This is a genomic window from Streptomyces sp. NPDC046915 (assembly GCF_040644935.1).
GTDB lineage: Bacteria > Actinomycetota > Actinomycetes > Streptomycetales > Streptomycetaceae > Streptomyces.
The window spans coordinates 57095-287030 of the sequence record NZ_JBEYXB010000012.1; the positions used below are offsets into that span (position 1 = coordinate 57095).

Genomic DNA, 229936 nt, shown 5'->3' on the forward strand with positions numbered 1-229936 from the left:
AGTTCGTGCGCCTTGGCGACCTCTGAGAGCGGAAGGGTCTGCTGGACGGCGACCCGCAATTGTCCGCGGGAGGCGAGGGCGATGAGGTCCGCCAGGTCTTTCGCGTTCGGAGCGACGGTGACGTCGGTGAACCGGATGCCCCGTTCCTGAGCCTTCGCGCGTACTTCCGGACGGCCCGGATTGGGCTGACGCACGTCCACGCAAACGCCGCCGGGAGGCAAGAGCGTCAGCGAGCGATGGCCGTAGTCGTCGCCCAGCGGGTCCAGGACCACATCGACGCCGTCCCGGATCACCCTGGTGAAGTCCTCCGACGTGTAGTCGATCACTTCGTCCGCGCCCAGCCGGCGCAGGAAGGCGTGCTTCTCCAAGCGTGCGGTGCCGATCACATGTGCTCCGTGCGCCTTGGCGATCTGCACCGCGAAATGCCCGACGCCACCGGCTGCCGCGTGGATCAGCACCCGCTGCCCAGGGGAGACCTGAGCCTTCGCCAGGGCCTGCCAGGCCGTCAGTCCTGCCGTGGCCAGTCCTCCTGCCTGGACCAGGTCCGCCCCGGATGGAACGTGGGCCAGCATGTCGGCCCGCGCGAGGGTGTACTGCGCCTGCGCACCACCTGGCGGGTAGACCATGCCGTACACCCTGTCGCCCGGGTCGAAGCCGGTTACTTCACCGCCCATCGCCTCCACCTCGCCGGCGAGGTCCATGCCGGGCGTGAACGGCGGTTGGAGGAACCGGTGGTTGGCGAGCCCGGCGCGGATCTTCCAGTCGGCGGGGTTGACGCCGGCCGCACGGACGCGGACCAGCACTTCACCGGGACCGGGTACGGGGCGCTCGGCCCTGGCGACCTGGAGGACTTCGGGACCGCCGTAGCCGGTCTGGCGGACGGCATACATGGAGTGAGCGGTACTGGTGGGCATGGGCGTGTTCCTCGGTTCTCGGGTTTCGGCAGCGCCGGGCCGACCTGGCGCTCAAGAGGGCCGCTGCGGCGGCCGTCCAGGATCAGGCCACGTGCAGCGGGGTCGGGGTGTGAAGCAGTTCGACGGCGCGGATTCGGTCAGCGCGCTGGTCGGCCGCAGGGGCGAGCATCAGTGCGTCGGCTTGCTTGCGTGCGTGCGTGCGGCACGGCACGGCTCGGCTCGGCTCGGCTCGGCTCGGCTCGGCGAGTGGGGCATGCCCGTGCGAGGGGTTCCGACGGCGGTGCGGACGTTCATCGCCCGGAGCTGCCCGCCGGATGGCGAGTCCCGCACGGCGTCGCTCTCGGCATCGGTGGAGGTACGGCCGCGGGGCAGCATCATGCGGTCCGGAAGTGCTGTGCCGCCCGGTGCTGCGACGGGCGGGGCGACGTGCGTGGCGCCGGGGCAGGGAAGAAACGCTCGGCTACGGGACGCGCACGACCATCCGACCATCCAGCTCACGACGGCTCAGGGCTGCCAGCAGATGGGGGGTCTCCTCCCAGGAGGCCGCACCGGTGACCTGGGGATCAAGGCGTCCCGACTCGGCAAGACGCGCCAGCAACTCCAGCCTCCGCACGCCGCGGCCTGCTTCGCGCTGTCCGTCGGTGTTGTTGACGCTCACGAGCCTCGCTCCGCGGTGCATCGCGAACCAGAAGAAGGGCACGCTCGCGGTTTCCGGGACGGTCTGCGCCAGCGACGCCACGACCCCGTTCTCGGCCACCAGCGCCATCGCCCGGCTGAGGACCTCGCCGCCCACCAGATCCACGATCAGGTCGAACGGCCCACTGGTCTCGTCGGTGGTCACGGTGGTCAGCCAGTCGAAGGCCCGCAGCTGCTTACGCCTCCCGGGCGAGCCGATCAGTCCGGTGACGTGGGCGCCCGCCAAGTGGGCCAGTTGTACCGCGAGCCGGCCGACACCGCCCGTCGCGCCGGTGACCAGTACCCGGGACCCGAGCAGAAAGCCTCCCGCTTCCAGGCCTGCGAGCGCGGCGAGTCCGCTGTTGGGCAGTGCGGCCGCCGCCTCGTCCGAGAGGGTGTCGGGGATCGGCACGACCAGGGAGCTGTCGAGCGCGGCGCGTTCGGCCCAGCCTCCCCCACGCGTGGAGGTGTAGCCCATCACCCGTGTGCCCGCTGCCGGCCCGGAGCCGTCGGCCGCCTCCTCGACGACGACACCGACGACGTCCAGCCCGACGATGCGACCGGGCGGGGAGAACCGGATCGAGTGCAGGTCACCCCGGCTGGCGGTCGATGCCGAGACCCGCACCAGGAGCTCACTGCCCGTGCGGTCGGGCTCCGGCACCTGCGTGAACTCCACCGAGCCGTCCTTCGTCGTGGTCAACGCACGCATGTCGGTCTTCCTCTCAGCCATTCATCCATGCGGGAACGCCCGCCACGATGCCCAGACAGGCGCCGACAGCGGAAGTGGACTAGGGTGCCCACTTAGAGACCGTAACACGCAAGTGGGCACCCCCGCCCACTTTCACTTCGAGATGGCGGCATGACCGATCAGGACGAAACGCGACGAACCCTGCGCTCCGACGCGGAACGCAACCGAGACCGCATCGCCGGCGCCGCCCGCGCCGCCTTCCGCGAACTCGGAGCCGACACACCGATGAAGGAGATCGCGAAGCGCGCAGGCGTGGGCACCGCCACGCTCTACCGGCGCTTCCCGACCCGCGAGGACCTCCTGGCCTACGTCTTCACCGACCGGCTCACCGGATGTGAGGACTCAGTACACACCGCGCTGAACCACCCCGACCCCTGGCAGGGCCTGGTCGACCACATCAACCACCTCGCCCACCTCCAGTTGGAGGACCGGGCGTTCACCGCGGTGTTCCTGTACGAGTTCCCGCCGGACAGCCCGGTCAGCCACTCCCGCGCCGAGGCCGGAAAAGCACTGCACCAACTGCTCGACGCGGCGAAGACCGCCGGCGACCTCCGCCAGGACGTCGACGCGAACGACATCATGCTGCTGCTCAAGGCGAACGACGGTGTACTGCGCTGGTCGGGCGATCCCGCCCAGGAGAGCCAACGCCTCATCGAGCGGTTCCTCCGCTCCCTCCATACCTGACCGGTCCGCCCACGCCCGGCGCCCACGAGGAGTCGCGGCACGCTGCCGCCGAGTGCGTCGCCCTGCTGCGTACCGCGAAGCACCGATCCGGTCTCTCTTGCCGGGCGTTGGAACGCAAGGCTCGAAAGGTCGGCGACCACTTGCCGGTGAGCACCCTGGCGAGCACGCTCAGCCGGGGGTCGCTACCGAGACGGGACGTGGTGGCGGCACTGGTCCGGGCGTGCGGCGGTGACCCGGCGACGGTGAAGGAATGGGTCGAGGTGCATGTGGCGCCGGCCCAGCGGGAGAGCTCCGCACGAGCGGAGGACGTGCCCTGGTCGTCCCAGGCGCTGCCGGGCCTCGCCGCCGACGGCGGTGACGAGGATGAGGGCGGCGGGACCGGCCGGCAGCTCGTGCCGTGCCTGCTCCCGGCGGACCAGGCCTTGTTCGTGGGTCGGCAGAACGAGTTGAGCACGGCATGTCGGCTGCTGGACCGGGAGGGACCCCCCGAAATGACCGGCCGCATCCATCTCTACCGCACCCTGCCGGCCCGGCGACAGACGCTGATCGTCCTGGACAACGCGGCCGATGCCCGGCAGGTCAGTGACCTCCTTCCCAACGGAGCACGCTGCGCCGTCGTCGTCACCAGCCGGACCACGTGAAGCGCGCTATTTCTCGGCCGGGGTGGGGGCTTGGGGAAGGCGTAACTGGAAGCATGCGCCGAGGGTCCGGGGGGTGAGGATGAGGGTGCCTCGGTGGCGGTGGGCCAGGTCGCGGGCGATGGCGAGGCCCAGGCCGGTGCCGCCGTGGTCGCGGGAACGGGCGTCGTCGAGTCGGACGAAGCGCTCGAAGATGCGCTCGGCGTCCTCGGTGGGCACACCCGGTCCGTCGTCGTGCACCGTGAGGACGACCCAGGCGTCCTGGTTTCGGATGGTGATCTGGATGCGGTGTGCGGCGTGGCGGGCGGCGTTGTCGATGAGATTGCGCAGCAGCCGTTCGTATTCGTCGGGGTTTCCGTGTGCGTGTGCGGGGGCGGTGCTGTCGCAGGTGAGGGTCAACGGTCGTTCGTTGAGGGGGTATTGCTCGGTCAGGCGAGAGGCGAGGGCTGTCAGGTCGACGGTTTCGGGGCCGGCTGAGGGGGTGCGGGTGTCGAGGCGGGCGAGGAGCAGCAGGTCTTCGGCGAGGGCCTGGAGGCGGCGGGTCTGTCGTGCGGCGGTGGTCGCCGCGGCGGGCCAGTCGGTGCGTTCGGGGTAGGCGAGCGCGACTTCCAGGCTGGCCAGCAGTGTGGTGAGGGGGCTGCGCAGTTCGTGGGCGGCGTCGGCGACGAAGCGGCGTTGCTGGGCGGCGGCGTTGTCGAGGCGTTGGAGGGTGGTGTTGATGGTGGTGGCCAGGGCGGTGATCTCGTGTCCCGTGGCGGGGACGGTGACGCGTTCGCGGGGGTCGCTCGCGGTGACCGAGGCGGTGAGGACGCGGATGGCTTCGACCGGCCGCAGCGCTCTCCGGACGGCGAAGTAGGCGACGGCGGCGATCAGTACGAGGCTGACGAGCCCGGCCCGCAGCAGCAGGCGGTCGGTGGTCTTGGTGACTGCCTCGGCTGTGTGCGGGAGCACCACCACATAGACCCGCAGCTTGGCTTCGGCGGCGACGCCCAGAGCGGCGACTTTGTCACTGCTCAGTTCCTCGGCGCTGATATCGGCGGACATGACCATGTAGGTCCTGCCGGCCATATCGAATCTGTCCCTGGCGTTGTCGTCGCGGCGCACCGGTATGCGGATGGGACGGATCGTCAAGAGCCCGGGCCAGGCCTCCGATGGGGCGGGCAGCACATGGCGGGTGCCGGGATCGAAGTCGTCCATGCCTCCGCCGTAGGCGACAGCGGAGCGTCGGCCGCTCGCGACGACCTCGTACGGCACGGCGTTTCTGCGAACGGGAACCACACCCTGGTTCAGCTGATCGACGAGAGCCCAGAGCTGTTCCTGGGCTTGTTCTTCGGCGATCCGCGTGCCCTCGCCGTAGACGTCGCGGTGTACCCACCAGCCGATACCGACCAGGATGACGGCGGCGGCCGAGGCGGCGGCCAGGGCCGCGCGGGCTCGTACCGAACGCGGCCACCAGCGGCGTCGCGGCTCAGCCGCGTTCACGGTCGTCCACCAGCCGGTAGCCGGTACCCCGTACGGTCTGCAGGGACTTCCGGTGGAACGCGGCGTCCACCTTCTTGCGGAGGGCGCTGACGCGCGCCTCCACCAGGTTGGGATCCTCGGCTTCGTCGGGCCACGCGTGATAGAGCAGATCCGCTTTGGAGACCGCCTGGCCCGCCCGACGGGCCAGCAGCTCCAGCACTGCGAACTCCCGGGGTGTGAGTTCCACCCGGGTCCCGGCCCGGCGGCAGACCCGGCCGGCGACATCCAACGAGAGGTCGCCCACGGCAAGAACGGGCTGGGCGACCGTGGCGGCTCGTCTGACCAGGGCCCGCAGCCGTGCGACGAGCACCATGTAGGAGAAGGGTTTGGCCAGGTAGTCATCGGCCCCCGTGTCCAGGGCCTCTGCCTGATCCCAGTCCCCGTCCTTGGCGGTGAGTACCAGGATGGGGGTCGCGTTGCCCTCCCGGCGCAGTTGGGCGCAGACCTTGTAGCCGTTGAGTCCGGGCAGCATCAAGTCCAGTACGACGAGGGCATATTCGCCGGTCCGGGCCATCCACAGTCCCTGTCGGCCGTCATGGGCGAGGTCGACGCTGTAGCCCTCGGCGGTCAGACCGGTGTGCAGGGTGCGGGCAAGGTCCACCTCGTCTTCGATCACCAGGATGCGCATGTGGTGCAGCCTCGCACAGCGCCGGCCCGCCTTCCTGATCGGCCGGTCAGGTTGGGTCAGCCTCCGGTCAACGAGGTCCGGGCACGCTGGCGGCGTTTCTTCGCCACTGCTGAAAGGCCCTGCCGCCGATGTCCCTTGATGAACGTGCCCCCGCCGCGGCCAGGACGGTTTCCCCTCCCGTGCCCGCCCGTCGACAATCGCCGAGGCCGGCCAAAGCCGTTGTCGTCATCGCGCCCTTGCTGCTGACCATCGCTCTGGGGCTGTGGGGTATCCGCAGGAAGAACACTATGTGGGGGGACGAGTCCGTCACCTATCAGCTCGCGCACCGCGATCTTTCGCGGATATGGCGCACCGCCCAGCATGTCGATCTGGTCCATGCCCTCTACTACGCCGTGATGCATGAGATCTTCGGTCTCTTCGGCGGTGGGCTGCTGCCCTTGCGGCTGCCGTCTGTGCTGGCCATGTCCGTGGCGGCGAGCGGAGTCGGGCTTCTGGGGCTACGCCTGGCGGGACCCCGTGCCGGGCTGCTGGCCGGGCTGCTGTTTCCGCTCCTTCCCCAGGTGCAGAAGTACGCGCAGGAAGGCCGCTCGTATGCCATGGTCTGTGCCCTGGTCACCTGGGCCACCTATGCGCTCGTGGTCAGCGTCCCGCATCGTGCCCGGTGGCGGTGGGCGGTCTATGGATCCACCATGCTGCTGGCCTGTCTGCTCCATGAGTTCGCGGTCCTCGCCCTGGTCGCACACGGCGTCACACTGGCCGTCTCCCGTGTTCCACGACCGGTGCTGAGGGCGTGGAGTGTGGCTGCCGCGGCCGTTGTGGCCGGGCTGTTGCCGCTGGCGATCCGCAGTGCGGGGCAGTCGGAGCAGGTGTCCTGGATCAGCGGACCGGTGCGGCTTCGTTATTTCCTGGTTGTGGCGGTCGTGGGCGTGGTGTGTGCCCGAGCGCCCCTGAGGGGGAAGGGACCCGTGCGGCTCTCCGCGCTGGCCGTGCCGATTCTTGTGCTTCCGGGTCTTCTGCTGCTGACCACCTCACTGGTCAAGCCCCTTTTCGTCGACCGGTATGTGCTCTACAGCAATATCGGAATCGCCTTGCTGCTGGGGGCCTGGATGGACTACTTCCACCGGCGGCAGCGGTCTTCCCGCTACGCGTGTTTCGCGGCGGTTGCCGTACTGGCCGCGCTCGTCCCGCCGAGCCTGGCGCTGAGGACGCCCCAGAGCCGGAGCAATGACGTCACCGCCATCGGCGTCGCCATACGCAAGGAAGGCCGTCCCGGCGACGGGCTGCTCTATCTCTCCGGCCGGTGCCGGGCCTGGACCGCGGCCAACCCCGAGGACGCCCGTTTCCTGACAGATCTGGCCCTGGCGCAGGATCCCGTTTCGTCTGACACACTTGCGGGTGTCGAGCTTCCCGCCCAGGACATAGCGGCACGCATGCTGGTATTCGACCGGATCGTCGCGGTCCGCGACCCGGCGGGTGCGCACCCGCCGACCAACCCGCAGGAGGAAGCGAAGACAAGGACCCTGCGGCGCCACTTCCGCGAGTACGGAACAACCCATGTCAACGGGGCGCGAGTCACCGTGTATGTCCGAGACCACGACCCGTCTCCGAAGGCCGGTCCTGGAACCAACAGCCCGGGAGCGCTGTCTCGACCCGGAAGCCACGGACCCTGACTTGCCGGTCGCTGCTGCCGTGGGCAGGCTGCGGCTGTTCTCCGCCGCTGCCCAACTCATCGCGATCGCACGCCAACGGCGCCTGCGATTCGCCCGCCACTGGCCATGGACGGAAAAGATCAGTCGGCTCGGCACCTGAGCCACCGACCGGACCGCGGCAACCGGCAGGGGCGCCTACGGTTCCCTGAAGGTGTCTGGCCGTTGGGGAGGGGAAGGCGTGTCGTCGCTGGAGAAGATCGCTGGTCGCCGGGCTGAGCTGGAAGCCCCAGAGGAACCGCGAGTGGCTGCGGCAGTAGCCGTAGCCGGCGTGTCCGGCCGGCTCGGAGCGATTGACTGACTCGCGGGAGGCCGCGCACGGCAGTGGGGTGGAGTCGATCAGCCGCAGGTCGGCGGAGCCAGAGCCGGGCCGAGGGGAAGCCCAACAGCACTTGCTTGCGCCACGGCCAGGCACAGCAGTTCCGCGTCCGACAGCTTCGGCGGCCGCCCGATCCGGCAACAAGGCGGCACACGGTCGTCGATGAACACGTACAGGGCTGCCAGACGGGCGTCCAAGCCGGAAGTCACGGTTCAGCCGCGGGCGATGGACTGTTCGATGAGTGCCACCGTGGCGCGGGGATCGTCGACCTCGATGACGAGGCGGTCGTAGCTTTCGGCGTCGGCGAGTTCGATGACGACCGCCTTGTCCGGGTTCTTCACGTCCCAGAAGAGCCGTTCACCGTCGCGGCGGAAGCGGCCGGCGGTGATCACGCCGGGGAAGTGGGTGCCACCGACGCGGATACCCTTCGGTTCGCGTGCGATGCCGGGGTCGTGGGTGGCGCCACGCACGTGGGTGAGGGGGATTTCCAGGCGGCTCTTGAGAGTCCAGAGCTTGTCGAGGCCCTGGAATTCGGCGGTCAGCAGGCCGCGTTCGCGGTCGATGGAGATCAGGGCCATGTCAGTGCTCCTTGGGGGCGGTCGGCTGGGCGCGCAAGCGCAGGCCTTCTACCGTGCACTGGAAACCGAGGAAATCCTCGGCCACGACCAGCACACCGTAGCCAGCCTGGTCAAAAATGCCCGTCCCGTCGCAGTCCTCGAATCCGACGCACCGGACAGACGGCACAGCGTCCAGCACGAAGAGATCATGAACGCGGCCGAAGTCGGCAGCGAAATGCGGGTCGCGCTGACCCTCAAGGGGATGGCGTGGGGGGTATTGGTATTGCTGAGGGAGAGGGGCAGCAGACCCTTCTCGACGACCGACGCCGTGAACGCCGGGCGGCTCTCCAGACCCTTGGCCGGTACGCTGAGACAGTACGTCGCCGGTCGGTTCCTGCGTCCCGTCCGTAGCGCACCCGCGCCAGGCGTTGTGTTGATCGACAGCAGCGACACGATAAGAGCCGTGACCGGAACCGGCCGCGAATGGGTGCGCAGGCTCGTGCCGGAGAATGTGACGGCCGACGAGGACGAGATATTCGCGCACGTCTGGAATATCGCCCTCGCGGCACGCCAGCCGGGCCGTCAAGCACTGAGCCGTATCCCCGGGCCTGACGGGTGGATCGTATTGCAGGCCCAACCGCTCGACGAACCAGGCCCCGGCGGGGTGGCCGTTACCATCCAATCCGCTTCATCCGACGTGCTGTTACCCGCCGCGGCCGTCCTGTACGGGATCACCTCGAGGGAGCAGGCGGTTATCAGGCGGGCTCTCGACGGACTGGCCGTCAAACAGATCGCCCGCAGTCTGAATCTTTCCTTGCACACCATCAACGATCACTTCAAAGCCATCTACCGAAAGACCGGCGTCAACAGCCGCGAAGAACTCATCGCCAGCCTTTCGAGATGACCTGTCCGGAGGAGACGAGCAGTTCTGCGCCGGGATGGCCGACAACGACCACGACGGGGTCCTCGTCCATGCGACGACCGTACTGCGACCGGCCAAGCCGCGACCACCGAGTCGGGAGATGTTGCTGCGGCTGGTCAGCCATAGCAGTCGCGTGATCACCGAAGCGAAAGACGACGAACTACAACTGCCGTGTCAGAAGCAGCCGCGGACCATGTGGTGACGGCGCTTCACCTTGGAGGAGGAGTTGCCACGCCGGCACGTCGCGGCCGAGCTGACGGCCATTCTGGGCTTCATGATCGTGGAGGGACGAGAGGGGCCCGAGGGCCAATGGGGCGCTGAAGATCCTCAGCGGCCTGGACGGGCCGAGCGGAACCAAATGAGGGGGTCAGCCACGGGGCAGGAGGAGGCGGGACAGCGCGGCGGTGGCGATGAGGAGGGCGGCGACGGTGAGGAGACCGATGCGCATGCCCGGGAGGGAGAAGCCTCCGCCGGGGCCGGAGAGCAGGCTGCCGAAGAGGGCGACGGCAAGCGCACCGCCCGTCTGGCGGAGCGAGTTGAGCAGCCCCGACGCGGTCCCCGCTCGCTCCCCCGGGACGGCGTCCATCAACAGCGCGGTCAGCGCGGGCACCACGAGCGCCCCGCCGACGCTCAGCGGCAGCAGCAGGACCAGCACCAGCCACACCGGGGTGTGCGCGGCCAGCGGCAGCATGGCCAGCATCGCTCCTGTGAAGATCAGCTGGCCTGCGACGATCACCGGCCGCCGCCCGATCCGCTCCGCCAGCCGCGGCGAGACCAGGTTGGTCGCCGTCACCACCGCCGACATGGGGACGAACATCAGCCCGGCCGCGATCCCCGACATCCCGCGCAACTGCTGGTAGTACAGCCCGAGGAGGAAGATCCCGCCGTAGAAGGCCGCGTTCACGGCGAAACCGACCGCCAGTGGGACGCTCACCCGGCGGTCCATCAGCATGCCCAGCGGGACCATGGGCTGGCGGTGCCGGGCCTCCACCAAGCGGAAGGCGCACCCGGAGGCGACGGCGATCGCGGCGGCGGCCAGCACGGGGCCGCTGGTCCAGCCCAGGTGACCGCCCTCGATCACCGCGAACGCCAGCCCGGCCAGGGCCAATACGGCGGTGAGCTGGCCGCCGCCGTCCACCGCGGCGGGCCGGCGCGTGGAGCGTGGCACCCGGACCAGCAGGCTCAGGATCACCGCGCCCACCGGGAGGTTGAGCAGGAAGACCGCCCGCCAGCCGGCCGACTCGGTGAGCAGCCCGCCCAGCACCGGACCCGCGGCCATCGCCACCGAACCGCCGACCGTCCACAGCGCGATGGCGCGGGCACGCGCCCGGGCGTCCTCGTAGGCCTGCCGGATCAGAGCCAGCGAGGCCGGCATCACGACCGCGGCGGCGGCGCCCTGCGCCACACGCGCGCCGACCAGCACGCCGATGCCGGGCGCCAGTGCGCAGCCGAGGGAGGCGAGGGTGAACAGGGCCACGCCCCAGGCGTAGGCGCGGCGGGCGCCCGCACGGTCGGCGAGGGCGCCGGCAGACAGCATCAGGGCCGCGAACATCAGGGTGTACGCGTCCACCACCCACTGTAGTCCGGTCATCCCGCCGCTGAGGGACTTCCCTATCGCGGGCAGGGCGATGTTCACGGCCGAGACGTCGATGGTGATCACCGTGAAGCCGAGCAGCGAAGCGACCAGCGCGACGCCGCCGCGCCGCGGTCCGGTGGGGGCGTCGGCGGGCGGCGCGGCTGGTCGGGACCGGTGCGGCTGTCGTCGCCGGAGCGTGGACGCCGACGTCTGCTGACCGTGCCCGTGGACGGACGCGCTGGACTTGGAGGTGGCACGGGCAGGGACGGACCGCACGATGAACTCCTCTGTGTACAAAGGAAACTGGCTGCCGATCGGAGGGCGGGCGGCACCGGACTGCCGGGGCCGCGGTCCTGTGCCGTGCACTCCCTGGGCCCCGGCGGCCGGGCCGCCCGCCGCGGGAACAACTCTCCGCTCTCACGTGGCCGCCTGGCAGACCGGGCTGTTCCCGGGGTGCGGCGTTCCAGGTCCTGACAGGGCCCCCCACGTTCCCGGTGCGCCTGCCACAATGGGCCGAATGGCAGTAGCAGACGCACGGGGCACCGAGCTCGGCAGATATCTGAAGGCCCGCAGGGCGCAGGTCCGCCCGGAGGACGTCGGCCTCCCGGTCGGCGCGGGACTGCGCCGTACTCCCGGACTGCGCAGGGAAGAGTTGGCCGCGCTGGCCGGAGTGAGCGTCGACTACTACATCCGCCTGGAGCGCGGCCGGGAGACCAACCCTTCCGCCGCCGTCGTGGACGCCCTCGGCCGCGCCCTGCGACTGCGCGGCGACGCTTACGAACGCCTGCACGAGCTCGCGGAGTTGGCCTCCGGCCGGATCGGTGAACTGCCCGCCGCCTCCGATCACACCGTCCGCGACTCGGTGCTGCGGATGCTGGAGTCGGTGCGTCCGCTCCCCGCATACGTGGTGAGCCGCTACAACCGCGTACTGGCCGCGAACCCGTCCGGCCGGCGGCTGCTGCCCGGGCTCTGGGACTGGCCTCAGGACCAGCGCAACCTGACCCGCTATCTCTTTCTCCACCCGGTCGGCCGGACGCTGTACGAGCCGTGGGAGGAGACGGTCGCGCTCTCGGTGGCGCATCTGCGGGCGGTCGCGGGAGCCGATCCTGACGACCCCGAGCTGACCACGCTCGTCGGGGAACTGGTGCTGAAGTCACCGGAGTTCGCGCGGCTCTGGGAGCGGTACGACGTCTGCGAACGCGGCGGAGGGCAGAAGTCCTTCCGGCATCCGAAGGTCGGACCGATGACCCTGACCTACGAGGTCATGCGACTGGCCCGGACGGGCGGTCAGCGAATGGTGGTCTACCAGGCAGCCCCCGGCACCCCGGACGAGACGGCCATGCTCCGCCTGGACTCCGCGGACACCCGACCGGAGCCGGCGCCCTCGGGTGCTCTGGCCGGACAGGTTCGCCGGGCCGGCGCTGGGGGGCTGGCCCGACGGCAGTGAGGCTGCCATCTTGTGATCACGCATGCCGTGTGCGGCGCCTTACCGGGTGAACTTCGGAGTGATGCCGGGGGCCAGGAGAAGCCGACGGTACTTGCCGTAGTCGTAGCCCTATCACCTCGCTGACCTGCACAGATACCTCGAAGATCAAGACTTACGGTCGCAACTGGATGCGATTAGAATGTTTGTCTGCATAGGTTGGGTAAAGAGGTGATTTTAGCTTCGGCCAGACATGGCATGTCCCTCTTCGCCCCTGCACGGATCAGACCACAAACTCGACACGATTGATGAGATGCATCTGCTGGGCAAGCAAGCCCGCCGCCACCCCACAATCCGACTGAGCTGGTATTTCGCAACCAGCCGTGCCGAGGGGTAGACGGCAGCCGCGCTTCAGGCCCCAGCGCGAGGAAGTACCGATGAGGCTCAACCCCGTCCTCCGCTCCACGGCTTCCGCCCTCGCCGCACTGGCCCTGCTGAGCGCCTGTAGCGGCAGCTCCGGCACCACGGCCACGTCGAGGGGCAAGCTGCTGGTCGGCGTCGACTACCCGCGCTCCGACACCGATTTCTGGAACTCGTACATCAAGTACACGCCGGAGTACGCCAAGCAGCTCGGCCTCGCACTCAGGACCACCAACTCGCAGAACGACATCGCCAACCTCACCGCCAACGCGCAGGCACTGATCCTCCAGGGCGTCAAGGGCATCGCGATGGCCCCGCAGAGCACCTTCGCCATCGCGCCGGTCCTGGCACAGCTGAAGGCAGCGAAGATCCCGGTCGTCACCATCGACACCCGCCCCGACATCGGCAAGGTATACATGGTGGTCCGCGCCGACAACCGCGCCTACGGCGAGAAGGCCTGCAAGTACCTCGGCACCAAACTGGGCGGCAAGGGCAAGGTCGTTATGCTTCAGGGCGACCTCTCATCGAGCAACGGCCGTGATCGCACGCAGGGGTTCAACGCATGCATGAGGACGAACTACCCGGGCATCAAGGTGTTCGGAGAGGCCACCAACTGGGACGGGGCCGTCGCCGCGCAGAAGCTCCAGACCGACCTGTCCGCCCACCCGGACATCAAGGGCATCTATATGCAGGCCAGCTTCGCCCTGTCCGGAACACTCCACGTGCTCAAGCAGCAGGGGCTGATCGTCGGCCCGAAGGACAAGAAGCACGTGTTCGTCGTCTCCAACGACGGCATCCCCAGGGAGCTCAAGAACATCTCCAACGGCAACATCGACGCCACCGTGTCCCAGCCAGTCGACCTCTACGCCAAGTACGCCCTGTACTACCTGAAGGCCGCGATCGACGGGAAGACGTTCAAGCCCGGCAAGACCGACCACGAGAGCACCATCGTGCGAGTCCGCGACGGACTTCTCGAGGACCAGCTCTCCGCGCCGCTCGTCACCGCCGACGGCGGCACGTACGGCGGCATCCCCAGCCTCAAGAGCACCGACGCGTCTCTGTGGGGCAACAGCCTCGACTGACCGGCCGCCGGCGATCGAAGTGGTCTGCGGCCATCTGGTCACCGACTGCTCCGAGCCAGGCCCCAGTGCATCTGGCGCTCAGGAAGGCTCTTCGCCAACCCAGCATCATGCCGGTCACCGACGCCGGGGCCCGGCTGCGGGGCGGCTGAAGCCGGGGCACCAGGGAATCCCACGCTCCCCCGGTTGTTGAAAACGTCGTGAGCTCACCAATCGCAGAAACCCGATTCTCCGTGCTCGACCGCTCCCGCACGCGTGAGGGGCACGACGGCACCGAGGCCCTGCGGGACACCGTAGGACTTGCCCAGGAGACGGAGCGGCTCGGGTACCACCGGTTCTGGGTCTCCGAGCACCACGGAGTGCCCGGCGTCGCCGGCTCCGCGCCCACAGTGCTGGCCGCGGCCGTCGCAGCGGCCACCCGGAGCATCCGGGTGGGGACCGGCGGCGTGATGCTGCCCAATCACCGGCCGCTCATCGTGGCCGAGCAGTTCGGCGTGCTGGAAGCACTCTTTCCTGGGCGGATCGACATGGGCCTCGGCCGTTCCGTCGGCTTCACCGACGGGGTGCGCAAGGCGCTCGGCCGCGACAAGGACGACGCCGATGACTTCGCCGGCCAACTCGCCGAGCTTCTGGGATGGTTCCGGGGCACCTCCCCCACCGGCGTCCACGCACGGCCCGCGGAGGGCCTGACCGTGCCGCCCTTCGTGCTGGCCATGGGCGAGGGCGCCACGATCGCCGCCCGCGCCGGGCTGCCCATGGTCATCGGGGACTTGAGAGACCGCGAGAGGATGCTGCGTGGCATCGAGCGCTACCGGGAGATCTTCCGGCCCTCCGAGTGGGCGAGCGAGCCGTATGTCGTCGTCTCCGGCACGGTCGTGGTGGCGGACACACCGCAGGACGCCCACCAGATCCTGCTTCCCGAGGCGTGGTCGATGGCGCACGCACGGACCCACGGCACCTTCCCGCCCCTGCCGTCGGCCGAACGCATCGAATCCCTGACCATGACCGCCAAGGAACGCGGTTTCTACGAGGCCGGGCTCGTCGGTCACATCGCGGGCACCGAGGATGAGGTGACGCACGAGTTGGAGGTACTACTCAAGGAGACCGGGGCACAGGAGGTGCTCGTCACGACCAGCACGTACGACCGAACAGCGCTGGTGGACTCGTACCGACGACTAGCTCGGATCGCCGGGCTGAAACCGGCATAGACCGTGCAGAACGCGGAGCTGACCGAGCACCGGTCGCGGTGGCGGTGCTGTTGGCCGCTGCGGCGGAAGGCGCGGCCGGAGCGGATTGGGAGAGCCGGCTCAGCCGAATAGACATCGGCCCGTCGTCACTCTTCCGGTGCTCCTTGCTCTGGGCTGAGCCGCAGAGGCAGACGGCATCGACGCGCACGACCCAGACGGGCACCCATCGGGTGGTTCCACCCGTCTTATCACACATCTCGTATGATTGACGAGGTCTTCGAGTAGTGCCATCTATCACACGATGTGTATGTTCCGGATAGGGTCGGTTCATGTCCTCGACGCCCGTCCACCGCCGCCAACCGACCCTGAGCAATCCCCGTGTCCAGCGCACCCGCGTCCGCATCATGACCATCGCGAGGGAGCTCCTGCCCGAGGTGGGGCCGACCGGACTGAGCTACACCCTGCTGGCCGAGCGGGCCGAGGTCACCCGCCAGACCGTCTACCGGCACTGGCCCAACCGCGCCGCCCTGCTCCTCGACCTCATCCTCGAAGGACCGGACCTCGGGGACTATCCCGAGCCGGGCGGCGATGTGCGCGCCGTGGCCACCGCCTGGCTCCGCAGTCTGCGCAACGGCACCAGCGACCCTGCCACCCGTACCGCCGTGCTCGCCGTCACCGCCCACGCCGACCACGACCCCGACAGCGCCCAGGCCCTCGCCCGTCTCATCCAGGACCGGCACGCGGCTCTGAACGCACTGCTGGAACCCTCCGGCGTCCAGATCGACGACGACGAATTCACTCTGCTCTACGGGCCTGTCCTCGCCCGGCTCCTCCTCGACCGCGGCCAGGTCGGCGACACCTTCATCAACGCCGTCGTCACCCAGTGGCTCACCACCTTGGACCACGCGGGCGCCCTGCCTCACTCAGCGAATCCGCCGAGCGTGCGGGTGCCACATTAGGGCGCGGTGACGAACCCGGCCAGGACCGTGCCGCAGGGGGCACGCTGTCACTGGTCCCTGCTTGCACCAGGCGGGGCCATCAGCCGGCGATGGCGTCCAGGTCGGCGACCGCATCGTCCGGCAGCACCAGGCTCGCGGCGGCGATGTTCTCCCGCAGGTGTTCCGGCGAGGAGGTGCCCGGGATCAGCGCGATGTTCGGCGACCGGCGCAGCAGCCAGGCCAGCGCCACCTGCTGGGGCGAGGTTTCCAGCCGGGCAGCGACCTTCGCCAGCGTCTCGGACTGTAGCGGGGAGAACCCGCCGAGCGGGAAGTACGGCACGAAGACGATGTTCGCGGCCGCCGTGCGCTCCACCAGCGCGTCGTCCTGTCGGTTGGCCAGGTTGTACAGGTTCTGCACGGTCACGACGGGCGCGATCGACAGGGCCTCGTCCAGCTGCGTCGCGGTCACCGTGCTCAGCCCGAGATGGCGGATCAGCCCCTGCTCGCGCAACTCGGCCAGCGCCCCGAACTGCTCGGCCAGGGAGTCGTCGTTCGGGGAGTCCGCGTTTCCCCATCGCAGATTGACGACGTCCAGGGCCTCCAGACCGAGGTTGCGCAGGTTGTCGTACACCTGCGCCTTCAGGTCCTGGGGATGCCGGGACAGCATCCAGCTGCCGTCGGCTCCCCGGCGGGCGCCGACCTTGGTGACGATGCGAAGCTGCGCGGGGTAGGGATGCAGGGCCTCCCTGATGAGTTCGTTGACGACCACCGGCCCGTAGAAGTCGGAGGTGTCGATGTGAGTGATGCCCGCATCCACCACCGCGCGCAGCACCGCGAGCGCCCGGTCGCGGTCCTTGGGCGGGCCGAAGACGTGCGGACCGGCCAGCTGCATGGCGCCGTAGCCGACGCGGGTCAGGGTCAGGCCGTCGGCCGGGGTAAGAGTTCCGGCGAACTGTGCTGTCATGTCGTACCTCGCGTGTTGTCGGGCCGCCGAGGCCTTTCCAGGTGGCCTTGCTCTCCACCGTGCGCCGGTCCCCGCTGCCGTGGCTAAGCCCTGCTGTTCCTGGGAGTGACAGGGACAGGCACCGCCGGCCGGGCGGCCGTACGGTGTGGCCATGGACGGATCGACTCCGCTCGGGGAGTTCCTGCGTGCCCGCCGGGCGCTGGTGCGGCCCGAGGACGTGGGGCTGCCCGGGGGCGGCCTGCGCCGGGTGCCGGGGCTGCGCCGCGAGGAGGTCGCGATGCTGGCCGGCATCAGCTCCGACTACTACCTGCGCCTGGAGCAGGGTCGGGACCGCAACCCCTCCGTGCAGGTCCTGGAGGCCGTCGCCCGCGTGCTGCGGCTCGACGCCGACACCACCGCCCACCTCGTCGGCCTCGCCCAGGAGCGGCCCGGCCCGGGGACGGGCTCCGGGCGCCGCACACGGCAGGTGCCGGCGAGTCTGCTCCAGCTCATCGACGGCTGGCCGCGCAACCCCGCCTACGTCCAGAACCGCTACTACGACTGTCTGGCCGCCAACGCCCTCGCCACCGCACTCACCCCGAACTTCCGGCCCGGGGTCAATCTGCTGCGGGCCGTCTTCCTCGACCCGGCGGAGCGCGAGCTGCGCCGCGACTGGGAAGAGCTGACTTCGGAGGCTGTGGCCGCCTTGAGGTCCACGGCCGGGGCGGACGTGGACGACCCGCGGCTGCGCGACCTGGTCGGCGAGCTGTCCTTGCGCAGCGAACGCTTCCGCACCCTGTGGGCCCGGCACGAGGTACGGCCCCGCCGCGGCCGGGTGAGCCATCTGACCCACCCCCAGGTAGGCGACCTCGATCTCCGCTCGCACAAGCTGTCCGTGGACGGCACGGACGGCCTCAACATGGTCGTCTTCCACGCCGAGCCCGGCAGCCGCAGCGCCGAACTGCTCGACATCCTCGGCAGCCTCGCCGCACCCCAGGGCGGGAAGGCCCGGCGGAACGACACGCAGGAGCGGATCGAGGACCAGTAGGCCCCGCTCGGTTCAGAACTCCTGGTGCCGCTCAGGCACGCGAGGTCGAGGCGACATCGATCCGGATCGCTCCGGCCTCGGGCAGCGCCTTGCGCGCGGGCGCGGACGCGGACGCGGGGCTGCTCAGGTGGCCGATGGCAGGCCGGCGCCGCGAGCACGAGCCTGGGCTCACCGGTTTCATACACGGCGTGTGACGTCTACCGCAGCCGCAGCACAGCTCAATCATACGTCTTGTGTGATATACCGGAATCAATCACACACGCTGCATGATTCAGCGGTGGGAGTTGCATCCCCTTCCTTCCAGGAGCTCCTGATGTCTGTTGCGATCACCTTCTCCGAGTACGGCGCGCCCGACGTGCTGACCCTGTCCGACGTCCCAACGCCGGAGCCGGGTCCGGGCCAGGTCCGCATCCGGGTCCGCGCCGCTGCCGTCAATCCCATCGACCTCAGGATCCGCTCCGGCGGGATGGCGGGGATCATGCCTGTCCAGTTCCCCGTGATCCCGGGCCAGGACGTCGCCGGGGTGGTCGACGAGGCGGGCGAAGGCAGTGGCTTCTCGCCCGGTGACGAGGTCTTCGGCTCGGTGCACTTCGGCGGCTACGGCGAGTACGTCCTGCTGGACCAGCCGTTCGCGAAGCCCGCCACGGTGTCGTTCGAGTCCGCGGCGGCCATGGTCACGGTCGGTGAGACCGCCTACCGGGCGCTCGAACACCTCGCCATCGCCCCCGGGCAGACCCTGCTGGTCCACGGTGCGGGCGGTGCCGTCGGTGCCGTCGCGGTGCAGCTGGCTGTCGCCCGCGGCCTCACGGTGGTCGGCACCGTCGGCGAGCACGACTTCGACCGCATCAGCAGGCTCGGGGCCACGGCGGTCCGCTACGGCGAGGGCTGGGCGGACCGAGTACGAGGCGCCGTGCCAGGAGCGGTGGACCGCGTGTTCGACACCGCCGGCACGGGTGTCCTCGCCGAGTCCATCGCCCTGACCGGCGCTGCCGCGCGGGTCATCACCATCGCCGACCTGACCTTCGCCGAACACGGGGTGCGCTTCACCGGACTCGACCCGGCCGACCGGTTCCCGCAGGCCCTGCCCCTGCTGGCCGACCTCATGGTCCGCGGTGAGCTCGACGTGCCGGTGTGGCGCACCTTCCCCCTCGGTGAGGCCGCCAAGGCGCACGCCGAGATCGAGGCCCACAACAACAAGGGCAAGGTCGTCCTCCTGCCCTGACCCGTCCCCCACCCCCGCCGAGGCGCCGGCCGCCCGGCGGGGGTCGAAGTCCATTACTGAATCACAAAGGAGTGCACCAGCAATGAGCACCCGGACCGCGATACCCGACGCCGACGTCGTCCGGATCATCGCGGCGTACTACGATGCCGTCGATTCCGGGGACGCCGCCCGCGTCTCCCACACCTACCTCGCGGCGCCGACCACGACGCTGCAGTTCAACGCCGACGACCCCATCGTGACCGTCGAGGCCATCCAGGAGTTCACGGCACGGTTCTTCCACGTCGTCTCCGACATCGCACACACGATGATCGACATCTGGACCACCCCGCTGATGGGCAACGTCGTGCCGGTGAACCTGGCGCCTGCCCGGTCCGCCTCCACCGTGACCGTCGTGTCCACCGCCCTGCCCACCTTCTCCGTCGACACGGGCTCGACGGTGACACGCCTCGCGCTGCCGGCGACCTCGATCTTCACCATCGACATCGCGTCGGGGAAATTCGTCTCGGTCCACAACATGTTCGACATCGCCAAGGTCTACGCAGCCGTCAACGGCTGAAGGCAGCAACACGGAAGCAGCCGGCTCCCCCGGATTTCCGTCACGTGTGCCGCCGGGCACGCCCTGTCCGGGGGCCGCTCGGCTCATGACAGGCTTGCACCGAGGTGACCGCAGGCCGCAGGGCCGGCCGATGCCGCGACCTGGACGGGAGTGGCGCAGCACAGCAGGCTGCCGTCCCCGAACCGACGGCGCACGATCCCCGGCGGATCGGCCGTACCCGAGTGGCGGCACGTCACCGTACGACCACCGCACCCGGGCGGTCCGCCCCGCTGAACGGCCTTACCGTCACGGCGAGTCGGGCGTGGTCAGTGCTGTCAGGCACTCGGCCACGGCTTGGGTCATCGCATCCCGGGCCGATGCCAGATAGCGACGCGGATCCACCACGTCCGGCTCCCCCGCCAGCATGGCCCGGACCGCGCGGGTGAAGGCGACGTTGAGCAGTGTCCCAATGTTGATCTTCGTCATGCCGTGCTCCACGGCGGCCCGCAGCGCCGTGTGCGGCACGCCTGACGAACCGTGCAGAACCAGCGGCACGGGCACCTCGTCGCTGATCCGCGCGATGAGTTCGAGGTCGAGCGCGGCGGTCCGGGAGACCATCGCGTGGCTGCTGCCCACCGCGACGGCCAGTGCGTCCACACCGGTCTCGGCGACGAACCGGGCGGCGTCCTTCGGGTCGGTGCGCACCCCGGGGGTGTGCGCCGATCCCTTGCCGCCGATCTCGCCCAACTCCGCCTCCACGAACAGGCCGTGGCCGTGCGCCCAGCGGGCGGCCTCGCGGGTCGCGGCGATGTTCTCCTCGTCCGGCAGCCGGGACGCGTCGAACATCACCGAACTGGCCCCGCACTCGGCGGTGCGGTGCAGCAGAGCGACGTCCTCGACGTGGTCGAGGTGCAGGGCGAGCCGGGCGTCGCCGCTCCTGGCCGCGGCGCTTGTGGCGGCGGCCAGGGGCATGACGTCGCCGCCGTGGTGGCGTACGGCGTTCTGGCTGATCTGGACGATCGCCGGCCGGCCGGTGCGCCGCGCTGCGTCGGCGACGGCCTGGACGTGCTCCAGGGTGATGACGTTGAAGGCGGCTATGCCGGAACCCGACGCATGGGCTTCGGCGATCAGGTCCGCGCTGCGGCAGAGCATGACGTCCTTTCGGAGGGAGGGGCCCCGGACGGCCGGGACCGCTGTGCGCCGGGCGCGGGGTCAGGAGGCGGGGCGGTCCAGGATCACGGAGCGGGTCAGGGCGCGTGGCCGGTCGGGGTCCAGCCCCTTGCGCACCGCACTCGCCTCGGCGAGCCGTTGCACCCGCACCAGATCGGCCTGCGGGTCCTCGGGGTGGTCCACGAACAGCGCGCCGGTGGCGTCGACGTCCGCCCGCAGCCCGGCCTCGTCCGGGCCGAAGTGCCACACCAGGCGGCCGGGCGCGGCGATGGCGATCGGACCGTGCCGGTATTCGAGGGACGGGTAGGACTCCGTCCAGCTCTGGGTCGCCTCACGCATCTTCAGGGACGCCTCGCGGGCGATGCCGTGTGCCCAGCCCCGGCCGAGGAAGGTGATCTGGTCGGCGGTGACCCACTCCTCGGGCAGCGGCGCATGCAGCGCCGTACGCGCGGCCTCCGCCAGCGGCTCCGCCGCCTCGCCCAGTCCGGCGCGCAGCGCGGTCAGCGCGGTGGTCGCGAACACGGTCTGCACGACCGACTTCTCGTCCGCGAAGGACAGGTCGAGGACGTGGTCGGCGACGTCGACGATCGGCGTGGAGGTGTCGGCGGTCAGAGCGACCGCGGGGTACCGGCCGCGCCGCCGGTCGAGCAGTTCCAGGATCTCGGTGGTGGTGCCGGACCGGGAGATCGCCACCAGCCGGTCGTAGGTGCGCTCGTGCGGGAACTCGGAGGCCGCGAAGTGGTCCGTCTCGCCGAGGCCGCGCCGCTCGCGCAGTGCGGCGTACGCCTCGGCCATGAACCAGGAGGTGCCGCAGCCGACGACGGCGACCCGCTCGCCCGGCCGGGGCAGCAGATCCGCCGACTCTGCCGCCACGCTCGCGGCCTTGAGCCAGCTCTGGGGCTGGCGGGCGATCTCCTCGCCTATGAACGACATGCTGGTGCTCCTTGGTATGCGGAAGGACGCGCCTCGGCGGCCTTGGGGGGGGTGGGTGGATGGCTGAGTCGGGGAGGGGAAGGTCAGGAGGTCCGGGCGACCGGGCCACGCGAACCCGGCTGGTGGCGGGCGAAGTAGTCGGCGAGGTCCGGGGCCAGCGCGGGCACCTGGACGGGGATGCCGCCCGAACGCAGCGAGGTGGTGGCCGCGATGCCCGTGGCGACCGCCTCACGGGCGGCGACGGGCGAGGTGTCGGTGGCACCGCCGTGCGCGACGAAGCCCAGGAACTCGCCGACGAGGGCCTGGTCCGCGCCGCCGTGGCCGGCGTCGGCGGTCTCGGCGCTCTCGGCGCCGAGGGTGAGGTCGGCTTCGGGCCGGTAGCCGGAGCGGCGCCGGTTCCACACCTTGACGACCGGGGCGTCGCCCTGGATGCCGTCACCGAGGTTCTCGATGCGGCCCTCGTCGCCGATGACGGTGTAGTTGCGCCAGTAGTCGGGGGTGAAGTGACACTGCTGGTAGCTGGTGAGGACGCCGTTGTCGAGGCGCGTCAGCACCATGCTGATGTCCTCCACGTCGATGACGGGGTTGAGGTCGCGCAGCGCGGACGGCGGCCAGACGCCCTCGTCGAACCAGTCCTGCACCCGCCGCGGGCCCTGCGGTTCGGTGCGGCGGTGCGCGTTGGCGCCGTAGACGGCCAGGTCGCCCAGCGCGGTGACGGTACGGGCGCTACCGCCCGCCAGCCAGTGGATCGCGTCCAGGTCGTGCGCGCCCTTCTGGAGCAACAAGCCGGTGGTCCGGGCCTGTTCGGCGTGCCAGTCCTTGAAGTAGTAGTCGCCGCCGTGGCCGACGAAGTGCCGGCACCACACGGCTCGTACGGTCCCGATCGCGCCCTCGTCGACGAGCCGGCGCATGGTGCGCAGGACCGGCAGGTGGCGCAGGTTGTGCCCGACGTAGAGCCGGGTACGGGTGCGGGCGGCGGTGGCCAGTACCCGGTCGCAGTCGTCGAGGGTGACGGTCAGCGGCTTCTCGACGAACACGGCGACGCCGGCTTCGAGGAAGTACAGGGCGGGCGCGGTGTGCAGGTCGTCGGGGGTGAGGACGAAGACGGCGTCGAGGTCGTCCGCGAGCATGTCCTCGTAGCGCTCGTGGACCCGTACGCCGGCGCCGAAGAGCGTGCGGGCGTCGGCGCGGCCGCGGGCGGCCGGATCGGCGCAGGAGACCACGCGGGCCGTTCCGGGCCGGTCGGCCAGGGTGGCCAGTCCGGCGCGCTGGCCCACGCCGACGACACCCACGCGCAGTTCGGGCGCGGGCGGCTGGTCGGTCATGGGGACACCCCTTCGTCTTGGTCGCGGACAGGGAGAAGCGCTCGACGCCACGGCTTCGCGGCGGGCCGGCTGACGGCCGTCGGGGCGTCGGGCCGTGGACCGTCGGGCCCCGGGCGGTGGCAACGGTCGATGGTGGTCGGCGGTCCCGCCGGTTCCGGACGCCGCCGTACGACGGGACCGCACCGGGCGGCGAGCTGACGTCACAACAGGCCCCGGAACGGGATCGGACCCCGGGTTCCACCGTGACGTCCCTGACAATAGATGCTCGAAACTGCTCTATCAACGCTTCCAGCGAGCATCTTCGAGCAATTTGGCTACGATCCGACGACGCACTGGGTGGCGGTCGGCCCTTCGGCGGGGCTCGCGCCCGCCCCCACCTCCGCCCTTCTCCCCCGCCGTTCCCGGCTTCCACCCAAGGAGCAGCAGTGATACTCACCGTCACCCTCAACGCCGCGCTCGACGTCACCCACCGCGTCGACCGGCTCCATCTCCACGCGAGCAACCGCGTCTCCGCCGTCGCCCAGCGGGCCGGCGGCAAAGGGGTCAACGTGGCCCGGGTCCTGCACGCCCTCGGCCACCCGACCGCCGTCACCGGATTTGCCGGGGGCCCGACCGGCGCCGCCGTACGCGCCGAACTCACCTCGGCCGCCCTCGCCGACCACCTCGTACCGATCGAGGGGGAGAGCCGCCGCACCGTCGCGGTCGTCGACGACCGGGACACCACGATCCTGCTGGAGCCCGGACCGCGGGTGACTCCCGCCGAATGGGCGCGGTTCACCCGCCGGTACCGGGAACTGCTGGGCGGTGCGCGGGCCGTCGTCCTCTCCGGCAGCCTGCCGCCGGGCGTGCCCGCGGACGCCTACGCCGAACTCGTCGCCCTGGCCCGCGCCGCGGACGTGCCCACCGTCCTGGACGCGGACGGCGAGGCCCTGCTGACGGCGCTCGCCGAGCGCCCGGACGTCATCAAGCCGAACGCCCACGAACTCGCCGCGGCCACCGGCGGCGACGACCCGGCGGCGGGCGCGGCCGCACTGGCCGCCGCCGGCGCACGGGCGGTGGTCGCCTCGCTCGGCCCCGACGGACTCCTCGCCCACACCCCCGACGGAGTGTGGCGGGCCCGGCCGCCCGCCCCTGTCGCGGGCAACCCCACGGGCGCGGGGGACGCGGCGGTCGCCGCTCTCGCCCTCGGGCTCATCACCCAACGCCCCTGGCCGGAGCGGCTCGTCGAGGCCGTGGCCCTGTCGGCCGCCGCCGTTGCCGCCCCGCTCGCCGGGGACTTCGACGCCGCGACGCGCCGCGCCCTGCTCGGCACGGTGACCGTGAGCCCGGTCCCGCCGTCCGGTACGTGACGCTCCGGCACGGCTCGTGCCACGGGACCCGGCACCCTCGTTGACATCCTCACAGGCGCTCGCTTTACTCCCGGACAACGCAGGAGCCCCGCTCCGCGTCAGAGGTACGCCCAGCCGGTATGCAGGCCCCGCGCCGCGAGCCCGGCCCGAGTCGCCAGGACGCCCACGCGTCCGAGGCGGGGACGTGCCCTCTCCCCATGGAGCTCGATACATGAGCCACCTGATGAGCACCACCCCCCGGAAGGTCGCCGGCGCGGCCGTAGGCGTCGCCGCTCTGGCCGGCGCGCTGCTCGCGCAGGCGACCACGTCGCAGGCCTCGGCCGTGACGCTGCCGCCCGCCCACGCCGGCTTCGACTACCAGATCGGAGGCGCCTACACCCCGCCGTCCGGCGTCAAGGTCGTCACCCGCGACCACAGCGCCAAGCCGGTGACCGGGCTGTACAACATCTGCTACGTGAACGCCTTCCAGGCCCAGCCCGGCGCCGAGAAGGACTGGGCCTCGGACCTGCTGCTGCGCGACTCCGCGGGCAAGGTCGTCTACGACAAGAACTGGGACGAGGCGCTCCTCGACGTCGGCACCGACGCCAAGCGCAAGCGGATCGCCGACAAGATCGGGGCCCTGATCGACGGCTGCCGCGACAAGGGCTTCCAGGCCGTCGAGCCGGACAACTACGACAGCTACACCCGCTCGGGAAAGCGGCTGACCGCGAACAACGCGCAGGCGTTCATCAAGCTGCTGTCCGCCCGCGCCCACGCGGACGGGCTGGCCATCGCCCAGAAGAACACCTCCGAGCTGGCCGCGAACCGCACCGCCAACGGCCTCGACTTCGCCGTGGCGGAGGAGTGCGGCGCGTACGACGAGTGCGGCGAGTACACCAGCGCCTTCGGCAACCACGTCATCGTGATCGAGTACACCGATTCCGGCCGCTCGAAGGCATGCAGGTCGTGGGGCAGCACGCTGAGCATCGTCCAGCGCGACCTCGACGTCTCCCCGGCCGGCAGCAGCGGGTACGTCCGCAAGACCTGCTGACCGGGCCTTCGGGGTTTCCGTTTTAGCCTGTGGCGGCTCCCCCGAGCCGCCGCAGGCCTCTTTCCAGAGCCCGGAGTCCTCGAAACCTCATATGCTCGATCATGCGCGTTTCCCGGGTGTTTCACGCAGATTCAAGCATGCCGGACTCTTGACAGGTACCGGGAACGATCGTTTAACTCCTGGTCAACGCCGCACACGCAGTACGCGGCGGCAGAGGTACGCCCAGCCGGTAGCTGACCACGCGCCAGGAGCCCGGACTGAGTCGCCAGGAGCCCTCGGGCGTCCGAGGCGGGGCCGTGCCCACCATGCTCTGGAGCTCGGCCTTGAACGGTACCCGCGTGACCCGCCGCGGCCGGCCGGGCACCGACGGCGCTCCGGTACCCGCGGGACCGGCGGCGGTACGACGACCGTCCCCGCCCCGGGGCTGAGCACCCCCACCGCGACTCCACGGCCGGAACGGCGCACGCCGGCCGCATCCCCGTACAGACATCGCCTGTCCCACAGCTCCAACCGGAGGTACCCATGCAAGCGGTCTCCCGCAGCGCGCGGCCCGCCCGCCGCGATGTGCTGCGCGCCGGCGCAGGCCTGGCCACGGCAGTGGCCGCGGGCACGGCGGCCTCCGGCTGCGCGGCGGACCGCGACGACGGCGTCGCCGCCGACGGCACCGTGACCATCGATATGTGGCACGGCCAGACCGACACCGGCAAGAAGGCCCTGGAGTCCCTGGTCGCCTCCTTCACGCGCAGCCATCCCCGCATCCACGTCGAACTCGGCGGCGGCGTGCTCGCCGACGCGATGCTCCAGAAGGTGACGGCCGCCCTCGCCGCCGGCTCGTACCCCGACATCGCCTACATCTTCGGCTCCGACCTGGCCAGCGTCGCCCGCAGCCCCCAGGTCGTCGACCTCACCGACATGGTCAAGAGCGCCCCCACCCCCTGGGCCGGCTACTGGGTGCCCGCCCGCAAGGCCGTCACCGTGAACGGGCGGGTGCGGGCCGCACCCGCCGTGCTGGACTCCCTCGCCGTCGTCTGCAACAAGAAGCTCTTCGCACAGGCCGGCCTGCCGCTGCCCGACCCGGGCTGGCGGTGGGACGACTTCGTCGCCACCGCCAAGGCCCTCACCGACACAGGCGGCGGCCGCTTCGGCACCGGCTGGCCCGGCGTCGGCGACGAGGACACCGTCTGGCGGCTGTGGCCCATGATCTGGGACCTCGGCGGCGACGTCGTCGCCGCCGACGGCAAGCACATCGGCTTCGGCGACACCGGCACCCGGGCCCTGGAGGTCGTCGCCCGACTGGCCCGCGACAAGAGCGTCTACGTCGACCCGAAACCCGGCAGCGAGCAGATGTACCAGGTCTTCATGTCGGGCCGCATGGCCATGGCCGTCACCGGTCCCTGGCAGCTCCCCGACATCCAGCAGGCCAAGATCGACTACCACGTCGTCCCGCTGCCCACCTTCTCCGGCCGGCCGATGACCATCAGCGGACCCGACACCTGGACGGTCTTCGACAACGGCGACGCCCGCAAGAAGGCCGCCAAGACGTTCGTCAGCTGGCTCATGCAGCCCGACCAGGACGTGCGCTGGGACATCCGGGCGGGCAGCCTGCCGCTCAGCCGCAGCACCCGCGACCTGCCCGACTGGCAGCGCAAGGAGAGCGGCACCGAGGGCCTGGGGGAGTTCACCAAGGCCCTGGACTCCGCCCGCGTGCGCCCCGTGCACGCCGCCTACCCGCAGATCTCCCAGGCCCTCGGACAGGCCATCGTCGCCGTGCTGCTCGGCCGGAGCAGTCCCGCCAAGGCGATGCGCGCCTGCGCCGACGACGCCAACGCCGCACTGCTCATCCCGCGTTGAGGAGCCCCCTTCATGTCGCGACTGCCCACCCCGATCACCGTGTCCCGGCCCCCGGACAACCGCCGCGCCCTGCGCCGCAGACGCGCCGGCGAGGCCGCCATGGCCTGGTCGTTCGTCTCACCCGCCGTCCTCATCATCCTCGGGCTGAGCGTGGTGCCGATCATCTGGTCGCTGCTGCTGTCCTTCCAGGCCAACGACCTGGTCACCCCCAGCCGGTGGGTCGGCCTGGACAACTACCGCGCCCTCGCCCAGGACCCGCACTTCAGCCAGGCCCTGCGCAACACCCTGCTCTACACCGCGCTGTACGTGCCGGCCAGCATGGCGATCGGACTGCTCCTCGCCCTCGCCCTCAACCGGCGCATCCGCTTCGTCGGCCTCTACCGCACCCTGTACTTCGTCCCGTTCGTGGTCTCCGCGACCGCGCAGGGCGTGCTGTTCTCCTTCATCCTCGACCCCGAGTTCGGCGCCGCCAACGCCGTGCTCCACCACCTCGGCATCCCGTCCCAGGGCTTCCTCACCGACCCCTCCCAGGCACTGCCCGTGCTCGTCGCCGTCAGCCTGTGGAGCGGCACCGGGTTCTGCCTGGTCATCTACCTCGCCGCGCTCCAGGACGTGCCCGCCTCACTGATCGAGGCGGCCCGGCTGGACGGCGCCGACCGCCGCCAGCTCCTGCGCCACGTCACCCTGCCCGCGCTGCGGCCCGTAACGGTGTTCCTGCTGCTGTGGCAGACCATTCAGTCCCTCCAGGCGTTCGACCTCGTCTACGTCACCACCAAGGGCGGGCCGCTCGGTTCCACCACGGTGATCGTCTACTTCATCTGGGAGCAGGCCTTCAAGAACGCCACCGCCGGATACGGGGCCGCCTCCGCCTATGTCCTGGCCGTGGCCCTGGGACTGATCGGCCTGATCCTCCAGGTCGTCCGCCGCCGCCTCCAGGGAGCCTCCGCATGACCGCCGTCTCCGCCCCGCCCCACGCCGCGCAGGCGGCCTCGTCCGCCACCCGGCCCGGCAGCCGGCGCCGCCGCCCCCGGCTGCCGTTCAGCCCCTGGCACCTGCTGCTCGCCCCCATGGCCCTGCTCTTCGCGGTGCCGCTGATCTGGCTGGTCCTCAGTTCGGTGATGAGCAACGCGGAGATCAACCGCTTCCCGCCGGCGCTGTGGCCCTCCCATCTCGACCTGGGCGGCTACCGCTACGTGCTGGGCAACGCGATGTTCCCGCGCTGGTTCGCCAACTCGTTCGTCGTCAGCCTGGTCACCGTCACCGCCAACCTGGTGCTCGGCACCCTCGGCGGCTACGCCTTCGCCCGGATGCGGTTCGCCGGCTCCCGGCTGCTGCTGGGCCTGATGCTGGCGACGATGGCGATCCCGTTCCAGCTGACCATGATCCCCACCTTCCTGGTGATGAAGCAGCTCGGCCTCATCGACACCCTCGGCGCGCTGATCGTGCCGTCCCTGGTCACACCCTTCTCGGTGTTCCTGCTCCGCCAGTTCTTCCTCTCGCTGCCCCGGGAGCTGGAGGAGGCAGCCTGGATCGACGGCTGCTCCCGACTGCGCGTGCTGTGGCGGATCGTGCTCCCGCTGTCCCGGCCCGCCCTCAGCACCGTGGCCGTCCTCACCTTCCTGAGCACCTGGAACGACCTCACCTGGCCCCTGATCGCCATCAACCACGACACCCAGTACACGCTCCAGCTCGGCCTGACGACCTTTCAGGGACAGCACCACACCCAGTGGGCCGCCGTGATGGCCGGGAACGTCATCACCGTGCTGCCCGTCCTGCTCGCCTTCCTCGGCGCGCAGAAGGCGTTCATCCAGTCCATCACCTCCACCGGGCTCAAGGGCTGACCCCGCAGGCCACCCCGACACACCACCCAGGCAGGAACCTCCGCAATGCCGCACACCTACGACCTGCTCGTCATCGGTGACGCCAACCCGGACGTCGTCATCGGCCCCCTCGACACCCCGCTCGCCTTCGGCCAGCGCGAACAACTGGTGCCCTCCGGCGCCCTCGCCATCGGGGGATCCGGCGCGATCGTCGCCTGCGGGGCCGCACGCCTCGGCCTCCGGGTCGCCTTCGCCGGCCGGGTGGGCGACGACGACGCCGGCCGCTACATGCGCGACCGCCTCGACGCCCACGGTGTCGACACCGAGGCGCTGACGCTCGACCACCACCGCCCCACCCCGCTGACCGTCGTCCTCACCCGCGGCGACGACCGGGCCATCCTCACCGCCCCCGGCACCCTGGCCGCGACCACCGCCGACGACGTGCCGCCCGCCCTGCTGGCCGCCGCCCGGCACGTCCACTCCACCTCGTACTTCCTGATGCCCCAGCTCGCCGCCGCGCTCCCGGACCTCCTGCGCACCGCACGCCGGCACGGCGCGACCACCTCCGTCGACACCAACGACGACCCGGCCGACCAGTGGGAGCCCACCGGTCTGGACGCCGTGCTGGCCCACACCGACTTCCTGCTGCCCAATGCCGCCGAGGCCCGCCGGCTGGCCCGGACCGACGCCGCGGACCCGGCCGAGGCCGCCGCCCGGCTGGCCGCCCGGGGCCCGGTCGCCGTCGTCAAGAACGGCGCGGACGGCGCGCTGTGCCACGACGGCGAACGCCTCTTCACCACCCGGGGCATCGCGGTCGAGCCGGTCGACGCGGTGGGCGCCGGCGACAGCTTCGACGCCGGCTTCATCGCCGGCCTGCTGCACGAGATGTCCCTGCCGGACGCGCTGCGCCTCGCCGCGGTCTGCGGCGCCCTGTCCACCCGCGCCAGCGGCGGCACCGCCGCTCAGCCCACCTGGGACGAAGCCCTCACCCGCCTTCCCGAGACCGAGGAAACCCCCGTATGACCACCCCCAAGATCGTCTTCGTCGGCGCCGGCAGCGTCGTCTTCACCCAGGGTCTGCTCGCCGACCTCCTCGTCTTCGACGAACTGAAGTCCGCGCACATCGCGCTGCACGACATCGACGCCGAACGCCTGGCCACCGCGCACGCCGCCGCCGTCCGCATCGCCGACACCCTCGGTGCCGGCTCCACCGTCACCGCACACGCCAACCGCCGCGAGGCCCTGGCGGACGCCGACTTCGTGATCAACATCGTGCAGATCGGCATGGTCGAGGCCACCCGCACCGACTTCGAGGTACCCGCCCGCTACGGCCTGCGCCAGACCATCGGCGACACTCTCGGCATCGGCGGCATCTTCCGCGCCCTGCGCACCTTCCCGTTCCTCAGGGAGCTGGGCCGCGACATCGCCGAGGTCTGCCCCCAGGCCTGGCTGCTCAACTACACCAACCCCATGGCCATGAACGTCCAGTACCTCACCCAGGCCACCGGCCTGACCCGGGTGGTGGGCCTGTGCCACTCGGTCTACTGGACGATGCGTGACCTCGCCGACCTGGTCAAGGTCCCCTACGAGGAGATCAGTTACCACGCGGCCGGTGTCAACCACCAGGCGTGGGTGCTGCGCTTCGAGCATCAGGGGCAGGACCTCTACCCGAGGCTCGACGAACTGATCGCCGGCGACGAGCAGCTGCGCCGCCGGGTCCGCGTCGACATGTACCGCAGGCTCGGCCACTATCCGACCGAGACCAGCGAGCACTCCTCCGAGTACGTCCCCTGGTACCTGCACCACACCAGCGAGGTCGAGCGGCTGCGGCTGCCGGTCGGCGAGTACCTCAAGATCGTCGACGAGAACACGGCAGAGTACGAGAGGACCCGCGACGCGCTGGCCGCAGGCGCCCCGATCACCGTCGAGGGCACGATGGAGTACGCGCCCCAGATCATCCACAGCATGGTCACCGGTACCCCGCGCACGGTCTACGGCAACGTCCCCAACCGCGGCCTGATCGACAACCTGCCCGCGCACGGCGTGGTCGAGGTGCCCTGCCTGGTGGACTCGCTGGGTGTCCAGCCCACCCGCGTGGGCTCTCTCCCGCCCCAGCTGGCGGCGCTCAACCGCACCTACCTGAGCGCGAACGACCTGGTGGTGCGGGCGGCGCTCGAGGACGAACCGCGGCACATCAGGCATGCGGCGATGACCGACCCGGCCACCGCCGCGGCTCTGCCCGTCGAGGACATCTGGCGCCTGTGCGACGACATGGTCACCGCCCATGGCGACCTTCTCCAGCCGGGGCTGCGCGTCCGCCTCGGCTCCTGACCGGTACCCGGCGGTCCGGCCGCGCCGGACCGCCGGCCGGGCGACGGGCCCTGCTCCGGGGCTCGTCGCGCATGTACGGTCGTTGCGCCGGGTGCGGCTCAGGCCACCAGGCTCGCGATGTGGGCGGTGACCGTGTCGAGAATGTCGGTCCAGGCCGACTCGTCGCCGAGGACGAGGTAGTTGAGGGTCAGGCCGTCGGTCACCGCGGCGAGATAGCGGGCCAGTACGGAGACGGGGACGCGGAGTCGCAGGTCACGGCTGGTGCGCAACTGCTCGATCAGCTCGGTGTAGGCGATGCCGTAGAGCTCGTACTGCCGTCGGGCCAGGTGCTCGAACCCCGGCTCTCGCAGGGCGTATTGGGTCAGTTCGTAGGTGAGCATGTGCTCGTGGGGGCGGTCGCGGACGTGGTCCCAGTACGCCTCGAAGCCGGCCCGGACGGTCTCCTCCAGCGTGGCCCTGGGCCGCAGTGCCTCCCGCACCACGGTCACCGAGTGGTCGGTGAGGGTGGTGATGACGGACTCGATCAGAGCCTGCTTGGAGTCGAAGCAGTAGTGGAAGACGCTCAGCGACATGCCTGCCTCGGCGGCGATGGCCCGGGTCGTCGTCTTGGCGACGCCGTCCCGGGCCATCGCCCTGATCGCCGCTTCCGTCAGCTGCCGGCGCCGCTCGGCCGACGGCATGCGTGCCATCCGTGAACTCCCGCCTCAGGCGCTGTGGACTCCGACCTCGTACAGCGAGTATCCCCAGTCGGTGCCGCGGTCGAGACCGTGGACCCGGACGTAGCGGGCCGGGGTCCCGGTGAACCGGGCCGTGTCCAGGCCGCCGTCGCCGCTCGTGGTGGACCAGGCGGTCTGCCAGTTCGTGCCGTCGGTGGAGAGTTCGATGCGGTACGACTTGCCGTACGCGCGCTCCCAGTCCAGCGTCACCCGGGACACCAGCTGGGTGGAGCCCAGGTCGACCTGCCACCACTGGTCGTCGCTCCAGTCGCTGGCCCACCGGGTGGTGTCGTCACCGTCGACGGCACGGCCCGGCCGGTAGCTGGTGAACGGGTTCGACTCGGACGAACTGGCCGTCGTGGGCTGCCCCTTGGCGAGGTTGACCGAGGCCTGGTGCCGTTCGGTGGCGCCCCAGGTGTCCAGGTAGGACTCGGCGCCCCGGAACAGGTCGTTCACCACGTCCTGGCCGCCGACCTGCCGGATGTCCTCGATCCAGTCGGGGATCATCCCGGCGTGGGCCGCGCCGTCGGTGTTGATGTCGAAGGTGCGCTCGCCGGAGGTCTGCCGGTCGATGACGGAGCCGCCGTCGACGCTCCTGAAGGGGTACGTCACCTTGTTCGCGGCGTCCGCGCCGCGCGGGGCGGGGTGGTCGCCGATGCCGTTGAAGTCGGTGCCGAAGCCGTAGCCCACGCCGTACTTGTCGCGCAGCGCCTTGGTCCGGGCGGCTTCCGCGACGAAGCCCTCGGAACCGTGCATGTACTGGGCGACGAAGCCGCCGAGGGAGTAGACCCGCTCGGTCCAGTTCAGGTCCATCCAGCTGTGCGAGGAGATCACACCGGGGTAGGACGCCGACTCCAGGATGTCCAGCGCCTGGCCGACGGCCTTGACGCTCATGTGGTCGATCTCCAGCATCATCTTGCGCTTCATCATGCCGCGCACGGCATACTCGCCGAGTCCGGTGAGGCCGCGCTTGTTGCACTGGGCGTCCGAGTCGTACGAGGGGACGTCCACGCCGGCCGGCAGGTCCGACTCCGCCTGTGACGAGGCGTTCCCGATGGGGTTGTCGTGTTGCGGGCCGGTGCACTTCTCGGTCTGCCAGAAGGTGCCGGTCGACAGGAACTGGCCGACGTTGATGGCCGTTCCGAGACCGCCGGAGTCGAAGCGGACGCCGCACAGCGCGTTGTCGAACTTGTGGCACAGGAACATCGAGCGGACGCCGAGCGCGTAGAGCTCGTCGAGTCCCTTGTCGATGTCCTCCTTGCTGCACTGCGGGATGTCGAGGATCTGCTTGCACCCGAAGGGCTCGGAGGTCTCGACCCCGAGGATGACGGCGAGTTTGCCCTGCTCGATGACCTCACGTGCCTGCGCGCTGTCGGTGACGACGCGGAACCAGCCCTTGCCGGTGCCGCCGTACATCTTGTCGATGTACGCCTGGAGGTCGTACGTCATCTTCGCCTGCAACCGGATCGACGTCATCTCGTCGCAACTGCGGTCCTTGAAGAAGTAGACGGAGCAGATCATGCCGTTGGTGACGAGGTCGTTGACGAGCACGCGCTGTCCACCGCGCCAGGCCCGCTCCACCCATGCGTAGTAGTCGGCCTGGTGGGTCATCGAGTCGTACGCGGGCCAGTCCTTGAAGGTCGGCCAGCCGACCGGGTCGTGCTTGCCGTCGCCGCCGTGGGTGATGTAGTCGAAGATCGCGAGGGTCCCGTCGGGGTAGTGCTCGGGGCAGTCCTTCAGGGCGTCGGCGACACCGGCCTCGGAGAAGACCTTGCCGCAGATCAGCCGGCCGCCGAAGGCCTCGTTGCCGAAGAGGTGGTTGTGCGCGTCGACGAACCCGCGTACCTCTCCCGCCGAGTTGGTGCCGGTGAACGGCTCGCCGGTGACGTTGATCTGGACGTCCGGGGCGGGTCGCGCGGTGGGGATCCACCAGTCGTTGCCGGCCGCCGAACTCGGTGTGGGCCCGAGGGCCATGGCCAGTACCAGGAGCAGCAGGGACAGCATGGTGACGTTTCTGCGTCTGCGGTACGAGCGTCGAATCGGCGTCACGGCCCACGTCCCTCGGTCGGCGGGAGGGCGCGGTCGGCGAAACCCTGAGGTTGTCATGAACCGCGCAATACCTGGGACGAGGATCGGACCGCGCGCCTACCGAGTCAAGTGTCCGGGACGCTTGACCTGATGACTCAGCGGCTCAACTCACGCACCCAGTCGCCGAGTACGGGCACGCACCGCTCGGCGAAGTACTCGTGGTCGGCCGGGGTGCTGGGGTGGTGCTCGGTGATCCAGCGGGCGGCGAGAAGGCCCTCGCCATTGGATCAATGATCCGATGCATGGAGAGGCCCTTCTGGGGGTGCGATGATTGGAGCATGGGACGGCAGAGGACCAAGCCGGCCCCGACGCCGCCGACCACGACACGTGGTCGGCGTACCCGTGACGCCCTGATCCTCGCCGGGCGGGAAGTCCTGGAGCAGCAGGGCTGGTCCGCTTTCAGTCCTGAAGCGGTGGCGCAGGCGGCAGGCGTCTCGTATGGGACGTTCTATACGTACTTTGAGTCCCGGGACGATCTGCTGCACCATGTCGTCCGATCGGTGGCGGGTGAGATGTTGGCCTCGAGTCTGGTGTCACCGGAGGTGGTGGGCGACCCGTACGCGAAGCTCGTGGAGTCGAACCGCCTCTACCTCCGCGCCTGGGACAAGGCGTCGAAGGTGCTGCGACTCGTGGATCAGGGGGCGGCCGCGGACGAGGCCCTGCGGCAGATCGTCCTCGAGATCCGGGAGTTCTACGTCAGCCGTGCCACGAAGGGCCTGCGGCGACTGCAGGACGCGGGGCTGGCGAATCCGGACCTGGACGCGCGGCTGACGGCCCTGGCGCTGGGGTCGATGGTCGAGCAGGTCGCCCACGCGTGGTCCTCCGTGGAAGACCCTTTCGACGAGGACACCGTCGTCGATCACCTGTCGCGGCTGTGGGCGTCTGCCATCGGGTTGCGGGGCGCACCGGACGAGGGGTGGGCCGCTCGAGCCCGTACGTCATCAGGTACGGCGCCCAGCTGAGGCAGGTAGGTGGCCGAGGCAAGGCGTTCATGCCGACCGGGCAGTCGGCCATGGCGTACGGACGGTTCAGCGTCCCGTGAAGGTCGGCTTCTGCTTGGCGAGGAAGGCGTTCAGGCCGAGGCGGTAGTCCTCAGAGGCCCCCGTGCGGGCGATCTGCGCCGCTTCGTATTCCAGGGCGGCGTCGAGTGTCGATTCTGACGCGAAGGTCACGGCTGCCTTGATGGCGGCGAAGGTGCTGGTGGGGCCGGCGGCCAGGGCGGCAGCGCTGCGGTGGACCTTGGCGTCGAGGTCCTCGTCAGCGGTGACCTGGTGCAGCAGTCCCAGGTCGAGCGCCTCTGCCGCGCTGAGGAGGCGGGGGTGCAGCAGCAGGTTGAGTGCTGCTGCTCGTCCGGCGACGCGGGGCAGGGTCCAGGAGATTCCGGTGTCGCAGGACAGGCCGATGCCGGCGAAGGCGGTCGTGAAGGTTGCGGACGTGGCGGCGATCCGGAAGTCGCATGCCAGTGCCAGCGCCATGCCTGCGCCGGCGGCGGCCCCGTTGATGGCTGCGATCACGGGCTTGGGCATCGTCAGCACGGTCCGGACGAGGGGGCTGTAGTGCTCGCGCACGGTGGCGGTGGCCAGCCGGAAGCAGTCCAACGTCGACGCGGCGGTCAAGCAGCTCAGCGCCCATGGGAACCCCGTGCGCGGGTTCGTCGCCGATGTGCGGGACATGGGGTCGGTCGCGGAGGTCTTCGGCGCGGTGCGCTCGGAGTTCGGGCCGGTCGATGTACTGGTCTCCGGGGCGGCCGGCAACTTCCTGGCCGAGGCGAACGGGCTGTCGTCGAACGGCTTCAAGGTGGTCGTGGACATCGACCTCAACGGCACCTTCCACGTGATGCGCGCCGGGTTCGAGCACCTCGCTCCCGGCGCCTCGGTCATCAACATCACCGCGCCGCAAGCGGTGATCCCCGTGCGGTACCAGGCCCATGTGTGCGCCGCGAAGGCGGGCGTCGACCAGCTGACCCGGGTGCTCGCGCTGGAGTGGGGCGCCAAGGGCATCCGCGTGAACGCGATCGCGCCGGGCCCGATCGCCGGGACGGAGGGCCTGGCACGGCTGTCGCCGGGAGACGACCCGGATGGCAACAGGTCGGTCAAGACCGTTCCGCTGGGCCGGTTCGGCACGAAGGAGGAGATCGCCGATCTGGCGATGTTCCTGTCGTCCTCTGCCGCCGCCTACATCTCCGGTGCGGTGATCCCGTGCGACGGCGGGGGATCGTTCGAGAGCATCCGCGCGATCGAGGAAGCCAGCCGCTTTCTCGCCTCGGCCCCGCGGTGAGTGACGGACTGCAGCCCTCTCCCCGCGCTGCGAGAGACGGGGAAGCGCCCCTGCGCAGCGGCCCGCTCCGCGGCGTGCGGGTGGTGGAGCTCGCCGGAATCGGCCCCGGCCCCTTCGCGGCCATGCTCCTCGCCGACCTCGGCGCCGACATCGTCCGCGTCGACCGGCCCGGCGGCCCCGGCCTCGGCATCGACCCCGCCCACGACCTGACCAACCGCAACAAGCGCTCCGTCCTCGTCGACCTCAAGGCCGCCGACGGCCCCGCCACCGTACTCGACCTCGTCGAGCGCGCCGATGTCCTCATCGAGGGCTACCGCCCCGGCGTCGCCGAACGGCTCGGCGTCGGCCCCGACGCCTGCCTCGCCCGCAACCCGCGGGCGAGATCCTCCTGCGCGGCCCCGGCGTCATGCGCGGCTATCACAACCTCCCCGCCCAGAGCGCCGAGGCACTGACCCATGACGGCTGGCTTCGCACCGGCGACATCGGCGAACTCGACGCGGACGGCTTCCTGCGCATCACCGACCGCAAGAAGGACACGTTCAAGACTTCCAACCTACGTTCAGCGGGTCAACAACGACCTCCAACGCTGGCAGACCATCAAGGACTTCACGCTGCTCCCCCGCGATCTCGACGTCGAGCACGGCGAACTCACCCCCAGCCTGAAGATCAAGAGACCAGTCGTCGAGCGCACCTACGCAGAACTGATCACAGCCATGTACGCAGGCACGCAGGAAGCCTGAACACCGCGTAGCCGGGCGGAGGTTGGGCGGTGAAGGTGCATGACCGAACGCCGCACGACGGAGATCGGGGCGCTGGCCGGCTCCCACCACTGCCACGAGCGCTCCTTGCCCTGGATGCCTTCGGCCTCCAGTACGGCGGCGATTCCGCGGAAGGAGAGAGCGTGTCACGCGGGCGCGGACCGCTGCTGCACTCGGGCGTGCCCTGGCCGCTGGTCGTCCGGATCGGGGGCGGGCCGGGCCTTCCGGCGCAGCGCGTCGAGGACGACGCGGACGGCGGCGCGGGCGGGCGTGCTGCGCCGGATTGCCGCCGTGATGGTGCGCGTGACTGGGATCGTCAGTTCTCTGGTGGACACTCGGTAGCGGCTGTGATCGATCGCCAGGGCTGGCAGCAGAGTGATCGAGAGTCCTGCTTCGACGTGTTGCAGCGCCATCATGTAGTTGCTGAACCGGCAGACCACACGTGGTTCGAAGCCGGCCTGTCGACACAGCCGGAGCACCAGATTGGCCATGTACGACTGAGGGATGTCGAGGGCCCACGCCTCCTCGGCGAACGCGGCCAGTTCCACCGGGCCGCGGTCTGCCGGGTACTCGGACGGGAGCACGAGCAGGACGGGGTCTGTAGTTAGTGGTACCAGGTCGAGGTCCTCGCCCAGGGGCAGTTCGTCGAAGTCGGTGGTCGTGATGATGATGTCGGCGTCGCCGACCCGCAGGGCGGGCAGGCTTGCGTGCGGCTCCATCTCCAGGATCTCGACATTCAGATGCGGGTAGGCGGCAGCCAACCGGATCGCGGCCGGGACGGCGAGGTTGTGAATCGCGCTCTGGAAGGCGCCCAGCCGCACGTGCCCGGCAGGTTCCTCACCGAAGCCCCGCAGCTCCGTCTCGATGCTGTCCATCTGGTCGAGGATGGAGCGGGCTCGCTGGGCGAGGATCATTCCGGCGGAGGTGAGTCTCACCCTTCTCCCTGCTCGCTCAAGCAGTTGTGTGCCCGTCTCGGCTTCCAGGACGGCGAGCTGCTGCGACACGCTCGAGGGGCTCAGATGGGCAGCCTGGGCCACCGCGCGGACAGTTCCCAGCGTGTCCAGCAGGCTCAGCAGCTTGAGTCTCCAGGGGTTCATCACGAACCTGATTCTTGTACGGATTTCCCGAACAGCGAAGCCGGAATCTTGAGATGGACGCCTCGCGCTCGTGGGGCCTACGGTCGCGGCCATGGCTGACCTCACGACCACTGACCTGCCTGCCGGTCCGTTCTGGAGAAGTGTTGAACGGCATCTGGTCCGCTACGGCGCCGCCTTCACTCCCGAGATCATCGAGGCCGCGAGCGGCAGCTTCGTCCACACGACGGACGGCCGTAGGATTTTGGACTTCACCTCCGGCCAGATGAGCGCAATCCTGGGCCATTGCCATCCGCGGATCGTCGAGACCGTCCAGCGGCAGATCGCCAGTCTCGATCACCTCTACAGCGGCATGCTCAGCCGGCCCGTCGTCGACCTGGCGGAGCGTCTGGCCCGTACCCTCCCCGACGCGCTGGAAAAGGTGCTGCTGCTGACAACGGGTGCGGAGTCGAACGAAGCCGCCGTCCGGATGGCAAAGCTCGTCACCGGAAGATATGAGATCGTCTCGTTCGCCAGGTCCTGGCACGGCATGACCCAGGCCGCCGCCTCCGCCACCTACAGTGCAGGACGCAAGGGTTATGGTCCGGGCGCGCCAGGCAACTTCGCGATCCCCGTGCCCAATCCCTACAGACCCGACTTCACCCACCCGGACGGCACTTTGGACTGGCGCCGCCAACTCGACCTCGCCTTCGACCTCATCGATGCCCAGTCCACCGGCAGCCTGGCCGCATGCTTGGTCGAGCCGATCCTCAGCTCCGGCGGAATCATCGAGCCGCCCCTCGGCTACTTCGCCGCACTGCAGGAGAAATGCCGAGAGCGCGGCATGCTGCTGATCCTCGACGAAGCCCAGACCGGCCTATGCCGCACCGGTACCTGGTACGCCTTCGAACGCGACGGCGTCGTTCCCGACATTCTCACCCTGTCCAAGACCCTGGGGGCCGGCCTTCCACTGGCCGCCGTCGTCACCACCGCCGCCATCGAGCAGGAGGCCTACGAACGTGGCTTCCTGTTCTTCACCACGCACGTCGCAGACCCACTCGTGGCCGAGGTCGGCAACACCGTCATCGACGTCCTGAGCACCGACAAACTCGACGAACGCGCAGCGTCGCTCGGCGCGTACCTCCGCAAGGGTCTGCTGGACATCGCGCAACGCCACCCAGTTGTCGGCGACATCCGCGGCCGGGGCCTGCTCGCCGGGCTCGAGTTCGCCGCCGACCGGGCCACTACTCCGAGGCAGGACGACGCCCTAGGTGCTCACGTCACTCGCCGCTGCCTGGAGCTGGGCCTGCACATGAACATCGTCCAGCTCCCCGGCATGGGCGGAATCCTGCGTATGGCACCACCGTTGACGGCGAGCCGGTCCGAGATCTCACTCGGCCTGGAGATCCTCGACCAGGCCATCAGCGAGGCGTGCACCGCGGGCCAGTGATCCTGTGCACCCGGCGGGAATCGCGATCCGGCTCCGGACAGGCTTCAGCTTCCCCCCAGGGGCGACGAGGATTGGTCACCGAGGGGAAGGAAGATATAGCTGAAACGAATTTGGCTTGACTGCATCGTACTCAGCCAAATACGCCCTCCCTTCGTTACACGATGGGATACTTCAGCTCCGTTTTCATGCGGCTCATCGTACTCTGGAGCCGATTGCCCTGCGCGATACAGCCTGACATGAATTTGCCGACCCGACGTGTTGGTCAGAATGAAGATTCCATCCGATTTTGGAAGGTATTCCTTCGTCGACACGCCGCCATTCACGCTTCCACGCACAGCAGGTCCGAACAGCCTAGCGGTTAGATCACCCTCCACGACCAAATCATTGACCGTCAGGTCGGGTTTGTTGACGGTGACGTACGTGTTGATGGTGCGTTCTGCCGTTCCGGTGCCTTGTTGGACGCGTCCGCGAAGGTAGAACATGGTGTTGCGGCGGATGTCTTGGACGGTGTACGTGCTGTAGTGGGTGACGTCGATTTCGATGTTTTCGTACAGCAGGTGGTACGTGGCTCCTCCGGAGCGTTCCCAGGTGAGCTTCACCGGGTCGCCGTTCTCGATGTAGGCGGATTCGGCTTTGAGGTTGCGCAAGTAGAAGCCGGCCGGGAACTTGCCGAGCGGAAGGGTCTGTTCCTCGGTCCGCCAAGAGGTGGATCCGGGGCTGCGCCATTTCAGGGCGATGACGACGGGGGCGGTGCCGACCTGGCGGTTGATGCGCAGTTTGTTGAGCTGGAGGGTGATGCCCTGTTCGGGGGTGATGGTGGCGTGGCCGGTGTTGGGTTTGAACAGGATGCGTTCGTTGGCCTGGTCGACGGTGGCATTCCAGCCGGTGAGGTTGATCGAGGTCTGCAGGCCCGTGAAGTCGAGGACGAGTTGCCAGGCTTCGCTGCCGATCGGGATGTGGACGGCGATTTCGTTGGTCTCGATCGGGTCGGGGTGGATACGACTGCCGACGATGACGAGGTCGCCGAGTTCGACGGTGCCGCTGGCGGGGCTGGCGGTGAGCGGGTCGGGGACGGTGGTGGGTGAGTACTGGAGCTGGGTGCCGAAATCTGCGGCCGTCTCCGCGTCCGTGGCAACTGCGGTCTGAGTGACGATGCCCATGTGCGTCTTGCCTTTCCTGGCTGGTGTGTTGGGTCAGCGGGTGGCATCGGCGACCGCGCTGGGCGCGTCACCGAAAAGTGAGTGCGCCGGTGCCGAAGGGATACCAGTGCAGCCGGGCCTCCCCGACCTTGCCGGATGTCCAGGCGAATTTCGCCGCCAGGCCCTTACGCATGGGGATCATCAGGTTGTCCTGGCTGTCGTCCCCGACGAGGACCGCCGGCGCCCAGGCGTTCGGGCCATTGCTCTGCCTGATCTCCAGTCGCCCGTTCGAGGCTCTGACAGCGAGCAGGCCGTCTGTCTCCGCAACGACGATTTTCTCCACACCGCCCGGAAGAGGCATGTCGCTGTAGGCGAGCATGCGCGTTGCCCCGGAGACTTCGAGGTTCTTGACCTCCAGGTCGGGCTTGTTGACCGTGACGTACGTGTTGAGCGTGCGCTCCGCGGTGCCGGTGCCCTGCTGAATGCGACCGCGGACGTAGAACACCGTGCTGCGGGTCACATTGTGGACCGTGAAGGTCGTGTAGTTCGGGACCGCGATGGCCTTGTCCTCGTACAGCAGGGTGTACTCGGCCCCGCCGGCGTCGGAGCGTTCCCAGGTGAGGGTGACGCTGTCGCCGTTGTCGATGTAGTTCGGGGTGGCCTTGAGGTTGCGCAGGTGGAAGCCCGCCGGGAACTTGCCGACGCCGAGGGTCTGTTCCTCGGTGCGCCACGCACTCGATCCCGGCGTCCGCCACTTCAGGGCCATCACGATCGGCGCGGTGCCGACCTGCCGGTTGATCCGCAGCTTGTCGAGCTGCACGGTGATGCCTTGCTCGGGGGTGAGCGTGGCGTGGCCCGTGTCGGGCTTGAACAGGATGCGCTCGCCTGCGGCGTCGACGGTGGCCGACCAGCCGGTGAGGTTGATCGAGGTCTGGAGACCGGTGTAGTCGAGGACGAGTTGCCATGCCTCGGTGCCGATGGGCGCGTACACAGCGATTTCGTTGGTTTCGATCGGGCTGGGGTGGATGCGGCTGCCGACGATGATGAGGTCGGCGAGTTCGACGTTGCCGCTCGCGGGGCTGACCGTCAGGGGGTCAGGGACGGTGGTGAGCGAGTAGTCGAGCTGTCCGTCCCCGACGCCGACGGGCTCGGCATCGGCGGACCGAGGCTGGTCGGCCGCGGCGGTCTGGGTCACGATGGCCACAACTGCGTCCTTTCTCTGGTCGGGTGTCTCAACGCGTCGCGTCGGCCGCGTCCGTCAGTACCAGGAACCCTGTGCGGATCTCCGGTTCGCCGAGCGGCATGGAGGCCGGGTCGGGCACGGTGATCGGCAGCGTCCGGAAGTCGGTCGTGCTGACCGGCTCGGTCCACGACCATGTGCCGGTGACCGTGGACGGCTGCGGCAGCACCGCGGTGACCGGGTCGACCGTCGTCGGCGCCAGCATCGGGCCCGTACGGAAGCAGATGGCCATCCGCGCCATCGCCTCCGACACGAACTCCTGCGGCACGTGCACGGCCTCCACCGGCAGGATGTCCGTGGTCGCGTTCACCCCGACCCGCGGATCCATCAGCAGGGTGACCCTGGCACTGCTCACCCCCTGGAACGCCAGCTTCAGCCGTTCCCCGGTGTCGATGGGCCGCAGGTAGTCCCCAGCGCCGGACGCGGGCTGCACGATGGTCTCCAGGTGGTCGTAGTCCTCGTCGAGGACGTACGCGACGAGTCCGTCGTCGGTCGCGGTGGCCTGGCCGAGCCGCACGATCCATTCCCACGCGGGCATGGCCGGCGCGTTGTCCTCCGGGTCCAGCACCTCGTTCCAGCCCACCGACGTACGTGCCGGCCCGCACAGTTGCAGGTCCAGCCGCGCGCGGACCAGGGCCAGCGGCCGCCCGAGGCACAAGCCGAGGCTGCCGTCGTCGGGTCCGTCGGGGTCGATGGTGATCAGGGCGTCGTCGACCGTCGCGCGGACGGCGTCGAACGTGGCCACGCCACGCGTCCGGACGGCGGACAACAGATCATGGGTATGCGGGGAAGCCGTCCGGAGCTGGGCCATCGTGAGGACGTCCGAGCCCGGCAGCGGCGCCCACTCGACCTGTTTCTGGCCGTTCGTCCCAGTGATGACGCGCAGTTCGCCCCACGGGTGCCCGGCCGGGTCGTAGCACGCGATGGTCCGGTCGAGACGGTTGTGAACGAGCCACGAGCACACCGGGTTGGCGCCGGGGGTGAGGTCGACGTCGTCGCCTCGCACCGCGTCGAGGAAGTCGAAGCCCAGACGCCCCGGCTGGAGCAGGCGCGGGGACAGCTCGACGAACCGGTGGATGTCGGAGGAGTCCACCGGGTGGTCGGGGATCATCGACAGCGGGCGCTGCGGCTTGAAGTGCTGCGGCGTACTGGGGTCGAACAGGTTGACCGCCCGGCCGAACCTGTCGACCACCATGAGCTGCGTGAAGGCGAGCTGTCCCGTGCGCAGTTCGAAGAACGTCGAGGACGTCGGCGGACGGCCCGGGAACGCCGAGACGGTGCCGGGCACCGGCGAGTAGAAGTCGGCGTTGGCGACCAGTTCGCCCATCTCTCCGGCCGGCCGCATCGTCGAGCGCGGGTCGCGCTGCGCCAGGTACGCGCCGAAGCCGTCCAGCCGTTGCGACAGCATGTCCAGCTCGCGGACCTCCTCCCGGATGCCGCTCAGGTCGGGAAGATCGCCGCGGTGGGCCGAGTGCGCCGCGATCTTGCCGTCGAGGTCGTGCCCGGCGGTCGGGGCGAGGGTCTGACGGCCGGTGATGACGAACGGGTCGGGGATGTCGCCGCTGCCCTTCCAGTGGTAGCGGGTACCGTCGAACCGCCAGTGGTCGCCCTGCTCGTCACGGTAGGGCAGGGCGGTCCAGTCGACGGCCCACTCCAGGAACAGCGGCTGCCACGGTTGTTCCCAAGGGGCGGTGCCGTGCTCCGGCAGCGCCCCGGTGGCTCCGCCGAGGTCGACGCCGGTGTGCCGGGCCCGGGCGAGGATGAAGAACTCGGTCACCAGCCCCACGATGCCGTCGGGCAGGTTGGCGGTGTTCACCTTCGCGACGTCCGTCTGCACCGCGCCCGCGTTGATCGAACCCACGGCCGTCACGAGGCGGTCCGGTGTACGGCACGGCAGCGACGAGCCACGTGTCAGGGGCGCGTTGAGGTGTGCCCCCTGGATCAGCAGCACGGGGTCGGCGGACTGCTCGTGCGGCATGCGCGGTACGCGCTTGAGCACGCGGGCGTTCCGCAGGCCCTTACGGGCGGCGTACTCGGCGGCGCTGGTCTCCAGCTCGTCGGGCGTGGCACCCCACGGGAGCAGCTTGCGCTTCTCGGCCACGTCGTGCCGCAGTTGGACGACCCGGCCGGCGGCGCCCGTGGGCTGGTCCTCGTCGAGTTCGTCCCAGACGCGGTTGTTGAAGTCGCTCGGCAGTTTCTCCGCCCGCGACAGCGCCCACAGTGTGTACAGGCGCTCCTCCGCCGCGATCAGGTCACGCTCCAGTGCGTCGTGCTCGGCCTGCACGCGGTTGAGCTCGGCGATCACGTCCTGCTCCAGGGCCCGCTGCTCGGCCCGCTCGGCGCGGGACATCGGTGCGAGCGCGGTCGGGTCGCCCCGGTCGGCCACCTGCCACGTGAAGCCGGACGTCACCGGTCCGAAACCGGACCGGTGCGCGCTGCGCTCGGTCAGGTCGTCGCCGTCGGCGCGGTCGATCAGATCGAGCGTGCCCAGCGCGAACGCGCGCATCAAACGGGACTCGTCCTCGCTCAACGAGCCGGGCCCCGCGGCCTCCTCGACGAGACCGGACATGGCCTCGGCAGTGCTGTTGCCGATCGACACGGCGGCCTTGGCGGGGTCGGGCAGCGGCGCGGAGGGCATCTCGCCGTCCGGCGTCCACTCGATGCCGAGCACACTGCCGGTGTACAGCGACCGGTTCACCCCGCTGCCCGCGGCAGGCGCCAGCCACTCCAACCGGTCCAGCAGGTCGGTGAGGCTGCCGTTGCGGCCGGCCAGGATGTCGCTGCCGGGGTCCGCGTACCAGCCGGCCACGTAGTAACTGAGCCGGTCCGCGCCCGTGACGTCCTGTAGCGTGTCGTGGATGGAGAAGACGTTCTCGTTGTACGGCTGGAACGCCGAGAACGTCAGCAGCCCCGGGCCCAGCGCGGTCAGGAAGGGTGCGCGGACGCCGGACGGCTCGCGCCACGGCGACGAGCCGGTCAGGTCGTGCCGGCGTCCGATCTTGGTCGCGGTCGGTTCGTCCTCCTCCGGGTCCAGGTACGACACGGTGCCGGTCTGGAGGCCGAGGTGGTCGCTCTCCACGATCCAGGCGCGCACCGCGCGGGAGGCGGCCTGATACCGCACGACCAGCCAGCGGTTGGGCACGATCGGGAAGTCCTCCACCCCGTTGACGTCGTCGTGCCGGCCGCGGGTGAGGGCCTCGGGAAGCTGCCACTGCACGTAGACGCCGCGGCCCTGGACGGGGTCCCACGGGTCCGGATGGAACGGGGCGGGCTCCGCGGGCAGCCCGTTGTCCGTGAGCACGAAGTAGTTGGGCGTCCAGCGGGTGAAGATGTAGCCGTCGCCGGCGTACGGGCGGCTGTTCACGGCGAGGGCGGCCACCTCGACCGGCACCACCAGGGTGTTGGTGTTCAGCATGGACATCGCGGGATCTCCAGGGATGTGCGGACGGTGGCCGGTCAGGGGCGGACGAAGGTCTGGAGCTGTGGCGCCTTGATCATTTGCAGCGTGAACTGCGCCGACGACAGCTCGACCCCGCCGTGGGCCTGGTTCAGCGCTGGCAGCAGCGCGTCACCCTCACCCGTGATGTTCAGTACGTCGTGGCCGTTCCGGCGCAGGAACCGGCTGAAGCGGTCGTCGCCGGGGTTCTCGGGGAACTCGCCCATGGCCTGGCCGATGTCCGGGCCTGAGATCTTCCGCAGCTCGATCGTGCCGAGGTCGCCGAACCCGAAGTGCAGGCCCTGGGGCGGTTCGGCGATCGTGAACGTGTCGATCGCGCCCGGGTAGAGCATCATCTGCACGTGCGTGCCGTAGTGGGTCACGCGCACGGGCTCGACGGGCGTGTTGCTCCGGAAGGCCGTGTACACGGTCTTCGGCCAGCCCTCGACGAGGTCCGAGTGCACCAGCACCCCGCACACGGGCGCGTCCTGGATGCCACGTGCCAGCTCGTTGAGGTCCTGGTCGAGCGCGTGGCCGACCCCGATGCTCAGGGCGCCGTCGACCAGCGCCCGGATCCATCCGGCGTCGACGTGGAAGAACCGGATGCTCTCCTCGGGCAGCATGCGCGGGTCCGGCACCAGATGCTCGAACGGGATCATCTCCAGCACCACGAGCCGGTCCAGCCAGGCCCGTACGGGTTCCAGCTCCTCAACGACGGTCTCCCTCAGCACGTCGCGCACCTCGGCCCGCGCCAGCGCTTCGTGCGCGCCGATGGCGGTCAGCGGCGCGGCGGCCACTCGTACGGCCGGGCCGCGGCGGCGCCCCGCCGCGATGTCGGAGCCCGCGCCGGCCAGCGCGCCCGCGAGGCGGCGGCCGGCGCCGTCGGTGAGCAGCCGGTCGAAGGCGTCGCGGGCCAGATCGGCCGTGAGCATCCCGGCGGTCGCGGTCGTCACGGCCCGCCCGGCCAGCTGGGGGTGCGTCAGCAGTCGGCGCACGGCGCCGCGTGCGGCCTTGCGGAAGGCCGGCAGCGCGGTTCGGAACTCGGAGTCGCCCAGGGCGAGTGTGCGGCCGAGGCTGAACGCCGACGCGTAGGACGTGTCGTAGACGCCGTGCGAGCGCACGTAGATCTGTGCCTCGTCGGACGAGGCGAGCCGCTCCCCGGACGACGGGGTGGGCAGTCGCTGTGCGGGAGCGGCCGTGAGCGGGCCCCGGTAGAAGCCGAAGGAGCGTTCGCCGGAGGCCAGGCGGTGCGGCAGCGCGGTCGCGCCGACGTCGATCCGGGCCAGCGCCGCCCGTTGCGCCTCGTTCGGGTTCGCCGGTCGTTCCGGACGGAGCCGCAGCAGCGGGTCGCGGTCGGCGGCCAGGTCGGCGGCGAGATCGCCGAAGCCGATGCCGCTGTCGGGCTCGGACTCGAACACCCACGACCAGACCGACACCAGTCGCACGCCCTCGGCGGGCACGTTGCCGCCGCCGAAGGTGTCCTCGAAGCCGTCCAGCGACACCAGGTGCGCCACGTGCCGACCGCCCTCGACGCCGGGGAAGCGGTTGGCGACGACGACGGCCTTGAGCTCGTCCTCGTCCGGCGCGGGGTTGGAGTTGCGGGTGGCGTCCGGCGGCCCGCCCTCGCGCACGTGCGCCAGCATCGCCATCTCCTTCGGCAGCGGGCGCACGGCGAGGAACAGGTCCTTGGGCACGAGGATGCTGCGGCAGACCAGCTCGACCTCGTCGGCGAAAAGGAAGGCGGAGTCGATGTCCGGCTTCCGGCCGGCCAGCGCCTGCCCGTTGTCCAAGTGCCCGGCGAGCAGTTCGCGGACCGTGCAGGCGTCGGCGCGCCCGAGTGCCTGCGGGTCCCCGGGCAGTTCGCCCTCGCGGAAGACCAGCAGTGCCACCCACGGCACCGACGCGTTCTGGCCCTTCAACGGGCGCAGCCACGGCACGCCCGGGGTCTCCAGGGTGATGTGCGGCAGCACCTGGCTGTACGTGCCGACCGCGCCGGGCAGCGGGTAGCACGCGTGGATGTCGGTCGCGGCGATGGCGAACCGCGGTCCGCGCAAGTCGAACCGCTGGTTGCGGGTGGGCAGCGAGTTCACACCGGTGATCTGCTGCTCGGTGGTGATGGTGTACTTGCCGGCGTACAGGGCCGGGATGCGGTGGTCGAAGAACCGTGTGCGGTGTTTGACGGGTGGCGAGCTGGCCACGGGAGATCACCCCTGGAGGAGTCGGGTGGCGGACGGAAGCGTCGAGGGAAGCAGCTCCTGGCGTGGTGTCAGGAGGCGATCCGGCGTCAGGGGGTGGTGACGAGCATCGGCGCGTCGGCGAACGCGGTCGGCGCGGCTGTGGCGTGGGCGGACAGGTCGTTGTTCAGCTGTCCGAGGTCGAGGCCCAGCCCGCGCAGGGCGTCGGCGAGCGCGCCGCGGTCCGCCTTCTGCGACGGGGCGTTGACCGTCTCCGCGATCGTGCCGATCACGCCGGACGGACGATCCGGTACCGGCCCGACCGGTCCGGCGGAGGGGTTCAGCGGCTGCGTGCCGTCCGGGTCGATCGGGTCGAACCGGAAGGCCTCCTCGGTGATGTAGCCGGTGGTGAACCCGTATTCGGGGTCGGGCGTGGACAGCCGCACACCGGTCATCTGGTGGGGGATCGTCTGCTCGCCGGGGGCGGGCAGTGTGCTGCCCTTGCCCGCGCCCCACAGCGCCTGGGGCACGGACACCGTGCCGCGGGACCGTTTCCACGTGGTCAGGTCGACGGCGGACTGATCCCTCTTCAGGGAGACGCGCTGCGTGCTGGTCCGCTCCGAGAGCTGCATCGGGCGGATGTTGAGCTTGCTGCCGCGCTCGGTCGGGCTGCTCGTGCCGGTGTTCAGGTACAGCTCGGTCACCGGCACCGCGGAGTCGGTGGAGAAGGTGAACCCGGCCGAGGACACCTGCCAGGCGTCCTCGACCGCGCGCGTGCCGTCGCCGCCGTACAGCCGGTCGGAGATCAGTCCCGCGCCGGGCATCACACGCACGGCCGCGTCGCCAGGCGGCAGCATCGTGCGGAAGTCGGACCACGTGAGGGCGTTGTCGTCCGTGTCACGGTCCTTGCCGAACCCGACCGTGAACGAGATGAACCACAGGTGGATCTTCGCCTGACCACCGGTCGGCGGCCCCCACACCCGCAGCGACACCCCGACCTCGACAGTGATCGTGATCTTGACGAACCAGATCTTGATCCGGGCCTGCACGCCGACGGAGACCCGCAGGCCGACGTCGACGTAGAACGGCTTCCACTGGACCAGCGCGTCGACCTGCGCGGTCAGCCAGGCCCGCAACGCGCCGGACTGGAACCGCACCTCCAGCCCGCCGCCCGCCATCACCGCGGCCGGGGTCAGCGCGAGGTAGGCGCTGCCGGAGACGGTGACGTTGCCCGCGAGGTCCCAGTCGAAGCCGAGCCGGGGTACGGCCGGGTAGTTGCCCGGCTTGCGGTAGTTCCGGTGGTAGCCGCCGATGGACACCACGAAGTCGCCCGCGTGCGGGCTGGGGCCGAACCAGATCTTCGCCGCGATGCCGCCGCGCAGCTTGCAGTTGGGGTCGAGCAGGTACGAGTTGGGCGTGAGGCCCGCGCTCCACGACAACTCGCCCGCCCTGGGCTTGAGCACGACCTCGACGCCGATCTCGACGTTGGCGTACTTGCGGCGCCCCGGCTCCTTGGGGAACTGGATGCCGGCGAGGCCCAGCAGCCCGAGCGTGAGGTCCTCACCTGTCTGGAGGATCATCATCGCGCGGCCGTCGAGCCGCTCGGCCACCGTGAACGCCAGGCCGGCCGCGATCCACAGCGGGTCCTGGCCGGCCCCGGCCGGGGTGACCCATGGGTCCGCCCCGGACGTCAGCTTCTCCAGCACGGCCAGCGGGTCGGTGTCGCCGCCGGGGGCGGCGCCGATCGAGCCGGGGTCGCCAAGTGCCTTCATGAACGGGAAGTCCGCGAGGTCGACCGGGCCGGGCATCCGCAGGTTGCTGCGCCACCCCATGCCGCCCGCGATCCCGCGCACCTGGAACATCGGCGGGCCGATGCCCTTGTCCGACCCGAGTGCCCCGAACGCGAAGAACGAGGGTTTGCCGCCGGCGGTCGGCAGGTACGCGGCGGCCACCGCGCTGCCACTGATCGTGCCGGTGTCCACGACCAGCACGCCACCGACGACGATCGCGTACGGGGGCTGCGCCGGCAGCGCGGCGAGGCCGCCGGACACGGTGAGCGGCGAATTCTGGTACTCCACCGAGACCGACGCACCCTCGGCCAACTCGCCGAAGTCGACCCAGCCACGGCCGGGCACGTACGCCGCCGGTGCGGCGAGGCCGAACCGCCCGCGGGCCCGCCGCAGCGCGCCGGGGGCCAGCACGACGTACCCGTCCTCGGTGGCGATCGCGTGTGGCACCCGCCGGATGCCGCGACGAGCCTCGGCAGCCGTTCGGGCGGTCTCGGTGCGGGCCGGCATGACCCGGTTGAGGCCGTCGCGGCGGTCCGGGTCCAGCTCCGGCCGGGGAAGCTCGGGCCGTACCGGAACGACCATCGGCACGGGACCGGGCAGCACCAGCCACGACCCGCGCGCGAGCCCGTCCGCGAGTGCGGGCACGGGCAGCTCGGGCACGCAGCGGGCCAGCATCGCGAGCTGGTCGCGCGACAGGTCGCGGTCGGCGCACAGCACCAGCCACCCGGCGGCACCCTCAGCCATCACCAGCGCGCCGGCCTCAGGGCGGCTGACCACCGCCACGCGGCCCTGGGCCCCACCACCGGTCAGCACCGATGTGCCGTCCTCCTGGGCCAGCCCCACGCGGGTCACCCGCACGCCGTCCGGCAGCGTGGGCGTGTCGATGCCCAGGTCGCCGGCCAGTTCGCGCACGGTCGTGCCGGGCTCGGGCAGTTCGGCGACCAGCTCCACGCCGGTGACCTCGGGGGCGCCGTTGTGGGAGAAGGCCACTTGTACCGGCACCGGACCCTCGGCCAGCGCGGTGTCGGCGACGCCGGAGAACGACAGCGCGTCGACGTCGCCGGTCTCCCACCGGGCCCGTAGCACCCCGTCGTCGAAGAACGGGCGGAACGCGGCGCCCGGACCGAAGGCCTCGCAGGGCACCTCCACCACCTGACCCGGGTCGCTGTGGCTGCCGAGCAGTTGCCGCAGCTCCTCCACCTTGATCGCCAAGCAGATCTCCTCCTCGGACGAGCGTGCGCGGGCACGCCGAAGTACCGGGAGCGGCCACGGCACGGGCCGCTCGCGGGGAATACGGGGAACGGGACGGAACGGGGCAGTCTCAGAAGGGCGTGGGGGGATGGGGACGTGGTCGCGGAAGGGGCTCCAGCCGCGCGCGGGCTACCAGGCGGACCCCGGTTCGGGATCGCTCATGGGGCAACGCCGGGACGGACGCCCCGTCGCTCGGACCAGAAGCCGGTTCGGGCTCGGCCGACCATGGCGCAGACACATCACGTATACCCCGCACAGAAATCCAATATCACCATAAGTGAAGGTTCATCACTAATAGTGATTGATTTCTCGCGGGTTGGCATGCGCCCCTCCCCCGCCCGAGGCTGCCAAGTGTTGCGGCCTTCCTTGACGGCGAAGGCGCTATGACGAGCGCGGCGATCGGGTCGGTCCAGGACCAGCCGAGGGGGGCGTCGAGGACCAGCCCAGCCAGGAGCACGGCGGACAGATAGGTGCACAGCAGGGTTTGCTTGGAGTCGGCCACGGCACTGGCGGAGCCGAGTTCGCGGCCCGGGTGGGCCCAATGGACAGGGGGACCACGGTCAGCAGCAGTCCTTCGTGTCGGCGTCGGGGCAGGTCTTGTCGGCCTCCACCGCGACCACGGCGGTCCGCAGGTCGTCCAGGGCGTGGCCGAGGCGCTCGTCGGCGAGCTCGTAGCGGGTGCGGCGCCCGTCCGGGACGGTAACGACCAGTCCGCAATCCCGGAGGCACGCGAGATGGTTCGAAAGGCGGGTGCGGGAGATGCCGAGGGCGTCGGCGAGGTCGGCCGGGTAGGCAGGGGCCTGACGGAGAGCGAGCAGGATCCGGCAGCGGATCGGGTCGGCGAGCGCGCGGCCGAAGCGGGCCAGCACGTCGATGTCGGAGGCAACGGTCGGCACGCTCACGACAGTACACTTGATCCTGAATTCAGGAAAACATGAACTATCGCCGCGGGGAATCCCGGCCTACGCTTCGCTGCACCGGCACGAGAGGACGAGGGCCGTGACGGACGACGGGCAGGACCGGGCCGATGCGCAGCGGGTGCACTGGCAGGACATCTATGCCACCCACCCCGGCATGTACGGTCAGGAGCCGTCCGCCCCGGCCGTCCATGCCGCCGGGGTCTTCCGTGCGGCCGGAGTGCGGGATGTGCTCGAACTCGGCGCCGGCCAAGGACGGGACGCGCTGTACTTCGCCGGCGAGGGCTTCACCGTCCAGGCCACCGACTTCTCCGTCACGGGCCTGGAGCAGCTGCGCGACGCCGCCCAGCGGCTGGAGGTGGCGGAACGGGTGACCACCGAGGTGCACGACGTACGGGACCCGCTGCGGCTGCCGGATGCCTCCGTGGACGCGGTCTTCGCGCACATGCTGCTGTGCATGGCCCTGTCCACCAAGGAGATCCACGCACTGGTCGGCGAGGTACGCCGCGTGCTGCGGCCCGGCGGAGTGTTCGTCTACACCGTCCGGCACACCGGCGACGCCCACTACGGTGCCGGCACCCCGCACGGGGACGACGTCTTCGAACACGGCGGCTTCGCCGTGCACTACTTCGCCCGCGCCCTGGTAGACGCCCTTGCCGACGGCTGGGTACTCAACGAGGTCCACGCCTTTCAAGAGGGCGACCTGCCGCGCCGCCTGTGGCGCGTCACCCAGACCCTGCCCAGATAGCGCCCGGCACGGTCACCAACGGTCCCCCGACCAGTCCAGCTGCACAAGGCCGGCCGGGGTGTGGTGGCCCCATGAGTAAAAGTACTCATGACGCCCACCGAACCGCGGGGAAGGATCGGGGGATGACGACGTCAAGAAAGACGAGAGCCCACCTCGGGATGCTGCCGTTAACGGTGACGGTCCTGCTGGCGGCGGGGTGCGGAACGCAGCGGACAGGGGACACCGCCGACGCGTACCGGCGTTCGCATCCAACACCGACCGGCATATCGACGCCGAGTACACCAGCGGACTTCCCCTGCCCCGGCGAGAGCTCCAAGCCGACGGAGCCCACGGCCGCCACCACCCCCAGCTCAACCGTGCCGCCGACCGACCACTACGCCGAGAACCACGGCTTCAGAGTTCCCATCCCGCTCCACGGCCGGAACCGCTGCGACGGACTCACCGTCGTCGGACGCGTCAAGAGTGCACTCGAACCGCTGCGCCGGCGCGGCGACTTCGCCCCGGACAACGTCCGCGACGCGCTCACCGGCCTCGGTTACGCCGCCGGGAAGGTGCAGGCGTACCAGGACGGGTCCTCCGGAGTCGGCTTCCTCATCGACATCGGCGCCTCTCCCTGGTGTGTGGAGGGCACGATGAGCAGTGAGTCCACCAAGGCGGATGCCTTCGGCGGCTACCCCGACGGCACCGGCTGCGAGCCCCCCAGCGGCGGTCACTGACCACCGCCCAGCCGCCGACGTGCCGCTGGCGGTCGAGGACGCCGGTGCTCCGGTCGGGCGTCAAGACGAGCTCGAACACTTCCTCCGCCGGTATGCGCTCAGGCACCGATCGACTCTGTTCTCGCTGCTTCGCCCGCTCTTCCGCGCCGTCTGCCGCAGCCGCGAGGTAGTCAAGAAGCAGCGGGCTCGGGCTGCGCCATCCGGCAGCCTCCACCTGGCTGTCGGTCAGTGTCCGCAGCCACCCGCCGTCCAGAGCCGCCTTTTCCGCCCCTTCTGAACACCACGCCGGAATCTCCGCCACCGGCACCAGGTGCGCGCTTCCGAAGCCGTCGGAGGTGCTCAGCATGCCGCACACCGCGCCAGTACGGGTGTTGATGACGGCTCCCGCTGCATCCCTCGGTCGCACGTCCGGCCGCGCGCGGCAGCCACGGCGCGCCCGGCCGGTCGCTGCGCAAGTCCGCAGGGTCGCTGTCTTGAGCAGCCCTTCCCAGCCGGTCGGAACGGCCGGGCTCACCGCTCGGGCGGCTTCTCCCATTCCAGCTCCACGGTGAAGGCCGACGAGGTGGACGCCTTGCCGACCACGGCACCGACAGACCCGATTCGAGCGCGAACTCACAACCGAACTGCACCCTGACGCGCGCATGAACTCCTCCACGGCACCCCTTCGTTTCCGCAACTGGCTCGAAAACGCAGCCACTTGGAAGATCAGGTCAGCGAGACCTCAGCGTCGGCGTACCAGCGTCACCGGGAAGCGTGGCCAGGGCAGTGACGGGCGTGATGTGTCGGGTCCCTGGTGCCGCGCCGGACCGGCGAGGTGGTGGTGCAGGTCGATGTGACGCAACTGGTGTACCGCTCCGACCTGGCGCAGTACACCGCGTCGTTCGTGGGCGTCGGTCAGGAAGGCTGTCAGGTCCCGCGGGAGGTGTCGGCGCAGCGCCAGGTGGTGGCGGGTGAGTGTGTAGTGCCACCAGGCGTTCTGGCTGATCGCCGCCGCGAGCCCGACCGTGATTCCGTAGGCGAGGCCGCGGTCGAGAATGTGGGGCGGACTCATCTGGATCATCCCGGTGCCCGTGGACCCACGGGTCAGTCCGTACGGGAGCCCTTCATGTACGGCGTACTCGATGCCGTAGCAGAGCAGGAACGCTGTACCGACGGCGAGACCAATGGCGGCCCACAGCCTGCGGAAGGTTGTGCGGTCCTGCTCCAGGAGGGCGGTCGGCCCGACCGCCGTGGCAAGGTCGGCCGGTTTGCCCTTGAGGCCATGGACGAGTCCCACGGCGAGTCCGAACGCGCAGGCGAAGGACAGCAGCGTGGCGAACGTGTAGGCGGGAACGCCGGTGAGGAGGGACTGGAGTCTCAGGACGGCCCAGTGGGTGATGCCGATGGTCGAGCCGCTGGCCAGCCCGACGGTGAACCCCCGCCAGTCCCAGGCCCACAGGGTGCGGACGCTCGGGGCAGCGCTCGGGCGGCGCGCGGACAGGTTGCTCGCCCGGGCGCCGACGGCTCCGCCGGCCAGGCCGTAGACGGCCCCGTTGCCGAGGGCGCCGGTGGCCGCGGCCGCCGGGCCGTAGCCGGACCGGAAGGAGAACCAGAGGGCGGCGCCGGAGACAAAGCCGAGGGCGCACAAACGCCAGTCCCAGGACCAGTCCGTCCTCGCGTCGCCGGTCCCGCGTCCCCGGTCGGTGAGTCTGCTGGACAGCGCACCGACGATCCCGCCGGCGAAGCCGTACGCGAGTCCGTTGGCGGTCGTGGTCATGAGCCATCCCGGCTCCCCGGAGGCCAGGGCGAGGGTGAGGCCCTCGGCGATGCCCGCGGTCAGGCCCGCGACGATGCCGCCGCCGATCCCGCCCGCGATCCCTCCGGCCAGGCCACCGACGATCGCGGCAGGCGGGCCGGTGAGCCACCCGGAGTCCAGGTGGGCGATCAGCGCAGTGAGTCTGCCGACCGCGGCGGTGGCGACCCACGCCACGGCACCGAGTACAGCTGCCGTCACCACCTGGGTGGTACGGGGTGGCAGGACCCGGCGCAGCTGCCACCAGGCCAGGTCGGTGGTGCCCTGGGTGTGCCGCAGGTGCCGTGCCAGATACCGCAGGGCGTCCTCGGCCTGCCGGGGAGACCAGCGGCAGGGGTACCGCGGATGGGGGCGGTAGGCGGCGGGCACGAACGCGTCGAACAGATGGGTCCGGACCGCGGCGGGATCGGGGAAGCGGACCGGGTCGCACAGGTCCGCGGGCGCGGGGAGGGCGGTGGTCTGTTCTCCTGGACGGGGGTTGTAGACCGTCCTGGCCAGGAAGAGCATCAGTGGTGTGGTAAGCGATCGGCCCACCGGGGCGTCGGTGCCGAGCAGCCGGATCACCGGTTCCCACCGGGCAGCGGCCACTGTGTCCTGTCCCCCGCCGTCCCTGCGCAGGTAGTCGGCGATGTCCGGCACGTCCAGCGGCCGCAGTTCCACGGCGACCGCCCCACAGAGCCTCACCGGGACGCCGCAGGCCGGGCCCAGCGTGTCCTCGTACTCCATCACCCGGCTGGACAGCACCACTGGCTGGCCCAGCGGCAGGGCGGCATTGATCGAGTCCAGCGCCGCACCGCGGAACCGTGGGGGGATCTCGTCGAAGCCGTCCAGGATCGGCAGGATCAACCGGTGCTCCAGCAGTGCCCGGGCATGGCCTACCTGCCCGGCGTGCCCGGCCTGAGGCTCGCCGAGACCGGTGTAGTCACGCGCGAGCCGATCCGCCATCCAGTCCTCCAGCGTCTGCTCCGCGGGATTCCATGAGGCCAGCGCGAACAGCACCGGTACCGCGCCGCCCTCTTCGCGCTCGGCGACGAGAGACAGCAGCAGGCGGATCAGCAGCATCGTCTTCCCGCTCCCGGGACCCCCCAGGAGCAGAAGGCGGCGTGTCGGCACCCGTCGCAGGAACACCTCGGTGATCTCCCCGCCGGAACCGGCCAGTTCGGCGGGCTCGGCGGCCCAGCCGTCGGGATCGGACGCGCGGCCGGACGGCCAGTTCTCCGCCATCTCCCCCAGCAGCGGCCACGACTCGGCAAACCGTTCATCGGCTGCCCGCCAGGACACCGGAAGCGGATAGGGGTCGTTCAGCCGACGCACCCGGGCCTCGGCGTCCCATTGCCCGCGCACGGCGACCGCCAGCCGATCGGCGATCTCGGCCGCACTGTGTCCGCGCTCCTCGGCCGCCTCCCGCCGATCTGCGTGGAACGACGCCCAGGACAGGTAGAGACCGCCCGCCGACGGAAGCAGTGTCGCCACCGTCTCGGCCACGGGCAGGCCGAACCGGGAGGCCACCCACACCGCCCCCGCCGCACCCCCGGCCGCCAGCAAGAGATAGAGCACACCGACCCGTCGGGTCCGCCCACCAGTACCCATGGCCGGATTGTCCAGCGACAGGACCGAAACGCCCGGGAGGAACGGTGCCACTCCCCCGAATGAGTGAGTGACAGATGGTGGAGCTCCTGCTGCGATACGGCGGCGTCCGCGATGTGGCGGCGCAAGGAAGGGCGCGGCACCGGCGGTGGGCCCGACCCGGACCTCAGGACTCGTCCCGCCAGCTCGACTCGACGGCCATCATCCGTGCCGTCTTGGTCGGGTCGCGGTCGATCAGCGGGGACAAGATCTCGTCGACGGACTTGAGGACCTCGTCGTCCAGCCGTACGCCGGAGGCCGCCGCGTTCTCGGTGATCTGTTCCGGGCGGCTCGCACCCAGCACCGCCGAGGAGACGCCCTCCTGGCGCAGCACCCAGGCGATGGCGAACTGAGCCATGGACAGCCCGTACCGCTCGGCCAGCGGACGCAGCTCCTGGACCCTCTCCAGGAGCCGGCTGCCCAGTACGCGGCTGACGAACTTGGGAGCACGGCCGCCGGCGAGCGCGCGCGAGCCCGCGGGCGGCTGCTCACCGGGCCGGTACTTCCCCGTCAGCACGCCCTGCGCGAGCGGCTGGAAGGCCAGTTGCCCGATGCCCCGCTCCCGGCACAGCGGCAGTACCTCGGGCTCGATCACCCGCCACAGCATGTTGTACTGCGGCTGGTTGGAGACAAGCCGGCTGCGCAGCCCCAGCTCGTCGGCGAGCGCGAGCGCAGACTCGATCTGCGGGGCGGTCCACTCGGACACGCCCAGGTAGAGCACTTTGCCCTGCCGCACCAGGTCGTCGAAGGCGACCAGGGTCTCCTCCAACGGCGTACGCGCATCAAAGCGGTGCGCCTGGTACAGGTCGACGTAGTCGGTGCGCAGCCGGCGCAGCGAGGCCTCGCAGGACTCCATGATGTGCTTGCGGGACAGACCGCGGTCGTTGGGCCCGTCCCCGACCGGAAGGCAGACCTTCGTCGCGATCTCCAGCGCCGACCTGCGCACCCCGCTCGCCCGCAGCGCCTCACCGAGCAGTTCCTCGGCGGCTCCCTGCGCGTAGACGTCCGCCGTGTCGAACGTCGTGACACCGGCGTCGAGTGCCGCCCGGATACATTCCAGAGCCGGGTCACGGCCGACCAGTTCGCCGTGCGTAAGCCAGTTCCCGTAGGTGATCTCGCTGATCATCAGGCCGCTGCGGCCCAGAGGTCGATGCTCCATGGTCGACCACCCTACTGACGTACGGACCAGTCGAGTTGGGCGGTTGCACCACGAAAGGACACCGTCATGGAACCCGGTGAGCCGCCGGCCCCCCTCCGCCGAAGCGCGCTGCTGCCGGACGCCTCGAGGATCTCGACGTCATCCCTGCCGCGCCGCCGCCAGTCGCCCCCGTGCGGCGGCCTGGATCCGGGAGGGCCCGAGCCCCCACTGGAGGGTGCCTCCGACGGCTGTCGCCAGGGGCCGGTCCCAGCCGGTGCGGACGGGGGCCGGGCGGTGGATGCCGAGTTCGGTACGGGCCCAGTCGGGGAGGAGTCCGACCGAGGCGTTCGTGAGCAGGCCTACGACCAGTCGCTCCCGTCGTGTGCGTCCGAAGCGGCGGAGGAACAGTACCGAGTCCAACGCGGCCGGAGTGGCGTGGAGTTGGGGGCGGAGGCGGGCCAGGTAGCGCTCGGCTTCGAGGGATGTGCGCGGTACGTTCCGGGCGCCCAACACCTCGGCCATGGGGGCGGCTTGGCGGTAGTAGGCGTCGCACTCGGCGGGGGTCAGTCGGAGCGGCCGGGGTGCGTAGGTCTGGTAGCCGGCGAGGAAGCTGCGTACCTCGGCGGTGTGCACCCAGGTGAGCAGGTCGGGGTCGTCCGCGCGGTACGGCCGGCCGTCGGGGGCGGTGCCGTGCACCCGGGTGTGGATCCGCCGGACGAGGTCGATCACCTCGCGGGCGGCGGCCGAGGAGCCGAAGGTGGTGGTGGTGATGAACCGTACGGTTCCGTTCAGCCGCCCGACCGGATCGGCGCGGAAGTCGGAGTGCTGGTCGACCCCGGCCATGGCCAGCGGATGCAGCGACTGGAGCATGAGCGCGGCGAACCCGCCGGTGAGCATCCCGGTGGCCTGCCCGTGCACCCGCCACACCGGGTCCCCCGGCGCGATCCCGAACAGCCCGGGATCACCGGGCGGCCCCGCGTACCGCTCCAGCTTGAGATCCCCGCCGTGCATGGTCGCCGTGAGTTCCGCCGCGATCCGTTCCCGCAGTCCCACCAGCACCTCCAGGGTCCGTGTCCCTCAGCCGAGGGTACCGAGCCGCCCGGCGAGCACGGCCACGAGGATGAGCAGTCCGCACAGGGGGTTGGTGCCGAACGCCCGCCCGCAGGCTCCGACGTCCGCAGGGTCGGCCCGCCATACCTGCCATCCCAGCTGCCCCGCGACCACGCACAGTCCGGGCCAGTACAGCGGCCCGAGCCCGGCCACGACCCCGAACCAGGCGAGCAGCACCACACACCCCGCGTACACGCCGCCCACCAGCACCCGGCTATGGCGCCCCAGCAGCACGGCGGCCGACCGTACCCCGGCCCGCACATCGGCCTCCCGGTCCTGGCAGGCGTAGATCACGTCCGTCCCCACGGCCCAGCAGATCAGCGCCCCGTACAGCACCCCGCCCCCGAGCCCGAGCCCTCCGGTGAGCAGGACGTACACCAGCGGCAACGTCCAGTTGATGGTGATCCCCAGCCACACATGCGGCCAGTGGGTGACCCGCTTCATATACGGATACACCGCCGCGAGGGGCGCGCCGGCCGCCGCCCACACCACGGCCTCCACACTCCAGAAGCCCATCACCAGCGGAGCGACGGCCCCCACCACGACACACAGCACCAGTGCCCGCCCGGCCGCCAGCCGCCCGGATGCGACGGGCCGCCCGGCCGTACGCGGCACCTGCGCGTCGAACCGCGCGTCCAGCACGTCGTTGAGCCCGCAGGCTGCCCCTCTCGACAGCACCCCGTACACCAGGAGCAGCAGCCCGAGCAGGCCCCCGTCCCGGGGCCCGGCGATCGCTCCCAGGGCGATCCATCCGGGCACCACCAGCAGCCAGGCCCCCACCGGCCGGTCCAGCCGCAGCAACTCCAGATACGGCCGCACCCCGGCGGGGGCCAGCCCCACCAACCGGGCGGCACCGCCTTGAGCCGGGACTTGAGTCGAGACGCGGGCCGGGGCTTGTGAGGCGACGGTCATACCGACTCATGTCCCTTTCCAGGGGGATTGCATGCCGATCGGTTCAACCTAGCCTCGACTAGGGCGAGTTACCCGTCCTTCCAGGGCGAATCGACGGTCTTATGGGCAAGGGAAGAGGTCTACAAGTGCAGGCCGAGTGGTGGCCGCGATCAGTTCCGCGGTCACCACGACCCGCGCGAAGCCTCCGCCGTGCAGGGACACGGCCGACGCCCGCGCCAGTTCGGCGGCGGTGTGCTCGGGGCGCAGCGGCGAGTCCGCGCGCCGGGATGTCCTCGCGCTCCTTTGCCCGTGACATCTGAAGAAAACTCCTAGCGGGCGATCCCGCCGCCCCCCATATAAAGGTCCAGCATCCCGGTGCGCTCGAAACTGTCGCCGTACAGCCGGGTGACACCGCCGGTCGACAGCCCCTGGTCCGTGCCGGGCAGCAGCCATGCGGAGCTGCGAATCTTGTCGTCGCCCGGTGCGGCCACCGTCAGGTCGGCCCGGTGGTCGCCGTCCATGTCGGCGAGGCGCACCGACATACCGAACGTGGCCCGCTCGCTCTTCTTGCCGCCGATGTCGCCCGCATCGATGGCTCGGGCTCCCTCACCGGTCAGGCCGTTCGGACCGCCCAGCAGGAGCAGCACCTGTTCCGGGCCCGTCTTCGCGTACTCCTTGCTCCGGGGTGAGCCGGCCACCACGTCCGCGTACCCGTCACCGTTGACGTCACCGGTGTCCAGGGAGGTGAAGGCGGCGTCCTCGTCCTGGGGTTCCTCGCCGGGTACGCCCGGGGTGTCGCGGTCGATGGTCGTCGACCGTTTTCCCTTCCCCGGTCCGGTCTTGGAGCCGTACACGACGGTCACCGAGCTATGGCTCCCCTTGCCGCCCCGGGGACTGAGCACGAGGTCCGCGGCACCGTCGCCGTCCACGTCGCCGACCGCGCCTGCCGCCGCGTCGGGGAGGTCGATGTCATCTGGTTGGCCGAGGCCGCCGCGGCGGGCGTGAAAGTAACTGACCGGCCAGCGCTCCTCGAACTGGGCTGTGCCGAGGGGCGCTTCGTGGTGGAAGGCCATCAGCTCGTCGGCACCGTCACCGTCCAGGTCTCCGGCGACGAGGCCGCGGTAGTTCGCGGTGTCGATGTCCTTTCCGGGCTGGCGCGGCGCGGACACCGGGCGGGTGCCCGTCGGGCTGCCGTCGCGTTGGAAAGGACCCTTGAGCAGGCCCTTGTCGGAACCGAGCCCGAAGACCAGATCGGCATGCCCGTCCCCGTCGAAGTCACCAGCGACGAGCTGCTCCTCCAGAAGCGGGTCCAGCACCCAGGAGACGTGGCTGCCGCCCGTCCCCGGTACCCGCACAGCGCTCTTCAGCCCGTCCGGGGAACCCCACATGATGATCACGCGCGGTTTCCAGTCGAAGACGGCGGTGGCAAGGTCGGTGTACCCGTCCCCGTCGAAGTCGCGGGCCACCACATCGGTCCCGAAGAACGCCTCGTAACGGGCCTTCCCCGGTATCCCGGCGTCGTTCTGCGTGAGGTACTGACAGCGGGCGAGACCGGTCCCTTCGCCCGATCCGTACGCCACCACGATGCTGCCGCCGGCGCTGGCGTTCTGCACGTCGCCCAGTGCTCCCATGGCCAGGTCGGGGTGGCCGTCACCGTCGAAGTCAGCGGCGGGCGCGGTACCGGCCGGCGTCCGGGCGCCCTTCGCCGGGGCGCCGGAGGGCGCGGTGCCGTGAGCCGCGGTGTGGCAGGTGCGGGGTGCGGCGATGTCCTGGGGCCCGGACTGAGCCAGCACCACTCCGACCGCGAAGACGGCCGCGACGACAGCCGCACCACCCGCGATCGCCCACCGGCGTTTGCCCCCGCGTTTCCGCACGACCCCCTGCTCATCATCATCGACGTCCATGTGATCAAGCACGTCTCGACGCTACTCAGCGGTTCCGGAGGCCCGGTTGCGGACGGATCACCGACTTCAGCACCGCAGCCCGCGCACGCGCGTCGTCGCGGACCGCGCCGGCATCCCATTGGGCGGGGTTCGGGAGGCCCGCCGACCGGTTCGACGTAGCGGCGACCAGGCCGCGTGCCGGGTGGTCGGGGTCGGTGCCGTACGCGCGGCCACGCAGCAGGTACTCACGGCCCGCGTGGGGGGATATCCCCCGTTCCGATCCTGAGGGGCACCGGATCGTGCCCCGGTGGGGGCGAAACTAGCGTTCAGCCATGCCTTCCACCCTGCGAAAGCACCTCGCCATGGCGCTCGGTGTCGCTACGCTGCTCGCCGCCGAGGTGGCCACCGCCGCCGCCCAGCCCGCCGGTCCCTCCCCTGCGGAGCAGTTACGCCAGGACACCGAGGCGATCCACGCCCTCGGTGTCAGCGGTGTGCAGGCCCGCGTCATCGCGCCTGACGGTCGGCAGTCGGTCGCCACCAGCGGCACCGCTGACCTGCACACCGGCCGCCCGGTCCCTTCCGACGGCTACTTCCGCATGGCCAGCACGGCCAAGACACTGGTCGCCACCGTGGTCCTCCAGCTGGAGGCCGAGGGCGTGCTGTCCCTGGACGACACGGTCGACCACTGGCTGCCAGGAGTGGTGCGGGGTAACGGCAACGACGGCCGCCGGACAACCATTCGCCAACTGCTCCAGCACACCAGCGGCATCTCCGACGACGGCCTGCCCGGATACACCACGCCGGAGGAGTACTACCAGCAGCGCCACGACGTCTACAGCCCGGAGCAGTTGGTCGACCGCGCCATGGACCACCCGCCGGCCTTCCTCCCGCCGGGCGCGGGCTGGGAGTATTCCAACACCGGCTACGTCCTGCTCGGCATGATCATCCATACGGCCACCGGTCGACCCGCCCACCAGGAGATCGAAGACCGCATCCTGCGCCCGCTCGGCCTCGACCGGACCCGGTGGATGGGCACCTCGCCCACCCTGCCCCGGCCACACGCCCAGGCCTACCAGTTCTTCGGCCCCGGTTCCCGGGTGGACGTCACCGACCAGATACCGGTGGACTACGAGAACCTTTCGTTCGTCACGACCACACGGGACGAGAACGGCTTCCTCCGCGCGCTGCTCGCAGGCCGCCTGCTACCGACGCGACAGCTGGTCGAGATGAAGCAGACCGTCCCCGTGAGCGCGGAGGTCCAAAAGCTGTGGCCCGACGGCCGATACGGGCTCGGCCTGGTCGAACGCCCCCTGCGGAGCTGTCGAGGAACCTACTGGAGCCACGAGGGCGGGGACGGCGGCTACATCACCCTCAACGGCGTCACCGACGACGGCAGTCGAAGCGCCGTGGTCTCCATGTCCGAGGCACGCGGCGACAGCCCGGAGCATATACTGGACCAGGAGAACGCGGCCAGCGCCCTGATCGATCACGCACTGTGCGCCAGGGGACCCGGCACCCAGTGAGGGGAGGCGTCGTCACGGTGGCCGGTGAGCGGCCGGCCATCGGTCCGTACCCGCTTGAGGCCGTTGAGCTTGGTTCTGGGTGATCTCCAGGAGACGCGGGGCCGCTGGCGTGGATCCATCTGGAGGACGGGACAACGGGTGCAGGTTTCTCCCAACTTGCGGGCCGGTCCGTCCCAAGGCCTCTGATCTACAGCTCTCTGAAACTGAATCGGCGATGCGCCGCCTGCCGCCTCAGTACTGTGACGTCGCATGACCGACACCGAGATCGAGATCACCGCAGACCTGGTCCGCGCCCTGCTTCAGGAGCAACATCCAGACCTTGCGGGGCTGGCCATCCGCGAGGTGGCGGGCGGCTGGGGCAACCAGATGTGGCGCCTCGGGGACGAGTTGGCCGTGCGCATGCAGCGCATGGACCCCACCCCGGAGCTCCAGCTCAAGGAGCGGCGGTGGCTGCCTGTGCTGGCCCCGCGCCTGCCGCTCCCGGTGCCGATCCCGGTGCGGTTCGGCGAACCGTCCGAGTGCTTCCCCAAGTACTGGACCGTGATGACGTGGGTTCCCGGCGAGCCGTTGGACCACGGCTCGATCAGCCGCGGCGCCCACGCGGCCGACACGCTGGCGGGCTTTCTCCGGGCACTCCATGTGGAGGCGCCCGCCGAGGCGCCGATCGCTAGGGACCGCGGTGCCCATCCCAGGAACTGCACGGAGGGCTTCGAGCATTTCTTCCAGGCCGTCGTCCCCGACGACATCGCTGCCGAGGTCCGGGCCGTCTGGGACGACGCCGTTGCGGCCGACGCGTGGGAGGGCCCGCGGGTGTGGGTGCATGGCGACCTCCATCCCGCGAACGTCGTCGTCTCGGACGGGACACTCTCGGGCATCGTCGACTTCGGTGGCCTGTTCGCCGGCGACCCGGCGTGGGACCTCGGCGCCGCATGGGTGCTGCTACCCGCGGGCACGGCCTCACGGTTCTTCGACATGTACGCGCATGCAGACGAGTCGGCGATCCGGCGCGCCCGCGGGCTGGCCGCGATGAAGAGCCTCTTCCTGATGCTCATGGGGCAGAACGGAGATCGGGGCCTTCCCGGCGGCAAGCCGAACTGGGGGCCTGTAGGCCGGGCGGCACTTGATCGTGTTCTGAAGGGTGTTTGATACGCGCTTCTTTGAACTTGTTCTTCGGGCGATCAGGTTGGACACCTTACGTTTTTGTCCATAGGTGAGCGGCTGTCCACGGACAGGTCGACTAGGTCCGTGATCACTAGGCCGGCACGTGAGGGGCGCTGGCGTCGCAGCAGTGATTGAGACAGCATGCGGCGCATGGACTGGATGCCTCTGCTCTCCACGCTGACAGGTGCCGCTATCGGCATCGCTGCCACCCTGATCACCGATCGCAACAGGTGGCGGCGCGAGGAAGCACGACACGCTCTGGAAGTGCGGCGTGCCGTGTATACCGAGTACGCCTCTGCCCTCAAGGACGCGGGGGAAGAGATACGGGCTGTCGCCCTGGGCGATCACATGTCCGAGTCAGCGCGTGATACGGCGGTACGCGAAGCCTTCCGTGGGACCGGATTGCACACGGCAAGCGAGCAGCTCTGGCTCGTGGGCCCGCCGCTCGTTGTTGCGGCTGGAAACGAGGCGTTTCACAGCCTGCGTCGGATGCGCGACGCCTATGCCCGCGGAGTCGCAGTCGGCTCCGCCGAGGACACGGCCTTCATCCAACAGCGCCGCACGGCCATGGCTGAGATGCGCCGCCGCATGCGTGAGGATCTGGGCATCGGACCCCTCGGGATCGAATAGCCACCGGCCGGAGAAGATGTCAGGAATCGCGCCGACCGCGAGCAGTCACCCGTGCAGGCCGTCGGCCCGGCACGTTGAGGAGGCGCCCGCTCCAGCGGACGCCCTGACCACGGCGATCCGGCCGAGCGGGAAGCGACGCGTGGCCCTGTCCGCGACCAGCGCCCCCGCCAGGACGCCGACCGCCGCGCCGCTGAAGACGACGCCTATCCACGGGGATGAGGCGCCGAGTTGCTCTGCGACGGTGATGATCAGCAGATACCCGGCGCCGTAGCGCGCCTTGCCAGCGGCCGAGACCAAGGTGAGGAAGCGGATGACCGGCTGGCGCCAATGCCAGCCGAGCCCTTCTCGGATCTCGGCGCTGAGCCGGGACCTCCGCGCGTCCTGCCGGTCCAGCTGGAACCGGGCGCGCATCAGACGAAGCGACGCCGCGGACACTTCGAAGGACACCGCGCCGGCGGCGGACTGCGAGTAGCCGAGTGCGGCGGACGGTCGCCGCGGACCGACGACGTCGGCCGAGGCGGGTCGGATCCGGTGGCCTGCGGATCATGTGTGTGTTGGCGGCTGAGACACCGATGACCAGGAGCAGTCTGCCCGCCTCCAACAGGATGTACATCCGGGAATCTGTCCTGCGGCGGTCCAGGGCTCTCGGCTCTGTGTGTTCGCCCCTGTTTCTGTTCGAGCGTGGGCCGAGTCGAGGACACGGCGGGAGACATCGATCAGGCCTGTGTCATCGCGCCGTTGCAGAAGGGCTTCATGCAGCCGGTTCCACACCCCGGCTCTGGACCAGATCAGGAAGCGTCGGTGGGCTGTTGACTTCGAGACACCGAAGCATGGTGGCAGGGACCGCCAGGCGCAGCCGCTGACCAGCACGTAGACGATGGCCGCGAACAGCGCCTCATCGGAGGTATTCGCAGTGCCGCCGCCCTGCGGGCGTGCTTTGTGTGCTGGGATCAACTGCTTGGCCGTCTCCCATAGTCCGTAAGGCACGATCCAACTCCACGAAGCACTATGCAGGGGAGAGTTGGTGCCGTTCCTCGACTTCTCCGAGGCTTCCCGCACATCGACACGACCGTCGTGGTTCGCGTCGGCCCGCGGATCGGTCGCCGCCGGAATTGTGGCCGCCGTGAGCGGAACAGTGGTCAACAGGCAGTCGCCCAGCGCGATAGTGGGCGGCCGACGTGCTTCGGTAGAGATGGACAATTTTCTTCCGGCTCCATTGGTGATCGAAGGGGCCGGGCCAAACTATGGGTTGGGCGGGGTCGAAACGCGGCGCACTGCTCAGGACCGTACTAAGGGCCCGGGGAGTTGCTGAATAACTCCTCCGAAGTGAGGAGAACGGACCTCGTCGACCGATGGAGGCAACTTCGCCTGCTGGAGTCCTTACTACGGTCCGCCGAATTGTGACGATCAGGTGCGGTGCGAGCGCGTCCTGCGGGAGCTCGACGCCGGCGTGGTCGCGGATGGCCTCGGCACCCGCCGAGTTGCGGACGGAGGCCGTTCGGATCCGGACCGGGCATCCTGGTGGCCTCAACCAGCTCACAAACGGGGCCTGTTGAGGAGCCGGGACAACACGATCACGCTCTCGGTGCGGTCGATGACGGGGGACTCGCGGACCCGCTGAATGGCCTGCTCCAGGTGCGCGATGTTCTGGGCGAGCATATGCAGCATCGCATCCGCCGCACCGGAGACGGTGCATGCCTCGACGACTTCCGGGATCGCCTCCAGATCCCTCTGCAACTCGGCGGGTGAGGGGTTGCCCTTGCAGTACACCTCGACGAACGCCTCGGTCCGCCAGCCCAGCGTCTGCGTATCGATGAGCGCGGTGAACCCGCGAACCGCTCCCGTGGCAACAAGGCGGTCGAGCCGCCGCTTGGCAGCCGGCGCAGACAGCCCCGCTGCCTCACCGATCTCTGCATAGGTACTCCGTGCGTTCTGCAATACGCAACGGATGATCGCTTCGTCCACGGCATCCACGCCGCTACCTCCACAGAACAGCGAACTCATGCGCCGTGCAATAAAACTCCACAAGGGCCTTGAGCAAGCAAGAAATCGAGCCCAAGGGGCAAGTTATGGTGATTGATTGCACCAGCGGCTGGACAATAGCATCCGGACTCATCTCCTTGACCGCGATGACGGGAGTGACCGAGTGGCCGCAACACTCAATTCCGAGGAGTCGACTGCCCTCGCAGCGGTCGATGAGGCGGCCATCGCCCAGATGCTGCCGGCACTGCTCGCGATCCCGAGCGTGACCGGGAGCGCCGCCGAATCCGACATGCAGCATCGCCTGGCACGGCATGCGGACCGGCTCGGTCTGGACGTCGATCTGTGGTCCATGGACCTGCCCGCGCTGCGTGACCAGCCCGGCTTCCCCGGGGCCGAGGCACCGCGCGACGAAGCATGGGGACTGGTGGCGGCCACATCGGACGCCGGTGACGGGCCGACCTTGATTCTCCAGGGGCACGTCGATGTCGTACCGCCGGGCGACCTTCAGCGGTGGGACGGCGACCCCTTTGTTCCGAGGGTGATGGGCGACATCGTCCACGGCCGTGGCGCCTGCGACATGAAAGCCGGACTGGTCGCCAACCTCGCCGCCCTGGCGGCGATCCGGGCGAGCGGAGCCAGGCTGCGCGGCCGGGTGGCCGCCCACTTCGTGGTCGGTGAAGAGGACGGCGGGCTCGGCGCCTTCGCCACCCTCCGGCGCGGGCACACGGGCGACGCCTGCATCATCACAGAACCGACCGGCGGCACACTGGTCACCGCGAACGCCGGCGCTCTGACCTTCCGCATCGAGGTACCGGGCCGAGCCACCCACGCGAGTACGCGCACGGCGGGTGCCAGTGCCATCGACGCGTACTTGTCCGTCCATCGGGCGCTGGCCCGGTTGGAAGCCCGGCGCAACACGGCGATCGACCCGTTGATGGCCGACTACGAGATCCCTTACGCGGTGTCCGTCGGTACGCTCCGCTCGGGTGACTGGGCGAGCAGCGTGCCGGACCGCCTCGTCGCCGAGGGAAGGCTCGGCGTCCGGCTCGGTGAGGACCCGGCCGGGGCAGTCGCCGACTTCGAGGCCTGCGTGGCCGAGGCATGCGCGGCCGATCCGTGGCTGCGAGATCACCCGGCCGTTGTGACCTGGCCCGGCGGCCAGTTCGCAAGCGGCCGGCTACCGGCCGGTCATCCTCTGGGCGCGCTGGTCCGCGACGCGCACGCCGATGCGGTCGGTGGGCCGCAGGTGCGCGAACGCGGCGCGCCGTACGGCAGCGACCTGAGGTTGTACGCCGCAGCAGGCATACCGACCCTACAGTTCGGGCCCGGCGATGTGCGGCTGGCCCACAGTGCCCGGGAGCAGGTGTCCATCCGCGAGATCGTCGCTGTGGCCCGCACCCTCGTACTGGCCGTACTACGCACCGTCGGAACCAAATAGAGGGCAAGAGCAAGCCCGGACAGGGGAATTGTGGCCGTCCGCGTGGAACACAGCACCGCGGACACCGAGCGACCGGCACCTCGAGGACCAGGCAGGGCGTCGAGTTGATACATCCCGGTCCAGGTCAGTGCGTTTCCGGCTTCCGTACCGATCCGATACCGCCGACCAGTCCGGCCCGGCTGGCCATGAGCGCGGCCTGGACCCGAGTGCGGACCCCCAGCTTGGTCAGCACGCCTTGGACATGCGTTTTGACCGTGCTCTCCTCGATGTGCAGTCTTCGGGCGATCTGTGTATTGCTCATTGCCTGCCCGAGGAGGGTGAGTACCTCGCACTCTCGGGGAGTCAGCCCCCCGGGCAGCTGCACGGGCTCGGAATCGCCGTTCGCCACCCGGGTGATCAGTCTGCGCGTGGGACCCGGTGAGACGAAGCCCTCCCCTCGGGCGACCGCCCGTATGCCCTCCAGGAGAGTGGCGGCCGGGTCGTGTTTGAGTACGAAGCCGACGGCGCCCGCGCGTAGTACGCCGAACAGGTACTCGTCGAGGTCGAAGGTCGTCAGCGCCAGGACGGCCGGGGCATCGGGCCGATTCATGATCTGGAGCGTGGCGTCCACACCGCTCGTGTGCGGCATCCGGATGTCCATGACCACGACATCCGGGCGGAGGCGGGCGGCCAGTTCGACTGCGAGGTGTCCGTCGGCGGCTTCACCGACCACTTCCAGGTCGGGTTCGACATCGATCATGATGCGCATGCTGGTGCGCACCATCTCCTGGTCGTCGGCGAGGAGTATGGAGACTGTCATGTGGTCCTCTCGGGCAAAGGCAGCGTCGCCTCGACGGTCCAACCCCCTCCCGGGCGGGCTCCCGCAGAGGCCCGGCCGCCGCACAGCGCCGCGCGTTCGCGCATCCCGATGATTCCATGACCGGGCGACGCCCCCGGTTCCGTGTCCATGCCTTCGTCGTCGACACGGAGGTACACGCCCTCCTGCCGGTAGTCGACTGTGACGGTCGCGTGCGGCGGCCGGGCATGGCGGCTCACATTGGCGAGGGCCTCCTGGACGATGCGGTATGCCGTCAGGTCCAGCACGCTCGGCAGCGGCACCGGCGTTCCGTTGACGACGACCTCCACTTCGGCACCTGCCCGACGGGCGAGATCGGCGAGTTCCCCCACGTTCTCCAGCGAAGGCGGTGCCGCCGTGTCCGCGCCGCCCCGGTCGCTGCGCAGGGTCCCGAGCATGCTGCGCAGCTCGCCGAGCGCGCTGTCGACCTCCTTTCCGATCTCGTCGAGGACCTTGCTCTCAGGAGTCGTGGGAGGCCTGCGGACATGACCGGCCGCAGTGATCCGCATGGCGACCGCACTCAGTCGGTTGGCGACGACATCGTGCAACTCCCGGGCAAGACGGAGCCGTTCGTCGTGTGCGGCAGCGCTTGCGTCCAGTTCACGCAGCCGCTCGGCCTGCGCGGCCTGCGTCGTGGCCAGTTGGATCCGGCTCCGTACCGCGTCGGCGGCAGCGCACAGGACGAGCGGGGCGAAGGTAAAGGTCATCGCGTCGTAGAGAACCATCGCCGTTGGGACGTCGCTCCGGTCGATCATCTGGATGTTCTGCAGGGCTTCCAGCGCGATACACGTGCCGAGCACGGCAATGGCGACGAGTCGCATCCGGCTGGTGCCCTCGGCGACCTGGCTGAACACCACCACCCACACGGCCGCCTGCGCCATGGTGGGCAGCAACCCTGCGTCCGGAAAGGAAACGACCGCCACCCACGTGACCAGGTACCCCAGACCCGCCACTACGAGAGCCGCCACAGGGCGCGTACGGCGCCATGCCACGGACGCCCCCAATGCGACGCCCGCGACGACGATGACGGCCGGCCAGTACGTCGGCAACCCGAACCAGTAGAAGTCGCCGAGGTCGAGCCCGGCCGCCACGGCGACCAGTGCGGCCACTGTCGCACGATGAGGACGGGGTGTTTCGGGCGTACCGCGGGGAGCCACTGCCGGTGGACTGCTCGACGTGCTGGTCATGAGGACTCCGTTACGGCGCCCCGGACGGGGCGTTGTTGTCGATGTGATGCCGCTGCCCCGGCCAAATCTCCCGTTGGAAAGCATGCTTGATATGTCCGAAATTCCCTGGTGTCAGGAATTCCCGAACACGCTGGTCCATGATTCGCCTTCTATCTCCTTCAGGCCCCATGAGCTCTCAGCAAAGATCCAGATGTTCGTCAGCAGAGTACCTGCGATTACTATTCCGCGCAGCCCGCTCAAGTACGTGAAGGCGCTCGACTGCATCGGCCTTTTGCGTACGGTGGACCAACCTCACGCCGCGGCAACTGGTGCCGCGGTTCGGGGTGTCGACGTGGGCCGCCGACCGCATCGTCAACCACCTCGCCCGACCGACCAACAGGTCGCCATCGATGCCGACCCCCGGCTCGTCGTGGCCGTCTGCCGGCCGCTGCCCGATAACCGCAACGGTGGTCTTCGTCGACCGACTCCTGGCCACGCTCGTGCACCTCCGCCAAGGAGTCACTCACGACGTGCTGGCGTGCTGGCGTGCTGGTTCGGTGTGGGCCGCTCCACCATCAGCCGGGCCATCGCCCACCTGAAGAACTGACGAGCCCTCGCCCGACGCCTCACCGCCTACCGCGCTCAAGCCCGTCAGGCAGTGGCCTCGGCAATCAGGGCTGCGTCGTGCTCGCGGTTGGGCGGACGATGGCCGCGCCAAGAGTGTCACCGCCGGAGAGTCATCCCAGTCTTCGCTGTTTCTGCAGTTCAACGGGGGTGGGATGGTTCCACCGTTGCGGGTCGGGCGGCAGCTATTGCTTCACGGCTTCGAGGTCCCCGAGGCTGTGGCTGTCGCACTCACGTTACTGAATTCTTGGAGGTTTGATGAAGTCCGTCATCCGGAAGGTTGCAGGCCCCGTGGGGGCGAGCCTGGCCGTCGCGGCGATGTCCATGACCGGCGCATCCGCAGCCCACGCGGAGTCCCCCACCCACGGCTGCCCGTACCCCTACGTCTGCTTCTACGTGGACAACGCCGCCTTGAACGCGGGCACGCCGATCTCGAAGTACCGGGACGTCACCAGTACCTACCAGACGGTCAGGCCCCGGCCGCACTACGGGGTCGTGAACACCCGGAACGACGACGTGGTGTATCTGCGGCTCCAGGACGGGACTTCGATCTGCCTTCCGCCGAATAACCAAACCACGTTCACCAACTCCTACACGGTCACCGGAATAAGGATCTCCAGCAACTCCACGTGCTGAATCTGCTGGAACGGCCGGCGGGCGCGCGTGGTCGCGCCCGCCGGCAAGGGTGCCGTTCTCCCAGCGGCCGGGCCATGTCCCGCCGCGACGGCGCAGGCCCTCGGCGGTGTTGTCCCGTCCCGCCACAGGCATCCTCCCCGAACGTCACATCCCTGACATGGTGCCCCCGCTTGGCACGGCGACGGCCGTCAGGCGGCGGATCTCGTCGCGGCCGTGGGCAGCGGTGCGGGTGCGGTCCATCAGCGGCGCCTCCTTCCAGGGAAGCTCCTTCACCAGCGTGTGCAGGGTCGGATTCGCCGCCCACCGCGACCGCCGCCCGCACTGGGCGGGCGGGCCGGTGTCCGCCCTGGCCGACGGCGTGGGAGGCGTCCGCACGGGCGGTGATCCGGCCGCTGACGCCGCGTCGAGGGCATCGCCGTCGACGCGCCGCAGTACCCGGCGGCGCAGCGTCGCCCCACAGTGGGCAAGGAGCTGGCCAGAGGCATCGGCGGCCCACTCGGCGATCACGCAGCAGGCACGGTCTTCCATCGTGGTGACCAGCGAACTCGACACCCCATGATCACCGGAAGCCGTACCGTTGTGAGCCCTGCCCCGGCAATAAAGGTTCAAGGATAAGGCGCAATCGATCGGGATGATGGCCTGCGTTGCCTCACCTGCACTACGAGACAACCACGCCCCAGAGCAAGCGAGTTGGAGCCCATCGCGCATGACGCGCACAACATCCCGAACGGCTCTCCTTCCGCAACTCGGGTTGATTCGCACACCCAGGAAGGGTCCCTACGCCGAGGTAGCGACCGTTTACCACATAGGACACGCAGATAGGCGGCTATTCCGAAAGAATTTCACAAAAATCTCATGACTTGCTGAGTGTCCGACCACGTATTCACGTACTTCCCTCTGAACGCAGGCGCCGCGTTTGAGAATCCGGCCGGCCGACCACCGGCGGATGCCACCCCCCTGCCCCAGAGTGAGGTACCAGCATGTCCAGGGCTCTTCCGAAGTACCGCAAGCGCCGCATAGCGATGATCGGCGGCGCGGCCGCTGTGGTGTTGTCCGGCGCGGTAATCACCGGATCCGCCTTGGCTGGGCAGACGTCCAAGGCGAACGGTGATTCCAAGGCCACGACGAAGTCAGCCGCCCCCACGGTGAGCTGCCCGGACGTCGCCTCCCAGCTCAAGGCCATTCCCGCCTCCGCTCAGGCCGAGGTCGACCGCAACCTCGCCCTCCTGAACACCCAGATCCAGGAAGCCAACAAGCGCCTCGCCAACACGGTCGGCCAAGGCGGACCCAACTTCGTCCAGAACGCCATTCTCAACCCACTCAAGAACAAGCGCGTCGCGACGATCAACCGCATCGTCAATGCCATCGGTGACACCACCGCGAAGCAGAAAGTCGACACCCTCGCCACCTGCACGCTCAACAACGGTGGCAACACGGGCAATGCCGGCGGAAACAACGGCAACAATGCGGGGAACAACTGCAACAACAATGCCGGTGGTGCCGCGCAGGGCAATGCCGGTGCGCAGGGCAACAACGGCGGAGCCGCACAGGGCAACGCCGGTGCGCAGGGCAACGCCAGCGGCACCGCACAGGGCAACAATCACGCAGGCAACGGCACCGGCGGCGCCATGCAAGGCAACGCCGGCGCCCAGGGCAACAACGGTGGCGCCGCACAGGGCAACGCCGGTGCGCAGGACAACACCGGCGGCACCGCACAGGGCAACACCGGCACACAGGGCAACGCCGGCGGCAACTGCGGCAACAACGGGAACAACGGAGGTCGCGCGGGTAACAACGGCAACGGCCGCGCCAATGCCGCGAACACGGTGAACTGTCCGGACGTCGCCTCCCAGCTCAAGGCCGTTCCCGCCTCCGCTCAGGCCGAGGTCGACCGCAACCTCGCCCTCCTGAACACCCAGATCCAGGAAGCCAACAAGCGCCTGGCCAACACGGTCGGCCAGGGCGGACCCAACTTCGTCCAGAACGCCATTCTCAACCCGCTCAAGGACAAGCGCGTCGCGACGATCAACCGCATCGTCAACGCCATCGGTGACACCACTGCGAAGCAGAAAGTCGACACCCTCGCCACCTGCACCCTGAACCGATGACCGTGAAGCGGTAGTCGTCAGACGGTACGCCATCGCCGTGGCCGCTCGGGCCCCAGCCTGAGCGGCCACGGCGCCGTTTTGCCTGCTCGCACCTCGCTGTGCGTTGGTCGGCGAACGAAATACCTTTCCCTGCACAGCCGTGCGCTGTCGGCCATCATTTGATGAGGGGTGAACGCCACATAGCCGGCCGACTCCAATCCCGCGCCACCTCAGGGAACCACTTACCGAACTCCTTCATGAGGCGCATATCTCCAGATCAGACTTCACGCCACCCCAGGACGAGGTGCACTTTGTGGTCGAAGTGACCCGCCAGGCGCTCCAGGGAGCGGCGCATGACGTCGGCGTCGAGGACTCGGTGAGCACCATGAAGTGCATCCGGCCCTTGGCGCTGATCGCGACCATCGCTTTGTCGGAGAAGTGACGGCCAGTGCGGCGTTTCACGGGGGTGCATCCCTTGGCGTCCCAGGTACGGCCGGTGACCTGGTCGGAGCGGATGCCGGTCCGGTCGGCGAAGAGCACCCGCCCTCGGTCCTCGCCTTCGCCCGGATCGCCGGCCACGTCGTCTCTCGCTGGACACGGACGGGCCTCAACGTCCTGCTCGACGGCCACGGAACACCGCCGCGACATCCTCACGAGTCCGGTCCGCCACCAACGCCGCCACCGCCCGCAGCCGAAGGGCCTCCTGCGCCGACGGCGACAACTGCCGTGCGCTCCCCGTCTCCTACCAGTTCACTTACTTCGGGATCAACGACCCAGAAAACCAACCGTTTCGGATCAGTAGATGTCGGATCTTCGTCCGTTCACAGCCTTGCTGTGTCCACTTTCTTCTGACGTGAAAATCCACCCGGCAGCCACAGGGTGAGAACCGTCACACTTATGCAATAAACCGGATCCGTATATCGCCCGTCAGACAGGTCAAGAACTTCTCTTCACTGCTTCGCGGAGTATCGGCGGAGCTCGCGAAAGGATTCTTCTTGACCACCACTCGACCCCCGATATCCAAGGGACGCAGAGTTCGGTGCCGCGCGGACATGGCTCTATTAGGAGGAGTGCGTCCGCCACTGGCAGCCCTGCCGGTTCTATTGATACTCGTCGCGGGCATTACGGTGTTCGCCGTCGGGAGCGATACCGACCGGGGCATTCCCGAGGCCGTACTCAGCTCACAGCAGCACATCGCCGAGGACGGAGCGGTCGCGCTGGAGGCCGCCGTCGACGAGAGCGTCTCCGATCTACAGGGAGCAGCCGCCCACTTCCGTGGCACCAAGTCCCAACCGGCAGACAAGATGCTGACCATGCTCGACCAGGCCTACCGCAAATGGCGTGGTACCGCTGTCGTCGATCTGTCCACCAGGCGGCTGCTCGCCGCGCGGGGCGAGGACGTGCCGCTCGGGAAGGTGGACCTGCGTGGAATGCCGGCGAATCCGCCTCCGAGGCTGGTGCATGGCGACTCGGGCGTTATCCGGCTACTGGTCTTCGCGACGCTGACGCAAGGCGGCAGGCAGGAGTTGCTCGTCGCTTCCCAGAGCCTCAAGGTGCCGAGCATCAACGTGGACAAGGGTCACACTCTTCACGTGGTGGACCGTGACGGGGTGACCCTGACCTCGGCCGGGCCGGAGGCGGGTACGGACCGGGCCAAGGCCGTGGCCAGCGTTGCCGTCCGCGAGGCGGTGGGCAAGGGGCCGTCGGACACCGCTGCTGCCGGGGGCTTCGACGGGCCGAGCGGCAGCTTCGTCGGGCCCGAGGAGGGCAACACCCGTATCGCTGCCGGGTATGCCGGAGTGACCGGAGGGCTCGGCACGGCAGCGAGGCCGAGCGGCGCGCTGGGACTGACGGTTGTCACGACGGTGCGCACCGACCGAGCCTCGGCCGGGACTGGCGACCTGCGCCGCGCCCTTCTTGCCGCGGGCGTGTTGTTGGCCCTCGCCGCAGGGGTTTCCGCTGCCCTTTGGGGGTTGCTGCAGCGACCTGTCCTGCGGTTGCGTCTCGAAGCGAGCCGCCTCGGTCGAGGCGAGCTCACAGGTCCTGTCCCAGTGCCCCGCTTCGGGGAACCCGCCAGGGTCGGTGCCGCGTTGGAGGCGCTACGGCTTCAACTCCGCGGGGAGAGTGGACAGTCGCAGGAGACGGCCAAGAAGAGATGGCGTCGGAGCCTGAGTCTGCCCGGGACACGTACGGGACGGCGCCGACTCGGCCTGAGTACCGTCCTGGTGATCTGTCTGTTCGCTCTGCTGGCCTGGTCCGCGTCGATGCTGATGACGCTCGGCAGGACCTGGCCCCACACAGCCGCCGTCGTACCGCGCCTGCTTTCCGAGGACCAGCGGCAGCGCACCGAGACGGCCGCGGACGGCGTCCGCAGGGGTATCAACGAGGGGTACGCGGACCTCACCCATGTCGCCGGCGTGATCGACGGTGCCCGACCGGAAGGGATGCGCGAGGTTCTCGACGACTCTCTGGAGAAGCACGGCCGATATCGAGCCCTCTACGTCGTCGACGGCTCCGGCGAGATCCTCGTCCGGGCCGGAGGGGATCCCCAAACCCCCAAGAAGCTCCGCGTCACGCCCGGTGTCGTGCAGACGAACACCTCCGGTAAGGAACCGGTCATCGCTGCCGTAGTCCCACAGCCGGCCCAGCACGCGGCGTCGAAGGCTGAACGGCGCTATGTCGTGGGCGAGTTCAAGGTCCAGTACCTTCTCAGCCTCCTCGCCCGGCCGGGTCTCGGTTCGGTGTGGCTGGTGGACTCCGCGCAGCGGGTCATCGCGTCCAACAAGGGGTTCGTAGCCTTCGGCCAGGTCTCCGACGACCGGCTGCGGGTGCCCATGGAGACCGCGCGCATCGGCCAGGGTTCCTCCGTGCAGCTGCTCGGCTGGAGGAATCCGGCGGTCGCCGCCGTGGTGCCGTTCAAGGAGAACCGGGGTGTCGCGAGCGCACTCGGCTGGCAGGTCGCCTCGATCAGGCCGATGTTCTGGATCGGGCTACCGGAGTACGAGGCTCAGCGGCGGATCATGCTTGTCGGCCTGCTGGGCCTTACGACGGGCGCCCTCTGCCTCGGCTGGCTGTACATCGTCGTCGTACGTCCGCTGCGTGAGGTCGCCCGGTACGCCGAGGCGCTGGCAGACGGGGACCGCAGGACGGTGGTCTACCCGCGCTACCACGATGAGGTGGGATCCCTCGCCCGCAGCCTCGAACTGATCAGACAACGCCTCCCGCTCGTTGACGCACGGTCCACGCCCAGGCCCGCCGACGAGCCGCCCGCGTCCACGCCGGCCGGATCCTAGGAGTTGCCCCACCGTGCTCTTCCTGTACTGCGTCCTTGTGGCGTGCTGCGCCGGTCTGCTCGTTGCGGGCGTCGTCGAGCAGCGCCGCCACGATGCGAATCTGGCCGACATACCCACCCGCGTACTGGTCAACGGCATTCGTGGCAAGAGTTCCATCACCCGACTGTGCGCGGGCGCCCTGCGAGGCAGCGGCCTGGTCACCGTCGCCAAGACCACGGGCACCGCGGCCCGGTTCATCCACCCCGACGCCACTGAGGAGCCCGTCCACCGGAAGTTCGGCATCGCCAACGTCGTGGAACAGATCGGAATCGTCCGGCGGGCCGCCGCCTATCATCCCGATGTCCTGGTCATGGAGTGCATGGCTGTCATGCCCGCGCTCCAGGAGATCAACCAGTCCAAGCTGATCCGCTCCACGATCGGTGTGCTGTGCAACGTCAGGGAGGATCATCTCGCGGAGATGGGACCGACCCTGGACGACGTGGCACGCTCCCTGTGCCGGTCCATCCCGGAGGGCGGCGTCTGCGTGACCGCCGAGAAGGACCGCTTCCACATCCTCCAGGAGGAGGCGGACGCCCGGGACTGCAGGCTGGTTCGCGTTGACCCGGATTCGGTCACCGACGACGAGTTGCGCGGCTTCAGCTGGTTCACCTTCAAGGAGAACGTGGCCATCGCGCTGGCGGTCGCCGAACTGCTCGGCGTGGACCGCGACACCGCGCTGAAAGGTATGTACGACGCGCCACCGGACCCAGGTGTGCTTTCTGTCGAGCGGTACCGCACTTCCGACGGGAAGAAACTGAGGTTCGCGAACGTCTTCGCCGCAAACGACCCCGAGTCGACGCTCATGAACATCAACCAGCTCCTCGAACTGGGCGCCGTCCACCGCCCACTGCACGTCGTCATCAACTGCCGGCCCGACCGCGTCGAGCGCAACGGGCAGATGGGCGCGCTCATTCCCGAGCTCGCTCCGGAGTCGGTGTTCCTCATCGGCCATCCCACCAAGTCGGCCGCTGACGCCATACCCGCCCACTGGAGCGGGAACGTCGTCGACCTCGGCGGCGACCGCCGCGACCCCGACCGTCTTACCGCGGATCTACTGGCCCACCTGGGCCCGGACTCCTCCCTCGTCGCGATCGGCAACATCCATGGGCAGGGCGAGCTCTTCCTGGAGCGGCTCACCGCACTCCTGCCCGAGCACCCCGACGACTCCGCCGACCCCAGCGGTGCCTCCCACACCGTCTCGCCAGGCGCTCGCCACGACTCCCCCCACGGAGAATCCCATTGATCCCCGCAGTACTCACACCCCAGATCGCCGCCATCGGCATCGCGCTCGGTCTGGTGTTCTCCCTCGTGTGCTACCTGACGACGAACCTCTCACCGGGCGGAATGATCACGCCGGGCTGGCTCGCCCTCACGCTCGTCGAGGATCTGAGGGCCGCCGCCATCGTCGCGGGAACAGCGACTCTGACGTACCTGCTGACCACGCTGCTACAGCGCTTCGTCATCCTCTACGGCAAGCGGCTGTTCGCCGCCGTCGTGCTCACCGGTGTCCTGCTCCAGGCCGGGCTTTCCCTGCTGCTCCAGCACGAGTTCCCGCTGTTGTTCGCCCACCAGGCCCTGGGGTTCATCGTCCCTGGGCTCATCGCCTATCAGCTCCAGCGGCAGCCCAAAACGGCGACGGTGCTCTCCACCGGCACGGTCACCTTCACCACCTACGTGATTCTGGCGTCCGGACTGCTGCTGGGTGCCCTGCCCACGACTTGAGCCGCCCGCACGGGGCACGGTGACATCTCCCCTCCTCCTGACCGGAGTTGAGCAGTGAAACGCTTCATACACAGGATCCGAATGCTCTCGGTGACCAAGAATCCCGCCCTGTTCCTGGTGACAGGCGTCATGCTCGCCGCGAGTTGCGTGCTGACCCTCCAGTTCAAGCACCGTGCTGACCGCCCATGGGCGTCACCGGGTGCCGGCAACCGGGTCGGAAGTGCCCCGCTGGACTACGAGCGGATCGGCAACCCCTCCCGCACAGTTGCTCGCGATCGGCACGGCACCGTCATCGCCACGTTCACCGACGGCGCCCGTACAGCCGTACTGACGGGGCCCAGCAGGACCTTCGCGGAGCCGAGGACGACGGAGGCCAAGGTCGTCACCCAAAGCTGGGTACGGCTGTTGCCCCAGCCATGGGCCCGGGGTGCGGAGCAGAGCGACTGGTTCAAGTACTGGCTCAAGGCCCGGCTCGGCAGCCGCGATCCCGACGTCCTCGCCACGGCCGTCGACTACATAGCGGGTGCCCCGGACCGCAAGAACGCAGCGGGAGTGAGGTACAGCGGCGCCGCCCGCTACGGGCCCCGGGTCATCGACGACTCGGGCCGTACTCGGCGCGGGAAGCGGCGCATGGGGTCGGACTTCTACGACTACCTGGGTGTCCCCTGGACCTTCCCCGACGGAGTCACCCGCCGCCCCGAGAAGGGCCGTCGGCGCTCCGTCGACTGCTCCGGGTACATCCGGCTGGTGTACGGATACCGGTCCGGGCTCTTGCTGAACAGCAGGAACAACCCAGCGGGCCGCGGGCTGCAACGGACCGCCGACGGAATGGCCCACGGGCCGCTCGGCGTGCAAGTGATCCCGCTCACCGACCAGCGCCCCACCTTCACCCAGGGGCTCCAGCCCGGTGATCTGGTCTTCTTCAGGACACGAAAGCTGTCGGGCGGCCGGATCGGCCACGTTGGCATCTACCTCGGTCTGGACACGAACGACCACCCGCGCTTCATCTCCAGCCGGAAAGTCGCCAACGGCCCCACCATGGGTGACAAAGGCGGCACCTCACAGCTGGACGGTGAGGGCTACTACGCGCGGGGCCTGCGCGGGGCACGGCGCCTCTGACGGCTCCGACCCTGGCGTCGGACCGGGACGTTCGCGTGTCGCCACACCGTAGTGAGGCGGTTCCGGGGTCTCCGCGACGCCCTTGGCGAGGTCACGGAAGGGGCTGACCAGCCTGCCTCCGTCGGGTGGTAGGGCCGGCGGAGGCAGGCTGGTCGGCGGTCGGGGATGACGGTGCCGTTGTTGTCACCCGGCGCTCTACTCGCCGACCGTCCCGTCGATCGCTTCGCGCAGCAGGTCGGCATGGCCGTTGTGACGCGCGTACTCCTCGATCATGTGTGTAAGGACGTAGCGCAGCGAGATGGTCTCGCCCCGGAAGTCCACCGTGTCGTCGAGGGACTCGAAGGAGTCCGTGACGGCGCGGGAGCCCTCACATGCCTCTCGCCAGAGTGTGAATGCTTCGTCCACGTCTGCGTCGGCCACGAGGAACTCGCCCCAGACGCCGTCGACCGCGGGCCATCGGGGCTTGAGTTGTTCTTGGTTCAGCACGAAACGGAACCAGTTGGTCTCCACCTCCGCCGCATGCCGGACGAGGCCGAGGAGAGTCAGACTCGAAGTCGGAACGGCTCGCTGCTTCAGCTGGTCGGCATCCAGTCCCTGGCACTTCATGGCCAAAGTGGCGCGCTGGTAGTCGAGGAACGAGGTGAGCGACGTTCGGTCGTCGGCCACCTTGGAAGGGTGCATCCGCTGGTAATCCTTCACCGAGCGATCATGGCAGAGGCCCGGCCTGCACGGTCACCCAGGCCCGTGCCTTGAAGGTAGGACAGCCGCCACCGATCTGAGCGCGCCACCGAGGGGTCACGCGTCGCGGAGTCGGAGGCTGACCAGGCCGGCGAGCAGCGCGGCGCCGGTCCAGGCGGCGAGGACGCCGAGGCCTGCCCACGGGCCGATGGGCAGGTCGTGCCGGCGGGTGGTGGCTTGGACGGCGAGGCCGGCGGTCATGGGCCCGATCTGCTGGAGGTGCCGCTGCCAGTCGGGGTCGGTGACCACAAGTAGGGGAGGATGACCGCCACCATGACTGCGGTGGCGCTGCGCCGCAGCAGGGCACTGAGCGCGAGGGCCAGGACGGCGGCGACGGCGACGGCGACGGCGACGGCGACGGCGACGGCGACGGCGCACCCTGCCCCGCTCGGCCGTACCTTCCGGATCGTCACGATGAGAGTGCTCGTGGTCGAGGACGCCCGCGCGCTGGCCGCCATCGTGGCCGAGGGCCTGCGCGACCAGGGCATGGCGGTGGACGTCGCGTACGACGGCTTGGACGCCGCGGCGAAGCTCGACCTCAACACCTACGACGTCGTCGTCCTCGACCGCGACCTACCAGGCATCCACGGCGACGCACTCTGCCGACTGATCACCGAACACCACCAGCGAGCCATGGTGCTCATGCTCACCGCCGCCGACACCGCCGCCGACCGAGTCGCCGGCCTCTCCGTCGGCGCCGACGACTACCTCACCAAACCCTTCCACTTCCCGGAACTCGTCCTGCGCATCCACGCCCTGGCACGCCGCCAACCCGCCGCCCGAGCCCGCACGCTGCGTGCGGCAGGCATCGAGCTCGACCCGACTCGCCGCACCGCCACCCGCGACGGCGAACTCCTCGATCTGTCGGTCAAGGAGTTCGCCCTCCTCGAAGCGCTGCTCCGCGCCAGCCCCGCCCACCTCAGCACCGAGGACCTACTCGAACAGGTCTGGGACGAACACGCCGACCCGTTCACCAACACCGTCACCGTCACCATCGGACGGTTGCGCCGCAAGCTCGGCCAACCCTCCGTCATCAGCACCACACCCGGCGTCGGCTATCGCATCACACCAGACTGAATAGGGTGCCGTGCACGTTCCGTGGTCGATCACTGAGTCTCGAGGGCGCCGCCCATGCCGGTGCCGGTGGGGCGCCAGGGCCGCCAACCCTGCTTCATGCGTCATGGACGTCGGCAGGCCCGCTCAGCAGGACATGGTCCTGGTCCTCACTCCGCCTTCGGCGGCGCCGTGGTCGCGCGGATCACCAGCTCGGGGTCGAAGAGGAGTTCACCGACGGGGACGTCACGGTTGCCCAGCAGGGCGAGGACGCTGCGGGCCACTTCCGGGGCCAGGCGGTCGGCGGGCTGGCGGACCGTGGTGAGCGGGGGGTCGACGAAGTCCATGATCATGGAGCCGTCGTAGCCGACGACGGACACGTCGCCCGGGACGTCGTACCCCTGACGGCGCGCCCCGCGGATCGCGCCCAGGGCCATGTAGTCGCTGGCGGCGACGATGGCCGTGGCGCCGCGGCCGAGGAGCGAGACCGCGGCGGACTGGCCGCCCTCGACGGTGTAGGACTGCCGGACCACCCACTGCTCCGGGTCCTCGATGCCGCGTCTGGCGAGCGAGGCGACGAAGCCGCTGACCCGGCGGTCGGCCGGCCGGTTGCCGACCGGGCCCGACGCCATGCCGATGCGACGGTGGCCGAGCCGGTGCAGGTGGTCGACGGCGAGTTCGGCGGCCAGCAGGTCGTCGGTGGAGAAGACCGGGGCGTCGCATCCGCCCTCGAACTGGCCGTTGACCCCGACGAACGGAATCCTGCGGGAGCGCAGGAGTTCGTACGCCTCCGGGTCCGCGCCCTCGATCGTGTTGCTGGCGGAGAGGAAGACGACGGCGGCGATGCCCCGGTCGGCGAGGGAGGTCACGTAGTCCAACTCCTGGACTCCGCCGGGAAAGCACGGGCACAGGATCGTCTTCAGGCCGTGCGGGGCGAGAGTGGACTCGATGCGTTCGCAGACGTCGGCGAAGAACGGGTTGGAGACCAACTCGGTGATGACCGCGACGAGTTGCCCCTGGGTCTGCCGCTCGTACCCAAGGTCGGCCATCGCCCGCTCGACCGCCTCCCGGGTCTTGCGGGACACGCCCTGGCGCCGGTTGATGACGCGGCTGACCGTGGCCTCGCTCACCTGCGCCCGGTCCGCGACCTCGGTGATGCCGACCTTCATGCGGTTCCCTCCGTCCTCCGTGGTGTCACCGATGTAACCCCTCGGGCCCCTCACTGTCTCGTTCTGCATATCAAGCTTGCCCGACTCCAGCAGGCTTGCAAGATCTGTGTGAAAACTTTCAGTCGGATCCAGCACCAGAACTCGCAGAGACGTCATGCGTTTTGCAACTTTCCTCGGCGTGACCATTGAAGCGGATCTTCGGCTCCTGTTAGCTTTCCGCCACGACTCGGCCGCCCCCGCCGTAGTTCAAGACCGGGAGACCCGATGAAGCCCTCAAGGCTCATGCTGCTCACCGCTGTTGCTCTACTCACGCCGATCGCCCCCGCGTCGGCGGCCACGGCGGCGCCACGCACCGCCGCCGACTCTCACCCCCAACTCGCCCTGCCCGACCCCGGCTTCGAGAACGGCGGCATCGGCTGGACCTTCGACCCGGGCACCGGGGTCGGGCAAGGAAACGTCCACGGCGGTACCCGCTTCCTCTATCTCGACGCCGGCCTCGGCAGGACCGCCAGACAGACCCTTGTGGCGCCCCGGGACGGCAGTTACGACTTCTCCGCATGGGTGGCGAGCGCCGGTACCGGCGGTACCTACACCATCCGGCGCAACGGCGAGACCGTCGGCACGGTCGATCTGCCGCAGCGCGCCTCGTACGCCCGCTACACCATCAGCCGCGTCGACCTGAAGGCCGGCGACCGACTGGAAACAGCCTTCGGTTCCGGCAGCAGCTGGGTCAACGCCGACGACCTCATGATCTCCCCGGCCGCGCCCGCCGACCCCAAGGTCACCTCGTCCGACCCCGAGGTCGCCGAGTTGTTCGACTGGGCCAAGAGAAAGGCCAACAGCTGGGTGCAGCTGCCCGGCACGGTGGGCCCGATCAACGTCGACGAGCACCACACCAGCGGCACCTCCACCGGGACGTACGGGCCCACCTACTGGGCCGGATACGCCAACCGCAGCGCCTACTACTCCCGCGACATGACCCACCAACTGGACGGCGCCCACCTCATCGGCCTCGACACCGAGAACAAGGCGATGCTCAGCTCGTACGCGGCATCGGCCACAGCCGAGCAGAAGTACTTCCCGGTGTGGTCCCTCAACTTCGACGCCAAGACGTACCTGAGCATCGACTACCACAGCCCGGACAACTTCGTGCGCGAGGTGCCGGCCGTCTTCGAACTCGTCGAGAAGGCGGCCCAGGCCTACCTCTGGACCGGCGACCGCAGTTACGTCGACGACCCGACGCTGTGGAACTTCTACCGGCACGCCACCGAGGACTTCATCGACCTGCACGACAGCGCCGTGCCCAACGGCAAGGTCAAGGTCGCCGAGGGCACGGGCAACGGCATCTTCTCCGGCGCCGCCAGCTACAACGAGCAGGACGGCGACCACCTCGCCGAGGCCGGGGACACCATCGCCTCGGAGTACCAGGCGTATCTGGCGATGGCCGTGCTCGCCCGCGGCAAGGGCGACACCGCGCTGGCCAGGAAGTACGACCGGCGCGCCGCCGATCTGAAGAAGTACTTCAACGACGAGTGGAGCGGCGGCGGCAGCGGAGCCGAGATGGTTCGCGCGTACACCACCTCCGACGTCCCGGTCACCGGCTGGGGCAAGGAGAACAGCGTGTTCATGCCGATGAAGCAGATCATCGCCCCCGGTCCGCGCAACGACGCCTACCTCGACTACATCCAGGCACAGGAGTTGGGGCCGCAGGGGTCGCCCAACATCGAGGCGACCACGTACCTGCCCGACATGTTCTTCAAGAACAACCGCAACGACACCGCCTGGTGGTGGATGCAGAAGATCTACGGCGAGCGGGAGCTTCAACACGTCAACTCCAGCCAGGGCCCCGACGGCGACTATCCCGAGGTGTCGTTCACCCTGGTCAGCCAGACCGTCGAAGGCCTGATGGGCATCACACCGAACGCGGCGGCGCACCAGGTGACCACCCAGTCACGGCTGCCCTCCGGGATGAAGTGGCTCCAGGTGGCGGACGTGCCCATCGGCACGGGCACGATCACCGTACGGCACGACGGCGCGACGAAGACCACGCTGACGAACAACGCCCGCCACGGCGCCTACAGCTGGGAAGCCCGCTTCCCCGGTGCCCACAAGAAGATCACGGTCAACGGCGTCCCCCAGCCGGCCCGCACCAAGACGGTCAACGGCGTGACATACACCTACGCGACGCCGACGGTGCGGGCCGGTGCGACGGCGGTGGTGCGGGTGACCGGCTGACGCGAGTTCGCCGGGGTCCCGGTGGCGTCGTCGGCGGTGCGCCCCCGAACGGTCGCCCGCTCGTCGTGGTGACGGTGCGGAGTTCGGAGGCCGCGACCGTCTACCCCTCCGAGATCGAGCCGAGCATGTCGAGAACGGCCTATCAGCTCCGTCTCCGAGGCAGAAGCGGCTACCGTGGCCGTGCCACACGAAGGAGGCCCAGCATGACGATCCAGCGGATGGACAACGTCCTCATCGTCGTCGACGACCTTGAGGCCGTCATTGCGTTCTTCGTCGAACTCGGCATGGAGTTGGAGGGCAAGGGGCCACTCGACTGGCGCGGGGCGGAGCGTGTCATCGGGCTCGATGACGTCCGGCAGGACATCGCCATGCTGCGGGTCCCGGACGGCCACGGGAGAGTGGAGCTGGCGAAGTTCCACAGGCCGAAGGCCATCACCCCCGAGCCGAAAGACGCGCCGGCGAACACGCTCGGCCTTCGTCGCATCATGTTTGCCGTCGACGACATCGAGGATGTCGTCGCCCGCGTGCGGGACCACGGTGCCGAACTCGTCGGCGAGATCGTGCAGTACGAGAACATCTATCGGCTCTGCTACGTCCGCGGCCCCGAGGGCATCGTCGTCGGACTCGCCGAGCAGCTCGGCTGAAGGCCGCCGAAGGGGCGTACACCCACAGGGCGGGCTGGGCACGGCCCGACGCCCCTGGGCGTGCGCGAGGGGTGAGGAGCACCTCGATGCTTCAGCGCGGCGCGCAGCTTGGTGTGAGCAGGGGCTTCGCCTGACGGCACCGTCCTTGTCACGTTCTTGACTCTCTCCCTGTCGCTCCCACACCGCCCTGTGTTCTATAAAAGCTATAACAGGGCAACAGTGGGAGCGGGACATGATCCTCAGCCTCGACATGGACAGCGAGGTGCCGATCTACCAGCAGATCCGGGACCGCATCGTCGAGGCCATCGCCTCCGGTCAGCTCGTCGAAGGCAGCTCGCTGCCCTCGACGCGGCAGCTAGCCGTGGATCTGGGCATCAACTTCCACACCGTGAACAAGGCGTACGACCTACTGCGACGGGAAGGACTGCTGCGGGTCAACCGCAAGAGCGGCGCCCTGGTGCAGCGTGACACCCACAGCGGTCCGCCCGAACCGGCCTTCACTGCCGAGTGGGAGACCCGGCTTCGGACCCTGCTCGCCGAAGCGGTCGCCCACGGGACTGGCGACCCGGCGGTACTGGACAGCTGCCGTTCCGTCCTCGTCTCGTTCACGTCATCCGCACCTGCTTCACCGCGCGCGAACCCCGGTGCAGGGCAAGGAGATTCAGCGTCATGAACGGTGCAGACATGTTGGTCAACGTGTTCGTTCCAGCTGTGCTTGCGGCGCTGGCGTGGTGGATGCCGTCGCTGACCAGCCCGACCTTGCCCTTCGGTGTACGAAGCCCTTATGCGCGGGCGGACGACCCAGTGGTCGTCGAGCAACGGAGACAGTACCGCCGGCAGGTCGCCGCGTCCGGTGCGGTGCTGATCACGGTCGGAGTCCTGGTGAGCTCCGTGTTCCGCTTCGGCATACCTGGCGTCATCCCCCTGCTGACCGTTGCCGCCTGCCTGGCGGCCTACAGCCGGGCACGGGTGGCGGTCATGGCGGTCAAGCAGCGTGAGAACTGGTACGGCGGGCTGCGGCAGGGTGTGGTGGCGGACACCGCGCTGCGTACCGATCCGGAGCGCTTCCCCTGGCTGTGGGCCGTCCCCGCGTTGCTCATTTGCATCGGTACGACGGTGGTGGGTGTTCTGCGCTATCCGTCCCTGCCGGACCGCATTCCCGTGCACTTCACCGACTCCGGCAGCGCTGACCGCTTCGCCGCCAGATCGATCGGCACCGCGTTCTTCCCGGTATTCGCCCAAGCCACGCTCACCGTGCTGCTCTTGGCGCTGACCTGGATGTCCTTCCAGGCACGTGCGGATCTCGACCCGGCGCGGCCGGCCGACTCCGCACGCAGGCACCGCCGCTTCTCGGTTCGTACCGCCATCTCCCTTCTGCTGCTGGCGGCGTCCGCCGACCTGACGCTGCTCGCCGGAGCCTGGGCGATGTGGCACCCGGACCAGCGGGTATCCCCGGCCCTGAGCCTGCTGCCCATCCTGGCCGGGCTGGCCGTGGTGATCGGCATCGCCGTCCGCACCGGGCAGGGCGGCAGCCGAATGCCCGCGCAGGACGGCGCGGTGACGGAGGAGAACACCGGCATGGTGCGGCGCGACGACGACCAGTACTGGCGTCTGCTCGGCTCGGTATACGTCAACCGGGCCGATCCCGCGTTGCTTGTTCAAAAACGGTTCGGCATCGGCTGGACCTTCAACCTCGGCAACCCGCGAGGTGTCGCACTGCTGCTCGGGATCGTTCTGGCCCCCGCGCTCATCGTGCCGCTCCTCGTCCACTGAGTGCGTCCACCGACGGCCGCCGTCTCTCACCATTTCAGCTCATCAGGAGAACACATGCGTTTACGGACCCTCTGGCGCAGCAGGATGATCGCCGTGCTCATGGCGACGGCCGCCCTGGTCGCGGCCGGACCGGTGTCAGGCCCGACCCGGGCATCCGCGGCACCTCAGGCCGCTCTCGTACCCGCCGTGGACCGCGAGGTCCACTTCACCGCGGACGGCACCACCGCGTACGGCACGCTGCACATACCCACCCATCGCGCGGGCCACAGGCTGGCCGCGGCGCTGCTGCTTCCCGGCAGCGGCCCGACCGACCGCAACGGCGACGAGCCGCCCGACTACACTCCCCACACCCTTGCCCTCATGGCCGGCGTCCTCAGCGGCGACGGCGTGATGAGCCTGCGGTTCGACAAATACGGCACCGGGCGGACGGGGTTGGGCGGACGCACCAGCGCACCCGGCATGGCCGCTTACACCCGACAGGCAGTGGCCGCGTACGACACCCTGCGCGCCCAGCCTGAAGCCGATCCGCACGCGCTGCTTGTGGTCGGGCACAGTGAGGGCGGCCTACAGGCACTGCTCGTCGACCGCGCCGTACAGCCGAAGCCCGCCGGGCTCGCGCTCATCGCTCCGCAGGACATGCGGCTGCTGGACCTGATACGCCTCCAGCTGGCGGACGCATTGAACCGGGCTGTCGTCGCAGGCCAACTCACCGCGCAACAGGCGTGGTTGAACAACCGGGGCGTGGCCAGGGCCATCGCGGACTTCCGCGCCCAGCGCCCGGTTGACACCTCGGGACTGCTGCCGTCCCTCTCCTCCCTCCTCAACGGCATGTTCGGACCGGTCAACGCGGATTTCGTCCGCAGCGACGACGCCCTCTACCCGCCGTCCGTCGCCCGAGGCATGGCGCACGGCACGCGTACGCTCGTCACCTGCGGCACCGAGGACACCAATGTGCCCTGCCGGACGATGCCTTCTCTGCTGTCGGCCCTTGGCGCCGCCCACACCACCGGACCAGGACCGCGGGTCCTCCCTGGACTCGACCATCTCCTCCACCCTGCCGGCACACCGGTCAACGATCCGGCGATCGCCCCAGCCGCGCAGCAGGTCCTCCACGACTTCCTCCGTCCCTGGCGGCACGCCACACAGGGCTGCGGAACCCTCCCCAGGCGTCGACGCGTGCCCCTGCTCCGGCCGACACAATGCGGGACGGCTACTGCTTTGGCCTCGGCGACCGGGGGCAAGATGACCACGGGGCGGGATAGTGGGCCAATGCAAGGTTGGGGGTTGGGTATGAGTGAGGTTTGGCGGTGAACGCCGCTCTGTCGGCTGTGGCGGCGGCAGCCACCTCGGTCATCGTGACGGTGTGCTCGATCTTCCTGGGTGAACGGCAGCAACGGCGCAAGGAAAGACGCACCCAGCGTCAGGAATTGAACGCAAAATACCTGAATCCTCTCCGGTTTCATCTGGTGGAGAACCATTTCAGGCTGTCGAGCATCAACAACCGCACCTCGGCCCATGGACCAAACGCTGTGATGCTGGTCATCGAGGACCCGGCAGAAGTGTCCTCCAAGGACGCCGCTTGGTTCACCGGTCCCGGTTACGCGCTGATGTCGGCGGTCTACCTGACATCCTGCCTGTACGCCCAGCTCAAGAAGGTCCGGGAGGACTTCCCCTACCTTCGTCTTTCTGCAACGGACGATACTCGTCTGGCGGCGCTGCTCCTGCGTGTGCAACGAGGCTTCCTCGTCAACGGCGGCGTCTACTACGTGACTCAACCGAGCATCGGTGAGTCGGTGTGGGTCCGCGACGACGAGCGTCTTCTGACCTACCGCGAGTTCTGCGAGAAGCTCCAGGACCCCACCTGGCGTGTCTGGATCGACCGGCTGATCCTGTTCTACCTGGACATCGCGCGCGGCGAGAAGACACAGCGCACGGAACGTCTGCTCGCGGCGCTCGCGCAGCTTTCCGAGTTCCTCGACGCATGTGTCGGCGGCGGCAAATCAATCGAAAGCAGGGTGCAGGCCGAGAGCTCCCTTCCGCTCTGAGAAGCCATTTAGGGTTGCGGCGATGGCTGTGAAGGCAGCAGCCCGAACCACTGGGTCACACCTCGCGTACGGGTTGTCCGCCCAGCCGCCGGCCGGGCCCACGCGGCCCGGCCGGCGGTGATGCGTAGGCGCGCTTACGGGGCCATCTCGTACGCGCCGGACAGCGCCTCGACCCGCTGCCAGACCCGCTCCGTGCGTGCCTCGTCGACGACCGGCCGCCGGACCGAACCCAGGGCCCAGGTCTGCTGCTGTTCGGTCGCCGAGTCCTTGCCGTGCAGTTCGACGGCGTGCGCGGAGAAGTCGCGTATGAGGACGGCGAAGAGCTCGTCGAGTACGTCCTCGTCGAGTCCGATCAGGGCGGCCTGCTCCAGGACGAGTTGCCCGTGCACGACGAGGGCGAAGAGCTGACCGACCGCCAGGACGAGATCGAGGTCGCGGCTCTGCTCCGCGTCGGGGGCAGCCGTGGCGACGAACGCGCAGAGTGCGTCCGCCTGTTCACGGAACCGGGCGACGTTGGGCAGGTGCGCGTACGCGTCGAAGGCGGGCCGCCAGTCGTGGAAGCGCACCGAGCCGAGCCCGCGAGCCGGTCCCTGCCGGAACAGGAAGTCGTCGTCGGCCGCGTCGAGACGGGTCGGCACGCCGGGGTATGCGACCGGGTCGAGGAGGTGGCTGCGCATGAACTTCAGGATCAACGCCAGGTTGACGTGGACCGTGCCCTCGAGCTTCGGCAGACCGCGGATCTCCACGGCCGCCTGGCCGAAGTAGTTGTCCTTCTCGAAGCCCTTGGCCGCGATGACGTCCCACATCAGGTCGATGACCTTCTCACCCTCCGTGGTCACCTTCATCTTCGTCATCGGGTTGAAGAGCAGATAGCGACGGTCGTCCGGGCCGGCGGAGCGGAAATAGTCGACAGCGCGGTCGCTGAAGAACTTCATGCCCACGAGCCTGACGTACGCGTCGGTCAGCTCGCGCCGCACGTGCGGGAAGCCGGTGACGGGGCGGCCGTAGAGGATGCGGTTGTGGGCGTGGGTGACGGCCTCGTACATCGCGTGCTCGCAGATGCCGATCGAGGCCGTGCACAGGTTGAACTTGCCGACGTTGACGGTGTTGAGGGCGGCGTCGAAGGCCGCGCGGCCTGTGTGCAGGACGTCCTCGGCCGCTACGGGATAGTCCTCCAGGCGGAACTCGCTGACGAACTTCGAGGAGTCGACGACGTTCTTGACCAGGCGGTAGGCCGGGTGACGGCTGTCGGCGGCGAAGAACACGTAGCCGTCGGGCCCCTCGACGTCGGTGCGGCGGCCGAAGACGGAGACGAGTCCGGCGGCGTTGCCGTTGCCGATGTAGTACTTGGAGCCGGTGGCCCGGAAGCCACCGTTGCCGTCGGGCTCGAGCAGCATGTCGGTGGAGTAGATGTCGGCGCCGTGGGCCTTCTCGGACAGGCCGAACGCGAACACCTCTCCCTGGGCGAGGAGTTCCGCGGCGCGGGAGCGGGCGGCGGCGTTGTCGCTCTGCCACACCGGACCGAGGCCGAGGATCGTGACCTGCCAGGCGTACCAGTAGTCCAGGCCGTAGAAGCCCAGGATCTCGTTGAGCGCGGCGATCCGGGCTGTGTCCCACCGCTTGTCCGGCTCTCCCTCTCCTGCGGCGGACGACGGCGTCAGGAAGGTGGCGAACAGGTTCTCCTTCGCGGCGAACGCGAGGAAGTCGGCAAGCCAGGCTCGGGTCCGGTAGTCCTCGATCAGCCGCCCCTTCCCACGCTCCTCGAACCAGTCGACGGTGGCACGCAGCAAGCGGCGCGTTTCGGGGTCGAAGTGTGCGGGGTCGTAAGTGCGCGGGTTGAACAGCAGTTGGTCAGCCATGGTGAGGACGCCTTTCGGCTGGTGGACGGATGGGAGTCGGGAGGACCGGCGGAGGGTGCCGGCGGCGATCAGCGGCCCGGACCGAACCGGGCCAGCGTGGCGAGCACGTCGGCCAGCCAGTCGATCATCATCCGCTCGTACGCGATGCCGCCGCGCAGTACGACGTGCTGGAGCTCGCGCTCCGCGTCGAGCGGCGCCTCCGGAGCGGCCGCGCTTGCCTCGGGCCCCGTGAAGTCCCTCGCCTCTCCCGCGAGATAGCGCGCCAGCCGGTCACGGTGCGCCTGCTGGTGCCGCTCCACCTCGCAGATCAGTGCGGCCGGGTCGTCGAAGGCGGCGCCGCGGATCTTCACGGCCAAGTCGTGGCGGACGCTCTCCGGCTCGATCGGATCATGCAACCAGGAGGACAGCGCGGCTCGGCCGAGGTCGGCGACGCTGTACTCCTTCTTGTCCGGCCGTCCCTGCTGCGGGACGTCCCGGACGTCGACCCAACCGTCGACCTCCATGCGCTTGAGCACGCGATAGATCTGTTGGTGCGTCGCGGTCCAGAAGTAGCCGATGGACCGCTCGAAACGCCGGGCCAGCTCATAGCCGGATCCCGGCTCCTCCAAAAGCGACACCAAAATCGCGTGTTCGAGCGCCACGACGCCGATCCTTCTATGCACCTCGTTGCATAGCAAGCCCGCCCGCTGCGATGCGACGCGGCTCACCCCGGACGGTCCCTGTGCCAGCGCCGACGGAGTAGAAACGCAACGCCGCCGCTCCGGCTCAGCCCCGGACGGTGACTCCGAAGCGGGTGCGCAGGCGCCACATCTCCCACGCCGAGACCGCAGTCACCGACAGCGGCCCGCCGAGCAGTGAGCAGAACTGGGCCACCGGTGGGCCCGCCGGCATGCCGTTGCCGATCAGGTTGAAGAGGGCGAGCACCCATACCAGGACCCCGGTGACCACGGGCGGCAGCATCGGGTGGACATGGGCGGTGTTGAAGGCGCTGCGCGCGGAGTACAGCGACGCCAGGAAGAGGAAGGGCAGCCCCCAGAAGATGGCGACCAGCACGATGAGGGCGAACGGCAGCACCTGCCAGCCGTGCAGGTTGTCCTTGAGACCGGTGCCGCCCGCGAGGTAGATGGTCGTGGCGAGGACGACCAGGGTCAGCACGTACCACCCGACCGCCTTGAGCGGGGCGCCCAGCCGGGAACGCAGGTCCGGTCGCTGATGCGGGGGCGCGTAGAGGATGAATCCCAGGATGACCAGCGGCCCGGTGCAGATCAGCACGAGCGGCGTGACGATCGCGTTGGCCAAGCCCTCCTCCGCCGCGTTCCCCCAACGGTCCTTCTCCACGCCGTAGACCAGGATCAGCGCGAGGGTGGCCAGCACACCGAGCACCGTGCGGACCACCTGGACACGGTCCACCGCGCGGTCCACGATCCGGTCCCCGCTCTGGTGCACGAAGAGCTTGGTGGCCACGCGGTGTGCGGAGCGGATGACGGCGACCGCGAGGAAGACGGGCGAGACGTACCACAGGCAGCTGCGGCGGCGTGCGGCCGGGACGGGCGCGCCGGGCTGCGAGCCATAGGGGTACGGGTACGGGTACGGGTACGGGTTCGCGTTGGGATACGGGCCTTGGTTCGGGTTCAGGTTAGGTGCGGGCGGGCTGTAAGGGCTGTTGGGGCCGTTGTGCGTCGGCCCGTACGGAGCGCCCCAGCCCTGACCGCCCGGTCCGTTCCCGCCCGGTTGCCCCGCGCCGGGTCCAGGACCCCATCCCCCCGTTGCCATGACCTCTCCCACCGTTCCTTTTCGGCCAGTTGCTGTGCCGCCTGGCGACTTCGCGGCAGTGTAGTTGCTGTTGCCGACCGCCTGCCGCGAGGGCTGCATGCGGTTGCGGCCGAAGCGGAGGTCGTAGAGGTAGTGGTGTTGGGACCACCCCTCCTTCGGTGTTCAGGCCCAGCGACGTCGACCACCGCGAACGGCACGATGCATAGCGTCGGTGAACGAGCCGGCGAGGCATCCACCACACCCACCGGGGGACACCCATGACGGAAACCTTCGCGCGGCGCCTGACCGGCGTCGCGGGCATCGCTGCCGGAGCCGCCTTCATCATCGAAGTGCCCCTGTACTTCGTCTACTCCGGCCCGCCACCAGACGCGAACGTGCTGAGCAGGCTGCTGATCGGGATCGTCGCTCTCGCCTGCCTGGTCGTGTTCGTGACCGCCTTACGGGAACTGGTCAAGCGGGTGAGCCCGGCGTACGAGTGGGCCGGCTCGATCGCCTTCGCCGTGGGGTTGGTCTACGCGACGATCACGCTGGTTTCCAGCGGTCTGGAAGCAGGTGCGGTCATCGCCGCCGACCACCCGATCGATCCGACCATCGCGGTCAGCGGCACGTACATCCTCTACGGGTCGATCTCCCGCCTGATGCTGGCGCTGTTCCTGACGGTGGTCGGCTTCGTCGTCTCCCGCACGGAACTGCTGCCGCGGTGGACCGGCCGCTCGGCCTACGCCCTGGCTGGGGTCAACCTGGCCTTCGTGCCATCCCTGTTCTTCGGCAACACTCCCGCGCATTTCTACGCGGCCAACGGCTGGGGCACCACTGCCTTGATGGGGGCGTTCCTCAGTTACTGGCTGCTGGCGCTGGGCATCTCCGCCTACCGCAGCGGCGCCCGGCGGCCTGCTCCGTCCCGGACACCAGCGAAGCAGCTGTGACCGCCGCCGCGGCAGACGGTTGATCCGCACCTGCATCCGGCGCTCGTAGGGCCTCCTCCTGCACGGCCCGACGCTCGGACGGTGCCCGCCGGTCGCCGGCGGGCACCGGATCTGCCTCAGCTCATGCCCAACAGCCGTTGACCGTCGCTGCGAGTCCGTCGAGGGCGTCCTTGGTGTCGCTCGGGGCGGCGCCGGAGTTGTTCTCGACGAAGGAGAAGACCTTCCACCGGCCGTCATCGGCCTTGGTGAAGCCGCTCAGGGCGATGGCACCGGTGAGGGTGCCGGTCTTGGCCATGACCTTGCCGACGGCGCACTGGGAGTCTGCGGTGTCGAACCGGCCCCACTCCGGGCCGAGGGTGCTGCCCGCCTCGCCCGCCACGGGCAGTCCCTCCTTGATGTACTTCAGGGTCCCGCTGTAGCGCGGGTCGGTCGTCAGGTCGAGGATGTCCGCGAGGGTCCGGGCCGGGATGCGGTTGGCGCGGGACAGTCCGCTGCCGTCGTAGATCGCGAAGTTGTCCAGGGAGACGCCGTACCGGTGGTTGAGCACCTCCCGTACGACCGCCGTCCCGTCGTCGAATGTCGCCGACCGGCCCGCGCCGAGCGCGGTCATCCTCAGCAGCGTCTCTGCGATGTTGTTGTCGCTGACCTTGAGCATGTGCTCGACCGTCGTGGACAGTTCCGCCGAGTCGTGCTGCGCGACCGGGACGTCCCCCTGCCCGGCCACGCCGCGCGTGACGTCGCCGGCGACCGTGACACCCTGGTCGGAGAGAAGCTTGGCGAAGACCTGACCCGCGTCGATGGAGGTGTCCTCGACACCGTGTCCGTCCACCACTAGAGCCCGTACCGGGGTGACCTCGTCCGGGTAGTAGCCGGTGTTCCAGCCGTTGGCCAGCGCCGGCTCGGGGAAGAGGCTGTCGTCGACGCGGACCTTGACCGAGGTGAGGCCCGCGTTCTTCAGGCCGGCGACCGCGGTCTTCGCGAGTGCGTTGAGGTCGTCGGTGGTCAGGGTGCGGTCACCGCCGCCGACGAGGGTCAGCGTGCCGTCTCCGTAGACGACCTTGGTGGTGAACTTGTGGTCGGGGCCGAGAACCGTCAACGCCGCGGTGGCCGTGGCGAGTTTGGTGTTGGACGCGGGCATCAGCGCGGTCCTCGCGTCATGGCCCCAGACGACCTTGTCGGACTTGGAGTCGATGACGACGCCGCCGAACGTGGTGCCCAGACGCGCGTCCTGGACCCGCGCGTCGAGGTTCGCCGCGATCTTCTGTTCCGCCGGATCGAGTGTCGCGGCGCCGGCGACCTTCGAGGTGGCCTTCTCGGCGGCGAAGGCCGACGGGGCGGCCAGGAGAGTGCCGGCGACGGGCGCCGTGGCAGCGACCAAGATCATGCGGCGGACGGCCGGACTCATCGGCCGGGGTTTGCGGTGGCGGCCACGAGCCGCGGGGGCGGGGGAAATACCGTGCATGGATGTCCTAAGAGGTGACGGTGCGTGGGGGAGGCAGTTCTGAGCCGTGCGGTTACAACGAAAGAATCTTGCACTTTCAAATTCACGTGTGGGCCTGTTTCACGTGAATGCCTTGCGGAACTGCCGGGCTCACACAACGCTCACGCGGAGTACGCCCGTCACGGAGACTCCGCGCCTGAGGCATCGACGACCCGTTGACCGGGGCAGTTGCGCCCGGGCTTCGGTGGTGAGCGCGGAGTGGGGGCCGGATATATGCGATGACACACGCGGATAGTACTAAGAGATCTGTGGTCCACGGGTCAGGGTACGGCTCTCAAGTCGGCTGAGCCGCAAGGGGGTTCGGCGGTCGGTGCGCTTTCACCGGTTCCACGGTTGGTGATCGGCGGCAGGTCGGGCGGGCCGTCCGTCATATCAGCGCTGCCACGATCATGAAGCTCGCCACCGCGAGAAGTACGGCGGCGAAGATCCGCCGCAGCACCAGCCCCGACGTCCTGGCCGCGAGACGGCTGCCTTCCCACGCTCCCAGGAGCGCCGCCGCGGTGAACGGTGCCAGGAGGGTCCAGTCGAGTCCGCCGGACGTGCTGGTGCGGGTCGCCAGTGCGGCCAGGGAATTGGCCGAGATCACAAGGAGGCTCGTGCCCGACGCGTCCCGCATCGGGAGTCCGAGCACTGAGGTCAGCGCGGGAACGACGAGAAACCCGCCGCCGACACCGAGGACTCCGGTTATCGCGCCGAGCCCGGCCCCGGAGGCGACCGCGCGAGCGGGCCGAGGAGGGCGTGCGCCGTCCCGTGTCCCGCCCGGGAACAGCATGCGGAGCGCCGCCGCCGCCGCGATCACCGCGAATCCGCCGGTCAGGATGTCGCCGGGGAGCCGCCCAGCGACGGCCCCGCCCGCAAGTGCGGTGGGGATGCCGGCCATCGCGAACAGCAGCCCCGTGCGCCAGCGCACCCGGCCGTCGCGCGCGTGCAAGGGCAGTGCGGTGATCGCGGTGAGGGCCACGACGACCAGGCCGGCGGTGGTGGCCGCGGACAACGGAACACCGAGCAGGTAGACGAGGGAGGGCACGGCCAGCATCCCGCCACCGCCTCCGAGAGCGCCCAGCGCCAGTCCGACGACGGCTCCCGCGACGAGCGCGAGGATCAACACGGGCACGAGGGCGCGCCGCCTTGCGAGGGCGGGCTCACCACGGCCGATGCGGATCGAAGATGTCGTCCACGGCAACGACTTCGCGGCCCGAGGCGTCCAGCATCGACGCCGCGATGGCCGCTCGCATGCCGCCCGCGCAGTGCACCCACACCTGGCCCGGCGGGATCCCGCCGAGCCGCCGGTGAAGGGTGTGGACCGGCAGGTGCACCGAGCCGGGGACGGAGCCTCCCGCCCGCTCGGCTGTACGCCGGACGTCGAGGACGACGAGTCCCTCGCGTGGGTGGAGCCGGGCGAGGTCGGCGAACGTCGCGCGGGGAAACGATGCCGGGGTCTCGCCCTCCGGGAGCCAGGACGCAGGGCCACCGATCGCCGCGGCCGCCGGCCGGTCGATGCCGACCCTGGTCAACTCGCGTTGCGCTGCGCCTAGTTGATCGTCCGACTCGGCGAGCAGTGTCACGGGCCTGCCCCAGGGGATCAGCCAGGCGAGGTAGGTGGCGAGCTGCCCTTCGGCCTCGAAGTTGAACGTGCCCGCGATGTGCCCCGCCGCGAAGGAGACGCGGTCGCGCAGGTCGACCACCCACTCCCCCGCGGCCAGTCGGGCGGCGATCTCGGCGGGGCCGGCCGACGCCGGCGGGGTGAGGTCGACGGGAGCGGGGCCGGCGGCATTGGCCGGGCCCATGTGCGTGTAGTACGCGGGGACGTCGTCCAGTCCTGCCAGGAGGTCGGCGACGAAGGTGTCCGCGTCGCACATCAGCGCGGCGTTGGACCGTCTCTCCGCGCCGATCGTGCTGGCGTCGCCCGTGGCCCTGGCCGAGGAGCAGAAGCTGCCGAAGCCGTGGGTGGGCAGCACGGCCGTGCCGTCGGGCAGCAGGTCGGCGATCCGGCGGGCGGAGGCGTACTGCGCGCGGGCGAGCTGTCCGGTGAGGCGCGGTTCCACGAGGTCGGGTCGTCCCACCGTGCCGATGAGCAGTGAGCCGCCGGTGAACACCGCGACCGGCGTCCCGTGCTCCTCCAGGACGTAAGCGGTGTGGTGCGGGGTGTGGCCCGGTGTGGCGAGGGCCCGCAGGACCAGGCCTGCCGTGGCGTCGACGACGACGGCGTCCCCGTCGTGCACCGGTGTCCGTTCGAAGGAGACCCGCGCGTCGCCAGGAACCAGGTATGCCGCGCCGGTCACGCGGGCCAGCTCCAGACCTCCCGTCACATAGTCGTTGTGGAGGTGCGTCTCCACGACATGGGCGATCCGCACGCCGGACCGGGCCGCCGCCGCGATCACGCGGTCGATGTCCCGCGGCGGGTCCACGGCGACCGCCGTCCGCTCACCCCCTGCCAGATAGTGGCGGTTGCCGAGACCCGGCACGTCGATGGTGTCGACGAAGAACACGCTGTGCACTCCTTGTCCCTGGGAGGACCCGTACCAAGGCCGAAGCGGGCGGTGGCCGTCACAGACGGCCGGTGAGCATGCCGTGCCAGTACAGAGGCGGCAGGAGATAGCGCTTGAACAGCCACATGTCGCGGCGTTCCTTGGACGTGTCGATGAACGGGAACGACGGTCTCGGGCGCAGCTCGTAGTCGAATTCGGCGAGCAGCACGCGGTCCCGAGCCGTCACCAGCGGACAGGACGTGTAGCCGTCGTAACGGTGTTCCGGTGCGCGTCCGCGCATCACGTCGATCAGGTTGGCGGCGACGACCGGAGCCTGCTTGCGCACGGCGGCGCCGGTTTTCGAAGTGGGCAGGTGGGCGACGTCTCCGAGTGCGAAGACGTTGGCGTACCGAGGGTGTTGGAGGGTGTGCCGGTCTGCCGCGACGAACCCCTGCGGGCTCGCGGGATCGGCGAGCGGGCCGGCTTTGATCCAGTCGGGTGCGCTCTGCGGCGGAACGGCGTGCAGGAAGTCGTACGCGAGTGACTCCGTCGTGCCGCGCGCGTGGTCGGTGACGGTGATCGAGTCCCGCGCCCCGTCCACGGCCGTCATCTCCGACTGGAACCGCACTTCGACGCCGTAGCGGGCCACCACCTGCTCCAGGATCCGGCGGTACTCGCCCACCCGGAACAGCACGGTGTCGGGGAGGACGAAGACGACCCGGATGTCGCGCAGGACCTTCCTCCTGCGCCAGTGGTCGGCCGCCAGATACACGATCTTCTGAGGTGCGCCGCCGCACTTCACCGGCGTGGCCGGCTGGGTGAAGACGGCGGTGCCCGAGCGCATGTCCCTGATCAGTTCCCAGGTGTGCGGGGCGTACTCGGCCGCGTAGTTGCTGCTCACCCGGTCCCGGTCGACCGCCTCGGCGAGGCCGGGCACCCCGCCCCAGTCGAGTTGGAGCCCCGGGGCCAACACCAGGTGTTCGTAGGCGAGTTCGTGGCCACCGTGCAGGATGACGACGCGGGCGTCGGGGTCGACTCCCTCGGCCGACCGGCGGATCCAGTGCACCCCGCGGGGTACGACCGTCGACTGTGGGCGGCGTGAGCCGTTCAGCGGGGCCTGCCCACCGCCCACCAGGGTCCACAACGGCTGGTACCAGTGTGTCTCCGAGGGCTCCACGAGGGCGATGTCGCCCACACCGGCTCGGCGCAGGCGGGAGGCGACGCTGATGCCGGCGCTTCCGCCGCCGACGATGACGACGCGTTTCCGGCCGGGCGGGGAGGTGCGCATGGCCTTGCTCCTTGTCGGAGGGCGGGGCTGCCCCGGAAGTATCCCACTGGAATGCAACATGGATACTAGATGCGTTTTCAGACAGTGCTGCCCTGTCACCCCTGCCGCGGTGACCGCTCGCAGATCGCGCGCCCGGCCGCGCGAATTGCGTACAAGATAGGGGTCATGTCGACAAGCGAGAGCGCGTCCGAGCGGGCGTACGCGGCCATCCGTGAGGGCATCCTCAACGGCACCCACAAACCGGACACCATGCTCGGCGAGGCCGGCCTGGCCGCCGAGCTCGGAGTCAGCCGCACCCCGGTACGGGCGGCCCTGGCCCGGCTCCAGGACGAGGGCTGGATCACGGTGTACCCCAAGCGTGGCGCGCTCGTCCGAGGGATGAGTGAGAAGGTCGTCACCGATCTCGCCGACGCCCGGCTGATTCTCGAGGGCACAGGAGTCCAGCGCGCGACGCCGCAGCGCCGACAGGCTCTCGCGGAGCGGCTGGCCGGGGACATCGACCGGCAGAAGCAGGCCCTCGCGGACGGCGACCTGCGCCAGTTCGTCGAGTTGACCAATGCCTTCCACCGCTCATTCGTCGAAGCCGGCGACAATCTCGTGATGCTCGAACTCCATGACCGGCTCGCCGACCGGCAGCGCTTCCTCCTCTTCAGCTTCGGTGACACGCTGCTCGGCCGCAGCGACGCCATCATCGCCGAGCACGAGGAACTGGTGGCCCGGATGAGGGGCGACGACGGATCGGCGTTCGTCGAAGTGCTCCGCCACCACCTGGGGCAGACGTACGGCTACGACCTGCGTCGGCTGTGCCCTTGAGGACGAGTTCCGCGCCGAGAACCGACCCATCAGCCGGACTACGAAGGTGGACCTGCCTGATGGGCCGGCCCGCACAGTTCACCGGTCAGCCCGCCCAGCAGTGCCTCGCGCATCGCGGCAGTGGCGACGGCGAGGGTCGCCGGATGCGGAAGGTACTGGTCGGTGTGGCAGGCGGGCCGTACCGGGCCGAGCCGGCCGCCTGGTTCGCCGGAACCGACGAACCAGTACACGGCCGGGCAGCCGAAGGCTCGGACGAGAAGACTGACATCGTCCGAGGCGAGCGCGGGCGGGACGGTGAGATGGCTCATGGCCAGCCGGCTGCGGTGGACCGCGGTGAGGCGGTCGCGGACCGGCGCGTTGTTCTCCACTCGGGGGACGTGTGTGTCATGGGTCAGCTGGACGTCGTCGCCGAAGGCGAGGCCGGCGGCGGCGGCCTCCGCCCGCACCAGCGCGTCGACACGGCCGAGGACCGCCTTCCGCACGCGTTCTTCGAAGGTGCGGATATTGACGGTCACGGCGGCCCGGGGCGCACGCAGTCCCGGTGCGGACGGTGCCGCTATCCCGGGGACGGACACCACGGCCTGCTCGAACGGCGCTACGTCACGGCCCACCACGGTGTGCAGGCGCTGGGTGAGACTCGCGGCGAACAGCACCGGGTCGGGGCCGGAATCCGGTGAGCCGGTGTGCCCGCCCGGGGCGCGCGCCGTGACGACGAGCGTGTCCGCCGCGGCGAGCGCCGGCCCGGGGGTGGACACCAGCACACCGGCCGGTGCCATGGCGGAGACATGCTGGCTGAGCAGAACGTCGGGGCGCGGGACGGCTTCGGTCAGGCCGTCCGCGACCATCCTGGCGGCGCCGCTGCCGAGTTCCTCCGCGGGCTGCAGGATGAGGACGATCCGCCCGGGCGGCAGGTCCGGCCGGGACGCCAGTTGTGCGGCCGCTCCGGCGAGCGCTGTCAGATGCAGGTCGTGCCCGCAGGCGTGCATCACGCCGTCCTCCTCGCTGGCGAAGGCCGCGCCGGTGCGTTCCTGGAGCGGCAGGGCGTCCAGCTCCGCGCGCGCCGCGACGACCGGGCCGGGGCCACGGTCGAGCACCGCCGCAAGGCCGGTCCCCCCGATCCCGCGGGTCACCGTGAAGCCCTCGCGGGCGAGCACCTCGGCGAGGAGCCCGGCGGTGCGGTGCTCCTGGAATCCGAGTTCGGGTCTGCGGTGCAGGGTTTGGTAGAGGTCCGGGGCCCAGTCCGGCAGCGTCAGGGTCATCGCTCACCCGTCGTGGGGGTGGCCCGCATGGGGGTCCCGGACCGCAGCGGGCGGATCGCCAGCATGGCCTTCGTCATCCGGTCGTGGTCCGCCGGCTGCGTCGGTTCTACGGGTTCGAAGGCCCGGCGCAGCACGGTCGCCATCATGCGGGAGGACTCCTTCGTCTGTTCCGGGTTGTCCGCGTGGCCCGCGCGGGCGACGAATCCGCTGACGACGGCCTCGACGGACAGCTGGCCCTCCGGGGAGCAGACGGGGGCGAGGAGCAGGCCGTTGTCGCGCAGCAACTCGAGATACGGGAGGCGTCCCAGGACCGAGACGAGGGAGATCCCGAGGGCGTCCGCGTTCCCCTCTGCCGCCACGTGGGTGCCCAGCACGCGCCCGTCACGGGTGTTGTAGGCCCGCAGTACCGGATTCGCCATGACCAGGCGGTACAGCACGCAGCTCGTGCCGTGCAGGGTGGCGATCCTGCGGTCTCCGGGCAGAAGCGCCATGAACCGGGTGTGTACACCGTCGAATTCGCGGACCAGCACGTCGTCGATGATGTCTTCTTTGCTGTTCCAGTGCTTGTACACGGTTCCCTTGCCGATCCCCGCGTGTTCGGCGACGTCCTGGACGCTGATCTTCGGATAGCCGATGCGCAGGACGAGTTCGACCACGGCGTCGAGGACCCGGGCGGAGCGGGTACATCGGTCGCGGCTCGCCTGCCCGGGCCGGAACGAATCGTCCGTTGCGTTGCCGAACGGCTGGACGGTGCTGCCCTGTCGAGCGGTGATCAACATCGTGTGTCCCCCGTGAGTTTCGTGTTTTCCGTACCGATGAACGCTTCCTCGGCCACGCCGACGGTGAGCGTCCCGTCAGGGCCCGGGCAGCCGACGATCAGCTGGAACAGCGGAGCGAGCCGATCGTCCCCGCTCACCGCGGCCAGCACCTCGGCGCGCAGGCTGTTGTGGATCCGCCCCACGGCCCCTGCCGCTGCCGCACCGAGCAGGACCCGGTGCGCGATCCGTGCGGCCGCGGCGGTGATCTCGTGCAGTCGCCGCACGTCGGCGGTGGCCTCGTCGACCGGTGCCGCGACGATCACCGTCGCCGAGGCGCTGAGGTAGTCCGGGGCGAGCCAGCCCATCGCGTCCTGCCCGCGTTGCAGTCGCTCCGTGGGCTCCAGGCCCGCCCGGACCAGTTCCGGACCGTGTCCTGTCACCCGGTAACACCCTGGTTCCCAGCGGCCGGCCTCGGCGTCGAGGCAGGGCCGGTGGACGACCAGGAAGGTGCTGAGCCGGTCGTCGACAGTGGCGGTCAGCTCGTCGGGCAGCGGCCCCAGTCGGCCGACCCGTTCGGCTCCCAGGGCGTTGAACACCCGATGCCCGGAGCGTCTCTGCCGTACCAGGGCCAGATGCCCGGCGAACGCTGACGCATCGAGCGCACTCCGCGGCGGTTCGAGTGTGATCCGGCCGGCCGACCGCTCGTCCGGTCCCAGGTCCAGCAACTCGCCCCAGGGCCCGCTCCGGCCTCGCTCACCCAGCTCGGCGACCGCGTCGGCCGCGATGCCCGCGTCCCGTGCCGCGTCGCCCAGCGCCGCCAGAGCCAGGCCCGTCTCCTGGAGGCACAGCCGGGTCGCGTACCAGTGGTACCGGTGGGACACCTTGGTCTCGCGCACCGTCAGCACCAGGGTGAACCGGGAACCCAGCCCCGACGACGCGGACGGGGAGACCGGGATGAGCCGCAGGTCCCCGGGCTCGACGTACCAGGCGCCGGTGTCCGTCACCAGGTAGAACTCGACCGGGTAGAACCCTCGCGCCGAGGGAAGCCCGCGGTGCGCCAGGCCGCCGGAGTGCGCGAGGTCGCCCGACTCCCAGCGCAGCGGCACGTGCACACACCACAGCAGGGCGCGGAGCCAGTCGGGCACGCGTGGCCCTTCGCCTGCCACGAGGGGCCGGACCGCGGCGGGCCGCGCGTACTCCAGTTCCCCTGTGGGCAGGAGTGAGGCCGGATCGAGCAGGAGCGCGCGTAGCTGATCCGGCACCGGCCACGGGTCGAGCAGCGGCGCGCCGGTGCTCGTTCGCGGGCCACGCCGGTCGAGGCCGGGCAGGTCGCCGGCGCCGGGCAGCGGGCGGGCCGGACGACCGAGGAACCGGGCCACGGCCTCCGCCGCGACAGCCGCGGCGGCCACGGCCCGCTCCACCTCTCCGATCGGCTCCACGAGCCAGCCGTCGTCCGGCGCCAACGCCACCTCCACCTCGCCGATCCGCACCAGGACGCCCCATTCACCGGACGCGGTGGACAGCTCGGTCCCTACCGACAGCTGACGCAGAGCCGCGTCCAGCGGCCGCAGCCAGTCCCCCGGCGCGTACACCATGGCCTCGGAGGCGAGCAGTGCCGCGCATCGCCCATAGGGCGCGTCACTGAACAGGTCGGCGACGGCGAGGAGTTGACCGGGAATGTCGTCGGGGCGGGCGATGGCCTCCCGGCGCAGCGCGCCGCAGCGCTCCAGGTGGTCCAGCCCGCGGTGGACCACCGGGCGCCCGGACTCCGGCACGCGGGCCAGAACCGAGGTCTCGGCCGTCCGGCCGTCCAGGAGAGGGGCCAGGCGGTGCAGCAGCGGATGGAGTCCGGCCGGGCCGCGGTGGAGTCCGGTGCGGGTGGTCAGGAGAGTGCTGTCCGGGCCCGCGACGGCGTGCACTCCGCTGAGCAGTCGCGGGAACAGGTCAAGAGCCATAGGCCTGCCCTGCGAGCACCAGGCGCCGGATGGAGAGGGTGGGCAGCGGGTGGAACTCCACCGGGGCCGACACGGTCAGCCGGGCGAACCGGCGGACGACCGCGCGCACCGCGGAGACCGCCTCCAACTGGGCCAGGGGACCGCCGAGGCAGTAGTGCACGCCGTGCCCGAAGGACAGGTGTCGGCGGGCCGGACGGTCCAGCAGGAAGGGTTCCGGATCCGGGTTCAGCCCCGGGTCGTGGTTCGCGGACAGGATCCACCCCGACACCAGGGCACCGGCCGGGACGGCGACGCCGGACAGGGTGGCGTCCGCCGCCGCGATCCTGGTGACCTGGGCGAAGGCGGGCCGGGTGCGCAGCGCCTCCATGACCAGGTCCTCGGTCCGGTCGTGTTCCCGGACCTGTGCGTCGAGCGCCGGCCGGACGCACAGTTCATGGACCGCCGCGGCGATCAGCGAGGTGGTGGTGACATGCCCGGCCAGCAGGATCAGGCCGCTGAGCGAGGCGATCTCGTCGATCGTCGCCGGCGCTCCGTCCACTTCGGCGGTCGCCAGGCGTGACATCAGGTCGCCTACCGGCCGCGCCCGCTTCGCCGCCGCCACCTCGGCCAGGTGCTGGTGCATCGCGTCCATCTGGGCGGCGTCGCCCCGGCTGAACCCGACCGACCACTCACGGAACCGGCCGTGCTCCTCTTCGGGCAGCCCGAGGAACCGGGAGATGACCCGGATCGGCAGTGGATAGGCGAGATCACGCACGAGGTCGAACCGCTCCGGCGTGAGGCCGCCCACGAGTTCCCCGGCGATCTCGTCGATCGCCGGGGCGAGGCCCCTGACCGAGGCAGGCGTAAAGGCCTGGTTGACGATCCGCCGCATCCGGGTGTGGTCCGGCGGGTCCATCATGGTCAGGTTGCCCCGGCCGAGCTGCGCGGTGGGCGGCATCATCCGGGTCCGGTCGGAGGAGAACAGTTCGCTGTCCGACAGCACGGTGCGCACGTCCTCGGCACGGAACACGTGGTGCATGCCGACGAATTCGAGGACCGGGGTGTCCCGCCGCGCGTCCGCGAGCCAGTGCAGCAATCTGCTCCACCCCGCGCCGTCCAGTTCGGTCAGGGCCGGGAATCCGGCCATCGGCGCCGCCCTCACGGGAACGGATGGGGGTCAGGGCTCAACTGCGCCCGGGTCAGGTCCGCGTCGAGTCTGCCGAGCCGTCGCGGCAGGCTCAGCAGCCGTGGCAGCCCGTCGATCCGCCGGTTGCGGTAACCGAAGGTCATCGGCACCGCCCCGGGGACGAGGACCTTGACACAGGTGAAGCCGCCGGCCCGGTGTTCGGGCGTGGTCTGGTCGACCACCAGCACCTCGCCGACGCGCTCGGCCGCGGCCCGCAGGTCGACCGTGAGGTCGTCGCGGTCCGGGCGCAGCCGGTCCGGCCCGCCGACCTCGTCGATACCGATGGTCGGGCCGCCGAACAGGAAGTCGAGCCGGTGCGCGGCCTCCGGGTGCGCGTAGAGCGCGGAGTGGTCCGGCATGGTGACGACGCTGTACGGATCACGCACCATCCGCGCGGCTCGCTCCTCCTCGGCCGGGTAGCGCCGGATCACGTCGCTGAGGATCGGGCCGAGCTCGTTCAACGCGTTCAGCAGCGCCCGCTCCGGGTCCAGGCCGGCTCCCGCGGTGCACAGCAGCGCGGGGCCCTTGCGGTCCGGGTGCGCGGCCATCACCCAGACGGCGGGGATCCCGTAGTCCGTCGTGATGTCGAAGGCGTGGATGCGGTACCCGGTGCTGGAACTGATCGCGCCCGCCTGGAGGGGCACGCGCGGGTCGTGACAGGAGTCCAGGTCGATCGTCGGCGGGACGGTCCGGGTGTACCACGTGCACAGGAAGGCGTCGCGCTCGACCGTCTCCATCAGCCCGTGCAGCGTCGCCTCCTCCCATGAAGAGCCGAGGGCACAGCCGTTGGACACCTCGTAGTAGGAGACCGGGTCGTCGCCGCGCAGCCGGTGGCAGTAGTAGTACGCCAGGGCCTCGGGCACCAGGCGGGCGCTGCCGGTGGCGAACGAGTGCGCCCACACCCACCACAGCTGCCGGTCGGGGTCGAACCTGCGATAGCGGAAGGACGGGTCGTCGTAGCTCTCGTCGGGGTGGCGGCCGAAGACGTCCGGGTGCACGGCGTGCGGCGCGAGTTCGTGGAACGTGCCGCGCACGGAGGTCTCCAGGCCCCCCGGGGCCACGCCGCCGTAGCGCTCCAGGGCTTCGAGGATCGCGGTCAGCTCGCTGGTCCGGTAGTCGCGGCTCCGGCCGTAACCGGGCTCGGCGAGGTTGTCGAACCGCAACGGCATCGACGCGCCCGACATCACCAGCCCGCCCTCCGCGCCGCGGTCGGTCCGCCGGATCAGGCCGCTGAAGGGATCCACGTACAGCGCGCGGATGGTGTCGAAGTCAGCCAGGACGTCCCGGGTCCGGGACCCGAAAGGGGTGATTTTCACAGCGGGCCGCGGGACGCGCTGGGCCCGCTCCGCCGAGTCCTCGGGCAGCGCGCCGCACTGCGGGCAGAAGGGATCGGGCAGGAAGCGGTGGCGGCGCGTTTCGAGGGTGGCCAGATCGACCACCGCCACCAGACGCGGCTCGTCCTGGCCTGCCGGCTGCCGCGCCTCCGGCTGCTCTGCCGGCCGGCCGGACGTCTCGTCCGCGACCAGTGCGGTGGCCGCGTCCGCCACCACCCCGGCGGCGAGTTCGTCGAGCAACTGCGGTACGTCGCGCTCCAGTCGGGCGCCATGCTCCTCACGTAGCCGGGCGAGCCAGGGCCGGCTCGCGTCGGCCCGCTGCCGCCGCAGGTCGAGGCAGTGCGGGCAGCCGGCCACGCCCGGCCGGGTCAGCGGCCCGACGATCACCTGACCGACCTCTGTGTGGACGCTCAGCCAGGGTCGGTCGGCCGGCCCGTCCGCCGCGGGACGCCAGCTGTCGCTCGCCCTCACCTCGACGCCCAGGTGCGCCAGTGCGCCGGACAGGCTGCTCGCCAACAGCCCGGACCGCACCGTCTGTTCCCGGTCGGTGTTCGTCAGCGTCTCCGTCATCGGTCCACCACCACTTTCACTGCCGATATGCCGAGCCGGACGATGCCGGGATCGTGGTCGAGTACGGCCACCGCCGCGTCCGGAGCGCGCAGCGCAACGGCGTGGCGCAGGTCCGCGAGCGTGACCGGTGCCGCGCCGGACAGCTCTACGGCCCGGTCCGGCGCCGGCACCGGAGCGGTCCAGGTCCGCGGCAGCAGGTCCGCGCGGTCATGCATCAGCACCTGGTCGGCGAGCACGGCTCGTTCCATCGCGCGGACCGCCGCGGCGGCGTGGCTGGTGCCGCAGGCGTAAGCGGTGCCCTGCCTGGTGGTCGCCACCGCGGTCGGGACATCGCTGTCCGGCAGAACACCGAGCCAGGCCTCGCGATCGCTCAGCCGCAACTGGTCGAGCGCTTCACGCACTTCGGCAGGGAACCCTTCTCCGTCCCGGATGCGCGCGACCGGACCCGTCGCGCCCGCCGCCCAGGACTCCAGGACGTCGAGCAGCGCCCTGGCGAGTGCGTCGTCCCGCGCTTCGGCCGCGGCGGTGCCCAGGCCCGGCCCGGCGGTCTCGTCACAGCGCCGCGCCCGGTCGACCGGGACCAGCACCGGGCCGTCGTCGGCCACCCGGCGGGCGGGCAGGAAAAAGCGTCCGGGGTCAGCGGCGATGCGGTCCGTCGCGGAGCGCAGCACGCTCAGGTCGGCGGTGTCGCCGACGGCGGGTTTCCCCGCGGCGTCGACCACCGCACGCGGGTCGAGGGTCGACTCCAGATACAGCGCGGCGGCGGCGAGCACGGCCTGGCGCCGGGCCTGTGCGTAGTCCGAGCCGTCCGCCACCACCTCCCGGTCCAGCGGTCGGAGGGTGGCCCGTCCGGCGACCCGGGCCCGCGCCATGTGCCGGGGCACCTGGGGCAGGTCGTCCTCGCCGATCTCGCGCACGACGCCGTGGACCGGGTCGATCGCCGCCATCACCCGCTCGTCGAACGGCCCGGCGACCGGGCCGGGCGGCGCCGAACGCCACGGGTGCGGCAGCGCGCGCCAGGAGGTGGTCTCCTCCCGGGTGACCATGACGCCGCTCCACTCGTCGCCGGATCCGAGGGCGGCCCGACGGACCAATTGCGCGGCAGCCGTCCGGATCACGTCCGGGCCGGGCCGCCCGTCGACGAGGTCACCGCAGCGCAGGCCTGTCACGACCTCCTCTAGCTGCTCGGCGTCCATCGGTCCGGCGACCACCGCGGCGCGCTCGGTGAAGAGCACAACGCCGGCCCGGCCCGCTCCGGCCTCGGCCCGGACCTCGTCGAACCAGTCGCCGTGCAGTGGGCCGGCACCCAGTACGACGGCCGACGGGGTCAGCGCGCTGCGCTCCACCGCACGGACCAGGTCCGTGCTTTCGCCGACGAATCCGACCTCACCGGGTGTTTCGAATCGCCGTAGGACTCCCACGGACACCATCGCGTCCCGTACCCGAAGGGCCTGTCGGGTGTGCGCGCCGCCCATGTCGTCGGCCGCCTGTTCGATGTCCTGGCCCCGGTCGACCCAGGAGGACACCAGGCGGATCCAGGCGGACAGCCCGGTCGACAGCTCCAGCGGTCCGGACTCGGACAGGCCGTAGGTCCTGCCCTCGTGATCGATGGTGTAGGCGTTCACACGCCGGATCGTGTTCATCGGCTCTGCTCCTCGCGCCGCCTCAGGACGGATCCCACGATGAACTGGCCCACGCTGCACTCGACCAGCGGATCGCGGCCGGTGGCCTCGCTGAAGGCGACGGCGTCGTCGGTGCCCAGGGGGCAGCCGGCCAGTCCCATGGCGCTGCACGTGCCGGCGAGCGCGTGGTAGAGCACCCCCGTGTTCTTCAGCACCACCGCGTAGCCCATCCCCTCGTACTTCCACATCACCCGGCCGACCCGCGCCGCCACAACCAGCAGCACCTGCGGGACGCCGCCGGTGGTCGATCCCTGGGAGGCGACCCGCAGCATCCGGCGCACCGAGTAGTCGTTCACCGGCCGCACCAGCTCCAGCTCGTGCCGGTGCGCGTCGTAGTGGTACATGCCGCTGTCCAGCCCCGAGCACCGGGTGACCAGCGGATACAGCTCGAGCTCGTACACCGATCCGCCGGAAGGGCGCGGGGAGCTGACGAACTCCACGCCGTCCTCCTCGTGCACACGACGCACCCGCGCGGTGCGGTACAGCAGCTCGCCGAGCTGGTCCACCGAGATCGGGGACTCGTCGTCGTGCACCCGCTCGGACCGGCGCCGCTCGACGACGTCGAAATAGGAGCCTTCGTCCACCCGACGGTCCGTGAAGTCCGGTACGGCGAGGGGGACTCGCGGTCCCCGGTAGGGAGGCGGGGCGGCGGGCTCCGGCTCGAAACCCGCCGCGCGACCCCACCAGGTGCCGCCGAACCCGTCGCCGACGTACCCGCGGTAGCCGAGTCGGCTGCGGTCGTGGAACAGCAACTCGTGCGGTGCCCACTGGCGGTAGCGCAGCTCCTGCGACTCCTCGCCGTCCGGGTCGGCCAGGAAACCGGTGGCGAGCAGTTGCTCGCGCAAGGCGGCCGCAAGCCCGCCGGGTGCGGTCGCCAGGTCGGCCGCGGGGTCGAGGGCGGCGGTCAGCAGCTCCCGCCGATGGATCGTGATCTCGGCGCTGGCCAGGGGCGATTCCAGAACCAGAGCGCCGGCCTCGGCCCGGATGACCGCGAACCGGGAGAGGTCGAGCCGCCCGTCGGCAGCGGGTGCGGGACCGCGGGCGCGCAGCGGCCGCACGACGAACGCGGCCCCGCGATCGTCGCTGAACTCCTCGTCGAGCCAGCCTTCGCGCCGCAGCGCCTCGGTGACCTCGTCGTCCGCGCCGGCCGGCTGCCCGCTGTCGGCCAGCCGTGCGATGACTTCGGCCGTCCGGCGGCCGGTGGGCAGGCTGAGGTGGTGCGGCCAGGCCATGAGATGGGTACGCCCGCCGCGCTCGGCACTGAACACTCCCGACCTCAGTCGTTCGGTCCGGCCGGCGGCGATGTCCTGTGTTCGGGTCACGCGTCGCCCTCCTCGGCGGTCGTCGTCGCATCCGCGCGTTCGTCCAGGGCTGTGGCCACCAGGTGGCACAACCGGTACCGGCCGACCGGTTTCACGCCGAGCCGGGACAGCTGGAGATAGAGCAGGCTGATCGCGAATCGGTAGACCACGAACCAGTCGGAGGTGCGCACGTCCTCCCAGGAGGCCGAGTCGGCCAGCGAGCGGTGGAAGGCGCTGCGCTCGGTCAGATCGGTGCTGAAGCCCTCGGCGATGCCGGGCAGGGCGAGTTCGCCGCGGCGTTGGGCCTGCTCCGCGGCCCGGACCAGCGGGGTGATCGCCCCGAGCCAGTCCCGGGCGTAGGCGGGCAGGTCCGGGCCCGCGGCCACCGCGAGCAGCCGGCGGCGCAGCGCGGGTGCCGATGTGCGGGCGGCGGCGTCCCAGGCCGCGCGCACGTCCTGCGCCGCTTCGAGGTTGAGGTACGCCTCGGCGTGCGAGCGGAAGGACAGCGCCGCCGAGACCAGACCGCCCCGGCCGAACTCCTGGGCGGTCGCCGCCATCAGGTCGGTGCAGGCCAGGCCGAGCCGCTCCCCCGGAGCCGCGCGCAGCAGCCGCAGCGCCGGCACGGTAGCCGCGTAGTGGAAGTCCTCCAGCAGGCTCTGCGTGATCGTTTCCGCACTGCCCGTCCCGGCCGGGGCTCCGGCCGTCCAGGTGAGGGAGTTGTCCGCCAGCCAGTCCTGGCTCAGCTCGACCCCGGCACGGTCGGCGAGCTGCTGCGCCCGGTCCCGGACCGACGCGAGCGTCACGGTCCGCGTCGACGGGCTGGAGCGCAGGACCTCGTGCAGGCGCTCGTCGATCTGTTCGCGAACGGTGGCCGTCGCTTCGGCGGGACCACGCACCCCCAGCCGCAGGTGCGGTCCCCGCTGCCACTCGCGGGTCACCCGGAACCGGCAGCCGGCCGCCTCCGCCAGCTGGGCACACTCCCAGACCGGCCCGAGGAGCAGGGCGTTCCAACGGTCCTCCGCGTGGTAAGCGAACAACCCCTGACAGTCCGTCGTCCCAGGGCCGACGAGTGTCGCGGCCCGCTGCTGCGCCCCGGTCACGCGTCCGCCTTCGTCTCGGCGGCGAGCAGTGCCTGCGCGAGAGAGGCGCGCAGCGTCAGCTCTGTGGGCATGGTGACTCCTATCCGGTTCGCGAAGAGGTGAATGCATATGTCCAGCGTCGTGATCGGGTCCTGTGCCTCGGTCGTCTCGAAGGCCACGCCACCGAACCCGAGGGCCGGCGGGCGGTAGTCGTCTCCTGCCGTGCGCAACCGCGCCTCGAGCTGTTCGAGGGACCGGGCGAAGCACTCGACCGGTGATGGGGACCGCTCCAGCAGGGCCGTGATGCGGGCCAGGTCCAGCCGTGCGGCGGCCGGGAGGCCGGTCTCCTGTACGCGCCGGGCCCAGCTCAGGCCGGCCCGGTTACCGCGGGCCATGAGAAAGCGGGCCAAGGCGAGCACGACCAGCGAGTCCCGGGCGGAGGCCGCGGGGCCCGCGGCGAGCACGTCCAGGGCGATCCGCGTGCTGTCGTCGAAGTGCTCCTCGCACGCCGCCAGCGCCGCTCCCCGGCCGTACCGCTGGTGTTCCGGTACGTAGGCGGCCCGTACGACGGAGCCGTCGGGGACCAGTTCCGTGGTCGAGGCGGTGTCGCCGATCCGGTCGCGCAGCAGCGCGTACTCCTCGGCGCCCATGGTCCGCTCGGACGGATGCTCCCGGCACCAGTCCATCAGCTCGGCCGGCACTCGCGCCTCCAGCGCCGCCAGCGCCGCGTCGGACGGAGCGCGCAGCCGCAGCCGTACGTGCGGACCCCCGTCCCAGTACCGCAGGACGAACGCCCGGTCGGCGAGCCCGTCCGCGCGGACGGCCCGGATCAGCGGCGCGACCGCCTCGACCAGCAGCCGATCCTGACCGTGGTGCTGGTGCACATGCCAAGACGCCCAGGTCGTCACTGCCGTACTCCCACCTCGACCGCGTACTCGGTCACATGGCCCGTCCCGGCCAGGGGGTCGGGCAGGCATTCCTCGACGATGGCGAACTCGGCCTGCCGAAGCATCTTCTCGGCGTCCGCGAACAGCAGCGGACTGGTGAGGTCGATGAACACCGGCTTGCGCGCCTTGCTCTGTCCGCCGCCGTGGTCGGCGGAGCTCCACGCCCGGAGGTAGAAGCGGCTGCCCAGACCGTGCGCCGCGAGCCACTGGTGCCAGGCACGCAGCGATACGCGTGGTTCGCCCCCGCCGGGGAACTCCTCCCGGCGCAGCAGCCATCGCGCCCGCTGGAGCACGGTTGCTCCGAGCGTCACGCGCGGGGTGGCGGACTGCGGCGCCCCGGTGCGTCCAGGTGCTCCGGGGGTGAAGACCGCGATGCTGGGGTGGACCAGACAGGCGCTGCCGAAGACCTGCTCCAGCAGCCTGACGAACGCGGGCAGCGCCAGGTCCGCCGCCATGCCCAGGTGCACCAGGCGCACGTCCCGGCCGTCCTCGTCCTGGAGTACGGGCAGGCCGTGCGCACCAGGCACGACACGCACCGAGGCCATCAGCAGGCGCTGCTCCCGCGGCCGGTCGGTCGTGGCACCGGGATACTGCAACTCCCGCGGCGCCGTGGCCGCCCTGGAGTTCAGTGCCGACCCCAGCAGTCCGCCGATCTCGACGATGTCCTCGTCGACTGCGGTGACCAGGTCCGTGACGGGGATGCCGGCCCGTGCCGCGAGACGGCCCCGGCCACGGCCGTGCCCGCCGTGTACGACGTTCACCACCCTGCGGATCGCGGCCTCGGAGGTCTCCTGCAAGTAGAACGTGGCCGAACGGTTCGGGTGCGTGAAAGGGAAGTCGTCGAGCAGCCGTCGTACGTCGGCCACGGCGAGCGGGCCCTTCGCGGCCAGGGTCAGCACGTCCTCGGTGAGCCGGGGCAGCGCTCTGCCGAGCTCCCGGACAAGGCCGCCTGAGCAGCGCGCCAGGTCGGCTCCCCACGGCGGCGCCGTCGGCCCGATGATCCGGCCGACATCGTCATCGGCGTCCAGGCGCGCCCGGGCAAGGCTGTCCAGGGCCACGGTCAGCGGTACGTCGTAATCCTCGCCGAAGCGCTTCGCCAGGTGCTCGGCAGCCGCCAGCTTCGCGGGAAGCTTCACGTCCGTCAGCGCCAACAGCCGCCGGGCGCAGTCGAGTTCGGCGAGCGCCGCGCCATCCGGGCGGGCGGGCAGCTCGTACGGCCAGCCGGTCGCGACCGACATCTCGTGCACCTCGACCGGCGGCAGCTCGACCCCGAGGTGGCGCGCCACCTGCTCGGCGGCTGCCTGAGCCGCGCCCGCGTCCGCGGTGTGCAGTGCCGCGTCCAGCGCGGTGAGCCCGGCGGACAGCTCCGTCGCGCCCCGCTCGTCGGCGATCACGGCCCACGCGGCCCACGGGCGCGGGTGGTGGTCCGCGACGGGAAGACGGTGTTCGATCAGCCCGGCGGTCAGGCACTTGCTCACCAGGCCGGCTCCGCCGGGCACCCGCGCCGCGAGGCTCGCTTCGGTGTCCGCGGGTGCCAGGGCACCCAGCAACGCCTCGATCGCCGGGTGCGCCGCGGCCCGGACCGTCTGCTCCCGTTGTCCGGCCCGGATGAACAGCCAGCCGCCCTCGACCCGCACGAGGCTCGGGTTGACCCGCACTCCGAGATCGGCGGAGTCCGGCAGCGCGGCGTGCAGGGCTCGGGTGAGCTCGCCGACCACCGCGCCGTCCAGCTCGGCGAGCAGCCGCTCTCCGGTGACCTCGCCGCCGGGACTGCCCCAGCGGGCCGGGACCGTGACCATCCAGGAGCTGAACGGGCTGGTCTTCGCGCCGGCGCGGGCCGCCATGCGAGTGAGCCGGAGGAGTCGCTTGCGCTGCGGCGCGCCGCTCTGCCCGGTGGCCCAGCGCTGGGCGGTGTCGGCAAGATCCTGGCTCGTCGCCCGCAGGCCGGTACGGAACCGGGTGTCGAGACACAGGCCGCGCAGGTGCTCCACATCTTCGCGCTCGGCTGCCGCGAGGGCATCGTCCAGCTGCGCGCCCAGGTCGCGTACCCGGTCCCGCACGCCCGCCCAGGCGTGGAACGCGGCCGCGGCATCGTCGGACATCACCGGCACGGCCTGCTGCGCGGTCCGCCGCGACAGCTCCTTCTGGCGCACCCCGCGGCGCGCGGCGACCAACAGGGCCCGCTGCTCACCGGTGTGTACGCCGATGTCCTGGAACAGGGCCGTGTCGGCCCGTTCGGCGGACTCGGCCAACTCCACGGTCGCTCTGGCCTGTTCGGACAGGAGATCGTCGATACGACTGTGATGGAAACCGCTGAGCGCAGACCGGCTCAGTCCAGCAACACGGACGAGGACGACCTCGTCCACCGCGATGTCTTGAGAGAAGATCGAACAGTCGTCAACAGGATCCATCCCGTGCACCCCCGTGCTTGCCCGCAAACCGGGCCGTACATATGCGATCGGCCGTCAGATGGGCCGCCTGGCCAGTTGGTTACCGCTGTGTGCGGCGACTGGCTAATCGGGTGTCCCCGCACCTCGTGCGGAGGGAGCTCTCCCGAACCGATGCTTCCACGTCCACGTCGTCAAGCACCCCCGTACTCGAACTCACGACCCCGCCGGAGCCGACGGCACCTGGCCTGATCCGCTCTCGGCCATGGGATCGACAACGCCGCCCGTGCGGGGGCCGACCGTGTGATTTGAGGTCCGAGCCCGCCAGGTCTGCCGCTTCGGCGCCGGCGAGCAACAACGCTTTCCAGTGGCGCTGTGCGACTTTCCCCCTCGGCACCACAGCGCAATGATCATCATCAAGTCTGACAATCCTTCAGCGCCTTCGACTCTAGTGATCCTCCAGTCCCGTATGCAAGGACGCCACGCGGTTGATTCGCCTGAGGCTGTCACTCTTACCGTCAGGGACCGCAAACAAGGCGCTGACCTGTGGATTCATCGCGATTCTCGGTAAGACGGAGCACCAGGGAACGACCCTGCGGAGGGCGTGACAAGCACCGGCCCCGACACATGGGGAGGGCCGGTGTTCATCAGCCGCGCGACGACCCGTCAGGACTCCGCGCGGAACGATCTGGTGCCGAACCACACACCCAGCAGGCACAGCAGCAGGGCCCAGCCGCTGCCCCACAGCACACCACTGGCCGACAGGTCACCCGCGAAGCTGGACCGGACCGCGTCGACGACATGTTTGACCGGCATCAGCCCTGCCGTGACGCGTAGCCAGTGCGGCCCCAGCCCGACCGGCAGCAGGATCCCGGACAGCAGGATGACCGGCATGAGCAGCGTGTTGACCACACTGCCCATGACGCGCTCGTCCTTGGCTCTGAGGGCGACGGCGTTCGACGTCGCGGCACACGCCACCCCCAGCAGAAGCGTGATGACCACCCCCACGAGGAGCTCGGGCAGCGGGGCGTCCATCCCGAAGGCGTACGCGAGAGCGACCAGCACGACGACCTGGATCAGCAGTTGGACGAGGTCCCGGCCGAGCCGGCCCAGCAGCAGGGCAGCGCGAGGGGCGGGGGTGACCCGCTCGCCCTCGATCACTCCGTCGCGCCACTCGCCGATCACGCCGTAGCCCGTGAAAGCGGCCCCGAAGACGGCCAGTTGGACGAGAAGCCCGGGTACGAAGAGCGTGTACTGGTTCGTGGAACCGACCTGGGCGGCGACCGACCGCAGCAGCGGGGCGAACAGCACCAGGTAGAGCACCGGTTGGAGCAGCCCGGTGACGACCATGGCCGGGCTGCGCAGGGTCATGCGCATCTGACGCCGGAACACGACCATCGTGTCATGCAACATGGATGAGGCCTTTCTCGCCGCGTTCAGTGCGGGTCCCGCAGGGAGCGTCCGGTCAGCGTGAGGAACACGTCGTCCAGGGTGGGACGGCGCACCTCGAGCGACACCAGTTTGACCCCGGTCGCGTCGAGCTCACGGGCGAGCCCGGGAAGGACGGTCCCGGACCGGTGCACCCGGCCGGCCACCCGCAGCCCGGTGACCGCGGGCCGGTCCGCGGCGGACTTCTCCAGGACGCGCACAGCGGCGTCCACCTGTTCCGGGTCGGCGACCTCCAGCTCGATCAGGTCGCCGGAGATCCGGTCCTTCAACGCGTCCGGGGTGTCGGCCGTGACCACCCGTCCGTGATCGAACACGATCACCCGGTCGCTCAGCACATCCGCCTCGTCGAGGTAGTGCGTCGTGAGGAACACGGTCATGCCGTACTCCTCACGCAGGTCCGTGATGTGGCCCCACAGATTGGCGCGCGCCTGGGGGTCGAGACCGGCCGTCGGCTCGTCGAGGAACAACAGGCGCGGCTGGTGCACCAGGCCCATCACCACATCCAGTCGTCGCCGCTGCCCACCCGACAGTGATCGCGGGACACGGGTCCAGACGTCGGCGAGGTCCAGCCGGTCGAGCAGCGCGCGGGCCCTTCGCTCAGCGGTGGCCGCGTCGAGGCCGTACAACATGGCGCGGTCGACTATCTCGTCACCGGCCTTGGCGAATCCGCCGGCCGAACCACCCTGCGAGACATAGCCGATCTGCCGGCGTACCTCCCGCGGCTGGGCGACGACGTCATGGCCGGCCACCCGGGCCGAGCCCGAGCTCGGACCGGTCAGGGTGGTGAGCATCCGAAGCGTCGTGGTCTTCCCCGCGCCGTTGGGCCCGAGGAAGGCGACGATCTCTCCCTCGGCGACCTCGAAGCTCGCGTCCGAGACCGCATCGACCTGCGACCGTTCTCGACCACGTCGAACGGTATAGGACTTGGCCAGCCCGGACGCTGAAATCATCTTCCTACCTCGCTAGTTCACAGACCCCGCCGCATGCCGTACAACGGGGAGGCACGCCGCAGTCCCGCGGCAGCACAGGGCGCGCCGCGGGACCGGGGCTTGTTCAGCCTTGGGCGGATTCACCGAAACCGGAAATTCGCCCATTCACTGACGTGGCGTCAGTTGGAGCTGCAGGAGCAGCAGATGTAGCAGAAGCAGTTGGTCGACGAACCGACCTCGGGCATGCCGTGATCAGCGGTCAGCGCGGTAACGGCACCGCCCTGTTCCACGACGTCGAACACGTCGATCGACAGGTCGTTGACGTCGACGAAGTACTCCTCGTTGTTCCCCATGAGACTTCCTTCCGTCCTTTGGTGAAAGACAGACCCCCAAGTGAATCCGGATGGGAACTCCGAATTCGAAGAGCCGTCTTCATCCTGGCCGGAATCGGTCCGTGGGTCACGCCGCCGAAACCGGTGACCAGAATCCAAAACCGGTCACCGGAATCTTGGATTCCGGTAAGAGGACCGTTGCCGATGCAACCGAAGGTTGCGCCGGTGTCCCGGAGCCCGCCGCTCCATACGGCTCGCCACTCTTCGGTTCAGCCGGCCTTACGGGCCCGCAGGGCGGCTCGCCGCGGCTTCCGGACGGCCAGGCGCTGGGCCGCACCGCGGATCTGAGGATCCGCAGCCTCCCGGGCGGCCTCGATCTTCTGCCGAGCCACCTCGCCGCGCAGTTCACCAAGGGCCATCAGCGCGGCCATGGCCACCTGCCCCTCCGGATCCTGCACCGCGGCACCCAGGGCCTCGGCCGCGGTCTCCGCGTCGGGATGGCCGATATAGCACAGGATGTCCGCGGCGTGGCGTCGCACCGCGTCATCGTCCCGTCCGAGCGCCTCGACGAGCGCCGGAACGGCCGCCGCGCCGAACGCGGCCACATCGCCGGTCAGGGCGTTCCGTTCCTCGAGGTCGTGCTTACCCAGCAGCGCGACCAGATGCGGTACCGCCCGGGGCTCCTGGATGCGGCCCAGCGCCCATCGGGCCTTGCGGGCGACCGCCTCGTCCGGGTCGGTGATGTACGCCAGGACGGCGTCCACCGTCTCGGGGTTTGCGAACTTGCTCAGCACATGCAACGCCTGGACCCGGACTTCCGGCGACCGGTCCGGCCCCGCGGCGGCGAGCACCGCGGGCCGTGTGGCCTCTTCCAGCCGGGTGACCGACCAGGTCATTGTCTCCCGCACGAAGAAGTCCAGCTCCGCCCACAGCGCCTCGACCAGCACATCCGCCAGCTCGCTCTCGAACTGCGACCCAATGGCGAGCGCCGCGGTATTGCGCACGCTGCGATCCGGATCCGACAGCTTCTCGCTCAACTCGTCCGCGGGTATTGCGCTGTTCAGGGGTTGCGAATTCGTCATGCGACGGATCCTATCAACGCGGCTGCCTGACTACCGTGTTGATACTCGTTGCATGTTGAACCAACATGCTTCCCCACCTGTTTTGACCTCAAAATATGAGTCAAAAACGCGGAGCTGACAGTTGTTCACGATTACCATCCAGCTCGTCCGGGCAGCCTGTTGGCCGCCTCCCCGCTCACAACGCCGTTCGTCGGGCGTCGAGTACTGCGAGTACTGTCAGCGGGCGATCGAGATTGCGAAGGGCGTGAATCCGCTGGATCGGATCACGTGTGGTACGAACAGGATCGCCGCCTCGGCAGCCCGCGCGGTCTCGATCCCGCCGAGGTCCGTCATCCACTCCTGATGCCAGCCGAGGTCCGTGAGAAGCCCACGGACGGCCTGCTTGGCCTCCGGGTCCCTGCCGGAGAGGAAGGCGGTTGGCGTTTGACCGAGTGCGGCGGGTGCGGTCATCACCGTGTAAAGCATCGTGTTGAGCGTCTTGACGACCTGCGTGTCGGGGAGCGCTTCTTGGAGTTGCTCCGCGAGGCTTGAGCCGGGGTAGAGCAGATCGGCGGGGAGTCCGTCCGGTCCGTCGACGGTGGCGTTGGAGACGTCTACGAGGATCTTGCCGCGCAACTCCTCGCGCAGCTCGCCGAGCCGCTCCAGCGAGCCGGCGCCCGGCGTGGCGTTGATGACGATCTGCGCCGTCCGGACAGCGTCGGCGGCAGAGCCTGGCGAGCGGTCCGCCACGGTCACCTCATGCCCTGCCCGGGTGAGGGCTGTGGCCAGGCTGCCGCCGACGCGGCCGTTTCCGAGTATTGCGATCATGGTCATGCTGGTCTGGTCCTTCCGGTACTTCTGGTTCTCGTGATCGGTCAGCGGGAGAGCGTGGCGACGGCATTGGCGTGCACGCCGGGCGCGGCGGCCAGGAAGCTCTCGCTCTCCGGGGTCCAGGGCCGGCCTTCGGCGTCGGAGATCCGTCCGCCGGCCTCGGTGACGAGCAGCGCCCCGGGAAGCAGGTCCGCGCGGGCCCCGGCGAACTGCCAGAAGGCGTCGATCCGCCCGGCGGCCACGTTCAGCAGGTGCAGGGTCGCGGGCACCGAGGTCCGCACCACGAGTGCGTCGAGAAGCATCGCGGTGACCGAGGAGCCGATGCGCCGCACGATCTCTTCGTCCTCGTCCGGCCTGGCCTGGCTCGTGGCCACGAGGCTCAGGCCGAGGTCCGTGGTCTTGGACACACGCAGCGGCCGGCCGTCGAGGTGGGCCCCGGCGCCCACGAGCGCGGTGTAGGTCTCGCCGGTCAACGGCAGGTGGACCGCGGTGAGCACCGGCTGGTTCTCGCGCACCAGGGTGGCGGTCACCGCCCACTCCGGCAGGCCGTGCAGGTGGTTGACGTTGCCTTCGGCCGGATCCACCACCCACCATTCGCCGGGAGGCAGGGCACCGCCCTCGAGTTCCTCCTCCACCCAGCGGGCGTCCGGGCGCAGGAGTGCGAGGCGGGGGCGCAGCACGCCGAGGGACACGTCGTCGTTGGCGGCGAGTGCCCGTATCAGCTCTTCGCGGGTCTGGTGGCGGACCACGTCACCGAACCGATCCCGCAGCGCCGAACCCGCGGCGCGCACGGCGATCGCGGTCTGTGCGAGCAGGTCGGCGTCGGAGGCGGAGCCGGCGGCTACGGCACTCCCGGTGTTCTGGATCGACTCGGGCATGGCGGTACTCCGATCTGAGCGGGGGTGATGAGGCCAATCGGGCGAGAACCGTGTTCTTTTGCACCCGCGTCTCGAAGGTAGGAGCAGCCATCATTAACTTCAAGTGCATGTAAAGCACGGCTAGGATGACTCTCATGCAATTGGATTTGAACCTGCTCGCCGCGCTCGACGCTCTCCTGGAGGAAGGCAGCGTGGCCGGCGCGGCCGACCGTCTGCACGTCACTGCCCCCGCGATGAGCCGAAGCCTGGGCCGGATCCGGCGTACGACGGGGGATCAGATCCTGGTGCGCACAGGGCGCACGATGACCCCGACGCCGTACGCGATCGCCGTCCGGGAACAGGTGCACGAGCTGTTGCAGCAGGTCCAGGGCGTGCTGGCGCCGAGCCGTGAACTCGACCTCACCACGCTCGAGCGCACCTTCACACTCCGCTGGCACGATTCGCTCGTCGCCCTCAGCGGCCCCGCCCTTCTCGCGGCCGTGCGCAAGCAGGCTCCGGGGGTGCGATTGCGCTTCATCGCGGAGTCGAGCATCGACACTCCCGAACTGCGACGTGGCGAGGTCGACCTCGAGGCGAACGCCAACCGCCCGACCGCACCCGACATTCGCGCCGATCGAGTGGCCGAGAGCCACTACGTCATCGTCGTGCGACGGGGGCACCCGCTCACCCGTGTCAAGGCCGTCACCGCCGCACGGTACGCCGCGGCCGAGCACATCACCATCTCGCGGCGCGGAAGGTTCGGCAGCGGCTTCGACGACGCTCTCGCGCGGCTCGGCCTCACCCGACGTGTGGTGGCGACCGCGCCCACCGAAGGGGCCGCGTTCGAGTTCGTGCGGGGTTCTGACCTCGTCATCACAGCCCCCGAATCCACGACGCGCTCAGCGGCCGCGGATCTCGGTCTGGCCCTGCTTCCACTGCCGATCGAACTGCCGTCGGCCTCGGTGTACCTGTCATGGCATCAGCGCTATGACACCGACCCCGCACACGTCTGGCTACGCGATCTGGCGCGGACCGCGTTGGCGCCCCGAGGTGACCCGCACGGCATGGACAAGTCCTAGACGCCCGCCGAACGCCGGCTCAGGATGGGCTCGGCCAGCAGTCTCGCCATCGCGCAGAGGGTCTGGCCGTGCTGGGCGAAGAGTTCGTCACGCGAGTCGAAGTGGCCGAGGTCCGCCAGGACGTAAGCCGAGAGATCGCACGTGGCGCCGGCGGTGGCCGGGCAGACCGTCGCGCCGTCCCAGTCGATCGCTGTCCTGGACAACGCCTCGAAGAGCGTCTCCGCACCGGCGTTGGTGAAGCCACCACTGCTGCCTTCGCTCAATTCGTCGAGGCCGCCGAAGAGTTCTGAGACGGTCAACCAGGGCGCGGTGGGACGGCTCGTCGGTGACAGCCCGTCAAGGCGGAACTCCGGCCATGCGAGTACAACTTGGTGCGGGACGATCCGATGGGACCGAGGGAAGCGCGGGTACCAGAACCTTCCGTCCACCAACAGGCCCCGCACCCGCGTGGCCACCCCGGATGCTCGCGCCACGGACTCCAGCACCGCCAGCCGCTGGCTGCACGAGCCACGTCCGCGCCGAAGCACCTCCGACACGGGCCGTTCATCCTGAACCGAGTACACCGGCTGCACAACGGCGGTGATCCATCGGTGGGCCTGGCGCAGGGCCGCTATCGGTTGGGCGGGACCTGAGTCGCCCACCGAGTCCGCCGGGATGTCGATCCGTCGGAGCAGCGAGGCAACGTTCGGATGCCGCCAGTTGAGAATCTGCGTCGGGGCCGTGCTCCCCGCAGCCGTTTCCCTGCCGGCCGTCCGCAGGCGGGCACGGCCTCGCGGCGTGAGAAGCGAACTCGTCATGACTGTGATCCCCTCGCCCAGCACCTCTACAGGTGGCAAGACGTATCGTGACAGGTAATTTGAACGCGTTCAACTATGACGCACCATGAACCCCGGTCGCGGAACGGCACAGCGACCACCACCGACGTCCCAAGGCGACGGGGCTGAGACCCTCAGCCGCCAACTTCCTCGTCGGCCCGCCCACTCACGGCCCCAGACGACGTTGACCGCGGGGAATCGGTATGGCGCAACTCACGGACCTGAGGAGACAACAGGGCAGCGAGCGTGGCGATTCAGAACCGAAATGGTCCGAGCAGCAGCGAGCAGGGCAAACCGCTGGTCGCGCCAGAGCGCTGACCCTCCCGAATCGATCGTCACAGTGCCGCACCCTAAGAGGCCAGACCGGGTCTCCCGACGCCAATCAGCCAGGCGCTACGAGCGTCTCGGCGCCCCCTGCACGGAACCTCGAACAGCCACTCAGGCTCGCACGGTCTTCAGGAGCGCGGCGAGTCCGTCGGTGTAGATGCCGTGGAAGAGTTCCTCGGCATCGGCGTCGCTGACGCCCACGGGCGTGAACGAACCGGACCATTCGACGCGAGCGGCGTCGGGTCGGCCGGGGACGGCATGCACGCTCAGGGTGGAGAGGTAGCCGGTCACGGGGAACGGCGCCTGCTCGATGGCGTACGAGTAGCTGCGCGCGGCGTGGTCGAAGGCCTCGAGGCGTTCGACGATGACGCCGCCGTCCTCGTTGGTCAGACGGCGTACGCGTCCGCCGTCGCTCAGTTCACTCTCGGGGATGTAGGGAAGCCAGTCCGGCAGGGACCCGAAGCCGCCGATGAGCTGCCAGACGCGGTCGGGGCCTTGCGGGATGTCGATGAATGCGGTGGTGGAAGCCATGGTGAGTGCTTTCCGGTACGGAGGGGGTCAGGCTGAGGGGGTGGGGGCGTTCGCGGCGATGAGCTTCTCGTCGCGCAGGGCGGTCCAGAAGGCGGCCGGAACGGACTCGGCGAGGGCGGCGACGTCCTCGGCGATACGGCTGGGCCGGGTGGCGCCGGGGACGACGGCGGCCGCCGCGGGGTGCGCCAGGGCGAACTGCAGGGCGGCGGCCTTGATGCTCACGCCGTGCCCGGCGGCGAGAGCCTTGATCCGTTCGACCTTGGCGACGATGTCCGCCGGGGCCTGCTGGTACTCGAAGTGCGTCCCGCCGGCGAGGACGCCGGAGCTGTAGGGACCGCCGACGACCATGTCGACGCCCTGCTCGGTGGCCGCGGGCAGCAGACGCTGAAGAGACCGCTCATGGTCGAGGAGGGTGTAGCGGCCGGCGAGGAGGAACGCGTCAGGCTTGGGCTCGTCCAGGTCGAGAGTCAGCTCGATCGGCTCGACGCGGTTGACACCCAGGCCCCAGGCCTTGACGACACCTTCGTCGCGCAGTCGCCGCAGGACGCGGAAGGCGCCGGTGCGCGCGGTCTCGTAGACGGACAGCCAGTCGTCGCCGTGGAAGTCCTGGGCGACGTCATGGACCCAGACGATGTCGAGGCGGTCCGTCTTCAGCCGGGTGAGGCTGTCCTCGATCGAGCGCAGGGTGGCGTCGGCCGTGTAGACGTCGATCATCTTGTTCGGGCGGCCGTGCTCGAACAGGCCACCCTTCTCGCCGAGGTCGCGGGCGGCCGGGTCCTCCAGTTCGTCGAGGATGACGCGGCCGACCTTGGTACTGAGCACGTACGCGTCGCGCGGCCGGCCCGCGAGCACCTCGCCGAGGCGAATCTCGGACAGTCCGGCGCCGTAGAACGGGGCGGTGTCGAAGTAGCGGATGCCGTGGTCCCAGGCGGCCTCGACGGTGGCCGCGGCCTCCTCGTCGGGGATGCTGCGGAACATGTTGCCCAGCGGCGCGGTGCCGAAGCCGAGGGAGCCGGGCAGGAGGGGCTTGATGCCCATGGGGAAGATCCTTGTCTCGATGCGATACGCGGCTTTGAGGAGGTTTCTCCTGTTCCACGCCTCTTGCTCCATCGAGGCTAGGATCGAGGAATCAGACTGTCCAAGACTTGCTTGGACACACTTGAGTCCCCCGAGGTCTTACATGCTTGACCTGCGACAACTTCGCTATTTCGTGGCCGTGGCCGAAGAGGAGCACGTCGGGCGGGCCGCCGAACGCCTGCACATCTCACAGTCCCCGCTCAGCCGACAGATCGCCCAGCTGGAGAAGAACCTGGGCCTGACGCTCTTCGAGCGCAGTCAGCAGCGCATCCGGCTCACCTCCGACGGCCGCGTCTTCCTCGCCGAAGCCACAGCCCTGCTGCGCCACGCGGACCGGCTGGAGAACCTCGGCCGACGCCTCGGCCGCGGCGAGGAAGGCGGCCTGTGCGTGGGGTACGTGGGGGACGCCATGCACACCGGTCTCCTGCCCCAGGCGCTGCGCACCCTGCACGAAGAGCGCCCCGGCATCCACGTCGCCCTCTACGACCTGACCGCCTCGCAGCAGTTCGAAGGCCTGCGCCAACGCAGCCTGGACATCGCCCTGGTACCTGAGGCGCCGCCCGAGACGGATCCGGATCTGCGCAGCGCGCTGCTGCTTCAAGACCCCCTGCTCCTGGCGATTCCCAGCAGCCACCCACTGGCCGAGGCCGAGGAGATCCGGCCCGAAGACCTCGACGCCCAGCCGTGGATCGCCGTCGAGAACAGTCAGGACCTCGTCTGGCGGGACGGCTTCGTCGCAGACTGCGCCGCGACGGGGTTCACCCCCGACATCCGGTTCGAAGCCCCGGAACCCCTCACCGCGCTGGGTCTCGTGGCGTCCGGCCTCGGCACGGCGTTCGTGCAGAAGAGCATGCTGCGCGGCCGTACGACAGGCGTCACCGTCCGCCCACTCCCCTGGTTCCAGAAGTCCGTACGCCTGTGGGCCGTCTGGCACCAGATCGATCTACGGCCGGTCGTCGCGTCGTTCCGCGGTACGGTCCTGGCCGCCGGAGCCGAGGAGGAGCGATCCGCCGGTTGAACCCGTGAGGCGGCCATTGACAGGTGCCCGGGCAGCGAGAACCTCAGCGCAGCGGGTCATAGGGCGCCAGGTCGATCCCCGGATCGACCTGGCGGGCCAACCGCGCCGCGACCGAACCCACGTAGGGGCCGACCGTCAGACCGGACGCCCCGAGGCCGTTGACCACGACCAACCCGGCGACCTGCGGAACCGCGCCGAGCAGCGGCCGGACGTCGGGCCCCACCGGGCGGAATCCGACGCGGGTCTCCACGTGCGTCGCGCCCGCCAGCCCGGGGGCCACGGACAGCGCTTCGCCGAGCACCTCGGCCATCCCGCCCGCGGTCACCCGGTGGTCAAAACCGGCGTCGTCCTCGCGGGTCGCGCCGACCACGACCCGCGAGTCGTCGAAGGCCAGGATGTAGTGCTCCGACCGCGGCAGCACGACCGGCCAGTTGACGGTTTCCACGCCAGGCAGCCGCAGGTGCATGATCTGGCCCCGCTGCGGTGCGACGCGTACCCGGACACCGATCGGTTCGAGCAGCTGCGGCGACCAGGCACCGGCCGCCGCGATCACGGCGTCCGCGCCGACGAACACATCGTCGACCCGCACTCCGCGGACCGCGCCGTCGGCGACGATCGCGGCCGTGCCCTCGATGACCCGAGCGCCGCGCCGGACCGCGGCGCGGCACATCACGTCGCGGACAGAGCGCCCGTCCAGGCGCGCCGTTCCCGGGACGTGGATCGCCGGGCCGTCGTGTGCGAGGGGCGGGAAGAGCTCGCGGGCCCGGCGAGCGCTGACCAGCTCCACCTCGCCGGCCATCGGGGACTTGGCGGCGCGCTCGGCCGCGCGCTGGAGCGCCTCGGTCGATTCGGCCTCATCGACGAGGCGCAGCGAGCCGACCCGCCGGTAGCCGAACTCGGTCTCCTCGTCGGCAGCCAGCGCCGGCAGCAACTCTTGATAGTGCTCTGCCCCGGCGACCGCGAGCCGGTACCAGTCCTCGTCGTCCACCCGGGACGCCCACGGGCTGATGATGCCCGCGCCGGCCGACGTCGCGCCGCCTGGGACCGTCGAGTCCACCAGGACCACGTCCACCCCGGCCCGGGCCAGCTCGTAACCGGCTGCGGCACCAGCGATGCCGCTGCCGACGACCACCACTCGCATCTCCTGCACCTCCTGATTCGACTGTCTTCTTCCCACCACACTCCCCTGCACCCACCATGCCAGCAGGTGCATGACACAACCCCCTGTCGACACCTGCACCACCGTGCGAGGATCGCGCGCAGGACGCGCTCACGGTGCGGCGCCAGGTGGAGACGGTCGAGCAGACGTTGGAACGGGCGTGCGGCAGGCAGCCTGTTCCGTACTCTGGCGGCATGCGCATGCGCCCCACTTTGAGCTGGACCCCCACCGAGGACCTGCCTCCGGCGACCACGGATCTACAGCCGGTCGCCGATGCGCTGAGCACCGGCGGTGTGCTGGTGCTCAGCGGGGCCGGCATCTCCACGGAGTCGGGCATTCCCGACTACCGGGGCGAGGGTGGGAGCCTGAGCCGGCACACCCCGATGACCTACCAGGACTACACCGCCGGCGCCCAGGCCCGGCGCCGGTACTGGGCGCGCAGCCACCTCGGCTGGCGCACCTTCGGCCGGGCCCGCCCCAATGCCGGGCACCGGGCCGTGGCCGCGTTCGGGCGCCGCGGCCTGCTTTCGGGTGTGATCACGCAGAACGTCGACGGTCTGCACCAGGCCGCCGGAAGCGAGGGCACCGTGGAACTCCACGGAAGCCTGGCCCGGGTCGTGTGCCTTTCCTGCGGCGCCTTCAGTCCCCGCCGGGAACTCGCCCGACGCCTGGAGGAGGCCAACACGGGCTTCGAGCCGGTGGCCGCCGGCATCAACCCGGACGGTGACGCCGATCTCACCGACGACCAGGTCGGGGACTTTCAGGTGGTGCCCTGCACGGTCTGCGGCGGCATCCTCAAACCGGACGTGGTGTTCTTCGGTGAGGCCGTGCCGCCGCAGCGGGTCGAGCGCTGCCGCCGGCTGGTCCGTGAGGCGACCTCGCTGCTGGTCCTGGGCTCCTCACTGACAGTGATGTCCGGGCTCCGGTTCGTCCGCCAGGCGGCCGAGGCCGGGAAGCCGGTACTGATCGTCAACCGGGACCCGACCCGGGGCGACCGGCACGCCCTCGCCCGCGCCGCGCTCCCGCTGGGAACGGCCCTCACCACCGTGGCCGACCGGCTGGGCATCCCCGTCGACGGCCGGCCGGCGGCCCAGGCAAGAGGGTGACGGCGGCGGGACGTCCGGCCTCCGCCTCCGAGCACGGAGCCGCCTCCTCTCCGACGTCTCAGCGAGCGGTTCGTTCGGGGATCGCCGGGAGGACCTTTTCAGCGATGCCGAGGAGAACGCTGTCGTCCGGGAGGGCTCCGGACTCGCTCCACACGGTGATGTCGGCGTAGCCGCCCCGGTCCTTCCGGTCCAGCGCCACGGACAGCGTCCTGGCCATGGGGCCTTCCTCAACCGGTCCGCCGGATCCGCCGCTTCCCAGATTGATCTTGAACTTCATGGTGTGGTCCGAGGAGAAGACCGCGGGCCTGCCCAGAACCTTGAGCGTCCTGACGTTCTTCTCCTCCCCGTACTTCATCAGCTTCACGTACTGGGCAGTCGACAGCTCGCTGTAAGTGGCCGACACGTTCACGGTGTACGTGTCGAACGCGATCTCGGCCTCCGGCTGGGCGACCTTCCCGTCGGTCAGGGCAGCGGTGTTGCTGGTGCCGGAAGCCGTCGTCGCGGTCTCTCCAGGCGTCCCGAGGAGCTCGGCCAGGTCGGGCCGGTTGAGCGCCTTGCACAGTTCGTCACCGGTCACAGCCCGGGGCGTCTCCTTGTAGGCCTTCGGCAGTTCCTCGTGCTCCGCGCTCGAACACGAGGCGTGCTGCGGCGCGCCGTCGTCGGACGGCAGCACCCGTGGAGCCACCCACAGCACGACCCCGAGAACCCCGAACACGGCTACGGCCGCGGCGGCCTGGCCCCACGCGTTGGGTTCCTTCTCCGGACCGACCGGACCGACCGGACCGACCGGACCGACCGGACCGACCGGGCCGGGCCCCGGCCCAGCTGCGGCCTGGGCCTGAACCTGGGTCTCGGCCCGGGTCTGGGCGCCGGTATCGGCCGTCGCCCCGTCCGCGGAGGCCGCCGGACCTGCGTTCCGGCGTGCGCGCAGGGCCTGGACCACCGCGTGGACACGTATCGCGGTGAACACGAGGAAGACGATGCCGAGACCGGCCGCGATCCGGTCGTGATCGCGGACGGCGAGATACATGATGCGTACGCCGAGAACAGAACCGAGCACGATGAACAGAGGCTCGCGGACCCAGAACGGCAGGCGACGGAGGAGGAATCCAAGCACCCGATGATCTCACCAGGAGAAGACCACGTCCGCCGTGGTGGAAGCCACAGTTCCAGGTAGGGGCGCTACCGAGACCGCCGGTTCCTTCCGAGAGGAATCATTGGGCGCTTGCGGCGGGACGGACGACGATCTCGTTGACGTCGACCTGCGGAGGCTGGGAAACGGCGTAGGCGATCGCGTCCGCGATGGCGGAAGCGGGCAGCGCTACGGCACGGTACGACTGCATGGCGGCTTTGGCGGCAGGGTCGGAGATGCTGTCGGCGAGTTCGGACTCGGTCACGCCCGGGGAGACGAGGGTGACCCGGATGTTCCCGGTGGACTCCTGGCGCAGTCCTTCGGAGATCGCGCGGACGGCGAACTTGGTGGCGCAGTACACGGCGGCGGTGGGAGAGACCTCGTACGCGCCGACGGAGGCGATGTTCACGATGTGTCCGCCGCCCTGAGCGCGCATCACGGGCAGGGCGGCCGCTATGCCGTGCAGGACTCCCCGCACGTTCACGTCGATCATCCGGTCCCACTCGTCGACCCTCAGCGCTTCCAGCGGCGACAGCGGCATCACTCCCGCGTTGTTGACCACCACGTCCACTCGGCCGTACCGCTCGCGGGTGGCGGACACGAAGGCCCGCGCATCGGCGGCATCTGTGACATCGAGCCGCTGGAACGCCGCGGCGCCCTCTGCGGCGGTGATCTCCCTGGTCAGCGCGTCGAGACGATCGGTGCGCCGGGCTCCGAGGAACAGACGGTGGCCGTCGGCGGCAAGCCGGCGGGCCGTCGCCTCTCCGATCCCACTGCTCGCTCCGGTCACCGCCACGACCTTGGACATGTCTGTCATGCCTGGGTTTCCTCTCGGTAGAGGACGAGGTGCTCGTGGTGGAGCACGCCGTCGCGGATGTCGCCCGTGGCGGTGAATCCGGAGTCATCGACGTATTCGAGGTGACTGCCGGTCACCGTGTAGCGGCCCGTGTAAGCGCTGCGCCGCCTGCCGCGGGCCTCGTCGTAGCGGCCGTCCGCCCGAAGCTCCTGGCGGATGTGACCGTCCGCGGTCACCCACATGCCGACCACGTCGGCATGGCCCTGCGGTGTGTTCCCCGTCATGACGGGCTCCCCTCGTCCATGGGTACGGATCTGTCCTGCCCGACCGAGTCTGAACGGGCCGAAGACCGCCGACCAGGACGTGTGGTGCCTGGGTGCAGTGCACCCAGGCACCACACCACCCCTGCGGCCTAGCCTGGGCGCATGGCCGACAACCATCTGGGAGAGTTCCTGCGCGCGCGGAGGGCGGCGCTGCGACCGCAGGACGTGGGCATGGCGAGCTACGGGGTACGCAAAGTCCCAGGACTGCGCCGTGAGGAGGTCGCCGTCCTGGCCGGGGTGAACGCGGATTACTACACCCGCCTGGAACAGGGCCGCGAGCGCCACCCTTCGGCCCAGGTACTCGACGCGCTCGGCCGCGTCCTGCAACTGGACCCCGACGCCCACGCGCACCTGCACCGGCTGGCCGGGACGGCGCCGAGCAGCCAGTTCGCTCACACCACGGACCGGGTCAGTCCCGCCCTTCGCCAGCTGATGGACGGCTACCCGGGCGCCCCGGCGTTCGTCATCAACCCGACCTTGGACGTCCTGGCCGCCAATGCCCTGGCCCAGGCTCTCTACTCACCCTTCGAGCAGGCAGACAATCTGGCCCGCATGACTTTCCTCGACCCGGCGGGCCGACAGTTCTACACCCGGTGGAGCGGTACGGCTCAGGCCACCGTGGGCCACCTGCGCCGGGCGGCCGGCTTCGACCCGGACAACCCGCGGCTGCGGAAACTCGTCGGTGTCCTCAGCGAGCACAGTGCGGACTTCAGCCGCCTGTGGAAGGCGCACGCCGTGCGCGGCAAGACCCAGGACGCCAAGCACTTGCTCCACCCCGACGTCGGCCCCCTGACCCTCACCTACCTGGCCTTCGACGTACGCGACGCCCCGGGGCAGCAACTCATCATCTACCAGGCCGAATCCGGCAGCCCCAGCGCGGAGGCTCTCAACCTGCTCGGCTCCATCCACGCCACCGGGAGAGTGACCGCTGACATGGACGAGCGCACTTTCCAGTGACCGGGCAACCCGATGGCGACCCAACAGTTCAAGGGCAGCCCGGCGGACGAAGCGCGGCAGACCGCGCCGCCGCCGTGCCGTCCTCGATCGTGGACATCACCGGCGCTGTCCGGGTCGCCAGACTGATCGCCCTCCTTTGCGAAGACCGGCGGTGTCGACGGGTCCGGCCGCCCCGGAGTACGTCGCCACCGTTCCCGCGCCCGCCGTGCTCCCCAGTACCGGCGCCGCCTCCAGCACCAGTACGGCGAGGTCGTCGTCGATCGGCTCGGTGCTGAAGTCGTGAGCGGCTTGCCGGACTCGTTCGGCCACGGCCTTCGCGCCGAGTCCCACGCATCCCCGGAGCACGGCCGCAAGGCCATCGTCGTCGTCCAACTGCCTTATGCCTCTGCGGCGTTCGGTCACACCGTCGGTCACGCACAGCAGCGTCTCACCGGGCGCGAGGGTGAAGGAGTTGGCGTGGAACTGCGCATGCTCATCGATGCCGAGCAGCATCTGCGAGTCCGCGGCCGGAGTCACCAACCCGTCCGTCGACAGTCGCAACGGCGGCGGGTGCCCGGCGCTGGCTATCATGCAACGCGCGCCGCCGGTGACCACGTCGGGCTCCAACTCCCCGTACAGCAGGCTCAGGAAGCGGGAGCCTTCCCGCTCGCCGCGGAACGCCACGGCTTCGGCGGCCTCCTCCGCCATGGCGAGGTTCAGCCGGTTCAGCAGGGACTCGATGCCATGGCCTTCGCGTGCCAACAGCCGTACTAGGTGCCGGGCCAGGCCGGTGACGGACATCGCCTCCAGATCGTGGCCGCACACGTCGCCGAGCAGGAAGCACCAACGGTGGTCTCCCATCGGGAACAGGTCGTAGAAGTCCCCGCCGACGGTCTGGTCCTCACCGCAGGGCTCGTAGACGATCGCCGTGTCGATGCCCGGAATGGTGGCCAGGGACGGGGGCAGTTGCCTGCGCTGGAGCATCCGGCTGATGCTTGCCTGCCGCGTGTAATGCCGGGCGATGACCACTGCCTGGGCCACGCGTCGGGCCACGTCCTCCGCGAGCCGTACGACGCCGGCGGTGAGCTGAGGCAGTCCCGCCTGGCCGATCAGGAGCGTGCCGTGGCACCGGCCGCCCGAGACGAGCGGGAACGCCAGCGCGGAGCCGCCCGTGTTCCCGGCGCCTCCGCACTCCGGCCAGGGCCATGGGACACCGGTCGTGCTCAGCCTGGCGGACGGACGGTCCTTCTCCAGTGCCAGGCGGAGTGTGCGGATGTGCCGCTCGTCCTTGTGCCAGACATGGGAGAGCCGCATCTCGGCGTTGTCCGTGGTCAGCCATACGCCGCACCAGTCGGCGAGCCTGGGGACGAGGAGCTGTCCGGCGAGCGCCGCGACCATGTCGTCGTCCAGCTGTCCGGCGAGGAGCTCTCCAGCCTCGGCCAGGAACGACTGCCCTTCACGCTCGGCCCACTCGCCACTGCGGCCCCGGCGGTCACGCGGCAGGACGGGCTCGGGGGCCGGCAGACGGCGAACGGGCTCGGGGGCCGGCAGACGGCGAACGGGCTCAGGGGCCGGCAGACGGCGGACGGGCTCAGGGGCCGGGAGGCGGCGGACGGGCTCGGTGAGGGAGTCGGCGACGCCTTGCTCCGTGATGGCGAGAGGGGGCACCATCACGCATTCCAGACGGAACCAGGCTGTCCTCCCGGTGCGCCGGTAGGTCGTGCCCCAGGACTCCGCGAGTGTGCGCATCAGCTGCCGGCCATAGCCGTGCACATGGCTCTGTACGCCTTTTCCACTGCCACGGGAGCCGGCGGGACCGCACTCCACCACCTCGACCACGACACCTGCACACCCGGCCTCGCCGTGCGTGGAATCGGCCGTGGCGTCACGGCCGGCCTCGATGCGGCACGCCACCTCGACCTCGGATCCGGCGTGAGTGGCAGCGCCGGTGACCAGCTCGCTGACGAGGAGCACGGCGTCATCGACGAGCCGGTCGCTGATGGCCGGTGTCCCGAGGAGGAGCAGGGTGGTCCGCTCGGCGAGCACAGCACGCAGAAACTTGCGCGCGGCCGAGGCTGCGAGCTCGTTGGCAGGGATACGCGTCCGCGCCACGGCTGCACGCGGATCAAGGTACGGCCCCACTGATAACTCCCGGCCAATCTCACTGTCGGCACATACAGGACGAATGTACTCTAAGCGGTGCAATCATACGTTTTGCCAGTAGCGGAATGGGGCGCCATGGAATCCGCCACCCAGCCTGAACTCGCTTCTCTTCACCACGAGCTCCCTGGGCAGGGGCCCTCTGGCGCCAAGCTTGAGGCAACAGGTCGGCCCGCCCCCGTCCCGGACGGCGAGTGGGTGAGGGTGGCCGAATTGCGTCCGCTGCTCGCGGCCATGAATTCCCTCTGTGACGGCGACTTCACCGTACGCATAGGAAACCTGCCCGAAGGGGTCCTCGCCGAGATGGCGGGGGTGTTCAACCAGATCGTCACGCGGAATGCGCACCTGGCCGCCGAGATCGAGCGCGTGCGCCGGGATGTGGTCCGCCAGGGCCGGCTGGACGAGCGACTCGCGGCGAGCCCCGGCCAGGGTGAGTGGACGACGAGTGTGGAAGCGGCCAACACACTGCTGGAAGCACTGGCCGTCCCGGTCGTCAATGCCACGCGCGTACTGGATGCCGTCGCTGACGGTGATCTGACGCAGCGCGCCGAGTTGCACGACGGCAAGCGCCAGCTCCGTGGCGATCTACGGCGCCTGGGGCGTGGGGTGAATCGCATGGTGGAGCAGCTGTCGCTGTTCACCGGCGAGGTGACCCGCGTCGCGCGGGAGGTCGGTACCGATGGTCGTCTCGGCGGGCGTGCCAAGGTGCAGGGTCTGGCCGGCGACTGGCGTTATGTGACCGAGGCCGTCAACACGATGGCCTCCCGGCTCACCGCGCAGGTGCGCGACATCGCGGTGGTGACCACGGCGGTCGCACGCGGCGATCTGACCCGCACGGTGACGGTCGAGGCGACCGGCGAGCTGCTGGAGCTGAAGCTCACCGTGAACACGATGGTCGACCAGCTGCGCGCGTTCGCCGACGAGGTCACCCGGGTGTCCCGCGAGGTCGGCACGGAAGGGCAGCTGGGCGGCCGGGCACAGGTACCGGCTGTCTCCGGCGTGTGGAAGGACCTCACCGACAACGTCAACTTCATGGCCTCGAACCTGACCTCCCAGGTCCGCAACATCGCCCAGGTGACCACGGCGGTCGCCAACGGCGATCTGAGCCAGAAGATCACGGTGGACGCCCGGGGCGAGATCTTGCAGCTCAAGAACACCGTGAACATCATGGTCGACCAGCTGTCGGCGTTCGCGGACGAGGTCACACGCGTCGCCCGCGAAGTCGGCACCGAGGGGCGACTGGGTGGCCGGGCGCAGGTCCGCGGCGTGTCCGGGGTGTGGAAGGACCTCACGGAGAACGTCAACTTCATGGCGGACAACCTCACCTCGCAGGTCCGCAACATCGCCCAGGTCGCCACCGCCGTCGCCCAGGGCGACCTGGGCAAGACGATCACGGTGGAGGCGAAGGGCGAGATCCTGGAGCTGAAGTCGACGATCAACACCATGGTCGACCAGCTCTCGGCGTTCGCGGACGAGGTCACACGCGTCGCGCGCGAGGTCGGTACCGAGGGCAACCTGGGCGGACAGGCGCAGGTCCGCGGGGTGTCGGGCGTCTGGAAGGAGCTGACGGACAACGTCAACTTCATGGCCTCGAACCTGACCTCCCAGGTCCGCAACATCGCCCAGGTGACCACCTCGGTCGCCAACGGCGACCTGTCGAAGAAGATCACGGTCGATGCCCGCGGCGAGATTCTGCAGCTGAAGGAGACCGTGAACACGATGGTCGAGCAGCTGCGCGCGTTCGCCGACGAGGTCACCCGGGTGTCCCGCGAAGTCGGCACGGAGGGGCGGCTGGGCGGCCGGGCGAAGGTCCGTGGGGTGTCCGGGGTGTGGAAGGACCTCACGGACAACGTCAACTTCATGGCGGACAACCTCACCTCGCAGGTCCGCAACATCGCCCAGATCGCGACAGCCGTCGCCCAGGGCGACCTGTCGAAGAAGATCGACGTGGACGCGCGCGGCGAGATCCTGGAGCTGAAGACCACCATCAACACGATGGTCGACACGCTCTCCTCGTTCTCGTCCGAGGTCACCCGCGTCGCCCGGGAAGTCGGCAGCGAGGGGCAGCTGGGCGGTCAGGCCCGGGTCGAGGGCGTCTACGGAACGTGGAAGCGGCTGACCACCAACGTCAACGAGCTGGCCCTGAACCTCACCACCCAGGTCCGTGCGATCGCGGAGGTGGCCAGCGCGGTCACCCAGGGCGACATGTCCCGCGCCATCACGGTCGAGGCACAGGGTGAGGTCGCCGAACTGAAGAACAACATCAACCTCATGGTCTCCAACCTCCGTGAAACCACCCGTGCCAAGGACTGGTTGGAGTCCAACCTCACCCGCATGGCCGCGCTCATGCAGGGCCACCGTGACCTGGTGGAGGTCGCCGACCTGATCCTGCGCGAACTGACCCCGCTGGTGAACGCGCAGTTCGGTGCGTTCTTCCTGGCCGAGGCAGGGGCGCCTTGCGGCGAGGGCCTCCAGTTCATCGCCGGGTACGGCGCCGACCAGGCCGGCGGGGGCAGCCCACTCCCCGGCACCGGCACGCCGGGTCGTGGACTGATCGCACAGGCGGCGCAGGAGAAACAGCGCATCCTCATCATGGACGTCCCGCCCGACTACATCACCATCAACTCCGGGCTCGGCACGGCCTACCCGGCCAGCATCGTCATCCTGCCCATCCTCTTCGAGGACCAGGTGCTCGGAGTGATCGAGCTGGCGTCGCTCAGCAAGTTCAACGAGGTGCACCTGGCCTTCATCGACCAGTTCGCCAACACGATCGGCGTCTCGATCAACACGATCATCGCCAACTCACGTACGGAGTCCCTGCTGTCGCAGTCCCAGCGGCTCACCTCCGAGTTGCGCGAGCGGTCGGACGAGCTCCAGCGCTCCAACGCCGAGCTGGAGGACAAGGCCGCCCTGCTCGCGACCGCCTCGCAGTACAAGTCGGAGTTCCTCGCGAACATGTCGCACGAACTGCGCACGCCGCTCAACTCGCTGCTGATCCTGGCCCGGCTCCTCGCCGACAACCCCGACGGACGCCTGACCGAACAGGAGGTGCAGTTCGCGACCACCATCTACCGCTCGGGTTCGGATCTGCTCCAGCTGATCAGCGACATCCTCGACCTTTCGAAGATCGAGGCCGGGCGGATGGACGTGCATCCGAAGACGCTTCCGCTGATCAAGCTGCTCGACTACGTCCACGCGACGTTCCGGCCGCTCACCATCGACCGCGGTCTGGGCTTCGAGATCACGGTCGACAAGGAGGTACCGGGCGAGCTGTACTCCGACGAGCAGCGCCTCCAGCAGGTGCTGCGCAACCTGTTGTCCAACGCGGTGAAGTTCACCCACTCCGGCAGCGTGGAGTTGTACGTGAACCGGGTGCCGGGAGAACAGTTCGCCGAGGAGACGCTCAAGAACGCGGAAGCCGTCATCGCGTTCTCCGTGAAGGACACCGGAATCGGTATCGCCAGCGAGAAGCTTCCGATGATCTTCGAAGCGTTCCAGCAGTCCGAGGGCACCACCAACCGCAAGTACGGCGGCACCGGCCTCGGCCTGTCCATCAGCCGGGAGATCGCCGGGATGCTCGGCGGGAAGATCGTCGCCGAGAGCGAGCCGGGTGTCGGCTCCCGGTTCACCCTCTACATTCCCATGCACTACCCCGGCGCCCCCGCTTCGAGGGGCTCGGCAGAACTGACCCCGGCGGACCCGCGCGCCGTCGCCCTCCCACCCGCGCTGCCCGTGGAGACCCGGGTGCCGACGGCGGCCGCCGAGGATACGGCAGCCGGACATGTGCTCGACGGTGCCGGGAACTGCGGTGCCGACGTCCGGGTTCCGGACCGCCACACGGACGACCTGATGGACAGGGCGACCTCGGGGGCCGCCGACGGGCGCGAGGACACCTGGCCGGAGACGACGCGGCTCAAGGAATGGCTCAGCGGGCGCCCCGGTCGTGTCCTGACAGGCCGTCGCATCCTCATCGTCGACGACGACATCCGCAATGTCTTCGCCCTCACTCACGTACTGGGGCGGGTCGGCATCACCGTGAAGTACGCGGAGAACGGCCGGGAGGGCCTCGAGGTCCTGGAGCGGTGCCCTGACGTATCCCTGATCCTCATGGACATCATGATGCCCGAGATGGATGGGTACGATACGATCCGCGCCATACGGGGCGCCTCTCGTCTCGCCCACCTGCCGATCATCGCGCTCACCGCCAAGGCGATGCCGGGAGACCGCGACAAGGCGATCGACAGCGGCGCCAACGAGTACGTGCCCAAGCCTGTGAACGTCGACCGCCTGTTGTCGGTGATCTGCGATCTGCTCGACCCGCAGAATGCGTCGGAGGCCCCGGTGCAGGGCCCCGAGGCCTCCGACGAACCGCCGGGCGGGCACAAAGACGGTGCCGACGATCCGCCGGGGAACGCGCCATGACCACCAACCCGGCCGATCAGTGCAGCATCCTCCTCGTCGACGACATGGAGGAGAACCTCATCGCGTTCGAGGCCGTACTCAGCCCGCTGCACCAGCACCTGGTCCGCGCGCGCTCAGGGGAACAAGCGCTGAAGGCGATGCTGCGCCAGGAGTTCGCAGTCGTCCTCCTGGATGTTCGGATGCCCGGCATGGACGGGTTCGAGACCGCCGCCAACATCAAGCGCCTCGACCAGACCAAGGACGTGCCCATCATTCTGGTGACCGGAACCGAGGCCGGTACGGACTACGCCTACCGGGGATACGCGATCGGCGCCACCGACTTCATCACCAAGCCCATCGATCCATGGGTACTGCGTACCAAAGTCAACGTCTTTCTCGATCTGCACCACAAGAACCGCCAGTTGGCGATGCGCGCCATGACGGGAGACGCCGACCGGCTCACGGAGATCACCGAGCAGCTGACCCAGATCGAGCTGCTGCTGCGCAACCGGCCCGAAACCGACACGGCCGGGCTCGCCGACCGCATCACGGCGGTCGAGCGCGCCGTGGAGGCCCTCCTGCCGGGTCGCACCAGCACCGAATAGGGCGGGGTGCCTGGATCAGCTCGCGCAGGGCATCTATCCGGTCCGCCCCGGCGACACGGTTACGCTGCCCTTCGTCGCCAAGGAGCGCGGGCTTCGCACGATCAACATCGTCCGCCGAGAGAGGCTCGTCACCGAGCTCAAGGAATCGGGCGCCGACATCGTACTCGTCGATCATCCGGACGCGGCCGCGCCGACCGCTGCCGTCGAGCATGCCGCGGCCGAACTCGGCAAGCTCGACCTCGTCCACAACAACGCGGGTGTGAACAGCAGCGGGTCTATCGCCGAAGCGGTGTCGAAGGCGGCCGCGCCCGTACATGGTGATGGCCGCGGGCGGCGGAGTGATCGTGAACCAGGCCTCGGTCTCCGCGCTGGTGGCGGTGCCGAACATCGCCACGTACTGCGCCGCGAAGGGTGCCGTGGGGTCGCTGACGCGCTCGATGGCGATCGACCTCGCCGCCCGCCGCTGAGGGAGTCGATGCTGCGCGCCCGGGGCGCCGGCCACCTGCACGCCGGTCTCACCAAGACCCTCGTCAAGTACCCGATCGGCCACCTCGGCACCCCGGAGGAGATCGCCAGGGTTGCGCTGTTCCCGTGCAGCGACGAGGCGTCGTTCCTGACCGGGTCCATCGTGGCCGCCGGGGGCGGCATGACCGCGCAGTGGGAGTCGGCGATGACGTTCCACCCCGCGGTGCCGCCGAAGGCCGCGGCCCGGCCCTTTCCCGCACCTCGCCAGCTGCCCGCAGGGCCCCTCGGGTACGAGGCGGGCGCGGAGCTGCTGACCGCCGCCCGCCGCACGATTCACCCGCCCATGCCGGGGAAACGTCGGTCACTTCTCCGCAACGTCCGCTCTGCGCCTCAGCAGATGGACGAAAGCCGAAACCCATGCGAGTCGGATCCCAGGACGTGCCCCTGCCCACGAAGATGGTCGGCAACTACGGCCGGCCTCACATTCCGGTGCGCTGTCCTGTCGGACTGGTGAAGGCAGATGCGACCAAGGGAGCTGTCGGTACCATGACCACCCGATCCGAGCCAGGACACAGTCGGCCCGATCCGAGCCTGGACGCGATCATGAGCGAGCGGCGTCAGCTGATCAATCTCGCCTACCGGCTTCTGGGCTCCCTCGCCGAGGCCGAGGATGCCGTCCAGGAGGCGTACACCCGCTGGTACGCCATGACCCGGCAGCAGCAGGACGCCATCGAGTCCCCCGGCGCCTGGCTGACGACGGTCGCCAGCCGCATCTGCCTCAACCTCCTCAGCTCCGCCCGGGCCCGGCGGGAGACCTACGTGGGCGAATGGATCCCCGAGCCGCTGCCCGAACGTACGGAGTGGATCAGCGGGCGGCCGGGCGGCGCCACCGTCGACCCGGCCGACCGGGTCACCCTGGACGAGTCGGTCAACCTGGCCTTCCTGGTCGTGCTCGAATCGATGACCCCGGCCGAACGCGTCGCGTTCATCCTGCACGATGTCTTCTGCCACACCTTTGCGGAAGTGGCCGAGATCGTCGGCCGCACCCCGGCGGCCTGCCGCCAGTTGGCCTGCTCGGGCCGCCGCCGCATCCGGGCCTCACAGCCTTCCGTGACTCCGGCAGCCCAGCGCGCCGGCATCGTCAGGGACTTCAAGCAGGCGTGGGAAGCCAAGGACATCGACGCCCTCATCGGTCTGCTCGACCCCGACGCCACGGCGATCGCCGACGGCGGCGGCCTCGCCAGGACCTTCCTGCACCCCATCGAAGGCGGCGAGCGGATCGCGCACGCCTGGGTCGAGATCGCCCGCCGAAGGCCCGGCAACATGACGCTCCTGGAGCGTACGGTCAACGGTCAGCCCGGCCTGGTGGCCCAGCAAGACGGCGTCACCGTGACGGTGTTCGCGTTCGAGGTCGCGGGCGACCGGATCAAGCACATCTGGGTGGTTCGCAACCCCGAGAAACTCCGTCGCTGGACAACGGGTTGACGTGCGTAGTGCCTGTGTTGCTCCCTACTCCAAGCCCACGTCCTATCCGCGCGGCCGCTGAGCCACGCGCCGTGCGATCAGTGCCTCCAAGCCGTCCAGGATGCGCTCGACTCCGAAGGTGAGAGCCTGATCCCGGCCCTCGGCCGCGGAGGTCATCGCGGTCCGCAGGGACGGGTAGTCGTCGCCGTGCTCCCGCAGCACACTGTCGAGGGCCGCGATGAGCTGTGCCTCGGCACCCTTCGCTCCACTGGCGCGCGAGTGCTGGGCGATGCCGCGGACGTGACTGGACAGCAGGACGACCGCGTCCAGCCGCTCACTGCCCGTGAGGTCCTTGCCGTCCAGTGCGGTGAGGGCCCGTTCGGTCCAGGCCGTTTCCTTCGGGCCCATCAGGCGTGGGCCCACCGTCGCGTCCAGCAGCCAGGGGTGCCGTGCGAAGACCTGGAAGAGGGCCTGGGACCAGTCGGTAAGGCGCGACCGCCAGTCGCCCGCCGAGGGTTCCGGCGGGGCGGTGATCGCCGTCTCGACCATCAGCGCGACCAGTTCCGCCTTGCCCGGGACGTACCGGTACAGCGACATCTTCGTCTTGCCGAGCAGTTCCGCGACCCGTTGCATCGAAAGGGCCGCCAAGCCCTCCGAGTCCGCGATCCCGATCCCGGCGCGTGCGATGCCGTCCAGGCTCAGCGCAGGCCTGGGGCCGCGCCTTGGCTGCGGGTGCGGGCCCCAGAGCAACCGCATCAGTTCGTCCGCCACGGCTTCTCCCCTCCCGTCCCTTCGGACTTGCCAGCCGCCGAAAACTGTGTCTATCGTACACAAAAATAAACAGCGTCCATCGGACACAGTTAGAGGAGGGGTGGGTTCCATGGGCAAGAAGGTCCTGATCTCCGGTGCGAGCATCGCCGGTCCCGCGCTGGCCTACTGGCTCGGCCGCCACGGCTTCGAGGTGACGGTTGTCGAACTGGCCCCGCACCTGCGCAAGGGCGGGCAGTCCGTCGACTTCCGCGGCGACACGCACCTGACCGTGCTGGAACGCATGGGCGTGCTCGACGAGCTCCGCCGGGTCCAGACCGGCGGCAGCCCCATCACCTTCGTCGACGAGACCGGGCGGGCCCGGCTCCGTCTGCCCGCCGAGTTCGCCGGCGGCGACATCGAAGTACTGCGCGGCGACCTCGCCCGCATCCTCCACGCACACAGCCTGCCGTACGCCGAGTACCGCTTCGGCGAGTCCGTCGCCGAGCTCCGGCAGGACGACGCCGGCGTCCACGTCCGGTTCCGCAGCGGCGCGGCCGGCACCTTCGACCTCGTCATCGGAGCCGACGGGCTGCACTCCAATATCCGTCGTCTCGCCTTCGGGCCCGAGGAGCAGTACGTCACCCACCTCGGGTACTACGCCGCCGCCTGGAGCCTGCCCAACCACCTCGGTGTCGGCTTCGGGGAGGGGTCCGTCGGCGTCAACGTGCCCGGGCGTTTCGCCGCTGTCGGCACGGGCAAGCAGGATCCGCAGACAGCCGGAGCCTTCTTCGTCTTCGCCGCGGATCAGCTGATCTACGACCGCCACGACCAGGAGCGGCAGAAGGCGATCATCGCCGAGGCCTTCGCGGGGATCGGATGGCAGGTGCCGCGGCTCCTGGCGACCCTGAGGGAGGCGGACGACCTGTACTTCGACTCCATCAGCCGCGCCGACGTCCCGAGCTGGTCCAACGGGCGCGTCGCCCTGGTCGGCGACGCCGCGTGCGGGGCCACCATCGGCGGCATGGGCACCGGCACCGGTATCGTCGCCGCGTACGCGCTCGCCGGCGAACTGACAGCGGCCGACGGTGACCACGCCGCCGCCTTCACCCGCTACGAGGGCCTCCTACGGGAGTACGCCCAGCGCTGCCAGAAGGGCGGCGACCGTACAGGCAGGTTCCTCGCCCCGGGCAGCTTCGGACTCCGCATGCGCAACTGGACGCTGAGCCGGCCCCGCATCCTCAACTGGATGCTGGCGGAGGGCAAGAAGGTGACCGGCATCGACCTGCCTGAATACCGACAGCTCGAGGCCTCGCTGGGCTAGCTGGAACTGGGGCGTCCCGTGCGGCGCCACGGTTGTCGGCGTTGCCCGATCGAGCACCCGTGAGGGCCCGCGTCGCACCCGACGGGCCGTCACATCGGAAGCCACAGAATTCCCACAAAGACATCCCTTAGCTTCGCGCCGCACAAAGGACGGACTCCTCCGACCTTCCACGTCACAGCTGTGCTCGAAGACGGGACATACCTTCCGCAATGCTGACTGAGACGACACCGACCTCCGCCCCACCGCGCATGCCGCGACAGCACGGGAATCCGCCCCGGTCACGCCAAGGACATGAGGCCCTGTTGCTCCGCCTGCTGCGTGAGCACGGTCCGCTGACGCGAACAGAGTTAGGCACCCTGAGCGGGCTGTCCCGCACCACGCTCTACGACGCCGTCGGAGCGCTCATGGACAATGGCAACGTTGTCGCCTCGGTGCCGGAGGCGGCCCGGCGCAAGCGAGGTCGCCCGGCGGAGGTGCTAGCCCTGAACCCCGGGGCCGGTCAGTTGCTCGGCGTCGAGTTCGCGCGGCGGGCGGTACGGGTGGCCGTGATGGACGCGGCACGCGAGATCACCGGCACCGCGAGTGAGCCACACGCCCAGGACACCCCGTGTCAGGCCCGCGTCGACCTCGCGTGGCGGCTGGCGGACGGGCTGACGGGAGGGACGCTGCGACCGGGCACCCTGACCGGCATCGGCGTCGGAGTGGTCGGACCGGTCGGCGCTCCGGGCCGCAGCCCGCTGTGGGCGCCTCGGCACGACACGATTGCGGCGCTGGTGCGCGAGCGCTTCGGCGCACAGGTGCTGATCGACAACAACACCCGGCTGGCCACCCTGGCCGAGACGATCTGGGGAGCCGCCGCGGGCGAGCAGAACGTGCTGTACCTGCGGTTGTCGCACGGCGTCGGCGGCGGACTCGTGATGGCCGGCACACTGCACCGCGGCGCCCACGGCCGCTCCGGGATGTTCGGCCACATCTCCGTGGACCCCGACGGCGAACCCTGCGAGTGCGGCGGCACCGGATGCCTCGAGACGGTGGCCTCGATCGGAGCCGTACTCGACGCCCACCGCGCCGCCGGAGGTACGGCGGCAGACGTCCCGGAGCTGGTCGCCGCGCTCGCATCGGGCGACGAGGCCGCACATGCCGTTCTGGCACGGGTCGGCGCGCACATCGGCAGGGTGCTGGCCGATGTGAGCCACGCTGTCGGACCGGACGTGATCGTGGTCGGCGGTGAGCTGGTGGACGCCGGCCGGGCACTCTTGGAGCCGATCGAACGCACGCTCAATACGCACGTCGCGTGCGGCTCGTACGGGGTGCCACGAGTGGTTCCGGCCGGACTCGGCGATCCAGGCACCGCCCTCGGCGCCATCGCCCTGCTCCAGCAGCACACGGAACACGGAGCGCCCGGGCTGCAGGAGACAACCCGGGCACCCTTGCCGTGACGCGGAGACGTCAGCCGCTCGGGCAGCCGATCAGCCGGCAGCCCGTCGGCGGCGGGGTCAGTTCAGTACCTTCTGCCGGACGACGATGTGACCGGCGTCGGGGTTGAGGCTCCCGCCGAGCCTGCTGAAGGCGCCGTCTGTCAGGTCCAGGCACTTGGGTTCCTGCTTGGTGTGCTTGAACGTGCCACGGTCGTTGATGCGCACGACCAGGGACTTGCCGTTCGCCACGTTGGTGACCTTCACCCGGGTGCCGAAGGGCAGCTGGTGCTTGCGGGTGAGCGAAGTCGCCGCGGTGTTCTTGCTGTTGTCGAAGATGTCACCGTTGGACGTGGTGCTGCCGGCGGGTATCGGGCCGTAGTGCGTCGCCCAGCACTTCGGGCTGCGAGCCTGCGCGGAGTCGGTCGCGGCGGAACTCGCCGGAGCGAGGGTGACCAGCATGGTCACTGCGACCGCTCCGGCCGCGAGGGAGGCGTGCAGGATCCGCTTGCTCATGTTCATTGCCTCATTTCTCTAGATTTCTCGTGTCGTAGGACCCGAGGGTTTCGGAATGGAGGGCGAGGGACTTTGTTCAGCCCGCCGCGCGATAGGCGGCGCCCACCCGGTTGGCCTTCGCACCGTGGTAGAGGCCGGTGCCGTCGCCGTGGTCCGTGGAGAGGGTGAACCACGCGTACCGGCGGACGTAGGACAGGTGCTGGAGCATGGCCGTCGACTTCTTCACGAATGCGGCCTGCTGCGCCTTGCTCGGATAGCGAGGGGTGCCGGACGAGAAGTCGATCAGGGCGTATTCGGTGAGCCAGATCGGCTTCTTGTAGCGCTTGTGCACGGCCTCGAGATAGCTGCGCAACTGTCCTGTCGCCCGCTGGGCGTTGAAGTCCGCGCCGTACCAGTGCAGGGGGATGAAGTCGACCCGGTAGTGGCGGGCGGCGGCGCCCTTCATGAACCGGTCCAGCCAGCCGCCGGCGACATTGCCGCCGGTGGCCACGGCGGGAGCGCCAAGCCGCAGACCGGTCGACTGCAACCGGGGCCACAGGTCGAGAGCCTGGTCCACGGTCATGTGGGCCTGATCCGACCTGTCCGGCTCGTTGAAGCCGAGCAGGATTTTGCCCTGCTTCTTGGCTCGGCCGAGCTCCTTGTTCGTCACCGAGCCCGCGTCATGGATCATGGGCACGAACTCGACACCGCGCGGCGGCTTGATTCCGCCCTTGCTCGAGGACCAGGTGTAGAACCAGCCGGAGTTCGAGTCGGCGAGCGCCTTGGTGACGCCATTGAACTTCCAGGCGCTGATGCCTTTCTTCTTCGCCGCGGAGGCGGCGGCAACAGAATGGCCACCGGCCGCGAACGCAGTGGGCGCGGCGCCCTGACTACCGGCCACGAGCAGGGCCGAGAGCACGAACGGCAGGGCGAGGACGCGTATTTTCCGCATGGCGTATCCCTATTGAGAGGCGAGGGTTTCTGGCCCGGGAGTCCGGGGGTCATGCGGACGTCAGCAGCTGAGGTGCTGGCCGGCGCCGACGTGGAGCATCTTGGTGAACTTCTTGTACTTCGCGATCCGGTCCTGCATCTCGGCCGCATTGTTGCCGTTGCACTCGAGGCCGCCGTTGATGCTGCGGATGGTCTCGCCGAAGCCGCCGCTCTTGACCATCGCGTGGTGCGGCGTCATGGTGCCGGGGCCGGACTGGGTCATCCAGTACCAGAGCGCGAGCTTCCAGGTGACGACGGGGTTCTTCGCCGCGAGGTTCGGGTGGTTGAGCAGGTCGACGTGGAACGCGTCGCCGGCGGCCTTGTAGTTGTAGTTCCAGCTGATCTGGAGCGGGCCGCGGCCGTGGTACGCGGACTGGCCGGCGGGGCAGCCGTACGGCTCGGGCTGGCAGTAGGTCGACCAGTTGGCCTTGTTCTGCTCGTTGATGTAGATCAGGCCGCTGGTCTCGTGGCTCACGTTCGCGAGGAAGGCTGCGGCCTCACGCTTCCTGGTCTTGGCGTTGCCCGTGTGCGCGAAGGCCGGGAACGCCTTCATCGCCTTGACCAGGCCCTCGTAGCTGTAGAGCTTCTTGTGGCGCGGGAACATCTTGTTGTACTGCGCCTTGCTGACGACGAAGCCGCCCCTTTGCTGTGCGGCGGACGCCGTGCTGGCGCTCAGATTGATCGCGGATACCGCTATCAGTACGGCGGTGAGCACGGCGTAGAGAGCGCGTAGCTTTCGCATGCGGGAAACTCCTTGGAGTAAAAGCGGGTTGCCCATCGGGAATCCGACGACGAAGCTACCTGCCCCCGCCCGGCGAAAGCGCTCATAAATTGCTGCGGGATCAGCAGTTGTTGCTCGGAGAGTTCGAGCGCAACAACTGCGGGCGGAACAGCAAGAATTCACAACGAGGCGGAGGGCTGTCAGGCAGTATGCGGCGCATGACGATCGTATAATCCTAGGCGACTGTCGCCGGTCCCTTTGATCGGCATCCTCGTTCCATTCAGAGGGAGTTCATGCGACCGATCATCAACCGTGCAGGGCGTGACTTCGAGAGCGAGGCCCTGGTCGTACGCACGGACTACTCGGACGACGAGGCGTGGCGAGCAGTCGTCACACTCCTCGATCAGTCCGACGGCGAGTTCGAAGTCCGCAACCACCTGGTGGACGACCGTGCCTATGCCGGAGCAAGCCCTGATGAAGTGGCCCTGTCCGCCCAAGTCGCGGACCCGGGACTCGAAGTGGTGTTCCTGGCCGACACCGCCACGATGACGGGCGACCACAGCCTCCTCGCAGTCTCCACCAGACCCGAGGAACTGGAAGAGGGCGACGAGGAACTCGGTTGCTCGTTCCGCCTGTTGCCCACGCTCGTCAACACGGTGCACGTGAATCTGGCCATCGGGCACCTGGACTTCTGGGAGTTCGCATACCACGCGGTGCGCACCCCGGACAAAGTCCTGCGCCGGTGAGTGGGGGCCGGTCACTCTCCGGTCAGCACGACAGGCAGCAATAGCGGCCGGTCTCGCAGCAATTTGAATGCGCGGTAGCAGGACGCTGCCGGATAGCTTCAGGCACCCCTCCCGCTTTTACCTTGATTGGAGAGAACTCTTGGCGATTTACAGCTATTTGGCGACGGCTCTTGCGGGCACGGTCGCGTCCGCCGTGCTGCTGACGGCCCCGGCCTCGGCGGCGCCCGGCTCCGCGTCCGCGGCCCCCGGCTCCGCCTCGATGCAGAAGGCAGTGGTCAAGTTGACCAACGCCGAACGCAAGAAGGCGGGTTGCCCGGCGCTCAAGATGAGGCCGGCCCTGTACAAGGCCGCGCAGCGCCACACGGCGGACATGGCGCGGAACCACTACGTCGGGCACACCGGCTCCAACGGCAGCACACTGGTGGACCGGGTCGAAGCAGCGGGCTACACCGGCTGGAGCTCACTGGCGGAGAACGTCGCGGCCCGTCAGGTCACCGCCGCCGACGTGGTCAAGGCGTGGATGAAGTCGCCGGGTCACCGGGCGAACATCCTCAACTGCTCGCTCAGGCACATAGGCGTCGGCTACGTGAAGGCGTCCGCCTCCGCGGGCGGCCCGTACTGGACACAGGACTTCGGCGCGAAGTTCTGAACCGACACGCCGGACCCGACATATGGGCCGGCCGCCCCGCGGAAGGGTTCGCGGGGCGGCCGGCTCGTGCAACAGGGGTTGGAGGGTCAGCCCCCGCTCGCTTTGCGGTAGAGCTTCTTGGCGTCGTTGCCCAGGTGGGGGTGGAACTCCGTCGTGCCGTTGCCGACGCTGATGTTGCCGACGAGGTAGCCGGAGCCGGTCGCCGCCTTGAATCCGGCGAGGAAACCACCACCGCTGGCCCCGAAGGACTGCACGCAGTCGATGCCCCACATCGTGGACCCGGGGCGCGTGGTGTCGGCGTGCTCCTTGCCCTGGCAGTGGTTCAGCCGCTCCCCGTTGCCCTCGGCAGGGGTGCCGCCGTAGCCGAAGGAGTGGACATGGCGTCCGGTCGGCGAGTTGAACCTGATGCCCTGTGCGCCCACGGTGCCGGCCAGCGTGTGGCCGTCGAGCTTGCGCATACGGGCGAAGGCGAAGTCCCAGTTGTCCCGGCTGTCCGAGGTGACGTAGCGCTTCAGGTGGAAGAGCTTCTGCGCGGTGAAGGTGCCGTAGGGGCGTTTCTTGTGGGCGTAGCCGGGGATGAAGACCCATCTGCGGTAGCCCTGGCCGGTCGCGGGGTCGACCACGCAGTGCGCCGCGGTGAGGACTACGGACTCGTTCCTGCTGCTGGCGACGGTGGCCGAGCAGGCGAACGTGCTGCCTGCGGAGTTCTGGAAGAACGCCTTGCCCGAGGTCCTGCGGATCAGCCCGCCGCGCTTCCACGGGGTGGGTGAGGACGCGAGGGCGGATGCCGAGGCATGCGCCGGGATCGGGGGAACGGTCAGCTCCGGGCCGTCGTCGGCCGGGGTGGAGGAGGGGACAGCGGTCCCTCCCGTGGCGGCTGCGACCGTGACGTCCTGGGCCGCGCGCAGGCGTGCGTCGGTCCAGAACCTCAGTGCCGCGTCCTGCTCCTGGTCGGAGAAGGAGGTGACCCGTGTGTCGTCATGGGTGGACGCCGCGGGTTCGGCATGCGCGGGGAGCGTCCAGCCCACGGCGGCGAGCGTGAGTGTGCTCACGAGCACGGCGGTGCGTCTCATGTGATGGGTTCCTCGAGTGTCATGTGGTGGGTTTCGTCGGCACTCCGCAGCGAGCGGCCGGAGCGACTACCAGAAGGTCACGACGAAGCCCTTGCACTTGCCGCACTGCCGCATCGTCTTGTTGCCGGTCTCCGTGTCCTGCTTGGACCAGGCGTACGCCTTGGGGCAGTGCTTCTTGATGGCATCGCTGTAGGCGGACTGGGCATCCCGGCTCGGGTTCACGCACAGCACCGTCTTCCCTGCGGCGTTGTGCACCCGGTCGGCCTTCGGGCAGTTGCGGAGAAGGTTCTTCCGGCAGCCCTGCTTCGAGCAGGAGCCGTTCTTGGTGACTTTCTCGGCGCCCTTGGGCGCGATCGTGATCGGCAGCGAGAAGGCGTTGACGTAGCTGACGTCGTACCAGGGCGCCTTCTTGTCCTTCTTGTCGAAGTTGAATTCAGCGAGACTGACCGGCTGTTCGCCCGTCTTGCAGCGCTTCGCCAAATTTCCGCAGTCGCCGATGGCGCAGTGGAAGGTACTCCCCGACTTGCCCGAACACCCCTGGCGGGCAAAGAACTTGCCACGCCAGTGGTGGGGCGCCTTGTTCTCCGGAATCGTCACGGTCGCCGACTGCCCCGGTTTGAGCACCGGCAGCGACTTCAGATTCTTCGAATTGCCGTCGGGCTCCCCCTTGTTGACAGTGCTGCCGATCCACAGCTTCTTTCCTGACCGGTTGACGAACGTCACCGTGTGGGCGCCGGCAGCCGCACTCGCCTCGGGTGCGGCGACGGTGGCGGCGGCGGGCACGGTGCGGGAATCGTCGGCCACAGCGGTGTGTGCGGCTCCGGCGGACGCGACGGCCGGCATGAGACACAGCACGGCCGCCAGAAGCAACTCACGGAATTTCTTCACCTGGTACTCCCTCGGTGGTCGCTTGTTGCACGCGAGAGCGGGCGTCTCAGAAGGGGGTCAGCGTCAGGTGCATGTGCTGGGGCCTGGGGTCCTCGATGTAGGAGGCCCAGTCGGCGACGTCGTCGAAGGCGAAGCCGTAGGCCTTGCCGTTGCTGGTCGCGGCGTGGATGGCCTTGGCGTAGTGGTTGGTCACGGCGGTGTCGTAGAAGGTGGCCGCGCGGGTGGTGGGCTGCTTGCTGTGGCTCAGCAGCGTCGAGCGGTTGAACGCGGCGCCCAGGGCGGCGGCGACGGGGCCGGTGATCCCGTCGTTGGGGGCGGCGAGCGCCCCGTCGCAGAAGAGCACGTCACGGGTGGAGGGCTTGGAGAAGGAGACCTGCGCGGGGCCGCTGAAGGTGAGCTGGCCGTTCCTGACCTGGCCGGTGAAGGTGCCCGCGTTCGTCCTGACGACAAGGTTCTTGTTCTGGTAGGTGTGCCACACCTTGTCGATGTAGTGGTCGAAGTAGTGCTCGGGGAACCGGCCGGCGTCGAGGCCGTGGCTCGGGGCGATGACGCGCCGGTCGGCAATGACGAGGCGCTTGAAGTCCGGGTGGTTCCTCAGGGCGTTGAAGACCTTGGCGCGGCCGCCGGCGGGCAGCCGGCCGGTGCTGTGGTTCTTCGCTCCGTTCAGCCCGATCATCATCGGAACGCTGAACATGTCCACCATGGTGGTGTTGCAGTGCATGCCGGACGCGTCGTGGGTGAACTCCACGAAGTCGTGCAGCACGGAGTAGTTGGGGTCGGACTCCACCCAGCCGGCCGGCTGTTGAAGACCGATCTTGCCGTCGGCGCCCCTGACGGCCTTGAACTTCAGCTTGTGGCCGAGGGCCACGTAGATGCGTCCGGACATGTGCGGCAGTCGCAGCTTGGTCGCGCCGTGGGCGGCCAGCGGGATGGAGTAGTCGGTGAAGCCGCCCGCGTGGTTGTCGGAGAGCTTGACGGGGGCCAGGGTGCCGCGCCGGGTGAGCCGTACCTGCCGGTCTCCCTTGCTGCCCACGACGTACAGGTGAACCTTGCCGTTGGCGAACTTGCCGCTGCTGTTGACGACCGTGAGCGGCAGCCCCCCTCGCGCGGCCTCGGCGGCCGGGTCGGCGCCGTCGGAGTCGGCGAAGGCGCGCGGGGCGGCGGAGACGATCGCGGATCCGGCTACGGCACCCGCCATCGAGGCGAGCGCCCTCCGGCGGGTGGGCGGGTGGGCGTCGGACGAGAACATGCGGAAATTCCTCTCTCCAGTGCTGTGTGTGACGTAACACGGGTGGGGACACGGGCGCGCGCGGACGCCCGCCCACGCGGTGCCCTGGCAGCGGAGGGCGGCCAGGGCACCCATGGGAGTCTTGACGGGCCGGCCCGGTAGGCGCCCGGTCGGTCCTGACGGGCTACGGGTGTCCGGCGCTCCAGCAGCCGTCGCCGTGGCAGTTCTTCAGCCCGGTCAGCGCGTCGTGCAGCTTCGCGAGGCGGGCCCGGCTCAGCTGTCCGGCGATGTTGTGCAGCTCGTCGGGGTCGGTGCTCAGGTCGTAGTACTCCTTCGCGCCGCTGTCGTACTCGACGTAGGTGTAGGAGTTGGTGCGCATGGCGTGGTAGTTCGGCGGGCTGACGCTCTCTGTGCCGTGGTTGTCCGGGTCGTCATGAGCCGGCTTGGCGTGGCGGTGCTCGATCAGGTTGGCCGTGCGCCAGCCCGCGTCCGATCCGCCGTCCAGGAGGGGGAGCATGCTGTGCCCGTCCACCTTGGACGACACCGCGGCGCCGCCGATCTTCTCGAAGGTGGGCGCGAAGTCGATGTTCGACACCTGGGCGTGGCTCGTCCGTCCGGCCGCGACATCGGGTCCTGCGATCACCAGCGGCACGCGGACGTCGGTGTCGAAGGCCGTCTGCTTGCCCGCCTTGAGCCGGTGCTCACCGAGGTGGAAACCGTTGTCGGAGCTGAAGACGACGTAGGTGTTGTTGGCGACATGGGCGTTGGTCAGGCTCTGGCGCAGCTTGCCGAGCATCTTGTCGACCGCCTGGAGCGACTGTGCCCGCTTGCGGAACTTCTTGTCGATCGCGGTCTTCTCGCTCTGGGTCAACGGGTTCTGCCGGGCCAGCCACGGCGGCGCGTTGGTCGGGAGCTTGTCGAAGGCGGGGCCCTGCGGCGCCGTCAGGCCGGGGAAGTCCTTCTTGTCCCGGCGGGCCGGCTTGGACGGACCGTGCGGTGTGAAGAGGGCGACCTCCAGCATGAACGGCTTGTTCGCCGCCGCGGACTTCTTGATGAAGGACTGGCCCTTCTTGCTGAGGACGTCGGTCAGATAGTCCTTGTTCTTCTTGCCGTGGGGTTCCATCTTGTGGTTGTGGGCGAGCTTGTAGTTGTACTCCGGGTAGCCGTTGCCGACGACGTCCCACTGGCTCCAGCCCTGCGGCACGTACGGCTGCTGGCCGTCGACGGTGGACTTGGGGTCGTAACCGTTGAGGTACTTGCCCATCATCGCGGTGCGGTAGCCCTTGGCCTTCAGGGCGGCGGCGAAGGTGTCCTTCTCCAGGCCGTTGTCGTGGAAGGCTTTGAAGCCGCCGTTGGACCCTGCCGTGTTGCTGAGGACGCCGGTGTTGTGCGGGTACTCGCCGGTGAAGATGGACGAACGGGACGGGCAGCAGAGTGAGTTGCTGACCACGAAGTCACTGAACGACGTGCCCTGCGACTGGAGCTTCTGCACCTCGGGCATGTACTGGAGCAGATTCGTGGACATGTCGTCGGTGAGTACGAAGACGATGTTCGGCTTGTCCGCGGCTGCGGCTGTGACTGCGGATGCGGCTGGCTGCGTGGTGGGATCGGTGGCGTTGGTCGTCGCCCCGCTCACTCCGCTCTGGACGGAAAACACCATCGCTACCAAGCCGACCGCCAGGGTCAACAATTGACGAGTGCGAATCATGCAGGAAGCGTGTCAGCACGATTCCGCTCCGGTCAATATCAGCTCGCCTCTCACCGAATTATTCCGAGCCGAGGCCAATTAATCCGGCACCAGTCGCCTTGCGACCGCCTTCGATTTCCCTGCACTCTCTACACGGCACCTGCACCGAGAGCCGTGCGGAACCGGACGAGAGGAAACCGGGCGTTGGAGGTAACCAGCGGAGTGGGGGGCGCAACATGGCACTCCCTGCACGTGTGGAAGCAAACGTTCAAGAAGGGCGTCCACACGCTCCATGTGCCGTCGTCTCCAGGAATCAAACTAAATGCTCACCTGAGCGGGCTTCTGGAAATTCGCGAAGGTCACGACACACGGGCAGAAAAAGAGACTTTCTCACTTCCCGACGACGTGTGCATCATTCCCCCGATGCTGAGCCGGACGCTGGTCGTCGCACCGACGGGCGACGAGCCCGTGACGATCGCCACCCTCACCCTCTCGGTGGAGACGTTTCGCCGGTTCATCACCGAGGAGGACCTGAAGTCACGCGTCCCGTATCTGTGGGATCCGTACCCGGTGATGCGGTTCGACCCCCTCCTCGCCGCAATGGTGAAGGCGGTGGCGGCCGCGAACGAGGTCGGCGCGGATGATCTCTACGCGCAGTCGGCGGCGCAGTTCATCGTCGCTCATCTCCTCACACCGCACACCGCCGGCTCGGACAAGGCAGCCGGCGCGCTGAGCACACGGCAACTTGAGACGATTCTGTCCTATATGCGAGAGAACCTCGAACAACCGGTCTCGGTCGGCGACCTGGCGGCCCTGGTCTCCTTCAGTCGTTTCCACTTCGTGCGCTGCTTCAAGGCCACCACCGGATTAACCCCGTACCGATATCTCACCGAACTCCGGATCGACTTGGCCTGCAAGTATCTCGAGAATGGCAACGACACCATAGCCCGCATAGGGCGGCGCTGTGGATTCTCCGGTTCCGAGCACTTCTCGCGGAGCTTCCGCCGCATCATGGGCTGTACGCCGTCGCAGTACCGGACGATGCGCTCCTGACCGCTGAATTGCAGGACCTTCCCGAAGCGGTTTACGCTCCCTGGCAGCGGCGCGACGGGCCGGGCTGTTCGCGATGGCCGGCTTCACGGTGAAACCGAGGTGTGCATGGCAGACAAGACCGGGCGAATACTGGTGGTGGACGACGACGCGGCCATACGGCGGTCGCTCGAGCGGGGGCTGAGGCTGAGCGGCTTCACGGTGACGGTCGCGGACGGCGGTCGTACCGGTCTGGCGGAGGCTCGCGCCGGCCGCCCCGACATCATCGTCCTGGACGTCTCCATGCCCGACGTCAACGGCATCGACGTGTGCCGGGCCCTGCGCGACGACGGCGACGACGTACCCGTGCTGATGCTCTCCGCGCTGGACGAGGTGACCGACCGCGTGGCCGGTCTGCAGGCGGGCGGCGACGACTACCTCGTCAAGCCGTTCGCACTCCAGGAGTTGGTCCTGCGGCTGCACGCCCTGCTCCGTCGCCGCCCGCCGGCCGCCACCGGCCGGGTCCGCGCCGGCGGCCTCGTCCTCGACCCGTGCGCCCACCAGGCGATTCTGGACGACCAGCCCCTGCAACTGACCCGTCGCGAGTTCGCACTGCTCGAGGTCCTGGCCCGCAACGCCGGCATCGTGCTCACCCGCGAGCAACTACTGGACCGCGTCTGGGGATACGACTTCCAAGTCCGCAGCGACGCCGTCGACACCTTCGTCAGCTACCTGCGGCGCAAGCTGGAGGCAGGCGGCCGGCCCCGGATCCTGCACACCGTGCGCGGGGTCGGCTTCGTCCTGCGCACAGACGGCGAGGCCCTGCACATCGAGGGCGCGCCGTGAGACTGTCCACCCGTATCGCGCTCGCGGTCGGTGTGAGTGTGCCTGTGCTGGTCCTCGCTTCCGGCTGGCTGCTGCTGCACCTGGTGAGCATCGACCTGCACGCACACCAGGACGACCAGCTGCGTGCCCGTGCAACGGTCGTGGCCAGGAACGCCAAGGCATACCTGGATGTCGCCGACTCCGACCACCCGCTCCTGGAGCAGGTCCGCAGACAGCGACTGGTCAACTCCGCGCGGGATGTGGGCATCCGGCTCACCGGCCCGCAGGACACGATCTCGGCCGGCCCGCAGCCCGAGCCGGACCCCACGCTGCCCCACAACGCCCCGAACCCCGTCACCGTGACTTCCGGCGGCAAGGACTGGCTCGTCCTGTCGCTGCGCGTCGGTGCCGCGAAGGAGGGCACCACGCCGAATCTGTGGCTGCTGTCGCCGGACACCGCCGAGGACGAACTGGCACTGGTGCGCCAACGGGTGCTGACCGGTGCGCTGCTGGCCGCGGCACTCGCCGGGGCCGCCGCCTGGGCCATCGCCGCCCGGGCGGTTCGTCCGCTACGGCGGTTGCAGCGGCGTACCAGTGGCCTGGACCCCAGGACCAGCACCGCCCGCCTGGAGCACACGCCGACCCGGATCGCCGAGGTGGACGACCTGGCGCACACGCTGGAGACCGTGCTCGCCCGCTACGACGAACAGGTCGCACGCACCGGGGAGGCGCTGGCCACCGCCCGCGCGTTCGCCGCCACCGCCTCCCACGAACTGCGCACCCCCTTGATGAGCATGCGTACCAACCTCGACATCCTCACCGGCCACCCCGGCCTCGACCCCGAGGACCGGACGGAGGTGCTCGAGGACCTCGGGCGCGAACACGCCCGGCTGCTCGGGTTGCTGGTGATGCTGAAGGCGCTCGCGCAGGGCGACCTGATCGAGGCGGACGCGTTCACGTCGCTGGACCTCGCGGAGCTCGTGGAGGCGTCGGTCTCCGACCTGCGGCGCACACACCCCGACGCCGAAGTGTCCGTACGCGCCACCGCGGGAGTGCGCGTCCACGTCTGGGAGCAGGGGCTGCGCTCGGCGGTGGACAACCTGCTGATCAACGCCTGGACTCACGGCCGCGCCGAAGACGGCGTCGCCCGCGTCGAGGTGACCCTGCGTCCGCCGGGCGCCAGGCATCAGGCGACTGCCGTGCTCGTGGTGGACGACCACGGCCCCGGCATTGCTCCGGAGCGCCGTGAGGAGGTCTTCCAGCGCTTCCGCCGGGGCCCGGACAGTCCGGGTTCCGGCCTCGGCCTGACGCTGGTCGCCCAGCAGGTCGCCCTGCACGGCGGCCGGATCACCGTCTCGGACCGCCCTGACGGACGGCCCGGCACACGATTCGAGCTCTACCTGCCGGCCACGGGCATCCAGGAGGTGGAGTACACCCTGCCGCTGCTGCGCCGTGACTGGCTGACCGGCATCCCCGAACAGGCCCGGTTGGGCTTGTTCACCAAGCGCACCCGGTAGGCCCGACAAGAGGCTTCAGGCAACGCAACCATCGTGAATGCTCCAGTGAATGGTCGCCGGCATCGCCGCAACGAGGTTGAGACGGTCGTTGAAGCACGGCCTGGCGACCCTCGGCCTCGACGAGACCGTTGAGATCCTCGCGCGGCACCGCGGCGAGCACTACGCACCGGGGTCATCGTCGCGGCAGACCGGCTGGATCAATGGGGCACGATACGCGCGGGTGTCCTCCGGGCGGACAGAGCCGCCGAGCGGGCTGGTCGCGCCCCAGCCTCTCAGCGTCGCGCGCGAGCGCTGGACGGCTCGACGAGGCGATCGTCGAAGAGCCAAGTGCCGGCCTGCTTGACGTGCTTCAGCACGGGTGAGACCTCCATGCTCTGAAGTCCGGTGAGGGACCCGATGCGATCCGAAGTGAACTCGAACAGTTCGTCGAGGTCCCGGCAGTGTGCGACGGCGTGAATATTCCAGGGCCCCGAGATGGCTGCGGCGAAGGCGACCTCGGGTTCCTGCGCGAGTGTCCGGCCCGCGCTCTTCACCGCCGACGGGTGCACGCGGAGCCAGAGGTTGGCGCGAGCCTGATAGCCCAAGGCGGCTGCGGCAATCTCGACGTCGATGTGAACAACGCGGTGCTGGAGCAGAGCGTCAAGGCGTCGCGAGACGCGTCCCGGAGTGAGATCGGCGGCTGTGGCGAGATCCACGAGACTGGCGCGGCCATCTGCAGCGAGCGCATCGAGCATCTTCTCGTCCTCGGGGGTGAGGTGCAGGGGCTCGCGAGTGACGACCGGAGACTCGGTGAAAGGGGGCCCGCCGCTCCCCAGCGCTGCTTCCTCCTTCTGGGACAACGTGCCCCGCAGGGCGGACCAGTAGTGGCCGCGGCCTCCGAGGAACTGGCGGAGCATGGCGAAGGCGTTGATGTCGATCACCGCGGCCGTGCGGGGAAGCCGCTGCCCCAGGAGGTCCTCGCGCTGTTCCCGCGTCCGGGATTGCGTCACGCAGGTGATCTCGCAGCCCGCCGCGCTCAGGGCAACCCAGTTGACGTCGTCACGCCTGGCGAGCGCGTCGGCGATCGCCGAGCCACTGCCGGGGCGGCAGCGCAGTCGCACCAGCCACCTGCTCTGCCCCAGGGCGCCCGGGTTGACCACGCCGGCCACGCGGATGACACCGTCGGCGCGCAGGCGGCGATACCGACGGTTGACGGCGCTCTCGGTCAGGCCGAGGGCGGTCGCGATCGCGGCGAACGAAGCCCGCGGCGCGATCTGCAGCGCCCGAATGATTCGTACATCGTCAGGCTGTATCGAAGCGGATTCCGTCATGAGCGCCTTTGCCATATCGGCAATCCTACAAACGGGCGCTCGTGGCTCGCCTGCGATGGAGTGCGGACGAAACACTTGAGGCGCACGGGTTGAGGGGCCACAGCAGCGGCCGGCGCCCTGTGCCGATCCCGGGTGTCGACGATGCCCGAACGGAGTACAACGCTCGAAGAACGGAGATGACGCTGGATGTCATCGACTGGCACCGAACAACACCCACCGACCGCTCTCATCATCGGCGCCTCGCGCGGCCTCGGCCACGCGATGGCGGCGGAGTTCCTCGACAGGGGTTGGAACGTCGTCGGCACGGTTCGCGGCACCACTGCCCGAACGCCGCTGCACGATCTCGCTGACCACGCCGACGGGCGGGTGACCATCGAGCATCTCGACATCAACGACCCTGGCCGCCTGCCCCTGCTGCACGAACGTCTGGCGCAACGCCGACTCGACGTGCTCTTCGTCAATGCGGGCACCACCAACAATGAGCAGACACCCATCGGGGCGGTAGCGACAGCCGACTTCATCGACGTGATGGTCACCAACGCGCTCAGCCCCATGCGCGTCATCGAAGCCCTCGAAGACCTGGTGTCCCCGGCGGGACTCATCGGGGTGATGTCCTCCGGACAGGGCAGCATCACGAACAACACGACCGGCGGCCGCGAGGTCTACCGAGGGAGCAAAGCGGCCCTGAACATGTTCCTGCGGAGCTTCGCGGCCCGGCAGAGTGAGACGCAGCGCGCCTTCGTACTCATGGCGCCGGGCTGGATACGCACTGCCCTGGGTGGTCCGGATGCGCCGTTCACCATCGATGAGACCGTCCCCATGCTGGTGGACGTCCTGATCTCCCGACTGGACACGCCCGGCCTGGCGTATCTGGACCGCTTCGGCCGGACCGTCCCTTGGTAGACCCTGCGGCCCACTCGGCCTGCGCTGGCTCGACGGGGTGAGCGGGGCATTGCCGCGCCCCGACTGGCCCTCTTCGTCGCAGCGGCCCGAGGAATGCCACCCCGAAACTCGTCAGCGCTGACAGAAACGGCCTGCTCGTGAACCCGTGAGCGTCGTGTCCCACCCGACCGACCGTCACATCGCAGGCCCACAGAATTCCCACAAAGACGCCCCCTAGCTTCTCACGGCACAGGCGATGGACTCATCTCCGTCCTCCCACGCCACAGCTGTGCTCAATGAGGGGGTAGCTTCCGCCATGCTGACTGAGACGACACGAGCCTCCACCGCTCACGAGGCCCTGTTGCTCCGCCTGCTGCGCGAGCACGGTCCGCTCACCCGGGGAGAGTTAGGGACACTGAGCGGGCTGTCCCGCACCACGCTCTACGACGCCGTCGGAGCGCTCATGGACAACGGCACCGTCCTCGCCTCGGTGCCGGAGGCGGCCCGGCGCAAGCGGGGCCGCCCGGCGGAGGTGCTGGCCCTGAACCCCGAGGCCGGGCGGCTGCTCGGCATCGAGTTCGCGCGGCGGGCGGTGCGGGTGGCCGTGATGGACGGGGCGCACGAGACCGTGGTCACCGCGGGCCAACCGCACGAGCCCGGCATGCCGTGTCAGGCCCGCGTCGACCTCGCGTGGCGGCTGGCGGACGGGCTGACGGGAGGGACGCTGCGACCGGGCACCCTGACCGGCATCGGCGTCGGAGTGGTCGGACCGGTCGGCGCTCCGGGCCGCAGCCCGCTGTGGGCGCCTCGGCACGACACGATTGCGGCGCTGGTGCGCGAGCGCTTCGGCGCACAGGTGCTGATCGACAACAACACCCGGCTGGCCACCCTGGCCGAGACGATCTGGGGAGCCGCCGCGGGCGAGCAGAACGTGCTGTACCTGCGGTTGTCGCACGGCGTCGGCGGCGGACTCGTGATGGCCGGCACACTGCACCGCGGCGCCCACGGCCGCTCCGGGATGTTCGGCCACATCTCCGTGGACCCCGACGGCGAACCCTGCGAGTGCGGCGGCACCGGATGCCTCGAGACGGTGGCCTCGATCGGAGCCGTACTCGACGCCCACCGCGCCGCCGGAGGTACGGCGGCAGACGTCCCGGAGCTGGTGGCCGCGCTCGCATCGGGCGACCGGAGAGCGCATACGGTTCTGGCACGGGTCGGCGCGCACATCGGCAGGGTGCTGGCCAATGTCAGCCATGCCGTCGAACCGGACGTGATCGTCATGGGCGGTGAGCTGGTCGATGCCGGTCCGGCCCTGATGGAGCCGATCGAACACGCCCTGCACACGAATGTGGTGCGCGGCTCGTACGGGAGGCCGACGCTGCGTCCGGCCGGACTCGGTGATGCCGGCACCGCGCTTGGCGCCATCGCCCACGTGGTGCCCTCCCTGCAAAGGACAGCCCGGGCACCCATGGTGTTGGCGCGGGGACATCAGTTCGTGCCGGCTACCGCCGCGTCATCAGACGCACGCCGTCGCAGTGTCGGACGATGCGCACCCGCGGCCCCGGGCGACTCGCGGCCAGTGATGAGCGACGCGCGTGTTCAATGACGAAGGACCTGGCATGAGTACTGAATCGCGGAACGCTCCCGCGGCCGCCTGCGACGAGGAACTGGTGGAGCGGGCCCGCGCCGCGGCACGGACGCTGGATGCGAACGCCGCACGCACGGAGCATGATCTGCGTCCGGCTGCGGATTCCTTGGCGGCGGTCCGGCGGGCGGGACTGTTCGCGATGGCCGTGCCGCGCGATGCCGGTGGTGCCGGAGCCGGTCTGCGGACCCAGGTGCGGGTGATCGCCGAACTGGGGCAGGGGTGTCCGTCGACGGCATGGATCACCGCACTGTCCGCTGCCTTGAAGACCGTGTGCTCGCCGGTGTTCCCCGAGGCCGCCCGAGAGGTCATGTTCGCCGACCCCGACGCGATCGTCTGCGGTTCCACCACAGCGCTGAAGGTCCAAGGCGAGTCGACCGGTTACGGCTTCAGCGTCTCAGGACGGTGGCAGGCCGTCGCCGGCTGCGAGGACTCGGGGTGGGCGGTCCTCGCGGTACCCGTGCGCACAAAGGGGCAACCCGCCCTGCAATGCGCAGCGTTGGTCTCCACCCGGGACCTCACCGTCGAACGCACCCTGCCCACCACCGGCATGGCAGGAACGGGCAGTCACACGCTCCTCGCCCAGGACGTGGTGGTCCCCCCGGCCCACGTGGTGTTCCCTGCCTCCGAAGCAGACCGAGCCCCCGACCTTCCCGCCGCTTCGACGGCACTGCTCCGCACAGGCGTCGTCATGCTCGCCCCATTGCTCGGCGCCGCTCGCGGCGCCCAGCGCGCGATGGAGACAGGATCTGCGGACGTCAATGCCGCGGCATCGGCCGTCTGTCGTCCGCCGGCCCGGCCGTGGCTGACCGCCTGCCGGCTCCTCGACTCGGCAACAGGACGCGTTCTGCGCGTAGCGGATGCTCTCGGTGTCCAGTTCCATGCTCCTGCGAACTCCGTGTTCCTCCCCGCGCGGGAACACGCGCGGCTGCGGGCGGAGATGGTGTCCGCCGCGCAGGAGTGCCGGGAGGCTGTGGAGAGGATGCTGGACCTGCACAGCATGGGCGGCATAGCCCCGGACACCTCGCTGCGGCGCATGTGGCGCAACCTGGCGGTCATCATGCGCCACCCGCAGTTCAGCCCCCACACCCTCGCGGAGGACTACGGCCGGGTTCTGTTCGGTCCGCAGACAGGGGCCGCACCGATGCGGTGACCCGTTCCCTCACACAGCTCGTGGCACACCCGTTGACACCCCCCTACTTAATTTCTACTGTGTAGCAACCAAGGGAGGGCGCCAATGAGCCGCACGTTGGAGCTGCTGGAGTCGCACGTCAGCGAACGGACGCAGTGGCATTTCGTGGTCCTCAGGGACGCCGATCACCTCGCGCTGGGCGAGTGCTCCGACTCCGGGCACCCCGCGAAACTGGTGGCCGAGCTGGAACTTCTGGCCCGGCATGTGCGTGGCCGGGATCTGCTGGCCGACCGGGCCGGCCTCGTCGACGTACTCGCGCGGCGGGTCGGCGAGCAGGCGCGGCCGGACGCGTTCGTCACGGCGACGCTCATGGGTGGTCTGGAGCAGTTGCTCATCGATCACGCCGCACAAGCGGCGGGCGAGCCCGTCTGGAAATGGCTCGGCGGTTCAGCTCCAGCACCGGTGCGTCTGTACGCGAACATCAATCGGGTGCCCGGAGGGCGTGCGCCGGGCGATGTGGCGGCGGCAGCGATGAAGGCGGTGGCGGCCGGCTTCTCCGCGGTCAAGTGCGCGCCGTTCGACGTCGCCGACGGAGATCAACCGCTTGCCGTTACCGGTTTGCGTCGGCTTCGTGCGATCCGCGAGGCGGTCGGCGACGAGATCGAGTTGAGGGTGGACTGCCACGAGCGGCTTCCGGTCGAGGAGGTCCACCGCCTTCTGCCGACGCTCGAGGACCTCGGCATCGGCTGGCTGGAGGACGCGGTCGCCATGGACCGGACACGGGACCTTCGCGCGTTGCGGGCCGCGACGACGATCCCGCTGGCCGGCGGCGAGTTGATGTTCGATGCCGCGGAGGCCGACACCGCGGTGTCCGAGGACCTCATCGATGTCTTGATGCCCGATGTGAAACACGCGGGCGGCATGAAGAGGGTGCTGTCCATCGCGCGCAGCGCACCGGAACTCGCCGTCTCGCCGCACAACCCGTCGGGTCCGGTGGCCACCGCGGCCGCCGCCCACCTGTTCGCCGTCTGTCCCAACGCCACGGACCTGGAGTATCAGTTCGGCGAAGCATCCTGGCGGTCCGATCTCGTCGGGGGGCTGGAACGCACAGCGGAGGGTCGCCTTCACCTCGATGACCGTCCAGGTCTCGGTCTGGCCCTCGACACACGGCATCCGAGTCTTCGAGTCCTGTGGTCCACCACCCTTTAAGGGGAGCACCATGTCCATACCCCAGCACCACTTTCAGCGCGCGCTCACGCGCCGCACCGCGTTCATCGTGACCGCAGGCGTGACCTGCCTCGCCCTCGCCGCCTCGGGGTGCAAGTCGGCCGTCGATGACGAGGGCTCGTCCGGGCGCAAGCAGGGAGGCACCCTGAACATCGTCCAGAGTGCCGATATCGCCCCGAACACCTTCCTTTCGCAGAACAACCCGAACTTCTCCGTCATCAGGACGGTGTTCAACACCCTGACTGAGTACGATCACACGACCCTGAAGCCCCGGCCGCAGCTCGCGACCAGCTGGAAGATGTCTCCCGACCACAAGTCGGTCACGCTGAAGTTGCGGGACGGCGTGACCTTCCACTCCGGGCGTCCCTTCACCGCCGACGACGTCATCTTCACCATCAAGGCGATCACGCGGCAGGACGTGCCCTCGCAGTTCAAGCACGTGGCACAGGCGATCACCAGCATGAAGGCCGACGGCGACCACACGCTCACCCTGCGCATGACCGAACCGGTGTCGAACCTGTTCGACCTGTTCGAGGTCATGCCCATCGTGGACAAGGCCACCTTCGACGACCTCCTGGCGGGCAAGAAGTTCGTCGGAACGGGACCGTTCAAGGTCGTCAAGTACACCCCCGGCTCCGGACTTCAGCTCAAGAGGTACGACCACTACTGGAAATCGGGGCACCCGTACCTGGACCGCGTCAACATCAACGTCCAGAGCCAGTCGCAGTCGATGAAGGCCTCCCTCAGGTCCGGTCAGAGCCAGCTGGCCCTCGATCTCGCGCCACTCGACACGGTGTCCCTCAAGGGCGACCCGAACTTCAAGGTCGTCGCCTCCGACGCAGCCGATGCCGCGTACTACATCGGGTCCAACGTGAAGGTCGCGCCGCTGAACAAGCCGCAGTTCCGTCAGGCCATAGCCTGGGCCGTCGATCGCGACCGCATCCTCAAGCAGGTGCTCGCCGGCATCGGGCAGACCAGCTCACTGCCCTGGTCGCCCTCCTCGCCGGCGTTCGACAAGGGCAAGGCCAACACGTATCACCGCGACATCGGCAAGGCCAAACAGCTGATCGCCCAGGCCGGTGCCAAGAACGCATCGGTGAACATCGTCTTCAACTCCGGTCTGCCGACGAACCAGGCCATCGCCGAGATCGTGCAGTTCGACCTGAAGCAGGCCGGGTTGCGAGCGAAGCTCGTGCCCCTTCAGGCAGCCGACTTCTTCGGGAAGCTGTCCGGCGGCGGACTGCCCGGTCTGTTCGTCAACGTCCACGGGTTCGGCCAGCTGAACCCGGCGACCCTGGTCAAGGGCGCGTTCCCGTTCAACGCCGACAAGAACGCCTCCAACTTCGACTCCGGCACCTACCGCACCCTCGCCCAGCAGCTGTGGACCACCACCGGCGGCCACGAGTCCGCTGCCGCCTACGCCAAGATGAACGATTTCCTGCTCGACCAGCAGTTCGTCAACGACCTGGTCGTCAGCTCGCACACGTTCACGATCTCCACCAAGCTCAAGGACCTGAAGTACAACATGTACGACTACCTCGATCTCGACAACGCGTACCTGACGAAGTGAGTACGCGGCCATGTTGCGATACGCCCTCAAGCGACTGCCCTCGGCAGCTCTCGTGCTGGCCGTGGCCTCGGTGCTGGTCTTCTGCGTTCCCCGTCTCGCGGAGGGCGACGCGGCGAACGTCCTGGCCGGGCCGGACGCCACCCCGTCCACGATCGCGGCGGTGCGCCACGACCTCGGCCTGGACCAAAGCGTCCTCGCCCAGTACCTGGAATGGGTCCACGGGATCCTCACGGGTGACCTCGGAACCTCCTACGTCCGTCGGCAGCCGGCGGCCGCGGCCATCGGTGACGCGCTCGGCCAGACCGTCTCACTGACGCTTGCCGCTCTCCTCGTCGCGGTCCTCCTCGGCGGCATCGCCGGCGTGGTCCTCGGCGTCAGCCGCAACCGGGTGCTGACCAAGGTGGCCGGTGCGCTGGTCTCACTCGCCTTCGCGATCCCGCCGTACGTCAGCGGCGTACTCCTGGTCCTGCTCTTCGCCGTGACGAACCGACTGCTGCCCTCGGGCGGCTACGTCCCCCTGGCCCAGGACCCCGGAATCGCCGTCCAGTACCTGCTGATGCCGGCCGTGTGCCTCGGCCTGCCCACCGCCGCGATCCTCGCGCGGTTCCTGTCCGCGTCGATCCGCCAGGTGCAGGACGAGGAGTTCGTCCGCACCGGCCTGGCAAAGGGGCTGCGCACCCGCCGCCTGGTCCAGGCCCACATCATTCCCAATGCGCTTCCCCCGGTCCTGACGGTGCTCGGCATCCAGGTCGGCCAGCTCCTCGGTGGCGCCATCGTGGTCGAGGCGATCTTCGGCTGGCACGGCATCGGTGATCTGCTGGTGGCCTCCGTCCTCAACCGCGACTACGTCCTCGTCCAGGACCTGCTGCTGTTCACCGTCGCCGTGTTCGTCGTGATCCAGACCCTGACCGATCTCGCCCATGCCGCCGTCGACCCGCGCGTCCGCCTGGAGGCGTGATGACCGCCGTAACCGCACCCTCGACCGTCACCGCCCCGATGGAGGCCCAGCGCTCCCGCTGGGCCCGGGCCCTGCGCCGTCCCGAGACGGCCGCCGGGATCACCGTCGTCGCGGTGCTCTTCCTCCTCGGCATCCTCGCCCCCTGGATAGCGCCGTACGGCGTCGACGCCCAGGGCAGCGACAACTTCGCCGGGATCAGCTCGGCGCATCTGCTCGGCACCGACGAATTCGGACGGGACGTCTTCAGCCGTGTCCTCTACGGCATCCGCCAGGACGTCCTCGTCGCCGGTGTCGCGGTGCCCCTCGGTGCCGTCGTGGGCACCGTGCTCGGCCTGGCGTGCGGGCTGCATCGCTTCGTGGACGCCGTCATCCAGCGGATCTTCGACGTGATGCTGGCCTTCACCGCCTTGGTCCTGGGGGTCGCGGTGGCCGCGACCGCCGTCGGCCCCGGCATGACGGCGATCATGGTCACGGTGGTCCTCGTCAACGTCCCGCTGTTCGGGCGGCTGACCCGCTCGGCGCTGCAGTCCCAGCGCAGCCGCGACTACGTCGTCGCCGCCGAGGTCATCGGCGCCGGCCGGGCACGCGTGATCGTGCGGCACATCCTGCCCAACGCCCTCGACTCGCTGATCGTGCAGGCAGCCCTCAGCCTGTCCATGGCCGTGTTCATCGAAGGTGCCATGAGTTTCGTCGGCATCGGCATCCGCCCGCCGGCACCCTCGCTGGGCGCGCTGCTGCGCACCAGCGTCAACTTCCTCAACCAGAATCAGTGGTACGCGCTGGGCCCCATCGTCGTGGTCACCGCACTGGTACTGGGTTTCAACCTGATCGCCGACGGGCTCAACCGGGGGCTGCTGCGCCGATGAACGCACACAAGAACCACGCGAGCACCGCGGCTGCGGCCTCCGACGCGACCGCCATCACCCCCGCCGGTGCCCTGCTCGGCGAGTGTCCGGTCTGGGACGGGGAGAACGGGCGGCTGCTGTGGGTGGACCTGTGGGGTGGCCGGCTCCACGCCACGGACCCCGGCACCGAAACCACCTCGACCATCGAACTGGCGCCACCCCTCTCGGCCGTCTCCCTGACGGAGCACGGGACGCTCGTACTGACCTCGGGGCTGTGCGTCTACGAGAAGACCGAGGACGGCACACGTCACCTCGCCGACGTACCGGACAGCCGGTGCATGCGCGTCAACGACACCGCGGTCGACCCGGCCGGCCGTCTCTGGCTCGGAACGATGGCGCTGCCCCACCGGGCCGGCCAGGCCGGAGCGTTGTGGCGCCTGGACCCGGGCGAGGACACCCCGGTCCGCATGCTCGACGACGTGGCCCTGGCGAACGGAATCGCCTGGTCCCCCGCCGCGGACAGGATGTACTTCGTCGACTCGCTCCGGCAGACCATCACCATGTTTCCGTACGACGTCGGCGACGGCTCCCTCGGCCCGGGTGAGCTCTTCGTGCGGGTCGCCCCTGAGGACGGCATGCCCGACGGGATCGCCGTCGACGCCGACGGTGCCGTGTGGGTCGCGCTCGCCGGCGGTGGCGCCGTGGCCCGCTACTCCCCCACGGGCGAGGTGCAGGAGCGCATCGCGCTGCCGGTCAGGTACCCCACCAGCTGCGCCTTCGGCGGCCCCGGCCTGCGCGACCTGTTCGTCACCTCGGGCTGCCGTCCCGTAGACCCCGACCATCGCACCGCGGAGATCACCCGGGGAGCCGGCTCGCTGTTCCGGGTCGCCACCGGCAGCCGCGGTCTGCCGACCAACAGGATGGTGATCCGATGATGGCCACGCTGGACGGCACCACCAGCATCGTCACCGGCGCGGCGGGCGGGATCGGCCGCGCCATCGCCTCCTGCCTCCACGAACTCGGCAGTCAGGTCGTCGCCGTCGACATCGACGACGCGGTCACCGCCGACGCGCCGTGGCACTCGGTTGTCGGAGACATCACCGACGCCACGGTTCACGACGAGTGCCTGAAGGTCGCGGCGTCCCTGCCCGGCGCGCCCGGAGTACTGGTCAACTGCGCGTTCACCGAGGAACGTGCGGCCCTGCTCGACAGCACCGACAAAGGCTGGGAGCACACCCTGGCCGTCTCCCTCCACGCACCGGTCGCGCTCAGCCGCCGCTTCGTGGCCACCCTGAACTCCCGCCCCGGCTCCATCGTCAACGTCACCTCCGTCCACGCGCACGGGGGCCTGACCGGATTCGGCGCGTACGCCGCGGCCAAGGCGGGACTCACGGCGTTCACCCGCAATGCGGCAGTCGAATGGGGCCCCCTGGGGGTACGGGTCAACGCCGTGGCACCGGGTTTCGTCGCGGTGGAACGCAACGCCCGCATCTGGCGCGACCCCCAGCGGCTGGACGACGTGGTGGCGCACTACCCGCTCCGCCGCGCCGGCCAACCGGCGGAGGTCGCGCGCTGCGTCGCCTTCCTCGCCGGCCCCGATGCCTCGTTCGTCACCGGAGCGGTCCTGCCCGTGGACGGTGGACTGCTCGCCCGGCTTCCGGAGGAAGATCGCTCATGACCGAACCGGTCCTTCAGGTACGAGACCTCACCACCCACTTCACCACCGAACGCGGTGTCGTCCGGGCGGTCGGCGGCGTGTCCTTCGACGTCCAGGCCGGGGAGACGCTCGCCCTGGTCGGCGAGTCCGGCTCGGGCAAGTCCGTGACCGCCATGTCCCTGATGCGCATCGTCAGGTCACCGGGACGCGTCGTGTCCGGTGAGGTGATCTACCACGACCGCGACCTGCTCAAGCTCTCCGACAAGGAGATGCGCGAGGTACGCGGGGCCGGCATCAGCATGATCTTCCAGGATCCGATGTCGTCGCTGAACCCGGTGATGCGCGTACGCGACCAGCTCGTCGAGGCGATGCTCGCGCACGGCAAGTTCACCGGTGCCCAGGCCCGCGCCCGAGCCCTGGAACTGATGGAGCGCGTCGGCATCCCCGATCCCGATGCCAGGCTGGCGGACTACCCCCACGCCTTCTCCGGCGGGATGCGCCAGCGCGTGATGATCGCGATGGCGTTGGCCAACGAGCCGGACGTCATCATCGCCGACGAGCCGACCACGGCGCTCGACGTCACCATCCAGGCGCAGATCCTCGAACTGCTGGCCGAACTCAACCGCGACCTGGGCACGGCCATCGTGCTCATCACCCACAACCTCGGTGTGGTGGCGCGCTCCTGCCAGCGGGTGGCGGTGATGTACGGCGGCCGGATCGTGGAACAGGCGCCGGTGGACGAGCTGTTCGTCCGGCCCCGGCATCCCTACACGCGGGCTCTCCTGGCGGCGACACCGCACCTCGCCACGTCCCGGCGACTGCCTCTGGTGCCGATCGAGGGCCGCCCGCCGAACCTCATCGCGCCCATACCGGGCTGCGCGTACGCACCGCGCTGCGACGCCGCGGTGGAGCGCTGCCACGCCGAGCAGCCTCCCTTCTTCCACCGGGAGGACGGCCGCGGGGAATGGGCCTGCTGGGTCTCCGGTCCGGAGGGTGTGCTCCCGCCACCTCCCCCGGCGGCGCCGGCCGGAGATCCCGTCGCCGAACAGGGCGGCCAGGAACCGCTGTTGAGCGTGCAGGGTCTGGTGAAGACGTTCCCGGTGAAGAGGCGTACCGGATCATTGCGGCGCAGGACCGTCCAGGTCAGCGCGGTCGACGGGATCGACTTCTCGATCGCTCCCGGCGAGACACTCGGGCTGGTGGGCGAGTCGGGGTGCGGGAAGTCGACGCTCGCCAAGGCCCTGTTGGGCATCCACCCGGCCACCTCGGGGGCGATCCGTTTCGACGGCCGGGATGTCGGTGTCCTGCGCGGCGGCGATCTGCGGTGGTACCGCGGCCAGACCCAGTTGGTCTTCCAGGACCCGATGTCGTCGCTCAACCCGCGCCTGACCGTCGCGGACGCCGTGGGGGAACCTCTTGTGATCCATGGGCTCGCCCACGGCAGTGAGGTGAAGCGCCGCGTGGCGGAACTTCTCGAACTGGTGGGACTGGAGGCGGGGGTGGCGTCGCGCTACCCGCACGAGTTCTCCGGCGGCCAGCGGCAGCGCATCGTCATCGCCCGCGCTCTCGCGGTCAACCCGCGGCTGCTGGTGTGCGACGAGGCGGTGGCCGCCCTCGACGTGTCACTTCAGGCACAGATCGTGAACCTGCTCCAGGACCTGCAACGGCGCCTGGGACTGGCCTATCTCTTCATCGGACATGACCTCGCGACCGTCCGGCACATCTCGCACCGGATCATGGTGATGTACCTCGGCCACATCGTCGAGTCCGGGCCCTCCGAGGAGATCACGGCCAACCCACAGCACCCTTACACCGCCAGTCTGCTGTCCGCGGTGCCCGAGCCCGACCCGGTGCGCGAGCGGGCCCGCGAGCGCATCGTGCTGAGCGGTGACGTGCCGAGTCCGATCAACCCCCCGCCCGCCTGCCGGTTCCACACCCGCTGCCCGATCGGCCCCAAGTCCCGCCCGGAACGGACCATCTGTGCCACCGAGCGCCCGCTCCTCACCGAGATCGCGCCCGGCCGGTACGCCGCGTGTCACTTCCCCGGCGAGCTGAGCGCCGGCGGCCTCGGATCGACGCGGACTTCCGCTCTCGCCCCGTCAGGAGAGACGTCATGAAGGCGGCCACCGCCAACCAGGCCATCCGGGACACTCGCCTCGTGGCGATCCTGCGGGGCTCCAGCACCGACCACTTCGTGGCCGCAGCGCAGGTACTCGTCGAGGAAGGCGTCCTGGTGCTGGAGTTTCCCCTCACCAGCCCCGGCGCACTCGACGCCCTGCACCATGCGGTCGAGGCCCTCGACGGCCCGGCGGTGGTCGGCGCCGGCACCGTACGCACGGTCGACGATGCTCGCCGGGCACTCGATGCGGGCGCGCGCTTTCTGGTGTCCCCGAGCCTGTCGGTACCGGTGATCGAATACGCGCGGGCCCACGACGTCGCGGTGCTGCCGGGAACGTTCACTCCCACCGAGATCGCGACGGCACTGGAGTCGGGCGCCGAACTCGTGAAGCTGTTTCCGGCGGCCTCGCACCGACCGGAGTTCCTGCGCCAGCTGCGCGTACCCCTGCCCGACGCCGGCGTCGTACCCACGGGCGGTGTCGGACTCGACACCGCGGCCGCATGGCTGGCCGCCGGCGCGGTCGCCCTGGGAATCGGCTCACCACTGACCGGCGACACGCTGGAGACCGGGGATCTCGCCGAGTTGCGAGTGCGGGCCCGCGCTTGGAAAGCTGCTGTCTCATGACCGTCGACGTGATCACGTACGGCGAGACGATGGGTCTCTTCGAGAGCGAGCGGATCGGGCCGTTGCGGATGGGGGGTTCGATGCGCCTGTCCATGGCCGGAGCCGAAACCACCGTCGCCATCGGGGTCACCCGGCTGGGCGGCAGCGCGGCCTGGGTGGGCGTCGTCGGCGACGACGAGGTCGGCCGGCTCATCCTCAGAACCCTCCGCGCCGAGCAGGTGAACACCGAAGGCGTCGTCATCGACCCCGAGGCGCCCACCGGTCTCCTGCTCAAGGAGCGTCGCAGCGCCGACGTCTCCCGCGTGTCCTACTACCGGCGGCACAGCGCCGGCGCACGGCTCGCTCCGGAGCACGTCCTGCCCGAGCACGTGACTCAGGCACGGATCCTGCATCTGTCGGGCATCACACCGGCCTTGTCCGAGAGCGCCCGTGCGGCGGTGTTTCGCGCACTGGAGCTGGCAGCGCAGGCCGGACGAACCACGTGTGTCGACCTCAACTACCGCTCGGCGCTTTGGACTCCCATGGAGGCCCGGCCGATACTCATGGAACTGATCAAGCGAGCCGACATCGTGCTCGCCACCCAGAAAGAGGCCGCCATCCTGACAAACCTGCCGATGGCCGACCCCTTCGAGGCGGCCACGTCACTCGGTCGTCTGGGGCCCCGGCTCGTCGTCGTCAAGCGCGGCGCCGAGGGCGCCGTGGCCTGGGACGACGGCCGCCTGCACGAGGTGCCGCCACGTCCCGCGCACCTGCTCGACCCGGTGGGCGCGGGCGACTCCTTCGCCGCCGGTCTGCTGGTCGATGTGGCTCGCGGCCGCACGCCTCAAGAGGCACTCGAGACCGCCGCGACGGTCGCCGCCGTCAATGTCGCCTGCCCGGGCGACTGGGAAGGGCTGCCGTCCCGCGCCGAGGTCGACATGCTGCGGGGTGACGATGTACTCCGCTGACACCGACGATCACGAAGCCGCACCGCGCCGTGACGGCGGCCCACTGCCCAGCACGGGGCAGCCGCACGGCAGCGGTCTGGAGAGCTTGCGGCGCCGCAACACGGCGCTCGTCGCCAGGACCCTGCTGCACCGCGGTCCGTCGGCGCGCTCCGAGATCGTCCAGGCCACCGGGCTCAGCGCGACGAGCATGACCAAGATCACCGCGCAGATGGCGCGTGCCCGTGTGCTGGTCGAGCTCACCGCGGTCGCCGGGGGCAACATGGGGCGCCCGCGTGTGCCCGTGGCCCTGGACACCTCCTACTACCGGTTCGTCGGCATCCACATCGGGTTGCGCCGCACGACCGGAGGCCTCCTCGATCTGGCCGGCAACGTCGTCACCGAACATGCCGTCACGCACCGCAGCCGAACGCAGAAGGCGATCCTCAACGAGGCCCGGGAGCTGCGCGACCAGCTCGTCGTTCTGGCCGGAGGGGCGGATCGCGTCCTGGGCACCGGGGTGGCCACCGGAGGACGGGTGGACCCGCACAAGGGTGTCGTCGTCGACCACCCCCTGCTCGGCTGGAAGAACGTCCGTCTCGCGGACGAGCTGGGCACAGGTGAGGGCCCCGTCTTCGTCGACAGCAGCGTGCGCGCGATGGCGCTGGCCGAGACCTACCTCGGTGCCGCACGGCACGCCGGCTCCTCGATCTTCCTGTTCATCGGCAACATCGTGGGCGCCGGCCTGATGGTCGACGGACGTCTCCGGCTCGGTCACGACGCCGCGGCAGGAACCCTCGACCACCTCCCGCTCGGACACACCGCGCGGGGAACGCCGTGCCGCTGCGGACGCACCGACTGTCTCGCAGCGCTGGCCAGCGACGTCGCCGTACTCGGACGCGCGCGCCAGGCCGGCGTGGTGCCGTCACACGCGTCCTTCGAGTCACTCGTCGCCAAGTCCCACGCCGGCAGCGCAGAGGCTGCGGCACTGCTCGAAGAAAGGGCGGAGTACGTCGGCATCGCCGCCGGCATCCTGCTGGACCTCATGGATCCCGACCTGCTCGTCCTCGGCGGCGGTCTGCTGCAGACCCCGGAACATCTCGACGCCCTCCGCGCCGCGGCCGCCGCCCGGCTCAGCCGCCCCGAGGCGGCCGAACGCATCGTGCCCACCGGACTGGGAGAGGGGTCCCTCGTCCGAGGATCGGGCAGCCTGCCCCTGCACGCCTTCTTCTCCGATCCCGTGCCGATGCTGCGGACCCCGATCGGCGGTTGACCGGGCTGAGGGAAGCCCGCCCGCCCTCAGCGCCCGGCCGGCTCCCGGTCGTCCCACCACCAGGCGATGGCGGGGATCGGCGGCGCGGTCGGCAGGGCGTCGGACGGAGCCTCCGCCCACGGCGACACCACCGGCTCGGCCGCGCTGTCATCGTGGTAGCGGGGCACCCGTACGCTCCATTCGAGGTTGCCCCGGATGAGATGGTCCAGCTGGCTCAGGTGACGGCGCACCGCGGCGGTCGCGGTCGGCTCGATCTCCTCGCGCAGGGTCAGGTAGCGGCACATCACGCGGTCGTGCAGCGCCACCACTTCCCGTACCGCCTGCTCGGTGGTGCAGTCGCGTTCGTGCTGGAGCACGCCGACGAAGTTGGACTCCAGGACATCGTGCTCGGTCTCCCGGTTCAGCGAGAACAGGTCGTTGCCGATCGTGACCAGCATGTTCGCCGCCTGCGTCACGGCCCGCACGGCCGGGGACTCCCGCTCCGCGTCCGGTAGGCAGGTGCCCTCGGCCAGCTCGATGAGGGAGCCGGTGAGGTTCATCGCCCGGTCCCGGGGGCCGAGGTTCACGTACTCCGACAGCGACGGCATGGCGCCCGCGACCCGGTGGGCGGTCAGGCAGGCCACCGCGAAGAACCATTCCATGTTGCCCTCCACCCAGCGACGCACCACCCTGGCGGGTGCGCTCGACCGTGCGCGGGTGGAGAGGTCGCGGAACCCGATGGAGAACGGGTCGTCACCGACGGGGCCCTCCGGGTGGTCCAGGTGCGGCATCAGCCGCATCATGAGCGGGATCAGCGCTTCCGGCCGGTCGACCAGTGGGCCCGCGTCGAAGCGGTGGTCGTCGATGGCGAATCCCAGATGGGTCCAGTCCGAGACGATCTGAAGTCGGTGTCGGTCGCCGTGCGGGGCGATCCGGCACACCCACTCGGCGGCCCTGGCCCGCACCATCTGTTCACGCATGCCGTCGTGGGTGAACAGGCCGAGCCCGGCGAGCCAGTCGATGCTGCGCCGGCCGATCTCCGCCGCGTCGGGGTGCATGGCCGAGGGCAGCGGGCAGTACAGCGGCGGAACGGTAGGACGGGTCGGCGCGGTCACCGTGCCCCCTCAGGCGTCGGAGGGCGTGCGGGGGGTCATGACGACCCGGTCCGGGTGGATCGTCACTCGGGGCACCATGCGCGGGACGACTCCGGATTCGGAGACCAGCGCCCAGCGTTTGGCGATCTCGGCCAGGATGATGGTCATCTCGCTCCATGCGAAGTTCTCCCCGATGCACTGCCGCCCCCCACTGCCGAAGGGCTGGTAGGCGTGGCGGGGGATCGAGGCGCTCTGCTCCGGCGACCAGCGATCCGGGTCGAAGCGGGCCGGTTCCGGGTAGACCACCGGGTCGCGGTGTATGACGAACGGGCTGAACACCACCGTCGCGCCCTGCGGTATGGCGTAGCCGCCCAGCTCGGCGGGCTCGTTGACGGTGCGTGTCAGAAGCCAGGCCGGCCCGTAGACGCGCATGGTCTCGTGCACCACCTGGCGGGTGTAGACCAGCGACGGCAGGTCCGTTCCGCGCAGGGCGCGGCCGGGTGCGGCCTCCTCGACCTCGGCGCGCAGACGGTCCCGCACGCCGGGACTGCGGTCGATCTCGTGCAGGGCCCAGAGCACCGTTGCGGTGGAGGCTTGGCCGTTGGTGGTCACGAACGTGATCACCTCGTCCTCCAGCTGTCTCCGGCTCATCTCCGCGTCCAGCAGCACGTCCAGCAAGCCGGCCGCAGACCTGCCCTCGCTGGAGCCGGCGTCACCCCGGCTGCGCTGGTGCTCGTCGACGAGGTCGCCGATGGCGGCACGAAGCTCGGTGAGACTGCGCCGGTAGCGCCGCTGGGTGGGGGTGGGGACGTCGCCGATCCACGCGGGCAGCACGGTCTGCCGGATCGTACCGGCCATGACGTCGGGCAGGACACGCTGGAACCGCTGCCGCACCGCGGTCGACGGTTCGGTACCCAGCAACGCGGCCAGGAACACCGACAGCGTGAGCTCCTGCATGTCGTTGTCGAGTTCGCGTGCGATGCCCTCGGGCCAGGCCGCCACGACCGAACGCGCCACATCGAACATGACATCGCCGCGCTCGGCGATGGACGAGCGGTTGAACATCGGCTGCATCAGCCTGCGCTGCGTGCGGTGTGCATCGCCGTCGGGCACGGTGGCCAGGCCGTTGCCCGCGAAACGGCTGAGCGCCTCGATGAGCCGGCCGCCCTTTCCGAAGGAGCGGGACCGCGAGGTCAGCATCTCGGTGGTCAATTCGCCGTCGGTGACGACGTAGACGGTGAGACGGCCGAGTCGGATCCGGACAACCGGTCCATGGTCCCGGAGGGAGTCCATGAACTCCAACGGCCGTCGGAGCAAAGGGATCACGTGGCCGAGCAGGGGCAGCCCGCCGGGCACGGGAGACGGGATGGACACGGGGATCACGAACGTTCCTGTCTTCATCGCTGAATTCGCAGGCATCATCGACGTCGTCTCCAGGCAGACCGCCACAGGAGAATTCAAAGAGGAGGCAAGCCACTCATCCCTGTCGTTCTAGGTGCGGGGCCGGGACGCGGTGCGGCAGCTTGCCCCTTTGCAGCTTCGAAGCGCCGTAAGAGTCTGGTGCAGTGACGCACGCTGTTCGTTCGGGAGAGAGGCTGCCCGATTGTTCAGCTCGTCGGGATCCGAGGTCGTCGAATAGAATTCGCTCTCCCCGTCGGCGTATTCGACATAGAGGGCGTCAGCGGTCCGAAGGGCCTCGTAGTCCGGTGGGTCGCCGCTGTTGTCGGATGCCGCGTCGGGATCACCGTTCTTGGACGCCGCGCGATGGTGCTCGACGAGCAGGGCCTGACGCCAGTCCTCCTCGGTGCGGCCGTGCATGAGGCCGGCGAGACTGCGCCCGTCCACGGTGGACGGCGGCTTGACGCCCGCGAGTTCCTGGAAGGTCGGGTTCATGTCGATGTTCTCGGCAAGCTGCGAAACATGCCGGCCGGCCGGAACACCTGGTCCGGTGACCATCATCGGCACCTTGATGTCGGTGTCGTATGCGGTCTGCTTCCCTGGCCTGAGCCGGTGTTCGCCCATGTGGAAGCCGTTGTCCGACCCGAAGACGATATAGGTGTCGCCTGCCAGGCCCTGCGCCTCGAGCGTGTTCTCCAGGCGGCCGATCATCATGTCGACGGCCTGTACGGAACGCACCCGCTTGGCGAACTTTTCGTCGATGTCCTGCTGTTCCTTGGACGTCAGCGGTGACAGCGCCTGCTGCCACTTCGGGGCATTGAGGGTCGCCTTGTCGTAGGCGTCCGTGCGGGGGGCGGTGAGCCCTGGGTACGTGTTCTCATCACGCGGAGCAGGTGTGAACGGGCCGTGCGGTGCGAAGGTCGCCACCTCCAGCATGAACGGCTTGCCCGACTTCGCCGAGGAGCGGATGAAGGATGTCGCCTTCTTCGACAGCACGTCCGTCAGGTAGTCCCGGGGCTCGTGCCCGTAGCGCACGACCCTGCCGTTCTCGTTCAGGTTGTAGTTGAACTCGGGGTATCCGTCACCGGCGACGTCCCACTCGTCCCAGCCGGGGGGAACATAGGGCTTGGACGTACCGTGTCGATCGCCCGGCTGATACCCGTTCAGGTACTTCCCCATGAACCCGGTTCGGTAGCCGGCCCGCTGCAACGCGGGTCCGAAACTCTTCTGTTCGTCGTTGTTCCTCATGAAGGCGCCGTAACCGCCGTCGTTCCCGTTGTTGGTGAAGACCCCCGTGTTGTGCGGGTACTGGCCGGTGAAGATGGACGAACGCGACGGACAGCACAGCGAGTCGGTGACGAAGAAGTTCGTGAAGGTCGTCCCGTTCTCCTCCATCTGGCGTACGTGCGGCATGTACTTCACGAGATTCCACGCCAAGTCGTCGGTGAGGACGTACACCACGTTGGGCCCATTCGCGGAACTCGAGCCACGGGCGCCGGCAGAGTGATCGCCGTCGGCCGTGTTCCCCCCTCTCGTGCAAGAGGCCAGCAATACCCCGGCCAGGACCACGCAGAGGGCGGTCAGGACCTTTCGTGGGTGACGACTGTCGAGCATGCGACAGAACCTCCCGTGCTTTACGTTCATCATTCGGGGCGCCCGTCGGATCAGAAGTCGAGAGTGGACGCACTCCCCGGTCAGTACATGGATGCGCGGCCGCGGCGCTGGACCCCGCGCTGCGGGGGAGGCAGGCGGGGCCCAGTGCCCGGGGGCGCGTCACCGATGTCCGCGGCGTGGAGCGACCCCCCGCACCGGCGCCTCCATCGCATCCTGCCGACAGGCCGGATGCTCCCCGGCAGGCACCGGTTCTGTGGAATTTCCACGTCGATAACGTAGTGGCTCGCCGGACAGCTTGGCCGGATTCATTAATTAGTCCGGGTGCTGGCGCATTTAATCCGGCCCTGCGGGTCCCTGCGAACAAAGCACGTACGCGAGGCCTCCGTATGGGTGGCGGGTCCGCCGGAGGGGCGTACCCGCCATGGGGAGGTTCGTCTCAGGGCGACAGCGATGCTGTCAGCGAGTGGGCAGTGCCCGGGTGTGCTCGATGCGTACGGCGTCCAGGGCCTGGGGGTTGAGGCCGAGCAGCCGCAGGATCGTCGGGGCGATCTGCGTGGTCTCCACGGTGTCGTCGACGCGTGCGCCGTGCGGGGCGGCGGCGCCGGAGACGATGAGCGGGACGGCCAGGTCGTCGGCGTGGGCGCCGCCGTGTTCGGCGATCTTGCCCTTGCCGCCGGTGTAGACGACACCGTACTGCGTGATGCCGACCAGGTCGGGCACGCGCGAGTCGCCCGGGCGGACGTGGAAGTACCGGGCAGCGGCCGCACCGGCGTACAGCTTCTCGAGGCCGCTCGCGGTGAAGGGCTTGTCCTCACCGCCGATGCCGTTGCCCTTGCCGGACCGGGCGAGCAGGTAGGCCTTGGCGAAGTCGGTGGCGGCCTTCGACCGGTCGGTGAGCCAGATGAGCATGGCGTCGTCGTCCACGGCGTGCGCGACCAGGTCACCGGCGCCCGGGTGGGCGGCCTTCCACGCGGCGTTGAGGCCGTCCAGCAGAGGGCCGTCGTCGATGCGGGTCAGTGCCTTGGGGTCGGTCGGCGACTGGCCGTGCTTGGCCGACAGGATGACCGTCGTGCTGCCGTCCAGGTGACGCTTGTGCAGTTCGGTGAGGAACGCCCCGACCTCCTCGTCGACGAAGGCGAGGTTCTTCGCCAGCAGCGGACCAGGTACGCCCTTTGTCTGGTAACCGCCCGTCAGCCCGTCGGAGGTGGGCAGCTTCTGGGCGGTCGAGACGGACTGGAAGTTCATGCCGAAGACCGCCGGGGTGCCGACCTTGTGGGTGCGGCTGTGGTCGAAGCCGTCGATTTCGTTGAGGACGGCCTGCACCTTGTAGCCGTCGTACTGCTCGGTCGCGGCGTTGTCCTTCGTCCAGTCCGAGCCCGACGCGTAACCGATCGCCTGGCTGTTGATCTCGGGGGCGAACAGGTCCTGGATACCGGTGCCGGACGGGCCGTTCAGTATCTCGTACGCGAGGTGCTTGTCGGACCACGCGGTCCGCAACCCGGCCTTCCGGGCCACGTCGAAGACCGAGTTCACCTTCAGGTACGAGTGGGGGTAGACCGGCTTGCAGGTCTTCGGGTCGACCGGCAGCTTCGACGGGTCGATGAGGCCGCGGGCGTCGCCGGTCATCTTGAGGATGCTGCCGGGCAGGCCGCTCAGGCCCTGGCCCGCGTCGAGGGAGTTCTTGTCCTTGTCGAGGTCCTCGGTGAGGTCGACCTCGGCGCCCCGCTTGGCGCCGGCGCAGGCGGTCGTGCCGGCCGGGAGGAGGCCGGAGGTGTAGGTGTCGTCGTAGTAGACGCCCGTGGTACCCGGGTTGCCACCCGTGACCTGGCCGACCATGCCGGGGAACGAGTCGGAGGGGACGGTGGTTCTGGCGTGGGTGTACTCCACGCCACCGGTGGTGAGCCGCGCGAGCGCCGACCGGGGGTGGCCGGCGATGTACCAGGCCAGGTCGGACTGGTGCAGGCCGTCGATGGACAGCAGCAGGACGTGCCGGGCATCGGTGCGTGCGTGCGCCGACGCCGGCGTGGTGACCGTCGCGGTGAGGGCACCCACGGCCGCGAGCGCGGCGGCCACTGCGGTGACGGTACGGGCGGACGGCAGGGGGCGGGGAACCATGCGTTCTCCTCGGGCTGTACGGGGCTTGAAGAAGCCTGTGAACCGTGCACCCACATCCGAGGGGGAGAACGTGTACGGAAGCGGACTTTCGTACTGTGTCCTGCCAAAGAAACGCACGGGTGCACGCAAAGACAGCGAGTTCCGTGCGGGGGGCTCCTCCGTAGAGAGGGCTGGTCTGCCACCGCCGACTGGACGGGGCGGCCGATTCACACGGCGCCGAGAAAGCCCGGATCAACGCCATCGAACTGTCGGCATGAGTCCCGCGCGACATCGAGCAGCTCTCTCATCGGCACGACGCGACGGCTGGTCGCGGGGATGTCCTGGCCAGCCTCGGCAGACCACAACGGCGGGAAGAATGCGAGGCCCTGATTGCTGTTCAGTGCCCGGATCTCCTCCTTCCAGCCGGGCCAGCGCAGACCGGCGTAGAACTCATCGAGTGCCCCGGACACCAGCCAGGCCAGCCACGTCGAGTGACCGACGCCCAGAGCCTCCCAGCGAAGGGAATCCGGGGCGAAGTAGACAACCTCGCCAGGAGCGCCGGGACGGGCGGCACCGGCGGGAGCGCCGCTGTCGAGAGCGGCGCCGTTGAGAGCGAAGACGCCGCCCAGTACGTCATGTGCCACCACCAAGCCGGTCTCCGGCTGCCACGTTGGGTCGAACGTTCCAGGGAACTGATTGATACCGGCCAGGCCCGGCACCCCGTGCGCAGCCCCACTCGCGGGACTGCCGAAGACCCGCAGCCATCCGTCGTCCACCAGCAGACCGCCGCAGTGCAGCACCACCGCACCCAGGTACGACCTGACCGTGACCCTCAGCTGAAGAATCGACGCCCTACCCAGATCGCTGTCGGGTGGAAGCACCTCGACAGACACCGGACTTGCATCAAGTGTCTCCCTGAGTTCCGGCCAGGCCGGTTCCTCGACGTCGATCAGCTGGCTCAACTCACGCATGCCCGCATCGTCGCACCTGTACCGTGCGTCGCGACCAGCATGGCGCTTCGGCGAACCACCCGCCCATCGAGTTGACCTCTTGATCCAAGCGCCTGCTCCCCGCTCAGACCGTGGCGGTCACTGGGGCAGTGGCCTCCCAGGGGAAACCGTCCGGGTCGCTGCACGGGCCCGCAGCGCCGGCGAGCACGAGACGGTGCGATCCGGTGCCCTCGGCGGGGACACCCACGTCCTTGGCAAGGGCACGGCGCTTGTACAGAGCGAGCTTGACATGGCCCGAGTCCGTGGCGAACTCGACGTACTTGCTGCCGAAGCTCTTGCCCACCTTCAGGCCCCGATCGGCGTAGAACTGCTTGCTGGCCTTGACGTCCTCGACGCCCAGCAGGAGCACAAGGTCCTCGAAGTCCCGGGTGACCGGGCCGGTGTCCTTCTTCGCCGACGTCGCGATCTTCACGATCGTGCCGTCCGGTGCCTGGACCACCCCGCCATAGCCCCATAGCGACTTCGAGGCGGTCTTCAGGCTGGTGGCGCCGGCTTGGAGGGCAGCCTCGATGAGGGCATCGACGTTGCCCGGCTGGGACACCACCAGCGACAGCGTGAACCCGCGGAAGCCGGTCGTGGGGTCCTCGGTGGCGCGCAGACGCACGTGCGAGGAGTCCGGCCCGAGGACGGTTGAGTAGAAGCGGGTGGCAGCCGTGAGGTCGGCCACCTCCAAGATGACAGCAGCGATGGAGTTCATGCCTTCAACGGTAGGGACGGCCGGGTGCTCGGCGCTTCTCGAAAACTGACCGGTTTGTGGGGTGCCGAGCACGACGCGTCCGCACCGCATCGCATGTGACAGCACTGTACGGAACATGTCACAGGGCTCGTACGCTTAGATGCCGCCGCTTCCCCAATGCCCCATCGGGTGGGATGTTTACCGGCCGGAGCGGCCCGCAACAGGCCGCAGGGGGACAGGGGTGGACATCGTGATCCGGAGAACCGGCAGGACCGGCACAGACGGCACGCCGCAGCACCGCTGGGCGGCGGCGACCGCCGCGGCGCTCGCCGTGGCCGTACCACTGGCCATCGGCACCGCAGGGGACGCCGGGGCGGCGGAAGACCACCCGATCGTCTTCGCCCGCTACACCGCGGCAGCGCCCGTCGAGGACCTTTACGCGATCTCCTCCAGTGGCGGCACGCCCGTCAAGCTCACGCACACCTCCACCGTCAGCGACGTGATGCCCAGTTGGTCCCCGGACGGCAAGCGGGTGGCCTTCGTCCGCTACGGATCCGGTGGCGCCATCGACGGTATCTGGACCATGAAGATTACGGGCGGCGACCTGAAGGCCGTCCCCGGCACCAAGGGCGCCTCGGACCCGGCGTGGTCCCCGGACGGCAAGCGGATCGCCTACGCCAAGCCGGTCGGCAGCCAGCGCGAGATCTATGTGGCCGACATCGACGGCACCCCCGCCACCCGGCTCACCCACACCGCGGCGGACGACCTCCATCCGACGTGGTCCCCGGACGGCAAGTACCTGGCGTTCAACCGCGCGGACGCGGGCGGACACAGCAGGGTGATGCGGATCCGGCTGTCCACCCTGGCCCAGACGGCGCTCACCGCGTCCGGCTCCCACGACTGGACACCCGACTGGTCGCACAGCAACCGGATCGCCTTCAGCCGCGTGGACTCCTCAGGCTTCGCCCACCTCTACCTCGTCCGCCCCGACGGCACCGGGCTGCACCGCATCACCAAGGCCCGCCTCAACGACAAGAACCCCTCGTGGTCCCCGGACGGCAACCGCCTGGTCTTCACCCGAGGCGGTACCGACGACGCTGACCCCGAACACCTCTACCTGATACGGGCCGACGGCACCGGACTGACCCAGCTCACCAAGACCGACTCCCATGATCTGGAGGCTGACTGGCGCCCGTAACGAGCCAGTCAGCGGTCGGTCAGCCGACCTGGGGTCGGTCCCCCTCTCCTACACTCACCAGATGAACAACCACACGTGCACCCATTGCGGCACCGTCGGTCTGGCAGAGGGATTCATCGAGGACGCCGGTGAGCATTCGCGCGGCTACGCGCGCTGGATCGAGGGCGCATTGGAGCGGGGGATCTTCGGGGGCGCCAAGCGGATGGGCCGCCCCCGGCGACAGATAGAGGCGTACCGCTGCCCCAAGTGCGGGCACCTCGAGCTGTTCGCCACCGGCGAGGTGTAGGCGCTCCCTGCCCTACCCCCTGGAAGCACCAGCACTTCGTACTCGACGACGATCCCCTACGGCGGCAGAGCCGGCGGTTCGACGACCTCGATGGACAAGTCCGGCTCGGCGACTGCCTGTTCAGGATGCTCGCCACCGCCGCGGACGGGAGAAAGCGCTCGATCCTGCCGGTGGCGGTCCCCATCGTCATGGCCAGGCGTTGGCCTGTGCTCGGAAAGCGTCGGGGTCGCTCTCCACAGGCAGTACGCACACCAGATGACCGCCAGGCACTCGAAGCACGCGGCACTCCTGCCACTGCGAAACCTGCTCAGCACCCAGAGCGATCAAGCGCGCGGTTTCCGCCTCGACATCGTCGGTCTCGATGTCCAGATGGATACGAGGTGCGTCGTCGACCGCTTGGACGGCGGTGACCAGCCCTGGCAGTGCCTGATGCAGCGTGGTGAACTGCGGTGCCGGCGGAAACGCTTGGGCAGTGACACCGAGAGCTGCTGACCAGAAGTCCGCTGCCTGGGCAGCCTCAGCCACGGGCGTGTCGATCAGAACGGCGTACACGCGGCTTCTATGCATCGAGCCTCTTCCTGATCAGCTGGGACGGCGTGCCCAGACCACTCTCCTCCGCGACCGGCCGGCTTTCGCCACGAGTCACATGTGCGGTCGTACCCCGAGATCACGGACTCGATCACGTGAACGATGAGCCGTCGGGGATGCATCTGCTCCCCATCACACGGGCCAGGGGGACGCCCTGGTTCACTCCCCCAGCCAGCAGTTCACGTTCTTCCACCAGAGCACCCTAGGCAGCTCGGCCGGACAACCGCAGCACGTTTTTTCACCAGCGCTGTCCGCCCCGGTCAGCTACGCAGCCGGCTGGGCGACGACCATGACGAGGACACCGGTGGCATCCGCGCCGCGGCGAACTCCGGTTATCGAAAAGGCGGTTGTGCCGTCGGTTCCGATGACGGACGATCTCGAACCGTGACAACGAACAGCGGCCGAGCGGACCCCGCTTCCCGTCAGGCCCACCCATCGGCCCGCCCGCTCGCCCTGATCACCGGGGTGGGGCGCACCGTCGGCATCGGCGCGGGTATCGCCCGCCGGTTGTCCGCCTCCGGCTGGGACATCGCCTTCACCTACTGGAGTCCCTACGACGAGCGCATGGCCTGGGGTCGCGAGCCCGGCGCGACCAGGACGATCACCGATGCCCTCACGGAACACGGTTCCGCCACCGCGGCCATCGAGGCGGACCTCGCCGATCCGGACACTCCGGCCCGTGTCTTCGACGAGGTCGAACGCAGTCTGGGCGACGTCACCGCCCTGGTGATGTGCCACTGCGAGTCGGTCGACTCCGGCCTCCTCGACACCACTGTCGAGAGCTTCGACCGGCACTTCGCGGTCAACGCCCGCGCCACCTGGCTGCTGATCCGCGAATACGGTCGGCGCTTCGCCGCCGCCCCGGGCAGCGGCCGGATCATCGCGCTCACCAGCGACCACACCGTCGGCAACCTTCCCTACGGCGCGAGCAAGGGCGCGCTGGACCGCATCACCCTGGCCGCCGCGCACGAACTCGCTCACCTCGGCATCACCGCCAACGTCATCAACCCGGGGCCGGTGGACACCGGTTGGATGACGGAGGAAGGGCGCGCATTCGTGCTGCGCCAGACGCCGCTCAACCGCCTCGGCACCCCGCGGGACACTGCCCACCTCGTGGACTTCCTCTGCTCACCGCAGGGTCAGTGGATCAACGGACAACTCCTCATGAGCAACGGCGGATTCGCCTAGGCCGTTTCCTTCGGATCGTCCGATCGGCGGTTGATGCGCGTCGTTGACCGACGCGCAGTGGGCGCCGATCCGGTCCTGGAAGCACGCGGCCGGAACCCGTCGGTGCGTCAGGAAGTGAGCGTGAAACTCGCCCGGTAGACATATCCCGGCATGACCGGGGTCCACACGATGCCGTGCCCCATGGTGAGGGTGCCTGTTTCTCCGTCGGGATGGTCCCGCCCGTTCATGACGTAGCTGATGGAGTACGACACCGAAGCCGGAGTCGAACCCGACCACTCGTAGCAGGTGAGGGTCACCGGGTTCTCATCGAAGTCCTTGACGCCCGTGGGGGTGTCCGAACTGAGGTAGATGTGGCGGATGTACTGCGGATACGCGGACCAGTCCTGGCAGACGACCTCGGTTATCCGGGTATCGGCCGAGGCGGTGGGGGCCGGTGCCGTCATCGGGACGCCGAGGGCTGCGGCAATAGCCAGCAGAACAGCAGGTCTACGCATGGTCAGCTCCGTGGACACGTCGATGGGCTCCTCATTGTGACAACGACCGCCGCCTTCCACAGGACGGATTCGAGCCCCCTGCGCTGATGACCCGTCAGCCTCACACCCAGCGACACTGGTTGACCCGGCACCCCGTACGGAGGAGCGGCTGGGCCAGCTCAGTCTGCGGCGACGGGCTCGGGCCGGGCGGCCGGAGCGTCGTGGACTCCCAGGCGCAGGTGCTCGACGTGGTAGAGGGCCTGGTCGAGGAGCTCGGCGACGTGGTCGTCGTAGAGGGCGTAGATGATCGAGCGTCCGTGGCGTTCGCCGGTGACCAGGCCGAGGTTGCGCAGCAGTCGCAGCTGGTGGGAGCAAGCGGAGGCTTCCATGCCGACGGCTTCGGCGAGGTCGCCGACCGAGCAGGGGCCCTCCTGGAGGCGGGCCAGGATGTGCAGCCGGGAGGGCGTGGCGAGTGCCTGGAGGGTGGCTGCGACGTCCGCGGTGCCGACCGCGTCGAGGCGCTCGCGGGTGGTGGCGCTGCTGGTTGTGGTGACACGTCCATGGCCCATGACCCCATCATACCGGTGACACTTGAAGACCTGTTCAGATATTCCTGTACGGTGGAGGTGCTGCTCCGTTCCGCCCGAGAAGGGTTGCTTTGTCATGTCTTCCGTCCTGGATCAGCGGTCCGCGCCGCCCGCCGTCGACCCGCGGTCGGCCGTGCCCCGGCGCCGTAGGCGTGTGCTGACGCTGCCGGAGGCACGGTGGGCGCTCGCGGCCCTGCTGCTGTTCCTGCTCGCCCTGCCCGTCCAGCTGCTCGACGGGCCGGCGTGGCTGTGGGGGACGCTGTTCGCCGCGACCTACATCGCAGGCGGTTGGGAGCCGGGCCTGGAGGGCCTGAAGGCCCTGCGGGACAAGACGCTGGACGTGGACCTGCTGATGGTCGTCGCGGCCCTCGGGGCCGCCGCGATCGGACAGGTCCTCGACGGCGCCCTGCTGATCGTCATCTTCGCCACCTCCGGCGCCCTTGAAGCGATCGCCACCGCCCGCACCGCGGACTCCGTGCGCGGCCTGCTCGACCTCGCCCCCACGACCGCCACCCGGCTGCTGCCGGACGGCACCGAGGAGAGCGTCGACACCGAGCGACTGGCGGTGGGGGACACCATCCTGGTCCGCCCCGGTGAGCGGATCGGCGCCGACGGCCGGGTCCTCGACGGGGCCGGCGACGTCGACCAGGCCACCATCACCGGCGAACCGCTGCCAGTGGCCAAGCAGGCGGGCGACGAGGTGTTCGCCGGCACCGTCAACGGCACCGGCGCCCTGCGCGTAAGGGTCGAACGGGATCCGTCGGACTCGGTGGTCGCCCGCATCGTGAAGATGGTCGAGGAAGCCTCCGAGACCAAGGCCCCCACCCAGCTGTTCATCGAGCAGATCGAGCAGCGCTACTCGATCGGCATGGTCCTCGCGACCCTCGCCGTGTTCGCCGTCCCGCTCGCCTTCGGCGACACGCTGAAGGCGGCGTTGCTGCGGGCGATGACGTTCATGATCGTCGCCTCGCCGTGCGCGGTGGTGCTCTCCACCATGCCGCCGCTGCTGTCCGCGATCGCCGGCGCCGGCCGCCGCGGCGTGCTCGCCAAGTCCGCTGTCGTCATGGAACGCCTCGGCCAGATCGACACCGTCGCCCTGGACAAGACCGGCACCCTCACCGAAGGCACTCCCCGCGTGACCGACCTGCGGCCGCTGCCCGGCAGCGATGTGGACGAGGGTGCACTCCTTGGGCTGGCGGCGTCCGCCGAGCACCCCAGCGAGCACCCGCTCGCTCGCGCCGTGGTCGCCGCCGCCCGTGAGAGGAGCCTGCTCCTGGCCGAGGCCGGCGACTTCACCTCCACCCCGGGGCAGGGCGTCACCGCCACCATCGACGGCCACACCGTCCAGGTCGGCTCCCCCGCACGTCTGCTGGACAGCACCGCCCACGAGCCGCACCGGAAGGTGGTGGCCGAGCTGGAGGACACCGGCCGCACCGCCGTGGTGGTCCTGCGTGACGGGGTGCCGGTGGGGGTGCTGGGGATCGCGGACCGGCCGCGTCCGGATGCGGCGGCCACCGTCGCCGCGCTCACCCGCCTGACCGGCCGCACCCCGGCACTGCTGACCGGAGACAACGAACGCACCGCACGGCACCTGGCCGCCGAGGTCGGCATCACCGAGGTCCGCGCCGGACTGCTGCCACAGGACAAGGTGGCCGCGGTGAAGCAGTGGGAGGCCGCGGGGAAGCGGGTGCTGGTCGTCGGCGACGGCGTCAACGACGCCCCCGCGCTGGCCGCCGCCCACTCCGGCATCGCGATGGGAAAGGCAGGCTCCGACCTCGCCCTGGAGACCGCCGACGCCGTCGTCGTGCGCGACGAACTGGCCACCATCCCGTCCATCGTGCAGCTCTCGCGCACCGCACGCCGACTCGTCATCCAGAACCTGGCCATCGCCGGGGCGTTCATCGCCCTCCTGGTCGCCTGGGACCTGCTCGGCACGCTCCCCCTGCCTCTGGGCGTCGCCGGGCACGAGGGCTCCACCGTCATTGTCGGCCTCAACGGCCTGCGCCTGCTGCGCGAGGCCGGCTGGCCCCAACCCGCCAAGGACACCGTGTGAGCAAACGCGCCCGCCGCGCCGCCCCCGCTCCGGGAGCGGCACGCCCCACCGTCACTGTCTGCCGCGGCTGCTGCTGCGGCACCCCCAAGGTGCCCGGCCTCGACCACGCCGCCCAGCTCCGCGGCCTTCGCCAGGAACTGGACGGCGCAGCGACCGTACGGGCCACCGACTGCCTCGACGCGTGCGAGCGCGCCAACGTCATCGTCGTCCAGCCCTCTGCCGAAGGCCGGAGGAACGGCGGACGCCCCGTCTGGCTCGGCATGGTCAACGACCTCGAGGCCACGGCCGACATCACCGCCTGGGTCAAGGCCGGCGGACCGGGCCTCGCCGACCCGCCCGGCATCCTCGATCTCTACGCCTTCCACCCGTCCCGCCGCGTGCAAGCCGGACTCCACGACGAGTAGAACCTCGGCTGCTTGATCACGCGCAGCGCGGTCACGGCGTCCTCGCCGTGGTGGTGAGGCGTCCGAATGTTCACTCCGGCCGCCTCCGCGACGTACCCGCGCCGGACCCTCTCTCCGTTGTTAGGTAGACTGACCTACCTAGTACGAGAGGGAACGTGATGAGCGACACCGGCACCGCGGCAACGCAACCCGGCAAGCGGCGGGGGGCCGCGCGTGAGCGGTTGCTCGCCGCCGCGGCGCGCCGCTTCTACGCTGACGGCGTGGCGTCGACGGGGATCGACACGATCACCGCAGAGGCGGGCGTGGCGAAGATGAGCCTGTACAACAACTTCTCCTCCAAGGCCGATCTGGTGATGGCCTACCTCGACGCACGGCACGAGGAGTGGCTGGGCCTGTACCGGCGGCGGCTGGAGGGGGTCAAGGACGGGCGCGGTGGCGTGCTGGCCGTCTTCGACGCGTACGCCGATCACGCGGCCTTCGCCTACGAGCACGGTTTCCGGGGCTGCGGTCTGCTGAACGCGGCTGCCGAGCTGCCCACCGGGGACGCGGGACGGGCCGTGGTGCGCCGGCACAAGGAGGAGGTCGAGTCCCTGCTCGCCGGACACGTCGAGGAACTGCTGCCCGGTCGGCCCGAACAGGCGCGGGCGGTGGCGGAGCATCTGGCGTTCCTGCTGGAGGGCGCGATGGCACGCGCCGGCCTGGAGGGTGCGGGTACGCGTCTGGAGCACGCCCGGGCCATGGCGGCGGACCTCCTGGGCCGGCTGTGACGCGGCCCGCCGGACACGCGGCCGGCTCGGCGGGCGTTGGAGCGGTGTGCGTGCTCGTGGCGTCGGTGCTGTGGGGCACCACGGGCACCGCCGCGACCTTCGCCCCCGCCGTGGGGCCCCTCGCGATCGGGGCCGTCGCCATGGGCCTGGGCGGACTGCTCCAGGCCCTCATAGCCGCCCCCCGTATCGCCCGGGAGGCGCCTGGGCTGCGCGCGCAGCGCGGTGTGGTGCTGCTCGGCGCACTGTCGGTGGGGGCCTACCCCCTGGCGTTCTACACCTCCATGCACCTGGCCGGGGTCGCCGCCGGGACGGTGGTGTCGATCGGCTCGGCCCCGCTCGCCTCGGCCGTGATCGAGCGCGTCGTGGACGAACGCCGGCTCACGCGCCGCTGGATGATCGGCGCCGCCCTGGGACTGTCCGGCACGGTACTGCTGTGCACGGCCGAAGCCGCAGGGACCCACTCCGGCACCGGGGCCAGGTCCGCAGCGGCGACCGTGCTCGGTGTGGGACTGGGCCTGGTGGCCGGTTGCACCTACGCCCTGTACTCCTGGGCGGCCCACCGGCTGATCAGCCGCGGCGTCACATCCGGCGCGGCGATGGGGACCGTCTTCGGGCTGGGCGGACTGCTGCTCCTGCCCGTGCTGCTGCTCACCGGCGCCCCGCTCCTCGCCTCCTCGACCAACGCGGCCGTCGGCGCCTACATGGCCCTGGTGCCCATGTTCGTCGGCTACGTCCTGTTCGGCTGGGGTCTGGCACACGTCCCGGCGAGCACCGCGACCACGCTCTCCCTGCTGGAGCCCGCCGTCGCCGCCGTACTGGCCGTACTGGTCGTCGGTGAACGCCTCCCGGCGCTCGGATGGGGCGGCATCGCCCTGGTAGTCGGCTGCCTCGCCGTCCTCACCATGCCGACCCGTGCCACTACGGAGTCCCTGGCGACCACCCCCACAGGGCCGCACACCACCGCCCTGGTACGGCCCGGCGGGGCCCCGTGACCCAGGTGCCCAGGCCCGATGACGGTCAGGGCGATGAAGAAGCCCCGCCGACCGCATGCGAGTCGGCGGTGTGACGCGGCATGGGCGGCTCAGCCGGTTGCGTCCCGCTTCAGGGGACAGCGCAACCGGCCGAGCCCCGCAGCCGAACTACCGAGTCGGCCCGGGAAGCCGGTGGTGGGGCCGCGAACGAACTCGGGCCCAGGTCACCGGCCGGCCGCCGTCGCCTGGGGTGTGGCCCGGGTCGCCTCGTGACCGCCGTGGATGCCGAGCGCGCGCAGGATCTCCTCGACGCTCTGCTTGGCATCGCCGAACAGCATGCCGCTGTTCTCACGGAAGAAGAGCGGGTTCTGGACACCCGCGTAACCGGAGGCCATGGAGCGCTTGAAGACGATGACCTGGTCCGCCTCCCAGACCCGCAGCACCGGCATGCCGGCGATCGGACTGGCCGGGTCATCGGTCGCGGCCGGGTTGACGGTGTCGTTCGCGCCGATGACCAGCACGACCGAGGTGTCGGCGAAGGCGTCGTTGATCTCGTCCATCTCCAGGACGATGTCGTATGGGACCTTCGCCTCGGCCAGGAGGACGTTCATGTGTCCGGGCAGGCGCCCGGCGACGGGGTGGACGCCGAAGCGGACCTCGACGCCCCGCTCGCGCAACCGCCGCGTCAGCTCCGCCACGGGGTGCTGGGCCTGGGCGACGGCCATGCCGTAACCGGGAGTGATGATCACCGAGCGGGCCCGAGCGAGCATCTCGGCCGCCTCCGCGGCCCGCACTTCTCGATGCCGGCCCTGTTCCTCGTCGCGGCCGGACGGCGCCTCGATGCCGAACCCGCCGGCGATGACGGAGAGGAAGGATCGATTCATCGCCTTGCACATGATGTAGGACAGGTAGGCGCCGGAAGAGCCCACCAACGCGCCTGTGACGATGAGCAGGTTGTTGTCGAGCAGGAAGCCTGCCGCCGCGGCCGCCCAGCCCGAGTAGCTGTTCAGCATGGAGACGACGACGGGCATGTCGCCGCCGCCGATCGCGGCGACCAGGTGCCAGCCGAGCGCCAGCGCCAGCACGGTCACCGTGATCATCAGTGCCAGGTTCGGGCTGATCGTGAACCAAGCGGTCAGTACCACGAAGGCACCGAGCGCGCCGAGGTTCAGCGCGTTCTTGCCCGGCAGCATGAGCGGACGGGACTTGATGCGGGCCGAGAGCTTCAGGAACGCGACGATCGAGCCGGTGCAGGTGACCGCGCCGATGAAGACTCCGATGAACACCTCGGCGTGGTGGATGCCCAGCAGGTCGGAGCCGATCCGGGTCTGCGCCGTGCCGTGCGCTTCCACCTCCAGGTAGCTGTTCCAGCCCACCAGCACCGCGGCGAGGCCGACGAAGCTGTGCAGCACCGCGATCAGTTCGGGCATCTGCGTCATCTCGACACGGCGGGCCCGCCACAGTCCGATCACCGCGCCGAGCGCCATCGCCAGCAGGGTCAGGGCCACGGCATCCGCGGTGATGCTCTGCGCAGCCACCACGATCGTGGCGACCAGTGCGAGGACCATGCCGGCGATGCCGTAGACGACGCCGACGCGGGAGGTGCGGTGCTGGGACAGGCCGGCCAGGCTGAGGATGAACAACAGGGCGGCAACCAGGTCGGCAGCGTGTGAGGCCGTCAGTGAGGTCATCTCGGCTCAGCCTTTCGAGAACATGGACAGCATGCGGCGGGTGACGGCGAAACCTCCGAAGATGTTCACGCTCGTCAGCAGGACCGCCACGAAGGACAGCGCGGTGACGATCCGGCTCTCGTGCCCGATCTGCAGCAGGGCACCGATCACGACGATCCCGGAGATCGCGTTGGTCACCGACATCAAAGGCGTGTGCAGTGCGTGGTGCACCTTGCCGATGACGTAGTAGCCGATCACGACCGCCAGTGCGAACACGGTGAAGTTGCCGGCGAGTTGGGCGGGTGCGAAGGCCACCAGAAGAAACATCGCGAGCATGCCGAGCCCGATCAGTCCGTAGCGCCGCACGGGCGTCGGCCGCGGTTGCCTCGGGTCGGGTTCGGGCGCGGCGGGCACGGTCTCCGGCGGCGCGGCGGGCTCGGCCGAGACCGCCACGGGCGGTGGCGGCCAGGTGACGTCGCCGCTCCGCACGACGGTCACGGCCCGTTGCACGGGATCGTCGAAGTCGATCGTCAGATGCCCGTCCTTGCCGGGCGTGAGCAGCTTCAGAAGGTTCGCCAGGTTGGTGCCGAAGAGCTGCGAGGCCTGGGCGGGCAGCCGGGCGGCGAGGTCGGTGTAGCCGATGATGGTGACCCCGTTGTCCGTGACCACCGCGCGCCCCGGCACGGTTCCCTCGACGTTTCCGCCCTGGGCCGCGGCCATGTCGACGATGACGCTGCCCGGCTTCATGACGGCCACGTCCTCGGCGGACAGCAGACGCGGCGCCGGCCGGCCCGGGATCAGCGCGGTGGTGATCACGATGTCCACGTCCTCGGCCTGCCGGCGGTAGAGCTCGGCGGCGGCACGGTCGTAGTCGGCGGAGGTCGCCTTGGCGTAGCCGTCGGTACCCGTCTCCTGGACGACGTCCACCGGGAGGTACTCGCCGCCCAGCGACTTCACCTGGTCCGCGACCTCGGGCCGCGGGTCGGTGGCCCGCACGATCGCGCCGAGGCTGGAGGCGGCGCCGATCGCCGCCAGCCCGGCCACACCCACGCCGGCGACCAGCACTTTCGCCGGTGGCACCTTGCCCGCCGCGGTGACCTGGCCGGTGAAGAACCGGCCGAAGACGTGCGCGGCCTCGACGACCGCCCGGTACCCGGCGATGTTCGCCATCGACGACAGCACGTCCATCGACTGAGCCCGCGAGATACGCGGCATCGCGTCCAGTGCCAGCGCGGTCACCCCGGCGGCAGCCAGTGTCCGAAGCAGCTCGGGCTCTTGTGCCGGGGCCAGCAGGGCGACCACGGTCGTGCCTTCCCGCAGCCCGGTGATCTCCGTGTCGGAGGGAGAGTTCACCTTCAGGACGACATCCGCGTTCCAGGCCTGGCCGATCTCGGCGCCGGAATCGAGGTAGGCCTGGTCACTGAAGCCGGAGGCCGCGCCGGCCCCGGACTCCACCACCACCTCGTAACCGAGGTGCAGCAGTTGACGCACCGTCGTCGGCGTCGCCGCGACACGGGTCTCTCCGGATACGGACTCGACCACGACGCCGAGGCGCTGGGGTGGGTGTTGCGCAGATTCTTGTGCAGACATGTCTCGTGTTCTCTCCTGGGAGGAGGGTGACGGGTATCCGCGTTCACAGGGCGTCCACAGAAATCGTTCCCATGGACGCGAGCCGCAGGAAACCTACCCGTCAGAGTCGCCGAGCCGACAGAAACGGCCCTGGTGTATTTCACTTGGCGCCGCACCGCCATGACGGCCTTCCCGGCGAACGCCGCCACGAGCAAGTCGGCAGACGAGGCGCCCTGCTCGAAATTGATTGGCCGACCGCCGCCGAACTGCGATGATGCCTCTGTTTCCCAGGCGGAGGACATTTGTTCGTTTTCGTGTGCGCGGGGTGCGGTGCCGAGCTCACCACCTCGCTGTCCCAGGTCGCCCTACCGGCCCACACCCATCAGAAGTACGGAAACGGGATTCAGCTGCCCGTGCTGATGGAACCGGGCACGTTCGCCGTGAACCCCGAGCCCTGGGGGCCGCCGTGGCGAAGATGGGAGGAGATCCATCCGGACGAGGCAGCCGACCGCGGTGTCCACGCGCCGGTCCACGCCCTGTCCGACGGGGCGGCCGGGGCGATCGTCATCGCACCCGGAGACACCCGCGGCACCCTGCTGATCCCGGAAAGACGTAGCGGCGCCTGCTGCGGTCTCGACGGGGCCGACGGCCCCAACATGGCATGCGAGGCGTGCGGCCTGCCCGTGGCAAGCCGCATCGACGACTGCTCGCTCTGGCAGGCGGTGTGGCTCGCACCGGACGCCGTGCGCCGCCTCCCCGTGGACGGCGGCGAGAGTACGCCGCCGCTGTCCTGGGAGGAGTTGACGGTGAAGGGGAAGGGCACGCCCCCGTTCGCACCGATCGCCACGTGGGGGTCGCGGTTTGGGTCGGACCACTTCTGGTCGTGGAGCCCGCAGTGGGAACCGGCGGCCGGCCGGGCCCTCGCCCACCTGCTGGCGGCCTCGGAGGGCCGACCCGTGACCGTCCCGAACGGCCTGGTCGAGGAAGTGTTCCAACGCTCCCTCAACGCCTTGCTGCCCGCAGATCCGCCGGCGCGACGCGCCGTCCTGGCCGGACCGGGACTGCCCGCCCCCGACACGGACGCCGACATACTCCTCGTGCCGACCCACCCACAGGCCGGGCACGCCTGGACCCCGGCCGGCCGGGCATACCCCGTGCCGCTGCCGTTCGGAGTGTGGCTGTGGCTGGCCTTCCCCGAGTCGCACCTGCCCGTCCCCGCGTCGGGCGCCATGCCAGACGGCGTCGTCCGCGACGACCCGCCCGCGCCACGCCCCCACCGCCTGTTCCGGGCCGACGCGGAGGCATTCCGGTACACCCTGGCCCGACTGCCGGCCGTCCGCGACCCGTGGCTGCGCGAGATCTTCGAGAACCTCACGCAGCACGTACGCTCGGGCCTCTTCTAGCCCGCTTCACGTGCTCGCCCGGCAAGGTCGCCTCGTCGAGGCGGAAGCGGCGGCCGGCTCCGTGCCGCTAGGACCCGCCCGGCGGATCATGCCGCAGACGCGGGGTTTGGCACGTCCGTCTGCCGCGTTGTCGTCGGTTGCCGACTCCCCCACGCTCGGCTTCTCCCCCACTCTCGGCTTCGCTCGAGCGGGGGGACCCCCATGCGCGGGGGGCCCCATCGCGTCGACGCCCTCCTCCGCCTTGCAGCTGGACGCGCCAAACCCCGCTCACCAGCACCGATAAGGCACCGTCCGTTTCCTGCGGCATGATTCGCCGGACAGACCCTAATGGTGGTCGGGTCACTCGGCGGTGGCGAGGATCCGGGCCAGCTCCGTGACGGCCTGTTCGGCGTCGTGGCCTTCGGCGCGGACGGTCACGGTGCTGCCGACAGTGGCGCCCAGGCCCATCACGGCGAGGACGCCGGTCGGATTGACCGTCCGGTCGGCGTACTCCAGTTGTATGGCACTGGTGAACCCAGCTGCGGCCCGGGCGAGTTGGCCTGCGGGCCTGGCGTGGAGGTTGGCGGGCAGGACGACGGCCGTCTCGTGCTTGGGCGCGGTCGTGGCGCTCGTGGTGGTGGGGTCAGAGCTTGTGGACATGGCGGGCCTCCTTGGCGGCGTCGGCGACGGTCTTCAGGTCGGCGCCGGATGCGGCGGTGACGACGGCTGCGACGGCTCCTTCGACGAAAGGCGCGTCGACGATCAGCACGTCGGGGCGCGGATGGTCTTCCAGGACGGTGCGTGCGGTCAGCACGGAGCTCCCGAGGTCGGGCAGGACGACGACACCCTCACCACGGTCGACTCCGCGGATGGCGGCGAGGACGAGGTCGTAGCTGGTGCCGATCCGGCCGTCGTCGGTGCCTCCGGCGGTGGCGAGGGGGACGGTGTCGGAGCCGATCTGCTCCACCAGCAGGCGAAGGCCCGCGGCGAGCTCGGCGCTGTGGGACACGAGTACGATGCCGACAGATGCGCTCATGAACAGGTACCGTAAATGTCGGAACGCTGTTCAGCAATAGTGAACCAGGGGGAAATCTTCAATGGTGCAGGCGGTACAGCGGGCGGTGCAGATCCTGCGAGAGCTCGCGTCCACCGGGCCCCGGCTCGGCGTGACCGAGCTGGCCGACCGCCTGGGCGTGGCCAAGCCGACCGTGCATGCGCTGCTGCGCACACTGGAGGCCGAGGGCCTGGTGGTGCAGGACCGGGATAGTTCGAAGTACCAGCTCGGCCCCGACCTGCTACAGCTGGGCAACGCCTACCTGGACACCCAGGAGCTGCGGACCCGCTCGCTGACCTGGGCGGATCAGCTCGCGAACCGGACGAACGAGGCGGTCTGGGTTGCCGTGCTCACCGATGACCACGTCCTGGTGGTGCACCATGCCTTCCGGCCCGAGGGCGCCGTGCAGATCCTCGAGGTGGGGGCCAGCATCCCGTGGAGCACGTGCGCTCTGGGCAAGGCCATCGTGGCCTTCGTTCCGGCCGGTGAGCGTGAGCGGCTGCTCGCGGGTGAGCCGGCGGTGCTCACTGGTGCCAGCATCACCGACCCGGAGGAGCTGGCGCGTCAGTTGAAGGAGGTCCTCAGAACGGGGTATGCGTTCGAGGACCAGGAGTCCGCCATCGGGGACGCGGGTATCGCCTCACCCGTCTTCGACCGCTCCGGTGAGGTGGTCGGGGCCATCGGGATCGTCGGTCCCGTCGAGCGCCTGCTGGTCGAATCGGCACGTCAGGAGCTTGCGGTTGCCGTCCGGGAGACCGCCCGCAACCTCTCCCGCGACCTGGGCGCCCCCCGCGGAGCGTCCGCGCGCACCACGATGATCTGACCTGTCCCCGCGGTCCGGCGGCGACCGCCGCCTTCCCCCTTCTCTCCGCACCCCTGGTCCAGGCCCCACGGCACGCCGCCGTGGGGCCTTCTTCGTACCCCTGCACCGCAAGGACTGCCGAACCTCTTGACAGGCCTGAAACGTGGGCTTAATTTCCGGAACAACGTTCATCCATAACGAACAAGCTGTAGCCGGATTCTTGAGTCTGCCCGGCTTCCCCCTGAGCGGCCGCCAGGTCGCCCCGACCCTGACGACCTGGCGGCCACCTTCCTTCACAGCCCGCTCCACGCGGAGGAGGTGAGACGCCCGAGCCGCCGCTTGGCGCTGGGCGCCTTCCATGGAAGAAAACACCTACCCACAGAAGCTTCTGGCCGAGATGCTGGGCACGGCGATGCTGGTGTTCATCGGCGTCGGTTCGGTCCCTGCAACGCTGATCGTCAATGGCAAGGCCCCGTTCACCTTCGCCGATCTGGGCATGATCTCGTTCGCGTTCGCCACCGTGGTCATCGCGATGATCTACGCGATCGGCCATATCTCCGGCTGCCAGATCAACCCGGCCATCACCCTCGCGCTCGCCGCGACGAGGAAGATGCCCTGGCGGGACGTCCCCGGCTACCTGGCCGCCCAGGTCGCCGGCGCGGTCCTGGGAGCCCTGGCGATCATCGGGGTGCTCGGCCACCAGGCCGTCACCGTCGGTCTGGGCATCGCCTCCTACGGCCCTCAGGTCAGTGCCGGCCAAGCCTTCTTCGCCGAAGCCGTCGGCACCGCCATCCTCGCCTTCGTCGTCTTCGGCGCCATCGACCGCCGCTCGGCCGGCGGCTTCGCCGGACTCGCCATCGGCCTGGCCGTGTTCGCCGTCATCATGGTGGTCGGACCCGCCACCAGTTCCGCGATCAACCCGGCCCGCGTCGTCGGCCCCATGCTGGTCGGCCAGTTGTTCAACGGCACGGTCCACTGGAACCAGCTGCCGGTCTACCTGACCGGCGACGTCGTGGGTGCGGTCGCCGCCGGTTTCCTGTACGTCGCTTTGAACGCCCGCCGTGGCATCACCACCGTCACCGAGACCGCCGAGCCGGTCGCGGCCGCTGAAGGAGCCCTGTCATGAAGAAGTTCATCAACGCCCCTGAAACGGTGCTGGCCGAGGCGCTGTCCGGGATCGCCGCCGCCCACCCCGGCCTGAGGGTCGACACGGAGAACAAGGTGATCGCCCGCGCCTCGGGCACCGAGCCAGGCAAGGTCGCCCTCGTCTCCGGCGGCGGCTCCGGGCACGAGCCCTTGCACGGCGGCTTCGTGGGACGAGGGATGCTCGACGCCGCCTGCCCCGGCGAGGTGTTCACCTCGCCCGTGCCCGGACAGATGCTGGCCGCGGCCCAGGCCGTGGACGGCGGCGCGGGCGTGCTGTTCGTGGTGAAGAACTACACCGGCGACGTCCTCAACTTCCAGATGGCGGCTGAGCTGGCCGCCGAGGAGGGCCTCACGGTGGCGACCGTCCTGGTCGACGACGACGTCGCCGTCCAGGACTCCACCTGGACCGCGGGGCGCCGGGGCACCGGAGCCACCGTCTTCGTCGAGAAGATCGCCGGAGCTCTCGCCGAGCAGGGCGGCAGCCTCACGGAGGTCGCCGACATGGGCAAGCGGGTGAACGCCGCTTCCCGGTCCTTCGCGGTGGCGCTGACCGCCTGCACCACCCCCGCCTCCGGCAAGCCCGGTTTCGATCTGCCCGAGGACCAGATGGAGGTCGGCGTCGGCATCCACGGTGAGCCCGGACGCCGCCGCGAGAAGCTCCGCCCGGCCAGGGAGATCGTGGCCACCGCCCTGGACGCCATCCTCGCCGACCAGCCCCTCGACGCCGGTGACGAGACCCTCGTCATGGTCAACGGTCTGGGCGGCACCCCGCTCATCGAGTTGTACGTGGTTTTCAACGAGGTCGCCACCGCGCTCGCGGACAGGGGCGTGGTCATCGCCCGCAACCTCGTCGGCAACTACGTGACCAGCCTGGACATGGCCGGTGTTTCCGTCACCGTGTGCAAGGCCGATGCCGACATGCTGTCCCTGTGGGACGCACCCGTGAACACCCCGGCCCTGCGCTGGGGCATCTGAACCGAGCCGGGGGCGAGGGAGCGCAACACGCGAGGGCCGGGCCGGAGCCTTCCCGCGGCCGACCCGCCCGGACCGCACCCCTCGCCTCTCCCCCGCCCCCGGCTCACCCGACGCCCGACGCCCGACGCCCGACGCCCGACGCCCGACCAGCCCCGTACCGACATGAACGGAGATCCCGTGGACACCGACCTCGCCCGCGCGTGGGTGCAGGCCATCGCAGCCGCCGTGGACAAGCACAAGGACCACCTCACCCAGCTCGACTCGGCCATCGGCGACGCCGACCACGGCACCAACATGCACCGCGGCTTCTCCGCCGCCACCACGGCCTTGGCCGACTACGAGCCGGACACCGTCGGGGCCGTGCTGGTCAAGACCGGCACCACCCTCATCTCCACCGTCGGCGGCGCCTCGGGACCGCTCTACGGCGGCGCCTTCCGGGCCATCGGCAAGGCCCTGGACATCCCCTCCGCCGACCCACAGCAGTTCGCCGCCGCACTGGCCGCCGGCCTCGAGAGCGTCCAGAAGCTGGGTGCAGCCGCACCCGGCGACAAGACCATGATCGACGCGTACGCCCCCGCCCTGGCCGCGTTCCGGCAACAGGCCGATGCCGGAGCGGACTTGGCCGTCGCGGCCGTGGCAGCCGCCGACGCCGCCGAAGAGGGCATGCGGGCCACCACGCCGATGCAGGCCCGCAAGGGCCGCGCCTCCTACCTCGGCACCCGCAGCATCGGCCATCAGGACCCGGGCGCCACCTCCACCGCCCTCGTCTTCCGTGCCCTCGCCGAGACGCTGGGGGCCCGATGACCGACCGTCGCGCCTATACCGGGCAGGTCGCCGCGCCGGGTACAGCCCTCGGCGTCGTGCACCGCACCGACCGGCCACCCACGAGAACGGCGCTGCCTCACCGTGCCGACGGCGACCCCACGCGGCAGATCGCCGAGGCCTTCGACGCCGTCGCCACCCGTCTGCTCGACCTGTCCGCCTCGCTGCGTGAACAGGGCGAGGACGAGCAGGCCGACATCATGGAGGTCAACAGCTACATCGCCCAGGACCAGGATCTGCGCGAGCAGGCCATCAAGAGGGCGAACGACGGCCGGCCGGTACCCGTCGCCGTCCGGCAGGCCATCGACGCCTACGCCGGAACCATCGCCGCCCTGGACGATCCCACCCTTGCCGAACGCGCCGCGGACGTCCGGCAGGTCGGCCGCCGCGTCCTGGCCCACCTCCACGGCGAGCCGGGACCCGCCCCCGACCAGCCCCTTGTTCTGGTGGCCCACGAGATCGGCGCGGCCGACCTGCTGGAGCCCGGCCAGACCGTGACGGCTGCCGTCTCCGTGACCGGTGGCCCGAATTCCCACGCCGCGATCGTCGCCCGCTCGCTGGGCATACCCTTCCTCCTCGCCGTCGACCCCCAGCTGCTCGGACTGCCGGACGGGCAGGAGATCCTGCTCGACGCGGATCTCGGCAGCGCGGTCGCCCACCCCGACGACGAGGAGCGCACCAGGGCCCTGCGAGCAATGGAGACCGCCCGAGCCCGCAGGCTCGCCCTCGCCGCGGAGCGTCACCTGCCCGCCGAGACGCTCGACGGGCACCGCATCGTGCTGCGGGCCAACGTGGCCACCCCGGCCGAGGCCCGCGCGGCCCTGACCACCGGCGCCGAAGGTGTCGGCCTGCTCCGCACCGAACTGCCCTTCCTCAACCATCCCGCCTGGCCGACCCGCGAACAGCACGCGGCCACCCTCGTCCCCGTCCTGCACGCTCTCACCGGACAGGTCGTCACGGCTCGTACCCTCGACTTCGCCGACGACAAACTGCCGCCGTTCCTAGCCCGCCTCCAGGGCGCGCGGATCGGTCGCGGACTCCCCCTCATGCTCGCCCAGCCGGACGCCTTCGCCGACCAGTTCCGCAGCCTGCTCAGCGCGGGAGCCGACACCGAGCTGCGCATCATGATCCCCATGGTGGCGAGCGTCGACGAACTCCGCGCCTGCCGACGCCTCCTCCAGGCCGCAGCAACCGAAGCCGGCGTCCCGATGCCACCCCTGGGCATCATGGTGGAACTCCCGGAAGCGGTCGCGGCGGCGGACGACCTCGCGCGCGAAGCTTCTTTCTTCTCCATCGGCAGCAACGACCTCACCTGCCAGATCCTGGGCCTGGACCGGCGCGACCCCACCGCCACCCCGGCCATGGCGGCACACCCTGCCGTACTCGACGCCATCGCCCGCGTCGTCACCGCCGCCCACCGTCACGATCGCCAGGTCTCCGTCTGCGGCGACGCCGCCGCGCACCCCCTCGTGACGCCGCTCCTCATCGGCCTCGGCTGCGACAGCCTCTCGGTCGGCCCCGCCGCCCTCGACGAAGTCCGCGCCCACATCCGCCGACTCCGCCACGACACCTGCGCCTCCCTGACCGCCGTCGCCCTCACCCGCGAAACCCCCGAGGAGGTATGGCAACTCGTCGAGCAGTGCTGCCGGCCGTCGCTGCCCTGACGCCGTCTGCCATAGGTCACACGTCAGTGCGGAGGTCCTGAGGTTGCACGGAGTACATCGTCTGAGGGGCGTCCCACTCCACGAAAGAGTTGATCCGGCGCATGCCGATGGATTCGAGGAGCCGCCGTGAGCGGGTGTTGGCCTCCTGGGTCACCGCGATGACGGAGGAATCGTCCGAGGGGACCTGGTCGAAGGCCCAGCTGACTGCGGCCGTCACGGCCTCGCGGGCGTACCCCTGTCCCCAGTGTTCTGGCAGGAACGAGTAGGACACCTCCCGACGGCCGTCGAACCGGGACCTCGGATCGATCGACACGGAACCGACCGCGATTGTCTCCTTCCGCGTGACCACGGTGAACAGGTTGGGCCGGCCCGCGAAGTGCAGCTGATAGGTGGCCAGTTGTTCCTCGGCGACCGGGCCGCCGAGGAACCGCCGGACATCGGCATCGGTCCACAGCCGGGTGAACTCAGACACGTCAGCGGATGCGGCCGGACGCAGGATCAGCCTGGGAGTCCCCAGGACGCACGGCCAAGGCTTCGCAGCGGGCAGCGAGGACATGAGAGTGATCTTCGCATGCTGAGCTTCTGCCGTTGCTCGCCGGTATCGCGATGCAGTCGGCGTGCTGACGTATCGGCTCTTGTCCGCCGCACTCGGCCCTTCGAAGGACACCGGAAGTCTCCGAGTAAAGTTCAGGCGGCAGTTGAAGCCACAGGGAGATGGGGTCGCCGAGCCGTTGAGTCCGATCAGCGGGAGCGTTGCGCTGCCCCCACCTGAGCCGGAGGCCGAGCTGTCCGCAGCAGCGCTCGCCGACCAACTCTGCGGAGACGAGCCGCCGATGGCCACGCAGGTGCATCGCCCGCTGGATTTGGTGCGCTTCCTCATGGGCGTGCTCGGACTCGAAGTCGTCCTCGGCATCGTCCGGTTCGCGCGCTCCACCACTTCCGGTGTCGAACGGGACGTCTCGCACGGTTCTCCGCAGTGCTGCTGTACCGCCTGCTCACCTTCCGGCTTCCGGTGCTTGTGGGCTGGGCCGCGTTCACCCACCTATCGCGGCGGAAGTTCCTCTAGTGCCGTGGCCGCTCGACGTCAGCGGCCGGGAGCCCTGCCTCGGGCCAGTTCCCATGCAGGTCGCGTGCGACGACGGGCGGGTTGTAGTACCCCTGGACAGTCCTGGATCCGTATCTGTTTCTCATCCGGAGTCGTCGATGGCCGTTCGCCGTGTCATGCCCATCATCCAGTCAGAAGCCGCGAAGGAGAGCCGGGAGTTCTATGGCCTGTTGGGCTTCGAGGAAGTCATGAATCTCGGCTGGATCATGACGCTTGCCTCGCCGTCCAGTCCGGCGGCGCAGGTCAGCGTCATGACCGGCGACAAAACCGCCCCGGTCACCCCCGATATGAGCGTCGAAGTCGACGACGTGGATGCGGTTTACGCGGCCCTGCGGAACAGCGGCGCGGAGATCGTTCACCCACTGCAGGACGAGGAGTGGGGCGTACGGCGGTTCTTCGTCCGCGACCCCAACGGCCGCGTGGTCAACGTTCTGAGCCACCGCTGACGCTTCCCGCGGCACCCGGGCGGCGCTGGTCACAGCCACGCGCCTCGCCGCCGCCCTGCCGGGCAGAGCGCCCCATCCCCTACACCGCCGCCGCGTCCCCGGCTGGCGCCGGCGCCGCAGCCTGAAGGTGCTGGGCGGCCTCCGCGGCGGTGTAGGTGGAGGCGAAGGTGAACGCGCGCGGGGACGGACCCTGCGCCTGTAGGTCCGCCAGCCGCTCCAGGGCCTCATCGGCAGTCGGGAGATGACCGGCGGGCACCCACCAGAGCACCAGGTGTGCTTCGACGTGCCGCTCGAACCATTCGCGGCGCCGCCGTATCACCTCCAGGTGCCCGCTGCGGTAGGTGAAGTCCCACAGGGCCTCCTGGCTCTCCCACACCGACAGGTTGATGATGACGTCCTCGCCCGCCGGGCGCAGGCCGGTGGCGTCGGCCGCTCCCTCCTCCACGAGCCGCCACACGAAGCCGGGCGCGCCGTCGGCGGCGGCGTTGACCGGGTCGAGCAGCTCGACGAACGATGCCGTGCGCGGGTCGTCGAGGGGCTCGAGGAGCCTGGCGACGTTGAGCTGGGCAAGGTGGGCGCCATGCGCGAATGAGGTCATGGCCCCATCCCAGCACGACCGTTTTTCTATGTCAATCAATATTGTTTTTAGAAGCCTCGATCACCACGCAGCACTCCCCCGGTCGGGCGTCCATGCGGGCGCGGACGGGACCGTCCGTGCCGAGCAACCCCTCCAGCAGCGCGAGGTTCATGCCGCAGACGAGCGGCGGGAAGCGTTCGGCGACGGCGTGGAAGGGGCAGTTACGCATACGGACGACAGGCGCCGCGTCCTCGGCATCTTCGGCGGCTTCGGCGCCTTCCAGGTGCGGTTCATAGCCGCGGGCGGCCAGCTTCTTCATGGCCTCTTCGAGGCCGCCGCAGGGCGCCGCCGAGCCGCGCAGGGCCTCACCCCGGCGGCGCGCGGCCGCGCAGAGTCCGGCGTCCAGCCCGGCCTGCTCGGCGGCCTCGGCGAGCAGCTCGGCGGCAGTGCGGTAGTCGCGGGCGGGCAGCGACACCGCCCGCTCGGCCCGCGCCCGCGTGTACACCTTGGCGGGACGACCCGCCCCCGGCCCCGAGCGGCCCGTCAGGCGGCGGCTGCCGCTCTCCAGCAGCCCGGCCTCGGCCAGCCTGTCCAGATGGTGCGCCGCGAGCGTGCGCGCCACCCCGGTCGCCTCGGCGGCCTCGTTGCGGCCGACCTCCCGGCCTTGGGCCGCCACGTACTCGTACAGGCGACGCCGCACCGGATCCTGCAACGTCGCGATCGCGTCGATGTCCTCCACCCGGCCATTCTAGGAACAACACAGGTTGGAGATAGAAGGGCGGGCCGCGGCCCCGGCCGGTGCGTCCCGAGCCACGGCACCCGGCAGGGGTTCCGCCAGTCCCCGACTTCATCCGCCGCCGGAGCCGTCAGTCCCCGCCGCTGCCGTACGGCCTGGTCAGAATCTCGAGGTTGTGTCCGTTGGGGTCGTCGAAGTACACCCCGCGGCCGCCGTCGTTGTGGTTGATCTCGCCGGGGCGGTGGTGATAGGGGTCTGCCCAGTAGGTCACGCCCGTCTCACGGACACGGGCGAAGATCGCGTCGAAGTCGTCCTCGGAGACGAGGAACGCATAGTGCTGCGGGGTGATCGAACCGGCAGTGTCCACGTAGTCGAGCGTGACGTTGTTGGATATCTGCACCGGGACGAACGGACCATACTGCGGTGCCACCTCCAAGCCCAGCAGATCGGCGAGGAACCGTGCGGACCCGGTCTTGTCGTGCGCGGCGACGATCGTGTGGTTGAGTTCAACCGCCATCGGTCGGCCTCCTTCCCCTTGGCTGCCAGAACCACTTTTCACGCTAACAACCGCCCGGAGCGGAGCCATCCGACTCTGGTCCTGTCTTGCGCTCCGACCTTCGACCGAGACCGTGTCATCGACTCATCGACCTTGGCCTCCCGGCCGAAGAGGCGAGTGGACCACCACTGCTCCTGTCCAGATATCGCCATTGTGTGGGATCTGTGCGTGTGACTAGTGTGCTTGTTTTGGTTTCAAGTAGAGGGGGTGGGTGTTCACCTCCCCACTCGCCTCCTGCTCACTGCCCTCACCCCCCACCCATGGAAGAGAGGCACTGTGCACAGCGAACCGTTCGACTATCTCGTCATAGGCGCCGGCCCGGCCGGACTCCAGCTCGGGCATCTGCTCCAGACGGCCGGTCACACCTACCGCATCCTGGAAGGCGGCGACGCCCCGGGCACCTTCTTCCGCACCTTCCCACGTCACCGCACGCTCATCTCGAGCAACAAGGTGTACAACGGCACGTCCGATCCGGAGCTCAACCTGCGGATGGACTGGAACTCCCTGCTGTCCCCGGACCCCGAACTGCTGTTCAGCCGCTACAGCAAGCGCTACTTCCCGCCCGCCGACGACTTCGTGCGTTATCTCGCCGACTTCGCCGGCACGCTCAAGCTCGACATCGCCTACGACACCCGGGCGGTGCGGGTCAGCCGCGGCGCCGATGACACCTTCACCGTCACCGACCAGCACGGCCGTGAGCACCACGCCCGGCGCCTGGTCGTGGCGACGGGACTGACCCGGCCCAACACCCCGCACATTCCAGGCATCGAGACGGCCGAGGACTACTCCGTCGTCTCCGTCGACCCCGACGAGTTCACGAACCAGCGCGTACTGATCCTCGGCAAGGGCAACTCCGCACTGGAGACGGCCGACAACCTCATCGAGACGGCCGCCGTGATCCACGTGGCCGGGCCGCACTCCATCCGCCTGGCCTGGAACACGCACTACGTCGGCCATCTGCGCGCCGTCAACAACAACTTCCTGGACACCTACCAACTCAAGTCGCAGAACGCCCTGTTGGACGGAGATGCGCTGGCCATCGAGCAGGACGACGAGGGATACCTGGTCCGCTTCAGCTTCTCCCGCGCCGACGAGGTGGTGAAGGAGCTGCGCTACGACCGCGTCATCGTGTGCACCGGATTCCGCTTCGACGCCTCGATGTTCGACCCCGAGGTCGAACCCGAGCTGGTCATCGACGACCGGTTCGCCGCGCTCACCCCGGCGTACGAGTCCGTCAACGTGCCGGGCCTCTACTTCGCCGGCACACTGATGCAGCAGCGCGACTTCAAGAAGTCCACAGGCGGCTTCATCCATGGCTTCCGCTACGCCGTGCGCGCGCTGAGCCACATCCTCGACGAACGACACCACGACCAGCCATGGCCCCACCGGGCCGTCGCCCCGGAGGCATCCGCCCTCGCGGAGTCGGTGGTGGAGCGGGTCAACCGCAGTTCCGCGCTGTGGCAGCAGTTCGCGGTCATCGGGGACCTGCTGGTCACCCCGCCCGGTGAACCGGCCCGATACCACGAAGAGGTACCGGTCGCCTATGCCCACGAATCGGTGCTCGCCCAGCAAGGCGACTACTTCACCATCACTCTCGAATACGGTCCCGACCACGACAAGGTCGACCCGTTCGACATCACCGTGCGGCGGGTCGCGCAGAACTCGGTCGGTGACGCCTTCGACGCCTCCTACCTCCACCCCGTGATCCGTCACTTCCGCGACGGCGAACTCCTCGGCATCCACCACATGGCCGAGAACCTCGAGAACGAGTGGGACCACCCCGAGGTCCACCGGGCCCCGCTCGCCGCCTTCTTCGCCCGCGAGCTGAACACGCGGCCCGTCGCCACGGGGCGGTGAGACGGCTGTGCTGTTCTGCGCGAACGACTTCGAAGCCGCCGCCCGCGACCGCCTCGATCCCGTTTACGCCGACTTCATCGCCGGTGGCGCCCGGGACGAGATCACCGTACGGGCCAACGAGGAGGCCTTCCGCCGACTGCGCCTGACCCCCCGCGTGCTGCGCGGCCGGCCCGTGGAAGACCTGGATGTCACGCTGTTCGGCGGCCGGGCCCGGATGCCGCTGCTCCTGTCCCCGACCGCCTTCCACAAGCTCGTCGACCCGGGCGGAGAGGTGGCCACCGCACGTGCCGCCGCTGCCGCCGGGGCCATCATGATCGTGAGCATGGCGTCGACGGTCGCCGTGGGGGAGGTGGCGGAAGCGGCCCGCGTGGCCGCAGAGGGCGGCGTACCTGTGCCGCTGTGGTTCCAGCTCTACCTCCAGCCCGACCGGGACATCACCGAGGCCCTGGTACGTCGGGCCACCGACGCGGGATGCTCGGCCCTGGTGGTCACGGTCGACTCACCGGTGCTGGGCGCCAACGAGCGCAACCGTCGCAACGCCTTCCACGACCTGCCACCCGGGCTGCGCTGCGAGAATCTGGTCGACCTGCGCGACGGCGAGACCGGCCGTGTGCGCCAGATCGCCATGTCGGCCGAGTTCTCCTGGGAGCACATCACCTGGCTGAAGTCGATCACGAGGCTCCCGGTGCTGCTCAAGGGCGTGCTGCACCCCGAGGACGCCCGCCTCGCCGTACGGCACGGTGTCGACGGGCTGCTCGTGTCCAACCACGGCGGACGCCAACTCGACTCCGTCCCGGCCACGTTGGAAGTGCTGCCGGAGATCGTCGCCGCCGTCGCCGGCCGCATCCCTGTCCTCCTGGACGGCGGCATCCGGCGCGGCACCGACGCCGTCAAGGCACTCGCCCTCGGCGCCCGCGCGGTGGGCGTCGGCCGTCCGGTGATGTGGGCCCTGGCGCAGGGCGGCGAGAAGGGCGTACGGCGCCTGCTGGAACTGCTGCGCGAGGAGCTCGAGGACGCCATGGCGCTGTGCGGGGCAGCGGCCCTGGACGAGCTCACGCCCGACTTGGTTCGCCCCGCGTGGTCGGGGCCGCTGTTCGGCGGAGGAGGCTCATGAGCCCCGCCGGCTGGGCGGGGTTGGTGGCCGCCCTCGCCGGTGCCGCGAGCATGCCGAGGTGGCTGCCCGGCGCGGTCGTCTCCCTGCGGGTACGTATCTTCGCGTGGGTCAACGGCGAGGAGGGCATCACCGCGCCCGGCAACGAGATCCCCGCGGAGGAGTTCAAGACCGTCTACGGGCACCCTTCCGCGAACGGCCGCAGCCGTGGAGCCGCCCTGTCCGACCTGTTCTGGTACTGGCTGTCCCCGGGGCCGGACGTCCACCAGGAGCACCTCGAACCGGGCCCCCGCTACGACGACGTCGCCCGCACGACCCGGCAGATCCTCGCCGGACTGTCCCGCGCGCAGTGGACGGAGCTCGTCGCCCGCTGCACCCGGCATGTCCTGGACGAGTTGGGGGAGGACGACGGCCACGCGCGCGTGCGACGTGTCAGGCTGCGCGACCTGATGATGCCCGTGTGGGCCGAGGTCTACTACGAGGTCGTCTTCCGTGAACCGTGCCCACGTCACGTCCGGGATCTGATCACGGGCAACGCCGACGATGTCGTCAGCGCCCTGAAGTGCACCCGACTGCGGCACATGGACCGACGCCTGCGCCTGACCTCCTACCTCGACGACCGGCTGGCCCACGACCCGCCGCCCGTACCGCTGCCCGCGACGCTCACTGCCCAGGAGCAGGCGTACTACCTTCAAGGCACCTTCTTCAACACGGCCGTGGTGCAGATGTCCGAGGCGATGGCCCATCTGCTGCTCGCCCTCGCCACCCACCAGGACACCCAGGACCGGTTGCGTGCGGGGGACACCGGCCCTGACTACCTCGACCACGTCATCGACGAGACGCTCCGTCACTTCCCGCTGTTCGGCGTGGCCCACCGCATCACCACCGGTGACATCCCCAGGGACGGCAGGCCGTCCATCCCGGCGGGCTCCGTGCTGCTGTTCAACTATCCCGAGTACCAGCGGTCGGGCACGGACGGCGACAACGATGATTTCGACCCCGACCGGTGGCTGTCGAGGGACACCCGGCCCACGGCGTACATCCCGTTCGGAGTGACCGCCAACCGGCCGTGCCCGGCCCGCGGCTTCGCCGTGCTGACCATGCGGGTCGCGGCCGAGGAGGTGCTGCGGCGGTTCAGGCCGACGTCCTCCGCCGAGCACACCCGATCGCTGCCCAGCCGCGGGCCCTGCCTGCTGGTGCCGGAGTCCGCGGTAACGCCCAGCGGGCCCGGTCTGCGGTTGCGCCTTGCGATGCTGCGGCTCGCCGACCGGTGGGCCGCGATCCCGCGCAGCGTCAGCCAACTGGTGCTGGGCAGCTACATGGTCTGGGACGCCAACCGCCAGGGTTTGTGCCGGAACCACTTCGCGACGCGGCCCGGGGGCTCCACCCCCTCCGTCGTCGGCGGCCGTTGAGGAGGACCGCACACATGTCTCCCATAGAACTCTCCCCCGTCTTCTTTCTCGCCGTCGTCGTGATCCTGCTGACCTGCCGGCTGGTCGTGGCCGTGACGACCCGCCTCGGGCAGCCGCCCGTGGTCGGCGAGATGATCGCCGGCGTACTGCTTGGCCCCTCCCTGTTCGGGCTGCTCGCGCCCGGCGTGTCCGACGCGGTCTTCCCGGCCGAACTGAAGCCGGTGCTGTACGTGGCCGGGCAGATCGGCCTGGTGGCGTTGATGTTCCACGCCGGATACGAGTTCCGGGCCCACGCGAGCCGGGGACTGGTGGGCACCGCCGCGGCCGTCTCGGCGGCCGGGGCGACGATTCCGCTGCTGCTCGGCGTGGGACTGGCCATCGTCGCTCACGGGCACGTGCCTCTCTTCGTCGACGGTGTTTCGATGTGGGTGACGGCCTCCTTCGTCGGCGTGGCCCTCGCGATCACCGCCTTCCCCATGCTGGCGCGCATCATCACCGAACGCGGGCTGTCGGGCACCCGCTTCGGCTCGCTGGCTCTCGCCTCGGGGGCCACCGACGACGCCCTCGCCTGGATCCTGCTGGCCGGCGTGCTGAGCGCGGCGGCCGGGGACACGGGGCATGTGCTGACCACCGTCGGTGGCACCGTCCTGTTCGTGGCGGTGCTGCTGGTGGTCGGCCGCCGTCTGCTGGCCTGGATCGTGGACCAGGCGCAGCTGAGCGACGAGACGAGGCTTCTCGGCACGGTCGCCGTGCTGTTCTGCGCCGCCTGGTTCACCGACGCCATCGACCTGTATGCGGTGTTCGGCGCATTCTGTGTTGGCATGACCATGCCAAATTCGCGGGCGGCCGAGAACCTGGTGAAGACCATCCAGCCCGTGACACAGGTCGTCTTCGTCCCGGTCTTCTTCACCTACTCCGGCCTGAACACCCGCTTCGACGTGTTCGCCGACTCCTCCGTCACGTTGTTCGCCGCGGCGGCCGTCGTGCTGGCCGTGGCCGGCAAGTTCGGAGGCTGCTGGGTGGCGGCCCGGCTGCGCGGAGAGCCGCGGTCAGTGGCTGTGCGGGTCGGTGCGCTGATGAACGCCCGCGGCCTGATGCAACTCATAGCGCTCAACATCGGGCTCGCGGCAGGGATCGTCAGCCAGGCACTGTTCTCCACGCTCGTGCTCGTGGCCTTGGTGACGACCGTGATGACGTCGCCGGTGCTCGAATGGCTGGACCGCCGCGACGCCCGTGCGAAGGAATCCGCTCCGGAGGCCGTCCCGGCATAGACACGACCGGCGCGGACGCCGTCGTACGCCAGTTGGCGAGGGCGTCCGCAGCCGCCGCGACCACGATGGCCTGCGCGCACTCACAGATACACGCGTGCGGCACGGCCACCAGAACGACGTCCCGGTCGAACGTTCCTCGTCAGGTCCAACGGCCGTGCGGTGACGATTCGTTCCCGATACGGGTGTGACGTTTCGCCCAGTCTGTTGACCTGTCGCAGCACCCGCTGCCACCCCATACTCCAGAACCTGACGAACCGACAGGTGAAGGAGCACAGTGAAGGCAGGGGCGGCAGCAGGGGCCTGGAAGCTCGGGGACGTGGAGGTGAACCGTGTCGGCTACGGCGCGATGCGGCTGACGGGCAACGGCATGTTGGGGAACTCCGACGGGACGCCGATCGACCGCGATGCCGCGGTCCGGTTGCTGCACAGCGCCTTCGAGCAGGGCGTCAACCACATCGACACGGCGGCCTTCTACTTCTCGCCGCTGCGCTCCGCGAACGAGCTGATCAACCGGGCCCTCGCGTCCTGGCGCGACGACGTGGTCGTGGCGACCAAGGTCGGCCCGGGTCGCGACCCCTCCGGCGAGTGGTTCTCCATGGCCCGCCCCGACCAGCTGCGCGGCCACGTCGAGGAGAACCTGCGCCAGCTCGGCCGGGACCACCTGGACGTGGTGAACCTGCGAAACAACGGCATGGATTCGATCGCCGAGCACTTCGGGGCCCTCGCCGAGCTGCGCACGGCGGGCCTCCTCCGGCACCTCGGGCTCTCCAACGTCCGGCCGCAGCACGTCGCCGAGGCGCGGGAGATCGCGCCCGTGGTCTGTGTGCAGAACTCCTACGGCCTGGACTGGCGTCGCGCCGACGAGAGCGGACTCGTGGACCTGTGCCGGGAGCAGGGCATCGCCTTCGTCCCGTTCTTCGCCGTCTCCAGCCTGCGGCGCGAGGCGGCCGCCGCCCAGGAGCAGGACGCGCGCGTCCGCAGGATCGCCCGCGCCCATGATGCGACGCCCGCCCAGATCCGCCTGGCCTGGACCCTGCATCGCGGACCCCACGTGCTGGCCATCCCCGGCACCACCAACCCGGCCCATCTCGCCGAAAACATCGCCGCCGGCGCCCTTCGCCTGACCGATGAGGAGCTGGCCCTCGTCGACAAGGCGCGCGAGGCCGACGCCTGAGCGCGCCTGGGTCCAGGCCCCTGCCGGGGTTCAGCGCTTCAGTCGGCCGCGGGCTACGGGCCTCGTCGCCGACGACACGGCGTCGGTGGTTCGGCCATTTGGCCGCGGTCGGCTCGCGCGCGTCGGCGAGCCGCGGTGCCGTTGAGGCGGATGCGTGCCGACATCCGGTGCAGAAGGGCGTCCGGCACTCAGCCGTGGAAGGACAAGCCATGCACATATCCGGACCGACAGCGGGCCGCCGGGGTGGTGCCGCGGCCATCGCCGCGTTGGTGCTCTGCTCGACCCTTCTGACCGGGCAGGACTTCGCCGCCACCGGAGGAGGAGCCGAAGGTGTGACCACGCCATCGGTGCCCGCCCCGACGCTGGTCTGGAGACCCTGCGTTCAAGGCAGCCCCTTCGACTGTGCGACCGCGAAGGTGCCGCTGGACTACGACAACGCGCGTGGTCGCACCATCGAACTGGCAGTCATCAAACGGAAGGCGACCGCCCCCGGTCGACGCATAGGCACCCTGTTCTTCAACCCCGGCGGCCCCGGCGGACCAGGAACGGTCCAAATGCCACAGAACTACGAGTTCTTCCCGCGCGAGGTACGGGAGCGGTTCGACATCGTCAGCTGGGACCCCCGCGGAGTCGGCAGCAGCACCGCGGTGAACTGCTTCGCAAACCGCAAAGCAGCCGACGACTGGGCCGCGAGCAAAGCAGCGGGATTCCCGGTCGGCGAAAGGGAGCGAACGGCCTGGATCGCCGCGTACGAGGACCTGGCCCGGCGCTGTGAACAGCGGGATCCCGAGCTCCTGCGTCATGTGTCGACCGCCGACACCGCCCGCGACCTCGACCAGCTCCGCCAGGCGACGGGAGAGTCACAACTCACCTACACGGGGATCTCCTACGGCACGTTCCTGGGCGCCACCTACGCCAACCTCTTCCCCGGCAAGGTGCGCGCCATGGTTCTCGACAGCAACTGGGACCCGCAGGCCTGGACGAACCACGCCTCCGACGACGCCCGGCTCACGGCATTCCTGCGCTTGGGCTCGGACCGCAGTGCGGCAGCGGTCGTGGACAGGTTCCTCGCCCTGTGCGGGGCCACCACCACCGCCCGCTGCGCCTTCTCCGCCGGTGGCCCGAAAGCGACCCGGGACAAGTTCGACCAGCTGATGCAGCGGCTTCGGAAGCATCCCGTGGGCACGTCGACCTATGCGGGCACGGTCGCTGACGTAGTGAGCAGCCTCTACGTCGTTCACCCGGGGTGGACGGACCTCGCCGGCAGGCTTCAGGACCTGTGGCAGGGCCGCGTCCCGAAACCGTCCCCACTCCCCCCTGCGCCACCGGTGCCGAATCCGAATCCGTACCTGGGCGAGGAGCAGAGCGCTGCGGTGTTCTGCGGCGACAGCCCCAACCCACGTGACCCCCGTGCGTACCACGCTCTGGAGGAAGCCAGCGCCAAGCGTGCGGGGGACGCCGGGCGCTTCTGGACGTGGGCGGCCGAGGGATGTGCCCCCTGGCCGACGGTCGCCGCCAACCGTTACCGCGGGCCGTGGAACAAGCCCACGGCGCACCCCGTCCTGGTGGTCGGCACCGTCTACGACCCCGCCACCCCCTACTCGGGCTCGCAGGCCATGGTCAGGGAACTGGCCGACGCGCGCCTGCTCACCAACGACGGATACGGGCACACGGCACTGGTCAACCCCAGCAGTTGCATCAAGGCCCACGAAAGCCGCTACCTCATCGACGGCACCCTCCCGCCGGTCGGAACGACGTGCCGACCGGACACGCCTCCCTTCCCCGCACCCAAGCCGAGGGGCGGCGTCGACGCCGGAGGCGGGTGGATGGCCGGCGCCATCTCCTGAGTCAGCCGCATGGGTCGGCCAACCGGAGGTCGGCAAGCGTCCGTCCCAGGCGGGCGAGTGGGGACAGGGCCATCAGTGCCGGCGACAGCAACATGCATGCGGCTGTTACCAGGAGACTGGTGCGCGTTCCCCACACTGCCGCGAGAAAGCCGCCGAGCAGCGAGCCGAACGGGCTCAGCCCCATGCCGACAAAGTTGATCGTCGCGGCCACGCGGCCTTGCATCCCGTCCGGAGTGACGGTCTGCCGGACGGCCATGACCGTGACGTTCACCAGCTGGCTGAAGGTCCCGAAAACGAAGTTGACCGTAAGGAGCGCGGGAACCGTCACCACAGTGGAGCCGTGCAGTGCGGGCACGAACAGGAACACGCCGTCGCCGAGTGCTGCCGCGGACACGAGGACAGCGCCATATCCGAAGCGGCTCGGTAGGCGGGCGGCCAGCAGCGAGCCCAGGAGCGCGCCCGGCCCCGTGACCGCGAGTGCCAGCCCGACGGCGGTGCCCGACAGACGCAGGTCCCGTGGCAGGAACAGCAGATACGCCGTCATCACAGCCGCGAAGAAGAACTGGAAGGCGGCTGATGCGAGGCACACAGTCCGCAGCGAGGTGTCGCCGGCGACAAAAAGGAGGCCCTCATGGATCCGCCGCCAGACCCGAGGAGGGCGTTCCGAGCGTTCCGGAACGGATTCGCGGCGGCCGATCCGTCGGATCGACAGGAACGACAGCGCGAAGAACACCGCGCTGAAGGCCGCAGCGATGGGCGCCGACAACTCCGACACCGATGCACCGCCGAGGGCGGGACCACCCATCTGGGCAGCGGACCGGCTGCCCTCGAGCGCGCTGTTGCCCCGCACCAACTGATCGTGTTTCACCAGCCGTACCAGAGATGTCTGGTATGCCACGTCGAAGAACACCGACAGGGCCCCGACGACGAAGGCGACCACGAGCAGCGCCGGCAGGCCGAGCCCACCGAGGAGGCCGGCCACGGCGGCGGCGCCCAGTGCCAGGGCCCGACCGGCGTCCGCCAGCACCATGAGCGTGCGGGTCCGCCACCTGTCCACCCATGCACCGGCGAAGAGCGACAGCAGCAGGATCGGCACCTGCCCCACCGCGCGCAAGGTGCCCAACTGACCGGCATCGGCGTGGAGCGTCAGGACGGCGAAGAGCGGCAGAACCACCAGACTTGCATGTTCGCCCAGTTGGGAGGCCGTCTGGCCCACCCAGAGCCTGCGGAAGTCGCCGTCCCGCCACAGACTTGACGGAACGGGCCGACCGGAATCGGATACAGCGGAGGATGAAGAAGCGGAAGAGGAAGACACAGAGACCCCTCGGATGACCGAAGACGAGACCCGTCACCCGGCGCACAACAGGTGCATCAAGGGCAGCACACGATGACAGGCCGCTCACGGCCTCAAACGTCAACGCGTGCTCGGACGACCGACCATGTCTTCGCTCCTCGTGAGTCACTCGCTGCGCGAACACTAACTCCCTCTCGGCAGGGCGCGAAAGGCGATTGACGGCAGTGCCGATTAGGCTGTGCTGACAATCTGAGACGGACTGGCCGGGAGGCCATGTGGACCTCATTGAGCGCGAGTTGACCGACCCTTGGGAAGGCGTTCTGGTCGCTCCTGCCCGCGGCAGTGACGTAGGTGTTCTGGTCCTGGCGGGCTCCAGCGGGCGGATCGAGAGGGAAAGGGCAACGATCCTCGCCCAGCAGGGCATGACGGCTTTGTCGATCCGCTGGTTCGGCGGGCCGGGTCAGTCTCCGGGCATCTGTGAGATCCCTCTGGAGACCTTCGGCGCGGCGGTCGGCTTCCTCCAGGCGAACGGAGCGCGACGCATCGGCATCCTGGGCGTCTCCAAGGGGGCCGAGGCAGCTCTGCTCATCGCAGTGCACGATCCGCGCGTGGACGCTGTCCTCGCGCTGTCCCCCACCTCTCGTATCTGGTGCAACGTCGGACCTGGCCGCGACGGAGCGCTTCGTCCTTGTCGATCGTCCTGGACCTGGCAGGAGCAGCCGCTGCCTTTCGTCCCGATGGATGACTCCTGGACTCCCGAAGGGTCGGGCAGCGGGCCGGTCGCCATCCGACGGTGGTACGAACTCAGCGAACTGGCCTTCGCCCACCGGCTTTCGGCGGCGGAGATCCCCGTGGACAGGACCCGAGCGGATCTGCTGCTGGTCGCGGGCGGCGACGACGCGATGTGGCCGTCTCTTCCCTTCGCCGAACAACTGGCAGAACGGCGTCGCTCGGCTGGGGCAACCGTGCGTCTGATCGCCGGCCACGACGCCGGCCACCGCCCGCGTCTTCCCGGCGAGAGCCCCGCACCGGCATCGCCGAAATTCCTCTACGGAGGCACGCCCGAAGCTGACGCGCTCTTGGGCGCGGCTGCCTGGCCCCACATCCTCGACACGCTCCGCGGGGGCTGATCCTCCGCCGATTCGATCGCGCGGGAAGTTGAAGTCACTCCCAGCCGTGGGACGACCTACGTGCCGACGTGTGCCATGAGCAGCGGCTGGAAGAAGCCTGTCTCCTGCGGCATACGCCACTCGGGGTCCACAAACCCCGTGTCGGCCACGAGGCGGGTCAGCCGGTCCCGGGCGAGCGCCCAGTAGACGGTTCGGCGGACCCTGACACGCCACTCTCCGCCCGTCGGCAGGAGTTGGAAATGCTCCAAGTCGTAGTGCTCGCCGTCCTCGTGCCAGTGCCAGAGCTGGAAGGTGACGGTCCGCTCTCCCCCGTCTTCGGACCGGTGGACCTGTGGAAGCGCCGAAGCGGGGCGATCGCGCAGCAGGTCGTCGTATGGGCGCGTGCTGAGCAGCAGGAGACCGCCGGGACGCAGCACCCGGCGCATCTCCGCCAGGGCTGCGTGGACATCCTGCTCCGTCAGAAGGTGGGGCAGGGCGTTGTCGGCGCAGACGACGACGTCGAACCGGGCGTCGGGAAACGGCAGGCGCCGCATGTCCGCAACGGCCGCGCGCAGCGTCACACTCCGGTGGCCGGCCTCCCGAGCGGCACGGGCAACGGCACGGGAGCTGAGATCCGTCCCGGTGACGCAGTGGCCGCGCAACGCCAGACCGATGGCCTGCGTTCCGATGCCACAGGAGCAGTCGAGCACCGCCGCGCGGTCTTGGCCCATCAGGGCGTCCAACGCGTCCCCCTGCCGGCGGATGCTGGTGTCCCAGTCTGCGTAGATCAGGTGGTAGTCGTCGGCCAGTTCGTCGTAGAAACGTGCCACCGAACCCTCGGTCATGGCCCGAGGCTACTGTCCATGCCCAGCCGAAGACACCCGAGTTGCCGGCCACACGATGCTGTGCGTCGAGGACTTCGGCAGCCCCAAGGCACGTCATCGAGCTTCCCGAGATTCCTGGCCGTAGCGCGCTTCCGGGCCGGCCGACGACACCCTCCGAGTCTTGGAGCGTTGAGCACGGCATGACTGATTCCCCGCCACTGCCCTCCGTGCCCGACAACGGACCCCGCGTGTCGCGCGAGGAGTTCGACTCCCTCTTCGACACCCTGAAGACGTGGGGGCGCTGGACCCCCGCGGACCGCGGCGCCTGGAACCGGGTGACGGCCGAGCACGTCCAGCGAGCCACCGCTCTGGTGCGCACCGGGACCGTCGTCCCGATGGCCCTGCCGTGGAACACGGTGCCCGGCCCGGACAACGGCAAGCCCGCCCTGCACTACATGTCCGAGCTGGGCGACATCGAGCCCCCGGAGCCCACCTGCCACAAGGACTTCATCGCCGTCGACTACCACGGCGAGGGCGTCAGCCACCTCGACGCGCTGTCCCACATCGCCTACCAGGGGCAGCTGTACGACGGCCGCACCGCCGGCGAGGTCGTCGACGCCAAGGGCGCGCACTTCGGCGCCGTGTCCTCGCTCGGCCCCCTCGTGACCAAGGGTGTCCTGATCGACATGCCCGTCGTCCTCGGCACCGACTGGCTCGAGCCCGGCCGGGCCGTGCACGCCGAGGAAGTCCTCGCCGCCGAGGAGGCTCTCGGGGTGAAGATCGGCGACGGTGACGCGGTGCTGCTGCGCTCCGGCCACTTCCGCCGCCGCCGGGAGCTCGGCGCCTGGAACCCGGACAAGGCCAGCGCCGGCTTCCACGTGGACGTCGTGCCGCTGCTGGCCGATCGGGGTGTCGCCCTGCTCGGCGGCGACGGCGACAGCGATGTACGGCCCTCCCCGGTCGAGGGAGTGTCCTCCCCCGTGCACGCGCTCGCCATCACGGCGATGGGAGTGCCGCTGCTCGACAACCTCGACCTCGAGGCGCTCTCCGCGGCCTGCACGGAGGCCGGCCGCTACGAGTTCATGATGACGGTGGCCCCGCTGAACATCCCCGGCGGCACCGGCTCGCCCGTCAACCCGGTGGCGGTGCTGTGATGGGACGCTGGGCCGAGAAGGAGCAGTGGATGGGCCGGCGCCTCATCGGCACAGCCGAACTCACCTTGCCGGGAAAGGCACGTACTCACCCTTGCCGCTCTCAACGTATAGCGCACCGGGGGGCTTGCGGCAAGGCCGTGATCATGCCGCAGAATCTCCGACCGAGGCCGGAATCCACGGGAAACGGGGAGTCGCGGAATGCGCGTGCTGTTGATGAGTTACGGGTCGCGCGGGGACATCGAGCCGATGACGGCACTCGCGGTGCAACTGCGGGCGCTCGGCGCGGAGGCGCGGGTCTGCGCGCCGCCGGACTTCGCGGAGCTTCTGGACGATGCGGACATCCCTCTGGCACCGATCGGCCGGCCGGTGCGCCCGATGGTGAAGGGGGCGGTGACCGGGACGGCGCCGATGCCGGCGGAAGGCCTGTCCCAGCGCGCGGCCGCGTTGGTCGCCACGACCTACGACGCGGTCGCGGCGGCGGCCGAAGGATGTGACGCGGTGGTGGCGACCGGCCTGCTCCCGGCCGCGGCCGCCGCGCGGTCGGCGGCCGAGAATCTGGGCATCCCGTACGTCTTCGTGGCCTACTTCCCGAGCTACCTGCCTTCGCCGCACCACCCGCCGCTCCCCCGGCCGGGCAGCCCGTCCCCAGCGGAGGCGACCGACAACCGGGTGCTGTGGGACCTGGACCTCGAGAACATGAACGCGTTGTTCGGCACGGGCCTCAACGCCCACCGGGCGACGATCGGCCTGCCGCCGGTGGACAACTTCCGCGACTACGTCCTCACCGACCAGCCGTGGCTGGCGGCGGACCCGACCTTGAGCCCGTGGCTACAGCCTGCCGAACTCGACGTGGTGCAGACCGGCGCCTGGCTCCGCCCGGACGAACGCCCGCTCCTCGCCGAGTTGGAGGCGTTCCTGGACGCCGGCACACCACCGGTGCACGTGGGCTTCGGAAGCATTCCCATGCGCGACGCGCAGAATGTGGCCCAGGCGGCCATCGAGGCGGTCCGCGCACAGGGCCGCCGCGCACTCGTCTCCGGCGGCTGGGCGGACCTGGCCCTGATCGACGACCAGGACGACTGCTTCGCCGTCGGCGAGGTCAACCACCACGCGCTGTTCCGCCGGGTGGCCGCCGTCGTGCACCACGGCGGCGCGGGCACCACGACGACGGCCGCCCTGGCCGGCGCGCCCCAGGTGGTGGTGCCCCAGATCGCGGACCAGCCGTACTGGGCCGGCCGCGTGGCCGAACTGGGCATCGGCGCGGCCCATGGCGGCCCGACTCCGACCTTCGAGTCCCTGTCGGCCGTGCTGAGGACGGCCCTGACCCCCGAAACCCGCGCACGAGCACGCGCCGTGGCCGACATGATCAGCACCGACGGAGCAACGGTGGCCGCGAAACTGCTGCTCGACGCCGTCAGTCAGAATCACACAGGCTCGTAGAGCCGGGGAAAGTACACCGGCCGCGGCACCACGAGGGCGGGCGCGGCGATCCCGAAACTGACCTCGTGCTCGGCCGCGGAACTGGCCGCGCTCGCGTTGAAGGTCGCCTGTCAGCGCTGGAGCGAGACGACTGACGGCGACGACTTCGGTGACGTCGCGCTGCGAACACTCAGCGATCTGCGGGCAGCCGGCGCCTTGTGCGGTCGCGGACAGAGCCGGTGCCGTGAACAGGGGGCCGCTCGGTCCCACGATGAGCGAGCGTGGGGCAGGCTCGCCTGCGGCGGCCTGCCCTGTGATGCGCGTGCGCTCGGCGGCGGGTCAGTCGGGCAGGCGGTCCATCAGCCAGCCGCACAGTTCCTCCGTGACGGCGGTGTGGTCCGTCGTGGCGGAGGAGCAGATGAAGTCGTCGACGTCGCTCTCGGACGGGTCGAGTCCGTCGATGTTCACGTACAGGTCCTTCTGTACGTCGATGTCGCGGATCGAGACGGCACTGACCGAGGGCACGAAGCAGACGCTCTCGTGCCGCAGGTCGACCTGGGCGCCGAACTTCTTCAGCGAGTCGGCGAGGATCCCGTAGGAGCGCAGGCTGCCGCCGGGCGCGCCGTCGAGTTCCGGGAAGCCGGACGTCTTGATCGTCTTCTCGGCCTTGGGGAACCTGCGCTTCAGCTCGGCGACGATGACGTCTCTGCCCTGGGCCTGGGTGTAGAAGGTGGTGCCGGGGTAGATCCGCTCGACCTTCAGCGCGGTCTCGCCGGGCGGGACGGGCAGGCCGGTGCCGTCGCCGCGGCCGTTGGCCAGCGCGAGGATGCGGGGAATGCGAGGCCAGTTGCCGGCCTGCGCCAGCCGCTCCAGGAACTCGGTGCGCTCCGGGGCGATCCCGATCTCGCCGCTCGCCGGGTCGTAGTGCCGCCAGAGCATCTGCCGGGCGGCGGGGCTGTTCATCTGCCGGGCGAAGTCGTTGGCCACCGGGATGAAGTGGGCGAACGCCTGGACGCCGACGGGGATGACGGCGCCGCGGTGCGGGGTGTCGTAGGAGAAGTACACGCGGACGCGGTGGTCCATCCGCTGCATCTCCATGCGGGCGAGGGCGTAGCGGGTGATCAGGCCGCCCATGCTGAAGCCGCCCACCGTAAGTCCGGCGCCGCCGAGTTGCTCGGCCACGGTCCGCATGATGCACGCGGTCGCCGCCTCGGCGTTCTCCAGGACGGAGGCGCTGCGCTCCTCGAATCCGAGCAGGATGACGTCACGGCCCCGTCGGCGCAGCTCGCTCAGGAAGGGGTAGCCGCTGTCGAGGCCGGCGTAGAGCCACTTCAGGTCGCTCCTGCCGAGGTTGAAGCCGTCGGCCATGATCACCGGCCGGGTGATGCCCTGGTTGCGTTCGCCGTAGAAGACGTGGGCGAAACCGTTCGGCAGCTGCCACTGCTCGTCCGGCTCCGGCACCGGGTACGGCAGCTGGACCGGGGGCGTGGAACTCAGGGGGGTGGGGAGCGTGAATGCTCCGACGCTCTGCTCGGCCTTCTCGTCCTGTTGTTCGGACACAGCCGGTCTCCTTCCGGATCCGCGCAGGGCGCAGCAGCCCGGTGGACCCGGGCTGGAGGGCTGCGAACAGTGCGAAGATCACAACTATCTACAGCACATGCTCCGTCGCCTCGCCGGACGCCGCTCGCTGAGTCGCTCGTACGGAGGCAACCCGGGCGGCGACGAGATCAGCCGGCGCGGCGTTGGTAGACCATGACCTTGCGGCCTCGTTCGCTCCGTTCGGAGCAGCGGATGAAGTGCGTCTTGAGGACTTGCTGCTTGATCCGGTCGCGGGCTGTGGTGGGGGACGACGCGCTGTCGTCGGTGACGAGGACTATGCGGCGGGCGGTCAGCATGGCATCCGCTATCTGCTGCGGGGTGCCCTCCACGCCGTTCAGGGTGCCGGATCCCAGCGGGCTCTCGACGAGTGCCACGTCGTCGGCCCCGGTGAACGCGGCAGGCGAGACGAGGGCGGTGTCACGACGCGCGGCGGGGATGTACAGCACCGCGTCACCCGGCTCGCGGACCGCGGCGACGTTCTCGGCCGTGGACAGCACGTCGTCGATCCGGTCGCTCGCGCTGCGCAGGGACACCTGGACGGGGAGCAGCCCGAGGAAAGCGAGAACCATGACCACGCCGATGGTCCGGCAAGGTGAACTCCGGACGCGAGATGCGAGTGCGTGGCACGCCGCGCCGATGAGCAGCGCGAGTCCAATGTTGCTGAACAGGATGTAGCGGGTCTGGTAGACGGGGTGGGCCGCGGAGACGGCGACCAGCAGGAGCGGTGGAAGGACGAGGAGTGGCAGGGCGAGCGCGGTGAGCGTGAGCCGGTCGCCGCCGGGCACGCGGCCGGCCGTCCTCGATCGTGCGAGCCATGCGCACAGCACTCCCGCGAGCAGGGTCGGTGCGAGACCGAGCAGTGTGCTCGGTCCGGTCGGGGGGATCCAGGCGATCTGCCCCTGTTGCGCCTGGCTCGCCACGACGAGGGGCAACGTGCCCGTCACGGCGGCACACGCGGCGCATGTCCATCGCAGGACGGTCGCGCCGGGCGGGCGGGCCAGGGCGATCGTCCCGGCATGCGCGAACAGCACCAGGAGGGAGAACCAGTTGAGCAGCGCGGCCATCAGCACGGTCGCGCCGTACGCTGCCCAGCGGCTCGTGCGCGGGCTGTCGGCCGCCGCGACGAGCAGTCGGCAGGCCAGTGCCACGCAGGCGGTCACCAGAGCGTACGGGCGTCCCTCCTGCGCATACTCCTGGGCCGCGGGGAGAAGGGCGAACGCCAGGCCCGCGGCGAGTCCCGTACACCGGCCGGCCAGTCGGGAGCCCAGAAGGGTGATCACGGCAGTGCCGCACGCCATGGCCAGGACGGAGGGCAGCCGCAGGGAGTAGAGGCTGTCTCCGAAGACCGTGAAGACGCCGTGCATGAACACGTAGTACAGGCCATGGACCACATCGATCCGACCCAGCAGGTGCCAGATCTCGGGGGTGCTCCTGTGGGCCGCTTCCCACGTCGCCGCCTCGTCACGCCACATGCTGTTCTCACGCGTGATCCCCCACAGGCCGAGTAAGAGCGTGACGGCCGGTGGTCCCACCGTAGCGATTGTTCTAGGCATGACAACACTCCGGGATGGCGCGAAGGGGGCGATCGGAATCACGGGCGGCCCGCAGGCCGCTTCTGACCACCTGCAACGCTAGGTACCGGAATGATCTTGATCGTCACCTACGCGGACGACACCGGAGACCCGTCCTAAGTACCAATGCCCGCCTGGGATGGGTCGGCGGACGTACGCCTCGAGTGCCTGGCCGGCCGGAAGCCGCGCCCGTCCCCGAGGGGCCGGCTGTCCCGGAACGGGCCCCGACGTGCGCGGAATCCCTCCGTCAGCGAGTCCGGCTTGAGTAGGGTGATGCGCATGAAGGCACTTTTGTTGTCTGGTGGCTCAGGTACCCGTTTGCGCCCCATAACCCATACCTCGGCGAAGCAACTCGTACCGGTCGCGAACAAACCCGTGCTGTTCTACGGCCTGGAAGCGATCGCCGAGGCCGGCGTCACCGAGGTCGGGATCATCGTCGGGGACACCGCCGAGGAGATCCGGGAGGCGGTCGCCGACGGCTCCGCCTTCGGTCTCGACGTCACCTACCTTCCGCAGGCGGCGCCGCTGGGGCTGGCCCATGCGGTGCTGATCGCCCGTGAGTTCCTGGGCGACGACGACTTCGTGATGTACCTCGGCGACAACTTCATCGTCGGTGGCATCACCGCTCTGGTGGACGCCTTCCGCACCGAACGGCCGGACGCCCAGATCCTGTTGACGAAGGTGCCGAACCCCACCGCGTTCGGCGTGGCCGAGCTGGACGCGGCGGGCCAGGTGATCGGCCTGGAGGAGAAACCCAGGCATCCCAAGAGCGAACTGGCGCTGGTGGGCGTGTATCTGTTCACTCCGGCGATCCATGAAGCCGTGCGCGCGATCGAACCGTCCCGGCGCGGCGAGTTGGAGATCACGGATGCCGTCCAGTGGCTGATCGACGCCGGACGTGACGTACGTTCCACGACGATCTCCGGGTACTGGAAGGACACCGGGAACGTCACCGACATGCTCGAGGTCAACCGGTCGGTGCTGGAGACCCTGGAGCGCCGGATCGACGGCACGGTCGACGACGGCAGCGAGATCATCGGCCGGGTGCGGATCGAGCCCGGAGCGAAGGTGACCGGCAGCCGGATCGTCGGTCCGGTGGTCGTCGGCGCCAACACCGTGATCACCGACTCCTACGTCGGACCCTTCACCTCGATAGCCGGCGACTGCCGGATCGAGGACAGCGAGATCGAGTACTCGATCATGCTGCGCGACTCCTCGATGAGCGGCGTCCGGCGGGTGGAGGCCTCCCTCATCGGCCGCAACGTCGAGGTCACTCCCGCGCCCCGCAAGCCCGCCGCCCACCGATTCGTCCTCGGCGACCACAGCAAGGTGCAGATCTCATCATGACGACCAGCATCGTGGTGACCGGCGGTGCCGGTTTCATCGGCTCGCACTACGTCCGCACGCTGCTCGGTCCGGCCGGCCCGGGTGATGTGGCGGTCACGGTGCTGGACAAGCTCACCTACGCGGGGAATCCGGCCAACCTCGACGAGGTGCGCGATCACCCGGGATTCGCCTTCGTCAAGGGTGACATCTGTGACGCCGCGCTGGTCGACGAGCTCCTCGCCGAACACGACCAGGTCGTCCACTTCGCCGCCGAATCGCATGTGGACCGCTCGATCCTGGGCGCCACCGAGTTCATCCGGACCAACGTCCTGGGCACCCAGACACTGCTGGACGCGGCGCTGCGCCACCGAAGGCCGAAGACCTTCGTGCACATCTCCACCGACGAGGTGTACGGCTCCATCGAGTCCGGCTCATGGCCGGAGACCGACCCGCTGCGCCCCAACTCCCCGTACGCCGCCTCCAAGGCGTCGAGCGACCTGCTCGCCCTCTCCTGTCACCGCACCCACGGCCTCGACGTGCGGGTGACCCGCTGCTCCAACAACTACGGGCACCACCACTTCCCCGAGAAGGTCATCCCGCTGTTCATCACGAATCTGCTGGACGGCAGGAAGGTTCCGCTGTACGGCGACGGCGGCAACGTCCGCGACTGGCTGCACATCGACGACCACGTCCAGGGCATCGAACTCGTTCGCACCAAGGGGCGCGCCGGTGAGGTCTACAACATCGGCGGCGGTACCGAGCTGTCCAACAAGGAACTGACCACTCTGCTGCTGGAGGCCTGCGGCGCGGACTGGGACACCAGCGTCGAGTACGTCGCCGACCGCAAGGGCCACGACCGCCGTTACTCGGTGAACTGCGGCAAGGCACGTGCGGAGCTGGGCTACGAACCCCGCAAGGACTTCGCCACCGGCCTCGCGGACACGGTCGCCTGGTACCGCGAGAACCGCGCCTGGTGGGAGGCGCTGAAGGAGCGCGCGGCGCTCTAGTGCCGCGTCATCGGGTTCTGTCCGCAAGGTCCGCCTCCCTCGACGAGAAGAAAGGTTCAGCCCGATGAATTTCAAGATCCAGCCGACCGCCCAGGTCGACGAGACGGCCACGATCGGTGACGGGACGACGGTCTGGGACCTGGCCCAGATACGGGAGGACGCCCGGCTGGGCAGCGGCTGCATCGTGGGCCGGGGAGCGTATGTCGGCCCGGGGGTGCGGATCGGCGACCATGTGAAGCTCCAGAACTACGCGTTGGTCTATGAACCCGCAGTGCTCGGTGACGGGGTGTTCGTCGGCCCCGCGGCGGTGCTCACCAACGACTACTTTCCTCGTTCGGTGGACCCGCAGGGCCGACTGAAGCGCGGCAGCGACTGGGAGGCCGTGGCCGTGGTGGTGGCCGAGGGGGCGTCGCTGGGGGCCCGTTCGGTGTGCGTGGCACCAGTGCGCGTCGGGCGCTGGGCGCTGGTCGCGGCGGGTGCCGTGGTGACCCGGGACGTGCCGGACTTCGCGCTCGTGGCCGGTGTCCCGGCGCGCCGGATCGGCTGGGTGGGCCGGGCCGGCGTACGACTGGTCGAACGGGACGGCGAGCCGGGCACCTGGGAGTGTCCCGAGACGGGGGCGCTGTACGACGAGAAGGACGGGGAACTCGTCGAACACGCATGACAGCTGTTTCCAGCTGTTTCCCTCAAAAGGCAAATCTTCGAACATCTACAGGCATAACATGTGCGCGAACTGTGCGGACCAAGCACAATGAGCACACAAGCCAGAAGTGCCCAGGGGGGGTTACGGGGTTGGTGGGGCCACCTGTGCCAGCAGCCAGGAGCGACAACCGCTCCGCCGGCTGACAGCTGACGTTTGCCTTGTCTTACACCGCCCGGCCATCAGCGCCGAGGCGCTTTCGAGTCTGCGCACAACGAAGACCCACAGGGGGGTTGGTGTGCCCAAACGATGATCACCACACGTCTGGCGGCGCTCGAACATGAGGATCCGCCGCTGCTCGCACTCGCCCAACGACTCCTCGCGGTCGCCGAGTCGGGGCTGCCGTCGATGCTGCTGCCAGGGGGCGAGGCCTTCGCCTTCACCATGGCCGGGCGGAAGGACCCCGGCGGCTCCTGGACCCTGGAGCGGCGCGGGATCAGCACCCGGTACGCGGCCATCACCGTGCTGGGCGCCCGGTATCTCCCCGAGGACCGCCAGCGCGCGGTGCTCGGCGGGCGTACGGCCGAGGAGTTCGCGGGGCTGCTGGTCGAGTCGCTGCCCGCGGTGACCAACCTCGGCGACGCGGCGCTCATCTCCTGGGCCGCCGCCGAGACCGAGCACCCCAAGCTGTCCGACGCCCTGGCGCGGGTCGAGGCGCTGGACGCGCCGGGCCGTCCGCAGTACACCGTCGAGGCCGCCTGGGTGCTGTCCGCCCTCGCGGCGGCTCGCGACACGGTCGATGTGGAGAGACGTTTCACCACAGCTCGCGACCGTCTGCTGGGGGCCCGGATCGGTGACAGCCCGCTGTTCCCGCACGCCACCGCACCGGGCCTGCTGCCCTGGTACCGGGCGCACGTCAGCTGCTTCGCCGACCAGACGTACCCGCTCCAGGCCCTGGCCCGTGCCCACGCGAGCGGCGACGGGGACGGCGATCCGGAGGCGCTGGCCGCGGCCGAGGCCTGCGCGGCACGCATCTGCGAACTCCAGGGCGACGGCGGGCAGTGGTGGTGGCACTACGACGCCCGAACCGGCGGTGTCGTGGAGGGCTACCCGGTCTACAGCGTCCACCAGCACGCGATGGCGCCGACCGCCCTGTTCGACCTCACCGACGCCGGCGGCCCCGACTTCGGCGCGGCGATCCGCAAGGGCCTGCGCTGGATGACTGACGTACCCGAACTGGCCGGCGCGGAGCACCGGGAGCCGATGATCCTCGACGAGCTCGGTGCCACCTGGCGCAAGGTCTACCGGGGCGACCCGAAGAAGGCCGTACGCGCCGCCCGGGGTCTGTCCACCCGGGTCGCTCCGGGCCTGCGGCTGAAGTCCCTGGACCGGGTGTACCGCCCGCTCGCCGTCGACCGCGAATGCCGGCCGTACGAGTTCGGCTGGATGCTCTACGCCTGGCAGGGGGGCCGGATATGAGCGAGAGACAGACGCTGTTCGGGGTCGAGCTGGACCCGCTGACCATGGACGAGACCGTGGCACGCTGCCTGGACGCGGTGCGGGACGGCAGACAGCTGGAGATCGGCGTGGTCAACGCCGCGAAGCTGGTGAACATGCGGCGGGACGACCGGCTCGCCAAGGCCGTGGCCGGCTGCGATCTGGTCCTCGCCGACGGACAGGCCGTGGTCTGGGCCGGCCGGGTGCTGCGCGCCCCGCTGCCCGAACGGGTGGCCGGGATCGACCTGTTCCTGCGGCTGCTGGCCGAGGCGGAGGCGGCGGGCATGTCGGTGTACTTCCTCGGCGCCAAGCCGGAGGTGCTGGAGCGGATGCTGCTCCGGGTGGCCGACCGCTTCCCCGGCCTGAAGGTGGCCGGCAGCCGGAACGGCTATTTCGACGACTCCGAACAGGAGGCGATCGCTGACGGCATCGCACGCAGCGGCGCCCAGATGCTCTTCCTTGGCATGACCTCGCCGAAGAAGGAGATCTTCACCGCCGCCTACGGCGCCCACACCGGCGCCCGGGTCGTGCACGGAGTCGGCGGCTCCTTCGACATCCTGGCCGGTGTCACCAAGCGGGCCCCCGAGGCCTGGCAGCGCCGGGGCCTGGAGTGGCTCTACCGCGCACTGCAGGAGCCGCGCCGCCTGGGCCGCCGCTACCTCACCACCAACGCCTCCTTCCTCCTCATGACGGCGCGCGAGCTCGTCCGGCTCACCCCGTCGGCCGCTCCCGCGAACAGGAGTCACTGATGCGCGTCGTCGTGGTTGGACAGGGATACGTCGGCCTGCCGCTGGCCATTCGCGCCGCCGAGGTCGGGCACGAGGTGATCGGCTACGACGTCGACGCCCGGCGGATCAAGAGGCTCGCCGCCGGTGAGTCCTTCGTCGAGGACGTCTCCTCCGAGCGGATCCGCGCGGCGCTGGACAACGGCACCTACCGCCCCAGCGAGTCGGCCCGCGACTGCGGCGGTTTCGACGTCGCCGTGGTGACCGTCCCGACGCCGTTGCACGAGGGCACTCCCGACCTCCGTTACATCAAGGAGTCGGCGGTCGCCCTCGCCCGCTACCTGCGCCCCGGAGCCACGGTCGTCCTGGAGTCGACGACCTATCCCGGCACCACCCAGGAGCTGTTCGCCCCGATCCTGGAGGAGGGCTCGGGGCTGACCGCCGGCACCGACTTCCACCTCGGCTACAGCCCGGAGCGGATCGACCCCGGAAACCCCGTCTGGGGTTTCAAGGAGACCCCGAAGGTCGTCTCCGGTGTCGACGACGCGTCGCTCAAGGCCGTTCAGGACTTCTACGCCCAACTCGTCGAGACCACCGTGCCGGTGGGCTCGCCCAAGGAGGCCGAGCTCGCCAAGCTGCTGGAGAACACCTTCCGGCATGTGAACATCGCGCTGGTCAACGAGATCGCGATGTTCGCCCACCACCTGGACATCGACGTCTGGCAGGCCATCGACGCCGCCTCCTCCAAGCCCTTCGGCTTCATGAAGTTCACGCCCGGACCGGGCGTCGGCGGCCACTGCCTGCCGATCGACCCCTCGTACCTGTCCTGGCGGGTGCAGCGCGAACTCGGGCAGAGCTTCCGGTTCGTGGAGCTGGCCAACGACATCAACAGCCACATGCCCGAGTACGTGACGCGCCGGGTCAGCGAGCTGTTCAACGAGCGACGCCGTTCCGTGAACGGCTCGCGGATCCTGCTGCTCGGTCTGGCGTACAAGAAGAACACCGGTGACGCCCGCGAGTCGCCCGCCCTGCGCATCTCCCAGCTGCTGCTCGACATGGGCGCCCAGGTCAGGGCGGCGGACCCGCACGTCGTCGAGAGCCTGCCGGTGGACACCCGGCTGGTGCGGGTCGAACCGACGCCGCAGGAGCTGGCGAACGCCGACGTGGTGGTCCTGCTCACCGACCACGACGGCTTCGACTACGAACTCATCGCCGAACACGCCCCCTTCGTCCTGGACTGCCGCCGGCGGCTGCCGTCCGGACCCACGATCGAGGTGCTCTGAACCATGCGAGTCGTCTGCGTAGCCGGGGCGCGCCCCAACTACATGAAGATCAAACCGGTGATGGACGCCCTGGAACGCCGGGGCGCCGAGGTGGTCCTCGTCCACACCGGCCAGCACTACGACCCGGCGATGAACGACGTGTTCTTCGCCGACCTCGGCATCCGTCCGCCCGACCGCTTCCTCGGGGTCGGCTCCGGCACCCACGCCGAGCAGACCGGCCGCGTGATGACCGCGTTCGAGCCACTCCTGGACGAGGTCTCGCCGGACATCGTCGTGGTGGTCGGCGACATCAACTCCACGCTGGCCTGCGCCCTGGTCACCGCCAAGGCCGGGCCGCTGCTGGCCCATGTCGAGGCCGGCCTGCGCAGCCGCGACTGGAGCATGCCGGAGGAGGTCAACCGGGTCGCCACCGACCGGGTCAGCGACTATCTTCTGGCCCCCTCCCCCGACGCCGCCCGGAACCTGCGCGCGGAGGGGTACCGGGAGGACCAGATCCACCTGGTCGGCAACGTCATGATCGATACGCTGCTGGCCAACCTGGAGCGGGCCAGGGCCTCGGACGTTCTCGACCGATACGGCCTGTCCGGAGGCGAGTTCGGCCTGGTCACCCTGCACCGGCCCGCCAACGTGGACGACCCGGAGGTTCTCACCGGGCTGCTCAAGGCCCTGGGCGAGATCGCCGGCCGCTGTCCGCTCGTCCTGCCCGTGCACCCGCGCGCGGCCGGGCGGCTGGCAGAGATCGGCGTCCCCGGGGGCATCCGGCTCGTACCGCCCGCCGGGTACCTGGACTTCATCGCCCTGGAGGACTCCGCCCGCGTGGTACTCACCGACTCCGGCGGTGTGCAGGAGGAGACCACCGCGCTGGGCGTGCCGTGCGTGACCCTGCGGGACAACACCGAGCGGCCCGTCACCGTGGAGCAGGGCACCAATGTGCTGGCCGGCCGGGATCCGGCGCGGATCGTGGCCACCGTCAACCGGGTGCTGGAAGCTCCGCCCGCGGCGCGCCGGCCCGACCTCTGGGACGGCCGCGCGAGCGACCGTATCGCCGAGGTGCTGCTGGCGGGAGGCACCGCGAGCACCCGGCCGCGACCGACCGACCAGCCTGGACCGAGCGACCTTTTGAGCCCCGTCGACCAGCCGAGACCTACGGACCGAACCTTCCCCATATGATCCGCTTGCAACATATGCTCGTCGAACATCTGGTCGCGAGGGGGAACCGTCATGGATCTCGCTGAGATCTTCCGGGTCATGCGCAGGCGCTGGTACGTCCTGCTGCCGGGACTGCTGCTGACCGCAGGCCTGATCGTCGGTGTGACCGTGCTGGTTCCGGTGAACTACCAGTCGCAGAGCACGGTGGTCCTGCTGAACTCCCAGAAGGCGACGCGGGCTTACGACGGCAACCCCTTCCTCAGCACCCAGACCTCGCTCACCGGCATGGCCGACAGCCTCGCCCGCAACCTCAACTCCGACGACTCGCTCCGGGATCTGAAGTCCCGTGGCGCCAAGGGCACGTTCCAGGCCAAGCTCGCCGACAACGCGCAGGGGCCACTGCTGTGGCTCACCGTCACCGGCACCGACAAAGCCTCCGTCCTGGCCTCGGACAAGATCCTGACCGAGTACGCCAGGGAGCGGCTGGACCAGTTCCAGAAGCAGCAGTCGGTGGCCCGGCAGGCCATGATCCGGATGTCGACGATCGTGCCGCCGCAGAACCCGGTGGCGCAGACCAAGACGCGGCTCGAGTACATGATCATGGCCGGGGCCCTGGGCCTGGTGCTCACCCTGGTCGCCGCCTTCTACATCGAGGCGCGCAGGAGGTCGTCGCACACTCCCGCGCCGGAGGCCGGGCCCACGGAGCCGGAGGAGGAGACGGTCTCCCCCGCCCGCTCGACCGGGGAACCGGTCACGGAAGAGACGCTCGCCATCCGGCAGCCGCCGAGCTGGTCGCGGTCCGTCGTGGACGGTCCGGCCGCCGCAGAGCCCGACGCGCCACGGCCCGCCATGGCCGTGGCGTCCGCCGCAGAGCCGCTCGACGAGGAGTCGACTCATGGACATCGCCCGCGCACCGGACAGCGAGACCGGTGAGACGAGCGACGCGCCCGCTCCTCCCGACCCCGCGCCCCCGGACCCCGTAGTCGCCGCTGCTCCCTCCCTCGGCCGGAAGGTCCGTTCGGCGGCCCGGTGGAGTCTGATCAACACCGTCGTCCTGCGCCTGGGCAACTTCGCGACCGGCATCGTGCTGGCGCGCTTCGCCCTGGGCCCCGCGGAATGGGGCGTGTACGGCATCGCCCAGACCGTGCTGCTGGTCCTGCTGTCCGCGAACGAGCTGGGGGTGGGCCTGGCCATCGTCCGCTGGGAGGGCGACGCACGACGGTTCGCGCCGACCGTGCTGACCCTCAGTACCCTCTCCAGCGGCCTGCTCTACGTGGCGCTGTTCGCGGCGGCACCGACGGTGGCCGGTCTGCTCGGCTCGCCGGACGCCGCGGGCGTCCTGCGGGTGATGTGCCTGTGCGTCGTGATCGACGGGGTGGCACAGGTGCCCGGCGGCTTCCTCACCCGTGAGTTCGCCCAGGGCAAGCGGATGGTCATCGACGGGCTCAACTTCGTGCTCGGCACCGCGGTGACGCTGCTGCTGGCCTTCGAGGGCTGGGGCGCGATGAGCTTCGCCTGGGGCGCCGTGGTCGGGAACGTCGTCACGCTGATCGGCTGCGCGCTGGCGGCACCGGGCACCCTGAGATTCGGCTGGGACCCCGAGCAGGCCCGGGCGCTGCTGAGGTTCGGACTGCCGCTGGCGGGGGCGAGCATGCTGGCCCTCGCGGTGGTCAACGTCGACACGATGGTGGTGGGCGCGACGCTGGGCAATGTGTCGCTGGGGTTCTACGTGCTCGCCTTCAACATCTCCGGCTGGCCCGTGCGGATCATCTCCGAGGCCGCCCGCCGGGTCTCCTTCGCCGGGTTCTCCCGCCTGGCCGACTCACCGCAGGCACTCGCCCAAGGATTCAGCCGTGCCCTGGGTGTGCTGATCACCGGCACCGTCCCCCTGTGCGTGCTGCTGGCCGGCCTCGCGGAGCCGGTCATCCGGCAGGTCTACGGAGGCCAGTGGACCCCCGCCGCCGCGGCACTGCCCTGGCTGATGGCCCTCGGCCTGATCCGTATCGGCGGCGAACTCGCCTACGACTGCCTGGTCGCGATCGGACAGCGCCGTTCGCTCTTCCTGGTGCAGGGCCTGTGGCTCGCGGCCCTGATCCCCGTGCTCCTCGCCACCGCCCACCTGAACGGCATCGTCGGAGTCTCCCAGGGCCATGTCCTGGTCGCCGGCGGCCTGGTGGTGCCCGTCTTCCTGATCGCCCTCCGCCGTGGCGGCATCGGCCCCGGCCGGATCGCCAGGGCCTGCGCGTGGCCCTTCCTCGGCGGGGCCGTGATGGCCGCGATCGTCCTCGGACTACAGCGCCCGTTCGGCGACGGCCGGCTCGCGCTTCTCGCCATCGGCACCATCGCCCTGGCCGGCTACACGGTGTGCGTACTGCCCAGCCGCGACTTCCTGCGCGGCCTCGGCCCGGCCGACCGGCCCCACCGCGGCCGGCACCGAGCGTCCGCACCGCTCCGGTCCACCCAACAGGACATGAGGTGAGCCGGATGTCACGGCGTATCAGCCGTAGTTCGCTCGCATGGCTGCTCAGCGCCTTACTGGCGGTCATGGGTACGGCCTGCTCGGGAACGGAGAAGTCCGCGGCGCCGGACTGCCCGGACGACGCACTGACCTGCCCTGCGAGCGGGTCCTCGGCGACACCGGGCACCGATCCGTCGACCGCGGCCGGTGAGACGACAGCGACGACGGGGAGCCAAACCGCCGCACCGTCCCCGCCGACGAAACCCACCGCGACGGCCGGCCCGGGCAAGA

At 69.8% G+C, this 229936-nt stretch carries 198 protein-coding genes and 9 pseudogenes (2 of these 207 cut by a window edge); 108 read left to right on the plus strand and 99 right to left on the minus strand.

Annotated features, from left to right (window positions below; genetic code table 11):
• Both ABZ915_RS28870 and ABZ915_RS28875 read right to left on the minus strand, forming a co-directional pair.
• Positions 1-914: the 5' portion of an NADP-dependent oxidoreductase gene (locus ABZ915_RS28870; RefSeq protein ID WP_361809262.1), read on the minus strand. 46 nt of this gene lie to the left of the window's left edge; 914 of the gene's 960 nt are visible here — the first part of the coding sequence; the start codon lies at positions 912-914; the stop codon falls past the left edge of the window.
• Between the two features lie 460 nt (positions 915-1374).
• Complete coding sequence (locus tag ABZ915_RS28875) at positions 1375-2298, minus strand: zinc-binding dehydrogenase (RefSeq protein ID WP_361809265.1); 924 nt, start codon at positions 2296-2298, stop codon at positions 1375-1377.
• A gap of 150 nt (positions 2299-2448) precedes the next feature.
• Between ABZ915_RS28875 and ABZ915_RS28880 the strand changes: the two genes are divergently transcribed.
• Together ABZ915_RS28880 and ABZ915_RS28885 are read left to right on the plus strand one after the other, a co-directional pair.
• Entirely contained in the window at positions 2449-3021 is a 573-nt protein-coding gene (locus ABZ915_RS28880; protein WP_361809268.1) for a helix-turn-helix domain-containing protein, read from the plus strand.
• A 146-nt stretch (positions 3022-3167) separates the two neighbouring features.
• A complete protein-coding gene (locus tag ABZ915_RS28885) occupies positions 3168-3662 on the plus strand; it encodes a hypothetical protein (RefSeq protein ID WP_361809271.1) in 495 nt (164 codons plus the stop codon).
• 6 nt (positions 3663-3668) lie between these two features.
• On the opposite strand, the gene ABZ915_RS28890 is transcribed toward ABZ915_RS28885, so the two are convergent.
• Both ABZ915_RS28890 and ABZ915_RS28895 read right to left on the minus strand, forming a co-directional pair.
• Positions 3669-5141, minus strand: coding sequence for a HAMP domain-containing sensor histidine kinase (locus ABZ915_RS28890; RefSeq protein WP_361809274.1), 1473 nt, complete (start codon positions 5139-5141; stop codon positions 3669-3671).
• Entirely contained in the window at positions 5128-5808 is a 681-nt protein-coding gene (locus tag ABZ915_RS28895; RefSeq protein ID WP_361809277.1) for a response regulator transcription factor, read from the minus strand. Before ABZ915_RS28895 ends, ABZ915_RS28890 begins: the two co-directional genes overlap by 14 nt.
• A gap of 128 nt (positions 5809-5936) precedes the next feature.
• On the opposite strand from ABZ915_RS28895, the gene ABZ915_RS28900 reads away from it, so the two are divergent.
• Positions 5937-7478, plus strand: a complete 1542-nt coding sequence (locus tag ABZ915_RS28900) for a glycosyltransferase family 39 protein (RefSeq protein ID WP_361809280.1) — start codon at positions 5937-5939, stop codon at positions 7476-7478.
• A gap of 253 nt (positions 7479-7731) precedes the next feature.
• Here the strand turns inward: ABZ915_RS28900 and ABZ915_RS28905 are convergent.
• Together ABZ915_RS28905 and ABZ915_RS28910 are read right to left on the minus strand one after the other, a co-directional pair.
• A pseudogene (locus ABZ915_RS28905) lies at positions 7732-8042 on the minus strand (IS982 family transposase); the annotation flags it as partial.
• Between the two features lie 3 nt (positions 8043-8045).
• Positions 8046-8411 carry a hypothetical protein gene (locus ABZ915_RS28910; RefSeq protein WP_361809283.1) on the minus strand — a complete coding sequence of 122 codons (366 nt, stop codon included), beginning with the start codon at positions 8409-8411 and terminating at the stop codon, positions 8046-8048.
• Between ABZ915_RS28910 and ABZ915_RS28915 the strand changes: the two genes are divergently transcribed.
• Positions 8410-9294 carry a helix-turn-helix transcriptional regulator gene (locus ABZ915_RS28915; RefSeq protein ID WP_361809286.1) on the plus strand — a complete coding sequence of 295 codons (885 nt, stop codon included), beginning with the start codon at positions 8410-8412 and terminating at the stop codon, positions 9292-9294. The two genes, ABZ915_RS28910 and ABZ915_RS28915, sit on opposite strands and share 2 nt — an antisense overlap.
• Positions 9295-9679: 385 nt before the next feature.
• Here ABZ915_RS28915 and ABZ915_RS28920 read toward each other — a convergent pair whose 3' ends face one another.
• Complete coding sequence (locus tag ABZ915_RS28920) at positions 9680-11164, minus strand: MFS transporter (protein ID WP_361809289.1); 1485 nt, start codon at positions 11162-11164, stop codon at positions 9680-9682.
• Between the two features lie 241 nt (positions 11165-11405).
• Between ABZ915_RS28920 and ABZ915_RS28925 the strand changes: the two genes are divergently transcribed.
• From ABZ915_RS28925 to ABZ915_RS28940, 4 genes are all read left to right on the plus strand, one after another.
• Positions 11406-12335 (plus strand): helix-turn-helix domain-containing protein, encoded by a 930-nt coding sequence (locus ABZ915_RS28925; protein WP_361809291.1) that lies wholly within the window; start codon positions 11406-11408, stop codon positions 12333-12335.
• Positions 12336-12748: 413 nt separating this feature from the next.
• A complete protein-coding gene (locus ABZ915_RS28930; protein ID WP_361809293.1) occupies positions 12749-13813 on the plus strand; it encodes a sugar ABC transporter substrate-binding protein in 1065 nt (354 codons plus the stop codon).
• A gap of 197 nt (positions 13814-14010) precedes the next feature.
• The gene (locus ABZ915_RS28935) at positions 14011-15018 is read left to right on the plus strand and encodes an MsnO8 family LLM class oxidoreductase (protein WP_361809296.1); all 1008 of its coding nucleotides are present in this window, start codon (positions 14011-14013) and stop codon (positions 15016-15018) included.
• A gap of 308 nt (positions 15019-15326) precedes the next feature.
• Positions 15327-15956, plus strand: a complete 630-nt coding sequence (locus ABZ915_RS28940; protein WP_361809299.1) for a TetR/AcrR family transcriptional regulator — start codon at positions 15327-15329, stop codon at positions 15954-15956.
• A gap of 79 nt (positions 15957-16035) precedes the next feature.
• On the opposite strand, the gene ABZ915_RS28945 is transcribed toward ABZ915_RS28940, so the two are convergent.
• On the minus strand, positions 16036-16899 hold the full coding sequence (locus ABZ915_RS28945) for an oxidoreductase (RefSeq protein ID WP_361809302.1): 864 nt from the start codon (positions 16897-16899) through the stop codon (positions 16036-16038).
• Positions 16900-17050: 151 nt separating this feature from the next.
• On the opposite strand from ABZ915_RS28945, the gene ABZ915_RS28950 reads away from it, so the two are divergent.
• From ABZ915_RS28950 to ABZ915_RS28960, 3 genes are all read left to right on the plus strand, one after another.
• The gene (locus ABZ915_RS28950; RefSeq protein WP_361809305.1) at positions 17051-17926 is read left to right on the plus strand and encodes a helix-turn-helix transcriptional regulator; all 876 of its coding nucleotides are present in this window, start codon (positions 17051-17053) and stop codon (positions 17924-17926) included.
• Positions 17927-18239: 313 nt separating this feature from the next.
• Positions 18240-19148: an NADP-dependent oxidoreductase gene (locus ABZ915_RS28955; protein WP_361809308.1), complete on the plus strand. Its 909-nt coding sequence runs from the start codon at positions 18240-18242 to the stop codon at positions 19146-19148.
• 82 nt (positions 19149-19230) lie between these two features.
• Positions 19231-19704 carry a hypothetical protein gene (locus ABZ915_RS28960; RefSeq protein WP_361809311.1) on the plus strand — a complete coding sequence of 158 codons (474 nt, stop codon included), beginning with the start codon at positions 19231-19233 and terminating at the stop codon, positions 19702-19704.
• 285 nt (positions 19705-19989) lie between these two features.
• Here the strand turns inward: ABZ915_RS28960 and ABZ915_RS28965 are convergent, their stop codons facing one another.
• The 3 genes from ABZ915_RS28965 to ABZ915_RS28975 form a co-directional block, all read right to left on the minus strand.
• On the minus strand, positions 19990-20835 hold the full coding sequence (locus ABZ915_RS28965; RefSeq protein WP_361809314.1) for a class II fructose-bisphosphate aldolase: 846 nt from the start codon (positions 20833-20835) through the stop codon (positions 19990-19992).
• 60 nt (positions 20836-20895) lie between these two features.
• Positions 20896-21786, minus strand: a complete 891-nt coding sequence (locus ABZ915_RS28970; protein ID WP_361809317.1) for a sugar isomerase — start codon at positions 21784-21786, stop codon at positions 20896-20898.
• Positions 21787-21869: 83 nt separating this feature from the next.
• Positions 21870-23111 (minus strand): Gfo/Idh/MocA family oxidoreductase, encoded by a 1242-nt coding sequence (locus ABZ915_RS28975; RefSeq protein WP_361809320.1) that lies wholly within the window; start codon positions 23109-23111, stop codon positions 21870-21872.
• Positions 23112-23536: 425 nt separating this feature from the next.
• Between ABZ915_RS28975 and ABZ915_RS28980 the strand changes: the two genes are divergently transcribed.
• The 7 genes from ABZ915_RS28980 (at position 23537) to ABZ915_RS29010 (ending at position 31491) form a co-directional block, all read left to right on the plus strand.
• Positions 23537-24460: a hexose kinase gene (locus tag ABZ915_RS28980; RefSeq protein WP_361809323.1), complete on the plus strand. Its 924-nt coding sequence runs from the start codon at positions 23537-23539 to the stop codon at positions 24458-24460.
• A 223-nt stretch (positions 24461-24683) separates the two neighbouring features.
• The gene (locus ABZ915_RS28985) at positions 24684-25490 is read left to right on the plus strand and encodes an endo alpha-1,4 polygalactosaminidase (RefSeq protein WP_361809326.1); all 807 of its coding nucleotides are present in this window, start codon (positions 24684-24686) and stop codon (positions 25488-25490) included.
• 522 nt (positions 25491-26012) lie between these two features.
• The gene (locus tag ABZ915_RS28990; protein WP_361809329.1) at positions 26013-27341 is read left to right on the plus strand and encodes an ABC transporter substrate-binding protein; all 1329 of its coding nucleotides are present in this window, start codon (positions 26013-26015) and stop codon (positions 27339-27341) included.
• Positions 27342-27353: 12 nt separating this feature from the next.
• Entirely contained in the window at positions 27354-28292 is a 939-nt protein-coding gene (locus ABZ915_RS28995) for a sugar ABC transporter permease (RefSeq protein WP_361809332.1), read from the plus strand.
• Positions 28289-29182, plus strand: coding sequence for a carbohydrate ABC transporter permease (locus tag ABZ915_RS29000; RefSeq protein WP_361809335.1), 894 nt, complete (start codon positions 28289-28291; stop codon positions 29180-29182). The genes ABZ915_RS28995 and ABZ915_RS29000 overlap by 4 nt, the downstream gene beginning before the upstream one ends.
• 45 nt (positions 29183-29227) lie before the next feature.
• Positions 29228-30184, plus strand: a complete 957-nt coding sequence (locus tag ABZ915_RS29005; protein WP_361809337.1) for a carbohydrate kinase family protein — start codon at positions 29228-29230, stop codon at positions 30182-30184.
• Entirely contained in the window at positions 30181-31491 is a 1311-nt protein-coding gene (locus tag ABZ915_RS29010; RefSeq protein ID WP_361809339.1) for an alpha-glucosidase/alpha-galactosidase, read from the plus strand. Before ABZ915_RS29005 ends, ABZ915_RS29010 begins: the two co-directional genes overlap by 4 nt.
• 98 nt (positions 31492-31589) lie before the next feature.
• Here ABZ915_RS29010 and ABZ915_RS29015 read toward each other — a convergent pair whose 3' ends face one another.
• Positions 31590-32180 carry a TetR/AcrR family transcriptional regulator gene (locus ABZ915_RS29015; protein ID WP_361809341.1) on the minus strand — a complete coding sequence of 197 codons (591 nt, stop codon included), beginning with the start codon at positions 32178-32180 and terminating at the stop codon, positions 31590-31592.
• A gap of 15 nt (positions 32181-32195) precedes the next feature.
• Positions 32196-34211, minus strand: a complete 2016-nt coding sequence (locus ABZ915_RS29020) for a discoidin domain-containing protein (protein ID WP_361809706.1) — start codon at positions 34209-34211, stop codon at positions 32196-32198.
• A 362-nt stretch (positions 34212-34573) separates the two neighbouring features.
• On the opposite strand from ABZ915_RS29020, the gene ABZ915_RS29025 reads away from it, so the two are divergent.
• Entirely contained in the window at positions 34574-35257 is a 684-nt protein-coding gene (locus ABZ915_RS29025) for a TetR/AcrR family transcriptional regulator (protein WP_361809343.1), read from the plus strand.
• A gap of 66 nt (positions 35258-35323) precedes the next feature.
• Here ABZ915_RS29025 and ABZ915_RS29030 read toward each other — a convergent pair whose 3' ends face one another.
• Entirely contained in the window at positions 35324-35968 is a 645-nt protein-coding gene (locus tag ABZ915_RS29030) for an enoyl-CoA hydratase-related protein (protein WP_361809345.1), read from the minus strand.
• On the opposite strand from ABZ915_RS29030, the gene ABZ915_RS29035 reads away from it, so the two are divergent.
• The 3 genes and pseudogenes from ABZ915_RS29035 to ABZ915_RS29045 all read left to right on the plus strand — a co-directional run.
• Positions 35871-36572, plus strand: a complete 702-nt coding sequence (locus tag ABZ915_RS29035; RefSeq protein WP_361809347.1) for an SDR family oxidoreductase — start codon at positions 35871-35873, stop codon at positions 36570-36572. The two genes, ABZ915_RS29030 and ABZ915_RS29035, sit on opposite strands and share 98 nt — an antisense overlap.
• Positions 36573-36622: 50 nt before the next feature.
• Positions 36623-36949: pseudogene (locus tag ABZ915_RS29040) on the plus strand (CoA transferase); the annotation flags it as partial.
• Positions 36949-37312, plus strand: a pseudogene (locus ABZ915_RS29045) (long-chain fatty acid--CoA ligase); the annotation flags it as partial. The pseudogenes ABZ915_RS29040 and ABZ915_RS29045, both read left to right, overlap by 1 nt.
• 164 nt (positions 37313-37476) lie before the next feature.
• Here ABZ915_RS29045 and ABZ915_RS29050 read toward each other — a convergent pair.
• Positions 37477-38430 carry a LysR substrate-binding domain-containing protein gene (locus tag ABZ915_RS29050; RefSeq protein ID WP_361809349.1) on the minus strand — a complete coding sequence of 318 codons (954 nt, stop codon included), beginning with the start codon at positions 38428-38430 and terminating at the stop codon, positions 37477-37479.
• An 88-nt stretch (positions 38431-38518) separates the two neighbouring features.
• Here ABZ915_RS29050 and ABZ915_RS29055 point away from each other — a divergent pair, with 88 nt between their 5' ends.
• A complete protein-coding gene (locus tag ABZ915_RS29055; protein WP_361809351.1) occupies positions 38519-39853 on the plus strand; it encodes an aspartate aminotransferase family protein in 1335 nt (444 codons plus the stop codon).
• 44 nt (positions 39854-39897) lie between these two features.
• Here ABZ915_RS29055 and ABZ915_RS29060 read toward each other — a convergent pair whose 3' ends face one another.
• From ABZ915_RS29060 to ABZ915_RS29090, 7 genes and pseudogenes are all read right to left on the minus strand, one after another.
• On the minus strand, positions 39898-41013 hold the full coding sequence (locus ABZ915_RS29060; RefSeq protein ID WP_361809353.1) for a hypothetical protein: 1116 nt from the start codon (positions 41011-41013) through the stop codon (positions 39898-39900).
• 67 nt (positions 41014-41080) lie between these two features.
• Positions 41081-42196: a hypothetical protein gene (locus tag ABZ915_RS29065; protein WP_361809355.1), complete on the minus strand. Its 1116-nt coding sequence runs from the start codon at positions 42194-42196 to the stop codon at positions 41081-41083.
• Positions 42197-42224: 28 nt separating this feature from the next.
• Positions 42225-45653, minus strand: a complete 3429-nt coding sequence (locus tag ABZ915_RS29070) for a hypothetical protein (protein WP_361809357.1) — start codon at positions 45651-45653, stop codon at positions 42225-42227.
• A gap of 35 nt (positions 45654-45688) precedes the next feature.
• Positions 45689-47866 (minus strand): hypothetical protein, encoded by a 2178-nt coding sequence (locus ABZ915_RS29075; protein WP_361809359.1) that lies wholly within the window; start codon positions 47864-47866, stop codon positions 45689-45691.
• Positions 47867-47952: 86 nt separating this feature from the next.
• Positions 47953-50844, minus strand: coding sequence for a DUF6603 domain-containing protein (locus tag ABZ915_RS29080; protein ID WP_361809361.1), 2892 nt, complete (start codon positions 50842-50844; stop codon positions 47953-47955).
• 278 nt (positions 50845-51122) lie between these two features.
• Positions 51123-51412, minus strand: a pseudogene (locus ABZ915_RS29085) (hypothetical protein); the annotation flags it as partial.
• 31 nt (positions 51413-51443) lie between these two features.
• On the minus strand, positions 51444-51779 hold the full coding sequence (locus tag ABZ915_RS29090; RefSeq protein ID WP_361809363.1) for a metalloregulator ArsR/SmtB family transcription factor: 336 nt from the start codon (positions 51777-51779) through the stop codon (positions 51444-51446).
• Between the two features lie 103 nt (positions 51780-51882).
• On the opposite strand from ABZ915_RS29090, the gene ABZ915_RS29095 reads away from it, so the two are divergent.
• Complete coding sequence (locus ABZ915_RS29095) at positions 51883-52548, plus strand: class I SAM-dependent methyltransferase (protein WP_361809365.1); 666 nt, start codon at positions 51883-51885, stop codon at positions 52546-52548.
• Positions 52549-52721: 173 nt separating this feature from the next.
• The gene (locus ABZ915_RS29100) at positions 52722-53264 is read left to right on the plus strand and encodes a hypothetical protein (RefSeq protein WP_361809367.1); all 543 of its coding nucleotides are present in this window, start codon (positions 52722-52724) and stop codon (positions 53262-53264) included.
• 721 nt (positions 53265-53985) lie between these two features.
• Here ABZ915_RS29100 and ABZ915_RS29105 read toward each other — a convergent pair.
• The 5 genes from ABZ915_RS29105 to ABZ915_RS29125 form a co-directional block, all read right to left on the minus strand.
• Positions 53986-56646, minus strand: a complete 2661-nt coding sequence (locus ABZ915_RS29105; RefSeq protein WP_361809369.1) for an NACHT domain-containing protein — start codon at positions 56644-56646, stop codon at positions 53986-53988.
• Positions 56647-56809: 163 nt separating this feature from the next.
• Positions 56810-57841, minus strand: coding sequence for an aldo/keto reductase family protein (locus ABZ915_RS29110; protein WP_361809371.1), 1032 nt, complete (start codon positions 57839-57841; stop codon positions 56810-56812).
• A 138-nt stretch (positions 57842-57979) separates the two neighbouring features.
• Positions 57980-58873, minus strand: coding sequence for an oxygenase MpaB family protein (locus tag ABZ915_RS29115; protein ID WP_361809373.1), 894 nt, complete (start codon positions 58871-58873; stop codon positions 57980-57982).
• A gap of 24 nt (positions 58874-58897) precedes the next feature.
• Positions 58898-59842, minus strand: coding sequence for a 4-hydroxybenzoate octaprenyltransferase (locus tag ABZ915_RS29120; protein ID WP_361809375.1), 945 nt, complete (start codon positions 59840-59842; stop codon positions 58898-58900).
• Positions 59843-60150: 308 nt separating this feature from the next.
• Positions 60151-61695 carry an FG-GAP and VCBS repeat-containing protein gene (locus ABZ915_RS29125; protein WP_361809377.1) on the minus strand — a complete coding sequence of 515 codons (1545 nt, stop codon included), beginning with the start codon at positions 61693-61695 and terminating at the stop codon, positions 60151-60153.
• 341 nt (positions 61696-62036) lie between these two features.
• Between ABZ915_RS29125 and ABZ915_RS29130 the strand changes: the two genes are divergently transcribed.
• From ABZ915_RS29130 to ABZ915_RS29140, 3 genes are all read left to right on the plus strand, one after another.
• Positions 62037-63227 (plus strand): serine hydrolase domain-containing protein, encoded by a 1191-nt coding sequence (locus tag ABZ915_RS29130; RefSeq protein WP_361809378.1) that lies wholly within the window; start codon positions 62037-62039, stop codon positions 63225-63227.
• Between the two features lie 249 nt (positions 63228-63476).
• Positions 63477-64373 (plus strand): aminoglycoside phosphotransferase family protein, encoded by an 897-nt coding sequence (locus ABZ915_RS29135; protein WP_361809380.1) that lies wholly within the window; start codon positions 63477-63479, stop codon positions 64371-64373.
• Between the two features lie 165 nt (positions 64374-64538).
• A complete protein-coding gene (locus ABZ915_RS29140; protein ID WP_361809382.1) occupies positions 64539-65018 on the plus strand; it encodes a hypothetical protein in 480 nt (159 codons plus the stop codon).
• A 45-nt stretch (positions 65019-65063) separates the two neighbouring features.
• On the opposite strand, the gene ABZ915_RS29145 is transcribed toward ABZ915_RS29140, so the two are convergent.
• The 3 genes and pseudogenes from ABZ915_RS29145 to ABZ915_RS29155 all read right to left on the minus strand — a co-directional run bounded on the left by ABZ915_RS29145 (position 65064) and on the right by ABZ915_RS29155 (position 66992).
• Positions 65064-65429 carry a hypothetical protein gene (locus ABZ915_RS29145; protein WP_361809722.1) on the minus strand — a complete coding sequence of 122 codons (366 nt, stop codon included), beginning with the start codon at positions 65427-65429 and terminating at the stop codon, positions 65064-65066.
• A 136-nt stretch (positions 65430-65565) separates the two neighbouring features.
• Positions 65566-66032 (minus strand): annotated as a pseudogene (locus ABZ915_RS29150) (transposase); the annotation flags it as partial.
• A gap of 522 nt (positions 66033-66554) precedes the next feature.
• A complete protein-coding gene (locus ABZ915_RS29155) occupies positions 66555-66992 on the minus strand; it encodes an Lrp/AsnC family transcriptional regulator (RefSeq protein WP_361809384.1) in 438 nt (145 codons plus the stop codon).
• 241 nt (positions 66993-67233) lie between these two features.
• Between ABZ915_RS29155 and ABZ915_RS29160 the strand changes: the two genes are divergently transcribed.
• Positions 67234-68439: an ArgE/DapE family deacylase gene (locus ABZ915_RS29160; RefSeq protein ID WP_361809708.1), complete on the plus strand. Its 1206-nt coding sequence runs from the start codon at positions 67234-67236 to the stop codon at positions 68437-68439.
• 124 nt (positions 68440-68563) lie between these two features.
• Here the strand turns inward: ABZ915_RS29160 and ABZ915_RS29165 are convergent, their stop codons facing one another.
• Together ABZ915_RS29165 and ABZ915_RS29170 are read right to left on the minus strand one after the other, a co-directional pair.
• Complete coding sequence (locus ABZ915_RS29165) at positions 68564-69238, minus strand: response regulator transcription factor (RefSeq protein WP_361809386.1); 675 nt, start codon at positions 69236-69238, stop codon at positions 68564-68566.
• Positions 69235-70365 (minus strand): sensor histidine kinase, encoded by a 1131-nt coding sequence (locus tag ABZ915_RS29170; RefSeq protein WP_361809388.1) that lies wholly within the window; start codon positions 70363-70365, stop codon positions 69235-69237. Before ABZ915_RS29170 ends, ABZ915_RS29165 begins: the two co-directional genes overlap by 4 nt.
• 359 nt (positions 70366-70724) lie before the next feature.
• On the opposite strand from ABZ915_RS29170, the pseudogene ABZ915_RS29175 reads away from it, so the two are divergent.
• Together ABZ915_RS29175 and ABZ915_RS29180 are read left to right on the plus strand one after the other, a co-directional pair.
• A pseudogene (locus tag ABZ915_RS29175) lies at positions 70725-70906 on the plus strand (hypothetical protein); the annotation flags it as partial.
• A 416-nt stretch (positions 70907-71322) separates the two neighbouring features.
• The gene (locus ABZ915_RS29180) at positions 71323-71700 is read left to right on the plus strand and encodes a hypothetical protein (RefSeq protein ID WP_361809390.1); all 378 of its coding nucleotides are present in this window, start codon (positions 71323-71325) and stop codon (positions 71698-71700) included.
• A 144-nt stretch (positions 71701-71844) separates the two neighbouring features.
• Here the strand turns inward: ABZ915_RS29180 and ABZ915_RS29185 are convergent, their stop codons facing one another.
• A complete protein-coding gene (locus ABZ915_RS29185) occupies positions 71845-72252 on the minus strand; it encodes a hypothetical protein (protein WP_361809392.1) in 408 nt (135 codons plus the stop codon).
• Positions 72253-72680: 428 nt separating this feature from the next.
• On the opposite strand from ABZ915_RS29185, the gene ABZ915_RS29190 reads away from it, so the two are divergent.
• The gene (locus tag ABZ915_RS29190; protein ID WP_361809394.1) at positions 72681-73808 is read left to right on the plus strand and encodes a hypothetical protein; all 1128 of its coding nucleotides are present in this window, start codon (positions 72681-72683) and stop codon (positions 73806-73808) included.
• A 234-nt stretch (positions 73809-74042) separates the two neighbouring features.
• Here the strand turns inward: ABZ915_RS29190 and ABZ915_RS29195 are convergent, their stop codons facing one another.
• The gene (locus tag ABZ915_RS29195; protein WP_361809396.1) at positions 74043-74366 is read right to left on the minus strand and encodes a transposase; all 324 of its coding nucleotides are present in this window, start codon (positions 74364-74366) and stop codon (positions 74043-74045) included.
• Between the two features lie 491 nt (positions 74367-74857).
• Here ABZ915_RS29195 and ABZ915_RS29200 point away from each other — a divergent pair, with 491 nt between their 5' ends.
• From ABZ915_RS29200 to ABZ915_RS29215, 4 genes are all read left to right on the plus strand, one after another.
• Complete coding sequence (locus tag ABZ915_RS29200) at positions 74858-77080, plus strand: HAMP domain-containing protein (RefSeq protein WP_361809398.1); 2223 nt, start codon at positions 74858-74860, stop codon at positions 77078-77080.
• 13 nt (positions 77081-77093) lie between these two features.
• On the plus strand, positions 77094-78362 hold the full coding sequence (gene pgsB, locus ABZ915_RS29205; RefSeq protein ID WP_361809400.1) for a poly-gamma-glutamate synthase PgsB: 1269 nt from the start codon (positions 77094-77096) through the stop codon (positions 78360-78362).
• A complete protein-coding gene (locus tag ABZ915_RS29210) occupies positions 78359-78841 on the plus strand; it encodes a poly-gamma-glutamate biosynthesis protein PgsC/CapC (protein WP_361809402.1) in 483 nt (160 codons plus the stop codon). The genes pgsB and ABZ915_RS29210 overlap by 4 nt, the downstream gene beginning before the upstream one ends.
• An 81-nt stretch (positions 78842-78922) precedes the next feature.
• Positions 78923-79960, plus strand: a complete 1038-nt coding sequence (locus ABZ915_RS29215) for an NlpC/P60 family protein (protein WP_361809404.1) — start codon at positions 78923-78925, stop codon at positions 79958-79960.
• A gap of 195 nt (positions 79961-80155) precedes the next feature.
• Here ABZ915_RS29215 and ABZ915_RS29220 read toward each other — a convergent pair whose 3' ends face one another.
• Both ABZ915_RS29220 and ABZ915_RS29225 read right to left on the minus strand, forming a co-directional pair.
• Positions 80156-80641, minus strand: coding sequence for a DinB family protein (locus ABZ915_RS29220; protein ID WP_361809406.1), 486 nt, complete (start codon positions 80639-80641; stop codon positions 80156-80158).
• A gap of 114 nt (positions 80642-80755) precedes the next feature.
• On the minus strand, positions 80756-80947 hold the full coding sequence (locus ABZ915_RS29225; RefSeq protein ID WP_361809408.1) for a hypothetical protein: 192 nt from the start codon (positions 80945-80947) through the stop codon (positions 80756-80758).
• 165 nt (positions 80948-81112) lie between these two features.
• Here ABZ915_RS29225 and ABZ915_RS29230 point away from each other — a divergent pair, with 165 nt between their 5' ends.
• The gene (locus ABZ915_RS29230) at positions 81113-81775 is read left to right on the plus strand and encodes a response regulator transcription factor (RefSeq protein ID WP_361809710.1); all 663 of its coding nucleotides are present in this window, start codon (positions 81113-81115) and stop codon (positions 81773-81775) included.
• A gap of 146 nt (positions 81776-81921) precedes the next feature.
• Here ABZ915_RS29230 and ABZ915_RS29235 read toward each other — a convergent pair whose 3' ends face one another.
• On the minus strand, positions 81922-82920 hold the full coding sequence (locus ABZ915_RS29235; RefSeq protein ID WP_361809410.1) for a LacI family DNA-binding transcriptional regulator: 999 nt from the start codon (positions 82918-82920) through the stop codon (positions 81922-81924).
• A gap of 264 nt (positions 82921-83184) precedes the next feature.
• On the opposite strand from ABZ915_RS29235, the gene ABZ915_RS29240 reads away from it, so the two are divergent.
• The 6 genes from ABZ915_RS29240 (at position 83185) to ABZ915_RS29265 (ending at position 89617) form a co-directional block, all read left to right on the plus strand.
• Positions 83185-85155: a hypothetical protein gene (locus ABZ915_RS29240; protein WP_361809412.1), complete on the plus strand. Its 1971-nt coding sequence runs from the start codon at positions 83185-83187 to the stop codon at positions 85153-85155.
• A gap of 203 nt (positions 85156-85358) precedes the next feature.
• A complete protein-coding gene (locus ABZ915_RS29245) occupies positions 85359-85799 on the plus strand; it encodes a VOC family protein (RefSeq protein ID WP_361809414.1) in 441 nt (146 codons plus the stop codon).
• Between the two features lie 232 nt (positions 85800-86031).
• Positions 86032-86472, plus strand: a complete 441-nt coding sequence (locus ABZ915_RS29250; RefSeq protein WP_361809416.1) for a GntR family transcriptional regulator — start codon at positions 86032-86034, stop codon at positions 86470-86472.
• On the plus strand, positions 86469-87572 hold the full coding sequence (locus tag ABZ915_RS29255; protein ID WP_361809418.1) for a DUF5808 domain-containing protein: 1104 nt from the start codon (positions 86469-86471) through the stop codon (positions 87570-87572). Before ABZ915_RS29250 ends, ABZ915_RS29255 begins: the two co-directional genes overlap by 4 nt.
• Before the next feature lie 54 nt (positions 87573-87626).
• Entirely contained in the window at positions 87627-88883 is a 1257-nt protein-coding gene (locus tag ABZ915_RS29260; protein WP_361809420.1) for an alpha/beta fold hydrolase, read from the plus strand.
• Positions 88880-89617: a hypothetical protein gene (locus ABZ915_RS29265; protein ID WP_361809422.1), complete on the plus strand. Its 738-nt coding sequence runs from the start codon at positions 88880-88882 to the stop codon at positions 89615-89617. Before ABZ915_RS29260 ends, ABZ915_RS29265 begins: the two co-directional genes overlap by 4 nt.
• 134 nt (positions 89618-89751) lie before the next feature.
• Here ABZ915_RS29265 and ABZ915_RS29270 read toward each other — a convergent pair whose 3' ends face one another.
• The 3 genes from ABZ915_RS29270 to ABZ915_RS29280 all read right to left on the minus strand — a co-directional run bounded on the left by ABZ915_RS29270 (position 89752) and on the right by ABZ915_RS29280 (position 93249).
• Complete coding sequence (locus ABZ915_RS29270; RefSeq protein ID WP_361809424.1) at positions 89752-91476, minus strand: acyl-CoA dehydrogenase family protein; 1725 nt, start codon at positions 91474-91476, stop codon at positions 89752-89754.
• Between the two features lie 68 nt (positions 91477-91544).
• The gene (locus tag ABZ915_RS29275; protein WP_361809426.1) at positions 91545-92117 is read right to left on the minus strand and encodes a PadR family transcriptional regulator; all 573 of its coding nucleotides are present in this window, start codon (positions 92115-92117) and stop codon (positions 91545-91547) included.
• Positions 92118-92241: 124 nt separating this feature from the next.
• Positions 92242-93249, minus strand: a complete 1008-nt coding sequence (locus ABZ915_RS29280; RefSeq protein WP_361809428.1) for a hypothetical protein — start codon at positions 93247-93249, stop codon at positions 92242-92244.
• Between the two features lie 257 nt (positions 93250-93506).
• Between ABZ915_RS29280 and ABZ915_RS29285 the strand changes: the two genes are divergently transcribed.
• A complete protein-coding gene (locus ABZ915_RS29285; RefSeq protein WP_361809430.1) occupies positions 93507-94175 on the plus strand; it encodes a hypothetical protein in 669 nt (222 codons plus the stop codon).
• A gap of 121 nt (positions 94176-94296) precedes the next feature.
• Here the strand turns inward: ABZ915_RS29285 and dacB are convergent, their stop codons facing one another.
• The 4 genes from dacB to ABZ915_RS29305 all read right to left on the minus strand — a co-directional run bounded on the left by dacB (position 94297) and on the right by ABZ915_RS29305 (position 99432).
• A complete protein-coding gene (dacB, locus tag ABZ915_RS29290; protein ID WP_361809432.1) occupies positions 94297-95580 on the minus strand; it encodes a D-alanyl-D-alanine carboxypeptidase/D-alanyl-D-alanine-endopeptidase in 1284 nt (427 codons plus the stop codon).
• Between the two features lie 463 nt (positions 95581-96043).
• Positions 96044-96790: a sulfite exporter TauE/SafE family protein gene (locus ABZ915_RS29295; RefSeq protein WP_361809434.1), complete on the minus strand. Its 747-nt coding sequence runs from the start codon at positions 96788-96790 to the stop codon at positions 96044-96046.
• 28 nt (positions 96791-96818) lie between these two features.
• Positions 96819-98165, minus strand: coding sequence for an MBL fold metallo-hydrolase (locus ABZ915_RS29300; RefSeq protein ID WP_361809436.1), 1347 nt, complete (start codon positions 98163-98165; stop codon positions 96819-96821).
• A gap of 58 nt (positions 98166-98223) precedes the next feature.
• A complete protein-coding gene (locus ABZ915_RS29305) occupies positions 98224-99432 on the minus strand; it encodes an FAD/NAD(P)-binding oxidoreductase (RefSeq protein ID WP_361809438.1) in 1209 nt (402 codons plus the stop codon).
• 165 nt (positions 99433-99597) lie between these two features.
• On the opposite strand from ABZ915_RS29305, the gene ABZ915_RS29310 reads away from it, so the two are divergent.
• Complete coding sequence (locus tag ABZ915_RS29310) at positions 99598-100245, plus strand: GntR family transcriptional regulator (RefSeq protein WP_361809440.1); 648 nt, start codon at positions 99598-99600, stop codon at positions 100243-100245.
• A gap of 38 nt (positions 100246-100283) precedes the next feature.
• Here the strand turns inward: ABZ915_RS29310 and ABZ915_RS29315 are convergent, their stop codons facing one another.
• The 16 genes from ABZ915_RS29315 to ABZ915_RS29390 form a co-directional block, all read right to left on the minus strand.
• Positions 100284-101504 (minus strand): amidohydrolase, encoded by a 1221-nt coding sequence (locus ABZ915_RS29315; protein ID WP_361809442.1) that lies wholly within the window; start codon positions 101502-101504, stop codon positions 100284-100286.
• Positions 101501-102283 carry a TetR/AcrR family transcriptional regulator gene (locus ABZ915_RS29320; protein WP_361809444.1) on the minus strand — a complete coding sequence of 261 codons (783 nt, stop codon included), beginning with the start codon at positions 102281-102283 and terminating at the stop codon, positions 101501-101503. Before ABZ915_RS29320 ends, ABZ915_RS29315 begins: the two co-directional genes overlap by 4 nt.
• Positions 102277-104217, minus strand: coding sequence for a hypothetical protein (locus ABZ915_RS29325; protein WP_361809446.1), 1941 nt, complete (start codon positions 104215-104217; stop codon positions 102277-102279). The genes ABZ915_RS29320 and ABZ915_RS29325 overlap by 7 nt, the downstream gene beginning before the upstream one ends.
• Complete coding sequence (locus ABZ915_RS29330) at positions 104207-105343, minus strand: cytochrome P450 (protein WP_361809448.1); 1137 nt, start codon at positions 105341-105343, stop codon at positions 104207-104209. Before ABZ915_RS29330 ends, ABZ915_RS29325 begins: the two co-directional genes overlap by 11 nt.
• A gap of 11 nt (positions 105344-105354) precedes the next feature.
• Entirely contained in the window at positions 105355-107286 is a 1932-nt protein-coding gene (locus ABZ915_RS29335; protein ID WP_361809450.1) for a TOMM precursor leader peptide-binding protein, read from the minus strand.
• Complete coding sequence (locus ABZ915_RS29340) at positions 107283-108929, minus strand: hypothetical protein (protein ID WP_361809452.1); 1647 nt, start codon at positions 108927-108929, stop codon at positions 107283-107285. The genes ABZ915_RS29335 and ABZ915_RS29340 overlap by 4 nt, the downstream gene beginning before the upstream one ends.
• Positions 108926-110290, minus strand: a complete 1365-nt coding sequence (locus ABZ915_RS29345) for a SagB family peptide dehydrogenase (RefSeq protein ID WP_361809454.1) — start codon at positions 110288-110290, stop codon at positions 108926-108928. The genes ABZ915_RS29340 and ABZ915_RS29345 overlap by 4 nt, the downstream gene beginning before the upstream one ends.
• Complete coding sequence (locus ABZ915_RS29350) at positions 110287-111306, minus strand: lantibiotic dehydratase C-terminal domain-containing protein (RefSeq protein WP_361809456.1); 1020 nt, start codon at positions 111304-111306, stop codon at positions 110287-110289. Before ABZ915_RS29350 ends, ABZ915_RS29345 begins: the two co-directional genes overlap by 4 nt.
• A gap of 59 nt (positions 111307-111365) precedes the next feature.
• Complete coding sequence (locus ABZ915_RS29355; RefSeq protein WP_361809458.1) at positions 111366-112256, minus strand: lantibiotic dehydratase C-terminal domain-containing protein; 891 nt, start codon at positions 112254-112256, stop codon at positions 111366-111368.
• Positions 112253-114706, minus strand: coding sequence for a lantibiotic dehydratase (locus ABZ915_RS29360; protein ID WP_361809460.1), 2454 nt, complete (start codon positions 114704-114706; stop codon positions 112253-112255). Before ABZ915_RS29360 ends, ABZ915_RS29355 begins: the two co-directional genes overlap by 4 nt.
• Positions 114707-115348: 642 nt before the next feature.
• Positions 115349-116095 carry an ABC transporter permease gene (locus ABZ915_RS29365; RefSeq protein WP_361809462.1) on the minus strand — a complete coding sequence of 249 codons (747 nt, stop codon included), beginning with the start codon at positions 116093-116095 and terminating at the stop codon, positions 115349-115351.
• Between the two features lie 23 nt (positions 116096-116118).
• A complete protein-coding gene (locus ABZ915_RS29370; protein WP_361809464.1) occupies positions 116119-117081 on the minus strand; it encodes an ATP-binding cassette domain-containing protein in 963 nt (320 codons plus the stop codon).
• Positions 117082-117239: 158 nt separating this feature from the next.
• Complete coding sequence (locus ABZ915_RS29375) at positions 117240-117413, minus strand: thiomuracin/GE37468 family thiazolyl RiPP peptide (RefSeq protein ID WP_361809466.1); 174 nt, start codon at positions 117411-117413, stop codon at positions 117240-117242.
• Between the two features lie 248 nt (positions 117414-117661).
• On the minus strand, positions 117662-118429 hold the full coding sequence (locus tag ABZ915_RS29380) for a HEAT repeat domain-containing protein (RefSeq protein ID WP_361809468.1): 768 nt from the start codon (positions 118427-118429) through the stop codon (positions 117662-117664).
• A 261-nt stretch (positions 118430-118690) separates the two neighbouring features.
• Entirely contained in the window at positions 118691-119287 is a 597-nt protein-coding gene (locus tag ABZ915_RS29385; protein WP_361809470.1) for an NAD(P)-binding domain-containing protein, read from the minus strand.
• A 41-nt stretch (positions 119288-119328) separates the two neighbouring features.
• On the minus strand, positions 119329-120162 hold the full coding sequence (locus tag ABZ915_RS29390; protein ID WP_361809472.1) for a 3'(2'),5'-bisphosphate nucleotidase CysQ: 834 nt from the start codon (positions 120160-120162) through the stop codon (positions 119329-119331).
• Positions 120163-120296: 134 nt separating this feature from the next.
• Here ABZ915_RS29390 and ABZ915_RS29395 point away from each other — a divergent pair, with 134 nt between their 5' ends.
• Entirely contained in the window at positions 120297-121220 is a 924-nt protein-coding gene (locus ABZ915_RS29395) for a LysR family transcriptional regulator (protein WP_361809474.1), read from the plus strand.
• Here the strand turns inward: ABZ915_RS29395 and ABZ915_RS29400 are convergent.
• The 4 genes and pseudogenes from ABZ915_RS29400 to ABZ915_RS29415 all read right to left on the minus strand — a co-directional run bounded on the left by ABZ915_RS29400 (position 121217) and on the right by ABZ915_RS29415 (position 123931).
• Positions 121217-121519, minus strand: coding sequence for a hypothetical protein (locus ABZ915_RS29400; protein ID WP_361809724.1), 303 nt, complete (start codon positions 121517-121519; stop codon positions 121217-121219). The genes ABZ915_RS29395 and ABZ915_RS29400 overlap by 4 nt on opposite strands.
• A gap of 45 nt (positions 121520-121564) precedes the next feature.
• Positions 121565-122017, minus strand: a pseudogene (locus ABZ915_RS29405) (transglutaminase domain-containing protein); the annotation flags it as partial.
• Positions 122018-122473: 456 nt separating this feature from the next.
• Entirely contained in the window at positions 122474-122893 is a 420-nt protein-coding gene (locus ABZ915_RS29410; RefSeq protein WP_361809476.1) for an SRPBCC family protein, read from the minus strand.
• A 27-nt stretch (positions 122894-122920) separates the two neighbouring features.
• Entirely contained in the window at positions 122921-123931 is a 1011-nt protein-coding gene (locus ABZ915_RS29415; RefSeq protein WP_361809478.1) for an aldo/keto reductase, read from the minus strand.
• A 142-nt stretch (positions 123932-124073) separates the two neighbouring features.
• Between ABZ915_RS29415 and ABZ915_RS29420 the strand changes: the two genes are divergently transcribed.
• Positions 124074-124988, plus strand: a complete 915-nt coding sequence (locus ABZ915_RS29420) for a LysR substrate-binding domain-containing protein (RefSeq protein WP_361809480.1) — start codon at positions 124074-124076, stop codon at positions 124986-124988.
• Between the two features lie 43 nt (positions 124989-125031).
• On the opposite strand, the gene ABZ915_RS29425 is transcribed toward ABZ915_RS29420, so the two are convergent.
• Positions 125032-126129: an FAD-binding oxidoreductase gene (locus tag ABZ915_RS29425; RefSeq protein ID WP_361809712.1), complete on the minus strand. Its 1098-nt coding sequence runs from the start codon at positions 126127-126129 to the stop codon at positions 125032-125034.
• A 212-nt stretch (positions 126130-126341) separates the two neighbouring features.
• Here ABZ915_RS29425 and ABZ915_RS29430 point away from each other — a divergent pair, with 212 nt between their 5' ends.
• Complete coding sequence (locus tag ABZ915_RS29430) at positions 126342-127253, plus strand: NAD-dependent protein deacetylase (RefSeq protein ID WP_361809482.1); 912 nt, start codon at positions 126342-126344, stop codon at positions 127251-127253.
• A 58-nt stretch (positions 127254-127311) separates the two neighbouring features.
• Here ABZ915_RS29430 and ABZ915_RS29435 read toward each other — a convergent pair whose 3' ends face one another.
• The 3 genes from ABZ915_RS29435 to ABZ915_RS29445 form a co-directional block, all read right to left on the minus strand.
• Positions 127312-128370: a DUF6215 domain-containing protein gene (locus ABZ915_RS29435; RefSeq protein WP_361809484.1), complete on the minus strand. Its 1059-nt coding sequence runs from the start codon at positions 128368-128370 to the stop codon at positions 127312-127314.
• A 97-nt stretch (positions 128371-128467) separates the two neighbouring features.
• Positions 128468-129202: an SDR family oxidoreductase gene (locus ABZ915_RS29440; RefSeq protein ID WP_361809486.1), complete on the minus strand. Its 735-nt coding sequence runs from the start codon at positions 129200-129202 to the stop codon at positions 128468-128470.
• A complete protein-coding gene (locus tag ABZ915_RS29445) occupies positions 129199-129465 on the minus strand; it encodes an Atu4866 domain-containing protein (RefSeq protein WP_361809488.1) in 267 nt (88 codons plus the stop codon). The genes ABZ915_RS29440 and ABZ915_RS29445 overlap by 4 nt, the downstream gene beginning before the upstream one ends.
• 141 nt (positions 129466-129606) lie before the next feature.
• On the opposite strand from ABZ915_RS29445, the gene ABZ915_RS29450 reads away from it, so the two are divergent.
• Positions 129607-130461 (plus strand): helix-turn-helix transcriptional regulator, encoded by an 855-nt coding sequence (locus tag ABZ915_RS29450; RefSeq protein ID WP_361809490.1) that lies wholly within the window; start codon positions 129607-129609, stop codon positions 130459-130461.
• 96 nt (positions 130462-130557) lie between these two features.
• Here the strand turns inward: ABZ915_RS29450 and ABZ915_RS29455 are convergent, their stop codons facing one another.
• Positions 130558-132537 (minus strand): SpoIIE family protein phosphatase, encoded by a 1980-nt coding sequence (locus ABZ915_RS29455; protein ID WP_361809714.1) that lies wholly within the window; start codon positions 132535-132537, stop codon positions 130558-130560.
• Between the two features lie 297 nt (positions 132538-132834).
• Between ABZ915_RS29455 and ABZ915_RS29460 the strand changes: the two genes are divergently transcribed.
• From ABZ915_RS29460 to sigJ, 6 genes and pseudogenes are all read left to right on the plus strand, one after another.
• Positions 132835-137022: a HAMP domain-containing protein gene (locus tag ABZ915_RS29460; protein ID WP_361809492.1), complete on the plus strand. Its 4188-nt coding sequence runs from the start codon at positions 132835-132837 to the stop codon at positions 137020-137022.
• On the plus strand, positions 137019-137606 hold the full coding sequence (locus ABZ915_RS29465; RefSeq protein WP_361809494.1) for a response regulator: 588 nt from the start codon (positions 137019-137021) through the stop codon (positions 137604-137606). Before ABZ915_RS29460 ends, ABZ915_RS29465 begins: the two co-directional genes overlap by 4 nt.
• A 106-nt stretch (positions 137607-137712) precedes the next feature.
• Positions 137713-137883 (plus strand): annotated as a pseudogene (locus ABZ915_RS29470) (SDR family NAD(P)-dependent oxidoreductase); the annotation flags it as partial.
• Positions 137884-137908: 25 nt separating this feature from the next.
• A pseudogene (locus ABZ915_RS29475) lies at positions 137909-138073 on the plus strand (SDR family NAD(P)-dependent oxidoreductase); the annotation flags it as partial.
• 8 nt (positions 138074-138081) lie between these two features.
• On the plus strand, positions 138082-138585 hold the full coding sequence (locus ABZ915_RS29480; RefSeq protein ID WP_361809496.1) for an SDR family oxidoreductase: 504 nt from the start codon (positions 138082-138084) through the stop codon (positions 138583-138585).
• A gap of 32 nt (positions 138586-138617) precedes the next feature.
• Positions 138618-139556, plus strand: coding sequence for an RNA polymerase sigma factor SigJ (sigJ, locus tag ABZ915_RS29485; RefSeq protein WP_361809498.1), 939 nt, complete (start codon positions 138618-138620; stop codon positions 139554-139556).
• 42 nt (positions 139557-139598) lie between these two features.
• On the opposite strand, the gene ABZ915_RS29490 is transcribed toward sigJ, so the two are convergent.
• Positions 139599-140306 (minus strand): TetR/AcrR family transcriptional regulator C-terminal domain-containing protein, encoded by a 708-nt coding sequence (locus ABZ915_RS29490; RefSeq protein WP_361809500.1) that lies wholly within the window; start codon positions 140304-140306, stop codon positions 139599-139601.
• A 109-nt stretch (positions 140307-140415) separates the two neighbouring features.
• Here ABZ915_RS29490 and ABZ915_RS29495 point away from each other — a divergent pair, with 109 nt between their 5' ends.
• The gene (locus ABZ915_RS29495; protein WP_361809502.1) at positions 140416-141606 is read left to right on the plus strand and encodes an FAD-dependent monooxygenase; all 1191 of its coding nucleotides are present in this window, start codon (positions 140416-140418) and stop codon (positions 141604-141606) included.
• A gap of 404 nt (positions 141607-142010) precedes the next feature.
• A complete protein-coding gene (locus ABZ915_RS29500; RefSeq protein ID WP_361809504.1) occupies positions 142011-143045 on the plus strand; it encodes an ROK family protein in 1035 nt (344 codons plus the stop codon).
• 57 nt (positions 143046-143102) lie between these two features.
• Here the strand turns inward: ABZ915_RS29500 and ABZ915_RS29505 are convergent, their stop codons facing one another.
• The 3 genes from ABZ915_RS29505 to ABZ915_RS29515 all read right to left on the minus strand — a co-directional run bounded on the left by ABZ915_RS29505 (position 143103) and on the right by ABZ915_RS29515 (position 145248).
• Positions 143103-143537: a septal ring lytic transglycosylase RlpA family protein gene (locus ABZ915_RS29505; RefSeq protein WP_361809506.1), complete on the minus strand. Its 435-nt coding sequence runs from the start codon at positions 143535-143537 to the stop codon at positions 143103-143105.
• A gap of 76 nt (positions 143538-143613) precedes the next feature.
• The gene (locus tag ABZ915_RS29510; RefSeq protein ID WP_361809508.1) at positions 143614-144468 is read right to left on the minus strand and encodes a glycoside hydrolase family protein; all 855 of its coding nucleotides are present in this window, start codon (positions 144466-144468) and stop codon (positions 143614-143616) included.
• Between the two features lie 60 nt (positions 144469-144528).
• Positions 144529-145248, minus strand: a complete 720-nt coding sequence (locus ABZ915_RS29515; protein ID WP_361809510.1) for a chitinase — start codon at positions 145246-145248, stop codon at positions 144529-144531.
• A gap of 272 nt (positions 145249-145520) precedes the next feature.
• On the opposite strand from ABZ915_RS29515, the gene ABZ915_RS29520 reads away from it, so the two are divergent.
• Complete coding sequence (locus tag ABZ915_RS29520) at positions 145521-145973, plus strand: hypothetical protein (protein WP_361809512.1); 453 nt, start codon at positions 145521-145523, stop codon at positions 145971-145973.
• Between the two features lie 139 nt (positions 145974-146112).
• Complete coding sequence (locus ABZ915_RS29525) at positions 146113-146622, plus strand: CAP domain-containing protein (protein ID WP_361809514.1); 510 nt, start codon at positions 146113-146115, stop codon at positions 146620-146622.
• An 86-nt stretch (positions 146623-146708) separates the two neighbouring features.
• Here ABZ915_RS29525 and ABZ915_RS29530 read toward each other — a convergent pair whose 3' ends face one another.
• The 4 genes from ABZ915_RS29530 to ABZ915_RS29545 all read right to left on the minus strand — a co-directional run bounded on the left by ABZ915_RS29530 (position 146709) and on the right by ABZ915_RS29545 (position 151471).
• Positions 146709-147695 (minus strand): trypsin-like serine protease, encoded by a 987-nt coding sequence (locus tag ABZ915_RS29530; protein WP_361809515.1) that lies wholly within the window; start codon positions 147693-147695, stop codon positions 146709-146711.
• A 66-nt stretch (positions 147696-147761) separates the two neighbouring features.
• Positions 147762-148583, minus strand: a complete 822-nt coding sequence (locus ABZ915_RS29535) for a thaumatin family protein (protein ID WP_361809517.1) — start codon at positions 148581-148583, stop codon at positions 147762-147764.
• A 46-nt stretch (positions 148584-148629) separates the two neighbouring features.
• Complete coding sequence (locus tag ABZ915_RS29540) at positions 148630-149832, minus strand: beta-1,3-glucanase family protein (RefSeq protein ID WP_361809519.1); 1203 nt, start codon at positions 149830-149832, stop codon at positions 148630-148632.
• Positions 149833-149995: 163 nt separating this feature from the next.
• A complete protein-coding gene (locus ABZ915_RS29545; RefSeq protein ID WP_361809521.1) occupies positions 149996-151471 on the minus strand; it encodes a sulfatase in 1476 nt (491 codons plus the stop codon).
• A 279-nt stretch (positions 151472-151750) separates the two neighbouring features.
• On the opposite strand from ABZ915_RS29545, the gene ABZ915_RS29550 reads away from it, so the two are divergent.
• From ABZ915_RS29550 to ABZ915_RS29560, 3 genes are all read left to right on the plus strand, one after another.
• Positions 151751-152551 (plus strand): AraC family transcriptional regulator, encoded by an 801-nt coding sequence (locus ABZ915_RS29550; protein WP_361809523.1) that lies wholly within the window; start codon positions 151751-151753, stop codon positions 152549-152551.
• Positions 152552-152656: 105 nt separating this feature from the next.
• Entirely contained in the window at positions 152657-153373 is a 717-nt protein-coding gene (locus tag ABZ915_RS29555; protein WP_361809525.1) for a response regulator transcription factor, read from the plus strand.
• Complete coding sequence (locus ABZ915_RS29560; protein WP_361809527.1) at positions 153370-154869, plus strand: HAMP domain-containing sensor histidine kinase; 1500 nt, start codon at positions 153370-153372, stop codon at positions 154867-154869. The genes ABZ915_RS29555 and ABZ915_RS29560 overlap by 4 nt, the downstream gene beginning before the upstream one ends.
• 272 nt (positions 154870-155141) lie before the next feature.
• Here ABZ915_RS29560 and ABZ915_RS29565 read toward each other — a convergent pair whose 3' ends face one another.
• Positions 155142-156194, minus strand: a complete 1053-nt coding sequence (locus ABZ915_RS29565) for an Lrp/AsnC family transcriptional regulator (protein WP_361809529.1) — start codon at positions 156192-156194, stop codon at positions 155142-155144.
• Positions 156195-156365: 171 nt separating this feature from the next.
• On the opposite strand from ABZ915_RS29565, the gene ABZ915_RS29570 reads away from it, so the two are divergent.
• The 13 genes from ABZ915_RS29570 (at position 156366) to ABZ915_RS29630 (ending at position 171034) form a co-directional block, all read left to right on the plus strand.
• Positions 156366-157082 (plus strand): SDR family NAD(P)-dependent oxidoreductase, encoded by a 717-nt coding sequence (locus tag ABZ915_RS29570; protein ID WP_361809531.1) that lies wholly within the window; start codon positions 156366-156368, stop codon positions 157080-157082.
• Positions 157083-157377: 295 nt separating this feature from the next.
• Entirely contained in the window at positions 157378-158667 is a 1290-nt protein-coding gene (locus tag ABZ915_RS29575; RefSeq protein WP_361809533.1) for an ROK family transcriptional regulator, read from the plus strand.
• A gap of 13 nt (positions 158668-158680) precedes the next feature.
• A complete protein-coding gene (locus ABZ915_RS29580; RefSeq protein ID WP_361809535.1) occupies positions 158681-159859 on the plus strand; it encodes an acyl-CoA dehydrogenase family protein in 1179 nt (392 codons plus the stop codon).
• 84 nt (positions 159860-159943) lie between these two features.
• Positions 159944-161047: an enolase C-terminal domain-like protein gene (locus ABZ915_RS29585; protein ID WP_361809537.1), complete on the plus strand. Its 1104-nt coding sequence runs from the start codon at positions 159944-159946 to the stop codon at positions 161045-161047.
• A gap of 10 nt (positions 161048-161057) precedes the next feature.
• Positions 161058-162635 (plus strand): ABC transporter substrate-binding protein, encoded by a 1578-nt coding sequence (locus ABZ915_RS29590; protein WP_361809539.1) that lies wholly within the window; start codon positions 161058-161060, stop codon positions 162633-162635.
• Between the two features lie 10 nt (positions 162636-162645).
• Positions 162646-163593 carry an ABC transporter permease gene (locus ABZ915_RS29595; protein WP_361809541.1) on the plus strand — a complete coding sequence of 316 codons (948 nt, stop codon included), beginning with the start codon at positions 162646-162648 and terminating at the stop codon, positions 163591-163593.
• Positions 163593-164459 carry an ABC transporter permease gene (locus ABZ915_RS29600; protein WP_361809543.1) on the plus strand — a complete coding sequence of 289 codons (867 nt, stop codon included), beginning with the start codon at positions 163593-163595 and terminating at the stop codon, positions 164457-164459. The genes ABZ915_RS29595 and ABZ915_RS29600 overlap by 1 nt, the downstream gene beginning before the upstream one ends.
• Positions 164456-165373: an SMP-30/gluconolactonase/LRE family protein gene (locus ABZ915_RS29605; RefSeq protein WP_361809544.1), complete on the plus strand. Its 918-nt coding sequence runs from the start codon at positions 164456-164458 to the stop codon at positions 165371-165373. Before ABZ915_RS29600 ends, ABZ915_RS29605 begins: the two co-directional genes overlap by 4 nt.
• A complete protein-coding gene (locus tag ABZ915_RS29610) occupies positions 165370-166116 on the plus strand; it encodes an SDR family oxidoreductase (protein ID WP_361809546.1) in 747 nt (248 codons plus the stop codon). The genes ABZ915_RS29605 and ABZ915_RS29610 overlap by 4 nt, the downstream gene beginning before the upstream one ends.
• Entirely contained in the window at positions 166113-168212 is a 2100-nt protein-coding gene (locus ABZ915_RS29615) for an ABC transporter ATP-binding protein (RefSeq protein ID WP_361809548.1), read from the plus strand. Before ABZ915_RS29610 ends, ABZ915_RS29615 begins: the two co-directional genes overlap by 4 nt.
• Positions 168209-168838 (plus strand): bifunctional 4-hydroxy-2-oxoglutarate aldolase/2-dehydro-3-deoxy-phosphogluconate aldolase, encoded by a 630-nt coding sequence (locus tag ABZ915_RS29620; RefSeq protein WP_361809550.1) that lies wholly within the window; start codon positions 168209-168211, stop codon positions 168836-168838. The genes ABZ915_RS29615 and ABZ915_RS29620 overlap by 4 nt, the downstream gene beginning before the upstream one ends.
• Positions 168835-169785: a sugar kinase gene (locus tag ABZ915_RS29625; RefSeq protein ID WP_361809551.1), complete on the plus strand. Its 951-nt coding sequence runs from the start codon at positions 168835-168837 to the stop codon at positions 169783-169785. Before ABZ915_RS29620 ends, ABZ915_RS29625 begins: the two co-directional genes overlap by 4 nt.
• The gene (locus tag ABZ915_RS29630) at positions 169772-171034 is read left to right on the plus strand and encodes an ROK family protein (RefSeq protein ID WP_361809553.1); all 1263 of its coding nucleotides are present in this window, start codon (positions 169772-169774) and stop codon (positions 171032-171034) included. The genes ABZ915_RS29625 and ABZ915_RS29630 overlap by 14 nt, the downstream gene beginning before the upstream one ends.
• Before the next feature lie 26 nt (positions 171035-171060).
• On the opposite strand, the gene ABZ915_RS29635 is transcribed toward ABZ915_RS29630, so the two are convergent.
• The 6 genes from ABZ915_RS29635 to ABZ915_RS29660 form a co-directional block, all read right to left on the minus strand.
• Positions 171061-172128, minus strand: a complete 1068-nt coding sequence (locus tag ABZ915_RS29635) for a hypothetical protein (protein ID WP_361809555.1) — start codon at positions 172126-172128, stop codon at positions 171061-171063.
• A gap of 9 nt (positions 172129-172137) precedes the next feature.
• Positions 172138-173508: a cytochrome P450 gene (locus tag ABZ915_RS29640; protein ID WP_361809557.1), complete on the minus strand. Its 1371-nt coding sequence runs from the start codon at positions 173506-173508 to the stop codon at positions 172138-172140.
• Positions 173509-173598: 90 nt separating this feature from the next.
• Positions 173599-175074 (minus strand): sulfatase, encoded by a 1476-nt coding sequence (locus ABZ915_RS29645; protein WP_361809559.1) that lies wholly within the window; start codon positions 175072-175074, stop codon positions 173599-173601.
• A 501-nt stretch (positions 175075-175575) separates the two neighbouring features.
• The gene (locus ABZ915_RS29650) at positions 175576-177234 is read right to left on the minus strand and encodes an alkaline phosphatase family protein (protein WP_361809561.1); all 1659 of its coding nucleotides are present in this window, start codon (positions 177232-177234) and stop codon (positions 175576-175578) included.
• A gap of 206 nt (positions 177235-177440) precedes the next feature.
• Positions 177441-178184, minus strand: coding sequence for a DUF2625 domain-containing protein (locus tag ABZ915_RS29655; protein ID WP_361809563.1), 744 nt, complete (start codon positions 178182-178184; stop codon positions 177441-177443).
• Positions 178185-178287: 103 nt separating this feature from the next.
• The gene (locus ABZ915_RS29660) at positions 178288-178920 is read right to left on the minus strand and encodes a glyoxalase (protein ID WP_361809565.1); all 633 of its coding nucleotides are present in this window, start codon (positions 178918-178920) and stop codon (positions 178288-178290) included.
• Between the two features lie 229 nt (positions 178921-179149).
• On the opposite strand from ABZ915_RS29660, the gene ABZ915_RS29665 reads away from it, so the two are divergent.
• Together ABZ915_RS29665 and ABZ915_RS29670 are read left to right on the plus strand one after the other, a co-directional pair.
• Positions 179150-180097, plus strand: a complete 948-nt coding sequence (locus tag ABZ915_RS29665) for a hypothetical protein (protein ID WP_361809567.1) — start codon at positions 179150-179152, stop codon at positions 180095-180097.
• A gap of 61 nt (positions 180098-180158) precedes the next feature.
• The gene (locus tag ABZ915_RS29670; RefSeq protein ID WP_361809569.1) at positions 180159-180383 is read left to right on the plus strand and encodes a hypothetical protein; all 225 of its coding nucleotides are present in this window, start codon (positions 180159-180161) and stop codon (positions 180381-180383) included.
• A 186-nt stretch (positions 180384-180569) separates the two neighbouring features.
• On the opposite strand, the gene ABZ915_RS29675 is transcribed toward ABZ915_RS29670, so the two are convergent.
• Positions 180570-180935, minus strand: coding sequence for a VOC family protein (locus tag ABZ915_RS29675; RefSeq protein ID WP_361809571.1), 366 nt, complete (start codon positions 180933-180935; stop codon positions 180570-180572).
• 420 nt (positions 180936-181355) lie between these two features.
• Between ABZ915_RS29675 and ABZ915_RS29680 the strand changes: the two genes are divergently transcribed.
• Complete coding sequence (locus ABZ915_RS29680) at positions 181356-182159, plus strand: SDR family oxidoreductase (protein WP_361809573.1); 804 nt, start codon at positions 181356-181358, stop codon at positions 182157-182159.
• A gap of 107 nt (positions 182160-182266) precedes the next feature.
• Here ABZ915_RS29680 and ABZ915_RS29685 read toward each other — a convergent pair whose 3' ends face one another.
• On the minus strand, positions 182267-182671 hold the full coding sequence (locus tag ABZ915_RS29685) for a hypothetical protein (RefSeq protein WP_361809575.1): 405 nt from the start codon (positions 182669-182671) through the stop codon (positions 182267-182269).
• A gap of 140 nt (positions 182672-182811) precedes the next feature.
• Positions 182812-183201 carry a metalloregulator ArsR/SmtB family transcription factor gene (locus ABZ915_RS29690; protein WP_361809577.1) on the minus strand — a complete coding sequence of 130 codons (390 nt, stop codon included), beginning with the start codon at positions 183199-183201 and terminating at the stop codon, positions 182812-182814.
• Between the two features lie 94 nt (positions 183202-183295).
• Between ABZ915_RS29690 and ABZ915_RS29695 the strand changes: the two genes are divergently transcribed.
• The 4 genes from ABZ915_RS29695 to ABZ915_RS29710 all read left to right on the plus strand — a co-directional run bounded on the left by ABZ915_RS29695 (position 183296) and on the right by ABZ915_RS29710 (position 187435).
• Positions 183296-185272, plus strand: a complete 1977-nt coding sequence (locus ABZ915_RS29695; protein ID WP_361809579.1) for a heavy metal translocating P-type ATPase — start codon at positions 183296-183298, stop codon at positions 185270-185272.
• The gene (locus ABZ915_RS29700; RefSeq protein ID WP_361809581.1) at positions 185269-185676 is read left to right on the plus strand and encodes a (2Fe-2S) ferredoxin domain-containing protein; all 408 of its coding nucleotides are present in this window, start codon (positions 185269-185271) and stop codon (positions 185674-185676) included. The genes ABZ915_RS29695 and ABZ915_RS29700 overlap by 4 nt, the downstream gene beginning before the upstream one ends.
• 158 nt (positions 185677-185834) lie before the next feature.
• Entirely contained in the window at positions 185835-186443 is a 609-nt protein-coding gene (locus ABZ915_RS29705) for a TetR/AcrR family transcriptional regulator (protein ID WP_361809583.1), read from the plus strand.
• A gap of 50 nt (positions 186444-186493) precedes the next feature.
• The gene (locus ABZ915_RS29710; protein ID WP_361809585.1) at positions 186494-187435 is read left to right on the plus strand and encodes a DMT family transporter; all 942 of its coding nucleotides are present in this window, start codon (positions 186494-186496) and stop codon (positions 187433-187435) included.
• 203 nt (positions 187436-187638) lie between these two features.
• Here ABZ915_RS29710 and pntB read toward each other — a convergent pair whose 3' ends face one another.
• Positions 187639-189105: a Re/Si-specific NAD(P)(+) transhydrogenase subunit beta gene (pntB, locus tag ABZ915_RS29715; protein WP_361809587.1), complete on the minus strand. Its 1467-nt coding sequence runs from the start codon at positions 189103-189105 to the stop codon at positions 187639-187641.
• Between the two features lie 6 nt (positions 189106-189111).
• Positions 189112-190674, minus strand: a complete 1563-nt coding sequence (locus ABZ915_RS29720) for a Re/Si-specific NAD(P)(+) transhydrogenase subunit alpha (protein ID WP_361809589.1) — start codon at positions 190672-190674, stop codon at positions 189112-189114.
• A 281-nt stretch (positions 190675-190955) separates the two neighbouring features.
• Here ABZ915_RS29720 and ABZ915_RS29725 point away from each other — a divergent pair, with 281 nt between their 5' ends.
• A complete protein-coding gene (locus ABZ915_RS29725) occupies positions 190956-192056 on the plus strand; it encodes a hypothetical protein (RefSeq protein WP_361809591.1) in 1101 nt (366 codons plus the stop codon).
• A 339-nt stretch (positions 192057-192395) separates the two neighbouring features.
• Here ABZ915_RS29725 and ABZ915_RS29730 read toward each other — a convergent pair whose 3' ends face one another.
• Both ABZ915_RS29730 and dhaM read right to left on the minus strand, forming a co-directional pair.
• Entirely contained in the window at positions 192396-192695 is a 300-nt protein-coding gene (locus ABZ915_RS29730; RefSeq protein WP_361809593.1) for an HPr family phosphocarrier protein, read from the minus strand.
• Entirely contained in the window at positions 192679-193071 is a 393-nt protein-coding gene (gene dhaM, locus ABZ915_RS29735; RefSeq protein WP_361809595.1) for a dihydroxyacetone kinase phosphoryl donor subunit DhaM, read from the minus strand. Before dhaM ends, ABZ915_RS29730 begins: the two co-directional genes overlap by 17 nt.
• A gap of 61 nt (positions 193072-193132) precedes the next feature.
• Between dhaM and ABZ915_RS29740 the strand changes: the two genes are divergently transcribed.
• The 5 genes from ABZ915_RS29740 (at position 193133) to ABZ915_RS29760 (ending at position 198498) form a co-directional block, all read left to right on the plus strand.
• Positions 193133-193912 carry an IclR family transcriptional regulator gene (locus tag ABZ915_RS29740; protein ID WP_361809597.1) on the plus strand — a complete coding sequence of 260 codons (780 nt, stop codon included), beginning with the start codon at positions 193133-193135 and terminating at the stop codon, positions 193910-193912.
• A gap of 337 nt (positions 193913-194249) precedes the next feature.
• The gene (locus ABZ915_RS29745) at positions 194250-195017 is read left to right on the plus strand and encodes an aquaporin (protein ID WP_361809599.1); all 768 of its coding nucleotides are present in this window, start codon (positions 194250-194252) and stop codon (positions 195015-195017) included.
• Positions 195014-196012, plus strand: coding sequence for a dihydroxyacetone kinase subunit DhaK (gene dhaK, locus ABZ915_RS29750; RefSeq protein ID WP_361809601.1), 999 nt, complete (start codon positions 195014-195016; stop codon positions 196010-196012). Before ABZ915_RS29745 ends, dhaK begins: the two co-directional genes overlap by 4 nt.
• A 162-nt stretch (positions 196013-196174) precedes the next feature.
• Positions 196175-196816: a dihydroxyacetone kinase subunit DhaL gene (dhaL, locus tag ABZ915_RS29755; protein WP_361809603.1), complete on the plus strand. Its 642-nt coding sequence runs from the start codon at positions 196175-196177 to the stop codon at positions 196814-196816.
• Entirely contained in the window at positions 196813-198498 is a 1686-nt protein-coding gene (locus ABZ915_RS29760; RefSeq protein WP_361809605.1) for a putative PEP-binding protein, read from the plus strand. Before dhaL ends, ABZ915_RS29760 begins: the two co-directional genes overlap by 4 nt.
• A 16-nt stretch (positions 198499-198514) precedes the next feature.
• On the opposite strand, the gene ABZ915_RS29765 is transcribed toward ABZ915_RS29760, so the two are convergent.
• Positions 198515-199054: a GNAT family N-acetyltransferase gene (locus ABZ915_RS29765; protein WP_361809607.1), complete on the minus strand. Its 540-nt coding sequence runs from the start codon at positions 199052-199054 to the stop codon at positions 198515-198517.
• A 647-nt stretch (positions 199055-199701) separates the two neighbouring features.
• On the opposite strand from ABZ915_RS29765, the gene ABZ915_RS29770 reads away from it, so the two are divergent.
• Positions 199702-200049: a VOC family protein gene (locus ABZ915_RS29770; RefSeq protein WP_361809609.1), complete on the plus strand. Its 348-nt coding sequence runs from the start codon at positions 199702-199704 to the stop codon at positions 200047-200049.
• Positions 200050-200128: 79 nt separating this feature from the next.
• Here the strand turns inward: ABZ915_RS29770 and ABZ915_RS29775 are convergent, their stop codons facing one another.
• The 3 genes from ABZ915_RS29775 to ABZ915_RS29785 form a co-directional block, all read right to left on the minus strand.
• Positions 200129-200647 (minus strand): DUF3291 domain-containing protein, encoded by a 519-nt coding sequence (locus tag ABZ915_RS29775; RefSeq protein ID WP_361809611.1) that lies wholly within the window; start codon positions 200645-200647, stop codon positions 200129-200131.
• Positions 200648-200678: 31 nt separating this feature from the next.
• Positions 200679-201365, minus strand: a complete 687-nt coding sequence (locus tag ABZ915_RS29780; RefSeq protein ID WP_361809613.1) for a helix-turn-helix domain-containing protein — start codon at positions 201363-201365, stop codon at positions 200679-200681.
• Positions 201366-201492: 127 nt separating this feature from the next.
• A complete protein-coding gene (locus ABZ915_RS29785; protein ID WP_361809615.1) occupies positions 201493-201879 on the minus strand; it encodes a VOC family protein in 387 nt (128 codons plus the stop codon).
• A 315-nt stretch (positions 201880-202194) separates the two neighbouring features.
• Between ABZ915_RS29785 and ABZ915_RS29790 the strand changes: the two genes are divergently transcribed.
• The 6 genes from ABZ915_RS29790 to ABZ915_RS29815 all read left to right on the plus strand — a co-directional run bounded on the left by ABZ915_RS29790 (position 202195) and on the right by ABZ915_RS29815 (position 210590).
• Entirely contained in the window at positions 202195-203775 is a 1581-nt protein-coding gene (locus ABZ915_RS29790) for an NAD(P)-binding domain-containing protein (RefSeq protein WP_361809617.1), read from the plus strand.
• Between the two features lie 7 nt (positions 203776-203782).
• Positions 203783-204889: an alpha-hydroxy acid oxidase gene (locus tag ABZ915_RS29795; protein ID WP_361809619.1), complete on the plus strand. Its 1107-nt coding sequence runs from the start codon at positions 203783-203785 to the stop codon at positions 204887-204889.
• On the plus strand, positions 204886-206298 hold the full coding sequence (locus ABZ915_RS29800) for a cytochrome P450 (RefSeq protein ID WP_361809621.1): 1413 nt from the start codon (positions 204886-204888) through the stop codon (positions 206296-206298). Before ABZ915_RS29795 ends, ABZ915_RS29800 begins: the two co-directional genes overlap by 4 nt.
• A gap of 14 nt (positions 206299-206312) precedes the next feature.
• Positions 206313-207569 (plus strand): cation:proton antiporter, encoded by a 1257-nt coding sequence (locus ABZ915_RS29805; protein WP_361809623.1) that lies wholly within the window; start codon positions 206313-206315, stop codon positions 207567-207569.
• A 274-nt stretch (positions 207570-207843) separates the two neighbouring features.
• Complete coding sequence (locus tag ABZ915_RS29810; protein ID WP_361809625.1) at positions 207844-208743, plus strand: aldo/keto reductase; 900 nt, start codon at positions 207844-207846, stop codon at positions 208741-208743.
• A gap of 332 nt (positions 208744-209075) precedes the next feature.
• Positions 209076-210590, plus strand: coding sequence for an alpha/beta hydrolase (locus tag ABZ915_RS29815; RefSeq protein ID WP_361809627.1), 1515 nt, complete (start codon positions 209076-209078; stop codon positions 210588-210590).
• 1 nt (position 210591) lies between these two features.
• Here ABZ915_RS29815 and ABZ915_RS29820 read toward each other — a convergent pair whose 3' ends face one another.
• Positions 210592-211839, minus strand: a complete 1248-nt coding sequence (locus ABZ915_RS29820) for an MFS transporter (protein ID WP_361809716.1) — start codon at positions 211837-211839, stop codon at positions 210592-210594.
• Positions 211840-212159: 320 nt separating this feature from the next.
• Between ABZ915_RS29820 and ABZ915_RS29825 the strand changes: the two genes are divergently transcribed.
• Positions 212160-213014, plus strand: a complete 855-nt coding sequence (locus tag ABZ915_RS29825) for an acyl-CoA thioester hydrolase/BAAT C-terminal domain-containing protein (RefSeq protein ID WP_361809629.1) — start codon at positions 212160-212162, stop codon at positions 213012-213014.
• 56 nt (positions 213015-213070) lie between these two features.
• On the opposite strand, the gene ABZ915_RS29830 is transcribed toward ABZ915_RS29825, so the two are convergent.
• Entirely contained in the window at positions 213071-213838 is a 768-nt protein-coding gene (locus ABZ915_RS29830) for a class I SAM-dependent methyltransferase (protein WP_361809631.1), read from the minus strand.
• A gap of 179 nt (positions 213839-214017) precedes the next feature.
• Between ABZ915_RS29830 and ABZ915_RS29835 the strand changes: the two genes are divergently transcribed.
• Entirely contained in the window at positions 214018-214971 is a 954-nt protein-coding gene (locus ABZ915_RS29835; protein ID WP_361809633.1) for a cyclase family protein, read from the plus strand.
• 198 nt (positions 214972-215169) lie between these two features.
• On the plus strand, positions 215170-216411 hold the full coding sequence (locus tag ABZ915_RS29840; RefSeq protein WP_361809635.1) for a glycosyltransferase: 1242 nt from the start codon (positions 215170-215172) through the stop codon (positions 216409-216411).
• A gap of 318 nt (positions 216412-216729) precedes the next feature.
• Here the strand turns inward: ABZ915_RS29840 and ABZ915_RS29845 are convergent, their stop codons facing one another.
• Together ABZ915_RS29845 and ABZ915_RS29850 are read right to left on the minus strand one after the other, a co-directional pair.
• Positions 216730-217950, minus strand: coding sequence for a hypothetical protein (locus ABZ915_RS29845; protein ID WP_361809637.1), 1221 nt, complete (start codon positions 217948-217950; stop codon positions 216730-216732).
• Positions 217951-218117: 167 nt separating this feature from the next.
• Positions 218118-219521 carry a glycosyltransferase family 39 protein gene (locus tag ABZ915_RS29850; protein WP_361809638.1) on the minus strand — a complete coding sequence of 468 codons (1404 nt, stop codon included), beginning with the start codon at positions 219519-219521 and terminating at the stop codon, positions 218118-218120.
• Positions 219522-219839: 318 nt separating this feature from the next.
• On the opposite strand from ABZ915_RS29850, the gene ABZ915_RS29855 reads away from it, so the two are divergent.
• The 10 genes from ABZ915_RS29855 to ABZ915_RS29900 form a co-directional block, all read left to right on the plus strand.
• Positions 219840-220907, plus strand: coding sequence for a glucose-1-phosphate thymidylyltransferase (locus ABZ915_RS29855; protein ID WP_361809640.1), 1068 nt, complete (start codon positions 219840-219842; stop codon positions 220905-220907).
• The gene (rfbB, locus tag ABZ915_RS29860) at positions 220904-221893 is read left to right on the plus strand and encodes a dTDP-glucose 4,6-dehydratase (RefSeq protein ID WP_361809642.1); all 990 of its coding nucleotides are present in this window, start codon (positions 220904-220906) and stop codon (positions 221891-221893) included. The genes ABZ915_RS29855 and rfbB overlap by 4 nt, the downstream gene beginning before the upstream one ends.
• Positions 221894-221957: 64 nt before the next feature.
• A complete protein-coding gene (locus tag ABZ915_RS29865) occupies positions 221958-222557 on the plus strand; it encodes an acyltransferase (RefSeq protein WP_361809644.1) in 600 nt (199 codons plus the stop codon).
• Between the two features lie 285 nt (positions 222558-222842).
• On the plus strand, positions 222843-224012 hold the full coding sequence (locus ABZ915_RS29870; protein ID WP_361809646.1) for a hypothetical protein: 1170 nt from the start codon (positions 222843-222845) through the stop codon (positions 224010-224012).
• Positions 224009-224779: a WecB/TagA/CpsF family glycosyltransferase gene (locus tag ABZ915_RS29875; RefSeq protein ID WP_361809648.1), complete on the plus strand. Its 771-nt coding sequence runs from the start codon at positions 224009-224011 to the stop codon at positions 224777-224779. Before ABZ915_RS29870 ends, ABZ915_RS29875 begins: the two co-directional genes overlap by 4 nt.
• Entirely contained in the window at positions 224779-226038 is a 1260-nt protein-coding gene (locus tag ABZ915_RS29880) for a nucleotide sugar dehydrogenase (RefSeq protein WP_361809650.1), read from the plus strand. The genes ABZ915_RS29875 and ABZ915_RS29880 overlap by 1 nt, the downstream gene beginning before the upstream one ends.
• A gap of 3 nt (positions 226039-226041) precedes the next feature.
• Positions 226042-227208 carry a UDP-N-acetylglucosamine 2-epimerase (non-hydrolyzing) gene (gene wecB / locus ABZ915_RS29885; RefSeq protein WP_361809652.1) on the plus strand — a complete coding sequence of 389 codons (1167 nt, stop codon included), beginning with the start codon at positions 226042-226044 and terminating at the stop codon, positions 227206-227208.
• Positions 227209-227259: 51 nt separating this feature from the next.
• Complete coding sequence (locus tag ABZ915_RS29890; protein ID WP_361809654.1) at positions 227260-228120, plus strand: chain length determinant protein; 861 nt, start codon at positions 227260-227262, stop codon at positions 228118-228120.
• Positions 228083-229666 carry a lipopolysaccharide biosynthesis protein gene (locus ABZ915_RS29895; RefSeq protein ID WP_361809656.1) on the plus strand — a complete coding sequence of 528 codons (1584 nt, stop codon included), beginning with the start codon at positions 228083-228085 and terminating at the stop codon, positions 229664-229666. The genes ABZ915_RS29890 and ABZ915_RS29895 overlap by 38 nt, the downstream gene beginning before the upstream one ends.
• Positions 229667-229671: 5 nt before the next feature.
• Positions 229672-229936 carry the beginning of a hypothetical protein gene (locus tag ABZ915_RS29900; protein WP_361809658.1) on the plus strand. It continues 848 nt past the right edge of the window, so only the first 265 of its 1113 coding nucleotides appear in the window; it begins with the start codon at positions 229672-229674; its stop codon lies beyond the right edge, outside the window.

Excerpts from the sequence above, each read along its gene's own strand:
- ABZ915_RS28995 (WP_361809332.1), top strand. The coding sequence starts at position 27,354 with ATGTCGCGACTGCCCACCCCGATCACCGTGTCCCGGCCCCCGGACAAC.
- ABZ915_RS29425 (WP_361809712.1), bottom strand. The coding sequence starts at position 126,129 with ATGCGAGTGGTGGTCGTCGGCAGCGGCATCGCTGGTGCCGCAGCCGGT.
- ABZ915_RS29605 (WP_361809544.1), top strand. The coding sequence starts at position 164,456 with ATGAACGCACACAAGAACCACGCGAGCACCGCGGCTGCGGCCTCCGAC.
- ABZ915_RS29595 (WP_361809541.1), top strand. The coding sequence starts at position 162,646 with ATGTTGCGATACGCCCTCAAGCGACTGCCCTCGGCAGCTCTCGTGCTG.
- ABZ915_RS29515 (WP_361809510.1), bottom strand. The coding sequence starts at position 145,248 with ATGCGAAAGCTACGCGCTCTCTACGCCGTGCTCACCGCCGTACTGATA.
- ABZ915_RS28985 (WP_361809326.1), top strand. The coding sequence starts at position 24,684 with ATGAGCACCACCCCCCGGAAGGTCGCCGGCGCGGCCGTAGGCGTCGCC.
- dacB (WP_361809432.1), bottom strand. The coding sequence starts at position 95,580 with ATGAGTCCGGCCGTCCGCCGCATGATCTTGGTCGCTGCCACGGCGCCC.
- ABZ915_RS29785 (WP_361809615.1), bottom strand. The coding sequence starts at position 201,879 with ATGGCGGTTGAACTCAACCACACGATCGTCGCCGCGCACGACAAGACC.
- dhaL (WP_361809603.1), top strand. The coding sequence starts at position 196,175 with ATGAACGGAGATCCCGTGGACACCGACCTCGCCCGCGCGTGGGTGCAG.
- ABZ915_RS29120 (WP_361809375.1), bottom strand. The coding sequence starts at position 59,842 with ATGACCGTCGCCTCACAAGCCCCGGCCCGCGTCTCGACTCAAGTCCCG.
- ABZ915_RS29005 (WP_361809337.1), top strand. The coding sequence starts at position 29,228 with ATGCCGCACACCTACGACCTGCTCGTCATCGGTGACGCCAACCCGGAC.
- ABZ915_RS29805 (WP_361809623.1), top strand. The coding sequence starts at position 206,313 with ATGTCTCCCATAGAACTCTCCCCCGTCTTCTTTCTCGCCGTCGTCGTG.
- ABZ915_RS29855 (WP_361809640.1), top strand. The coding sequence starts at position 219,840 with ATGAAGGCACTTTTGTTGTCTGGTGGCTCAGGTACCCGTTTGCGCCCC.
- ABZ915_RS29105 (WP_361809369.1), bottom strand. The coding sequence starts at position 56,646 with ATGGGTACTGGTGGGCGGACCCGACGGGTCGGTGTGCTCTATCTCTTG.
- ABZ915_RS29415 (WP_361809478.1), bottom strand. The coding sequence starts at position 123,931 with ATGGGCATCAAGCCCCTCCTGCCCGGCTCCCTCGGCTTCGGCACCGCG.
- ABZ915_RS29420 (WP_361809480.1), top strand. The coding sequence starts at position 124,074 with ATGCTTGACCTGCGACAACTTCGCTATTTCGTGGCCGTGGCCGAAGAG.
- ABZ915_RS29460 (WP_361809492.1), top strand. The coding sequence starts at position 132,835 with ATGAATTCCCTCTGTGACGGCGACTTCACCGTACGCATAGGAAACCTG.
- ABZ915_RS29215 (WP_361809404.1), top strand. The coding sequence starts at position 78,923 with ATGCTCTCGGTGACCAAGAATCCCGCCCTGTTCCTGGTGACAGGCGTC.
- ABZ915_RS29140 (WP_361809382.1), top strand. The coding sequence starts at position 64,539 with ATGGACTGGATGCCTCTGCTCTCCACGCTGACAGGTGCCGCTATCGGC.
- ABZ915_RS29240 (WP_361809412.1), top strand. The coding sequence starts at position 83,185 with ATGAAGCCCTCAAGGCTCATGCTGCTCACCGCTGTTGCTCTACTCACG.
- ABZ915_RS28960 (WP_361809311.1), top strand. The coding sequence starts at position 19,231 with ATGAGCACCCGGACCGCGATACCCGACGCCGACGTCGTCCGGATCATC.
- ABZ915_RS29245 (WP_361809414.1), top strand. The coding sequence starts at position 85,359 with ATGACGATCCAGCGGATGGACAACGTCCTCATCGTCGTCGACGACCTT.
- ABZ915_RS29505 (WP_361809506.1), bottom strand. The coding sequence starts at position 143,537 with ATGAGCAAGCGGATCCTGCACGCCTCCCTCGCGGCCGGAGCGGTCGCA.
- ABZ915_RS29000 (WP_361809335.1), top strand. The coding sequence starts at position 28,289 with ATGACCGCCGTCTCCGCCCCGCCCCACGCCGCGCAGGCGGCCTCGTCC.
- ABZ915_RS28875 (WP_361809265.1), bottom strand. The coding sequence starts at position 2,298 with ATGCGTGCGTTGACCACGACGAAGGACGGCTCGGTGGAGTTCACGCAG.
- ABZ915_RS29440 (WP_361809486.1), bottom strand. The coding sequence starts at position 129,202 with ATGACAGACATGTCCAAGGTCGTGGCGGTGACCGGAGCGAGCAGTGGG.
- ABZ915_RS28990 (WP_361809329.1), top strand. The coding sequence starts at position 26,013 with ATGCAAGCGGTCTCCCGCAGCGCGCGGCCCGCCCGCCGCGATGTGCTG.
- ABZ915_RS29250 (WP_361809416.1), top strand. The coding sequence starts at position 86,032 with ATGATCCTCAGCCTCGACATGGACAGCGAGGTGCCGATCTACCAGCAG.
- ABZ915_RS29280 (WP_361809428.1), bottom strand. The coding sequence starts at position 93,249 with ATGGCAACGGGGGGATGGGGTCCTGGACCCGGCGCGGGGCAACCGGGC.
- ABZ915_RS29865 (WP_361809644.1), top strand. The coding sequence starts at position 221,958 with ATGAATTTCAAGATCCAGCCGACCGCCCAGGTCGACGAGACGGCCACG.
- ABZ915_RS29325 (WP_361809446.1), bottom strand. The coding sequence starts at position 104,217 with ATGGCTCTTGACCTGTTCCCGCGACTGCTCAGCGGAGTGCACGCCGTC.
- ABZ915_RS29390 (WP_361809472.1), bottom strand. The coding sequence starts at position 120,162 with ATGCCCGAGTCGATCCAGAACACCGGGAGTGCCGTAGCCGCCGGCTCC.
- ABZ915_RS29530 (WP_361809515.1), bottom strand. The coding sequence starts at position 147,695 with ATGAGACGCACCGCCGTGCTCGTGAGCACACTCACGCTCGCCGCCGTG.
- ABZ915_RS29395 (WP_361809474.1), top strand. The coding sequence starts at position 120,297 with ATGCAATTGGATTTGAACCTGCTCGCCGCGCTCGACGCTCTCCTGGAG.
- ABZ915_RS29410 (WP_361809476.1), bottom strand. The coding sequence starts at position 122,893 with ATGGCTTCCACCACCGCATTCATCGACATCCCGCAAGGCCCCGACCGC.
- ABZ915_RS29625 (WP_361809551.1), top strand. The coding sequence starts at position 168,835 with ATGACCGTCGACGTGATCACGTACGGCGAGACGATGGGTCTCTTCGAG.
- ABZ915_RS29310 (WP_361809440.1), top strand. The coding sequence starts at position 99,598 with ATGTCGACAAGCGAGAGCGCGTCCGAGCGGGCGTACGCGGCCATCCGT.
- ABZ915_RS29015 (WP_361809341.1), bottom strand. The coding sequence starts at position 32,180 with ATGGCACGCATGCCGTCGGCCGAGCGGCGCCGGCAGCTGACGGAAGCG.
- ABZ915_RS29330 (WP_361809448.1), bottom strand. The coding sequence starts at position 105,343 with ATGGCCGGATTCCCGGCCCTGACCGAACTGGACGGCGCGGGGTGGAGC.
- ABZ915_RS29770 (WP_361809609.1), top strand. The coding sequence starts at position 199,702 with ATGGCCGTTCGCCGTGTCATGCCCATCATCCAGTCAGAAGCCGCGAAG.
- ABZ915_RS28940 (WP_361809299.1), top strand. The coding sequence starts at position 15,327 with ATGTCCTCGACGCCCGTCCACCGCCGCCAACCGACCCTGAGCAATCCC.
- ABZ915_RS29695 (WP_361809579.1), top strand. The coding sequence starts at position 183,296 with ATGTCTTCCGTCCTGGATCAGCGGTCCGCGCCGCCCGCCGTCGACCCG.
- ABZ915_RS29160 (WP_361809708.1), top strand. The coding sequence starts at position 67,234 with ATGCTGCCGGCACTGCTCGCGATCCCGAGCGTGACCGGGAGCGCCGCC.
- ABZ915_RS28955 (WP_361809308.1), top strand. The coding sequence starts at position 18,240 with ATGTCTGTTGCGATCACCTTCTCCGAGTACGGCGCGCCCGACGTGCTG.
- ABZ915_RS29255 (WP_361809418.1), top strand. The coding sequence starts at position 86,469 with ATGAACGGTGCAGACATGTTGGTCAACGTGTTCGTTCCAGCTGTGCTT.
- ABZ915_RS28910 (WP_361809283.1), bottom strand. The coding sequence starts at position 8,411 with ATGGCCCTGATCTCCATCGACCGCGAACGCGGCCTGCTGACCGCCGAA.
- ABZ915_RS29705 (WP_361809583.1), top strand. The coding sequence starts at position 185,835 with ATGAGCGACACCGGCACCGCGGCAACGCAACCCGGCAAGCGGCGGGGG.
- ABZ915_RS28925 (WP_361809291.1), top strand. The coding sequence starts at position 11,406 with ATGGCAGTAGCAGACGCACGGGGCACCGAGCTCGGCAGATATCTGAAG.
- ABZ915_RS29360 (WP_361809460.1), bottom strand. The coding sequence starts at position 114,706 with ATGGATCCTGTTGACGACTGTTCGATCTTCTCTCAAGACATCGCGGTG.
- ABZ915_RS29585 (WP_361809537.1), top strand. The coding sequence starts at position 159,944 with ATGAGCCGCACGTTGGAGCTGCTGGAGTCGCACGTCAGCGAACGGACG.
- ABZ915_RS28970 (WP_361809317.1), bottom strand. The coding sequence starts at position 21,786 with ATGTCGTTCATAGGCGAGGAGATCGCCCGCCAGCCCCAGAGCTGGCTC.
- ABZ915_RS29730 (WP_361809593.1), bottom strand. The coding sequence starts at position 192,695 with ATGTCCACAAGCTCTGACCCCACCACCACGAGCGCCACGACCGCGCCC.
- ABZ915_RS29010 (WP_361809339.1), top strand. The coding sequence starts at position 30,181 with ATGACCACCCCCAAGATCGTCTTCGTCGGCGCCGGCAGCGTCGTCTTC.
- ABZ915_RS29375 (WP_361809466.1), bottom strand. The coding sequence starts at position 117,413 with ATGGGGAACAACGAGGAGTACTTCGTCGACGTCAACGACCTGTCGATC.
- ABZ915_RS29800 (WP_361809621.1), top strand. The coding sequence starts at position 204,886 with ATGAGCCCCGCCGGCTGGGCGGGGTTGGTGGCCGCCCTCGCCGGTGCC.
- dhaK (WP_361809601.1), top strand. The coding sequence starts at position 195,014 with ATGAAGAAGTTCATCAACGCCCCTGAAACGGTGCTGGCCGAGGCGCTG.
- ABZ915_RS29495 (WP_361809502.1), top strand. The coding sequence starts at position 140,416 with ATGGGCAAGAAGGTCCTGATCTCCGGTGCGAGCATCGCCGGTCCCGCG.
- ABZ915_RS29875 (WP_361809648.1), top strand. The coding sequence starts at position 224,009 with ATGAGCGAGAGACAGACGCTGTTCGGGGTCGAGCTGGACCCGCTGACC.
- ABZ915_RS29615 (WP_361809548.1), top strand. The coding sequence starts at position 166,113 with ATGACCGAACCGGTCCTTCAGGTACGAGACCTCACCACCCACTTCACC.
- ABZ915_RS28945 (WP_361809302.1), bottom strand. The coding sequence starts at position 16,899 with ATGACAGCACAGTTCGCCGGAACTCTTACCCCGGCCGACGGCCTGACC.
- ABZ915_RS29445 (WP_361809488.1), bottom strand. The coding sequence starts at position 129,465 with ATGACGGGGAACACACCGCAGGGCCATGCCGACGTGGTCGGCATGTGG.
- wecB (WP_361809652.1), top strand. The coding sequence starts at position 226,042 with ATGCGAGTCGTCTGCGTAGCCGGGGCGCGCCCCAACTACATGAAGATC.
- ABZ915_RS29650 (WP_361809561.1), bottom strand. The coding sequence starts at position 177,234 with ATGGTTCCCCGCCCCCTGCCGTCCGCCCGTACCGTCACCGCAGTGGCC.
- ABZ915_RS29180 (WP_361809390.1), top strand. The coding sequence starts at position 71,323 with ATGAAGTCCGTCATCCGGAAGGTTGCAGGCCCCGTGGGGGCGAGCCTG.
- ABZ915_RS29365 (WP_361809462.1), bottom strand. The coding sequence starts at position 116,095 with ATGTTGCATGACACGATGGTCGTGTTCCGGCGTCAGATGCGCATGACC.
- ABZ915_RS29020 (WP_361809706.1), bottom strand. The coding sequence starts at position 34,211 with ATGCTGTCCCTGCTGCTCCTGGTACTGGCCATGGCCCTCGGGCCCACA.
- ABZ915_RS29270 (WP_361809424.1), bottom strand. The coding sequence starts at position 91,476 with ATGGCTGACCAACTGCTGTTCAACCCGCGCACTTACGACCCCGCACAC.
- ABZ915_RS29540 (WP_361809519.1), bottom strand. The coding sequence starts at position 149,832 with ATGTTCTCGTCCGACGCCCACCCGCCCACCCGCCGGAGGGCGCTCGCC.
- ABZ915_RS29385 (WP_361809470.1), bottom strand. The coding sequence starts at position 119,287 with ATGACCATGATCGCAATACTCGGAAACGGCCGCGTCGGCGGCAGCCTG.
- ABZ915_RS28965 (WP_361809314.1), bottom strand. The coding sequence starts at position 20,835 with ATGCTCTGCCGCAGCGCGGACCTGATCGCCGAAGCCCATGCGTCGGGT.
- ABZ915_RS29450 (WP_361809490.1), top strand. The coding sequence starts at position 129,607 with ATGGCCGACAACCATCTGGGAGAGTTCCTGCGCGCGCGGAGGGCGGCG.
- ABZ915_RS29520 (WP_361809512.1), top strand. The coding sequence starts at position 145,521 with ATGCGACCGATCATCAACCGTGCAGGGCGTGACTTCGAGAGCGAGGCC.
- ABZ915_RS29880 (WP_361809650.1), top strand. The coding sequence starts at position 224,779 with ATGCGCGTCGTCGTGGTTGGACAGGGATACGTCGGCCTGCCGCTGGCC.
- ABZ915_RS29890 (WP_361809654.1), top strand. The coding sequence starts at position 227,260 with ATGGATCTCGCTGAGATCTTCCGGGTCATGCGCAGGCGCTGGTACGTC.
- ABZ915_RS29320 (WP_361809444.1), bottom strand. The coding sequence starts at position 102,283 with ATGTTGATCACCGCTCGACAGGGCAGCACCGTCCAGCCGTTCGGCAAC.
- ABZ915_RS28930 (WP_361809293.1), top strand. The coding sequence starts at position 12,749 with ATGAGGCTCAACCCCGTCCTCCGCTCCACGGCTTCCGCCCTCGCCGCA.
- dhaM (WP_361809595.1), bottom strand. The coding sequence starts at position 193,071 with ATGAGCGCATCTGTCGGCATCGTACTCGTGTCCCACAGCGCCGAGCTC.
- ABZ915_RS29745 (WP_361809599.1), top strand. The coding sequence starts at position 194,250 with ATGGAAGAAAACACCTACCCACAGAAGCTTCTGGCCGAGATGCTGGGC.
- ABZ915_RS28880 (WP_361809268.1), top strand. The coding sequence starts at position 2,449 with ATGACCGATCAGGACGAAACGCGACGAACCCTGCGCTCCGACGCGGAA.
- ABZ915_RS28975 (WP_361809320.1), bottom strand. The coding sequence starts at position 23,111 with ATGACCGACCAGCCGCCCGCGCCCGAACTGCGCGTGGGTGTCGTCGGC.
- ABZ915_RS29760 (WP_361809605.1), top strand. The coding sequence starts at position 196,813 with ATGACCGACCGTCGCGCCTATACCGGGCAGGTCGCCGCGCCGGGTACA.
- ABZ915_RS29335 (WP_361809450.1), bottom strand. The coding sequence starts at position 107,286 with ATGACGGAGACGCTGACGAACACCGACCGGGAACAGACGGTGCGGTCC.
- ABZ915_RS29640 (WP_361809557.1), bottom strand. The coding sequence starts at position 173,508 with ATGAAGACAGGAACGTTCGTGATCCCCGTGTCCATCCCGTCTCCCGTG.
- ABZ915_RS29895 (WP_361809656.1), top strand. The coding sequence starts at position 228,083 with ATGGACATCGCCCGCGCACCGGACAGCGAGACCGGTGAGACGAGCGAC.
- ABZ915_RS29840 (WP_361809635.1), top strand. The coding sequence starts at position 215,170 with ATGCGCGTGCTGTTGATGAGTTACGGGTCGCGCGGGGACATCGAGCCG.
- ABZ915_RS29465 (WP_361809494.1), top strand. The coding sequence starts at position 137,019 with ATGACCACCAACCCGGCCGATCAGTGCAGCATCCTCCTCGTCGACGAC.
- ABZ915_RS29765 (WP_361809607.1), bottom strand. The coding sequence starts at position 199,054 with ATGTCCTCGCTGCCCGCTGCGAAGCCTTGGCCGTGCGTCCTGGGGACT.
- ABZ915_RS29130 (WP_361809378.1), top strand. The coding sequence starts at position 62,037 with ATGCCTTCCACCCTGCGAAAGCACCTCGCCATGGCGCTCGGTGTCGCT.
- ABZ915_RS29655 (WP_361809563.1), bottom strand. The coding sequence starts at position 178,184 with ATGCGTGAGTTGAGCCAGCTGATCGACGTCGAGGAACCGGCCTGGCCG.
- ABZ915_RS29030 (WP_361809345.1), bottom strand. The coding sequence starts at position 35,968 with ATGTCCCGCACATCGGCGACGAACCCGCGCACGGGGTTCCCATGGGCG.
- ABZ915_RS29060 (WP_361809353.1), bottom strand. The coding sequence starts at position 41,013 with ATGGGCATCGTCACTCAGACCGCAGTTGCCACGGACGCGGAGACGGCC.
- ABZ915_RS28915 (WP_361809286.1), top strand. The coding sequence starts at position 8,410 with ATGTCAGTGCTCCTTGGGGGCGGTCGGCTGGGCGCGCAAGCGCAGGCC.
- ABZ915_RS29610 (WP_361809546.1), top strand. The coding sequence starts at position 165,370 with ATGATGGCCACGCTGGACGGCACCACCAGCATCGTCACCGGCGCGGCG.
- ABZ915_RS29775 (WP_361809611.1), bottom strand. The coding sequence starts at position 200,647 with ATGACCTCATTCGCGCATGGCGCCCACCTTGCCCAGCTCAACGTCGCC.
- ABZ915_RS29565 (WP_361809529.1), bottom strand. The coding sequence starts at position 156,194 with ATGGCAAAGGCGCTCATGACGGAATCCGCTTCGATACAGCCTGACGAT.
- rfbB (WP_361809642.1), top strand. The coding sequence starts at position 220,904 with ATGACGACCAGCATCGTGGTGACCGGCGGTGCCGGTTTCATCGGCTCG.
- ABZ915_RS29370 (WP_361809464.1), bottom strand. The coding sequence starts at position 117,081 with ATGATTTCAGCGTCCGGGCTGGCCAAGTCCTATACCGTTCGACGTGGT.
- ABZ915_RS29340 (WP_361809452.1), bottom strand. The coding sequence starts at position 108,929 with ATGAACACGATCCGGCGTGTGAACGCCTACACCATCGATCACGAGGGC.
- ABZ915_RS28900 (WP_361809280.1), top strand. The coding sequence starts at position 5,937 with ATGTCCCTTGATGAACGTGCCCCCGCCGCGGCCAGGACGGTTTCCCCT.
- ABZ915_RS29260 (WP_361809420.1), top strand. The coding sequence starts at position 87,627 with ATGCGTTTACGGACCCTCTGGCGCAGCAGGATGATCGCCGTGCTCATG.
- ABZ915_RS29235 (WP_361809410.1), bottom strand. The coding sequence starts at position 82,920 with ATGAAGGTCGGCATCACCGAGGTCGCGGACCGGGCGCAGGTGAGCGAG.
- ABZ915_RS29740 (WP_361809597.1), top strand. The coding sequence starts at position 193,133 with ATGGTGCAGGCGGTACAGCGGGCGGTGCAGATCCTGCGAGAGCTCGCG.
- ABZ915_RS29690 (WP_361809577.1), bottom strand. The coding sequence starts at position 183,201 with ATGGGCCATGGACGTGTCACCACAACCAGCAGCGCCACCACCCGCGAG.
- pntB (WP_361809587.1), bottom strand. The coding sequence starts at position 189,105 with ATGACCTCACTGACGGCCTCACACGCTGCCGACCTGGTTGCCGCCCTG.
- ABZ915_RS29135 (WP_361809380.1), top strand. The coding sequence starts at position 63,477 with ATGACCGACACCGAGATCGAGATCACCGCAGACCTGGTCCGCGCCCTG.
- ABZ915_RS29670 (WP_361809569.1), top strand. The coding sequence starts at position 180,159 with ATGAACAACCACACGTGCACCCATTGCGGCACCGTCGGTCTGGCAGAG.
- ABZ915_RS29870 (WP_361809646.1), top strand. The coding sequence starts at position 222,843 with ATGATCACCACACGTCTGGCGGCGCTCGAACATGAGGATCCGCCGCTG.
- sigJ (WP_361809498.1), top strand. The coding sequence starts at position 138,618 with ATGACCACCCGATCCGAGCCAGGACACAGTCGGCCCGATCCGAGCCTG.
- ABZ915_RS29660 (WP_361809565.1), bottom strand. The coding sequence starts at position 178,920 with ATGAACTCCATCGCTGCTGTCATCTTGGAGGTGGCCGACCTCACGGCT.
- ABZ915_RS29285 (WP_361809430.1), top strand. The coding sequence starts at position 93,507 with ATGACGGAAACCTTCGCGCGGCGCCTGACCGGCGTCGCGGGCATCGCT.
- ABZ915_RS29055 (WP_361809351.1), top strand. The coding sequence starts at position 38,519 with ATGGCTGACCTCACGACCACTGACCTGCCTGCCGGTCCGTTCTGGAGA.
- ABZ915_RS29580 (WP_361809535.1), top strand. The coding sequence starts at position 158,681 with ATGAGTACTGAATCGCGGAACGCTCCCGCGGCCGCCTGCGACGAGGAA.
- ABZ915_RS29110 (WP_361809371.1), bottom strand. The coding sequence starts at position 57,841 with ATGGAGCATCGACCTCTGGGCCGCAGCGGCCTGATGATCAGCGAGATC.
- ABZ915_RS29570 (WP_361809531.1), top strand. The coding sequence starts at position 156,366 with ATGTCATCGACTGGCACCGAACAACACCCACCGACCGCTCTCATCATC.
- ABZ915_RS29630 (WP_361809553.1), top strand. The coding sequence starts at position 169,772 with ATGTACTCCGCTGACACCGACGATCACGAAGCCGCACCGCGCCGTGAC.
- ABZ915_RS29555 (WP_361809525.1), top strand. The coding sequence starts at position 152,657 with ATGGCAGACAAGACCGGGCGAATACTGGTGGTGGACGACGACGCGGCC.
- ABZ915_RS29500 (WP_361809504.1), top strand. The coding sequence starts at position 142,011 with ATGGACAATGGCAACGTTGTCGCCTCGGTGCCGGAGGCGGCCCGGCGC.
- ABZ915_RS29220 (WP_361809406.1), bottom strand. The coding sequence starts at position 80,641 with ATGCACCCTTCCAAGGTGGCCGACGACCGAACGTCGCTCACCTCGTTC.
- ABZ915_RS29190 (WP_361809394.1), top strand. The coding sequence starts at position 72,681 with ATGTCCAGGGCTCTTCCGAAGTACCGCAAGCGCCGCATAGCGATGATC.
- ABZ915_RS29600 (WP_361809543.1), top strand. The coding sequence starts at position 163,593 with ATGACCGCCGTAACCGCACCCTCGACCGTCACCGCCCCGATGGAGGCC.
- ABZ915_RS29315 (WP_361809442.1), bottom strand. The coding sequence starts at position 101,504 with ATGACCCTGACGCTGCCGGACTGGGCCCCGGACCTCTACCAAACCCTG.
- ABZ915_RS29830 (WP_361809631.1), bottom strand. The coding sequence starts at position 213,838 with ATGACCGAGGGTTCGGTGGCACGTTTCTACGACGAACTGGCCGACGAC.
- ABZ915_RS29575 (WP_361809533.1), top strand. The coding sequence starts at position 157,378 with ATGCTGACTGAGACGACACGAGCCTCCACCGCTCACGAGGCCCTGTTG.
- ABZ915_RS29070 (WP_361809357.1), bottom strand. The coding sequence starts at position 45,653 with ATGTCCATGCTGAACACCAACACCCTGGTGGTGCCGGTCGAGGTGGCC.
- ABZ915_RS29510 (WP_361809508.1), bottom strand. The coding sequence starts at position 144,468 with ATGCGGAAAATACGCGTCCTCGCCCTGCCGTTCGTGCTCTCGGCCCTG.
- ABZ915_RS29305 (WP_361809438.1), bottom strand. The coding sequence starts at position 99,432 with ATGCGCACCTCCCCGCCCGGCCGGAAACGCGTCGTCATCGTCGGCGGC.
- ABZ915_RS29620 (WP_361809550.1), top strand. The coding sequence starts at position 168,209 with ATGAAGGCGGCCACCGCCAACCAGGCCATCCGGGACACTCGCCTCGTG.
- ABZ915_RS29835 (WP_361809633.1), top strand. The coding sequence starts at position 214,018 with ATGACTGATTCCCCGCCACTGCCCTCCGTGCCCGACAACGGACCCCGC.
- ABZ915_RS29430 (WP_361809482.1), top strand. The coding sequence starts at position 126,342 with ATGCGCATGCGCCCCACTTTGAGCTGGACCCCCACCGAGGACCTGCCT.
- ABZ915_RS28950 (WP_361809305.1), top strand. The coding sequence starts at position 17,051 with ATGGACGGATCGACTCCGCTCGGGGAGTTCCTGCGTGCCCGCCGGGCG.
- ABZ915_RS29230 (WP_361809710.1), top strand. The coding sequence starts at position 81,113 with ATGAGAGTGCTCGTGGTCGAGGACGCCCGCGCGCTGGCCGCCATCGTG.
- ABZ915_RS29545 (WP_361809521.1), bottom strand. The coding sequence starts at position 151,471 with ATGGTGTTTTCCGTCCAGAGCGGAGTGAGCGGGGCGACGACCAACGCC.
- ABZ915_RS29145 (WP_361809722.1), bottom strand. The coding sequence starts at position 65,429 with ATGCGCGCCCGGTTCCAGCTGGACCGGCAGGACGCGCGGAGGTCCCGG.
- ABZ915_RS29720 (WP_361809589.1), bottom strand. The coding sequence starts at position 190,674 with ATGTCTGCACAAGAATCTGCGCAACACCCACCCCAGCGCCTCGGCGTC.
- ABZ915_RS29590 (WP_361809539.1), top strand. The coding sequence starts at position 161,058 with ATGTCCATACCCCAGCACCACTTTCAGCGCGCGCTCACGCGCCGCACC.
- ABZ915_RS29165 (WP_361809386.1), bottom strand. The coding sequence starts at position 69,238 with ATGACAGTCTCCATACTCCTCGCCGACGACCAGGAGATGGTGCGCACC.
- ABZ915_RS29480 (WP_361809496.1), top strand. The coding sequence starts at position 138,082 with ATGCTGCGCGCCCGGGGCGCCGGCCACCTGCACGCCGGTCTCACCAAG.
- ABZ915_RS28895 (WP_361809277.1), bottom strand. The coding sequence starts at position 5,808 with ATGCGCATCCTGGTGATCGAAGACGAGGTGGACCTTGCCCGCACCCTG.
- ABZ915_RS29025 (WP_361809343.1), top strand. The coding sequence starts at position 34,574 with ATGGGACGGCAGAGGACCAAGCCGGCCCCGACGCCGCCGACCACGACA.